Genomic DNA, 228,043 nt, shown 5'->3' on the forward strand with positions numbered 1-228,043 from the left:
GACAAGCTATGCAGATAAGGACTATGTGATCCCTGCTATCCAAGCGGGAGCAAAGGCTTATCAGCTCAAAGATGTAGCACCTGAAAAGCTTCTCACGACAATGATTGAGGTGCAAAATGGTACGTACCAGCTAGATGGTCATATTACAGCTTTTCTTGTCCAGCATCTAACTGAACCTAAAGAGCAGAAATGGGCATTGATGAACGAACTGACCAATAGAGAACGTGATGTCTTATTTGAAATCGCAAAAGGGAAAAGTAACAAAGAAATCGCCTCATCGCTGTTTATTTCTGAAAAGACTGTGAAAACTCACGTGTCTCATGTGTTATCAAAGTTAGAGCTGGCAGATCGAACTCAGGCCGCTCTATATGCGGTAGATTATCAAAAAAATCAGCCGAAAGAGCTGTTGTAAACAGTCATGGTGGATATTCCAAAAGACTTCATGAGTATTTCTCATGAAGTCTTTTCTTCTTTATGAAAGGTGGTGAGTAAAAGGCTGAAAACAAAGAGCTAAAATAAAGTTCATTCTAGCCCTATGTCAACAATCTGAAAGAAAATTAACCTTTTTCTTTATGTGTACATCGGTTCAGCATATGCTTCAGCAACGGCAGCCTCTGAAGCATGGTCGATATACTGCAGGAGTCCATATAAACATTTTTCAACATCTGCATCGTTCCGGTTAAATTGATACGCATGTAAGAAATGCTCAATACGTTTCGAGAGCAAATCATCTTGCGTACGGACCATAAGAATAAGTAAATTATCCCATTGCGAGCGATGCGTATAATAAAGTGCTTTATCATAATCCGCCACATTCATTAAACCTTCTCCTTTCCCTTGAGAAGTCCTCATTAGTTTGCTCGGATCAGGTCGACTTTTTCAGGGGAAAAGTTGGTGTCTGCATAAACTGGGTACCGGGAATTATAGGCTGAATAAATGCTTGATGTATGAAAAAGAACCAACCAGCAAAACCTAAACAAAATAGATATGAAAGTGAGAATATTGATATCATGCACCCGAAATTATGGATGCTTTTTGCAGCAGGAATTGTTTTATTCGGCAGTCTCATGGTTCATCCATCTTCACAAGCAGCCGAGCAGCCGGCAGAGAATTGGGAAAGACTTGCGTATACTGCCTTGCAAGATGAATATGAAGGCGCCGCTTTAAACGATTATCATTACATTGGACGTACACAAGTGAATGAAGATCAAACAAAAGATGTGTTTCGCGTGACCGTGAAGGAAGGCTCCACACGATTTGCAGCACATGCAGAAATTTATTTTCATCCGGTGACGGGTCATTTGATTAGTATTAACGTATTTCGGCTATAAAAAAGCACCTCTTTTAAAAAGAGGTGCTCCAGCTGAAAAGAAGATCTATTTCATGCTTCCTTGAAGATATGAGCGAATATCCACACCGAGTGAATCCGCTAAACGCTGTCCATAATCTTCATCTGCACGATAGAAGTTGCAGATCGCAAGTAATTTCGTTTTTTCATTTACGTCTTTCAAGTCAGCTGTCAAGTTTTTGATCAATGCTTGTTTCTCTTCTTCAGAGTAGCTTCGATATTTTTCTCCAGCTTGTTTGAAATCGTTTGGTTTTTCGATTTTTTGTCTCACCATACGGTCACCGTGAAGAACCGGTTCACTTTCTTTGTAGTGAGGGTTTTCTTTTGGCTGATCGTCATAACGGTTTGGTTCATAGTTAATATGACCGCTTGGACGAGTTGTTGTCATAAAGCCATCCTGTTGGTTATTGTGAACAGGCGCATAAGGACAGTTCACTGGGATGCGCATGTAGTTTGCACCTAGGCGGTGACGCTGCGTGTCAGGATAAGAGAACAGACGACCTTGAAGCAGTTTGTCTTCAGATGCTTCAATTCCTGGTACTAGGGCACTTGGCGTGAAAGCAGCTTGCTCTGTTTCAGCAAAGAAATTTTCTGGATTGCGGTTCAGTGTCATGCGGCCCACTTTTTGCAGCGGATAATCTTCCTCGCTCCACGTCTTTGTCGGATCACATGGATCATAATCTAGTTCATCATAATCACTGAGCGGCATAAGCTGAACGTAAAGATCCCATGCTGGATAATTTCCTTTTTCAATACGATCATACAAGTCTCTTGTCGCATGCTGGAAGTCGTTTGCTTGAATTTCTGCAGCTTCTTCCATCGATAAATTGCGAATGCCTTCTGATGGTCTCCAGTGGTATTTCACATATTTTGTTTCTCCGTATTTGTTTACCCATCTAAACGTATGAACACCAGAACCGCGCATTTCAGCGTAGTTCGCAGGAATACCTTCGTCAGAGAAGAGCCATGTGAGCATATGAGTGGATTCAGGTGTTAACGTCATAAAATCCCAATAACGGTCAGGATCTTGAATGTTGGTTACAGGATCTGGCTTGAGAGAGTGAACCATATCAGGGAACTTGAGTGCATCACGAATAAAGAAGATCGGCAAGTTGTTCCCAACTAGGTCATAGTTGCCTTCTTCTGTATAAAATTTGACAGCGAAGCCGCGAGGGTCACGTAATGTTTCAGGCGAACCTTTAGGATGAATAACCGTTGAGAAACGGACAAAAACGTCTGTTTGTTTGCCTTTTTCACTTAAGAAGGCTGCTCTTGTATGTTTCTCCATGCTATTTTCTACTTCAAATACACCATAAGCGCCGGCGCCTCTTGCATGAACGACACGCTCTGGAATACGTTCACGGTCAAAGTGTGCAAGTTTTTCAATCAAATGGTAATCATCGAGAAATGAAGGCCCCCTGTGACCAGCAGTTCTAGAGTTTTGATTATCGCCAACTGGCACGCCTTGATTCGTTGTCAAATTTTTATGATTAGAATTTGTCATTCTTTTTCTCCTCCTGTAAACAAAAAATGGTTTCTAGCAATCTATATACCCTAATTATATTGAATCAAACATGATAGTCAATATTTATTTATAATTATTTTAAATAAATTATTATTACAAGGAGGTAAAGAAAAAGACGAAAGAAATAAATTCTTTCGCCTTAGAGCAGAAGCTCTCTTAGAGCATCTTTGTTTTGTGTTAAATCACTTAATGTGTATTGGTCAAGAACGCGTAAATAAGCAGTGAGAGCTTCATGAAGTACGTGCTTTAATGAACAAATCGGGGAGATAATACAGCTGTTTTTCTTCGGATCAAAGCATTCAACCATGACTAAATCATCCTCTGTATAGCGGACAACCTCACCAATATTAATGCTTTCTGGGCTTTTCCCCAGCCTAATCCCACCATTTCTTCCGCGGATCGTTTCTACATAACCACGTTTTCCTAGATGGTAAATTACCTTTGTCAGGTGATTTTTCGAAATGCCATAAATATCGGCAATCTGCTGAATATTTGACAGTTCATTGTTTTCTCTCGAAGCTAAATAAATGAGTACCCTTAATGAGAAATCTGTATAATTCGTAAGTTTCATTTGAACGACCTCTAAACCTAATAGAGTTTTGTATCATCGTAACACATTTTAGACAAAAACTGTTCGAGAAAGTGCTAAATGTGACAACATTTAAAACATGTATTATAAATATTGCTTTTATATGTTGTCTTCCATTACGATAAAGATGTATTTAAAATACATCTTTTTGAAAGAAGGAATAACGATGTTATCCACAGATCAAATGAATGCCATTAAACAATCAGCCCCTCTTCTAAAAGCTGAGGGAACAAAACTTGTGACAGTTTTTTATCAAAATATGATCAGACAGCATCCAGAGCTACTCAATCAGTTTAATAAAACAAATCTCATGAATGGAAGCCAGCCAGAGGCGCTTGCCGCAACACTCTATCAAGCTGCACTGCACATTGACCGCTTGGCAGACTTGCTTCCTGCTGTGAAACAAATTGCCCATAAGCATGTCAGTGTTATGGTGAAAAAAGAGCAGTACCCAATCGTCGGATATCACCTTCTTGAAGCAATGAAAGAGGTATTTGGGTTATCAGAGGAAGATGACACATTGTTGGCTTGGAAGGCTGCATATGACATCATTGCGAATATATTCATCACCATTGAGGCAGAAATGATGGCTGAAAATGTGAAACAAACTGGTGGATGGGCAGATGTCAAACCGTTTATTCTGAAGAAAAAGAAACAAGAATCTCCATCACTCATTTCCTTTTATTTAGTACCAGAGGATGAATCTGAGCTACCAATGTATGAAGCTGGTCAATACATTACGGTGCAGGTAGATATGCCGGGTGAAGCCTATGTATGCAGCAGACAATACAGTTTATCAGATCAATATCACCCATCTTACTATCGCATCACCGTGAAACGAGATGGGCATGTCTCCACATTCCTGCATGATGAAATGAGAGAAGGCGATGTTCTTCACGTCAGTATGCCGCAGGGAATGTTCTGTTTGCAAGATGATACAAAAGAACCTGTTTATTTGATTAGTGCCGGTTCTGGTGTCACACCAATGATTGGTCTAGTGAAAACAGCGTCGCATAACAATCAGCCATTCACGATGATTCATGCAGACAGACTAGAGGATGTAACCGCTTTTGAACAAGAGTATGAACACGTTCTCACTTCATCTCCAGAGGGGCGTATTATCCTTTGTAACGAACAATTTGAAAAGAGTGTAAAGAGTGAGCTGGTTGAGAAGGTGGCTACGCGGATTGACCGACCTTTCCTTCAATCAGTCATTGGTGAAGGAAAAGGCCAATTTTATGTTTGCGGTTCCCCAGCATTTACTCAAGAGATGATCCTTATTCTAAAAGCGATGGACATTCCGGAAGAGAATATCCATTTTGAAGCGTTCGGCGGGCAGTCCATGAAAGAGATGGAAGTCGTCTAAACAACTGGCTGAACATCATGTTTTATTAGGTACGCTCATATATTAGGGATAAGTCCGATGAGGAGGGATGGTTTCCTTGAGCGTATCTGAAAAGCGTCTTTTACAACGAGCCATTGATGAAATTACAGAAATTGCAGAAGGATTTGGTCTGGATTTTTATCCGATGAGGTATGAAATCTGTCCCGCGGAGATTATTTATACATTCGGTGCATATGGCATGCCAACACGATTTAGCCACTGGAGCTTTGGAAAGCAATTTCACAAAATGAAGCTTCATTATGATTTAGGATTAAGCAAAATTTATGAGCTGGTGATTAATTCAAATCCTTGCTATGCCTTTCTCCTTGATAACAATTCGCTTGTTCAAAATAAACTAATTGTGGCTCATGTCTTGGCACACTGCGATTTCTTTAAAAACAACTGCCGTTTCCAAAACACAAAACGAGATATGGTGGAAAGTATGTCAGCGGCAGCAGAGCGAATTAAAGAATATGAACATATCCACGGTACAAAAGAAGTCGAGTCCTTTTTAGATGCTGTATTGGCATTGCAGGAGCATATTGATCCGTCGCTTGTTCGTTCAAAATTAAGCTGGAATCTCGACGATGAAGATGAATATGAAGAGGAGAAACCAAAACGTCAAACGCCATATGATGATTTATGGGGAATGGATGAACCGAAAACACGTGAGAAAAAGAAAACCATCAAGCAATTCCCACCAAAGCCAGAAAAAGATATATTGCTCTTTATCGAGGCACACTCCCGGGAGCTAGAGCCTTGGCAGCGGGATGTCCTGACGATGCTGAGAGAGGAAATGCTCTATTTTTGGCCGCAGCTAGAAACGAAAATCATGAATGAAGGCTGGGCATCGTATTGGCACCAGCGGATTATGCGTGAACTTGATTTAGATTCAAGTGAATCGATTGAATTTGCAAAATTAAATGCAGGTGTCGTGCAGCCATCTAAGACAGGAATCAATCCTTACTATTTAGGGCTGAAGATTTTTGAAGATATTGAAGAGCGCTACGATCATCCATGCGAGGAATTAAAAAAAGCAGGAGTGACGGAAGGGTCCGGTCGCAGCAAAATGTTTGAAGTGCGAGAAATTGAATCAGACATTTCTTTTATTCGAAATTACTTAACGAAAGACCTTGTGATGAGGGAAGATTTGTACTTGTTTCAAAAGCAGGGGAGAGACTATAAAGTCATTGATAAAGAATGGAAGGCAGTCCGTGATCAGCTAGTCAGCATGAGGGTCAATGGTGGCTTTCCGTATTTGACAGTCATCGATGGCGACTATTTAAAAAACAACGAACTCTATATTAAACATTGGTATGAAGGCATTGAGCTTGATCTCAAATACTTAGAAAAGGTGCTTCCATATTTGTATCAGCTATGGGGAAGAAGTGTGCACATCGAGTCAGTTCTTGAAGGAAAAGAAGTGATGTTTTCATACGATGGAAAAGGGGTTCATAGGAAGTATCTCACTTAATGATCAAAAAAGATGTCTACGACTAGACATCTTTTTTTGTGATTAGCACTTTATTGGTTTTTCAGCAGTTTGAAAATGTGTTTCGCTTGATCTGTATTTTCCATGAGCCCTTTTAGCTGTTCGCTTGTTGGCCCATAAGCATAAAATGGTACTTCATCCCCTGTATGACCCGATGTGGTCCAGCCTGTATGAGACCTCGTATTGATGACTTTTTCGATGGCATCATCAATTTGAACAGGATCTTTTGTTTCAGCTGCCTTTTGAATAGAGGCGATTTCCTCTTTTGTGAAATCAAGGTCGATGTATTGTTTGAGCGCAGTCTCGACTGTCATACCCCCAACAATTTTGTTTGCAATGAAATCAGGGGTCTTTTTTGCTGCTTTGACAGGCTGATAATCCCAGCTGCCCGAGCCGTCTGCCCCGAAGGAAAGGCCGCCAGTTGAATGATCTGCTGTCGTGATGACTAACGTGTTTTTATCCTTTTTTGCGAAACGAATGGCTTCTTCAAATGCTTTTTCAAAATCTTTCATCTCACTCATCGCACTGACAATATCGTGGTCATGTCCAGCCCAGTCAATTTGACTGCCTTCAACCATGAGGAAAAATCCTTTTTTGTTTTTAGACAGCTGTTTGATGGCTGAGGATGTCATGTCTTGCAAGGAAGGGGTCGTTTTATCACGATCAATTGCTTTATCGAGACCACCGTCAGCAAAAATGCCTAATAATTTTTGCTGTTTGTTTTTTTGTAAGTCAGCTTTATTGGTTACGTAACGATAGCCTGCTTTTTGAAATTCTTTCGTCAAATCACGATCTTTGCGGACAAAATCGATCAGTCCTCCGCCAAGCATGACATCGACTGTATGCTGTTTGCCAATTTTCTCATCGAAGAAATCATCAGCAATGGCTGCTGTGTTTTTTCTAGAAACATCGTGGGCGGCATATGCAGCAGGTGTCGCATTGGTTAATTCAGATGTGACGACGAGACCAGTAGACTTTCCTTTGCGTTTTGCTTCTTCTAATACTGTTTTTAGTTTTTTGCCATTTTTGTTTACACCAATGGCGTTGTTGTATGTCTTTTGACCAGTTGCCATGGCTGTCCCAGCTGCTGCTGAATCAGTAATGTTACTTTTAGAATCATCAGGGTATGTTTTATGCATGCCAGTGAGGTAAGGGTCAAACGCTGTTTGCTTGGAAAGATCACCGTTGTGTTTAAATGAGCGGTAAGTTGAAAGGTAAGGTGTTCCCATGCCATCTCCAATGAGCACGATCACATTTTGTACGTCATTTTTTGGTTTCTTTTTAGCCTCAGCTTTGTCAGCCTGTCCAAATTCAATTCCTGAAAAAATACCAATTGATAACACTGATGCGGCTGCGATTGCAGCTATTTTCGTTTTCGAGCTTTTCAACACACTCATTCATTTTGCCTCCTCATTGTTTATGTATCGCTCTCACGTTTACAATGGTAGAACAGAAGTGTGGATTCCAAATGACAGCACCGTAAAGTTCACTTTAAAATTGTAAAGGTCCACTTTACATAGAATGAACCAAAAAGAGAAATGAATGTATGATTTATCTATGACAAGATGCATTTGTTTTGTCATGATTGTGTAATAAAAATGAAATAAAAAGAACCCTAAAAAAAAATATTTTTTGCCGAATTAATAAGCATAATGTCGTAGGAAGTCAAGACTATTTCTTCTGGTATTCGATCCTTATAATAGAAAGTAGATAAAAATTCGGATCACGATAGATACATACAGGAGGAACAAATGAAAAAACAATTGATCACAGCTGCAAGTGCAGTTCTACTTGGGACGACATTATTTGCCGGAGCTGCCTCAGCACAATCAGTAAAGGTTCAAAAAGGTGACTCTCTTTCTGTTCTAGCGAAAAAATACAAAACAACCGTGAGTAAGATTAAATCAGACAATAAACTGAAATCTAACACGATTTATGTTGGACAAACCTTAAAAGTGAATGGTACTTCTTCAAAAAAGGTAACGAAAACAACAACAAAAGTAAAAGCGTCTTCAACGACAGCCACTCATAAAGTTGTCAAAGGTGATACTTTATCTAAAATTGGTAAAAAATATGGAATGACAGTGAAAGAGCTGAAATCGTTAAATAAACTCAAAACAGATCTGATTAAAATTGGACAAAAGCTGAAAGTGAAAAAGACATCCAAAGTGAAACCAACACCTGTCAAAGAAAAAACAGTTGCTACTTCTTCTTTAAACACGTCTAAACTCGTAGCAGATGCGAAAGCACAAAACGGTACACCATATAAATGGGGTGGAACGACACCGAAAGGCTTTGATTGCAGCGGTTTTATGTGGTATATCATTAACAAACAAACAAAGATTTCAAGACAAACGACTGAAGGTTTTTGGGGATCAATGAAAAGCGTCTCAACACCTAAAGTTGGAGATTTTGTCTTCTTTACAACCTATAAATCTGGCCCATCTCACATGGGTGTCTACCTTGGGAACAACAAGTTTATCCACGCTGCTTCTGATGGTGTGACGATCAGCGATATGACTTCAAGCTATTGGAAGCCAATTTACCTTGGCGCAAAGACATTTGTAAATTAATAATGGATCTTAAGAGACTGCTTACTAGGCAGTCTCTTTTTTTTGTATATCGTTTGCGCAGCTAAAACAGTCCTTTATCATAGCTCTCTATGAGTCTAAAGGCTTTTAAATAAGCAAAAGTGAAGACAAGTTATCAAAAGAATAATTTTATTTTCACTTTATAAAAATTATATCAAAAAAGTATAATTTTGTATGTTGTATAATAAATAGAAGAGGCCAAGCTATGATTTGAATAAAGATTGAAGAAAATCTACCATGAATATTGACAAGTATTTTGTTGGTAAATGAGAATTTTCACTCTGTTTTGAAAAAAAGTGTTTTCATTTTTTAATTTTCATATATAATAATTTTACGCCACCAATTTATTGCGCTAAATTAAATCTAAATATTCAGAAAATAAAGTGAATTACGAAGTGGTGGCGTCTTTAGACGGATACTAAGTTTTGGGAGTGATGGTATGAGCAATTCGTTGTTTAGAAAGAAGAGCATTTCAGAGCTAATTGCGGCAACACAAGGGGAAAAAGCGTTAAGAAAGGAATTAGGTTCATTTGACTTAACGATGCTTGGTATTGGAGCGATTATCGGTACAGGGATATTTGTTCTGACAGGTACAGGCGCCGTCACAGCAGGACCAGGACTTGTTTTATCATTTGTGATTGCAGGTCTTGCATGTTTATTTGCGGCATTGTCATATGCGGAATTCGCTTCCACAGTGCCAGTATCAGGATCTGTTTATACATTTACGTACGCATCTATGGGAGAATTTTTAGCGTTTATCATTGGCTGGGATTTGATATTAGAATATATGCTAGCCGCTAGTGCCGTTTCAGCAGGCTGGTCAGGCTACTTTGTGTCGTTTTTAAATGGGATAGGGATTCATATACCGGTTGAATTAACAGCAGCACCAGGTGGTTTAAAGGGTCAAGTGACATATTTTAATCTTCCTGCATTTATTATTTTAATGATCATCACCTTCTTGCTGTACTTCGGTATTAAAGAATCAAAACGAGTCAACAACATCATGGTCATTATGAAAATTGCGGTGATTCTGCTCTTTATTTTAGTCGCTGTGAAATATGTAAAACCTGAAAACTGGACACCATTCGTTCCTTTTGGAACTTCAGGTGTGTTAAGTGCAGCAGCTCTCGTATTCTTTGCATTTATCGGATTTGATGCAGTTGCTTCTGCGGCAGAGGAAACAAAAAATCCATCCCGCAACTTGCCAAGAGGAATCATCACTTCCTTATTGATTTGTACCATGTTGTATGTGGTAGTCAGTGCCATCATGACAGGCATTGTTCCATTTATGAACTTTGAGGGAGTATCCCATCCAGTGTCTCTTGTTTTACAAGTAGCCGGTCAAAATTGGGTGGCGGGTATTGTAGATGTTGGGGCGATTTTAGGGATGACCACGGTCATGCTTGTCATGCTGTACGGCCAAACACGTGTCATGTTTGCCATGTCTCGTGATGGCTTGGTACCAAAGGTTCTTTCAAAGGTTCATCCAAAACATAAAACACCTTATATCAATACTCTTTTCTTTGGGACATTGTCAGCATTAATGGGTGGATTCATTCCGCTTGATGAGTTGGCAAGTCTAGTAAACATCGGAACACTTTCAGCTTTCATTTTGATTTCAGTTGCTGTCATTGTCATGAGAAAAACACAACCTGATTTGCCGAGAGCATTCAGATGCCCCGCAGTCCCGTTCATTCCAATCTTGGCTATTCTATCTTGCGGACTGCTCATTTATAAGCTTGGCACCATCACATTTGTTCGTTTCTTAATCTGGCTTGCCATTGGGCTTGTTGTCTATTTCTTATATTCAAGAAAGCACTCCGAATTAAACAAAAAATAAGAGTGTACAGAAAAAGCCAGTCAAGTATGACTGGCTTCTTAGTATTAAAAACCTAATTGAAGATCGACATCAATGGAGACGATCGCATAGACACAAACGATGACAAAAATATTCAGAACGACGCCTAGGAAACCTGGTCCAGTGCGGCCTTTTTTAATGAACAGTTCAATCACACCGAATGGAACTGCGGCCATTGCAAAAGGAAGCATTTGAAACGAATAAAATGTCACATTGCTAATAATGGCGAGGTTCAGCATGAGCAGCGATAAAATAGCGGTGCCGACCGAAATCCAGCCAAACACATTATGCTCTTTAAAAATTCTTACCAATTCCATAATTCCACCTCGCTCACTTTGGCCGTTTTAATGCGTTTTGTCTTCACAAATTTCTCTATTTCTTTAGAAGGACCTGTGACAACAGAACCGTAAACCGTGACACCATTTTGATTGATGTAGCGTATTCGGTTAGAGAGGTCAAGTTCAGGTCTGCCAGAGATCGTTTTTGCCCAGGTTGGATGCTGGTTGACATAGGCGAGGGCATCTTTGAACTGATCAACTTCTGTTTTTGATGTGTGCTGAAGCTCTTTTAAAAATTCAGAGTCTTTCCCGGGAAAACCGATTGGACGCTGATTTCCACTTAATGAATCTTCTGTTTTGATCGCATTCCAAAGCACTTTCATATCATATTTTTTAGCAAATGAATACACGTCTTTCGGTGTGTATGCTTTGTCATAGGATACATACACTTCACTCACTGTTCCTTCAGGTAGCTTGTCTAGAGTAGTGAGTGTTTGTTTTTTTGATGTATCTGCCTGAGACGAAGGGTGCGTAAAGAAATCCTCCGTATTACGTGCGCTGTCGCCATAATAAGAGATCGTAGGCTGCTTTAATTTATCGAAAAACATTTCGATTTGTTCACTGCCGATGGCTTCTGTTTTATTGCCAATTTGTTTTTGCAGCTTAAGTTCTGTGTTCATACCAAACAGTTTGACCTGTCCTTTTAAATCCTTCATATCAATGGCGACATTCGGTTTTGTTAGGGCGACTGTTACAGCGGCCGTTTCCATAAAATGATTGCCTTTGCTGTCTGCTCCGCCAACGCCGTAGTATAGATAACTACCTAGTGTACAAAGCGGTAAAATAATCAGTGTAGATATGACAGCAAGCACAGAAATACGTAAATAGGACTTTCTTTTTCCGTATTGTAAAATGGCTTTTTGTTTTTCAGGACTGATGGAGAAGTCTGTCCAATCTGAGTCATTCAGTTCTTGGCTTAAGCGTTTTTCATTTTCTTCGAGCTCTTCTTCAAACGCCATCATTTCTTCCTCGTTCATCTCGCCATTATTATATTGTTCCCATCGCTTATTAAACTCTTCATTCATCATTAACACCTCTGTTATATAGTGCTTTTAGGCGCTGCCTTGCACGAAATAAAACACTTTTAAAATTTGCTTCAGTAATATTCATGACCTTGGACGCTTCTTTGTAATTCAGTTCTTTTAAATAATACAATGTCAACGCTTCCTTGTAGTTATCTGGAAGCTGCTCCAAATACATGTTGAGAACTTCTTTTATTTCAATCTGTTCAGCAGGACTTTGTACAGACGTTTGTAAAAGGCCGCCAATGAGATCATCCGATATGGTCACTTCTTTTTTATGTTTCCTGACATAATCAATAAAAGCATTTCGTGCCACCTGAAATAACCAAGGTTTCACTTTGCTATGGTCGTAGGAATGAATATGTATATAAGCACGCATAAAGGTTTCCTGCAATAAGTCCTCTGCCAAATGTTTGTCTTTTGTCATGGAGAGCAGAAACCTGTAAACATCGTTCATATACATTTGATAAATTTCATCGATCGTCACTGATTTTTCTCCCCTCTATGTTATACACGCATAAGAAAGGCATAAAGTTGCACGAAACTTCTCATAGGCCGTACATTACTCATCTCTTTCACCGAATCAAAATCATTTCTCCTTATCATAGCGAAATTTGCATCATTTATAAAGTGTTTTCAATAGAACAAATCAGGAAAAAAACTCAAAAAACGACAATTTTGGACACATTTCTTCCTCTATTCTCTCCTAAAAACACATGCTTGAATACAGAAGGAGCGGTCATCTTAAGTGAAAAGATGATTTTAGTGAATCATCTCTATTTTATCAGCAGGAGAAAATTTTTAGTACCAGGTAATAAAAAATTTGTTATAATAGAAACAAATCCTTCATTCTTCAAACAAAGGAAGTGCACTATGTATAAATTTTCAGGCTATACCGTCAAAGCATTTTTTGCTCTCCGAGGCGGAATCAAAGTATATCAAAAAGAGAATCTGCCAACAGACCGGGGGTTTGTCATTGCTTGTACGCATGAGGGTTTTGTGGATGTTCTTGCATTAGGCGCAGGAATTCTTCCGTTTGAGATCCACTACATGGCGAAAAAAGAGTTGTTTGCAAATAAATGGATCGGTGGATTTTTAAAGAAGATTCATGCTTTTCCAGTTGATCGAGAGAATCCTGGGCCAAGCAGTATTAAAACGCCCATTAAATTATTAAAAGAGGGGAAAATCGTTGGGATTTTTCCAAGCGGAACACGTACAACAGAAGATGTTCCTTTAAAAAGAGGGGCCGTTACGATTGCGCAGCTTGGCAAATCACCAATCGTTCCAGCAGCGTACAAAGGACCTTCTAATGCAAAAAGCCTTTTTAAGAAGGGGAAAATGCGCTTAATTATTGGTGAACCGATTGAGCTGACTGAATTTGATCATCTGCCGCCAAAAGAAAGATTAGGTGCGATGACAGAAGTATTAAACACAAGAATCAAAGAACTTGAAGCTAAGTTAATCGAAAAGGGATAAAGAAAACGACCACTTGCTAAGGCAAGGGTCGTTTTTTTCTTAAGAAGCGCCTTCTTCAGCTGCTTCTAATAGTTGTTCGTTTAGTTTTTTGACTTCGATGTATGCCACATGGTGTCCATCGACTTCATTAATGATAAATTCATAGCCTTGTTCACGAATCGCGTCATTTTTCTCGACTTCATATTTTTGTGTAAGGAACCAGCCGCCGATTGTGTCGACTTCTTCGTTATCAAGCTGAATACCTAGTAGCAGGTTGACTTGATCCACAAGGACCTTTCCATCAAAGATATAGTGGTCTTCTCCCAGTTTACGCACTTCGTTGATTTCATCAATATCGAATTCATCACGAATCTCACCGACAATTTCTTCAAGGATGTCTTCAACTGTTACAAGTCCTGCTGTACCGCCATATTCATCTGATAAAATGGCCATGTGTACACGCTCACGCTGCATTTTAAGCAGTAGATCATGAACAGGAACTGTTTCAATTACATGAATAATCGGGTTTACAAAATGTTCGATCGTATCACTTGTGGAACATTCACCACTAATACATGCAGTGAGTACTTCTTTAATATTCACAACACCAATGATGTTGTCTTTATCGCCATCTTCAATTGGATAACGTGTATATTTCTCGACTTTGGTCACTTTCAGCATTTCTTCAATGGTAATATCATGAGGGAAGCTGACAACTTCGGTACGAGGAATCATAATTTCTTTCGCCAGACGGTCATCAAATTCAAAAATTTTATTCACATATTTGAATTCAGACTGGTTAATCTCGCCGCTCTTATAGCTCTCAGATAAAATAATCCGCAATTCTTCTTCAGAGTGCGCCATGTCATGCTCAGAAACTTGTTGAAGACCAAATGCTTTCGTTAATAAACGAGCAGATCCATTTAACACCCAAATGAACGGAAACATCACTTTATAAAATATCATAAGCGGTCTAGCAAATAGAAGGGACACTTGCTCAGCCTTTTGAATGGCGAGTGTTTTCGGTGCAAGCTCTCCAACCACGACGTGTAAAAACGTCATAATACTAAACGCAATAATAAAAGTGACAATATGACTGGCTGATTGAGGAATCGACAGCTCTACAAATAGTGGAGCAAGCATATGTGCAATCGTTTCTTCCCCTAACCAACCAATCCCAAGGGCGGTAATGGTGATACCAAGCTGACATGCCGATAAGTACTCATCAAGATGAGTGGTGACGTGCTTGACAGCAACTGCTGTTTTATTACCTTCTGCAATTAATTGATCAATTCTTGAGCTTCTTAAGCGAATGATCGCAAACTCCGATGCAACGAAAAACGCGGTTAAAGCTATAAGTAAAGCAACTATGAGTAAATTCACTATGTCCAATTAAGGCCTTCGTTCTGACTTTGAGAACGAAGGTAACACCTCCTGTTTAGTAAAAATTTTAACTTAACAGCAGTAAAAATGATTGGACAGCCGTCATTTTTTCAGGAGTAAGCTGCTCTTTTAGTTTTTCACGTTGTTCTGGCTGAAGCTGCTTACAACGTGCCAAAATGCGGTCCATATGCTCATTCATCCGATCGATATCTGAGGTTAAATGGACAAGTTCATCAGGATCTTCCTTTTGAGAAGGGAATTGTTCATCTAATCTGGATTTGATGTCAGAAAGAGCCAATCTCTGCTGTTTGCAAAGAACGATTAATTGTAATCGTTTTAAAGCATGTTCATCGTAATAACGATAATTAGAGCAAGATCTAACAGGCGCAAGCAACCCTAGATTCGTATAATAATCTACAGTTCGTTTCGTCACCTGTGCAATCTGTGCTAGTTCACCAATACGATACTTTTTCTCAGCCCCATCTGAACATCTCCTCCTAACCGTCACGTTATAGTTTATGAAAATAGTTTAATATAATTCGAGTCTGAAATACAAGATAATTGTTCAGATTTCCTGCCAATATGAAGAAACAAAGGGCATTTCCATCAATTTAGGTTGTCATCTTTAAAATACTGTAGCGATACAGGAATTTTCAGATTATTTATGGTAAGATAAAATGAATACCGTTTCATATATATGTAGAGAGACGGATTTTACGTGAACCGGAGGTGGTTAAGTGGGGCCCTCAAAGTAGTCTTATTTAATCAGTTAACCGTTTTGCAAAAGATAACATCATCAATCAGGAGGTGACTCCTTGTTCTTCTAAGAAAGAGCAAGGTTAAATGGACGATATTGTTAATCTGAGTATAGTCGGAGTTTTGATTGCTTTAACAGCTTTCTTTGTTGCATCTGAATTTGCCATTGTAAAGGTGAGAAGTTCAAGAATTAATCAGCTTGTTGCCGAAGGGTCCAAAAAGGCTATCATGGCGAAAAAGGTGACATCAAGGCTAGATGAATATTTGTCAGCCTGCCAGCTCGGTATTACAGTGACATCCCTTGGTTTAGGGTGGATCGGTAAACCGGCAGTAAAAGAACTTTTGGTTCGAGGTTTTGGTTTGACAAACATTCCTGATTCAGCAATCAGCCTGATCTCAGCAACACTTGCGTTCTCTATTATTACCTTTTTGCATGTAGTTGTTGGCGAGCTTGCACCAAAAACACTTGCCATACAAAAGGCAGAAAAAATGACGCTTTGGCTGTCAGGACCGCTGCATGCATTTTATATCCTTATGTACCCTTTTATTTATGTGTTGAACGGGTCAGCCCGTGTACTAACGAAAATGATGGGCATCGATATGGGGTCTGAAAAAGAACATTCCCATTCCGAAGAGGAATTAAAGATTTTATTATCTGAAAGCTTAAAAAATGGGGAAATCAACTCATCAGAGTATAATTATATGAACAAGATATTCGATTTTGATAATCGAATCGCAAGAGAAATTATGATACCGCGAAGAGAAATTTGTGCGATTCCAGAAGATATGCCGTTAGACGAAATACTTGCGATCATGACAAAGGAAAAGTACACACGCTTCCCAGTGTTTTCAGGGGATAAAGACCATGTCATTGGCATGCTCAACAAAAAGCAGCTCTTTGCAGATATTGTGTATCAAGGAGAAAACGATCAACTGAAGCTTCAAGATTATATTTATCCAGTGATTGAAGTGATTGACACGATTCCAATTCAAGAGCTTCTCGTCAAAATGCAGCGCGATCGAATGCATATGGCGATTTTAACGGATGAATATGGCGGGACATCTGGACTTGTCACAACGGAGGATATCTTAGAAGAGATTGTTGGAGACATTCGAGATGAATTCGATGAAGATGAGCAGCCGGTCATTCAAAAGAGAGCGGAGCATCATTATATATTAGATGGAAAAGTGAGATTAGAGGAAGTTCAAGATTTGATCGAAATGTCATATCATGATGAAGAAATTGATACGATAGGCGGGCTAATCTTAAATGAGAACATTGATATCCGAGAAGGACAATCCATTTATCTTGATGATATTCGGATGAAGGTCTTGGAGATGGATGGACGCTATGTGAAAAAGATCGACCTGAAAAAAGGCGTCACATCATCAGAAAAAGAAAATACACGCACAGGGCTTGATATAAAAGAGCCACTGTTAGTAAATGAAATGACCTTGAGCGAAAAATAAGCTCAAGGTTTTTTTAGGTATTTAGCCTCTTTTTTAAGAATGTATGTTCGTATATAATAAGAACAAACGTTCGTAAAAGGGGGATGGACATGCTCTGGTATGAAACAGCAAGTATCACGGAGAAAAAAACCTCAATGAAACGTATTGAGTTTCATTTAAAAAATTTCAAGAACTATCAAGCAGCCATTTTAAATATTGAAAGACAGCTTGAAAAGCGAAGTTCTCTCCAACATCATCATATGGCACGTCAAAAATTAGAAGAGCAGAAAAGTCAGTATGAACTGATTGTTGCTTGTATTGAAACGGCTTTAAAAGAATTGGATGAAATAGAGCAGCAGCTCATTGATTATAAGTATTTTCGAGATTGGCGCATGGCAAAATGTGCAATCGAAATCGGCTATAGTGAGAAGACACTATTTTTAATGAAGCGCCAGCTGATGGATCAACTGCTCATCAGCCTAGCTGCCATCACAGATATTTAAAACAGAAGTTGTCCTATTTGATAAAACGCCGCAAAAAGGCATAAAGATCCGATGATCGTCACAAATAAGTAGGTAGCAAGTTTCCCAATTTGACGCTGCATCAGCATCGTCGCAGATTCTACACTAAACGTAGAGAATGTGGTAAAGCCGCCAAAAAAACCGGTTCCTATGATCACTAGCAGTGGATGATTGGACGTTACAGCGCCTGTGAGAAAACCTAAACCGGCTGCACCTAATAAATTAATGAAAATAATACTGTACGGGAAAAGGGCATGGGATGGAGTTTTCTGGATTGTTTGGCTGATGAAGAAACGACATGCACTACCGATCCCTCCAGCTACAGCTGTACAAAAAACAATCATTTATCTGCTTCCTTTCTGCTGCTTATTTTGATGAAAGAGCCGTTCAGCAAGGATCAGGCCAGCTAAAGCAGCGGCTACTCCAGCAATGACTGAGAGCAGGATGTACATCATACTTAAATTGAACTGCCCTGCCTGTAACAGAAGAACTGTCTCTTTAGAAAAGGTGGACATGGTCGTAAACCCGCCGCAAAACCCTGTTCCAATCAAAGCTGCAAGATCTTTTTTTCCTTTCTGAAATAGAAAGTATCCTGTCGCAAAACCAAGAAGCAGGCTGCCGGAAATATTTTCAATCATCGTTGCATAGGGGAATGTCTGGCTGATGACAGTTTGACTTAGTTCATATCTGCAAAGTGTACCAATCAATCCACCGATAAAAACGGCGAAATAAGTTTTCATCTGCATCATTTCTCCTTTTGAAAAAATAGCGGGTTATCGGTTACCACACCATCAATTGGATATTTTTTGATTCGATCCGCTGTTTTTTGATCTTTTATAGTCCATATAAACACATCCATCCCGAATGTGTGGATGCGGTCTATCCACCATCTATTGATCATCGTTTTCTTCATATTAAGACAATTTGCAAACGAGCTGTATGTCGTTAACTTTCGTTTCGTTAGTTTAAATGCATCAGGCTTTATAATCAAAGCTGTGCGAAGAGAAGGGGCGAATGCTTTGATTCTTTGTAGTGCAAGAACATCAAAAGATTGAATCATGATATGACGAGAATAGGCAAACCGATTGATGATGCGGGCAACTGCCTTTTCGATTCCTATCTGCCGTTTTGGATGTTTGATCTCGATTAATATTCCAATCCGCTGACTGTATCTTTCAAGAATTTCTTGTAATGTTGGAATTCGTTCATTCGTATACTGTTGGTCAAACCAGCTTCCTGCGTCCAGTTTTTTCAACTGATCAAGTGTATAGCTTTTGACTAATCCGTTTCCGTTCGTCGTTCGATCAACGGTATCATCATGGATGACGACGACGTGCTGATCCATTGTCATTTGTACGTCTAATTCAATATAATCTGCTCCTTGCTTGACAGCTACATCAAACGCAGCGATTGTATTTTCTGGGGCTGCGCTTGATGACCCTCTATGTGCGATAATATACACTTGCTCCAGCTCCCTGACATAAGTTCTGGTCTTATCATATCAAATGCTTTGGTGGTTTTCCTTCTTTACTATATGGAGAAGAAGAGCGCCGTATTATTATGGAACCTCATGTACTGAAAAAGCTTGATGTATCATTTTGAAAAGTTTACAGGAATAGAGCAAGCTTTGATTGAGTAAATCTGAATTACATCAATTTTTCTTCGATCAATTTTGTCCAAATCGTCAGCGTTCGTCAAAATATTAGTGCTTTCGTCATGTTGACTGAAAATTCTGATGTTTTATAATGATGAAAAGGAGGCGAGATGATTGGGTAAAGGGAGAATTAGAGTGGAAGAACGTATTAAGGCCGAAACGGATGCTGAAATGTTTAAAGCGACTCTCCTTGATCAGGCTCAGAAGAAAAAGTAGTTTGCTGCCCGTCGATATGTCTCAAGCCAAAATTTCATAATTGAACATCATGCCTCGGGATAGGTCCCGAGGCTTTTTATATAGAGGTCAGACATTTAAGAGAGGACATAAACGAAGGTTATATTATAAACTAGAGAGGATTGTTTTAAAGGAGAGAGACAGAGATGTTTACACAAAAATGGATGGATACATATTTTACAGTCGATATTGCGATCCAAATAGGCATTAGCCTTTGTATTTTATTGCTTTTTTTATTACTTCGAAAAGTATTTACAAAATACTTGTTTCACCTGCTCTTTAAGCTGACAAATCGGTCTAAAACCGAAGTCATTAACCAAATTGTCGTGGCGTTTGAAAAACCTGCGAGGCTGTTTTTTGTGGCACTAGGTTTATATTTTGCGTTAAGACAAGCCCCATACTTTGAGCACCATATGGATGTCATTGTCAAATTGTATAGATCCTCTATTATTTTGATGCTGACGTGGGGACTTTGTAATCTAACTGCAGCTTCTTCCTTCTTATTTCAAAAAGTGAATTCAAAATTTGAATTAGAGATGGATGATATTTTAGCGCCATTTTTATCAAAGGTTCTTCGTTTTATTATTATTGCACTGAGTATTAGCGTCATTGCACAAGAGTTTAATTATGATGTGAACGGACTTGTGGCAGGGCTTGGTCTAGGTGGTCTTGCTTTTGCGCTCGCTGCGCAGGATACAGTGGCGAACTTTTTTGGAGGAATTGTGATTATTACAGAGAAGCCTTTTACAATGGGCGATTTTGTAGAGACTCCAAGTGTACTTGGGACTGTAGAGGACATTACCTTCCGAAGCACAAAATTTAGAACACCTGCTGAAGCGGTGGTGACTGTACCAAATTCGACCCTTTCAAAGGAGCCGATCACAAATTGGACGAGAATGAATAAACGTCAAATTACGTTCTCCGTTCGCGTATCGTACAATACACCGAAGGAAAACATTGATAAGTGCATCAAACGTCTGAAGCAAATGCTTTATGAGCATGATGGGGTTCATAAGGAAACGATTATGGTGAATTTCGATGTGCTGGCAGACAGCTATTTAAACTTATTCTTTAACTTTTATACAAACACAACGGCTTGGTCTGAAAACCTGGATATTAAGCAGGATATTAATTATCGCATTATTGATATTTTCCATGAAGAAGGGGTAGAATTTGCTTTCCCTGGACAGACCATTTATATGAAACAAAAAGGTGAGAAACAGCTCGGTGAATAAAGGAGGAATGGTGGTGGATCAAACAAAAGTGGCAGCGCTAAGAGAGAGATTATCAAAGGCCTCACATATTACGGTCCTTTCAGGTGCTGGGATGAGCACAGAATCGGGAATTCCCGATTTTAGATCAACGGGTGGACTATGGACAGAAGATACCTCTCGCATGGAGGCAATGAGCCGGTCTTACTTTTTATCACATCCTCATCAATTTTGGCCGAAATTCAAAGAATTGTTTCAAATGAAGATGAGTGGAGAGTACGAGCCAAACGCTGGACATGCTTTTTTAGCCAATTTAGAAAAGCAAGGAAAACGCGTGGATATTTTCACGCAAAATATAGATGGTCTGCATAAAAAAGCGGGAAGCCAGCATGTGTATGAACTGCATGGTTCCATTCAAACAGCTACATGTCCATCATGCGGGTCAACATACGAACTGCCTTATTTATTACAAGAAGAGGTGCCGGTTTGTGAGCGGATTTCATCAGACGGCCTCACATGTGGACGAGTACTTAAAACAGATGTTGTCCTTTTTGGAGACATGGTGAAGCACTTTGATCAAGTGGAGAAATCGCTCCAGCAAACGGACATGCTGCTCGTCATGGGAACTTCCTTAGAAGTGGCACCAGCACGATATATTCCGGAAGATGCTGCTCATCATCCTTCCATCTTTAAGGTCATGATGAATTTAAGTGAAACGGAATTCGATCCGCTGTTTGATCTTGTCTTTCACGAACGAATTGGCGAGCTTGTGAATGCTTTATAAATCATAAAAAACCCGCATCCAACAGGTGCGGGTTTGCTTTATTGTTGTAGTGGCTTCATTGTTTCATCAAGGACTTCAAACGTGTAGCCCTTCGCCTTTAATTGTGTGATCAGACTGTTTAAGTATTTTGCGGTAGCTGGCTGATCATGCATTAAGATGATTTTTGGCTCTTTCGGGTACTTGGTTTCAAGTACCTGCAGCTGATTTAATACTTCTGGTACATATTTTGAGCTTTTATATTTCCAGTCAAGACTGTCAATGGTCCAGTCCCAGTATACAAAGCCTTTTTGTTTTAAACGTGTTTTTTGCTGGTCTGTTAAGTTTGGAGAACTGCCATAAGGTGTTCTCACAAGATGTGTATATTCACCAGTAACAGAAGCCAATATACGTTGATCTTCTTTCATTTCATTTACAGGAGAATCACTTTTTTGATAAAAGCGTTTCACATCATGCGTGATGCCATGAAGTCCTAATTGATGACCTTCTTGATGAAGTCTTTTCACAGCTGCTGGGTGTTCTTTGATTTGCGGCCCGAGCATAAAGAATGTGGCCTTCACTTGCTGTGACTTTAGCACATCTAACAGCTGATTTGATGTAGCAGAAGGGCCATCATCAAAGGTTAAAAAGATCGTTTGATCCGTTACATGTTTGTTTGGATTGATCTTAAAATGTGCATCTAATGTTTTTGGCGAATCATCTTTTGCTTTCAGACTTGTACTTGTGTCTCGAAATGGACTGCTCGCAGACACTTCATTTGGTTGATCTGCTGCCTGCATATTGGTTTTAGACATATCCCAAATGAAAAAAAGGATCAATGTCAGAATGACTAGACCAATCGCCTTTGAGAGCAGCATCGTGTTTGAAGGTGTCTGTTTTTTCGTAACCCGTTGCATTACAATCGCTCCAATAAATCAGTAGTTTGTGTCGAATCATGTAGTGGATTCTGTCTTTTTTCGCTGTTTTTTGTCGTGCTCATATGGAGTAAGTATACAGGAAAAAAGAGCCTATGAATATAGAAGATGCTAAAAAATTGGAATCTTTTTGGTTATGAATCTATATTTGTTACAATAGAAGGTTATCCTGTCAAATGGATATGAAATAATTCTGAATAATCATTGAAACGTTTACATTTATCCGCTAAGATAGCATCAGATTCAACCATTAAGCAAAGCGAAGGGGAGATTCCATATGAAAGTATTGTACAATGGGGATTTTATTGAAAAAAAAGATGCACATGTTGATATTGAAGACAGAGGCTATCAATTTGGCGACGGAGTCTATGAAGTCATCCGCGTATATAATGGGACTTTGTTTACATTAAAAGAGCATACTGAGCGTCTATTCAAGAGTGCAAAGGAAATCGGCATTCATCTGCAAGGTACAGTATCCGATATGGAAGAGAATTTGAAGAAGCTAGTCGCAGATAATCAAGTGATTGATGGCGGCGTGTATATTCAAGTCACGCGAGGCGTCGCACCTCGTAAACATCAATATGGTGCACTTACCCCTCAGATTACGGCATATACATTTCAAGTAAAAAAGCCTATTCAAGAGCAGACAGCTGGTGCGAAAGCTCTATTGTCTGAAGACCTTCGCTGGTTAAGATGTGATATTAAAAGCTTAAACCTTTTATATAACGTCATGGAAAAGCAGAAAGCGTCTGAAGCTGGTGCGTTTGAAGCGATTTTAATAAGAGACGGCTTTGTGACAGAGGGGACGTCCTCGAATGTATATGCCGTCATTGACGGTGTCATTCGTACACACCCAGCAAATAACCTGATTTTAAACGGCATTACACGTAGAAAGCTGCTAGAGGTTTGTCAGGAAGAAGGATATCGTGTGGAAGAAACCCGCATGAGTAAAGACGAACTTTTGCATGCACAGGAAATTTTCATCAGTTCAACGACAGCTGAAGTGATTCCAATTGTAGAGATAGATGGTCAGCCAGTTGGGGAAGGTGTTCCAGGAGAGATCACGAAGCGTGTACAGGAAGGGTTCCAGAAGAAAATTAAGCATGAAAGCGAAGCATCTATTTCTTCGTAAAAAGAAAAAGGCTGTAAACATTGGTTTACAGCCTTTTGTGATTTATATTTATTTCACGATCAGTACAGGTATATCTGATTTGGACGATAACTTTTCACTCACACTGCCAAAGAGCATTTTTTTCAATCTGCTTTGGTCACGTGCTCCCATGACGATGAGGTCTGCTGAAATCTTTTCAGCGTATTCGATAATCGCTTCTGCAGGCTCTCCTTCAACAATTTCAATCGCAGCTTCAAACTGCTCTTCATTTAACAGCATTCTTGCTTCTGCAACGACCTCTTCTGTATGATCTTCAAAAATCAAGGGACTTTGCTGTTCATCATGAGGTACATACACAGGGGGTGTTTGAAGGTCTGCCATGCCGCCTCCGATATAAGCGCCGCCAGTCATTGGGCGAGGTGCATCAAACACCTGTCTGCTGGATTTCCCATCATGAGCGTAGGCAATGGTCAGCTTGGCATGCAACGTTTTGGCTAAAGCGATTGCCTTCTTTAATGCTTTCTTACTGTCTTCATGTCCATCAAACGCAACGACCATCCGATCAGCTTGAAACAATGTCCTCATTCCTTTCAAAAGGAGTCTATACGTTCATGGTATACCCGATATCTGAAAAAGATACACATAAAGGGTGTGAACTTTTTGTTAGAAAATTTCATTTATTGAAAAATATTTATTGACAAAATAGTGACAGCCACTATAAGATAAAAAAAGATTCAAGAGCCAAAAGGAGGAAATGTCATGTGCAACATCATTGGAAGAATGAAATCAAACTGCATGAATGGGTTGATTCACGTGACAATTACACCTTCATTGGTCATTGAAAAGGGACTCGTACGTTCCAATTGATCGGATGAATCAAGGCGTATGTTGCGTATTTGTCAACATGCGCCTTTTTATCATGTATAAAAGAGGCGTACCAGTCAGCTGGTTGCCTCTTTTTTTGTTGTATACATTTCGTATCTCGAAATAATGGAATGCATCAACAACTAAATGAAGAGGAGTGAAAGCATGTGAACATGCCAAAGGCAATACAAATGACAAAAGCTCAAAAAACGAAACAAGGTGACAATCAGGAAAATATAGAAAGCGGCTAGCTTTAAAAGGAGAGACAAACATGTTTTCAGTATTTGTGAAATTAGGCTGGTTCTTTAAACAAGAGTGGAGGCGCTATACAATCGCCATTACGCTGCTGCTCATTGTGAATGTGCTTGAAATGCTGCCACCGAGGTATCTAGGTCAAGCAGTTGATGACATTCGGTCTGGTCAATTTACAACATCCAGTATTCTGTTTTACGTAACCATTTTTTGCTTACTTGGTGTCAGTGTCTATGCGCTCACCTATTTTTGGATGTACCAGTTATTTGGCGGCGCGAATGTCATGGAGCGTGTGATGCGCGGAAAATTAATGCGCCACTTACTTAAGATGACACCCACCTTTTATGAAAAGAAAAAAACCGGAAATTTAATGGCGTTAGGTACAAATGATTTGAATGCTGTGGCTTTAACAACAGGCTTTGGCGTTTTAACATTAGTCGATTCCACTGCTTACATGCTGATGATCTTTTTTACGATGGGACTGACGATCAGCTGGAAATTAACTTTAATGGCCATTATTCCGATGCCACTGATGGCGATTTTGATAGCGTTTTATGGCAGTAAAATTCATGAACGCTTTACAGTCGCTCAAGATGCATTTGGTGATATGAATGATCGTGTATTAGAATCAGTTGCCGGCGTTCGGGTGATTCGGTCTTTTGTACAGGAAAAACAAGATGTGAATCGCTTTCGAGAAATGACAGATGATGTTTTTCAAAAAAATATGAGAGTAGCGATCATTGATTCATTGTTTGAGCCGACGGTGAAATTGCTTGTGGGGATCAGTTATTTAATCGGTATCGGTTACGGCGCATATCTTGTGTTCCAAAGTGATTTAACCATTGGTGAGCTTGTCGCATTTAACGTCTATCTGGGGATGATGATCTGGCCAATGTTTGCCATTGGTGAATTGATTAATATCATGCAAAGAGGAAATGCCTCATTAGACCGGTTGAATCATACACTCAGTTATCAACCGGATGTAACTGACGCAGCCAAGCCAAAAAGATTACAAGAGCCTGGCGATATTCAATTTGAACATGTGACATTTAGATATCCAACTTCCTCTAAAGATAATCTAACGGATGTCTCCTTTACTGTACGAAAAGGGCAAACGATTGGTATTACAGGAAAAACGGGAAGCGGAAAAACAACGATTGTCAAACAGCTTCTTCGTCAGTATCCGACAGGTGATGGGAAGATCTTGCTTTCAGGTGTTCCAATTGAGGACATTGAATTGGATCAACTGTTCCAATGGATTGGCTATGTTCCGCAAGATCATGTTCTTTTCTCAAAAAGTGTAGAAGAGAATATGCGTTTCGGTCATAGAGACGCGAGAGAAGCTGAATTAGCACAAGCGATTAAAGATGCTTACTTTGAAAAGGATTTGAGCCTTTTACCAGAAGGCTTGGAAACCATGGTTGGAGAAAAGGGAGTGGCGCTGTCAGGAGGACAGAAGCAGCGGATTTCTATTGCACGTGCTTTATTAATTGATCCAGACATTTTGATTTTGGATGACTCGTTATCTGCAGTTGATGCAAAAACAGAAACGGCTATTTTAGAGAATTTAAGACAAAATCGTCATGGAAAAACGACATTTATTACAACCCACCGTCTATCAGCTGTAGAGCATGCGGATCTCATTCTTGTCATGGAAGAAGGACGTATTGTTCAAAAGGGAACCCATCAAGCGCTTATTCAGCAAGATGGATGGTATAAAGAGCAATTTCTGCGTCAGCAGCTGACAAATCAGCTGGAAGGAGGGGATGAGGCATGACAACAGGGAGAAGACTTCTTGCCTATGCACTCCTATATAAAAAAGTATTGTCTGTTGCTTTGATCTTTCTGATCATTGCAGTTGGTGCTGAGTTGACAGGACCTTTCATTGGGAAAAAAATGATTGATGATCATATTTTAGGTGTAGAAAAACCGTATGTTGAGGTAAATGAAAAAACAGATAAAACGGTTTATTACCAGGGAAATAACTATATAAGAAGTGACCGGCTACAGAATCAAAATGAAGCTGGAAAGCAAATCAATGTCGTGCAAGTCGGATTTGGGTACTATTCTGTGAATGAACCGATTCGATTTGACGGGAGCCGGACAATAAAAGGGGATCAGCTCACCATTGAAAATGGGAGCGAGCGTGAGACGTATCAGGTACAGCGTTTATCCAAAGAGGAAATCTTTGCTTTTTATCAGCCGGAAATCAGTGGTTTGGTACAGCTTGTTCTATTTTATTTTGGGATGCTCGTCATTGCGATTTTCTTTCAATATGGGCAGCACTACTTACTCCAGCGTATTGCAAATCGCATTATTCAAAAAATGCGAGTGGACGTATTTGAACATATCCAAACGCTTCCGATTCGGTATTTTGATAATTTACCGGCTGGAAAGGTTGTCGCGCGGATTACCAATGACACAGAAACCATTCGTGATTTATATGTAACAGTACTCGCTAATTTCGTCACAAGTGCCATTTACATGGTTGGAATTTATATCGCCATGTTCTTATTAAATGTGAAGCTGGCGCTTATTTGTTTAGTGGCTGTTCCGATTATTTTCCTATGGTCAATGACTTATCGAAAGTTTGCGTCGGTTTACAATCATCGCATTCGTTCCATCATTAGTGAAATTAATGCCAAGCTAAATGAAGCCATTCAAGGAATGACGATCATTCAGGCGTTTCGACATGAACAAGCAACGAAAGAAGAGTTTGATGAGCTGAATAACAATCACTTTCGATATCAGCGAAAGATGCTTCATTTAAATTCACTGCTCTCACATAACTTGGTGAATCTGCTTCGGAACTTAGCATATGTCGCACTCATTTGGTATTTTGGCGGCGCGTCCTTAAGCGCGACGGGCATTGTGTCGATTGGGGTGCTCTATGCATTTGTCGATTATTTAAATCGTTTGTTCCAGCCGATTACAGGCATTGTGAATCAATTTTCTAGATTAGAATTAGCAAGGGTTTCATCTGAACGGGTCTTTCGATTATTAGATGAGCCTGGTACTGAAGTGGAAGAACCGGTTCAGAAGAAAATCGAGGGGCACGTTCAATTTCAGGATGTTACCTTTGCGTATAATGAAGGGAAAAATGTATTAAAGAACATCACCTTTGAGGCGAAAAAAGGTCAGACGGTGGCACTCGTTGGACATACCGGTTCTGGGAAAAGTTCGATCATGAATTTGCTGCTACGTTTTTATGATATTCAGCATGGGGACATCCTCATTGATGGAGAAAGCATCTATGATCAGTCGCGCCAAACGCTGCGTAAGCAAATGGGCATTGTACTACAAGATCCTTATTTGTTCTCTGGAACGATTGCGTCCAATGTCAGTTTAGGAAATGAAGACATTAAAAGAGAAACGATTGAAACATCGTTAAAGCAAGTGGGCGCAGCAGAACTATTAAAGCATTTGCCTGAAGGTTTTGATGAACCAGTTGTTGAAAAGGGGAGTACTCTTTCCTCTGGGGAGCGTCAATTGATTTCATTTGCCCGTGCACTGGCATACGATCCAGCGATCTTAATTCTAGATGAAGCGACGGCTAACATCGATACAGAAACAGAAGCCATCATTCAACGGGCACTAGATGTCGTCAAAGAAGGACGAACCACTTTTGTCATTGCACACCGATTATCTACTATTAAGAAAGCTGACATGATTTTGGTGTTAGAAAAGGGTGAGATTGTCGAGCGCGGCAGCCACGAAGAGCTCATGGAGCAAGGCGGACTGTATGCGCAAATGTACGAATTACAAAAGGGAGCTGTGACGAGCAGCTGATAGGATGAGCAGAAAAAGCCTCTTTCAATTTGAAAGAGGCTTTTTTATGATAATACTGAAGGGATGTAAATAACGACAGTGATATTTTAAGAATGAAAATAATTCTAAATACTTATAAAAATGGATTATTAATGTTTTTTTATCCATAAATTCTAGTTTTTTCATCTATATGCATATTGTGTTTTCTTTTTTTTTGATATTGTATTATATGAATAAAAAAGAGGAGGATTGAAAGTGAAGAGTAAACAAGGATTATTTAAAAATGTCATCTTGATTACCGCAACAGTATTAATTTTTTCTGGGTTTAGTAGTGGAGTTACATTATCTGCATCAGCAGCTGAACAACAATCGCCAAAGAAACAAGTGGTTGAGACAAAATCTGATTTATCATCACAAATTCAATCTTATAAGGCTGATGATCAAAATGGACAAATTCATGCTTTAGGTAATATTGATTCGTCAGAGTATGCTGATAGGGTTACTGTAGACTTGGATCAAGTCTTAAATATGCAATCTGCCCAGCGTAATGTTTATAAAAAAGCATTTCAAAAAAAAGATTATAGCAATTTAAAAGATGCACTAGGAGCAAGTTCAACAATACTTGGATTATTGTTTATTGCTAATACACCTACAGGAGTAGTTACTGGAGTGACAGGTTTACTAGCTACAATAGCACCTAGTGCACAAGCAGAATTAGACAAGCTTGTAAAAAATGGTTACTATGAAATGGGCGATTTACAAGAGTTTTTACACGAAAATAAAAAGTATGATTTAATTGATGTACAACTGCCTTTTATTGAATACAAAGTTAATGGGAAAAGAATTAGATTTGTTACAGGAACAGGTGTAATTAAGCGAGTTCATTCAAAATCCGGTTGGGTCACTCTCTGATAATTTTTTGTAATACATGGTCAAATTTATATGGTCATAAAAAGTCGAGGGGAAATACCTCGACTTTTTTAAGTCCTAAATATAAAATTTCCAGTTTGCATGATAGTGTTTGTAATGGTCAATAAGCGATACCGACGCGTTGATGCACAAATTCTTTTGAGTTTAACTGCTGATACAAAAAGTGTGCGGTATCTTCAACTGAAATTTTCTGTCCATCTATAGGGAGAAAATTCTTTTCATAGCGATATGACCGTGTCACTTCTCCATCTGGTAAATAGGTTGGGCAAATGATTGTCCAATCTAGTTCCGTTGATTGAAGAATTTCAAATGCTTTGGCATGTTCTTTAGCAGCTCGGGAAGTGGTTCGCCTTGATTCATTTGTTTCAAAGCGGTAAAGCTCAGGCTGCTGCCTTGCTTTCAAAATCCCCGCAGTGCCAATTGTTATAATTCTTGATGTTCCTGTTTGCTTCATGGCTTGTACGATATGCTCCATTGAAACAGATAAAGTATCATCACCATCTGTTGATAGACAGCTCACGACAATATCTGATCCTTTAATTGTTTCAAGAACATCCTCTTGATTTCTGGAATTGCCGGTGACTTGAAACATACCCGCAAGCATTTCTTCCCGGTTTGTCCGAATTAACGAACGAACCATGTAACGATCATCTTCTTTTACGAAACGAAGAAATGCTTGTCCTACACGTCCATGAGCACCGAAAAGAGCTATTTTCATCTGATCGATCCCTCCACTACATACTATAAGTGAAAAGAACTTAAAATGGTACAGTTTTATGTCATGCTTTTTTTATAAAGATGAAAGGACCGAATACTATGAGCATATTCACATAATAGAGAAAGACCGACAAATTGTAGAAGTTCAAAATTCACACCTGAAATAATGTCCATGAAGATCCGCTCCTTTCTAATACATCATATGAAGTCAAAAGGAATCGGTGAGGGATAAAACCAAAAAAAGAAGACACCATAAGAGGTGCCTTCTATGATCCAGATATGAAATTAAGCTTTTGTTCCGCCAAGGTTTTGCTGAGCGTAAGATACAAGACGTTTCGTGATTTCTCCACCAACTGAACCGTTAGCACGAGCTGTTGTTTCTGCTCCAAGGTTTACACCAAACTCAGAAGCGATTTCGTATTTCATTTGATCGATTGCTTGCGCTGCTCCAGGAACTAGTAATTGATTTGAACTATTAGAATTTGCCATGATGTGAATCTCCTTTTTATATATGATTTTTTTGGTTGGGTTTGCTGGAATCGCACCAGCGAAATGACCAAGTCATTTGCCACTTGGCGAAACCCAATGCGGTAACTGCTTTGTACTAAATATTATGGTTCGCAACGAAAAAAACATACGGAAAAAGAACATGGTAAATGTTGTTTTCATATACAAAAAACCACCACCCAATGGTGATGGTTTGTGGAACGTCTTCTTATTCAGCTGAGCGAATGCGCAGCTCAGTCTCTGTATCAAAGAAGTGCGCTTTATTCATATCAATGGCAAGAGGGATCGTCTGACCTGCCTGAATATCTGTGCGAGAATCAACACGTGCAATAAACGTTTGACCAGCGAGAGAAGAATAAAGCATCGTTTCGGCTCCCATTAATTCAGCCACTTCTACGTTTGCTTCAATTTTTGTTCCTTCAGAAGCCTCTATAAACACAGGCTCATCATGGAAATCTTCTGGTCTGATGCCTAGAATCACATCTTTTCCGATATAGCCCTGACTGCGTAATACTTTCATTTTTCCTTCTGGTACACGAATGTGCGTATTCCCAATGGCAATGGCTCCGTCAGACAGTTTTCCTGTAAAAAAGTTCATCGCTGGAGAGCCAATAAATCCTCCTACAAAGACATTCTCTGGGTTTTCATACACATCCTTTGGTGCGCCAACCTGCTGAATAAAGCCATCTTTCATGACAACAAGCCGAGTAGCCATTGTCATGGCTTCTGTTTGATCGTGTGTGACATAGATGAATGTCGTCTGCAGCCGCTGATGAAGTTTAGAAATTTCGGCACGCATCTGAACACGAAGTTTAGCATCTAAATTAGAGAGAGGTTCATCCAAAAGAAAGACTTTGGCATCGCGCACAATGGCCCTTCCAAGTGCAACACGCTGTCTTTGACCTCCAGACAATGCCTTAGGTTTTCGATCTAAGTATTGTTCAAGCCCTAATATTTTTGCAGCGTTTCGTACCCGCTCATCAATTTCTGCTTTAGGAAATTTTCGAAGCTTTAATCCAAAAGCCATATTATCGTACACATTCATATGAGGGTATAAGGCATAGTTTTGGAAAACCATCGCAATATCCCGATCTTTTGGTGCCACATCATTCATTCGCTTGCCGTCTAATAGAAAATCTCCTTGTGAAATTTCTTCAAGGCCTGCAATCATGCGGAGGGTTGTTGATTTTCCGCACCCAGATGGACCAACAAACACAATAAATTCTTTATCCTCAATATGTAGATTAAAGTTATCTACTGCTGTTACTTTGTTATCGTACACTTTATAAATTTGATTCAGCATCATTTCAGCCATAGGTGGTAGCCTCCCAGTCCTTTTTGAAAGCGCTTTACTTATAAATGAAGTGTATAAAAAGGAAGGGTGTCTGTAAATGGACAACGTGCACAACATCTTATTTTCATTTTTAGGCAAGGTGCTCATGATAGGATCATTTAAGAAAGATCGAGAAGATTCATCATGAAATAAGCAGCTGACGCTTCTTGAAAATGCCGTATATCTAGCCCTGTCCGTTCAATAAATTTATCAATCCGATACTGAAGGCTGTTTCGATGAACATATAACGCTTTTGCTGCCTGCGATGCATTTAAATTACACTGCATATAGGTCGTGAGAGTCCGGTAAACGTCCCGATCAAAGATTGTTTCTATAAATGCATCTGAAATAGCGGCAGAAACCATGTCTGTATCATGGCGAATGAAAGCAGGTAGACATTGATAAAATGTTGCAACCCCTGACCTAAGTTTTCCTTGCTTCAGATGCCATAAAAAGAGCTGATGTTCATTCAATAATCTCTTTTTTAAATTTTCATTTGGCAAATGCAGCTGTCCTTGCATGAAGACAACGTCTGTTAAAAAATCACTTGTGATGGCTTGAGACAAATCATGTAGTTGTTCAAGTTGACCATTTTCTGATGTGGCGTTTGTTTGAATGAGCATAGCTGTTTCAGTGCCTGTCCATATGAAATGAATATGTTCGAGGCTGCTGTTCACAGCCTCTTTTATTTGCTGCCTTTGTTCTGCTTGGTGATCCATTTTAAAAAAATGAACACGGACGGATTGATCGATGGTGATTGATTTGTTTTCAAAGAGATAGCTGTACCATTTCTGTTCTTCTTCCGTTTCCTGCGTATGAGGTACATCAATTGGTGTGAGGAATGAATTGAGAAGAAGCGTTTCCCTTTCTGTTAGCTCCGTTTTGTTTACTCCGAAAATTTCGCCTTCGTCTGTTTGATACCAGAGAGTTTGTTTATCATTTGTTGGTGAACTGATGATATGGTGTCCGTAAACAAGTTTTAGCTTTTCTAACATGGCGAGGCTCCTTAAACAGTTTAATCATACACATGGAATAGCATTAATTCGTGGATTTCTTCTTTTAAGGTTGGTTCAACTTCATGAGGCGGAAGCTGAGAGCCCCATTCAATATCACCCGTTTTGTGATAAATGCCTTCATAGTGTGAACCATTATGAAAAAAGGATATTTTCCAGCCAGGTAATTGCGCTTTTTTAAAGAGAGGTTTCCATTGAAAATGAGAAATCATATCATCATTGCCTCCTTGCTTTTATTGATGAAACAATAAATACACACGACAATACGGAAACAACCTTGAACTTGGTTTTATTGTATCTCATCTGATGAAAAGAGCATAGGGAAAGCACAGATTTCAGAGACATGAAAAGAAATCATCAGTAGGCGTTTGCATGGTCTATAGGACTAAGAGCCATTTGTGTTAGGTAAGATGCGTATTCAACGATTCTTTTCCCAATCAGCCATTCTGAGTTTTTCAATGGTGCATGTAGAAAAATCTCGCGGCCTGGACGAGAATTGGCTTCAAACATCCAGATAGCACCTAAGTGATCAATACCTAAGTCAAAACCAATTTCGCCAATCAGACCGGGCATTTTTTCATCTATCACACGACTAAGTGCGAGGGCAGTATCAGAGAGCTCTTGCAAAACCTTCAAACGTTTCTCTGCATCAGGAAAGATATCATACAGTGTTTTTACTGAACCACCATGCAGTTGATGGGTTGTGACAGTGTGATCTCCTGAAACTTTTCCAGCAGCGGCTGTAACAGTCCAATGACCATACTTATTTTTATTCGTATGAATTCTAAAATCCAGTGGTTGATTGTCTATTTGAAGAAGCTCAATGCCTTGTTGTGCAATCAAGTCTTGAATTGCACAATCTTTTCGCAGTTTTTTCACGAAATGGTCTACGGAATGATATGAAGTGGATTTCTCTTTATTTGAGCAGACAGTGATCCCGTTTTCCGTCTTCTTTAACTGATAAATACCGTCTCCATGACTGCCGTTTGTTGGTTTTAAATAAATGACATGATGCAGATGAAGGAGTGTTTCTATTTTAATTAAAGCATCAACAGGATCTAATCGTATGGAATGTGGTAAGAAAGAGCTTGTTTTTTCATCTGTTAATAGCTGTTCATGAATGTCCCATTTATTAAAAAAATAAGGGTTGAACCAAGGGATATCGTAGTCTTGAGTGAGTTTTCGTTTTGTTTCTTGAATGAATGCCGACTGAGCAGCCTTTCTATTAGGGAGCCGGTCATAAACAACGGATGGGAGGGGCATCTTCTTTTTTACCCAGCGCTCCTCTTGGTAAAGCAAACCGTCTACTATTCCTTTATCCCAATCGATAGAATGAGTACCAAAAAGATATGCGAAACCAGCATGCTGCCTGCAAGATTGCAACAGTTTCATAAAATAGGAAGACCTAGTGCCTAAAGGTGCTGTATTTTGTTCGAATCCTGCAGTGAAAATGCCGATGAGAGGTCCTATATAGAGTGTATGTTGAACTAATATGACCTCAGCTTTCGTTTTGTATGGAATGAGTAAAGCGCGATAAAGGTCTTCTGATAATAAAATCCTTTGTGATTGATGATGATAGGAAATGGTGAAATCATCTACTAAACAAGAACCTAAAGCAATAGATAAAATTGCCCCCTGCTCTTTAAACTGGACAGGGAGATGTACTGTATTTTCACTTGCTGAATGAGGAGCGATGATGTAGCGTTTTCTCTTCATAAGGAACCTCCTTTTCTTCAGCCATCATTGATTTGGCATGTTGAAGTATGGTCTGAATCAATTGCTTCTCTTTCTCAGGATAAGCTTTTAAAAAAGAGGATCGTCCTGGCTTTGATCTTACGTTTGAGATAAAAAGTCTGCCTTCATTTGTATGAAGCAAGTCTATAGCGAATTCAATACACGGTGAGAAAGTTTTGTCTATAAACGCTGGAAGAGATGACTGAATGGAGGCAATATCATCTAACAGCAGCTCCTTGATGTGTGGCTTTAATGAGTTTAAATAGTGATCAAAGGCTACCACATGACCGGAATTTTGTGTATTGCTTAAAAGGCTGTTTTCTACTGATGGTTTTGTATGAATCCCCATGCTATTCCATTGATTTTGTAAGTTTTTTATAAGTAAAATTCTAATTTCATTGAATAAAACGTCTTTTTGATCATTCGTGTTAAAAAATTGAAGGAAAGATCGGCCGATATACTTTTTGCACCAGCGCTCAACCTCTTCTGAATGTGAAAAGGTGATGATTTGCTTAGCGTTTAGCTGCACAGTAATGAGTGATTTGTCTCTTAAAGAAATGAAGCAAGAGGGTACTGCGTGCTGTTGAGAAAGCGGCTGTATTTTACAATATCCGCCCTTTCTGACCAAGTTGAGAAGGTCTGAAGGCTCTGTCAATAGAGAGCAGACAGGTAAGTATGGTTGTAAAGAAGGGAGGAGACGGAGCTGCTCGAATATCCGCATTTTATTTGAAATTCCAGTATTTAAAAAAACGGTTTTTGGATACTTTTTTAACCAATTCATGATAGGTTTTGCTTTTTTAGATTGTGCGTCATGCTGATAAAGACAACGATCATAAATCAAGTCAGGAATCTGAAATTCTGACGCTTCAAATCCTTTGCCAGTCGTAAATTTTTGACCGTGAATGACATTTGAAGCAGGCTTTAAATCTAAAGGTGAAAAACGAACAACTTCTAAATCAAAAGTAGAGGCAGCTTTGGCAAGCTGAAGTGTGAATGCCTCTTCATGCTTCGGAGAAAGAGTGACAATGCCGAGCGTTGACGTCATGAAACAACACCTACTTTTCAAATTCTTTTTTTAACATCTGAAAAACACTTTTTGTTGATTTTACATAAACTTGGCGTTCCTATATCATTACGACAGATCGTTGTCTCATATGTCACATTGAATGCTTCATTTGCTTGGGCTCTTGACAACAACTATAATACGTATAGATAAAAACAATAAACTTCAGGTGTTGTTTGAAAGGTAGATGACGACTTTGGATATATTCACAACGTTTCTCTTTATGATTGTGATAGGTGCAGTGATAGGGGCAGCAACAAACCATCTCGCAATTAAAATGCTCTTTCGTCCGTATAAGCCATATTATTTATTTGGGAAGCAGCTCCCATTTACACCAGGTCTTATTCCTAAAAGGAGAGATGAAGTAGCCAAGCAGGTTGGCGTCATGGTGATGGAGCATTTACTAACGCCAGAGGGTATTCAAAAACGATTTGAATCATCGGAGGCAAGGCAAGAGATATTACAGACAGTGCACCGATATATTGATAAAGGTGCTGATATGGAAATGACGGTTTTCTCCATGTTAGAAAGATACGGTTTTTCAGAGGCTGACGTTAAAGCTGACGCATGGCTTCATCAGTGGACTGATCATAAGCTCCACTCACTGCTTGAAAAGTATGATCAGCAAACGTTGTCTGAGCTGCTGCCACAGGATGTAGAAAATAAGCTTGCATCAAAAATTCCAGATGCCGCAGATTATATTTTAAAGAGAGGCATTCATTACTTTGAAAGTGATGAGGGAAAAGCAAGACTCGGTCATATGATAGATGATTTCTTAAAAGAACGAGGAATGCTTGGCAGTATGGTCCAAATGTTTTTAGGGAATTCAAGCTTAATTGATCGCGTACATCCTGAAATGATGAAGTTCTTAAAGAATGCAGAGACAAAAAGGTTTTTATCAGATTTACTTGTTCAAGAATGGGACAAGGTAAAGCAATTTTCTTTACATGAGCTTGATAAAAAATGGAATGTGAAAGAGCTTCTATTTAGTGTGAAAAAGCAATTACTTTCACATTTTTCTACAAAGATTCTGTTAGATAGACCAGTAGGAGTTTACATCAGTGCAGTAGCGGATGATCTTAAGACCAAGTTTGCTCCATCTCTCATTGATAAAGGGATTGAAGCCGCATCTAATGCGCTTGAGGGACTGCTCGCAAAGCTCCAATTTGAAGAAATTATTCGTGAACAAATTGAACTTTTCCCGCTTGAAAAAATGGAAGAGCTTGTGATCAGCATATCTAATAAGGAGCTGAAGATGATCACATTTTTAGGCGGTCTTTTAGGTGGATTGATCGGTGCTGTCCAAGCGATTTTTGTCACCTTATTCTAAGGCAAGATCGAGAAATTTCGATGAATTTATTGTATATATGTGAAACGAAAGCCATAGTTTGTTATAGTGGAGTGGTGTCCGCCGATCCATATCGGTGATAACGGATAGAAAGGAGACATAACATGTCTGTAAATCTTTATGATGTTGCATATGACCTTGAAAAAGCACTGCGTCATAGCGAAGAATATTCAGCGTTAAGAAATCTTTATGATGAGGTAAACGGGGATGAGTCCTCTAAAAGAATGTTTGAGAACTTCCGTGACATTCAAGTAAACCTTCAACAAAAACAAATGACTGGTCAAGAGATTACACAAGAAGAAGTAGAGCAAGCGCAAAAAACAGTTGCACTTGTGCAGCAGCACGATAAAATCTCTCAGTTGATGGAAGCAGAACAACGCGTAAGTGTTCTCATCGGTGAATTAAATAAAATTATCATGAAGCCTCTTGAAGAGCTTTATGGAAATACAGAAGAAAATTAATTGAAAGGGCGATCATATTCGCCCTTTTTTTCATTCATATCGCCGCTTGTATATCTTTAAAAAAAGGGTTGTCGAAGCTCGTAAATTCTGCGATAATACTTATTGAAAGTGCTTTCAAAAAGCGCTATCGTGATGAATTGGGTGCGTTCCACTTTGGATTTACGACGATGAGTCAAATGAGAGAGAAGCGCTTCTGGGAGAAAAGCAAAGCATAAGGGGATATGATATAAGCAATGCTTTGGTGTGTGAAAGATGAGGGGATCATGGGGAGCTTCATCACGCCATTGTTACGCATCCAAACCATACATAAAAAAAAGCCTAGGGGTAGGCTTTTTTTATTTGCGATTAGGCATAAAACAAGGGCTGCTTCAACTGCATGTTCTAAAGCGATAAGCTAGGGCATATCCTCATCGTAAGTACAGTCATCAAGAAGGGGGATGCCTCAGTGTCAAAAAAGCTACTTGCACTCAATATAGATGGAACGTTACTTCGTTCCAATGGGAAAATCCATTCCGCTACAAAAGAAGCTGTGGAATATGTTAAGAAAAAAGGGGTTTACGTGACGATTGTCACCAACCGTCATTTTCGATCCGCGCAAAAAATTGCCAAGGCGTTGAAAATACCGACTTCAACTCTTGTGACGCATAGTGGTGCATTTATCGCTGATAAGCTCGATGAGCCGCTCCATGTGAAGAAATTAACGGAAGAGAAAACATTTAATCTTGTGCAGATCCTTGAAAGCTTTGATTGTAATGTTCGCTTGTTACATGAAAAATTCTCAATCGGCAATCGGAAAAAAACACAGTCTCAATTGATGGGAAAAACGTTGATTCATCCGTCTGATCCCATTTTCTATCCCGTTCAATTTGTTGAATCATTAAGTGATATGCTCATGGATGAACCGGTGAGCACACCTGTCATTGAAGTGTATTCGACAGCAACACTTCAGCCTGAAATCCATACAACCATTCAACAAGCATTCCCATCTGTTGATCTGATTAAGATCAGTGATGAGAAAATGAATATTGTATGCAAAGGGGTATCGAAAGAAGCAGGACTTTCTCTTTTAACCTCAGCACTAGGTTTTACATTAGAAGATACGGTCGTGATCGGTCACGGGACAGACGACATCCCGATGCTTGAGTTAGCTGGCTTAGGCGTTGCGATGGGGAATGCACCTCATTCGGTCAAACGTAAAGCCGATTGGGTGACACGTTCTCATGATGAACAGGGTGTTGCTTATATGATCAAAGAATACTTTAGAATGCAGCAAAGGGAAGGTTTTTTACATCAATTTGATATTAAACGATAGTATAGTGAAGGCCCTGTCTATTAAGAAATGGCAGGGCCTTCGTCTGTTCTCTTCATTGCTTTTCCTAGATGAATTTTGTAAAATGAAACAAGTTTGAAGATAAAGGTGATACGATGCGAATTTTAGTTAAAGGGCTGTCTGATGAACGATTTCATCGACCGCTTGTCAATATAGCCAATTTATTTGAAGAAGATAGTGAAGTGCTGTTTGATTCCGGTGAAGTGGATGATGGCCTAGTGATGGTGTTTGATTGGAAAGAAACCCATGGTAGGGTGGAGGCTTCTGGCCATATCGCTGGAACAGATATGACGAGTCGTTTTACAAGAGAGATGCCAGAGGGCTTGAATGAAAAAGAGCGCTGGAAGCAAATCAAAAACACTGTGTTGTCTGTTTATTTACATCTGCTTCAGGAACATACAGGAATGACGCAAAAATGGGGGATTCTTACGGGGATACGCCCTACGAAATTACTTCATAAGATGCTAAGAGAAGGCATGACAAAGGAAGAAGCACATGCAGCGTTAAAGCGCGATTACTTGATTCATGATGAAAAGATCCATTTGATGCAGGAAATTGTTGATCGTCAAATCAAAGCCATTCCAGATCTGTACGATCTACAGGAGGAAGTGAGTATTTATATCGGTATTCCTTTCTGTCCAACAAAATGTGCTTATTGCACGTTCCCTGCTTATGCCATTCAAGGACAAGCTGGAAGAGTGGGAACGTTTCTTTTTGGGCTGCATTATGAGATGCAAAAAATGGGCGAATGGTTAAAGGAACATGGGATTAAAGTGACGACTGTTTATTTTGGCGGAGGTACTCCAACGAGTATTACAGCAGAAGAAATGGATTTGCTGTATGAGGAGATGTATCGCTCTTTTCCAGATGTGAAACATATTCGGGAAGTCACAGTAGAAGCGGGACGACCTGATACGATTTCACCTGATAAGCTGGAGGTGCTCAACCGTTATCATATTGACCGGATTAGTATCAATCCGCAATCATATGAGAATGAAACATTGAAAGCGATTGGCCGGCACCATAGTGTGGAAGAAACGATTGAAAAGTATCATTTATCAAGGCAGTATGGCATGAATAATATTAACATGGACTTAATCATCGGGCTGCCAGGAGAAGGGCTAAAGGAATTCCAGCATTCCTTGAACAAGACAGAAGAACTGAAGCCTGAATCTTTAACGGTGCATACACTTTCCTTTAAGAGAGCGTCTGAAATGACCCGCAATAAGGAAAAGTATCAAGTGGCAGACCGAGAAGAGATCACACGTATGATGGATGAAGCGGTTGCTTGGACAAAAGCACATGACTATCATCCGTACTATTTATACAGACAAAAAAACATTTTGGGGAATCTCGAAAATGTCGGGTATTCGTTAGATGGACAGGAAAGTTTGTATAATATTATCATTATGGAAGAGGTGCAGACGATCATTGGCATCGGATGCGGTGCTGCGAGTAAATTCATTGATCCGCGAACCGGAAAAATTACGCAATATGCCAATCCAAAAGATCCAAAATCTTATAATGATCGTTATGAGCACTATACGGAAGAGAAGATTCAGTTTCTTGAGTCATTATTTGTTTCTCACATGTAAACACTGCGGTGACGCAGTGTTTTTTTCATTTGTAAAAGGGTATATAGGGGGTAAAAAGATAAAGCAGGTGTACATATGATGGATGTGATCGGAATTGGGATTGGGCCAGCAAATTTAGGATTGGCCGCTTTATTAGAGGAGTATGAAGATGTGACATGCTGTTTTTTTGAACAGGAAACCGAATTTGCTTGGCATCCTGGTATGCTCATCAAAGGAACGGACTTGCAAGTTTCCTTTCTAGCGGACCTTGTGACAATGGCTAATCCAAGGAGCAAGTATACATTTTTAAATTATTTACATGAATCAAACAGGCTTCACCGCTTTTATACATTTGAACAATTTGATATCCCCCGGAGAGAATTCAATGAGTATTTATCCTGGGTTGCAGGTGAATTAGATAGCTGTCAGTTCGGGATGAAGGTGGAAGAAGTGACCGACTGTGAAGACGGGTATCTTGTAAAAGTTCGGCGGTTGAAAGATGGGGTGCTTTCTGAATATCGTGCAAAGCATGTCGTCCTTGGTACTGGAAGCAAGCCGATGATTCCTGTCGATGTGCCAGAAGCTGCGTTGCCGCATGTGACCCATAGCAGCCGTTATGTGGATCAACAAAAAGAACTTCATGAAGCTGAAACGGTGGCGGTGATTGGATCAGGTCAGAGTGCAGCTGAAATTTTCTTAGACCTGCTTCAGCATCAGAAGAAAGGACAGCAGCTTTCATGGTTTACACGTTCAAGTGAATTTAGAGAACTAGAGACAGCGGAGCTTGGTCAGGAGCTATTTACACCTAAGTATGTTGAATATTTTCATTCCCTTCCTTATGAAGAACGGATGAACACATTGCCTAGACTGGCAGGATTAAGGAATGGCATAGATGCATCGACGCTTTCTCGTATTTATCAGGAATTGTACCATCGCTCCGTTTCAGGAGAAGAGCCTTCTGTACTCATTCAGCCAATGACGGAGCTTGAAGCGATACATATGGAGGATGAGCAGCAGGTAGAGCTGCATTTGAAACAATGGCAGCTCAAGAAAGAAAAGAAAATCACAGCCGATCATGTGGTATTGGCTACAGGATATACGCCTAATATTCCGGAATGGTTTAGCGCATATGAACCATTGATTGAATGGGAGAGCGATAAGCATTTTAAAGTGACAGATGACTTCAGGCTTGTGTTTAAAGACAAACGGTCTCATCATCTCTTTACATTCACGAACCTCGATCACTCTCATGGAACAGCGGCGACCAATTTAAAACTATCGATCTACCGCAATCAGAAAGTCATCCGAACCATTCGCGGGGATACGAAAGAACAAGTGAAGCAAGAAACAGCATTTCAGCAATTTGAATAGATATAAAAAAGGGCCCCTGCACAGGGCCCTTTTCAATTAAATGGTTGTTTCTCTTTTTACTTTTGGTTTTTCAGTTTTCCATTTGAAGATTTTGTTTAGGATTTGATAGATACGCTTTGATTCTTTCGTCACTAGCGGTCCTAAAATCGCAAGGATTAATACATATAATGCAGCAAATGGCTTCAATGTAGCGGCAAGCCCGCCTGCAATCCCAAGTTCGGCTACAATGATGGAAAACTCTCCTCTTGATACGATGGTTAATCCAATATTAGAAGAGGCTTTATGAGAGAAACCGGCTCTTCTTCCAGCAAACATCCCGGCGGTGAAGTTCCCGATCAAGGTGAGAATGACAGCACCGATCGCAAGCCAGAAGGCATCTCCTAATGTAAATGGATCAATACTTAGTCCAAAGCTGAAGAAGAACATGGCGCCAAAGAAATCTCTAAAAGGAACAACGAGATGTTCAATGCGGTCTGAGTGCTCTGTTTCTGAAAACACAAGACCGAGTAAGAGAGCGCCAATGGCCTCTGCGACATGAATCGTCTCTGAAAAACCAGCCACGAAGAACAAAGCGGCAAAAATGACAATGATAAATACTTCATTTGAACGGATATCGAATAGTTTGTTTAATAGTTTTGGCAGCTTACGCGCGATGATAAAGAAAATCATCATGTAACCAAAAGCGATTAAAATAGATAATAAGGCACCGCCAACGGATGTGGCATCTCCAAGGACAAGACCTGATACGACAGATAAATAAACGGCGAGAAAAATATCCTCAAACATAATAATCCCAAGAATTAACTCTGTTTCAGGGTTCGCTGTCCGTTTTAAATCGACAAGGACTTTGGCGACAATGGCGCTGGATGAAATGGTGATAACGCCTGCCATAATGAGAACTTCAAGGAATCCAAAGCCTGTGATAAACCCATAAAGCAATCCTAAGCTAAAGTTGATCAAAATATAAATAGATCCGCCGACTGCAATGGATTTACCCGATTTTATGAGTTTGCCGACAGAGAACTCAAGCCCAAGGTAGAATAGAAGGAACAGGACACCCATTCTACCAAAAAATGAAATAATCTCGGTGCTCTCGATAAACTTCAAATCAATGATCCCGATGGTTGGTGCATGCGGACCAACAATCATCCCGAGGACAATGAGAAAAGGAATGATAGAAAATTTAATTTTATTGGCGATTAAGCTGGCAATGGCGATGAGAATAAGCGCCGTTCCAACTTCAAAGACTAAATGATCCATTCATCACTCTCCCCCTCTAGAAAGAAAATCACGTATCAATCGCTTCAAGTGTTTTCTTTCGCCTGAAATGACCATCGTATCATTTGCTTGAATAATCGAATCGGCACCGGGGTTGAGTAATTTTTCATTTGTATGTTTAATGATCGCAATGACGGTGACTTCATAATTTTGTCTCACATCTAAATCGCCGAGTGTATGTCCAACCGCTTTTGCGTCTTTTTCTACCTTAAACCATTCAATGATCAAATCATTGAACGCCATTTCAATCGTTTCAAGTGCTTGCGGCTTATACACCATACCGCCAATAATGGCAGCAATTTGCCGGGCTTCAGCATCATCGAGAGAAATGGTGGACAGTACTTCATCTGGATCTTCATCGTCGAAACGATAAATCTCCCGTCTGCCATCATCATGAATCACAATCGTCATCTTTTCTCTATTTCTCGTTTCAATTTCAAATTTCTTTCCAATCCCAGGAAGATCATTTTCTTTAATGTTCATTTTATCCCTCCGAATATGATAGGTTTTGTTTTTCATATAGTGAGTACGGATGAAATAAAATGAATCAGTCGAGGTAATTTGATTGGTACATAATGGGGATTGCACACTTCATTTCTAAAAAACATAAATCAATGGATAACGCTGTGGTTGATGCAAACTTTACAAGAAAAGCTTTTGAAGCGCCCATTGATAACCTCTGTTTTAACAGAAGAGATGATGCATGTTTTTTTGAAAATGGAGGTGTCTTCACAGCGTTGATTTCTTCATCATAAACCGATGGAGAAATCAGGCTCGGTGTGCTCGCTTCTGCTTGTGAAGCAAAAACGACATTTGAAAAGGGAGAAAACATGACGATGCAGCTAATCAATATACATATGGAACTTCTTATCAAACATTCTCCCCCTTTCATATGATGTTTTATTTCTTATTTTACTATATAAAAATATATTTCTCGTTTCAACAATTATGCTTATTTTAGTATCAGTTGATCTTGAAATTTTTTGTGTAGAGGAAAAGGAATTGCTTGATGGAAATTGAAGTAAGTGATGAGCTTGAAAAGAAAGAGGGGGAATGGATGATGACATATATCAATTGTCAGGTAGATGGGGATATTTTTGAAATCGTTTTCAATAGGCCTGAAGCGTATAATTCGTTTCATGTTGACATGTTTGCTGAATTGAAGGAAGCGTGTGATACAGCGAGTGAGAGCAGTGCGAAAATTGTTGTACTCAAGGGGATGGGCAAAGGGTTTTCAGCAGGCGGAGATATTGGCATGATGCTAAAGCAAGATCGTGAAGAAGATTTTCATCGCGTGATGGATCTGATCGAGGGAATTACACTTTCTTTAGCCAGTATGAAAAAAGTGACGATTGCACTTGTCCACGGGGCAGCGGCTGGTCTTGCTTTTAGCTTTGCCCTTAGCTGTGACTATTTGTTTATGCATCAAGATGCTAAGCTTGCCATGAACTTTAATGGAATCGGGTTAATCCCAGATGGAGGAGGGCATTTTTTCCTCACCAAAAGAGTTAGTGAACAAACCGCTAAACAATTGATTTGGAGCGGACAAAAGCTGCCGGCTGAAGAAGCGCTCAAGCTTCGCCTTGCAGACGGCGTGTTTCAAGATGAGGTGGATACTTATCAGAAAGCGTGCGTCAAGCCATTTTTAAATATGCCGCTTCAAGCCTTTGTTGAAACAAAGATGATTTATTTTCAGCAGTCAGAATCACAGCTGTTAGCCGTTCTTCAAAAAGAGCGTGCTGCACAAGCTAGACTGAGACAAAGCCGTGATCATCAGGAGGGTGTTCAAGCGTTTTTGGAAAAAAGACGTCCTGTGTTTCATTAAATAGAAGAATGAATGGCCGGCGGATGCCGGCTTTTTTAACGTTCAAATAAAAGAAGTTTACCTGCATCATTGACGAGCCGGTGAGAATGCTTTGTGTATTGTTGTTCGATTAAACGATGCCGTCCTAATTCTTTTGCTTTTTCATCACTATCTGTGGTGATTTTTTCGTTTAATAAGGTTTCACCTGACGAATCAAATACAGTCAAATAGTAGGTTTTCTCCATCTCTGATCTTCCCTTTCTTCTTGTTTTTTAATGAATTATACAAGGAGGAAGTTAAAACCTCTTTTTTCGCCCCTAAAAATGTGTTTTTTAGAATGAGAGCGATAGAACGTGCATTCGTAAAAACGGCGTGATAAAATATGGACAACTACAGTAACGTACAAGGAGATAGACGTTTGACGAAGCTCACTTTTATTCATGCCGCAGATCTTCATTTAGATAGTCCGTTTGCGGGAATGTCCAATATACCGAACCGAATTTTTAAAAGGTTGAAAGAAAGTACATTTCAAAGTGCCAAGAACATGTTTGAACTTGCGATTGATCGAGAAGTAGACTTTATGCTGCTTAGCGGAGATCTATTTGACGAATCGAATCGCAGCCTAAAAGCACAGCTTTTTTTAAGAAATCAGTTTCTTCAGCTGCAATCACACGGGATTGAAGTGTTTATTATTTATGGTAATCATGATCATTTAGGTGGTGAATGGACACCAATTGAGTGGCCAGAGAATGTTCACGTTTTTTTGAGCAGTACGCCAAGTGAGCAAGCCTTTTATAGAGAAGGTCAGCTTGTGGCAAGTATTTACGGGTTCAGCTACAAAGAGCGGGCTGTCCATGAAAATATGACACCTTATTATGAAAAAAAAACAGATGCCCCCTATCATATTGCCATGCTTCACGGCACATTAGCAGGTCAAGAAGGGCATGATGCGTATGCACCATTTCAGCTTCAGCAGCTTCTAGCGCGGGATTTTGATTATTGGGCGCTTGGACATATTCATAAGCGGGCTCTTCTGCATGAAGATCCAATGGTGATCTATCCTGGAAACGTGCAAGGAAGACATATAAAAGAAACAGGAGAGAAAGGCTGTTATGTCGTTTACCTATCTGAAGATGCTCAAAGAGCGGAGTTTATGAGCTGTTCAGATGTCATCTTTGAGACATTGACAATAGATATCACACATACCGCTCATATGACCGATCTTGTGACACTTGTGGACAAAAAGATGAGTGGACTGAAAGAGAGAGGTGTTCCTCATTTTTTGAAAATCGTACTAACTGGCGATGCTCCTGCTTATATGGAGCTCACGCAGCTTGAAGTGCTTGAGGAGCTGATGGCTGTTCTTCATGAACAGGAGGAAGATGAAGACTTGTTCGTTTGGGTGATGTCGATTGACTGCCGGACACATGAAGATGCCGTCTATCCAGAAGATTCTTTTTTGACAGAACTAACAGCAGAAATTGCCGAGTTTGATGCGTATGATGAGCTGCTTTCACCGATCAAGCGTCATCCAACCTATAGAAAGGCAGGAAGAGCATTTACAAAAGAGGACGAGATCGATATTAAAGAAGAGGCACAAAGGCTGCTGGCAGAACAGCTGAAGCAATTATGAGAAAAGGAGAGGTATGATGAAAATACGTTCACTCCATATTGCGAATTTCGGGAAATTTTCCAATCAAACCTTCCACTTTTCTGATGACGGTTTTCAGTTAGTTTATGGCCTGAATGAATCGGGGAAAACGACATTGAAGGCGTTTATTGAATCGATGTTATTTGGTTTTTCCAAAAGCCATATGTATAAGCCAAAGCATGGCTCATTTTATGGCGGGTCTCTTACATGTTTAGATGAAGAATTAGGTGTGATTCATATTGAAAGAACATCTGATCATGGCGGACAAGCTCAGGTGTTGCTGCCAAATGGTGAAGTGAAAGATGAAGCGTTTCTACATGCGATGTTAAAGGGAACGGATCGCAGATTATACCAATCGATCTATTCTTTTGACGTGTTTGGTCTGCAAAATGTACAAGCATTAAATCAAGATCAAATAGGGGAATTTCTACTCTTTTCAAGTTTGTTTGGCTCAGATTCGGCATCCAAAATGGACAGCAGGCTGCTAAAACAGCAGGAGCAGCTTTTTAAACCGAATGGACGTAAGCCTGAATTAAATCAGCAGCTTGATCATGTAAAAGAGCTGTCAGGTAAGTTAAAACAGGCCAAATTGGTAGAAAGTCGTTATACCGCAAAGAAAAAAGAACAAGCTGAATTAACCGAAAAGGTAGAAATGCTTCAGCATGAAATGAGACAGACTGAAGAAGAGATTCAGCTTTTGACTGAACATATTCGACTTTATCCTATGATAGAAAACAAGATAGAGTTAAAAAAAGATTTGGCTAGTTATCCAGAACGAGTCAAACGGTTTAGACCGGAAACCGCGCATGAACTTGATAAATTAGAATCACACCTTCACCCAAAAAAGGCGCAAGTGACGGCACTGAAACAAAAATTAGATCATTTGCAAACGTCGCTCACGCAAGTTCAGCCACTCTATGACAAGGATACGGTATTGGAGATGAAGCGAGTCATAGCTGAATCATCTGATGCTGAACTTGTGAAGAAACGCTTAGCAGAAGGGAAAACAGAGCAGAATTCTTTGAAACAAAAAATAGAAGAAGCATCAGCGAAGCTGAAGTGGCAGCGTCCAATCAAGCTTGACCAGCTGGATGATTCACTTGACTTTGAGTGGGAATTAAAAGAGGCTGTGAGCCAATACGTTCGTTTAATGGATAGGAAAACGCAGCTCGATGACCGGTTTGATCATGCAAGACATGAGCTAGAAGAAGCGGAAACCGCTCTAAAAGGATTAAAGGAACAGCCCGTTAAAGAGCAAGATGCAGAAGATGTCAGGGGCACAAGGGCTACAGTGAAACAGAAGCATTCCAGAGTGTGGTTATTCCCGCTGATGTTCGTGCTATGTGCTATCATTCTCACGGTCTTATTCGTTTTAGCAGAGAGCTGGGTGACGTTACTGTTTGCAGGATTTTCCGTATTTATCTTGATTGCTATTTATCCAGTGCTTAAACAGACTCAGATGAAGGAAGCAAACGACAGTAACGCCTATCATTCTTTTCAAGTTCAAACAGCTTCAGCTGAAACGCTAGTGAAGCAAAAGGAGCTTTTATACGAAAGAATGATACAGCAATATGAAGACTGGGAGCGGGAACTGGAACCTGTACAGCAGCAAGTAGAAGATATGAGAAGGCAGCTGGGGTTGTCCTCAGAGCTCTCATTCCTTGTGGAAGCTTTCCATATCTTGAAACAATTAAAAGCGAATACAGCGGCATATGAGGCGCTTAACAAGGAAATAAAGATGCTCACACAGCAGCAATCGACCTACGAGCAAAGAGTTTCAGCGCTCATGAGTCTCCTTCAAAGAAAAGAAGGGACCATTCAAGAGAATATCTCAGCCTTTCAAGAGATATTGAAAGATGAGGAAAAAAGAGAAAAAGAACGTCAGACATTGCACGTATCCATTCAGCATGTAGAGCAGCAGCTGACAACATTAGAAGGAGAAGTTCAATATTATGAAAAACAAACGGACGAGCTTTTTCGAAAAGTAGAAGCAGCGTCAAAAGAAGATTATCATGTCCTGTCTCATCTATCCAAAGAATACCGTGAGCGGCTGTACAATTTGCAGCAGCAGAACCAAGAGCTGCACAAAAGCGGTTATATAGATGAGGAAGAGGTCATTGTCCGTAAAGGTTTACGCACCCTTGAGGAGCAGTGTGCACAAGCAAAAAGACGTCTGAATGACATGCAAGAGAATGTGACGAATATGAAAAAACGCTTGGCAGAATTAGCAGTAGAAATACGCCAAATAGAAGCATCAGGTACAGTGTCTGATTTGACTCATCAGCTTGCTGTAGAGCAGGAGCAGGCAAAGCATCTAGCGAAAAAATGGGCGGCTATTCAGCTCGTTCGTTCCGTCATTCGAGAGAAACTCAATGAGCATAAAGAAACGAGGCTACCAGCACTCCTCCAAACAGCTTCCCGATTTATTCAGCCGTTAACGAATGATCGATATGAAGTGATTTTATTTTCTGCCGAAGATGACCGTCTGATTGTGAAACGGAGGGATGGACGCCTATTCCGCCCGGAGGAGCTTTCACAAGCAACATGTGAGCAAATTTATCTCTCGATTCGTTTTGCACTTGCTTTGTCCCACCAGCAAGATTGTCAGCTCCCATTTATGATGGATGACAGTTTCGTTCACTTTGATCATGTCCGTCTAGACAGGGTGCTGGAGCTGATGAGTGAACTCACTCGTTTTGAAACACAGCTGTTTTATTTCACTTGTCATCATTATATGAAACAAGCAGCGGAAGACGGGCAGATTACGAGTTTAGTAGTGGAATGATTGACAAATTATGACTTATGTTATACTTATATGAGCAGAAACATGGAAGGAGCATTTATTGAATGGCTAAAGGGATCATGACCTATGACGTCGGCGAACAAGTTGACCTGCATTTATTAATTAAATCATCTACTAAAGGGATTGCGAGTAATGGCAAACCATTTTTAACGTTAATTCTTCAAGATCAAAGTGGAGATATTGAGGCGAAGCTATGGGATGCAAAGCAGAATGATGAAATCACATATGCTGCGCAAACCATTGTGAAGGTAGTAGGTGATATTCATCATTATCGCGGAAGGAATCAGCTGAAGCTTAGGAATATACGTCCTGTTGCTGAAAACGAGCAAATCCGCATTGATGATTTTCTAGAAACAGCTCCTATTCCAAAGCACGATATGATGGATACCATCATGCAATATATTTTTGATATGAAAAACCCTAATATTCAGCGTGTCACAAGACATTTGCTGAAGAAATATGGACAGGAATTCGCTGATTACCCAGCAGCTACGAAAAACCATCACGAGTTTGTTTCGGGTCTTGCCTATCACGTGGTATCGATGCTTCATTTAGCGAAATCCATTGTTGATCTATACCCATCACTAGATCGAGATCTTTTATATTCAGGGATCATTCTACATGATTTAGGGAAAGTCAAAGAGCTTTCGGGTCCTGTCTCCACCACATATACAGTAGAAGGGAACTTAATTGGCCACATTTCTATTATGGTGACAGAAATTGCGAAAGCCGCAGAGGAGCTTGGCATTGATTCTGAGGAAATTCTGATTCTGCAGCATTTAGTGCTGAGTCATCATGGAAAAGGGGAGTGGGGCAGTCCTAAACCACCAATGGTGAAGGAAGCCGAAATTCTCCACTATATAGATAATTTAGATGCAAAAATGAACATGATGGATCGTGCGCTTGAGCATGTGAAGCCAGGAGAATATACAGAGCGTATTTTTGCACTAGAGAATCGTTCGTTTTATAAACCAACCTTTCACAATGAATCATCATGATAAAACGCCCGTTTGATGCGGGCGTTTTTTTTCATAACTTGTCTTCTTTTCGCATAAGCATGTAACACGAAGGAAGAGAGATTAGTCCTGAAAAAGGAGGCGAAGACAATGTTATTTTTTCCATGGTGGGTATATGCATGTATCATTGGTATTATCTTTTGTGCCTATAAATTAATGACGACAGCCAAAGAGGAGCAAGAGATTGATCAATCCTTTATTGAAAAAGAGGGAGAAATCTTTATCGAACGAATGGAGCAGGAGAGAGAGCGTAGACGTCAAGGACAGCAAATGAAACGATCCCAGGAAACGGCGAAGCATGAGGACCATTCGATTGCATAATCAATAAGAATAAAAAAACCCCTCTACAAGTTCATGTAGAGGGGTTTTTCGTTCATTATTGGTTTGGTGTTTGTTGTGTGGTTTGCTCAGATTTTTCTTTGAATGTATTTTCAAGTTCTTTATCTTTTACTTTCACATCAGCATCTTTCACCAATTTGTTTAAGATCGTTTGAATTTCATTGTTATCTGCTTGTTTTTGATCAAGCAGTTCTTTTTTCAAGTCTGCTTTCATGTCATCGTATTTACCGCGTTCTTCGGTCTTTTTAATGATATGGTAACCAAATTGAGATTTTACTGGTTTGCTGATTTCATTTACTTTTAGTTTGAAGGCAGCTTTACTGAAGTTCTCATCCATTTGGCCATCTTTTGCGAACCAGCCTACATCGCCGCCTTGTGCTGCTGAAGCAGTGTCAGTTGAATATTCAGATACAAGGTCATCCCATTTTTCGCCTTTATCTAATTTCTTTTCTACTTCATCTGCTGTTTTCTTGTCAGCAACTAAAATGTGGCTTGCGCGGATTTTTCCTTTTAGGTCATCGTAATACGCTTTTACTTCTTTGTCAGTGATTTTGATGTTAGCTTTGGCAGCCTTTTGAGTCAGCAGCTCATATTTTACTTGATCTTTGATGTAATCTTTTCCGAATTCATCTTGAAGTTGTTTTAAACGATCTTCACCAAGTGTCTTTTTATATTCTTCCAATTTCTTATCAATTTCTTTATCTGATACTTTGTATTTGTCAGCAAGAACCTTTTGTTGAACAAGTAGGTTTAAAGCATCTCCACCTGCTTGTTTCTTAAGTGTTGTGTAAAGCTCTTCTTTTGTGACATCTCCTGATTTTGTTGTTGCGATCACTTCTTTGTCACCGCTACTGCATGCGCCAAGAGTTAAAACACTTACTGCTGTTACAGCTGCTAAAGCCATTTTTTTCATTCAAAAAACACTCCTAATCTTTCCAATTTATTTATCATTGCTTGTATCATAACATATTGTGACATGCTGTAAAAAGAAATGCAAATGGGAGGGCATTCGTCTAGTCAAATTTTTGCGACCAACATACACATATATTGATCACAAAAAGGAGGCTGAATTATATGGGAGCAGGATATTCTAATGGGTTTGCTTTATTGGTCGTGCTATTCATTTTGCTGATCATCGTTGGTGCAGCATATCTTTATTAATTAAATCGCTGTAACAGAAAGGAGCCGTCCTGCCATGCGTGCGGGCGGTTCTTTTTTAAAACGATGACAGGTGCCTAAACGTTTTAAAATTTTTTGCATACACTGAGCTTAGAACAGAGGAAGAACTGGCAGGAGGTGTTTTCACATGGGAGGAGAAGTCTTTGCTGGCGGTTTTGCACTAGTCGTCGTGTTATTCATCTTATTGATCATTATCGGTGCATCGTGGATTTGCTAATAGATCATCATACACAAAAAGCTGCCATCAAACAGGCAGCTTTTGCTTTGATCTTAAATAGATATGGTAATTTCAACAAATGATGAGATCAGTAAGATCAGTATCGATACATTGATAAAGCGAAACACCTTATCTTGCCGTTCTTCAGGAATCTCTCTGACAAGGCATAATGTATTAGTAAGCCTGTTTATTGAATACACAATAAACGCGGCAAAGACGATGAAGTAAAATAAAACTATCGGAGATCCCCCCTCTCTATGCTATTCCCATACTACATTACCAAATTTTTTATGAAAAAGATAGAAGTTGGCTTTAAAAACCTCATGATGAGGAAGTTGGGTCAACTAAAATATCAAACTCGTCTTGGGCTTGATCAATAATGCATGATTTTGGCGCTTTTAGCAGTTTCCAAGCAAATAAAAAGTCAGGCAAACAATAGCCTGCATGAATACTTGCGATCATGATAAAATAGTGTGCGTACATTGGAAATGCCATTCCTAAAACAAAGTAAACAGGTGAGATGACACAAAACGGGCTGAGCAGTGAGAAAAGCATCACTCTCTTAGGCACGCGCTGCCAGCAATTTCGTTTAAATAACGTCATTTTTTTCTTATGTTTCATGACTGGGATCAAGTGAACCACGCGGTGGACAAGCAATGTCGCAAGTAAAAGCACGACAAAAAGTGGTGCATTGTGACTGCTGAGTCTCGTTTCAGGATGAGTCAGTTGAAAACATAAAAATGCCATAATGAAAAAAAATACAGTCAGACATATGGCTGAAATCATCATTCTCGTATAACCATAATCCTTTTCAAGATTAATGGTCTTCCAACAATTCATTTTTCATCCTTCCAATCTCAAAAAAACTAATTGAATATCTCAAGATAATTTACTCTTCCTGAGGATAAAAATCAATGGTTTTCAAGAAAAAAAATAAATTGTTACATTCATATGGAATAAAGAGAGGAAACTTTGGGTTTTTCAAGAAAAAAAGACATAAGAGGGAGGTTCGTCTCTTTCGTCAATGAGTAATTTCGGCTAAAATAGAGTGACTAAGAGAAAGAGGGAACGTACATGAGTATTGAGGAACGAATGAGCCAGCTCGAATATTATATGGAACTGTTACTGACGGCGACAGATATGAGCCGTTATCCATATTATGCGCTATTGATCCGGCAGCGTGTATCGAAAGAAGAGGCAAAGGACATTGAGCGTATTTGTGCTGAGCTCTCAGATGAAATGGACAAGCAAAAAGCACAAGGCTACGTCATGTTCGACGATCTCCTTGCGCTGTTTGCGGGACAGTTAATTGAAAAGCTGGATGTTCATGAGACGATTTTTGCTTTGCATGATCAAGGGCTGTTTCAGCCGTTAATGAATGAATTTATAAAGATCATTAAACAATTTGATTTGCTTTAGCCGCTTTTTCCTCCGCTGAGTCTTCAAGTTCTTCAGGCTTTTTCGTGACTTTCCCACGCTCATTCAAAAAGTCCTTCTCAATGTTTGAAAACGATTTCTCAAAAATCTCCATGAAATCCTCACCATAAATGTTTCGGATAATACACATCATTTCTAAAATTTCAGGGAACTTTCCGTAAATGTCATGAAGCGGCTGTGCGCCTTTGACAATACCAGTTCGGGCTGGGTCGTAATCTTCGAGTAGTTTATGGAATGTCTCTTCGCCTTTTGGCGTTAGTTCAATATACGTATTGCGTTTATCGTTTAACTTTTTAGAAAATTTTAAAAATCCTCTTTCCTCTAATTTTTTAGAGAAGTTAAACGCCGTTGATACATGCATGACGCCAAACTTTGCAATTTCTGATATTGAAGCTCCTTTTAATTGATACGCAATCCACAAAATATGATGTTCATTGATATTTAGGTTATACGGTTTGATCCACTGCTGCCAGTCCTTTTCAATGGATTTCCAAAGAGCTTTGCTCAATTGGGCCATTCTTTGACTGAATAAAAGTGCTTCTTTTACATCGAAAGGCTGTTCCGAATGATTCATCCATTTCACCTACTTCTCTTTTTCTTGTAATTCTATTATGCCAATAAAATAAAGATTAATAAAGCTGAAAATTCAAGAATTTTTAAAAGTCATGAAAAACATTGACAAAATAACCTTTTTTCAACAAAAAAAGTGCGGGATACGCACCCCGCACACTTTTGTAAACGAATATTTTTTTGTGAGTATATTAGTTTTGTAAGGTTTTCTCCAGTTGTTTGAGCTTTTCTTCAATTTCCTGAATTTCCTTTTGTAAGTCCTGCTGATGAGGTTTGATTTCCTCGCGCCATTGCTGAATGGATGTTTGCAATTCAGTTCCGACCTCTTTAATGACCTCAGCACTTTCTTTTGCGGTTTCAACAATCTGCTCTTTTAAAGCTTGTCCATCTCTTTTTAATCTTGTCAGCGTATCTTCGAATTTGTCATAGCCGTCTTTCATCTTTCCGCGTACATCTCTGCCAGAAGAGGGAGTCGTCAGGAGCACTGCCGCACCTCCGAGGAGACCGCCTACAAATAATCCTGTTAATAAAGAACGTCCACTAGCCATTCCAATCACCTCTAGTCAAATTTTACACATTCGCATGTTCTCTCTGAGCTGACGATCAGCTTCATTGAACTTCCATACATAGCTTGCTTTATTTTAGCATACTTTTGAAGAAAAGGGAGGGGAGAAGGTTGTCTGTCTTTCTGTTCGTTTTTACGTGTATGTGTGTGATTTTCGCAGGTGGTTCTATTCATTATGTAAGGCAACTTGGGTATGCAGGGTCTTATCCGCCAAAACATGTATTAAGACAAAAAGCAATTGTGTGTGCGGCAGGTGCAGGGATTTCGCTCTCCATTTTGCTGCTTACCCTTTTTCTTTTATAGAAGCATGAAAAAAACCTCTTCATCTAATGAAGAGGTTCCAGCATGTAGACAAACCCTCGCATTCTTTGTCAGTCCTGCGTGCTGGTGCTCACGAATGTCAAATTCGCTCCGCGCCAGTACTCGTCCTTCCTAGACTTCAAGGGCTTTCAATCATGCTGAAAAGAAGACAAAGGGCTAAAATAAAAAATCATTTTAGCCCTTTGTCAACAATATGAAAAAACCTCTTCATCCAATGAAGAGGTTCAGTTATTCGTTAAGCGACTTCAATCATTCTTGCGCGCTTTAATATCGACTGAGCAATCGGGAAGACAAATACCATAGCTATCGTATTGATCACAGTTGCTGGCAGGACAACACCTACAAGAAGTGCTGGTAACGCAGCCGGCAGTCCAGTAATCAGTAAAGCGGCAGATAGGAAAATCACGCCCGATACGACGGTCCCAACAGCGGTGAGTACAGCGGTCAGAACGACTTTGTTCTTGATCTTCTGGCAAGATAAGAAAAGGGCTAAGAAGATAAAGGCTGTCACCGGTTTATCAATCATATTTGGAATTTGTCCGCCTGGAAAACCTGTTGTCAAAGCGGAAATGACCCCAGTAACTAGGGCGATCACAACGACATGCTGTACCTTCGGAAAAAGGATGATGCTTAAAAACATCATGACCAGCATCATATCAGGTTTCATTCCGAAAAAGATGGGCGGGAAAATCGTATGCAAAACAGCTCCCATTGCTGCAAGTAATGACATAATCACTAATTCTTTTGTTTTCATTTCTATGCTCTCCTCTGCTAAGCTCTTAGAACTCTCCAATAATATGGCTGATCATTTATTGCAAGAGTCATGACTTTATATTTCTCGTTATTATAACAAATTTATTTCACGATAGAAAAGCCTTTTTACTCATTTTCTTGCTGGAACTTTTTCATAAAGTCCGCAAGCTTTTGGCAGTCTTCTATAGAGACGGCGTTGTAAATCGAGGCTCTGCATCCGCCAACAGAACGATGGCCGGCGAGTCCAACCATTTGTTCTTGTTTTGCTTTCTCCACAAAGGATGCAGTGAGTGCATCATCACGCAGGGTAAACGTGACATTCATATGTGAACGGCTGTCAGCACGTGCATGTCCTTTGTAAAAACCGCCGCTTTGATCAATCGTATCATACAGAAGCGCTGCTTTTTGTTCATTGCGTTTTTCTGCTGCTTCTACGCCGCCCGCCTGTTTCACATGCTCCAAGACAAGGGACAGCATGTAAACCGCAAAAGTCGGTGGTGTGTGATAAAGAGAATTGGCTTTGGCATGTGTTGAATATTTTAAAATTTTAGGTGTGCCGCTTTTTTCTTTCTCTAATAAACGTTTGCGCGCGATCACAATCGTGATACCAGAAGGCCCTAGATTTTTTTGTGCCCCGGCATAAATCAAATCAAATGAAGACACGTCTATTTTTTTGCTGAGAATATCACTGGACATGTCGGCAATAAGCGGGAGTGACGTGTTTGGGAACGTTTTCCACTGAGTACCGAAAATGGTATTGTTCGATGTGATGTGCAAGTAAGCACCGTCATTTAAAACGGAAGCATCTACATCTGGAATATACGAATAGTTGTCGTCTTCACTTGAGGCAAACACTGATGTTTCACCAAACCCTTTTGCTTCTGACAAGGCTTTCTCTGACCAAGCACCTGTTTGGATGAAATGAGCCGTTTCGCCTTCATGTAAGAAGTTCATCGGAATCATTGCAAATTGAAGACTTGCCCCGCCTTGTAAAAAGAGGACCTCATAATCTTCTGGAATGTCCATCAATTCTACCAAGAGTGCTTTCGCTTTATTGTGGACTTCTTCATACTCACCGCTGCGATGAGAAAGTTCCATCACAGACATCCCGGTTTGTTTAAAATCAACAAGTTCTTCCTGTGCTTTTTGAAGCACTTCTAGCGGCAGCGCCGCCGGACCAGCATTAAAATTCGTCGTTCGCTTCATCACAATCTCTCCCTATTTCTCGCGTTAATGGATCAAAAGATAAAACCATCCTATCACAAATTTGAAGCATTTGGACAAAAAATTTGAATCGTCCTAAATATCTTACGATTCAGAGGATAATCACAGAAAAGAAGTGAAAAAAAGAAAAACCTCATCAATTAAGATGAGGTAAGGCGCGTATGGATGGCAGAAGAAATGTCTTTTAAATCCTCTGATGTATATTGATCTTGGTGAGATTTCCATACGGCACCAAAGCCGTCGCCTTTGCCATAACGTGGAATGATGTGCATATGGTAATGGAACACAGATTGCCCGGCTTTTGCACCGTTGTTGTTCAGAAGGTTTAAACCAATTGGTTCAAATTCTTGTTTGATGGCTCTAGCGATTTTTGGAATCGCTTGGAAGTAATGATTAGACACTTCTGGTGTCATGTCATAAATGTTTTCTTTATGTATTTTCGGGATTACAAGGGTATGTCCTTTTGTTACTTGGCTGATATCAAGAAAAGCCAATACATGCTCGTCTTCATATACTTTTGCACATGGAATGTCTCCATCAATGATCTTGCAAAAAATGCAGTCGCTCACGCCATGTCACTCCTCATTATTTTTCCTTTATCGTATCACAAAAAGAAGCAAAAAAGAAAACAGGACAAGCGAACTCCTTTGGTCGCTCATCCTGCTCCTGCAGAAGAAATGCTGATGCTTTCATTTGATATGCCTTTTGAATTCTCTATTTACTGAAATAAAGAATTCATATGCCTGCTATTTCTGCCGTAAACACCTCATTTGACGTTTTGGTTCGTCGTATACATATTTGTATAGGACACAAAAATCAAGAATCAGTGAAGCAAAACAGAAGCTAAGGTTTTTAGATGAAAAACCAATTTGTCATGCGGTTATTGCCTTTAACAAACACCTCATTTACGTATTGGTCATCAAGTTCATTTCTTCTACATACATTATGATGACCAGTATGCCGATGTTTTATTCATGAGTTGTCTATAGGTAAACATTTCAAATTGTCTTTCGTTTTTGGTACTATAAAGGAAAAAAGAAAGAAAGGAACGAACTGATGTCCCTTCTAACTGTAAAAGATGTAACGGGTGGATATACAAAGAATCCCGTTCTGAAAAATATTTCATTTGAATTAGAAAGAAACCAAATCGTTGGTCTCATTGGCTTAAACGGGGCGGGAAAAAGTACAACCATTCGTCATATTATTGGATTAATGAAACCTCATAAAGGGGCCATTGAGCTAAACGGACGAACCCTTCAAGAAGATCAAGAGGCGTATCGTTCACAATTTACGTTTATTCCAGAGACACCTGTCTTATATGAAGAATTAACGTTAAAAGAGCATTTAGAGCTGACAGCGGTGGCTTACGGCCTTTCAAAAGAACAATTAGAAGAACGTCTGCCGTCTTTGCTGAAGGAATTCCGAATGGAGAAGCGATTGAAATGGTTCCCTGCTCATTTTTCTAAAGGGATGAAGCAGAAGGTGATGATTATGTGTGCGTTTCTTGTGGAGCCAGAGTTGTATATTATCGATGAGCCGTTTTTAGGGCTTGATCCGCTTGCGATCAACGCACTATTAGAACGTATGAATGCGGCGAAACAAAATGGCGCAAGTGTTCTGATGTCAACGCATATTTTAGCCACAGCGGAACGTTATTGTGATTCCTTTATTATTTTGCATGAAGGGGAAATTAGAGCGAAAGGAACACTGACAGAACTAAGAGAGCAGTTCAACATGAGAGATGCGACACTCGATGATCTTTATTTGGAATTAACAAAGGAAGAAAGCTATGAGTAAAACAACGCAAACCATTTGGAAATCACGATTAGAAGAACACGTACAAGAAACAAGAAAATATTTAAAATATATGTTCAACGATCATCTTGTGATTGTGCTCATTTTTTTCCTTGCAGGCGGGGCGAGTTGGTACAGTAATTGGCTGAAGCATATTCCAGCTCACTTCCCATCCTATTGGGTCATGGCAGTTGTTTTCTCATTGGTACTGACTAGTTCTTACGTGCGAACGTTGATCAAAGAGGCAGATCTTGTGTTTATGCTTCCTTTGGAAGCTAAGATGGACCCTTATTTAAAACAAGCGTTTAACTTTAGCTTCATTTCTCAGTTATTTCCTTTGATTGCCGTGTCCATTATTGCACTTCCGCTATATTCGGCTGTCTCCTCAGGCGATCTGATGCTATATGTGCTCATTTTGGCGCAAATGATCTTAATAAAAGGTCTGAATACAGCGATTCAGTGGAGAATCACTTATTTTCAAGGGAAACATGTCAGATGGATTGATGCAGTGATTCGTTTTCTGCTCAATACAATGTTAATGTATACCGTTTTACAAGCAGCTTATGCCATTGCCATTGTTTTTTATCTTTTATATGCTGTCTATCTCATTTATCTAACAAATGCAGTAAAAAAACAGCCCTTTCAATGGGAATTGCATATTTCTGATGAGTTAAAACGAAAACAGCGTTTTTACCGCTTGGCAAACTTATTTACGGATGTCCCTCATTTAAAGAAACAAGTGAAAAGAAGGGCGTATATGGACTGGGTCTTGCAGTTTGTCCCTTATGAACAGCGTAAAGCTTTTTCTTATATGTATGTGAGGGCGTTTTTACGTTCAAATGACTATTTTGGTCTTGTGTTTAGGTTAACGGTCGTGTTTGTGCTCATCCTCTTGTATACAGGTGCAGCAGGCTGGGTGGGGGCATTACTTGTCTTGTTTACAGTCTTTATCACAGGTGTACAGCTTGTCCCGTTAACAAAGCATTTTGCTCATCTGTCGTTACAGGCACTTTATCCTGTGTCTCAGCAAGAAAAAGATCGAAGCTTTTTTGTTCTCGTACGAAATGTACTCATCATCCAGTCAATTGTACTGAGCTCCGCCGTTTTCCCAGCAGGTGGATGGAAGGGAAGCGGACTTGCTCTTCTCATTTCATTGGTATTTGTGCTTGTCCTATTCAAGCCTTACGTACAAAGCAGATTAAAAAAGATGAGATAAGCATTTTTTACAGCGTGTGTATGATGTCACCAAGGAGGGTACTGGGATGAATGCAGCTGAACGGGAACTGTATGAAGAGGCCATTTTTTTTCAAATGCGTTTTTTAAGAAAACCATCCAAGATCGAGCGGTTTTCAAAAGGTGTTCAGCAGCAAGTGAATCGCCGAATCCCTGCTCGATTTCATCAAGTCATCACAAGTGCGGTGAAAACAATGGTTGAATCCACTGTATCAGGAAGCCATTTTACTTCATTTACAGTCATTGATGAACAATTGTCTATAGTAGAGCGAAATGAGCTGGCAAAGGAAAAGGTGACATATTATCAAAAGGCCGCTGCGATTGAAGGAATTGGCACAGGTGCGGGTGGATTGTTTCTCGGAATGGCGGATTTCCCTCTCCTTTTGAGTATTAAAATGAAATGTCTATATGAGCTTGCCAGTATATATGGATTTGATTTGTCTCAAAAAGAGGAAAGGCTCTTTTTGCTTTGTATTTTTCAACTCGCCTTTTCAAGCAGTGCACACCGTCAAAAAATGATGAAACTCATTGAAGAATGGGAAACAACCCGGGAAGAAATGGATTGGTATAGCTTTCAGCAGGAATATCGAGATTATATTGACCTTGTGAAGCTGTTTCAATTAATGCCTGTGGTCGGTGCCGCTGTTGGTGGGGTGGCAAATCATCAGCTGACAGGACAGCTTGGTGAAGTCGCACGCCATGTGTTTCACTTGAGAGTGTTGAAAGAATCGAAATAGAAAAGCCGCTGGTGGCAGCGGCTTTTTTTTATTCATCGTAGGAAAGGACGGCATGAGCGAGTACCTTTGCTGCGACAGGCATTGCGTTTTCGTTAATATCAAATTTCGGATGGTGATGTGGATACACATCTTGGCTGTTTTCTGGCATAGCGCCTGTGTAGAAGAAAGTACCAGGAACATGCTGAAGGTAGTAAGCAAAGTCTTCTCCGCCCATTTGGGTTTCTGCTTCTTTTACTTCTGTGACTCCTTCTGTCTGTTTGGCTATTTCTGCTATATATTCAGTTGGTGCAGGGTGATTTTTGACTGCAGGATAGCCTCTTACATATTCATAAGTAAAAGAGGCATCGTGCATGTGGCAGACACCTTTCACCACCTGTTCAATTTCACGTTCAATGATATGGCGTGCACTCTCTTCAAAGGAACGTGCAGTACCTGTTAGCACGGCCGAATCTGCAATGACGTTAAAGGCATTTTCAGCGACAAATCCCCCTACAGATACCACCGCAGAATCAATCGGGTTGACTTTACGGGCCACAACCTGCTGAAGATTGGCTACAATTTGTGAACCGATGAGTACGGCATCTTTCGTCAGGTGCGGCTGTGCGCCATGTCCGCCTTTACCTTGCACCTGAATAGAGAAACGATCGGCGGCTGCCATAAAGTTCCCGCTTTTATAAAGAACAGTGCCGCATGGCTCTGAGGACCAAAGGTGGGTGCCGAAAATGACGTCAACACCGTCTAAACAGCCATCTTCAATCATTGGTTTCGCACCGCCGGGGGCATATTCTTCAGCGTGTTGATGAATAAGGACGATTTTTCCTTTTAATTGATCTCGGTGCTCATGTAAGATCTTCGCTAAGACGAGAAGTGTTGCTGTGTGGCCATCGTGACCGCATGCATGCATGACGCCAGGTTTTGTTGAACGGTAAGGTACATCCTTTTCATCATGAATGGGAAGTGCATCAAAATCAGCTCTCAGTGCAATGGTCGGTCCAGGGGAAGCTCCTTCAATAAAAGCGAGTACACCATGTCCGCCTACATGTGTGCGTGTTGGGATATGTAATCTGTCATAATATTGAGCGATGTAAGCAGCGGTTTCCTCTTCCTGAAAAGAAAGTTCTGGATTCATATGGAGATGGCGTCTAATTTCAACCATTTCCTCATAATGTTCATCAAGACGTTCATTGATCCTTTTGTGTAAAGTGGATACTGTCATTGATCCGAAAACCTCCTTTAGGCTCTTTTACTGATTGTATGGTAATTGTTAGAATCTTTCAACAGAAGAGGATGTCGAGAATGACAGAAAAGGTCATTTTACATAAAAGTCGAAGGTTAAGTATGAAGCTTGAAAAAGGGGGAGTGGCATTGGGAAGCTGTCCAAATTGTTCAAAAGCATTTTCTTTCGTCGAAAAATTTCATTTATCGCATACGAGAATGATGCTTTGTCCAAGCTGCCGGCATCAAATCAAAGAAACGTTCGTTTCGAAGATGAGCTTTTTGATGATTTGTTTGATTCCACTGTTGGTACTACTTATTCAGATGAAAGGTGCTTCACCTATGCTCAAATGGCCAATCTTATTAGGATGGATCTTGCTGAATTTTTATGTACTTCAGCCAATCATTCATCGGTACGAGCTTAGAGATAAGCGGTGAAAGCCCAGCAGAAGGGCTTTTTTTTATGAAAAAAAGAAGTGCGAAAAGCAGCACTTCCTTAATGGTCTATGACGGCATGATAGGATGTCAGATAGGCAGGACGAGAGAAGATGGAGCCAGTATCCTCGTGCGGCTGAAAGAACGCTTCCGACTCTTGGAAGTCTTGAAATAAGTCTTCAGATTCCCAAAGGGTCAATATCAAGTACACTTCTTCATCCTTTTTTGGTCTTAACACACGAAGCGCCTGAAAGCCGCGCTGGTGCTCTGACATGTTTGTTTTTTTCTGAAAGGTGGATTCAAAAAGCGCTCTGCTTTCGAGCTTTACAGGGATATGATTCAGCGTGACAAAGCCAGATTGGACGAGCTCACCTTTTGTATAAATCACATCATAGGCATGGGGTGCTTTAAAGACTGTCTCACCCTCCGTTTCATGAAAAAGAGCCGCTTGTTCCTTACCGACCGTATAAAGCAGATTTTCAAGATGATGTTTTTTTGCGATTTTTTGCAAAAAGTCTGCTGTTCCATATGTAATATAGAAATTCATCTAAACCGCCTCCTGCTTGATAGTATAACAAAAGAATGATATATAATTCTTTGGTAGTCAATCCATAAAACATATTATGAAGCAATACATCCCATACTATCCGTATAAAGGAATGAGGTGACCTAATTTGAAGAAAAAGAAGATAATCATTCCATTAGTCATTGCAGGAAGTACAATCGTGCTTTCATTTATTGGCTATCTGACCATTTTATTTTTAGGACATTATGTCATAGATGAGAAGAAGCTTGTTTTTCACGCTTCCTCGAAAATCATTGATCAGAATGGAAAAGAACTCACAAGCATGTATTCAGAAAATCGGGACCCTGTGTCATTAAAAGAGGTCCCAGATAAAGTAGCGAAAGCTTTTGTTGCTGTAGAGGACAAGCGCTTTTATGAGCACCACGGAATTGATGCACAATCGATTTCAAGGGCGGTTTATCGAGATATATTAGCAGGTGGAAAGGTAGAAGGCGGCAGTACCATCACCCAGCAGCTCGCCAAAAATATCTTTCTCACAAATGATAAAACGTTTCTTCGAAAAACAAAAGAAGTCATTATTGCGATCAATTTAGAAAGAGATTATTCAAAGGACAAGCTGCTTGAAATGTATTTGAATCAGCTTTACTTTGGTCATGGCGTCTATGGGATCCAAGCAGCGGCCAATTACTATTTTAGTAAAGATGTAAAAGATCTCACTGTCAGTGAAGGAGCTACACTTGCTGCCATGCCAAAGGCACCTTCAACGTATTCCCCTGTTCTACACCCAGATAAAAATAAACAAAGACGGGATACCATCCTGAATTTAATGAATGAACAAGGATATTTGTCTTCTACAGAAACAGTTGAAGCAAAAGGAAGAACACTTGGTATTCATTTAAAAAAGAAATCAGAAACCCCTTGGGTGGACAGTTATGTAGATCTCATGATTAAAGAAGCAGAATCACAGTATTCGATTTCGCATGAACAATTGCTTCAAGGCGGCTATACCATTACGGTACCAATCGATATGAATTTGCAAAAAGTTGCCTATGATGCGATGAAAAACAATCGTTATTTCCCGGGAAAAAGCGGGTCACCTGAAGGAAGCGCTGTGTTTATTGACAACGCATCTGGTGGTGTAAAAGCAGCAATAGGCGGACGAGAATATCAGGCAAGAGGCTATAACAGAGTCACAGCTGTTAGACAGCCTGGTTCTGTCTTCAAGCCGATCGCAGTATATGGTCCAGCGATGCAGGAGAAAAAATTCAGACCGTATTCACTGCTTGAGGACAAAGAAAAAAGCTATGACGGCTATTCTCCAAAGAACTACGATGGACAGTACGAGGGCAGGGTCACGATGGTAGAGGCTCTCATGAAAAGTAAAAATACATCTGCCGTATGGACGTTAAGCCAGCTTGGCATCGATACGTCTAAATCCTATCTTGAGAAAATGGGGATGGATATTTCGGATAAAGGACTTGCCATAGCGCTTGGCGGTTTAGAAAAAGGGGTTTCTCCGTTGCAGATAGCTGGAGCATTTCATACATTTGCAAATGAAGGCGTCTATAAAAAGCCGTTCTTTATTCAGAAAATCACGAATGATGATGGAGAAACCGTTGAAAAAAATCGAAACAAAGAAGAACGAGTGTTTAGCGTTCAGAATGCTTGGAATATGACAAGAATGCTTCAACAGGTCGTCAAAGGCGGAACCGCTCAGAGCGGCTCATACGCTGGAGATTTGGCTGGTAAAACAGGTACAACTACGTATTCCGGTGTCAAAGGGGCAACGAAAGATGCTTGGTTTGCTGGATACACGCCTAGTACAACAGGGGCAATCTGGATGGGGTATGACAAAACGGATAACAGTCATTATTTAACTGGCGGCAGTCAGTATCCAGTGCAGTTAATGAAAGATATTTTAACGACAGCCCAAATAACCAATGAAACCTTCCAAAAACCAGAGGGAATTAAAGAACTTCAATCGCCAATCCATTTAGAAGGACTGTCAGGCTTTGAAGCACGTTATGCATTTAAAATCAAAGGGCTCTTTACATTGGAGCTGTCATGGGATGAACAGGAAGACAAACGCGTTGAATATCGTATTTATGAAAAGAGGAATGGAAGCGAGACCCTGATCGATTCTGTAACAGGAACAAACAGCTACACAATGCCGTATGCAAATGTGTTTTCAGATGCGCAGTATAAGGTTGTTCCATACAATACTCAAACACAAGAAGAAGGCGAAGGCAGTGCTTATATCAAGCCAGAGGCTTTTGGACGTTAATATTCGGCGATTTTTTGAACATTGAGCCGCTTTAGTATACCGAGCCTTGAAAAAGCGGTATAGTAAAAGCAGTGTTTGAGCCTTATACAAAGAGAGTGTGAGGCGAAAGGTGGAATGAAAGGTAATGGGAAAAACGAAGGCTTTTAATGACACGTTCTTAAAGGCGTGCAAAGGGGAAAAAACAGACCATGTACCGGTTTGGTATATGAGACAGGCAGGACGCTCGCAGCCTGAATATCGTGCCCTTAAAGAAAAATACGGGCTATTTGAAATTACGCATCAGCCAGAGTTATGTGCTTACGTAACAAGACTTCCTGTAGAACAATATGGTGTAGATGCCGCTATTTTATATAAAGATATTATGACTCCGCTTCCAGCTATTGGAGTGGATGTTGAAATTAAAAATGGAATTGGACCAGTGATTGACTCGCCTATTCGGACAAAGGCAGATATCCAGCGTCTTGGAGAGCTTCATCCTGAAGAAGACCTGCCGTATGTGCTTGATACGATCAAGCTGTTAACAGAGGAGCAGTTGAATGTTCCGCTGATTGGTTTCGCAGGTGCACCTTTTACGATGGCAAGCTATATGATCGAAGGCGGTCCATCTAAAAATTATCATAAAACAAAGGCGCTCATGTACAGTGAGCCAGAGACATGGATGCTTTTGATGAATAAATTAGCCGATATGACGATCACATACATACGCGCTCAGGTAAAAGCAGGCGTCCGAGCATTTCAAATCTTCGACTCTTGGGTTGGCGCTTTAAATGCAGCAGATTACCGGACCTTCATTAAGCCTGTCATGCAGCGTATTTTCACAGAGCTGAAGTCTGAAAACGTACCAATGATTATGTATGGTGTCGGTGCGAGCCATCTGGCCAAAGATTGGCATGACTTGCCCCTTGATGTCGTTGGACTGGATTGGCGTATGAGTATAGACGAAGCGCGAAAAGAAGGCTTAACAAAAACGTTACAAGGAAACCTTGATCCAACGATTTTACTTTCTCCTTGGGAAGTGATTGAAGAAAGAGCAGCAGCGATTTTAGATCAAGGGATGAAATCAGATCAATTCATCTTTAACTTAGGTCATGGGGTATTTCCTGATGTTTCACCAGACACGTTAAAGAAGCTGACAGATTTTATTCACGATTATTCAGCTAAACATAAAAAGACATCCATCTAAATGATTTCAAATGATCTGAAGGAGTGTTGGTTGTGGAGAAAAAGAAAATGGGGCTACTTGTCATGGCATATGGCACCCCATATAAAGAAGAAGACATTGAACGTTACTATACACATATCCGTAGAGGCAGAAAGCCGGAGCCGGAAATGCTGCAAGATTTAAAGGATCGCTACAAGGCAATTGGCGGCATTTCTCCTTTATCAAAAATTACAGAACAGCAGGCAAATGGTTTGTGTGAACATTTGAATGAGATCCAAGACGAGATTGAATTTCATGTATACATTGGGTTAAAACATATTGAGCCTTTCATTGAAGATGCAGTCGCTGACATGCACCGAGATGGCATCACAGAAGCGGTGAGTATTGTCCTTGCACCGCACTTCTCCACATTTAGTGTGAAATCGTATAACAAACGTGCACAAGATGAAGCAGAAAAGCTTGGTCATCTGAACATTACTTCTGTTGAAAGCTGGTACGATGAACCGAAGTTTGTGGACTATTGGGTCAAGCAAGTGAAGGATACGTATGCATCAATGAGTCAAGAGGAAAGAGATTCAGCAGTACTTATTGTGTCTGCACACAGCCTTCCTGAAAAAATTATTGCAGCAGGAGATCCATATCCTGATCAGCTCGCACAGTCTGCTAAAATGATTGCAGAAGGTGCAGGAATTGAACATTATGAAATTGGCTGGCAAAGTGAAGGCAATACGCCGGATCCATGGCTTGGACCAGACGTACAAGACTTAACGAGGGACTTATTTGAACAAAAAGGCTATCAAACATTCGTGTATGTGCCTGTTGGTTTTGTCGCTGATCATCTTGAAGTCTTATACGACAACGATTATGAATGTAAAGTCGTGACAGATGAAATTGGCGCAGCCTACTATCGTCCAGAAATGCCAAATGCGAAACCAGCATTTATTGATGCTCTCGCAACTGTTGTATTAAAGAAGCTTGACGAAAGCAAGTAATTATATAAAAGAAGGCGATCCTATGCATGACAATCAAAAACACCTTGTCATCATTGGCGGTGGCATCACTGGTTTAGCCGCCGCCTTCTATTTGGAAAAGGAAGTCGAAGAAAAAGGTCTTCCCATTCAAATATCACTTATTGAAGCAAGCCCTAGGCTAGGTGGAAAAATACAAACATTATATAAAGATGGCTACATTATTGAACGTGGACCTGATTCATTTTTAGAAAGAAAGGTCAGTGGGCCTCAGCTTGCGAAAGATGTCGGTCTGTCCGATCAGCTCGTCAATAATGAAACTGGACAAGCATATGTACTGGTCAATGAAAAGCTTCACCCGATGCCAAAGGGTGCTGTCATGGGTATTCCAACTCAAATCAGCCCATTCATCACAACCGGTCTTTTTTCTGTTGCAGGAAAAGCGAGAGCCGCAATGGATTTCGTCTTGCCAAAAAGCAAGCAGACAGAAGATCAGTCGCTCGGTGAATTTTTTAGAAGACGTGTCGGTGATGAAGTAGTTGAGAATTTAATCGAACCTCTGCTATCAGGCATTTATGCAGGTGACATTGACCGTCTCAGCTTAATGTCCACCTTCCCGCAGTTTTATCAAACAGAACAAAAGCATCGCAGTTTGATTCTTGGGATGAAAAAATCACAGCAGAATGCGAAAGCACAGCAAGTGACAGCGAAAAAACAAGGGCAGTTCCAAACGATCAATCAAGGACTGCAAGCGCTTGTTGAAGCAGTAGAAAGCAAGCTCAAGCTGACAACGATTTATAAAGGGACAAAAGTGAAGCAGATTGAAAAAACCGATGGGGGCTACGGTGTGCAATTAGACAGCGGTCAAACGCTTTTTGCCGATTCAGCCATTGTCACGACGCCGCATCAATCGATTCATTCCATTTTCCCTAAAGAAGCAGGGCTAGAGTATTTGCATGACATGACCTCTACTTCAGTTGCAACAGTAGCACTCGGTTTTAAAGATGAGGATGTTCATAATGATTATGACGGCACTGGTTTTGTCATCTCAAGAAACAGTGATTTCTCTATTACGGCCTGTACATGGACAAACAAAAAATGGCCGCATACCGCTCCGAAAGGAAAAACGCTATTGCGTGCGTATGTTGGAAAAGCTGGAGACGAATCGATTGTCGAACAGTCAGACAGTCAAATTGTCAGCATCGTGCTAGAAGATTTAAAGAAAATCATGGATATTAAAGCAGATCCAGAATTGACGACAGTGACTCGCTGGAAGACAAGTATGCCGCAGTATCACGTCGGTCATCAGAAAGCTATTTCGAACATGCGAGAAACGTTTAAGCAATCATATCCTGGTGTTTATATCACAGGTGCTGCTTTTGAAGGTGTCGGAATCCCTGATTGTATTGATCAAGGAAAGGCCGCCATCTCAGAGGCTGTATCGTATCTATTTTCATAAAAAACGACTCCCTTTTCAGTCATGGAAAGGGAGTTTTTCATGTTCGGATCAATCCAAAAGAGTTGGGAATCATAAATGTGAACAAAGTTGTTGCATCTGGGGAAAAGGATATGGTATATTACTTTCTGTACTTAATGACCAAAACGTTCAAATAGTCATTTCGGGAGTGAGATCATGAGTGTTGATAGGAGACAAATGATTTTAGATGGTGCGACGAAAGCATTTACTCAATTCGGGTATAAAGCGACCACAATGGACCTTGTGGCAAAGCTAGCCAACGTCGGAAAAGGAACCATTTATACATTTTTTAAAAACAAAGAAGAGTTGTTCGATGAAATTTTCACATCCCTTTTACTAGAGATGAGGAAAATTGCGGATGAGGCAATTGACGAGAAGAATAGTTTCTCTGAAAACCTTCACTTAGCACTCTTTGCAATTTTAGAATTTCGAAAAAACCACCAGCTCACAATTAAGATTTTTCAAGAAAATGCGGAGCTTGGCACGTCAGCGGTCAAGGAAATGATTGAGAAAATGGAACAGATGATCATTCGCTATATCAAAACGAAAGTACAAGAAGCGATGGATAAAGGCGACATTAAGCCTTGTGATCCTGAATTGACTGCATTTGTGATGGTGAAACTATATATTGCACTGATTTTTGATTGGGAAAAGCGATACGAGCCTTTAACAAAAGAAGAGGTAGCCGAATCGCTGGAGCTTTATGTCTTAAAAGGACTATCTGCAACAACATAATTTTTTTTGAGTTCAAATGACCAAATTGTATATTTAGTCATTCATCTATGGGAGGAAAACAGCAATGAATTTAATTCGGAATCAATGGAAAGACATTGTAACGAGCAAAAAACTACTGATCCCGATTTTAGCTGTCTTATTTATTCCGCTGATTTACAGTGGTGTATTTTTAAAAGCGTACTGGGACCCTTATGGTACAGTTGATCAATTGCCTGTGGCGGTTGTCAACTTGGATGAAGGCAGTCATTATGACGGGAAAACCCTTCAAGTCGGCGATGATTTAGTAAAGGAATTAAAGAAAAACGATAATTTCAAATGGAACTTTGTCGATAGTCACGAAAAGGCCATAAAAGGATTAAATAACGAAGACTATTATCTCGTTGTGGAAATACCAAAGGATTTCTCGAAAAATGCAAGTACAGTGCTAGAGAAGCATCCGAAAAAATCGAATCTGAAATATTATACGAATCCGGGCGCAAACTATGCTGCGTCTCAAATTGCGAATAATGCCATTATCAAATTAAAAGATTCGGTTTCAAAGGAAGTCACAAAAAATTACGCCGAGGTCATCTTTGATAACTTCAAAACCATTGCAAAAGGATTAGATCAAGCAAGCGATGGCGCGAAGAAAATTGATGACGGAACAAAAAGCGCAAAAGATGGCAGTACGAAGTTAAAAGACAACTTAGCCAAATTGGCTGAAGGTACGCTAACCTATAGCGAAGGTGTTCATCAGTTCGCTGGGAAAATGGGTGAACTGAACACAGGCATACAGTCTCTAGACAGTGGGCTTGGTCAGCTTTTAACAGGCTATCAAACCATTGATCAGAAATTTGGGGAGCTTGGATCAGGAATTGATACATTAACTGAAGGGTTAAACACAAGCCGAGAAGGACATCAGCAGCTCGCTTCTAAAATGCCGCAATTCACAGCAGGCATTGAGCAACTAAACAACAAAGCACAATACTTTTCAGAAAAAATTGCAGCAGTAGAAAAAGTCTTATCATCACCAGAATTAGCGAATCTTGAAAAGATGGCGCCTAAACTCGATCAAGTGAAAAAAGACGCAAAAACGTTCAGTACAAAACTTGCTTCATTAAAAGAAGCATTATCAAATCGAGATGCGAAAGTAAAAAGCATTATCCAAAACAGCTCCATGACAGATGAAGAGAAAAAGGCGGCAATGGATCAACTGAACAGTCTGCCTAAAATCGAACTGCCTGATCTGTCTGGACTCGAACAAAGCTTAGCGGCCTTGCAGGAACTGCCTGATGCTAGTGAGGTTCAATCAGCAGTTGCATCTGCAAAAGCGCAGCTGCAACAAGTCAAACAGCTTCCAAAGAAAACAGAACAGCTGTACACGTCTACAGTCGCGATACAAAATGCGATCGACCAAATGACATCTGGTACGAATAAATTGTATCAAGGTGCACTGAAGCTTCAAACAGGTCAAGGCCAATTACAAGAGGGTCTCGAAACAGCAAATGGAAAGCTTGATACGGCGAAAAGCGGAGCGGATAAGCTTGCAAATGGATCAAGCCAGCTTAGCGCAGCGTTAAATAAGCTAGAAAGTGGTTCAACAAATATCCAAAGCAATACATCTAAGCTTGCCGAAGGCTCAAAATCCCTTGATAAAGGATTGGGAGATTTAAAGAGCGGTACAGGTAAACTGTCCAATAAATTGAAAAGCGCTGCTGATGAAACAGGTGAAATTGATGCAAATCAAGACAATTACAATATGATTGCAAGCCCTGTTAAAACAGAAAATGATACAGCGAAAAAGATTGATAATTATGGAACAGGGCTCACGCCTTATATTTTATCAATGGGACTCTTTGTTGGGGCTCTCATGCTCACCGTTGTATTCCCAATGAAAGACCCTGCTGGACGCCCTAGAAATGCGTTTGAATGGTTTGTCAGCAAATATAGCGTGCTTCTGCTTGTTGGTATCCTTCAAGCAGTCATTGCAAGTACGATGCTCATCTTTGGGCTTGGTCTTGAGGTGGAAAGCCTCTGGCGCTTCTATCTCTTTGCAATCGTCGTCAGTCTGACATTCTTAGCGATTATTCAGCTGCTAGCGACAACAATGGGGAACCCAGGACGCTTCATTGCCGTCATTATCTTAGTTCTTCAGCTCGCAGCCAGTGCTGGTACATTCCCGCTTGAGCTTGTGCCGAAATTCTTCCAAGTTATTCATAGTCTGCTTCCAATGACGTATACAATCAATGGATTTAGAACGATCATTGCAAGCGGTGATGATAGCTATTTATGGCATCAAGCAGCGATTCTTGGTACAGTTGCAATCATCATGATGTTGGCAACAACTGCATACTTTGCTTGGAACGTAAGAAAAATGAAACAAGACGAAGCTTAATCAATGAATCCTTTCTCTTAATAGAGGGAGGATTTTTGATTTGAAATAGACATCTTGAACCCGAAGCGATATATTTTAAGAAGATATGCTATAAAAGGCATACATGGAAGGAATTGCTTTCATACAAAGGAGGAAATGCCGAATGACAACTGAAGTAAACGAAACCGTTCAGCTGATTCAAAAGCTCGTATCGATCCCAAGTCCGTCAGGGAATACAGAAAAGGTGATCGGCTTTGTTGAACGCTTTCTACAAGATGTAAATATTGAGACAAAACGAAATCGTAAGGGCGGCTTAATTGCCACGATTAAAGGAACAGATGACAAGGAACACCGCATGTTGACAGCACATGTCGATACGCTCGGTGCGATGGTAAAGGAAATTAAATCAAATGGGCGGCTTCGTCTTGCGCTGATTGGAGGCTTTCAGTATAACTCAATTGAAGGTGAATACTGTGAAATTGAAACCGCTTCAGGTCATACATACACAGGTACCATTCTCATGCATCAAACGTCCGTTCACGTCTATGCGGATGCGGGAAAAGCAAAACGTAACCAAGAGAATATGGAAGTTCGTCTCGATGAAAAGGTGCAAAATGCAGACGATGTCAAAGCACTTGGCATTCAAGTAGGAGACTTTATCTCATTTGATCCGAGAGTGGAAGTGACGTCATCAGGTTTTATTAAATCAAGACACCTTGATGACAAGGCAAGTGTGGCGCTTTTGCTGCGACTCATCCACCGCATCCAAAAGGAAAACATCACACTGCCGCATACGACGCACTTCTTAATTTCAAATAATGAAGAGATTGGCTATGGTGGAAACTCCAATATTCCAGAAGAAACGGTGGAATACCTCGCTGTTGATATGGGAGCGATTGGCGATGGTCAATCAACAGATGAATATAGCGTGTCTATTTGTGTGAAGGACTCAAGCGGTCCTTATCATTATGGATTACGCAAGCATTTAGCCGCATTAGCAGAAGAGAACAACATTGATTACCGTCTAGATATTTACCCTTATTACGGATCTGATGCATCAGCAGCGATTCGAGCAGGGCATGATATCATTCATGGATTGATTGGTCCTGGGATCGATTCCTCGCATGCGTTCGAACGAACCCATGAAGATTCTCTAGTTCATACAGCGAATCTTCTTTATCACTACGTGCAATCATCATTAATCACAGTATAAAAAAAAGAACCCCATTTATAGGGGTTCTTTTTCATTAGCTTGAAAGCTGTGTCGGTTCAGGTACATCTTGTCCAGTCATCACGCGATGTCCTTTTTCAGGGTCATATTGCCCTTCCCATTTAGACATCACAACAGCTGCAAGTGCATTGCCTGTTAAGTTAACAACTGTTCGTGCCATATCCATGATTCGATCCACACCTGCAATAAATGCTAGACCTTCAGCAGGTACACCGATTGTTCCTAATGTGGCAAGTAATACAACAAAGGACGTACCAGGAACGGCAGCCATCCCTTTAGATGTCACCATCAGCACAAGAATAAGTGTGAGCTGCTGGACAATCGTAAGATCAATGCCGTATACCTGTGCAAGGAAAAGTGCAGCGATCGCTTGATACAAGACGGAGCCGTCCAGGTTAAACGTATAACCGATTGGGATAACGAAAGAGACAATTCCCTTCGGACATCCAATGCGCTCCATTTTATCCATAACTCTTGGTAAAACTGTTTCAGAGCTGGATGTACTAAAGGCAAGAAGCATTTCGTCTTTCATGTAAGCAAGAAATCTGAAAATATTGACGCCAATCATCTTTCCAATAATTCCGAATACAACGATAAGGAAGAGAGCGAGCGCAAAATAAACAAGACCTACCAGCTTACCTAATGAAATAAGAGATTCAAGACCAAATTTTGAGACAGTCACACCAATGAGTGCGAAGACACCAAATGGTGCAGCTTTCATCACAACATTGACGACATGGAACATGGCGTGTGATACACCTTCAAAGAAGGCGAGCACTGGTTTGCCGCGTTCACCAATGGCTGAAACGCCAAGTGCAAATAACACAGTAAAGAAAATAATCGCAAGCAAATCACCTTCCGCCAATGATTGGAAGAAGTTCGTTGGAACGATATGAAGGAACGTATCAGCAACTGATTTACTGCTTTGCTCTTTTTCCGTTTCAACATACTGGCTAATGTCCTGTTTTTCCGTATTTCCGAAGTCAACGCCTGCACCAGGTTGTACAAAGTTTGCAAGCACGAGACCAAGAATTATCGCAAATGTTGTGATTATTTCAAAATAAAGAATGGTTCTAAAACCAAGCTTCCCTACCTTTTTACCATCACCGGCACCTGCAACTCCTAAAATTAAGCTAGATACGACAATTGGTATCACAATCATCTTAATGAGTCTTAAGAAGAAGTCTCCAATTGGTTTTAAATAAGTCTCAACGCCTGGGTTACCGAAAAAGATTGCCCCAACAACGACACCGAGAATAAGACCGATTAGGATTTGTGTAGCTAATCCAAATTTTAATTTTTTCATAGATTTCCTCCCTAGCATATTCATTAAAGGAATATTCCCATCATATTAAGTTTTAATATATGAATTAAAGTATAACTAAAATTAAAGAGGTTCGTCCACGATTAAATTATATTAAGAAAATACAAAATTATTTGAAAAAATGGACACTTCGAACCCCCTTCGTTGTTTTAAGTCAATAAAAAGTGCCTTCCGAACTAAAAGTCATCATATGAAAATACTAAAAAACCCTTCTGTACCAAGGGTTTTACCTTTTTACCTATTTTTCAGAAAAAATAAAAAGCACTTTTGACTCCAACTGACGAAGGAGGAAAAAAGTGCCTTTTTATTCTATTTATTTCCTTATTTAAGATAACTTACTTGTGAGCATTCCTCACATTCATTACCGTAACACTCGTGCTGTTCCATTAAATCATTTCCACATTTTGTGCATTTTTTTGAAGGCAAATTTCTAAAAAACTCAGTGATTTTTCCTAGCATTTGTCATCCTCCAATACGTTTTATTGTTATCATTGTATTATAACAGATTTATAATTGTCAATCTGTTTTGTAACAATAGGCAAGAAGAATGCTTTTTTTATGAAAAATGGGTATATTGTAAGAAGGGGATTTTTTGAAAAGGAGGAAATATGACGATGAAATTAACCGTGATTGGCTGCTACGGAGGATTTCCAGCAGCTGGTGAAGCCACATCAGGTTATCTTTTTGAATCAGATGGTTTTCGTCTGCTTGTCGACTGCGGGAGCGGAGTTCTGTCAAAGCTTCAGCAATACATTGATATAGAAGAACTAGATGCTGTACTCCTTTCTCATTATCATCACGATCATGTTGCAGATATCGGACCTCTCCAATATGCGAAGCTAGTGGGTTATCATTTAGGAAAAAGCAGTGGTCCGCTGACGATCTACGGACATACCGGGGATCAAGCAGCATTTCAGCGGCTCTCTGATGATGTACATACAAAGACAAAACCTTATCACCCGGAAGAGGGCATTCAAATTGGACCATTTCAAATTGATTTTTTGAAAACGGTTCATCCGGCAGAATGCTATGCGATGAGAATTCAGGCAAATGAGGCTGTGGTGGTGTATACAGCTGACTCCAGCTATCAAGATGCATTTATCCCTTTTAGCAAGGATGCAGACTTACTTATTGCCGAAAGCAACTTTTACGCCGGACAAGACGGATCGGGTGCAGGACATATGAACAGCACTGAAGTAGGGAAGCTGGCAAGTGAAGCAAATGTTGGAGAGCTTATCATCACCCATCTGCCTCATTTCGGTCGGCATAAAGACCTAGTCAATGAAGCACAGGCGTTATATACTGGCAATATACAGCTTGCCCAATCAGGGCTTAGATGGAACAAGGAAGGAAGATAGAGATGCTGTTTATCGATAACGAGCAACATTATGATCCAATGATTAATTTAGCAATTGAAGAGTATTGCTTAAAATATTTAGATCCAGAAGAAACGTATTTGCTGTTTTACATCAACCAGCCGTCTATTATTATTGGAAAGAACCAAAATACAATAGAAGAAATCAACACAAAATATGTGGAAGACAATGGCATCAAAGTCGTTCGCCGGTTATCTGGCGGTGGTGCGGTTTACCATGACAAAGGAAACTTGAACTTCAGTTTTATTACAAAAGACGATGGGGACAGCTTTCATAACTTTAAAAAATTCACCGAGCCAGTCATCAAAGCGCTTGAAAAGCTTGGCGTCAAAGCGGAATTAAGCGGCAGAAATGACATCATGGCAGATGGGCGTAAAATCTCGGGGAATGCTCAATTTGCTACACGAGGACGTATCTTCAGTCATGGCACCCTATTATTTGATTCAGAAATCGAACATGTTGTCTCGGCATTAAATGTGAAGAAAGAAAAGATCGAATCAAAAGGCATCAAATCCATTAGAAGCAGGGTTGCGAATATTAGTGAACTGATGGATCAAAAGATGACAACAGAAGAATTTAGAAAAATTCTTTTAAGCTATATTTTTGACACGAACGGAGACGTGCCTGAGTATCAGCTGACAGAAAAGGATTGGGAGAAGATTCATGAGATTTCTCGTGATCGATACCAAAAATGGGAATGGAACTACGGCCGTTCACCTAAGTTTAACTTGCAGCACTCTAAGCGTTTTCCAGCTGGATCGATTGATCTTCGATTAGAAGTGAAAAAAGGCATCATTCAAGACTGCAAAATTTTTGGTGACTTCTTCGGTGTAGGGGATATTGCTGATATTGAGAAACGACTCATTGGGCAACAATATGATCGCAAAACCATTAGTGATGTATTAGAAGACATGGATATGCGCCATTATTTTGGTAACGTATCAAAAGAAGATTTTCTGGATTTGATTTATTAAGCAAGGACAAGCACGGCTAGAGATAGCGGTGCTTTTTCTAATGAAAGAGATGAAAGCGGTTTACATTTGATCTTGTGAATTTTTTCGATTGTCTATTATAATAGAAAGGAGGAATGTTTGGTCATAAAATGAATGGCTATTCATTCATTGATGAAGTATAAGGGGTGGGAGAATGGATTTGATCAAAAATCTTGAGCAGACTGCGATGACCAAGGGAGAGAACGTCGCACTGATCTTTGAAGGGAACAAGTGGACCTATCAAGAACTGATGACAAGTATCGAACGTTTTGCAGATGGTTTAGTGAGCGAAGGGTTTCAAGCGGGAGATCATATCGCACTGATTTTAGGAAATTCACCGCATTTTGTGATTTCATTTTTTGGTGCATTAAAGGCAGGACTTGTTGTTGTACCTGTCAATCCAACATATACGCCAAGTGAAATCGGCTATATGCTGGTCACTGGTGATGTAAAAGGGATTGTTGCACCGGATCAGCTTCTGCCGATATACGAGCAGGTGTATGAACAGCTTCCATCTATTGAACGAGTCATTATTTGTGCACAAAATGAATCTGCGTGCAGGTCAAGTTTAAAAGAAGTATCTGATCGTCTTGTTTTCTTCGGAAAGCTTGTGTCTGGAGATGCGCCGGAAACTGAGCATCCTGTCATACAACCTGACGATACGGCCGTTATTTTATTTACATCTGGCACAACAGGAAAACCAAAAGGGGCAATGCTCACTCATGTTAACCTATATTCAAATGCAAGAGACATTGCGGAGTACCTGTCAATTGATGAGAAGGACAAGGTGATTGCTGCTTTACCGATGTTCCATGTGTTTTGTTTGACCGTCTGTATGAATGCCCCTTTGATTCATGGAGCGACCATCTATGTCCTGCCGCATTTCAGCCCATCAGAGCTTTTACGAATGATGGAGAAAGAAAAACCAACGCTATTTGTTGGTGTTCCAACCATGTATAACTATTTATATCGTCAGGACGGTCATGAGGAAGCGATGAAGTCGGTGAGGATTTGTATATCAGGCGGTGCGTCCATGCCTGTTGCTTTACTTCACGGTTTTGAAGAAAAGTTCGGTGTCACGGTGTTAGAGGGCTATGGATTGTCAGAGGCTTCCCCAGTGACGGCATTCAATCCCCTTGATGGAAAAAGAAAACCAGGCTCGGTCGGCACTGATATTATGAATGTGAAAAATAAGATCGTGAATGAACTTGGAGAAGAAGTTGGACCAAACGAAGTCGGAGAACTGATCGCAAAAGGGCCAAACATTATGAAAGGCTATTATCAAATGCCAGAAGACACAGAAGCAGCACTGAAAGATGGCTGGCTGTACACAGGAGATTTGGCGAGAAGAGATGAAGACGGATATATTTATATCGTCGATCGAAAAAAGGATATGATTCTCGTAGGCGGGTATAATGTCTATCCAAGAGAAGTAGAAGAAGTGCTTTATCAACATGAAGCTGTAGCAGAAGCCGTTGTCATCGGTGTGCCCGATCCAAACACAGGAGAGGCTGTTGTCTGTTACATTTCCCCTAAGAAACATGCTCACATCAATCAAGAAGACATCATCACACATTGTTCACGCTATTTGGCGAAATATAAGCAGCCCCAAACGATCCATTTCATTGATGATATTCCAAAAAACACGACTGGTAAAATTTTAAGAAGAGCGCTAAAGGATAAGTACCAAGCAGAAACAAGTAAATAAAAAAAGAGTCTCTTCTTATGAGGAGGCTCCTCAGCGTGTAGACAAACCCTCGCATTCTTTGTCAGTCCTGCGTGCTGGTTCACATTCGCTCCGCGCCTCCTAGACTGCAAAGGTTTTCTATCATGCTGAAAAGAAGACAAGGGGATAAAATAAAGTTCATTTTATCCCTTTGTCAACAATCTAGGGAGACTCTTATGAAGAGGCTCCTTTTTGAATCGCTTCTTGTACCTGTTTTCGAAAGGAATTTGACTGTTTTTGATTTAATTCATAATAGGTGCCGTCTACTAAAAAAACAACTTGAGAGCGGTTGGTCCATAGCTGAAAAGAAGTGCCATTTGTCCGTCCGAACATGACCTTGGCGATATAATCTGGCTTCTTTACATTCTTTTTGAGATGGCTGCTTGTTTGTTTCCCTTTGTTTAATTGTTCAATTAGATCCTCAGTTGTATCTTTATCATCTATTTCATAAGAAATGGACTGGTTCGTGGGTGAAAGCAATAATTTCTCTGCTCGATTTTCATCGAAGATGTCACTTGTCCGGCTGAACACATAAAAGAAGGTAATCAGTAAAAGCCCAAAGATCACAATTCCTGCAAGGATTTTCTTCATGATGAACCTCCAACTCACTTTTTTATGGTTAGTTTCTCCGATTTTTGAACAGCATAATCATTTTTTTCACTCAAGCTTTTTCAGATAGGGCATGCTATGATGGAGCCACATGAGACAGGTTCTAAACAAAAACGTGCGTGATTACAATAGAGAGAGAAATGGAAAGGAGGCTGACCAGTGCGAGTACGCAAATGGGTAGCTCTTGCAACGGTAGCATACATATTGTACGGTCTTTTTATTTATTCTTACTTATTTCTAATGGGGGATTCATCTGTCCCTGACAGTGTGAAAGGGACAAGTGCAGACCCGCATACATTTATGACAAGCCATGAGCTTGTGATTAGTGGAAGTTACTCGAACATTCGTAACCTGTTGTACTTTATGACAATTCCTTTAGATTGGTATGTCTTTTTCCTTTTGCTCATTTCAGGGTTTTCAAGGAAATTAGCAGATTGGAGCTTGGCAGCAGCTCGTTTTGACCTTTTGAGCAAACTTGTGTATGTGTTTGTGCTGTCACTTTTGACGATGCTGATCACATTGCCGGTCAAGTGGGTGAGCTACCAGTTGTCCTTGTACTACGGTGTTTCAGCACAAAGTACGACAAGTTGGCTAAAAGACCAAACGCTTGATTTTTGGATTCAATATCCACTGCTTGTTCTATGCGCCATTGTGTTCTTTTGGCTCATTCAAAAGAAAAGGAAATATTGGTGGCTGTATGCTTGGTGTTTAACCGTTCCAGTTACACTGTTTCTCTTCTTTATACAGCCGGTCGTTATTGATCCACTCTACAATGATTTTTACCCATTGAAGGATCAAGCGCTTGAGAAAAAGATATTAACTCTTGCAGAGAAAGCACACATTCCAGCAGATCATGTATATGAAGTCAACATGTCAGAGAAAACAAACACGATGAATGCTTACGTCACAGGAATTGGTGAAAATAAGCGTATTGTTTTGTGGGATACGACACTTCAAAAGCTGAAAGACCGTGAAATCTTATTTATCATGGCGCATGAGATGGGACATTACGTGATGAAGCATGTGTATATCGGTTTAGCAGGATATTTAGTGTTGTCTCTGGTTGGATTTTTTGCCATTGACCGTCTTTATTTTTCCCTTTACCAAAAAGGCGCTTCTCCATTTCGTCTGAAGGCACCACATGACGTTGCTGCTCTTCCGCTTCTGTTGATCATTGTATCTATGCTGTCATTTGTTGCTTCTCCTTTTACAAATGCTGTGTCAAGGCATCAAGAACGTGCAGCTGATGAATACGCCGTGAACTTGACGAAAGATGGAGAGGCGGGGGTGACGTCATTTCAAAAGCTTGCAAAATCAGGGCTTTCCCAAGTCAATCCGCCACTTTTAGTGAAAATATTCCGCTATGGACACCCGACGATGATGGAGAGAATCATCGATATGGAAAAAGCCGCAAAAAAAGAGGAAACATCGAAAAAGCAATAAATAAAAAATCCGGCTCAGTTCGCCGGATTTTTTTGTCACACTTATTTTAGTTAGAAGCCGCTTGAACGTTAATTAATCCTTTTCCATAATAGAACGAATTACCAAGCGGTGTTGCCGTATTTTCTAAGCGCTGACGAACCTGAGACGTTGATAGATTCGGATACTTAGAAAGGATAAGCGCTGCTGCTCCTGCTACATGAGGAGATGCCATCGATGTTCCCGTATAAGATGTATATCCACTGCTTGGTACTGTACTTAAAATCGATGTACCAGGTGCAGAAACATCTAATTCAGGACCTGCGCTAGAAGACGAGTTTCTGACATTGTTGCTGTTCACGTTGGCAACAGCAATTGTAGAGTCGTATTTTGCAGGATAGCCAACGGTGCTAGTAGAGCCAGTTGAACCTGAATTCCCTGCTGCGGCAACGACAACTACTCCGCGGTTATTCGCTGTGTCTACAGCATTTTTAAGCGCTGTGGAGCCGTTTGGTCCGCCTAAGCTCATATTGATGACATCCATGTTATTGGCAACAGCCCATTCAATACCGCTGATAATCCAGCTGTATTGTCCATCGCCGTAACGATCTAATACTTTAACGGCATACAAGGAGGCGCTTGGCGCAACCCCAAGAACACCAATCGTGTTATCAAGGGCAGCAATGGTTCCGGCTACGTGAGTTCCGTGTGATTGAAAGTCTTGTGTGGCATTTGGCTCTGAAGGGACGAAGCTAGCACCGCCTGCAACATTTAAGTCAGGGTGTGCGGCGTGGATTCCAGTATCAAGGACAGCTACTTTGACGTTAGCACCTTTATAACCTTGAGCGTGTACGGCTGGAGCTTTGATTTGAGGGATACCATAAGGGACGGTTTGGGCATATGCTTCTGCTTTGTGGTCTTCTTCTACATAAGCAATGCTAGGGTCGTGTTCAAGTTTTTTTGCGGCTTGTTCAGACATCTTCACTTGTGCAGCATTAATGAGGCGGTATTGTTTTTCTAATTTCCCACCATTTTGTGTCACTGCTTGTTTCTTAGAGCTGTTTGTGGTGGCAGAAGCTTTAAAGCCAACAATATAGCTTTTTTCGCTTTCTGACTTTGAGGCAGTCTCGGCATTTGCCATCGAGCCTCCAAACCCTGCTGAAAACAGAAGAGGGACAGCCAATAAAACACTTGTCATCACATTTTTCTTTTTCACGCACATTCCACATCCCTTTTTCTTATTTCAGAATAATCATCCGTAGTCTATTAGAATGATCCGTTTGATTATTCTGTATTTTCAGTTTAATAGAGATAGGCAAATAAGAGTAGACCTGAATTTTTGTGGAAGTCCTAGCGAAAAATAGGGAATTAAGTCGCTTGGAATTTATGGTAAAATATGTTTATTCTATATTTCCAACGGTTTTCTATTAAAAAGGAATCGTGCTTTTTTTCTCATGATCCATTTGAGGATAAACATTCGATACCCGAAATGCCATAAAATAGGTAGAAAAGGCTATCATCTATTTCGAATTTCGATATAAAAAAATATTATTTTATCATTGTTTTTGACATGAAAAAGAACCTGTTATGAAAACAGGTTCTTTAAGAAGGAGCAGATTGTGTTAAGTGGTTGACCACGTTGTAATCGTTCACCTTCCATTGACCATCTGTCCATTCCACATAATTTAAGCAGGCATTCTCAAGTCTTGTATCCTTAATACCCATATGTTCGTCAGCTAGTGAGGTGAGTAAGGCATGGATGGCAGCACCGTGTGCTACGATTAGTACCCGTTGATCTGGGTAGGTTGCTCTCACTTTTTCAATACCTTCTAGCATTCGATCTTGAAGTGCCGATAGTGGTTCCATATTTGGATACTGTTTATTTGGAAACAGTTTCTGACGTTCCTCAAATGACATGCCTTCAGCGTCGCCATAGTCACGTTCAATAAAATCGTCCATGATCACGAGCGGTGCATGTACATGCTGTAAAATCAAATGAGCTGTTTCTTTTGCCCTTGATAGCGGACTGGAAATGACAACATCCCAGTGGGCATCTTTTAAGTAAAGACCGGTTTGTTCCGCTTGCCATTTACCAGTGTCATTTAAAGGGATATCTGTTCGTCCTTGAATTCGTTTCGCTGCATTCCAATCGGTTTCACCGTGTCTGACTAGGCAAATTGCTGTCAATCAAATCCCGCCTTTTCTATCTTTTCTTCTATTATACTAAAACAGAAGAAGAATGACTGGATCAGTGATTTGTCAGACTCGTTAAGGATTCGACCGAACTTGCCACTTGGGACACAGTTTGTTTGACTTCTTTCAATTCGTTTAGGAATGTTTGCAAATCTATTTCAATTTTTCCGTTTTGGTTTTTGCTTAAGTTCATGCTGCTGACGATATCATCGAATAGCGAGTTGATTTGGGTCATTTTTTCTTTACTGTCTGTCACAAGTAAATTCACATCAGCAATATGCTGTGACACAATGGCGATTTGTGAATTTGTGTTGTTGACGAGCTCAGATACAGTTGAAACCGTTTTCTTTGTATCCTCTGATAATTTGCGAACCTCATTTGCAACGACAGCAAAGCCTTTGCCATGTTCACCTGCTCGAGCTGATTCGATTGAAGCGTTTAAAGATAGTAAATTCGTTTGCTCCGCAATACCTGTGACGATCCCAAAAATTTGTTCAATTTGTTTCGCAATTTCTTCTAAGCGTTTAATTTCTGTTTCAATCTTTGTCATACTGCCGTCAATTTGGTTCATTTGCGTCTGCTGAATTTCTAACTCTTTTTTACCGCCAATTGATTTCTCTTCAACTTGTGCTGAAATCTTTGTGCCAGCCTGTGACATATCCGCCATCTCATCAGATTTTGATACAAGTTTGTCCACTGCATTTGTTGTATTTGAGAAGAGAGAAGCAAGTGAATTAGATGTTTCTGTAATTTTTGTATGAAGCTCTTTTTGCTGTAGTTCTGCTTCATCACGAACTTTAGAGTATTCATTTTGGAACGTATCTAGGACAAGCTGTTGCTCTAGATTTAAAATTTTCGTCGTCGCCTTCACTGCCGTCTGATATTCTTTGAAATCTTGGATATGCTGGGCAAATAAATCCATTATGGATAGCAATAGGTCTTGGAAGGCTGCCATATACCATTTAGGTTGAAGTCCAATTCTTAAATGAACTTGTGCAATTTTAATTCTTTTGGCCACATAAGATTCGTCAATCACACCGGCAAACATTTCACTAATATGAATGCGTAGTGTTTTCTTTAGACGCTCGACTGAGCTGTTATCTTGAATGATGTGCATCAAGGAAGACTCGACTTCTAGGTTTTTATAAAATTTATCGACGATATGTTCAATTTCATCTTGAACGATTGGATTCAGCTGTTTCAAGATAAAAAGGTCTTGCTGCGTCAAATCAATCATTTTAATTTGTTTGGCAATGTCCGTATTCTCCGGAAAATTGATTCGTTTTATCCCATCATCCTGCTGTGTGAAAAAAGCAGTGTTTTTCTTTTTACTCTCTTTTTTAAATAACAATGTGTTTGTCCCCCCATGATCATCAAAAATATCAGACTTTATGTTTTTTATCGGATAATATTGGATTTTTTAAAGGGGAAACAGTGAAATTTTACTGTTCTTTATATGACCTTTTTAGTGGTTTTTTCGCCGGACCTTCTACTACTTCTCCCGTAATGGAGAAACGAGACCCGTGACAAGGACAGTCCCACGTGCGGTCACTATTATTCCACGCGACTTCACAGCCTAAGTGAGTACAGGTTGTATCGACAAGAAAGATATCGCCGTCCTCTGACTTAAAGGCGCCACATTTTTTGTGCTCATAAGATACAATGCCGCCTTCACCCGGTTTTAAATCATCAATTGTTTGAACAGCTCGCTTTAATTTACCGCTGATCAGCTTCGCTGCAACATTGGTGTTTTCTTTGATAAAGTCTTTTACGAATGCGTCTGACACGAGTCTTGATGGAGTAAAGATGGATTCGTAAGGATTCGATTTTCCCTCGATCAAATCTCCGATCAGTGTCGCTGCTACGTGGCTTGTGGTCATGCCCCATTTTCTAAAGCCTGTTGCCACAAAAATATTCGAATGATGTGATGTCAGGCGGCCAATGTAAGGGATTTGATCCATTGTGACCATATCATGCGTGGACCAACGGTAAAGGACTTCCGTTATACCAAGGGTGGCTTCACCAAACTTTTCTAGTGCTTCATAGTGTGCGGATTCATCTCCGCCTTGTCCGGTTTTATGGCCTTGTCCACCGATGAGCACGACGTCTTCTCCATGGAATTTTGCCGTTCTTAATGAATGGGCAGGCTGATCAATTCCTAAGTACATGCCGTCTGGAAGCGGTTTTTTTGTTTTGGCTGCGACGACATAAGATTGCTCAGGATGGATTCGCGTGAAATACAGTCCTTTGCCATCGTAAAAAGGAAAGTGTGAGCATGAAATGATAGAGCGCCCCATCAGATGATGGCCACTTTTTGTGATGACAGCAGGGTGTTTTCCTTCTTTTACATCGACTGCCGTTGTCTGTTCAAATATGCGCACGCCTCTGTCAATGAGCTGATCGATCAGTGCATGAAGATAATGAAGAGGATGAAATTGTGCCTGCTGCGTCATGGCGAGGGCTGCCTTGATGCCAGCATCAAACGGGAGCGCTGTTATCCATTCGCGATCGATACCGAGCTGTTTGTACGCATCTAATTCCTTCTTTAACTTTTTGACGCCGTTTTCTTCTGTTGTATAAAGATAAGCATCTTTTACCTCAAGATGACAATCAATGTCATACTCTTTCACACGTGCTTGGATGAGTTCCTTAGCTTTTTCATTTGCTTCTACATATAAACGGGCTTTCGGCATACCAATATGCTGAATCAGCTCATGATAGTACACATCATGCTGGGAGGTAATTTTCGCTGTTGTATGTCCGGTGGTTCCTTGCAATACTTGATCAGCATCTATGATGATGACATCCAGTCCGCGTTCTGTCATTTCAAATGCAGTAGCGATACCGGTAATACCAGCACCGACAATGATGACATCTGCTGTAAGATCTTCGCTGACAGTAGGAAAAGAGGGCTTCTCACTATCAGCTAGCCATAATGACTTTGCTTGTTCCGATCCTTTATGTTCTTGTTCCATGTTGTCGCCTCCAGTCACTTGTTGTGTATAATTTTTCCACGATGCTGAAAATCATACATTTTAATGAAAACAAGAGCGAAATACATAAAAAAATGAGCAACACATAAAAATAAACGAGATAAAAGGAAGGAGTGGTCTGACGTGTCAACAAAGCAGCCAAAGAAAACGTTACCGCCTCAGCATCAGAACGAACGTCCAGGACTTGAATATAAAATGAACCCTAGACCTATCTTTGATCGAGAGGTGCAAGGCAAAAAGCTGACAGGGAAAACGGCGATTATCACAGGTGGAGACAGCGGGATTGGAAGAGCAGTATCTGTCTTATTTGCGAAAGAAGGAGCCAATGTAGCGATTGTTTATTTGAATGAACATCGTGATGCGGAAGAAACGAAGGACTATATTGAAAAAATGGGAGGTCGCGTTATCTTAATAGCAGGTGATCTAGGCGATGAAGCTTTTTCACACGAGGTCGTCAAACAAACAAAAGATGCTTTCGGTTCGATTGATATTTTAGTCAACAACGCAGGTGAACAGCATCCGCAAAAAAGCATTGAACAGATTACCTCTCACCAGCTTCTTCGGACATTTCAAACGAATATATTTGCCATGTTCTATTTAACAAAAGCGGTGCTCCCTCATTTAAAAAAAGGAAGCAGTATTATTAATACAGCATCGGTCACTGCTTATAAAGGTCATGAAACCTTAATTGATTATTCATCGACAAAAGGGGCGGTTGTAACGTTTACAAGATCATTATCTCTATCTCTTATCAAACAAGGGATTCGGGTAAATGGGGTAGCGCCTGGACCGATTTGGACACCGCTGATTCCATCCACTTTTACGGAAAAGGAAGTGTCTGAATTTGGTGGTGATGTCCCAATGGAGCGGCCTGGTGAGCCAGTAGAGTTAGCGCCGAGTTATTTATTTTTAGCGAGCGAAGACTCTTCTTATATGAATGGACAAATGATTCATGTGAATGGCGGAACCATATTAAATGGATAAAAACAAAAAACTTGCGGTAAAGAGACAAGTTTCTGTCTCTCTGCCGCAAGTAAAATCATCATGATTGATGTAAGCAATGTTCTGCATATTGAGCTGACAGGTCATTAAAACGCTTTTCATCACGCTGATCTAGAGCCTTGTCAATCTCTTCTCTAAGGAAGGTTAAGCGCTGTTTATAAAGCGCCTCATCTAAAACCATTTGAATATAAATGTCTAAAATAGTAACGCCATTCTCTTCGGTTTTTTGGGTGTTGCGGGACTTCATGAGCTCAGCATACGTTTTTTTCTCTTTCATAAAGAATCCCCCCGATGCCTTTTTTATAGTATATGGATTGGCGGAGAAAAAATCAACAAGAATTTATAATTTTTAGACAATTTATTTTTGAGCCATATCGACACCCCTTGTCCAGTCGACAAGATGCGATATATCTTTAAAAATGGCTTTTAGATAGATCGAATGTACTAAATAACATGATAAAAAGATAATTTTAAATAAATATTGAAAAAATCCTGTCGTTTCTTATACGTTGGTGATAGATTAATAGTATCTAAAATAACCAAAAATTAACACAGGAGGAAATGAAGTGTCAGGAATTAGTGAAACACCATTAGATTCATACGTCATTAATCAAACAACAATGGCGGTCCTTCCGGTTGAAGAAGGAAAACGAGTATATTCAAAAGTGATCGAAAGAGAGACAAGCTTTTACGTTGAATTAAAGCCGCTGCAAATTATAGAACGTAGTTGCAGGTTCTTTGGCTCAAGCTATGCAGGCAGAAAAGCGGGAACATATGAAGTAACAGGTATATCACACAAGCCTCCCATCGTGATTGACTCATCCAATCATCTGTATTTCTTCCCAACCTATTCATCCAACCGCCCTCAATGCGGATGGATCTCCCACAAATACATTCATATCTTTCAGGAATCATCCCTCGGAGACACGGTTGTTACTTTTACAAATGAGCAATCGGTCAAACTAGATGTCTCATATAAGTCATTTGAGAGTCAGGTACACCGAACAGCGTATCTCCGAACGAAATTTCAAGATCGACTTGATGGAGGTCTTCCTAAGAAACAAGAATTTATGCTGTATCCAAAGGAACAGCAGCTCAACCTTGTGTATGATTTTATCTTAAGAGAACTTCGTAATCGTTATTAGTGAGAGACCAGCGGCAGACAGCCGCTGGACTGCTTACTCATTGCCATCACTTTTTTTCAGAAAAAACCATTGATTATCGTATAAAAAAATATATAATTTATCTATATCGTATAATTTTTTATATAATGAAAGGGGTCATGGGGATGATGTATAAAGAACTGGATACGCCGGCACTACTCATTGATAAACGGGTGATGATGGAGAATGTAGCGGCGATGCAGCAATACGCAGACCGTCAGCATGTCAAATTGCGCCCTCATACGAAAACGCATAAAACGCCTGCACTTGCCAAGCTGCAGGAAGAGAAAGGTGCATCTGGCATTACGGTAGCGAAAGTAGGAGAGGCTGAAGTAATGGCAGCCCATGGGCTCAAAGATATTTTTATCGCCAATCAAATTGTAGGTGAGACTAAACTCAAGCGGATTCGTAAACTGGCAGAGTCGATACAGATTTCATTCGGTATAGATTGTGTTGAGCATGTGAAGCAGATTGAGCAAGTCTTTCGTGAATCAGAGAAAAAAGCGGAGGTTTTAATTGAGATAGAGGTTGGAGAGGGAAGGTCTGGTGTCATTGAAGAACGTGATTTCTGCCACATATTAGAGGCGATTCAAACAAGTGATGTCGTTCATTTAAAGGGGATTTTTTCTCATGATGGTCATACGTATCAAGCGGAAAGTAAAGCACATTGCCGGACATTATACAAGGAAGCTGTAAATCGAACGCTCCGTTTTGCGCAGATTGCAGAAGAAGCTGGTATGCCGCTAGAGGTCGTCAGTATTGGATCAACACCGCCATTTTTATTTCAATTTGATATTCCAAAAGGAGTCACAGAAATACGGCCAGGCACATACATCTTGATGGATGCTTCCCAGTCCAATGTAATCGGCACATATTCACATTGTGCAGCATCTGTGCTGACAACGGTCATTAGTAAACCGACAGAGCGCCGGGTGATTACAGATGTAGGGGCCAAGGGGCTGACGGCACAAACGCGTACAAAAGGGCTGACCAAAACAGAGGGCTTAGGCAAAGTGAAAGAATATGATGATGTATTTGTTTCTAGCGTATTTGACGAGCATGCCATTATCTATCATGAAGGCTTTCGTCAAAGTGTACAGATCGGTGAGAAGGTGCAAATGATTCCGAATCACATCTGTCCTGCTGTGAATCTTCATGAAAAAGCATACCTCATTCAAGATGGCGAAGTGGTAGAAGAGCTGGAGATTGCTTGTAAAGGAAAGCTGCAATAAATGGGTAGGATCATAGACGGAGTTCCCGCTATGTAGAGCAGAATATAAGGCAGCTTCCATGCTAAGAAAGATCATCATTTGAAATCCATACATCTAAGAAAAAGGCGCCGAAAGGGGTCTTTTTTATTTGAGAAAAAATGACGAAGATGAAATAGATTGAAACCAAATGTGCCTTTCTCGTCGTCTATTGACTGTATCATCATGAAATGGCAGGGAAATGTGAACCATTAGAAGGATTTTCATTCATTTCCGCATAAATCACAGAAGTGATACATGCGGTCTGTTACAATAAAAATAAGTCATTTCTTGCAAGGTGTTCGTATGAGGTAAAAGTTGATCATATTTGACCGATATGAACAAATGGGAAAGAGAAATGGGGGCCGTGTATGAAAAAACGATGGCATTTGATGCTGCTATTTACCGTGACAGTGACACTACTCACAGCCTGCAATCAAGCAGGTCAGCCGCCTTCAAAACAAAACACAAAAGAAGCTGCGTATGAACAATGGGTTCAGCGTTATATGGATGAGTTAAATGAAGCATATGAAAACATGACCGATCAATTCATTTCAGATGGACACGGAAAAATTCAAGTGAATGAAAAATTGACAAAAGCGACGAAAGCATTCGACCGTGTCATTCAAAAAGGGCTTACTCATCAAGAAGTGCCAGCTGTGTATCAAAAGGCAGACAAACAATTAAAGACAGGTCTTGCTTCATTTGAAAAAGGAATGAGCAAGGTAGAGCAGCTGTTAAAGCGTCCTGATCAAGAAAAGCTGTTTATGTCAGCCACTCAACATTTTCAAGATGGATTGCAAGAGACAGCCTCTTTCATTGAAGAAGTGGGAAACGTTCAGCAATCACAATGAAAAGCCTGGAAGAGAGACTTCCAGGCTTTTTTAGATGTGCAGTGTTTGCTTTAATCGGCGAACACCTTCTTGAATCATGGCTTCATCCGTACAGGCAAAACCAAGCAGCAACCCTTTCCTTTTGCTTTCATAACAATAGGGGCTTAATGGATAAATGCCGACACCTGCCGCTTTTGCGGCCTCAATCGTACCTTGTTCATCAAAGTCTGGTGTTCCTTCCAAAAAGACGTGAAGGCCTGTATCAGTTCCATATAAACGGAAGTGTTTGTCAAAGTGATATGTCAAAAGAGCATCCATCATCGCTGCCTGCCGTTTTTTATACACCTGTCTCATCCGCCTGACATATCGCGTAAACTCTCCTTCTCTGAAAAAAGAGGCAAGAGTGATTTGCTCCATGATCGGCAGCTGTCTTTGAATAAGTGATTGCAGTGCAGCGATTTCTTTGATGACTGCTTTGGAGCCGATGATGGCAGCAAGGCGGATGCCTGGAGCAAGTACCTTGGAAAAACTGACAATATAGATCACATGATCGGGTGCTTCTGAAAATAAAGAAGGAAGCGGTCCGCCATGATAACGATAATCCCCATCAAAATCATCTTCTAATATGTAAGATTGAGCCTTCGCAGCAAACTGCAGCAGCTCCCGTCTTCTATTGACGCTCATACAGACTCCGGTTGGCCGCTGATGAGAGGGCGTTACAGCGATCAGTTTTGTACGTTCTGGCAATGTATTCACCATCATTCCTTCTTCATCGACTGGTGCGGGGTAAATATTCATTTCGCGATGTAAAAAGGACAACCTAGCTCCAGGAAAACCAGGATCTTCAACTGCTACTGTATCTCCTTTTTTGGGCATGACTTGTGAAATTAAGTCAATGGCTTGCTGTGTGCCCCCTGTTAACACCATTTGGTCTTCTTCTATATCAATGCCGCGTTCAACTGATAAGTATTGGCGAATTTCTGAACGCACTTCCCATAATCCATGCGGAGAAGAATAGCCCCAATCTTTCATATTTAAGCGCTGTAATGCTTTTAGAAGCGAGCGTTTCCATATGTTTTGAAAATGGTCGTCGATGGCTGGTTCTTGATGGCGGAAATCAATCTCAAGTGTGTCATGAAATTGATTGGCCGAGAGCCAGTGATCCATTTGTTTTTCAGCCTCGTCAAAGTGAGGTCTTATCGGAAGTGCAAAAGGCGGTTCGTTTTGATGTGGGGGAGAAGCAGCATAGTGATTACTTGAAATGACCTTTGTCCCGCCTCTTCTAGAGGTGCTGACATAGCCTCTTGCTAGCAGTTCATCATAGGCAAGCTGTACGGTGGATCGAGATACGTTGAGCTCTTGTGCTAATACTCTTGTTGGAGTCAACTGATCATCAGGATTCAGTGTGTTTGTATGAATTTTTTGAATGATGCCATTGACGATTTGCTGCCAGAGCGGGGTAGAGCTGGAACGGTCTAAATGAATGTACACAGTGCACCTTCTTTCCTTTGTCATGTCATCATTGATGATGACATGGAATTATGGACTGGTCAATAGCTTCATTTTTGGATGTGGGAAGAAATCCAAATGATGTGTACACTGGTTCATATCATTTACACAGAGGAGAGAGTCCCATGATTCCTGCATCAAAAGAAGAAACAGCACAGCTATCCATGATTCCGTTTGTGTTCGTTTTATTTAGCCTTTTTATGATTACAACAGCAGTGAACCTGCAAGTCCCTCTTTATACGGAATATGCAGAGCAGGCAGGATACGGAAAGGCGTCAACAGCCCTTGTGTTTGCTGCGTATGTTTTCGGACTGATTCCAGTATTACTGTTACTTGGCGGCATGTCTGACCGGGCAGGACGAAAACCGATTTTATTGATTGCACTTTGCTTTTCATTATGTGCCACCCTGCTCATGATCGTGCATCCGACCATACAAATGCTCTTTGTCGCCCGGCTGCTGCAAGGAGTGGGACTTGGGTTAAGTGTTGGCACATGTACTGCCTACTTGATTGCTTTATATCCAGAGAAATCGGGCTGGATCCCAACGTTTATCGCGTTATGCAGTTCAATTGGATTTGGGGGAGGTGCTCTTTTTACAGCGATTCTTTCTTTTGAGCAAGTGTCACTGACGCCTCTTAGCTATTGGATTGTGTTGGTCTTGATTATGTTGACGATTGTTGCTGTATTCTTTTTGGTGCCGCCTGTACAAGGGGAGGCAAGTAAACCGCTAATGAACATGCCGAGGTTTCCAAAAGGGACAATGCCTGCGAACATAGCCATTGCTATCGCATGGTCTGTGTGCGGTCTTGTCATTTCGATTTTGCCAGCACAGCTTAAATTAAATGGCTATGAATTGTGGGTAGGCCCAGCGCTGTTTTTTATTAATATGGCAGGTGTTCTGATGCAGCCTTTTGTCCGAAAGATGAATAGCAGTGCAGCGCTTCGTATCGGTTTTATTTGTCTTCCGTGTGGATATGGCCTGCTGTTATTCGGTGCTAATAGCGGGTCCATTTTCCTTGTCCTTGCTGGAACTCTTTTAGCGGGCACAGCTTGCTATGGATTTACTTACTTAGGCGGTCTCCAGCTGATTGTTGAGAAAGGGAAGAAGGAAGCGGCTAGAGCCGTTGCTGGATATTACTTGTTTGCGTATCTAGGTCTTGGCATACCAAGTGTGTTCGTTGGTCTCTTTGCTGATATGTACGGTACTCAGACAGTGTTAACGCTCTTTTTCATGCTCGTGTTGGCTGCCTGTCTGATCTTGTTTAGTTTAAGTTTCAGAGAGAGGCAAAAGTGAAATGGATTCTTTCTCTTTCCTCTCGAATTCGTTTAAAATAAAGACAGAAGAGGGGGGAAGGAAATGAAAAAAGTACAGCTAAATGGTGCGATGTGCAGATCACAAGAGGAGCTTCATGATCAACTAAAAACAGTGTTACAACTTCCTGATCATTACGGGAAAAATCTTGATGCCCTTTGGGACTGTTTAACAGGAGAAGTGAGTATGCCTGTAGAGCTCACGTGGATTCATTATCAAGCAAGCAAAGACGAGCTTGGTGATTATGCAGAGAATTTGCGGCAGTTATTTCAAGAGGCTGAAGAGGAACTGCAAGGGCAGTTTCAATTGAATATTGAAGCGTAAAAAAGCAGCTGATCCCAAAAGCTGTTTTTTTATGCAGTTTTCACCCTTTCTCATTCTACTATTGAATATTTCACTAAATATGATAATATATGAACTGTCGCTTAATTGATAATGATAATCATTTGTGGCAGAGAGTTTGATAGAAAGTGTGAACCCTGTATGAAGTTGTACCAATTAAGTTTGTTGTTTTTGTGTTTGGCATGTGCGTCGCTGTTTGTCGGAGTACAGGACCTGTCTCTTTTACAGTTGTTTCATCTATCAGATGAACAAATGAACACCTTATTTTCAAGTCGCATCCCGCGGCTGATGAGTATTGTGCTTGCTGGCATGAGCCTGAGCTTATGCGGTTTTATTATGCAAAGCATGACGAGAAATAAATTTGTCTCTCCAACGACTGCAGGAACAATGGATTGGGCCAAGCTGGGTATTTTAACCGCCATGCTTGTTTTTACACAGGCAAGCCCGCTGATGAAAATGGCGATTGCGTTTTTATTTACGTTAGCTGGCAATCTATTATTCTTAAAAATTTTACGCCATATTAAGGTGAACGATACGATCTACGTACCGTTAGTCGGCTTAATGTTTGGCGGAATTGTTAGTTCAATTTCCACGTTTATAGCCTATAAATATGATTTGATCCAAAACGTATCCGCATGGCTGCAAGGGGATTTTTCTCTTATTGTTCAGGGGCGTTATGAACTGCTCTATGTGAGTGTTCCTCTATTGATCATCGCGTATTTATATGCTGACCGCTTTACAGTGGCTGGTATGGGTGAGAGCTTTGCCGTCAATTTAGGTTTAACGTATAAACGTGTTATGGCAGTTGGTTTGGTGATTGTTTCGATGATTACTTCTGTAACGATTTTGACTGTTGGCATGCTGCCATTCCTCGGCTTAATCATTCCGAATATTGTATCGATCTACCGAGGGGATCACTTGAAAAAAAGCCTGCCGCATACGGCTTTATTAGGGGCCATTTTTGTGCTCATATGTGATGTACTCGGACGGGTGATCATTTATCCATATGAAATATCTGTCGGGCTTATGGTCGGCATCATTGGAAGTGCGATCTTCCTGTACATGTTATTAAGGAGGAAGCGCTATGCATAAGAAACGAACATTATTTCTCATTGCAGCCATTGCAGCCGTATTCGTTGTCATCTTCGTCACCTTTCAAATGGGGTACTGGGAGTACACAGTGCCGAGCCGTTTAAAAAAGGTGCTTGCCATGACTTTGACAGGAGGCGCGATTGCCTTTTCCTCTGTTGTGTTTCAAACATTGACCAATAACAGAATCTTAACGCCAAGCATTTTAGGGTTAGACGCGCTTTACTTGTTTTTGCAAACGGCAATTATTTATCTTTTTGGATCGACCAATTTGATGATCGCGAATAAGAACCTGAATTTCTTTCTCTGCGTTGGATTGATGATTCTTTTTTCTGTGCTGCTCTATACGGTGATGTTCAAGCGCAAAAACAAGCATATTTTCTTACTCCTGCTTGTCGGGATTGTGTTTGGAACATTGTTCAAAAGTCTTTCTTCCTTTATGGAAATGCTCATTGACCCGAATGAATACCAAGTCGTACAGGACAAGTCCTTTGCCAGCTTTAATCACATGAACACAGATATTTTACTCTTCGCTTCTCTTTTATTTGCGGCACTTTGTCTTTATATATGGACCTTCCGCGCGAAATTAGATGTCATGTCGTTAGGAAAGGAACAGGCTGTGAATCTCGGGATTGACTATGACGGGATCACAAAAAAGATGCTGATCGTCATTGCCGTCCTTGTTTCTATTGCGACGGCCCTCGTCGGCCCGATTACGTTTCTTGGCTTACTCGTTGTAAATGTGGCAAGAGAGCTGTTTCGTACATATCGGCACACGTACTTGCTATTAGGCTCGTTTTTCATTAGTGTCATTGCGCTTGTAGGCGGGGAATTTCTTGTGGAAAAGGTATTTACGTTTCAAACACCGCTTAGTGTGCTGATTGATTTAGTCGGCGGACTGTATTTTATTTATCTACTTTTAAAGGAGAGTCGTTCATGGTCGTGATGAAGGGAGTCAGTAAGACATATAACGGAAAAACAGTGCTTCACGAAACAACTGTCAGTGTAAAAAAAGGACAGCTGACCTCTCTCATTGGTCCAAATGGCGCAGGCAAAAGTACGCTTTTGTCCATCATGAGCCGCCTGATTCAACCTGATACAGGGGCAGCTTATTTAGAGGACAAACCTTATCGTGCGTACTCTCCTCAGGAGCTTGCGAAAAAAATGAGCATCTTGAAGCAGTCGAACCACATGAGTGTGCGTCTGACCGTTCGTGAGCTTGTCAGCTTTGGCCGCTTTCCTTACTCTCAAGGCCGCTTGACAAAAGAAGATGAGAACATGATTGATGTGTCGCTTCAATACATGAGACTCGTCGAAATCCAGCATCAATATTTAGATGAACTAAGCGGCGGACAAAGGCAGAGAGCCTTTATTGCCATGGTGCTGGCTCAGGATACGGATTATATTTTCTTAGATGAGCCTTTGAATAATTTAGATATGAACCATTCAGTTGAAATGATGAAGCTGTTTCAGCAGCTCGTGAAAGATCTTGGAAAAACGATTGTTGTTGTTCTCCATGATATTAACTTTGCATCTGTCTATTCAGATCACATCGTCGCCTTAAAAGAGGGGCAGGTGATCAAAGAAGGAAGCGTTGATGAAGTGATTCAAACAGAAGCACTTGAACACATTTATGACATGCGCATACCGATCGAAGTCATTCGTGGTGAGCGTATTTGCTTATATTTTTCTTGAAAAAATGAAGAGGTGATTAATCATGAAAAAATGGATTTGGATGATAACAGTACTAACAGCGATTGCTGTCCTTGCTGCCTGTGGTAACCAAGGGAAAACAGCGGGAACGAATGAGGAAACCGTAACAGTAAAGGATATGTTGAATAAAGACGGTGTGAAGATCAAGAAAAACCCGAAAAAAGTCGTCGTTTTTGATATGGGAAGTCTCGATACACTTGATAAGCTTGGTGTCAACGTGACAGCCTTACCAAAACAAGTGATTCCTCACTATTTATCTAAATATGAAAGTGACAAATATGAAAATGTCGGCGGGTTAAAAGAGCCAAACTTTGAGAAAATTGCAGAGATGAAGCCTGACTTGATCATTATTCAGCACCGTCAAGCAGATGCATTTGATGAATTTTCTAAAATTGCTCCGACGATTTATATGGATGTAGATAATGCAAACTATATGGATTCATTTAAAAAGAATGCTGAGACGTTAGGGAAGATTTTTGATAAGGAAGACCAAGTCAAAAAAGAACTTTCTGCCATTGACCAAAAAGTGGCTTCATTAAAGAAACAAGCCAAAGAGTTAAAGAAAAATGGACTCGTCATTATGGCGAACGACAGCAAAATGACGGCATTTGGTCCTAAGTCAAGATATGGTCTGATTCATGATGTATTTGGGATTACACCAGCAGATCAAAAGCTAGAGCCATCTGATAAACACGGACAAAGCATTTCGTATGAGTATATGGTCAAAACGAATCCAGATTACTTATTTGTCGTGGATCGCGGCGCGGCGATTGGAGAAGAAACGTCTGCGAAACAGCTTGTTGAAAATGATTATGTGAAATCAGTCAAAGCGGTTAAAAACAATCATGTGGTGTATTTAAACTCTGACATGTGGTATTTAGCAGGCGGCGGCCTTGAATCATTGAATGCGATGATTGATGAAGTGAAAAAAGGAATTGAACAAAAGTAATGGATGAAAAGCTGCTCCTATCGAGCAGTTTTTTATTGTGGATACATAAAAATATGTTGCGTGCAGGAAACTTTCATCAAAATATGTTATAGTGGAACCTACATTGTGAGACTAAGATAGAGTGAGGGTTCGGAAAGGATGAAGGAGAAAACAAGATCAAAAAGAAGGCTAAGACCTTGGGTGAAAGTCGTGCTGTTTATCATGGCATTTGTCATGGTTATGGCTGTATCTGTCACAGGATATGCATACTATAAAATTTCAAAAGCGTCGAATAAAGCGCAAGTATCTTTAGAAAGAGGAGAGACCTCGCAAAAGCGTGTGAAAGCTTTTGATCCAGGAAAGGATAGCTTTTCGGTGCTGCTCTTAGGGATTGACAGCCGTCCAGGTGAAACGGTAGACGAAGCAAGAAGTGATGCGGTCTTACTGGCGACGGTGAATCGAACAGACAAAACGATCAAGCTCCTAAGTATTCCTCGTGATTCTTATGTTGATATACCGGGGAGAGGATATGATAAAATTGCTCACGCTCATGCGTTTGGGAGTGCAGATTTATCAGTCAAAACGGTAGAGAATTTGTTAAACATCCCGGTAGACTATGTGATTGCAGGAAACTTTAAGGCGTTTCAAGACATTGTCGATGAGCTAAATGGAATTGACGTAACGATTGAAGATGAAGGCATTGCAAAACAAATGGAAAAGGATTCAAAAGGAAAAGTTCATGTGGAAACAGGCACGCATACGCTCAGTGGTGAAGAAGCATTAGCGTTTGTGAGAACGAGAAAGGCAGATAGTGATCTCATGCGCGGAAAGCGCCAAATGGAAGCACTTCAAGCCATCTTTGAAAAATCCAAATCCATTTCGTCCATACCGTCTTATGACAACATCATTGATACACTTGGAGATAACGTCTCTACCAATTTATCCATGAAACAGTTGATCGGTCTATTCCCTTTACTGAGTTCATTAAAATCAGTGGATACCATCCAGTTAAAAGGGCACGATTACCAGCCTGGGAATGTGTATTACTTTGAGTTAGATGGACCAGGATTAGAAGAAGTGAGACAAGAGCTGAGAAAACAGCTCGAATTATCATAATGGAGAAAGAGCCTGCCGCTGTGGCAGGCTTTTTTTAATAATAGAGGGTTGCAGGCATCGTTGGGTACCACACACCATTTAAAGCAAGCGCCCAGCCATACACCTTTTGACCTGATTCAATCTTGTCCTTTACCGAAGTGAGCGCTTCGTATGAAAAGACTTGATAAGACTGTCCGGTTTTTTTAGCGACAATGACCGATAGAATATTGTCATTGAATACACTTGGCTCTTCGTCCGTACTCGTCCAAGCAATTCGATTATAGTAATTCATGTTGAAAGGATTTTCGAGTGCTTTCACTTCAAACTTCACTCGTTTTCCAACGATAGAAACCGTTGTATAAGCTACACTTGTTATTTGTGCAGATGCTGCTGGGGCTTGTTTTCCTGTTTGCAGTGGTTCTAATGCCGAAACGGTACTTGGCACAAGTAATCCTGCTGCTAAGGTAAGTGCTGTTATTTTTTTGAACATGAGTTGAAACCTCCTAATTTTTGGTATAACAATCAATTCGCCAAAAACTAAAGAGTTCCTTCTGTAAATGTAAAATATAACCATATTATTTTCCTGAATGGAGAAAATAGTGGGTGAGCATTTCCTCTACACGATGACGTATACGGGGATTAAAATATTTATGCTTTTCTTCATAGCCATTTATCAGAAATAAATATGTCGTAAATCCTTCATCGTGTTCAATTTGCTGTACGTTCATTTTTTCTTTACGTAACTGTTGTTTCAGTTGATAAAGGGCTTTTTGTGCTTCTTTTAATGAAGAGGTGACTAGCTGAATATATGGTTCATTTAGTTTGAATGTTTGATGTTTTTTAAGGTGCGTCAAATCACGATTGAGGATGGAGATGACCATTGGAAGAAAGATGGCTTGTTCCATCATCTGAAGTTGTACGCTTGATAATCTCGTCATGTCCATGCCTGCTTTCTTTATATATAGAACACTTGTTCTTGTTTATTATATCGGATGAGTTGAAAAATCTCAAGGGGGGCTGAGAGGGATTCATTTGTATATTTTTATGTTTTCCATGTAAAATGAAAGATAGACAAACCTTGAAGGAGTCAAACAAGTTGCCATCATTTCTTGCTATATTTACTCATGAAAATATCACATCATTTTTTGAAAGCTACAAGGCTTTTGGACCCATTGTGGCTATATTACTCCCTTTAATAGAAGCATTTCTACCGTTTTTACCTCTCGTGGCATTTGCGGTGGCCAATGCAAATGCTTTTGGGCTATGGGAAGGCTTTTTATTGACCTGGATTGGTGCAAGTGCAGGGTCTATCCTTGTCTTTTTACTGATCAGAAAATTTGGACAGATGAGGATGCTGAACTTTATTAGCAGACACCCTTCTATTCAAAAGCTAATGCTTTGGGTTGAAAAGCGGGGATTTGGTCCGTTGTTTATTTTACTCTGCTTTCCTTTCACACCTTCTGCTGCCGTTAATGTCGTAGCAGGTCTATCAAGAATCAGCGTCTGGCAGTTCTCATTAGCTGCTTTATCAGGGAAGTGTGTCATGCTCTTTATTATTAGTTTTATCGGCTATGACATTTCTGCTTTAGTAAAGAATCCGTTAAGAAGTGTTTTTGCGGTTCTAGTCATTGCTTTATTATGGTATGTTGGAAAGAGAGTAGAAAATAGGTTGAATATTCGGATGAGTCAGCGTGAGGACAAAGGAGGCTCTTAATGAAAAAGAAGCCATTGCTATGGTTCATGATTATTACATGCATCGTCTTGTTGTTCCAAGTAAAGAATTTCATGTTTGTCACGTACAAAGTAGAAGGAGTTAGTATGGACCCGACATTTACAGATGGAACAGAATTATTAATTAACAAGTTCTCGCCAAAACTCACGAAAATTAGCCGGTTCGACTATGTGTTATTTCATGGCCCTAAAAATCAAATCTTGATCAAACGGGTCATTGGGCTTCCAGGAGAAACAATCAAATATGAAGATGATCAACTGTTTGTTGATGGTGTAAAATGGAAAGAGCCGTATTTAAAAGAGCAGAAAAAACATAAAATGGGCAACGTCCTAACAGGTGATTTTCAGCTGAAAGCCATCACCGGTCGTCAGAACATACAAGACAATCATTACTTCGTGATCGGAGATAATCGAATACATAGCTTTGACAGTCGGCATTTTGGAACGATCTCAAAGGATCAAGTAGTCGGTGTAAAAAGGAATCATGATGAATAAAAAAGAGCCGCTCTGCATAAGTAGAGCGGCTCTTTCTATTTAGCGGCTTTATAATCAGTCTGTCTTTTTGCCCAGACATGATGTAAGAATCGAAAAAACGGTGGTAACATGGCGATGACCAAAATAATTCTGACGACTTGTACAGCCACAACAAATGTGGAATCCTCATGAAGTGTAACAGCTGTTGTGGCCATTTCTGCAATACCGCCAGGCGAAAAAGCAAGAATGGCTGTAATGACAGAAATACCTGTTATTTCTGCGATGGCAATTGAACTGAGAACGGTCGCAGCAATCAATCCGGCTGAGCTGACGACGGCCACAATCAAGGTATTTTTTAGCCCGACAAACATTTGTTTATTCATTTTTGACCCGATGGTTGCCCCTAGAAATACCTGTGACGCAATGTTCGCTTGGGCTGGCCAGTAAGGAATCAAATCATGACCTGTCAAGGCGCCTGCCCCTACTTGGAGAGCCGCCACACCTAACATACTGCCGATGAGCCAAGGGGCGGGAAAGTGAAGACGCACGGCTAGGCGTGACATCAGCCATGCCCCTAAAATGAGTGCAGCAGTCCAAGAAATGTTTGATATTGTGAAAACGCCTGATGAGAAGGCGCTACCTTGGGCGACTACCACATCTGATTGGCTTTTTGTATTTAAATAAAATACCGTAAATGGAATGGTCAGTACGACCATTAACACACGTATCGTTTGTACGAGACTCACTACAGCTGTATTAGCTCCAACCTCTTGGGCGATGCCAGGCATAGCGGAAAGACCGCCGGGGGCAGTGCCGACAAAGCTGGTCAGCATATCTGTTTTACTCAGCTTCCATAAGACAAACCCGGAGAGCATGGCTAATAAAATAGAAAAGACGAGCATGAAACTCACGGGAAGCCAATTTTCAGCGAAAATGTGAAGGACTTTCATGTTCATTTTTTGTCCTAGTTCGATTCCGAGAATGAATTGACCAAGGAGTAGCCATCTGCTGTGAATACGTAAGGTATTCTTTCCTTTACGCTGAAACAGGGCGGGACGGCGCAGGGCAATAAATGCTGCTGTCATTAATGTGCCAATCATCCAGCCGATAGACATCCCTGTTAGAGACAAAAGGAATCCACCTAAACCGCTTGCCGCAATCAAAATGAGATCGGTTCGAAGGCTGTTTCCTTGCTTCATCACGTATAAACCTTCTTCCTGTATATTTGTTCAGTAAGTGAAATGTTGTTATCTTCACTATAATACAAAAGTCTCTATAAATAAAATACGAATTTTTTTAGTATTTTCATAAGATTATCTTATGGTTAACTCTGTTAGAAAAAAGATTGTTTTTGATATAAATGACATATAATTTTTGCCAAAAACAAATACAATATACAACGATTTTCCCCTATTTTTGTTATCAGTTGACTATCATTTTCAATTACACTACAATGCTTAGTGTGAGGTGATGACATGAAAATTCCTTCTTTTAAATATAATGAAAAGGGATTGAACCGCTTTTTCGGTCCTTTAGAAGGAAGGATTATGGAGATCCTTTATCAAGGTGAGGATATGCCGATTAAAGAGGTACAGCAGAAGCTGTCAGATGAGAAGCCAATTAATTTCAACACGGTCATGACGGTACTCAATCGATTAACCGAAAAAGGAATTGTGGAAAAGAAAACGAAAGGGCGTTCATCTATCTATAACCCTGTTTTAACAAAAGAAGAATTTCTAAATGAGCAAACGAAATGGATTACTCAAGGACTGATGGATGATTTCGGCCCCCTTGCAGTCAATCATATGGTGGACGCAATTGAAAGTGCTGATCCTGAATTACTGAAGGTACTCGAAGCAAGGCTTGCATCCAAAAAAGAGGAGAAACGACATGATTAAAATGAAGTCGAGTCTGCTGTTTTTAGGCGGTATATTGATTGGCTTAGTGATCTTTTACCAGATGGGCTATTATGTACTCTCAAGCTTTTTTGGCTGGAATCAAGCATATAACCTGATCCATGTATGTCAATCTGTTCTCGAATTTTATGGATTCACTCCTTTAAAGTATTTTCTGGATGCGTTCGTCTTGTATACGCTTGGTTTTGCTGTTTTCTATATGACGAAGCAGGTCAGAAAGTATCTTCATTTCAAAAGAAATATGATGATGGCAGTCGATCAACATTCAACGCAAAGTCTATCAGACAAGTATAGAAATGAGATCATTGTGTTTCATTGCCATGAACCACTTGCTTTCGCAATGGGGATGCTTCGGCCAAAAGTGTATCTCTCAACAGCGCTTATAGACATGCTGGATGAAGGAGAAATCGATGCTGTTGTCTATCACGAATTACATCACAAATACAGCTACGACCCTTTAAAGACTTTCACTTTCTCTATGCTCACAAAAGTGATTTGGTACATTCCTGTGTTAAAGCATATGAGACAAAGTTACTCCGTTTTTCGTGAAGTCATTGCAGATGACTATGCCATTCAGCAGACAGGGACTGAGCTTGGAGTAGGGCAAGCCCTTTTGAAACTCATTAAAAATAGAACCCAGTTTCAAAAACAAACGAAATTTGCCGTGTCCTTTGGAGACCGAGCATTGAATTTAAGAATCCAAAAAATCTTAAACCCAACATACAACATACCGTTCAATGTACCACTTATCCCAATTGTGACATCAGCCATCCTCATGTTGGTCTTAATGATTATGCTCAACTTAAATTACTAATTTTTTTTATGAATGAACATTACATGATGTAGTGTAAAAATGGGAGGAAATCACTATATGAAAACAAATCAAGAAATAGGAACACTTTTTGTACGCGTCATCTTAGGCATTATTTTCTTTTTACATGGGCTTCAAGCATATCAAGGTGGACTAGGAGGCACTGCTGCATTTTTTGGTCAAATTGGTGTCCCAGAATTTATGGCCTATATTGTCAAAACAATTGAACTGGTTGGTGGAATTGCCCTGATTCTAGGTTTAGGCACACGTCTTTTCGCAGCTTTATTTGTACCAATTATGGCTGTAGCCATTATCACAGTTGGTTTTGCAAGAGGATTTGTGGGCGGTTATGAATTTGAACTTTCTTTAATGGTCATGGCGCTTTACTTGACACTTAGTGGCAGCAAGGTGCTATCGATTGATGGATTGTTAAAACAACAGCAGCAAAGCAATGAAGCAAAATTTCATTAAATAACAAAAAACTCCTTCTGCGATTTGTAGCAGAGGAGTTTTTTTATGGTCAAAAGGTCGTTTTATCATTAAAAAAGGAAAAGCGAAGAGGCGTTTTGATGATGACAGCCCTTTATTTAACATATTGAATGAGCAAAAAAGCAATTTCATTTTTTGACGGAACATACGATCTCCTATTAAAATAGGGGTAACTAAGAAACATGGTGCGTTAAAAGATATAGAAACCAGACAGCATGCTGCTGTTCATCTTGAGCAATACGCTTCATTAATTCCTTTGTTCCTTGATCACGGACATAGTCTGATACCGTTAAGTAAAAATCGACTGTTTTTTGTTCGTCTTTAAAGGCAAATAAGAGACCTTCCCTAAATTGGTCTGGACAAGGCTCTGTTATGCTTGGTTTGTGGTTTTTACCAGTCAAAGAATAGTATAGCTTTGTAAATAGCTGATAATGTCTGACTTCATCCTGACGTATTTCTTGAATGATTTTTTTCGCTTCAGGATTTTTTGCTTTTTGTGCAAGTTTTTCATAGCATTGGATCGCAGAATATTCGCCATTGATGGCCTTTTCAAGGTCTGCAATGATCCTTGTGTTTTGGCGCATGTCATATGGCGAGTAGTCATAATAACCGTAATACATGATATTGCCAGCCTCCTTTTGGATCATGATGGTTTATGATATGAAAAGAGTCGGGAAAGGTGCCTATTTTCTTTTCAATCGGGGAGAAAGGGAAGGTGATAGGAAAATAGCTATTTACCTTTATTTTCGCTAGAATATGAGTACATAAGAAAGGTGTTGTGGAACGTGGAGATTCAGTTTTTAGCAGGCAGATCGGGGAGTGGAAAAACGACTGCAATTCTAGAAGAAATCAAAGAACAACTGCTGCTTGATCCGCTGGGTCCGCCAATCATTTTTTTAGTCCCGGATCAAATGACATTTTTAATGGAATATGAGCTTGCAAAAACGTCTGAAGCTGGTGGAATGATCAGGGCCAAAGTCTTTAGTTTTACTCGGCTTGCCTGGTCTATATTACAGCAGACTGGCGGTGCGAACCGTCAATTTGTCACAAGCACAGGGATTCAAATGCTCTTAAGAAAAGTAATAGAAGAACAGAAAGACAAGTTTAAGGTATTCAAAAAGGCGAGTGATAAACCGGGATTTGTTGAGCAAATAGAAAAGACGATGGCTGAATTCAAAAGGTACTGTATGATGCCGGAGGATATTGAAAAAATCTCGGCATCCAGTATGCATTCAGAGTATACAGAAGAAAGACGTGCGGCGGAAAAATTGCATGATCTTCATGTTCTTTATCAGCAGATGGAGCAGCATCTGCAAGATGAGTATGTGCACTCAGAGGATTACTTGACACTTCTGGCTCAGCAAATTCCTTTATCAGAAGAATTGAGAGGGGCACACATTTATATAGATGGTTTTTATCAGTTTACCCCCCAGCAGCTTCTTGTCATTGAACAGCTTTTGCTACATGCCGAAAAAATAACAGCTGCATTCACAGTGGATCGTTCCTATCATGACACGCAGCCAAATGAACTTGATTTATTTCGCATGACAGGTAAGACATATTCCCAGCTTTATCAGCTGGCCAAAGAGTGCGGAGCGGCTATTTCTGAGAACATTTTGGAGAGAAATAAGCGGCATCTTCATACTGCAGATCTAGCTTATTTAGAAAATCAATATGAACAGAGACCTTTGCAGCCGTACCAAGAAGAAACGCCGCACCTTACCGTATCGAAAAGTGCAAATAAACGAGCTGAAATTGAGGGAGTAGCGAGAGATATTCTTGATTTAGTAAGAGGTGAAGGTCATAGGTTACGAGACATCTCAATTGTTGCAAGACATGTAGACGACTATAAAGATACGTTAAAAGAGGTGTTTCGAGATTACGATATTCCTTTCTTTATTGATGGAAATGAATCGATGCAGTATCATCCGCTCATTGAGTTCATTCGTTCGAGCCTCGATGTCATAAAAGGGAACTGGCGGTATGAGGCGGTGTTTCGCTGTGTGAAAACAGAGTTCTTATTTCCGCTTGAACTCGCTAAAAACAAAGCAAGAGAACAGGCGGATCAGCTTGAAAACTATTGTATTGCTTATGGTGTAAAAGGTGAACGCTGGACGAATGGTTCACGATTTCATTATCGCCGCTTCCAATCACTAGATGAAGATTTTGGACAAACCGATCAAGAAATAGAAATGGAGCAAATGCTGAATGATGTAAAAGAATGGATTGTTCCGCCTCTCTTTCAATTGCAAAAAAGATTGAAAAAAGCGCAAAAGCTAAGAGACATGGTGGAGGCAGTGTATGTCTTTCTAGAAGAAGCCCAAGTGCCAGAAAAGCTTGAAAAGGCAAGGCTTGAGGCAGAAGAAGCAGGCAGGTTAGCTGAAGCGATGCAGCATGGGCAAGTGTGGGATGCTGTCATTCAATTGATGGATGAATTTGTTGAAATGCTGGGCGAGGAGGAGCTCTCATTTCCATTATTTCAACAGATGATAGATACAGGACTGTCCTCTCTCAAGTTCGCTTTGATTCCCCCTTCACTTGATCAAGTGTTTATCGGAAGTATGGATTTATCCAGAATGTATCAAGTAAAGTGTACGTTTGTTATTGGAGTAAATGATGGAGTTATACCTGCACGGCCCTCTGATGAAAGTGTATTGTCTGAAGACGACCGGGAATGGTTAAAACGGGCAGGAGCAGAGCTGGCAGAGACAGGGAAGGAACGGCTGCTGGATGAACAATTTTTGATATATCAAGCGCTGTCCAGTCCATCGCACTACCTGTATGTATCCTATTCAACTTCAGATACGGAAGGGCGGTCTCTTTTACCTTCGACCCTCATCAAGTATTGTGAGGAACTGATGCCAAACCATCAGCAAGCCCTCTATGTGTTAGATCCAGAGCAGTTGGATGATCAGGAGCAATTAAAATTTGTAACAAACAAGCATGTCTCGTTATCCTATACCGTTTCGCAGCTTCAACAATGGCTCAATCAATATCCGATCAGCGGCGTATGGTGGAGTGTATATAATCATTTGATGACCTCGTCCAACCGCGACGTATCAAAAAAAATCATGTCCAGCTTGTTCTTTACAAATAGAGCGACACGTTTAAATCCGAATGTCACAAAAGAACTTTACGGTGACCATATTCAGGGCAGTGTTTCAAGAATGGAGAAATTCAATGCATGTGCATTTTCTCATTTTGCTTCCCACGGGCTAAAACTAAAAGATCGACAATTTTACAAATTAGAAGCACCTGATATCGGCCAGCTCTTTCACTCGGCTTTAAAACTGATTTCAGATACGCTTATTGAACAAAAAAAGGATTGGAAAAACTTAACGAAGGAAGATTGTGTGACCTACTCAAGGCATGCAATTGAACAGCTGGCTCCACGTCTGCAAAAAGAAATTTTATTAAGCTCTAATCGGCATGCTTATATAAAAGAAAAGCTTCAAAAAATCCTCATCAGGGTGTCTTCTATATTAAGCGAACATGCAAAAGTGAGCGGATTCTCTCCGGTTGGACTTGAGTTAGGTTTTGGAGGTCAAGGACCTCTGCCGCCGTTTACTTTTCAATTAAAAAACGGCTGCACGATGGAGCTTGTTGGAAGGATTGACCGAGTGGATAAAGCAGAAGGATCAAAAGGACTTCTATTAAGAATTGTCGACTATAAGTCCAGTGAGAAGGGGCTTGATCTAGCAGAAGTTTACTACGGTTTAGCCTTGCAAATGCTCACTTATTTAGACCTAACCATTACGTATTCTAAAGAATGGCTTGGCATGGAGGCGACACCGGCAGGAATTTTATACTTCCATATTCATGACCCGCTGATTCAAGCGCCTATTCCGCTTGGAGAAGATGCAATTGAGCAGGAAATATTGAAGAAATTTAAAATGAAGGGTCTATTGCTCGAAGATGTGGAAGCTGTGAAGTTGATGGATCAAACACTCGAATCAGGAAGATCACAAGTCATCCAAGCTGGTTTGAAAAAGGATGGTTCTTTCCGATCTGACTCTGCGGTATTAAGTGAAGATCATTTTCACATTCTCACAAAACACGTTCGGCGAACCTTTGAAGAGGCAGGAGAAAGAATTACAAGCGGTGAGGTAGAGATAAACCCATATAAATTAAAGGATCAAACCCCTTGCCGCTTTTGCTCCTTTAAGTCTATTTGCCAATTTGATGAATCAATAGAAGATAATGAATTTAGGGTGCTCACCTCTGAGAAGGATGATGTCATGTTAGACCGGATCAAAAAAGAAGGGGATCAGTATGCAAATACCAAAACCGAATAACAGTACTTGGACAGATGACCAATGGAACGCCATCGTTTCAGAAGGACAAGATATTCTTGTTGCTGCGGCGGCAGGGTCAGGGAAAACAGCGGTCTTGGTTGAACGGCTCATTCGAAAAATGACTCGGCCGGAGCAGCCAGTTGATGTGGACAGGCTGCTCGTAGTGACTTTTACCAATGCTTCAGCAGCAGAAATGAAGCACCGGATCACTGAAGCACTTGAAAAAGAACTATCTAAAAACCCTGGTTCCCTTCATATGCGGAGACAGCTGTCACTTATGAATCGTGCCAATATTTCTACCTTGCACTCATTTTGTTTGCAAGTTCTGCGCACTTTTTATTATGAGATTGACCTTGATCCAGGTTTTCGTTTGGCTGATCAAACAGAAGGAGAATTATTAGGAGATGAAGTGTTAGACGAACTGTTTGAGGATGAGTATAAGGCTGGAAAGCCGTCATTCTTTGAACTCGTTGATCGTTACACATCTGATCGGCATGATTTAGATCTTCAATGGCTTGTCAAAAGAATTTATGAGTTTTCTAGATCACATCCAGCGCCAGAACAGTGGATGCGGGCATTCCTTTCTCTTTATGATGTGGATCCACAGACAAAGGTAGAAGAATTACCTTTTTATCCATATATCAAAGAGGACCTTTCTCTCGTTTTAAGAAGCTGTCAGGAACTGCTGGAACAAGCGCTCACTTTATCAAAAGAGCCGGGCGGTCCAGCACCGAGAGCAGAGAATTTCATAGATGATTTAGAGCAAGTAAATGAATTAATAAGGCATCAAGATGATTTTGAGACACTTTATAAGCTTTTGCCAAATATCAATTTTAAAAGGTTAAAGACTTGCAAAGGGGATGACTATGACCCGGCTCTGTTAGAAAAAGCAACAGATGCACGCAATCAAGCCAAAAAACAATTAGAAAAGCTAAAAGATGAATATTTTATGCGCAGTCCCGATCAGCATTTAAAAAGCTTGGCTGAAATGAAGCCAGTTGTAGAAACACTTGTAGAGCTTGTGATTCAATATGGAGAGCGTTTCGAAAGAGCAAAACAAGAAAAATCAATCGTAGACTTTTCGGATCTAGAACATTATTGTTTGCGCATTTTAGCGAAGCAGGACGCAGAAGGAAATCTCATTGAAACAGAAGCGGCTAAATACTATCAACAGCAATTTGAAGAAGTTCTCGTGGATGAATACCAGGATACAAACCTTGTCCAAGAAACGATTCTAAAGCTTGTGTCTAAAGGAAAACAACCGGCAGAAGGCAATCGCTTTATGGTTGGTGATGTGAAGCAGTCCATTTATCGCTTTAGACTTGCAGAGCCGATGCTCTTTTTAAATAAATATAAACAATTTAAAGCAGATAGCAAAGAAACAGGTAAAAGAATTGATCTAAATAAAAACTTCCGTAGCCGGGCTGATGTTTTAGACAGTACCAACTTTCTGTTCAAACAGCTGATGGGAGAAACAGTTGGAGAAATTGAATATGACGAACAAGCTGAATTAAAGCTTGGAGCGAGTTATCCGCAAAGCGAAGACACGACGACAGAAATGCTTCTTGTTCATTTAGATCAGCACGACACAGAAAGCGATGAAGAACGAGAAGAGCTAGAGACGGTACAATTTGAGGCGAGAGTGATTGCAAAGAAAATAAAAGAATTGGTAGAACAGCCTTTTCAAGTGTACGATGCAAAACAGCAGCTGACCCGCAACTTGCAGTATCGAGACATTGTGATCTTGCTTCGCTCAATGCCGTGGGCTCCGCAAATGATGGAAGAGTTGAAGAAGCAGGGAATCCCTGTTTATGCGAATCTTTCCTCAGGCTATTTTGAAGCGACAGAGGTATCTGTCATTCTTTCTTTGTTAAAAGTGATTGATAATCCATATCAAGATATTCCGCTCGCTGCTGTTTTAAGGTCACCTCTTGTTCATTTAGACGAAAATGAGATGGCACTGATTAGAACCAGTGATAAAAAAGGCACTTATTATGACGCTGTGAAGGCATTTATGAGTGTGACACATTCTGATCATCCGACATGCAGAAAGCTGGAGCGATTCTTCCTTCAATTACGCAAATGGCGTGATTTTTCGATTCAGCATTCGGTAGCAGAACTGATTTGGGAAGTGTACCGAGATACACAATATCTAGATTATGTCGGCGGGATGCCAGGAGGTAAGCAAAGACAGGCAAACCTTCGGGCTTTATATGATCGAGCGAAACAGTATGAAAAGGCTGCATTTAGAGGGCTGTTTCGATTTCTTCGATTTATTGAAAGAATGCAAGAGCGTGGAGATGATCTTGGAGCGGCAAAAACGTTCAGTGAAACAGAGGATGTTGTCCGCATGATGACCATTCATAGCAGTAAAGGACTCGAATTCCCTGTTGTATTTACTGCAGGACTTGGCAGAAACTTTAACATGATGGATTTAAACCAGTCCTATTTGCTCGATAAAGAATTAGGTTTTGGCAGCAAATATATTCATCCTGAGCTGAGAATTAGTTATGCAACATTACCGCTGATCGCGATGAAAAAAAAGATGAGAAAAGAGTTGTTATCTGAAGAACTGAGGGTTCTATATGTGGCGCTCACAAGGGCGAAGGAAAAATTATTTTTAGTCGGCTCTGTCAAAAATCAAGTGAAAGCTTTAAGTAAGTGGCAAAATGCCGCAAACGGAGACGACTGGCTTCTCCCTGATTTTGAACGTTATCAAGCGAGAACATACTTAGATTTTATTGGCCCTGCCCTTATCCGTCATCAAGCGATGTCTTCTCTTTTAGAAGAATCGAGAAAAGTCGTTCTCTCGCATCCATCATCATTTTCTATCACCTTTCATCAAGCGTCCGATCTTCTACAAGAAGACATGTCACTTGAAAAACAAAAACAAGACGAAGTGCTACAAGCATTAATGGAAGGTGTGCCTGTTCAAGGATATGGCGATTACGAGGAGGAAGTAAAAGAAAGACTTTCATGGCGTTATCCATATTTAGCGGCCTCCCAAGTAGGGACAAAGCAGTCAGTTTCCGAGATCAAAAGAATGAAAGAAATACAGGATGAATACAGTGTGCCTTCTTCCATTCGAAAAGCTCGTGCGACACTGTACGAACGACCGGCTTTTATGAAGAAAAAAACACTCACAGCCGCAGAACAAGGGACGGCCATGCATACAGTCATGCAGCATATCCCTCTTCCTTCAAATGAACCATATGATGAATCTCGTGTAGAAGAGCTGCTCCATTCTTTAAAAGAGAAAGACTTACTAACAGATGAACAAATCCAGTCCATCAATCGAGAAGGAATTGTGGCCTTCTTTTCTACTGTTATTGGTCAAAAACTGCGGAAAGCGGACTGGGTGAAACGAGAAGTATCGTTTAGTATGGTTTTACCGGTTAAAGAGGTATACAGCCATATTGATGCAGAAGGTGAACCTGTGCTCATTCAAGGAATGATTGATTGTTTATTTGAAGCAGATGGCAAGCTCTATTTACTTGATTATAAAACAGATCGAGTGACTGGCAGATTCTCAGGTGGATTAGAGGAAGCTGAAGCGATGTTAAAAAAACGCTATGAAACGCAAATATCGTTGTATACAGCAGCGGTAGAACGTTTAACAAACAGAACATTAGAGGAAAAAATCCTTTATTTCTTTGATGGAAATCTAGAAATTTCTTTATAGGTGGAATGAATGAGAGGTGAATCACATGAGGATTCTGCATACAGCGGATTGGCATCTAGGGAAAACCCTTGAAGGCCGAAGCCGGCTTGAGGAGCAAGCTGAGTTTTTAGATGAATTAAATCAAATCGTCAAGGATGAACACATTGATGTCGTTGTGATGGCTGGAGATGCCTTTGATACAGTGAACCCTCCTGCTCGCGCAGAACAGCTTTTTTATGAAAGTCTGTCTGCATTATCTGATAAAGGAAAGCGTCAGGTGGTTGTGATCTCTGGCAACCATGATAACCCAGACCGTTTATCAGCCGCATCTCCTTTAACGAATGAGCAGGGGATTCATTTAATTGGATATCCGACAAATGATTTAATTCATGTCGATGTTCCTTCTGCAAGTGAACGTCTATCTATTGCAGCACTCGCTTACCCGTCCGAAGCAAGGCTAAACGAAGTGCTGGCTGAAACATTTGAAGAGAAACTGCTCCGTGATCAGTACAATTTAAAAATACAACAAATGTTTCAACATTTAAGCAGCCAATTTCAGGCGGATACGGTTAATATCGCAACAAGTCATATTTATGTGGCAGGTGGCAGTCAAACGGATTCGGAAAGGCCGATTGAAGTGGGAGGCGCATATACCGTTGCGGCCGAAAGTCTGCCTGAGGCGGCTTTTTATGTCGCATTGGGGCATTTGCATCGCCCCCAAACCATTAAACGTGCCAAAACGATTGCCCGCTATTCTGGCTCTCCACTTGCATACAGCTTTTCTGAAGCAGGCTACGCCAAATCAGTCACCATTGTGGATGCAAAACCGAATGAAACAGCAAGCTGGAAAGAAGTGTTTTTATCAAGCGGTAAACCACTTATGAAGTGGAAGGCGACTGAAGGGCTGAGCCAAGTGCACAGTTGGCTGGATGAAAAGCGGGATCTTCAAGCCTGGATTGATTTAGAGATTCACTTATCAGATCAGCTGTCGATCGAACAAATTCATCAGCTTAGAAAACAGCATAGTGGATTTGTCCATATTAGACCAAAGTTTAAAGAGTTACAGCAAAAAGAAGAACAAAAACAAGTGGAAAAACTCTCGATTGAAGAGCGGTTCGTGAAATTTTATGAGCGTCAGACAGGTGGAGGTCTACCTGATGAAAAAACTGTCAAGCTATTTTTAGAGCTTGCCAATGACATGCAAGAGGAGGAAGCGAATTGAAGCCGATCACGCTAACCATTAAAGGACTTCATAGCTTCAGAGAAGAGCAAACCATTGACTTTAGCTCCTTATGTGATGCAGGTGTGTTTGGTATTTTTGGACCGACTGGAAGCGGAAAATCGTCCATATTAGATGCCATGACACTAGCACTCTATGGCAAGGTCGAACGTGCACTCAATAATACGCATGGTATTTTGAACCAAGCTGAAGAAAAGCTGTCTGTCTCCTTTACGTTCGCTTTGCAAAGGGAACACCATATTTCTTATAAAGTGGAACGTGCCTTTAAACGGGCAGATGAAATGAAGGTTAGAACGACGTTATGCCGATTGATTGAAATTGGTGATACGCAGACAGTTCTTGCAGATAAAGCAAGTGAGGTCAATCGTAAAATAGAAGAATTACTTGGTTTAACCATTGACGATTTTACGAGAGCGGTTGTTTTACCCCAAGGAAAGTTTGCGGAATTCCTTTCATTGAAAGGAGCCGACAGACGCCAAATGCTGCAGCGTTTGTTTAATTTGGAGAAATATGGTGATCAGCTCGTCAAACGTTTACGCGCAAAGGCTCAAAATCACTATGGTCAGAAAAACGAACTGCTGGCTGAACTGACTGGATTAGGAGAAGCTGGTCCAGAGGCATTAGCGAAAGCTAAAGAAGCAGCTGCGCAGGCGCAAGCTATTTTTCTTGAGAAAAAACAAACGCGGGACGAAGCGTTCACTACTTTTACAAAAGCGCAAGCCATCTGGCAGTATCAAAAGGAACAAGAAGCGTACGAGAAGGAACAAAACAAACTCAATCTACTGGCACCAACGATGGAAGAGAAAAAGAATCAACTTCGCATTGCAGAGCAGGCAGAGACATTAAAGCCTTATGCGGATGCATTAACAAAGGCTGAAAAGCAGCTCTCTCAAGCATCAAAAGAGAAGCAGGAAGCAGAAAAACATTTACTTCATCAACGAACGATCTATGATCAAATGACGCAGGAGTATGAGCAAACACGGCAAAAGAAAATGGAAAATGAGCCAGAGCTTCTTCAAAAGAAAGAGCAGCTGATTCAATTAAAAGAAATTGAACGAAAAAAAGAAACAGCTCTTCAGGAAAAGACCGTACTAGAGCAGCAAAACCATGAAAAAGCGCAGCAATTGACTCAAAAAAAAGCGGAAGCCGAAAACCTGCAATCTTTATTAGAGCGTGCGCTTGCGAAACAAACACAGTTGAAGCATGAGCTGGAACAATTACAAGTCTCTGTCAAAGAGCGGAAACTTGTACAAGACGCACTTCGTTTCAGTGAAAATGTTCAAAGAATGAATGTGAGTATTCAAAAGGAAGAACAAAAGATTGAGGAGCTAAGACAGCGTTCAGCACAGGCGACACAATCATATGAAAAGCTTCAAAAACAGCAAAAAGATCATCATGAAAAAATAAATCAATCGTTTCAAGCGATAGAACAATTGTATTTTTATGTATGTGAATTTGAACGAGGTCTTACAGAATGGAGTCATAAAGAGCAGGACAAAAAACAAGAAAAATTAAAACAGCGTGATGTTGTCAGATCGGCAGAATTAAGAAAAGAATTAGCGGCAGAGCTAGTAGACGGTGAACCATGTCCTGTTTGTGGATCAATTCATCATGATCCAAAGGCTGTGATAGACAATGACCATGAAGAAACGGTTGCCCAAATTGATGAATGGATTGTAAAAATGGATAAAGAGCTCAAGCAGGCAGAGGAATATGCTAGAGACATGTTTGCTGCAAAGCAGCTGCTTGAAACGCATGCCAATCAATTAGTTAAACAGTTCTCCTTTTTATCTCAAAAAGCCCCCGATTCGGAAGTAGCTGCAGCAGTAGAAGCAGTACAGAATCCGCAGTCTTTGCACCAGCTGATTCAAGAATGGAAAGGCGTAAAACAAGATATTCAAGCAATCGAAAGCAAACGAGCTCGTTTAATGGACGTCACTTATGATCAAGCGGCAGAAATGAGCAAAGTCAAAGATCAACTGACATTTGAGCAGCAGCGCATACAAGAACTAGACATGCTGATCAAGGAGCTTCGATCTGAGCTTTCCGAACAACTGACGCAATTTGAACAGACCTTTCCTCACCTGACAATCAACCAAGTGCAGGAAATGCAGCAACAAATTGACGAAAAGGATCAACAAGCGGAAGGTTATCAAGAGCGTATTGAGAAGAGTATTTCTTTTCTAGAGGAAAAACAGCAGGCAAAAGAGCATCTGCAAACAGCCATATACGATCTAGAGAAGGAACTCGATAAGCTGGCGCATCAGCTGGGAAGCCAGCAACACCTGATCGATCAATATGAAACAGATTTACAGCGATATCCTTTAAAAGCCGCTTCTCTTTCTGATGAACTGGACGAAGTTCAACAATCTCTTGCTCATCTAAATGAAAAAGAACAGCAATCGTACGAGCAATTTAAGCATGCACAGCAATTATTTAGTGAGGCGCAAAGCCATTTCTCAAGCAGTGAACGTCAGCTCCAAGAGGCTAAGCGGCGAAAACAAGAAGCTGAGGAAGCATGGCAAAAAGAAACAGGACCTACTCCTTTTGATCAGCCGCAGGAGGTTGAACCTGCTTTAATGGATCGATCTGTACGTCTTACAGTCAAACAGGAAATTGAGGAATTTGAGGATAAAAGAAAGCAATGTGCAGCAAACTTAAAGCGAATTTCGGAACTGTTAAAAGGTGAGTCGCTGGATGAAGACGAGTGGACAGATATTCAACTAAAAAAAGAAGCGGCGGAAAAAGCGCTTGAAGAAGCGACAGCGCTGAGTGGATCTGCACAGGAGCATCTGCGAGTGATTGAAGCAAACCATCAGCGCTTTGCAAGCATTCATGAACGCCTTGAAGAACTGCAGCAAGAAATTGACCGGCTGGATAAGCTTCAAACTGTGTTTAAAGGGAATACATTTGTTGAGTTCCTAGCAGAAGAACAGCTAGAAAGTGTCAGTCGCGATGCTTCTCATCGTCTTGGGATTTTGACAAGACAAAGGTATGCCATTGAAGTCGATTCAGAGGGCGGTTTTGTGATGCGGGATGATGCCAATGGAGGTGTCAGACGTCCGGTATCTAGCTTGTCTGGGGGAGAAACTTTCCTGACGTCTTTAGCACTTGCTCTTGCTCTGTCTGCACAAATTCAGCTGAGAGGTGAGTTCCCGCTGCAATTCTTCTTCTTAGATGAAGGATTTGGTACACTCGATCAAGACTTGTTAGATACGGTGATTACGGCATTAGAGAAACTACAGTCTCAAAATTTAGCTGTTGGTGTGATCAGCCATGTGGAAGAATTAAAGATGAGACTGCCAAAGAAACTGATTGTCCACCCAGCAGATCCAAGCGGGAAAGGAACAACAGTCTCGATGGAATTAATGTAAAGTGAGGTGATCTCAGGTTGGCAAAGCAAACGATTGGATTATGTGAGCTGTGCGGAAGACAAGAGGTCGTCCTTACGGAACATCACTTAACGCCAAGAGAAGAAGGAGGGGCCTTTCTACCGACTGCCTTCCTGTGTATCCCTTGCCATAAACAGGTACATGCTCTTTATACAAACCAGGAGCTTGCCGCACGTTTGAATACGCTGGATGCACTAAGACAAGATGAAAAGCTTGTTCCGTACATCAAATGGATTCGAAAGCAGCCGGCAAGCAAGCTGGTCAAAACAAAGAAATCAAGACAACGCAGAAAGAAATAAGCATAAAAAAGCGCTCCTCTAAATGAAATGAGTGTAGAGGAGCCGCTTTATGCATTGCCTACCATATTCTGATCATTTAAGTCAGGATCCACATAGTTGGTGGCGCTAATGCCATTATTTAAAATCAAGAAATCTCCGGTATTCCCCGCTCCAGAGCCTAAAGCAGATTTTGAAGAACTTTTAGGCGAAAGATAAAATGAGTCACCGACGTTTACGACGCCCCCAGAAATCGAGTTAATGTAAATGGGTCCGACAATTGCTGGCATAATCGACATCCTTTATTCGAAGTCATATCACCATCATATGCGCAGGTAGGTCCAATTGTGAGTTTGGCGGCTGTTCGTCATTGTTGCTAAATAACTCTCGAATATGCTTCACTCGCGCAACGGCATTTATTCCGCACGTAGAGCCAATTTGATAGATAGAGGAGGAAGAGACCCCTTCTACATGAATGGACGACACTTTAATGAGAGGCTTTTCATGATAAAAGGCCGTTCTAACCGCTCGTTCTGGCAGCATCAATGGGATCGGCTCATAATACACTTCAAATTCTTTTGCATCTAGGTTTTCAGCTTCATTTCCATAAAACAAACTAATGGTTCGCTGAACAGCTAACACCTTCACGTTCGGACATAGCTCTTGTGTATCACCAATTTGAACAACACTTGAAATCCCGACAGAATTCACCTTCGAGAACTTCACTTGAGATGTGCGCTTGATCATTATCGAGGGGCTAGAGGAACAAACGGTCCAATAATTAATGATTCTGGCGGTGTATCGAAAATCGATGACAGTTGTACGTGATCCGTGTCCCCGATAATAAATAGGGAAGAGGACGATACCCCAACTACTTTAATGCTTCCGGTTTCGATGTTGCGGTTGACGACTGTGAAATTCATCCGTTTTCCTCTCCTTTCGTTTCATTTGGAATATGGGCTAAAAAGTGCTCGATTGCCCGTTTGACATCATGTTTCACATATTCAGCAATTTGCTCGGAACGTTGAAGCGGGGTCATATCTTCCCTTTGTGGTAGCTGCCCCGCATAATATTTGATTCTGCTGTCTATTTGTTTTCGAATGTCCTCAATGATATGGTGTTTGTTGCTTTCATCAAGCGAGCCTTCGTATCGCTGCTCTAGTTCTTCAAGAAGCTGTGGAGCTTCTTCATTTAAGAATGCATCGACAAGCTGGCGTGTTTGATTGAAAGATTGATCAGCCATTTCTTGCTGCATCATTCCAATTCCCGGGGTTGTTGTTTGGCCCACTTCAAAATTTTGAACACTATTTGGATCAGATGGATTGAGGCCGATATTTAATGTGCCTTCCAGCCGCTCGATTTTCAGTTGATCAAATTGATAATCAATCCGTTCAATCGTTGTTGTCGGTTTATCTTTGATCATTTGCATTTCCTGCTGAAGCTCGTTAAGCCTTTTTTCAAGCATCATGATTTGCTGTGTTTGCTTTTGAATGATGCCATACAATTGTGAAGCGTTGTTTTGATAGTCATACATATGCATACACCTCCGGGGATTGCAGATGAACTTATGTTGTTGGTGACTGAAGCGGTACAAAAGGTGCTGTGCTTGCGCCTTGAGATTCTTGAATTCCTTGTGTGCCTGCTGCGGCAGGTGCTGACTCTACGTAGCTTCCAGTGTTATACAGATTGGAGAGTGCCTTGATTGATCCAGCACTTCCGATTTGCAGAACGGATGAGTTACTCACAGACTCCACACGTAAGTAATTAATTTGTATCGCTTGATTAATATAGAAGTTCAACGGATTCTCACTCCTTACAAGTTACCAACAAGCGGTTGATCAATGACATCACTATCATACGTATTTGTCACACTTTTATAGTTGCTAATGCGTAATTGATCACCAGTGTTAAAACTGCCTGCGCCGGCAAACGTTTTAACCTGACTATTTGGAGAAATGGTGATGCAGTCTCCAACATGAACGACTCCGCTCGTTCCGACGGCATTTACTTTAAAGGCTCCAACAATAGCCGGCATAGCGGTGCACATCCTTTAGAAAAATAGGGCACTTCGTTTTTGGGCGTTTCACCATAGCTTATGATGGGTCTTTTAATATGTGATTGTCTTTTTGAAGAACTTTGATGAGAGGAATGAAGTGTATGGTTTACCCTTTATTCGAGCATTCTTTAGAGGTGGTTTTGATGCCTTTATTTAAGAGTGTGTCAAGCTCTTGACTGCACCTGATGGTTTCTTCGGCATTCATTCCGAATTTTTTTGCGGTCTCAATCAAATGTAATCTTTTTTGTTCAATTTCATAATTGATCATAACGGACGCCAACTCTCACATTTTTTATCAAATAGAAGGATATGGTTAGTATACCCTATTTTTCTATAAAAAAAGCTCTTTCGTCAATATGAGAACTAAAGTGACAAAATTCGAAAGTGTCTTTACAGGCGCGATGTCTCTTTTTTAATCTCAGTTTGTAAATAACGTCGTCTTTTGTTGATATACTGTCGGATTAATTCTCGCTCTGAACGCAGCATGTCTTGTCGGTTTTTCGTATATGGATCATCTCCAATTCGCTGATCAATCGAAGCATGCCATGTCTCAATGATGGGGAGAAGCCGGTTTTCTAAAAAATGTGTATCTAGTACGTGCTGGAAAAGGGCATAATAGTCTCTTTTAAATGCAGGGATGTCTAGTAATCTAGCGGTTAATGTATTGAAACCGCTGACTGGAATATAATCAAACGCCATTTCTTCTCCATGAATATCACGACCCCAAGTCGCATCATAATCCCAAGGCATTACTTGAAACCTTCCTTGATCATTCACATAAAGCGCATAGTTATGAACAAAGCCATCAAAATTTTGGGTACACACGACACCAATGAGCCAGCGGAAATATTGTGTTACATCAAGATACTGCTCAATCTTATTTGCAAACGTGTCGTCCCTTGCGGTGTTCAAAAAGTAAATAAATTCACTCAGCTGCTTGTCGTGTTCAGGAGTTCCCGTTTTTTTCTCATAACCGAGAAGAAGATGTTTTTTTGGCTTTTTATCAAATGAACTTAAAAGAGAGAAATTGGCGTCATCATCTACAGCATAATAAATGCCGCCTCCATGCAGCTGTCGTTTTTGGAGGAACAGCTCATCTACAGATTCTATTTTTAAATAAATGCCTTCTTTTCTTCCATTAATGGTCAGAAACACATGAGAAGCGGACGGGCTGAACACACCCATTTGTTCAAAGAAATAAAAAGACAACCTGTTGCGAATGAAAGAAGGATCATTGTACTCTGCATTTAAGTGAAAAAGGGATTCGCCTTGTCTTTGCTTTGGTTTTCGATATTCAATTTGATAGGATTTTTTCTTGAGCTTTCGGATGTGTGATCCTCGGTATGAGGCATAAATATGTGACTTCGTTTGGCCGGTTTTCAGAATGGCCTCGACGGGTTCATCGTTCCATACGTCCTTTTTTAATTCCATGAGATCTTTTGGATGAATCCAGATATCCAGTTGTTTTAAAGGTTCTGTGTCCATGCATTCATCACCCTCCTATTCTCCTCCACTATATGAAATTGAAGGAATGTCCTGTACCTTCTGGTAGGTATTCATGGAGTTTTCTAAGAAAGAGGCATTCGCCAAGAACACTTGTCTATCGAGTCTCGTAACATAAAGCAGAGAAGATAAACAGCTTTGTCTGTTTGTTTTGTCAGAGCACAGTTTGGGAGGGGAATTGTTCGTGAGCACATTTGATCATTCGCATATTGAACATGCAGTTGATTCACTTCGAAGTGAGGGGCGTGATCAACACTTAGATCGTGAACCAGAATCGGGACATTCGCACAAATCATCTCGTTCTCGTCATTCAAATCGCCGTCACTGGTTCTTTGGTGGAGGAGGCTGCCGTAAGTCACATCGCAGCAAAAAAAGCCATAAAAGCTATCGCTCTAAAAAAAGTCGCTGCTCAAAGAAAAGTGTAAAGAGCGAGAAACCATGCAAAAGTAAAAAGTCGTATAAAAGCAAAAAGTCTTGCCGCAGCAAAAAGAGTGAACCAAAAAAATCATGCCGCAGCAAACACAGATCACATCATAAGAAAAGCTGCCGCAAATCACACCGCAGCCATCGATCTAAACGTTCTCATCACCATAAACGGAGTCACTCTTGCCGAAGATGCGGAAAGAAAAAACATCATTCCCGCCATCAAGGAAATGTTGATCGTAAATGGGATCAAGGGAATATGTGGGAGTATCGACGCTACCGCTAAATGTCAGGTCTTCATTTTTGAAACCCTTTTTAAAAGAGAGTATGATAAAAAAGGGTTTTTTTTATTTCGTAGAGAAATAAAAATGAGACATCATAATGTAGTGAAATGAAGATTGTGAGGGGAAGACATGAAGTTTTTTACAGGTGAGATACATAACAGATTGTTTATCGGGGTCGTCATTGATGATGAATGGGTGATGGACGTCAAAAAGGCAGAAGCAAAACTATTTGAGCTGGAGACATTGCCAAACTCTTTATCTGAATGCATCAACATGGGGGACAAGTTTGTCGAACACGTCAAACAGCTTCTTGATTGGGCGGAGAAAAAAGAAGAAGACCGCGGCTCTTATGTCTATCCGCTTTCGGACGTGACACTCCATGCACCGATTCCAAAACCAACGAAAAACATCATGTGTGTTGGGAAAAACTATCAAGATCACGTCATGGAAATGGGAAGTGCGGCAGATATTCCTAAAGACGTGATGATCTTTACAAAGGCGCCTACCTCTGTTGTAGGGCATGAAGCGGACATTCTTCTCCATGAAGATGTGACAAGTGAATTGGATTACGAAGGGGAGCTTGCCATTGTCATTGGCAAAACAGGAAAGAATATTGCTCCTGAAGAGGTCCACGATTACATTTTCGGTTACACCATTTTAAATGATATAACGGCAAGAGATTTGCAGAAAAAACACAAACAATTTTTCATCGGAAAAAGCTTAGATACAACTTGTCCAATGGGACCTTATATCGTTCACAAGTCAGTGATCGAGGATCATGGAGCACTCCATGTGGAAACAAAGGTAAACGGAGAGGTTCGTCAGTCTGCCAGTACGGAATTAATGATCTTCCCAATTGAAGACATTGTGTCAACTCTTTCAAAAGGGATGACGCTGGAAGCGGGAGACATCATTGCAACAGGTACACCTTCTGGAGTCGGCAAAGGTTTTGAACCGCCAAAATTTTTAGCCTCAGGCGATCAGGTTGAAGTAACAATTGAACCAATTGGGACGTTATCAAATCGCGTCAAATAAAGGCGTGTTGACACAGGATTGTCGCTTTGTGTTCGACTTATTTCGTGGTACGATGAGAAGGTAATTGTTCTGATAAAGGGGGAAATCACAAATGGGAACACATTTACATATTACAGCGTGGGTGCTAGGTATTATTTTATTTTTCGTTGCCTTTGCATTAGCAGGTAAAAACGATAAAGGCGCTAAAATTGTGCATATGATCGTACGCCTATTTTACTTGATTATTATTGCAACGGGTGTAGAGCTGTATGTTCGTACAGGAATGAAAATCCCGGGTTACGGGGGCGAGTATGTTGGAAAAATGATACTTGGTATTCTTGTGATTGGTTTCATGGAAATGGTCCTTGTACGCAAGAAAAAAGGAAAATCGGTGACGGGTGTATTCATTGGTTTTATCGTGGTTGCCATTGTGACCATTCTTCTCGGCTTACGTCTGCCGATCGGTTTCCATATCTTTTAAGATAAAAAGGGCATTGCTTATCAAAAGCAGTGCCCTTTTTATGTGAGATCAAACTGAGACATCATCCGGTGACCGTCAGACGTCGTCCATTCCAATTGAACTTGATTTGTACCCGAATGATGGTGGCATTGAAGGGCAAGTGATTGCATGTCTCCTGAAAACTGAAAAAAAGACACGCGATGAGAAGGATGGAAGGAAGAGAAGATACAATCATAGACGGAAAAGCCAAGCTGTTCTACATAGTCAATGATCTGATAAAAGACGCTTTCCGGTACGAACATGAGCAAATCAAGCCACCCTTTAGAAAGAGACGCTGTATATTGAATGCGTTCACCGCCTTTTACCTCCATCAACTTCCCATTCTCACAAAGAACGACAGACCCGAGCAATTCTCCTTTTGTCCATCGATCCTTTTCTTTCAAACAGATCATAGAACTTTGAAGGCTTTCAGGCAGCATGATGTCTCCTTCTTCGTCTTCAATCAGACAATGACCGTTTTCCATCAGTAAGTACCCGTTACACCATTTTGGGTGGTTTTGCTGAAGATATGTCATTCGGTTCTCCATTCGCAAAACCTCCTTTCCTCTTTCTTTTCTTACCAAATGAAGCTTGTCCTATACACAGGGGGAAAAAAGGACAAATCAACTATCAAGGAGCCGATGCATAAACTAAGAAAGGCTAAATGAGAACACTTGATGAAAAACGGATGGGAGCTGATGATGATGTGTGGAATAACAGGCTGGGCAGACTTTAAAAAGCAGCTCATCCAACAGGATCATGTAATCAATCAAATGACAGATACATTATCTAAACGAGGGCCGGATGATACAAATACGTGGAAAAGTGAGCACGTTCTTTTCGGCCATAAACGGTTAGCCGTTGTCGATGTTGAAGGCGGAAAGCAGCCGATGACATATACCCATCAACACCATGATTATACGGTGGTATACAATGGAGAACTCTATAACACGGAGGATATACGAAAAGAATTATTCAAAAGGGGGCACCGCTTTCTTGGGCATTCTGATACAGAGGTTCTTCTTCACGCCTATACAGAATGGAAGGAAGAGTGTGTGACCCATTTTAATGGAATTTTTGCATTTGTCATTTGGGATAGTGAGCGTGAATTATTATTTGCAGCGAGAGACCGGCTCGGTGTCAAGCCATTTTTCTATACAGAACGTCATCATTCCTTTTTGTTTGGCTCAGAAATCAAAGCACTTCTGGCTCATCCTGAAATGAAAGCCAAAGTGGATCATGAAGGGTTATCAGAAATCTTTGGTTTAGGGCCGTCTAGAACACCAGGGCAAGGCGTATTTAAAGGGGTGAAAGAGCTGAGACCTGCTCATGCCCTAACCTTTTCAAAAGATGGTTTGCGTGTGTGGAGGTACTGGAATGTCAAAAGCAAGCAGCATACAGATTCGCTGGATGACACCGCTCAGCACGTGAAGGAACTCTTTACGGATGCTGTTACAAGACAACTTGTCTCTGATGTGCCTGTATGTACGTTTTTATCGGGCGGTGTGGATTCTAGTGCCATTACGGCCATTGCCGCCAAGCACTTTGAGAAAATAGGGAAAGCCCCGCTGCATACGTATTCCATTGATTACGACGGAAATGATCAATTCTTTGAAGCAAGTCAATTTCAGCCGAATGCTGACGGCCCGTGGATTGATCGAATGACCAAAGCGTTTCAAACGAATCATCACAGCTGTATCATTGGGCAAAAAGAGCTGGCTTCTTATTTGAAAGAAGCGGTTGAAGTGCGAGATTTGCCGGGGATGGCAGATATTGATTCTTCCTTACTATGGTTCTGCCGAGAAATTAAAAAGGATTTTGTTGTTGGTTTATCAGGTGAATGTGCAGATGAAATTTTTGGAGGTTACCCATGGTTTCACATGGCAAGCGAAACCAATGGATTTCCGTGGATGAGATCAACGGAAGCACGCATTCAGCTTCTTCAAGACTCATGGCAAAAGAAATTATCACTGAAGGAATATGCGCAAAGCAAATATGAAGAAACCGTGGCAGAAACCCCTCTTTTAGATGGGGAAACTGGAGTAGATAAAGCCCGAAGAGAACTTTTTTACTTAAATATGATTTGGTTTATGACAACACTGCTGGATCGAAAAGATCGTATGAGCATGGGGGCGAGCCTTGAGGTACGTGTTCCATTCGCAGATCATCGTCTTGTTGAGTATGTATGGAATATTCCTTGGGAAATGAAAATGTATGGAAATCGGGAAAAAGGGGTTTTGAGAAAAGCATTAGAGGGAATTTTACCGAATGAAGTGCTTTATCGCAAGAAGAGCCCTTATCCGAAAACACATCATCCTGCTTATACTCAGGCGGTAAAAGAGATGTTAACAGATTGTCTCGCGCAAAAGGATTCTGTGCTTCATGAATTTTTAGATCCACATCAATTAAAACAGCTGATTGAAACGGAAGGGGCTTCTTTCCAGGTTCCTTGGTATGGTCAGTTAATGAAAGGCCCACAGCTCATTGCCCATTTGGCACAGATTCATCATTGGTTTGAAACATATCGAATTGATATAGAAGCATAACAAAGGGTCGGCTTTCTTGCACTTGTTGAAAGGAAGTCGGCTTTTTTGATACATAACATGAGACTTTTAGAGCACATCAAAAGTTGATCTAACCGCTTCAATTTGTATAATTAACTTAAAGTGAATTAATTTGGAGGAAAAAGGATAATGAAAATCATTGTGATCGGAGCAGGACCAGGGGGACTTGCAGCAGCTATGATGTTGCAAAGCAAAGGACATGATGTTCATATATATGAAAAACAGTCCTTTGTTGGCGGACGTAACTCTAAGTTTCAACTTGGTGATTTCACGTTTGATACAGGTCCTACTTTTCTCAGTATGATTCATATTGCAGAGGAACTGTTCACCTTTGCCGGTAAAAATCTCTATGATTATATAGATGTGATTGAATTAAAAGAAATGTATAGATTAATCTTTCAAGATGAGAAGCTTGATATGATTCGAGATCGAGACGAAATGTACAAACGTCTAGAAGCCTTTGCACCTGGGGAGGGCGAGGGGTATGTACGTTTTATGAATGATACAAAACGAAAAATGGACCGCCTAACACCAATTCTACAAAGTAAAATGGATCGTTTCCATCATTATTTGCGTCCAAAAGTCATCAAAGCACTTCCTCAGCTCTCATTAAATAAAAGCTTATATGATGTGCTGTCGGATTATTTCTCAAATGAATCAGTGAAATATGCCTTTACATTCCAATCAAAATATTTAGGGATGTCACCTTGGGAATGCCCAGGAGCGTTCTCAATTCTTTCCTTTATGGAGCATGACACAGGCGTTTATCACCCGAAAGGCGGAGTGAATCAGCTGTCAGAAGCGATGGCAAAGGCAGCTGTTGAATCTGGGGCTACCCTTCATCTATCAACTGGAGTTGACAAGTTGCTGACGGAAGGCAGGAAAGTGAAGGGCATTCGCTTAGAAACTGGTGAAGAAATACAGGCAGATGAGGTGGTCGTAAATGGTGATTTTGCACACGTGATGACAAAGCTTGTAGAGCCGGGTCTTTTAAAGAAATATAGCGAGAAGAAACTGAAAAAGAAAAAATTCTCATGCTCCACCTTTATGCTGTACCTAGGTTTAGATACGATATATGATGAGCCGCATCATACCATCGTTTTTTCCGATGACTATGCGAAGTTCGTCAAAGAGATTACGAAAACCTTTGAGCTGCCGGATGATCCGTCCATTTATATTCAAAATGCAAGTGTGACAGATGATTCGCTTGCGCCAAAAGGCAAGTCCGCTCTTTATGTGTTAGCACCCGTTGCCAATAATCAAAGCGGTATTGACTGGGAAGCGCATCAAGAAGAATTTAGAGAGCTTGTGCTGGATACGCTGGAGCGGAAAACAGGCTTTAAGAATATCAGGCAGCATATTGAAGTCGAGCGGATGATCACGCCTAAGCACTGGGAAGAAGAGCTGTACGTGTATGAAGGAGCTACATTTAATCTTGGTCACCAGTTGACGCAGATGATGGTACTCAGGCCGCATAACGAATTTGATGAGTTGAAACACTGCTGGCTCGTTGGTGGAGGAACCCACCCGGGCAGCGGATTGCCAACCATTTTAGAATCAGCGCGAATTACGACAAATGCGATTCTGTCAAAAGAGAAACATACGCACAAAAGAGTGCCACATCAAGAAAAGGGGAGCGCCTCATGAAAAAACATATATTGATTGCTGGCGGCGGTATTGGCGGAATGATCTCAGCCCTCTATTTAAAAAAAGCTGGACATGATGTCACCCTTGTTGAAAAAAATGAACGGCTCGGCGGGAGACTTGCTTTTGTACGTGAGAAAGGATATAAAGTAGATGAAGGTCCGACCATTGTCCTACTTCCTGATATGTTAAAAGGCATTTTACATGACGTAGGCATTGATGAAACATCTCTTGATCTCTTGCAGCTCGATCCGCTGTATACGATCCACTATCAAGATGGAACCTCCTATACGAAATACTCTGATACACTGCGACAACTAGAAGAAATCAAACGTGTATTTCCAAAGGAAGAACAGGGATATTTAACATTTATGCAAGAAATGACGGATCGGTTTCAAGAAGGGCAGGAAGCTTTTCTAGAAAAATCATTTCATGAAAAACGAACCTTTTTTACAAAAGCGAACATGAAGATTTTAATGAAATTAAAAGCATATCGAACCGTTCAAAGTTCTCTCAAAAAATATTTTTCAGATGAGCGCCTCCGAGATGCATATGCACTTCAAACCCTCTATGTCGGAGGAAATCCGTATGAAGCATCTGCCATTTATTCGCTTGTTTCATATAGTGAGCACGCACACGGAATTTACTATTTAAAAGGCGGATATGCGAGTTTAGTAGATATATTGGAGAGACAGCTCTTAAAGACGGGTGTACACATAAGAAAAAGTGAAGAAGTCGCACAATTTGAGTTTGAGGGGAAACGTGTGGTCAAGGCAAAAATAAATGATGAGCACATAGCAGCTGATGCATTTGTGATGAACGGAGATTATCCAGCGGCGTTAAAACAGCTTGGTTTAGGTGAACAAGACCGGCGTAAATACGTTCCATCCTCCGGCTGCGTGATGGTGTATCTAGGGTTAAACAAAGTATACGATGAAGCACCTGTTCATCAATTTTTCATGGGAGAACACTTTGATCAGCATATGAGAGAGGTGTTCCAAACGAAAACGATACCTCAAGATCCATCATTTTATACTTTTAATCCATCTATCATCGATCCATCCCTTGCCCCAGAAGGCAGCAGTGTCCTATATATGCTCATTCCTGTTCCATCAGGAGATCACATCAATTGGGAACAAGAGACAGACTTTGTGGATAAAATGGTGGAACGTCTTGAGAAAAGAGGCTTTCCACAGCTGCGAGAGGCGGTTGTCTGGCAAAAGGTGAGAACACCGAATGATTCAATGCGAGAAGGATTGTTTGAAGGCGGCAGCTTTGGACTCGCTCCTAATTTGTTTCAATCAGGTGTGTTTCGCCCGCAAGTAAAGGTTGCAGATGTAGACAATCTATATGCGGTAGGTGCTTCCATCCATCCCGGCGGCGGGGTACCGATCGTGATGCAAAGTGCAAAGCTCATGGCTTCTGTACTGCTTAAAGAGCTGAACAACAGAAAGGAAGTGAAGCTAAGTGGTTGATGTGCAAACAGCATTGAAAATATGTGAAGAGACCATTCAAACCCATTCAAAAACGTTTTATCGTGCCTTTTCCATGCTACCTAAAAAGAAAAGACAGGCTGTTTGGGCCGTATATTCTTTTTGTAGGAGAGCGGATGACATTGTAGATGAGTCTCCTTCACCAAAGGAAGAACTGGCGTCTTTTCAGGAGGCATTTAATCGTTTCTTGCAAGGAGAAGTAGATCGTGATGATCCAATGTGGGTGGCGCTGGAGTATACATTTCAACAGTTTCGTATGGATGAATCCCCATTCCGTGACCTGCTGCGAGGACAGGAGATGGATTTAGAGCAGCATCGATATGAAACGTTAGATGAACTGCTCATCTATTCCTATCATGTCGCAAGTACAGTTGGATTAATGCTGCTTCCGATCATTGCACCGCGTAAAAAAGAACAGCTAAAAGAAGCTGCGATCTCCCTTGGGATTGGCATGCAGTTGACTAATATTCTTCGAGATATTGGTGAGGATAAGGCGGAAAGGAACCGCATTTATTTGCCAAAACAAGTCATGGATCAATTTGGGTATACAGAGCAAGAATTACAAGAAGGGATCGTCAATCAAGCCTTCCAGCACGTATGGGAATATATTGCTTTTGAGGCAGAGGCGTACTATGAGGAATTTTTTGACCATCTCCATGAATTCCCACTTTATTCAAGGATTCCAGTGAAAGCAGCTGCTCACTTTTATAAGGCTATTTTAGATAAAACTCGAGAAAACGAATACCGCGTCTTTACGAAGCGGTCATATATTTCAACACAAGAAAAAGCACTTATTTTAGAAGATATTACGTAATGAAAAGAAGACAAAGGGGTAAAATAAAGTTCGTTTTAGCCCTTTGTCAACAATCTGAAAGGACTGCACCCGCAGTCCTTTTTATGTGGAAGTAAAACGGTACTCCGTCCATATCCTTGAACGCCACCGCCTATACATGAAGATACCTCTTACCCATTCATCCACGATAAAAGAAATCCAAACCCCGATAAGGCCCATTTCAAGTTGAATGCCTAATAAATAAGCGATCGGAAGGCCGATGCCCCACATTGAAATCATCGCCATATAGACTGGAAACTTCGCGTCACCAGCTGCCCGCAAGGAGTTGATGATGACCATATTAAAAGAGCGTCCAGGCTCTAAAATAATTGTCAATATGAGGAGGAGACTCGCTATTTGAATGATCTCACTGTTGCTAGTGAAAAAAGTAAGTAAATGCGTCGATGATAAAGATAAAGCAGTAGAAGAAAGAAGTGAGATGGCAATGGCCCAGTATAAGCTTTTCATGCATCTTCGATAGGCCGCATCAAATTCTTTCGCCCCGATCAGGCGCCCAATTAAGATTTGCGTTCCTTGGCTAATGGCGGCACCAAATAACATAATGAACATCATCAAATTCTGGGTATAGACTTTTGCTGCCAGTGCTTGCGTGCCCATAAATGTGATAAACAGCGTAATAATCATTTGAGAGCCATTATAAGAAAGTTGTTCTCCAGCAGAAGGAATGCCGATTTTTAGCAGTTTTTTTAAATGCGTTCGCTGGATGTAAAACATTCGCTTGAATGAAAACCGCAATCCAATGCGGTGTCGAACAATGAGAATCATGGCTGTAAGACCGATCAACCGTGCAAATGATGTGGAAAGAGCAACACCCATGACACCTAATACAGGGAAGCCAAATGGTCCGAAGATGACCAAATAATTACCAGCAATATTTAACAAGTTCATACCGATGGTGACATACATCGTATCTCTCGTGAATCCATAGCTTTTTAAAATAGCACTATAGGTCATAATGAGCGCCTGAATAAAAGAAAGCAGGCCGACAATCTGTAAAAAGACGGTTGCATCTGGCATGAGCTCGCTTGATAAGCCCATCATATGCAGGATGGGCACAGCTAACACAAACATAAGAAGACTGATCACAAAGCTAATGAGGAAGTTGGTGCCTAGTGATACATAGGCAACTTGGGTCGCATCCTGCTTGCGGCCCGCTCCTAAAAGCTGCGCAATGACAATCGTCGTCCCAGTCGTAATGAAGCTGAACATCACAATCAATAGATTTAGTAGCTGATTGCTTACTCCTACTGCAGCAACACTATTGTCAGAATACTGGCTGAGCATCAGTGTATCTGCGCTCCCCATCAGCATATATAAAGAGATTTCGATAAAAATAGGCCAAGTTAATGCAAATAATGAAGGGTGGGATTTTTCACTTTTGGCTTGAACCTTTTGTATTGTCAGTGCTTGTGGTTTCATCACATCACCTTCTTTCGTATAAATCCGATTTATAGTGTACCTTGCATCGACTATAATAAGAAGAGATGAAACCGAAACTTATTGGAGAAATCCGACTTCATAAGGGGATGAATATGGGTCCGTTTATTACATTTACTGTACCGCCATTTCCAGTCTATATTGCTTCAGGCAAAGGTGTATTCCATCGAGGAGAACGACATATCTCCAGAATTTTCACCGTATTTGATCTTCTTTATGTCACGAAAGGTGAACTGTGGATCACAGAAGACGAGGTGCCTCATCACGTAAAAGAGGGAGAATATATCATCTTATCACCGGGACTTGCCCATGGTGGACATCTGCCATGCAAAGAAGAAACACTTTATGAGTGGCTGCATTTTTCAATCGATTCATTTGAGTTTACAGATCGGCCGAGAGAACACTGGTTTGATATGAAGCAAAATCAAGCCACTTTTGAAAAAGCAGCAAGCTATGAATTTCGTCTGCCCCGAAAAGGAAAAGTGAAAGGGGGAAGCGTGCTACAGAAGCATCTTTCAGCGATGCGCGCTTTAAATGATGATGCGTCTGAACTTCAGCTCAAAAAGCAGCTTCAATTTGAGGAAATGCTCATTCATTTACAAAAAGAAGCATTTCATATTCCAAGTGCAAAGGAGACTGTCGCTTCAGAAGTGGTTCACTATCTTGAACGTCATTTTACGCAAAAATTACAGATGGAGAAGCTGGCAGAGATTCTTCATTATCATCCTGATTACATGACAAGGTGCATGCAGACCGTGTACGGACTGACGCCGAGCCAGTACATCAATCGACTCAAAATTGAAAAAGCCAAAAGCCTGCTTGCTTCAACGAATGAAAAAATAGCTCTCATTGCAGAACATGTAGGCATTGATGACCCAACGTATTTTTCAAAGCTGTTTCGGCAAAATGAAGGCATGACGCCTATCGAGTATCGTCATCTTGCTAAAAGAACGACAAAGTAAAGGAACGTGAACAGATGAAAGGAAAAAAAGAAGAGATTGTGAGCATACGTCCATTAGACGAAACCGATTTAGAAGTGGTATGGCATTTAAGGTTTAAAGCACCAGACCAGGCCTATCGAAAGTGGAATGCACCGTATTTTATTGAACATGACATATCGCTTGCTGCATTTAAAAAACGCTATTTACAGGATGATTCTGTCCTGCCAAAACTATTTGGCATTGATGTTGGAGGTGAATTAAAGGGCACAGTTTCTTACTATTGGGAGAATGAACGCACACGCTGGCTGGAGTGTGGGATTCTTATTTATGACTCACGTTTTTGGAATGGGGGCGTTGGAACAAAGGCATTGCGTCTATGGATCGATGAACTCTTTTCACACATTGATATCCCACGCATCGGTCTGACCACCTGGTCTGGAAATGAACGCATGATGCGTTGCGCAGAGAAATGCGGGTTTATCCTTGAGGGAAGACTGCGTAAGGTTCGTTACTATCAAGGGGAATATTATGATTCGATGCGGTATGGGATGCTGAGAGAAGAATGGCAAAGCCTTCCGAATCATTCATTTGAATAGTTGTTTTTAAGATTAGGAAAAAAGTATAGTAAGATTAAATAAATTGAAAAAGAAGGGTGGCGGATGAATGTGAAATGGATTACAGGTTGGTTTGTATCCATCTTAGTCGCAATCTACCTATTCGTTGATGCACCAAAACACGGGAAAAATAAATGGTTATGGGCCATCTTAGGTCTTTTACTCGGGCTCTTCACACTTGGAATATATCTCATTCAAACAGGAAGAAAAGGGTTGGGCTGGACAGTACTGATTGTGTCCATTTTCATCTATGCGATTGCCATCCTCGTCTTTGTCTTGTACTTTCTCATGCTGGTCTTCGGGTACTCCAACGCAAATTAGAGAGTACGGCTGTGGTGATTTGTTTCACTTCAAGTTGCTACCGATTGATGGTTTGATTGCGCCAAAGCATCATAGGATAAATGGTGATGGGCTCGGGCAGGATGATCCTCATGTTTATCCATCTTATTTTATCTCATGTGGCTCACTGCTTTGGTCAAGTAAGTCCTTCATAAAGAAGGGCTTTTTTCTTTTATTTTTTGAGCAGGGACACCTGCAATGACAATCCGCTCTTCATGAAAGGAGCGATTCACTACTGCATTTGCTCCGATGGAAATATGATTCGCAATATAAATATTTCCAAACAGTTTAGCGCCAGGGCCGATCCATACATGATCTCCAATGACGGGCACATCTTTTTCATGATGGTTTTGACCGATATTTACGCCTTGATGAATATCACAAAACGCGCCGATTTTGGCATGCTTGTTCACAATCAACAGCCCAGTATGGTTGATTCTGAGCCCAGGTCCAAATACACCAATTGGGATATCAAAGCCAAGCTGCATGCCTTTCTTTTTATGTAAGTAACGATAAAACCATTTGCGTAACGTAGCACCGCTATTCGTATAGTACTCATATTTTCGTAAATATATTTGATATTTCCAAATATCATCCCCAAGCCACTTTGGTCTTTTTCGATTGATGGCAAGTGCTTTCTGATCTTGTGCCAAGTAGTGGTGCAGGTCATGTTTCGTTAAAATCATCAGATCTCCCTCGATTCCCTTTCGTTTCAGAGAAATTATACCATTATAACCATTTATATCAAGATAAAATAACGTTCATTTTTTGTTTTACTACATTCATTTCATTCGGCCGTCCCGTATCAAACAAGGGAGCTACAACGAATAGAGCAAAAGAACCAGGAGAATTGTTTTGTAATTTTTTTCAATATTTTTCATACTCAAACGTTACATCGCCCTTATGGCTGTAGATGTTTGTAAAAAATACACGAAATTACTCGTTAAAAAGAGAAAATAGCATTCATATGCTTTTAGAATCATCTTTTTGAATACAATTGACTTTCGTATCTTACATCCTCTAGGCTAGTAAATGAAAATGATAATCTTTATCAATTGGAGGAGTGTTTTATTATGTCCATCAAAACCGTTTCTAAAAATCAGCAATTTTTAGAGCAACAAAGTCAAAGAGAATCTAATGCAAGGTCTTACCCGAGACGGTTCCCATTAGCCATGCAAAAAGCCGAAGGTATGATCGTGACAGATGCAGATGGTAGAGAATTTTATGACTGCCTAGCAGGTGCAGGAACACTTGCCCTTGGTCACAATCACCCGGTTGTTATAGATGCTATTGAACGTATGCTTCATGAAAAAAGACCGTTGCATACGCTGGACATCACTTCAGAGATTAAAGAAGAATTTGTGAATGAGATTTTTTCTCACTTGCCAGAGGAGTTTGCAAAAAGAGCGAAAATTCAATTTTGTGGACCAACTGGTGGTGATGCTATAGAAGCAGCAATTAAATTAGTCAAGACAGCGACGGGAAATCGTTCTATTCTATCATTCCACGGAGCATATCATGGTGCTACACATGGCACGATGTCATTAAGCGGCAACTTATCGCCAAAGGAAAAAGTACAAGGATTAATACCAGATGTTCACTTCCTGCCTTATCCATATGAATACCGCTGCCCATTTGGAATTGGCGGTAAAGACTCACATCGCATTTCCAGTTCTTATATTGAGCGTGTATTAAATGACCCTGAGAGTGGAATTCTTCCGCCAGCAGGCATGATCTTTGAAGCGGTGCAAGGGGAGGGCGGCTCCATCCCGGCATCAATTGAATGGATACAAGAAATGAGACGAATCACAAAAGAAAAAGGAATTCCACTTATTATTGATGAGGTTCAATCAGGCATCGGCCGAACTGGTAAGATGTTTGCCTTTGAACATGCTGGTATTGTGCCAGATGTCATTGTGTTATCAAAAGCAATTGGGGGAAGCCTTCCGCTATCCGTTGTGATTTATGACAAAGACTTAGATCAATGGAATCCAGGTGCACACATTGGCACGTTTAGAGGAAATCAAATGGCGATGGCAGCTGGAACTGCTACGCTTAAATTTATAAAAGAAACCAATCTGCTTGATCATGTAGAAGCGCTTGGTCAGCGTATGCAGGCCAATCTAAAAGACATTCAAAAACAAGTGCCTGCTCTCGGTGATGTGCGAGGAAGAGGATTAATGATTGGTGTTGAAGTTGTGAATCCAGATGAGAAACAGGATGTGGACGGCAGTTATCCAGCAAATCCAGAGCTAGCCAGTCTCATTCAAAAGAATTGTTTTGATAAAGGCTTAATTGTGGAGACAGGAGGCCGTTTTGGAAGTGTGATTCGATTCTTACCGCCTTTGATCATGACAGAAGAACAGCTTGAAAAAGTCATCACGATTTTTAAAGAGGCAGTTTACGATGCAGTCAACTAAACCATCTGTCGATTCATTATTCATTCAACAAAGCCAGCTTGGGAGGGAGTCCTTCCAAGCGGCTCTCTACACATCCATCGACAGCTTACTGGCAGAGTGGCAAACAAGCAGAGGACCGTATAGTGGAATATTGCCTGGGAAATTAGCGGCTCATGTCGAATCGTTATTCCAGATTCAACCGGCTGGTGAATCCATTGAGTCTGTTTTTCAAGATATAAAAAATCACCTTTTACCGCATTTAGTTGATGTGTCACATCCTAAATGCCTGGCACATTTGCATTGCCCACCTCTTATCCCTGCTCTGGCAGCAGAGGTGATCGTAAGTTCCTTTAACCAATCAATGGATTCCTTTGATCAAAGCGGCATTGCATCTTTGGTTGAGGAGGAAATCCTCAAGTGGTTATGTGAAAAGTTTTCTTATGGAGAACGAGCAGATGGGACCTTTACGAGCGGTGGAACCCAATCTAACTACATGGGACTGCTTTTAGCAAGAGATGCATTTTGCGAAAACACTTGGCAATGGAATGTACAGCAGAAAGGGTTGCCGAGCGAGGCAAACCGTATGCGGATTCTTTGCTCCAAGAATGCCCACTTCACTGTGAAAAAATCAGCATCTCAGCTAGGTTTAGGTGAACAGGCTGTTGTGTTAGTTGAGACGGACGAACATCACCGACTGGACCTGCATGATTTGCAGAAGAAGCTTATGGAGCTTAAAGAGCAGGATTTGCTTCCATTTGCAGTCGTGGCGACTTGCGGGACAACTGATTTTGGCAGTATTGATCCTGTACGTGACATATATGACATGGTGAAGCCTTTCGGTTTGTGGATTCATGCAGATGCTGCCTATGGAGGAGCGCTTGTATTAAGCAAAACCTTCCAAGGAAAATTAGATGGCATCGAGCTGGCTGATTCGATCACGATTGACTTTCATAAGCAATTTTATCAGCCGATCTCCTGCGGGGCATTTTTACTAAAGGATAAAAGACATTTTGGTTTGATTGATTACCACGCAGATTATCTCAATCCAAAGGAAGATGAACTGGAAGGCATTCTGCATCTCGTGAATAAATCTGTTCAGACGACGCGCCGGTTTGATGCGCTAAAACTCCTTCTCTCTCTGCGTATGATTGGAGAAGAAGGGTTTGCAAGTATCATTGACCACACCATCCATTTTGCGGAAGATGTGGCTACGTTGATTGAGAAAAATGAGCATCTTGAGGTGATCAATCCTGATCCAGAAATCAATGCAGTCGTGTTTCGTTTTATAGATGATCATCAAGCAGAGGACATCAATAAAATCATTCATCGCACACTTTTCCAAACAGGAACGGCTGTCGTAGCAAAAACAGTAGCCGATGGTCAAACTTGCTTAAAATTTACTTTGTTAAATCCGAGAACGACTATTACACATATTGAGGAAATCCTTTCTGACATTGTTGATATCGGGATCGCTCATATTCAATCCGGGAGGGTACTACGTTGAGTCAATATAAACAAATGGCTGAAAATGCAACTATGCAAAGCTTTTTAAACTGTTTTTTACGTGAAACAGGAATTGATCGATCTGCAAAGAAAGAGACAAAAGCAGACGGCTCACTTGTATTTGTAGCAGCATTAGCAAAACAAGATCTTGAGCTTGTCATTCCGATTCGATATTTTTCGCCTGTAGGCCGTCATCTCTTTGATTTTCCCGTTCGCTTTCGCCCGCAAGGCAGTGAGCAACAGGGAACGATCATCGATTACACCACACTTGTTGCTTTATGTTCAAAGGAACTTCTCATTGAATATGGCCGCACAGATGCAGAGGATGAGTTCATGCTTCGCATCATTTTAAGCTGCCGGAATATTGAACGATTCATCAGAGAGAGAGAAAGTGATCGAGCGGCTCTTTCTTCAGCTGATTTTGAATATATTGAAGCGGAGCAGTCACTTCTTCTTGGGCATTTAACGCATCCTACACCAAAAAGCAGACAAGGAATGACAGAAGAGGAGGAAGCTATTTATTCTCCTGAGCTGAAAGGCTCTTTCCAGCTTCATTACTTTAAAGCACATCCGTCAATTGTGCTTCAGGATTCTTCTCTTTCACAATCTGCGGCAAGTCTCATGTTTGAGGAGCTCATGCGCCAGATGCCAGAAGAAAAAGAGAGACTGACGACGTTAACAGAAGGCGGTGAATATGTCCTGATTCCGATTCATCCGCTACAAGTCCAAGTGGTCATGGAGAAAGCGTTCGTCAAGCGTTATATAGAGGACGGGATGCTGACGTATTTAGGGCCGCTAGGATCTGAATACACAGCGACATCTTCCTTTAGAACGGTCTATCAAAAAGACTCTGCGTACATGCTTAAATTCTCTGTCCCTGTAAAGATCACAAACTCTTTACGCGTTAACAAACAAAAGGAACTTGATCGTGGAGTTGAGATGTCTCGTATCTTAAAAACAGAATTAGGCGTTTCTTTATATGACAAATTCTCTGGATTCCGTGTAATTGAAGATCCTGCGTATCTATCTATTCAAGGGGATGAGGCGGAATCTGGCTTTGAAGTCGTCATTCGTCAAAATCCATTTTTGCATCATGAAAAAGGGGCAAGCTTAATAGCAGGGCTATGTCAGGATCATGCATACGGAGGAAAATCAAGGCTTTCAGGCATTATCCATGAATTAGCAGACGCTGAAGGCAGATCAACAGAAGATGTCAGTCGTGATTGGTTCACACAATATTTATCGATTGCGTTAGAGCCGATGCTTTGGCTGTTTGAAACGTATGGACTTGCCCTTGAAGCCCATCAGCAAAATGCTGTCGTACAGCTAAAGAATGGATATCCGCACACATTCTATTATCGTGACAACCAAGGCTACTATTATAGCGAATCGAAAAAGGATCAGCTTGCGAAGCTTGTTCAAAACTTAAGCGTCAGAAGTGAAACCATTTGTGCAGACGATGTAGCGGTTGAGAGACTGCGTTACTATTTCTTCTTTAATCATTTGTTTGGTCTTGTGAATGGTTTTGGTACAGAGGGGCTTGCAAAAGAAGAAGATTTATTAGCCCTGATTAGAGACACACTGCTTGCGCATGAAGAGACATATGGTGCATCTGAGCTGACGAACAGTCTTATTCGGTCACAGGAGCTGCCTTCAAAAGCGAACTTACTCACGCGGTTTGAAGATATGGATGAGCTGACGGGTTCTTTAGAAACTCAATCCAGGTACACGTCTGTATTGAATCCGCTCTTTTTACATAAGGAGGCGCTGATTGGATGAGGCATCGAATTGGGTTCATTCGCGCTGAATATGAACGGGACGTCCAGCTTGTCCACAAGTGGATGCAAGAAGAGTATGTCCACCCATTTTGGCATTTGAATATTCCATTTCCTGCTTTTGAAAAGCACTTTTATCAGGCCATTCATGATCCGCATCAAACCCTTTATTTAGGAACCATTGATGGCACGCCGATGAGCTATTTTGAAGCATACAATGTGAAAGGGGATATCATTGAATCGTACTATCAGCCTTCTCCGCATGATCAAGGCATTCACCTGTTAATTGGAGAGCCAGATTATGTAGGGAAAGGATTTGCGGCTCCGCTGCTTCAAGCCATGACAGCATTTCAGTTTGAGCAGAACAAACGAACAGAAAAAATCGTGGCTGAGCCAGATATTCGGAACGAAAAAATGATTCATGTCTTTGAAAAGTGTGGATTCGAACGTGTGAAACCAGTCACTTTACCAGATAAAACAGGTCTTTTGATGTTTTGTCATCGAGATCGATTTGAAAGGAAGTATAACCATGACGCGGTTCAACAAGCAAAATAATGTAGTGGATGTCATTGGGATTGGCATTGGACCATTTAACCTAGGGCTTGCTGCATTATCTGAAGAAGTAGATGAAATTGACGCTTTGTTTTTTGAAAGAAGTGAAGCGTTCCACTGGCATCCAGGTATGCTCATTGAAGGGACAACACTTCAAGTCCCCTTTTTAGCGGATCTTGTCAGTATGGCAGATGTGAAAAGCAAATATAGCTTTCTCAACTATTTGCAGGAACAAAACCGTTTGTATTCATTTTACTTTCTAGAAGACTTCCATATCCCGCGCAAGGAATATAGCCATTATTGCCGCTGGGTCGCGGATCAATTAGATTCTTGCCGATTTGGCATGAATGTCGAATCTGTCTCCATCGTTGAAAAAGCTGGAGAAAAACGATATGAAGTGCATGTCCGTCATGTGAAAGATCAAACGGTAGAGGTGTTTGAAAGTAAGCATCTTGTTTTAGGTATCGGTACACAGCCTGCGGTACCAGCATCTCTTCAGCCAGCTTTAGGGGATCGGGTGTTTCATTCTGCTGATTACTTGAAACGAAAGAAAGAAGGCTGTTTTAAAGGAAAATCCGTGACGGTCATCGGTTCTGGTCAAAGTGCGGCAGAAGTATTCTATGACATTTTATCAGACGATGAGGCGAAGGATATTCATTGGTTTACACGCTCTAAAGGGTTTTTCCCAATGGAATATTCAAATTTGGGTCTTGAGTATTTCTCTCCAGACTATATTGATTTCTTTTATGAGCTTCCGCAGCCTAAAAAAGATGCGCTATTAAAGCAGCAAGATTTGTTGTATAAAGGCATCAGCTCAGCGATGATCCGAGATATTTATCACTTGCTTTATGAACGTTCTGCTTGCGGAGAGCAGCTGAACACCGTGCTGCAGGCGATGACGGAAGTCAATTTGATTGAGGAAACGAGGGACGGCTTATCGCTTTCATGCAATCAATGGGTCAAAGAGGACTCCTTTACGCATGAGACAGACATTGTCGTCTTGGCAACGGGCTATCAATCTGTATTACCACCATTTATTGATCCGATTTCCCATCATATTCAGTGGGATCATCAAGGACGCTTCCAGGTTGAACGTGAATATCGATTGAAAACAAACACATTAGGTGAGAATGATATTTTTGTACAAAATGCAGAGCTTCATACACATGGAGTAGGCGCACCAGATTTAGGGCTAGGTGCGTACCGAAACAGTGTCATTATCAATGAACTGGCTTGTCGACCTGTGTATCCACTTTATCAAAAGCATGTTTTCCAGACATTCGGTACACATAAACACGCAAATACATTTGAAGAAATCAAAGGGTAAGGAGGATGAACCGATGAGTGTACAAGATGAATTGAAAAAAGCGGTCAATCCTGCTGCTTGGAAAAAAGCAAACCAGCGAATGGTGGCAAAAATGCTGTCCGAATATATGTATGAGGATATGCTTCATCCCGTTCAGCTAAATCATCAGGATGGCATCGCCCAATATGAATTAATCATTCACGAACAGAAGAAATATCGTTATCTCGCAAAACCTCGTTTGTTTGATAGTTTTGATACGATTGCTGAATCGATCGAGTGCTGTCAAGACGGAACATGGACAAAGGATGTTAGTGCCATTGTGTTTTTACTAGACATTCAGCCAATCATCCCAATGTCTTCTGAAACAACTGGTCATCTGATCAAAGAGCTTCACCATACCTTGTTAGCGGATGTTCATTTGCTGTCGAAAAAAGCACTTCGTGCAGATGAGCTAACAGATACAGATTATGCATGGATTGAGGGCGAGATGACTGGTCATCCGTGGATCGTCTATAACAAAGGGCGTATTGGGTTCAGCTACGATGATTACTTAGCCTATGCACCTGAAAGGCAGGAATGTGTGCAGCTGTCTTGGATTGCTGTTCACCGAGAACTTGCGACTTTCCATGCGGTCGATCATGAGAACTATGAGCACATCATTGCCAAAGAATTAGACGAAGTCACGATTCGTCAATTCCAACGTGTGTTAAAGGATGAAGGGCTGAATGCTGCTGATTATTATATGATGCCTGTTCATAAATGGCAGTGGACGCATATGATCATCCAGCATTTCCCTGAAGATTTAGCCATGCGCCGTATTGTGTATTTAGGAGAAGGGCTGGATCAATATATTCCACAGCAATCGATCAGAACCTTTACAAACATCTCAAATAAAGGCAAGCATCATATTAAACTGCCAATGAGTATTTTAAATACGCTAGTATACCGGGGACTCCCATCAGAACGTACGGTGATTGCACCTCGTATTACAGCACATATTAAAGGAATCGCCGATCAAGACGCCTTTTTATCCGATGTATGCCGCGTGATTTTACCAGGTGAGAATGCGAGTATCAATGTTGATCATCCTTATTACAGCAAGCTACCTGGTGCGCCGTATCAATACCTTGAAATGCTTGGGGTCATTTTTAGAGAAAGCATTTATACGTATTTAGATGAAGGGGAGAGCCCTGTTACGTTGGCGGCACTGACGTATGAAGATCATGAAGGCGAGCCTTATCTGAAGCAGCTCATTGAAAAATCGGGTCTGTCAGCAAAAGAATGGATGGCGTCATTCTTCCACGTTGTCATGCCGCCGCTTCTGCACTTTATGTATCAATATGGCACGGTGTTTTCACCGCACGGACAAAATACAATTCTTGTATTAAAAGATCACAAGCCGCATCGTTTGGCGATCAAAGATTTTGTTGATGATGTGAACATTAGTGATCAGCCGCTGCCTGAATTGGCTTCATTAGAAGAAGATCTAAAGGAAGTGCTGCGTAGTGAGCCGCCTGAGGGTCTTGTACAATTTATTTTTACGGGCCTGTTTATTTGCAATCTTCGTTACGTGTCAAACGTGTTAGACAATCACAATCTGTTAGATGAAACGACGCTTTGGCGCTTGCTTGCAGAAGAAATTCAGCAGTATCAAAAGCAATTTCCACAGCTAAAAGATCGTTTTGCTTTATTTGATCTATTCCAGCCTCAGCTGACAAAGCTTTGCTTAAACCGTAATCGCATGATTGATTATGGCTATGGAGATGGAGATGACCGGCCGCATGCATCAGAGCATGGCAAGGTCACAAATGCACTCGCTCAAGTTCTCTCATCCGTAGGCGAAAAATAAAAAAGAAAAGCTGTAGACAACTTCTGTCTACAGCTTTTTGATTTTTTAAGAAAATGCTTGTGAGGCCAGGAAATAGAGAAGCGCCGAATCGTTCTGCTTTTCGTTCCCGCGAATCATCATAAAATGTGCGACGTTTGTTTTCGTAAATCCTGCTTCTACAAGTGATGCATGCAGGCGTTCAGCTGTTTCTTCCTGCATATCTAAACGAAAGGCGCCAGAATAAGACGTGAGAAGTGATTGAATGAGTGATAGCGCCGTTTGTTCATCGTTTGCTGCAAGCGGGCCAATCATCAGATTAGCTGGTGTTTCCACACCAAACGCGAAGCCGGTGATTTCGTGGTGTTCATCCTTTGCGATCAGTTTAAATGCTGCTCGCTCCATTCGCTTTATTAAGAAGTTTGATCGATTGGTCCCTGCGCCTTTTTCATCCAGCCTTTCAATAGACGGGAGGTGCGTTTGATCAGCGGGAAAAAGATGAATCTGATGTGACGGGTGAAGGGCACTAGGATTTGTTTTTTGTGCTTTGTATGTATGAATATAACCGGCTGTCTGAAAGCCGATTTTTTCATAAACTGGCTGTCCTTGTACAGTAGCCGTTAAAACGACAGGGACACTTGGATCACTATGACGAAGCAGTGTGTCAATCATTTGACGGGCAAGACCGAGTCCTCGATGTGTCTCAGATACAATGACCGCCCCAATTGATGCCACTCTGTCATACTGAAAAAGTCCAGCGCATGAAATGACTTGTCCGTCAGTTGTTGTAAAACCGGTAAAATGTCCATTTGTTAAAAGAGATGTGAGCTCTTCCGAATTGTAATCAGGCCAGTCGACCTCTTTTGACAATGCGACAAGGTCTGGTATGTCATCAAGGGTTAAAGTTCGTTGTATAACGTTTGCCAATACACGCAACTCCTTCTTAGCTGATTTCTCTATATGTATCGTACCATAAGAACGCATAAGAAAAAGGAAAAGGGGATACCTTTTCCTTCAGCGTGTAGACAAACCCTCGCATTCGGTGTCAGTCCTGCGCTTCGGTGCTCCCTTTTCCTTTTGTATGGTTTAATAATTGAGGTCACGGTTGTATTCATATTCAAAGGTGAGCTGTAAGTTTTTAATTGAGACAACGCCTACTTTGATTAACCGTCCACCGATCAATTGAGGAACCTCGGTTGCATTAAAAGAAACAAAAAAGCGGTCTTTTGCTGGCACTTGACTTGTTTTATAAGAAGAGATGTCAACTTTTTGACCGTTCCAAGGTACGTTCACTGTTCCGCCTTTTAAGGAAGAGACGGTGAATACATAATTATATGCATTTGTACTGCCTTTTTCAGCTTCTAATGACAGGCCAGTGACAACGGCATCCTGCGGCAATCTGCTTAAATCAAAAGAAGAATTGGGAGATCCGGCTTCATTGAAACTATTCAATGTGGCAGGTGATCCATATCGTTTGGTTGTGCCTTTTTCAATACTTTTATCAAAGACAATACGATACATGTTGTCCTCTTCATTTAATAATTGCTTTGGTTTGACGGCTAAATAGTAGTCAGTGCTTGCGGCAATTTTCGGCATATGGATGATTTCATTTTGGTTGTTTGTCCGCACAGAGGAAGACACGAGTGACCCGCTCTGATTGTAAAGATAAAGATCGAAATCATTTCCAGCTTTCACATTGACGAGTTTGATAGAAAAGCGGCCATCTGCTCCATCAAATTTAGAGCTGGTGAACCGGTAAAAATCAATGTCATTCATAGAAGAGATACTGCCTTCGTGATATAAATAGGTCTTGTTTAGATGAAGAGAGTGCTGTAAGAATTGAGCTTTTTCCATCGTATCATTGTTTGCATAATCACTATCTGGATACAAATGCTCCAATTCTTCTGTATAATATTTTGTTTGTTTCGTAGACGTTTCACTTGCTTGAGCAGGTGATTGGAAAAGAGGGCTAGCGATAAAGAGGCCTGTAAGCAATAAAACCCCGATCTTCTTTTTGAACATGACAAACATCTCCTTTTAAGTAAATGACTTTCATTTATAATATCGGTAAATAAACGTAATTCTTCATATTTATTCCATTTTTATTTATAAAAAGAACCTCCAATTCAGGAGGTTCTTTTTAGTGAACGTTAAAATATCGAGCTTCAGGATGAGAAACGACAATGGCTGAAACGGATGCTTCGGGCTCCATCATAAACCCTTCTGTGAGATGAATCCCGATTTTTTCTGGCTGCAGCAGGTGGAATAGTTTTTCTTGGTCTTCTAGATTAGGGCACGCTGGATAGCCAAAGGAATAGCGCTGACCTTGATATTTGGCTTGGAACCGTTTCTCCATCGTGAAATCGACTGGGTCTGGGAATCCCCATTTATCACGAATTACTTGGTGCGTTCGTTCAGCCAATCCTTCTGCAAGCTCAAGTGCTAAAGCTTGGACCGCATGCATTTTTAAATAGTCACCCTCTTGTTTAAATTGCTGCGCAACCTCTCGTATGCGGGCGCCAGCCGTCACTGCAAATAAGGCGATATAATCTTTCTCGTTCTCTCCGCTTTTCCGCACATAATCAGAAATAGACCGGTACGGAAGTTTTTCCTGTCTTGGAAATTGGAATGTCTCAATGACGCGGTCAGGCGCTTCTGGATCATAGATATGCAGGTCATTCCCATTTGAACTGGCAGGGAAGAATTGATAGACGAATGCAGGTGCAAACCAGTTTTTCTCTCTGCCTTCTTGAAGAAGATCTGTGATCAGTTGTTTTAACTCCAATGCTTTTGGATGCTGTTCAGCCAAGAGCTTTTTGACCTTTCCTTTTAAGCCGAGATGATGGCCGATCAGCATTTGCTCATTGACATAGGGCATTATGTGGTGCAAATCAATATCCCGTACATAATGGCGTTTCGTATTTTCTGGCGTGAAAATGGCTGCCTCGGGAAGTGTCGCGCGTTTTTCTAGTAATTCAATCACAGCTTTTGGCTGCGTTGTTTCTTTTTCCTTATGGAGTGTTACTTGATCCTCTAAGGGTTTTGTTTGAAATTGAAGAGGGTTCGCTCTTAATTCATTCGCTAAAGACAGGCCGTCCATTGCATCTTTGGCGTAAAGGACGGGGCCATCATATTGAGGCGAAATTTTCATCTTCGTAAACTTCCGGGAAAGCGCCGCGCCGCCCACCAAAATGGGAACAGAGATGTTTGCTTTTTGTAAATCTTGAGCGGTCAAGACCATTTGCTGTGCTGATTTGACAAGTAAACCTGATAATCCTATCATATCTGGCTTTTCTTTTTGCACCGCTTCAATCAATGTTTGTGGGGTTACTTTGATTCCAAGATCGACGACGTGAAAGCCATTATTGCTCAAAATGATGTCGACCAGGTTTTTCCCTATATCATGGACATCGCCTTTGACGGTGGCGAGGAGAATCTTCCCTTTGCCGCTTGCGTCCTTTTTCTCCATAAATTGCTCAAGGTATGAAACAGATGCTTTCATGACCTCAGCGGATTGGAGGACTTCAGCTACAATCAATTCGTTTTGATTAAAAAGGCGCCCAACCTCTGACATTCCCTGCATTAATGGTCCATTGATGACATGAAGAGGTGATTCAAATTTCTCCAAAGCAAGGGCCAAATCATCAATCAGGCCTTCTTTCGTCCCTTCGACGACATAGAGTGCCAGCCTTTCATCAAGTGATAAGGAGATCTTTGGTTTCTTCTCTGTTTTCTTTTTCCCGCGATAAAATTGGGTGAACTCAGCAAGGGTTTGATCATTTGTTTCATAAAGTAAAGTTTCAGCCAGCTTGATTTCTTCCTTTGGAATTGAAGCGAAGCGTTCAAGCTTTTCAGTATTCACGATCGCATAATCAAGCCCTGCTTTTACGCAGTGATACAAATAAACGGCATTCAATATTTCTCTGCCAACTGGCGGGAGTCCGAAAGACACGTTACTAATGCCTAAAATGGTGAGACATTCAGGCAGTGCTGCTTTGATTCGCTCAATGCCTTTAATCGTCTCTTCAGCAGCACCAATATACTGTTCGTCTCCAGTACCTACTGGAAAGACAAGCGGGTCAAAAATGATATCACTCGCAGGGATTCCATATTTTTTCGTGAGCAGGTCATGGGATCTTACGGCAATCTCAAGTTTTCGATCTGCAGTGACGGCCATCCCTGTTTCATCGATTGTTCCCACAACAAGTGCGCCGCCATATAGCTTGACAAGCGGAAGAATCTCTTCAAAGCGCTCTTCTCCATCCTCTAAATTAATAGAATTGATAATCGCTTTTCCTTGAGAATACATGAGTGCTTTTTCGATGACATGTTTATCGGTTGAATCAATGACAAAAGGAGCTTTCACTTTTTTCATGGCTTCTTTTAAAAAGCCTTCCATGTCTGCTATCTCATCACGATCAGGGTCTGCTAGGCACACATCAATGACGTGAGCGCCATTTTTCACTTGAGCACGGGCAATTTCTGCCGCCTCTTCAAACTTTTGTTCTGCGATGAGCCGTTTGAATTTGCGTGAACCAATGACATTTGTGCGCTCACCAACAAAGAGGGGGCGCATCGCTTCTTCATAAATGAGGGGCTCGATTCCTGATACGGTATGCGGTGATGACTCATGCGACATGCTGCGGGGCTGAAGCGAACGTACTTCATCTGACAATGCCTGAATATGTGCAGGCGTTGTACCGCAGCAGCCACCGACGATATTTAACCAGCCTTCTTTTGCAAAAGCGGCAATTTTTTTAGCAAGCGAAGCAGGGGATTCGTGATATTGCCCTTCTTCATCAGGGAGACCAGCGTTTGGATAGCAACTGACAGCCGACTTTGAGATGGAGGAGAGTGTACGGATATGGTCTGTCATAAATTCTGGACCAGTTGCACAGTTTAAACCGACGCTGATTGGTTTCATATGCTCAAGTGAGATATAAAAGGCTTCAATATCTTGACCAGCAAGGGTGGTGCCCATTGGTTCAATCGTCCCTGACACCATCAGTGGTAGCTCAATACCGGTCGCGTGAAAGGCTTCTTGAATGCCTTTAAATCCAGCTTTGACATTCAGCATGTCTTGACTTGTTTCTAAAAGAAGAGCATCACATTTCCCATCAATCAGGGCGCGGGCTTGTTCTTCATAATTTGCAACGAGCTCTTCAAACGTTGTGCCGCCTGTCACGGATAATGTTTTTGTAGTGGGCCCCATTGCGCCTACAACAAAGCGGGGCCAGTCTGGTGTCGACAAACGGTCTGCTTCACGCTTTGCCAGCTGAGCTGCTTTTACGTTCAATTCATAGGCGAGATGGCCAAGTCCATATTCATCGAGAACGAGCTTCGTCGCGCCGAATGTATTTGTTTCGATTAAATCTGCACTTGCTTCAAGATATTGCCGGTGAATCGTGGAGATAATATGAGGGGCTGTGACATTCAAATATTCGTTACAGCCCTCATACTCTTCTCCGCCGAAATCCTCTGCTGTGAGATCGGCGTTTTGAATCATTGTGCCCATTGCACCGTCAAGGACGAGGATGCGTTTTTTGAGCTGTTCAGTGATAGTTGGCATGGATGTTTGGCTCCTTTTCTTTCTGATGGATGTAAGTTGTCAGTTCTGCTGTTAAATCTGATCGAAGGAAAGGGGTAATTAAATAGATACCATTAAACAATTCGCAGGCTGTATCTAATAAAGAACGGGCAATCGCTAACCCTTCTGTCCGCTGCTTTTCTTTATCTTCGCCTGCCTTGGCCATAATCTCACGAATCGAGTCAGACAATTTAATGCCGGGAATTTCATGATGAATAAACTCAGCATTTCGGCTGCTTGTTAGCGGCATAATACCGATGTAAATCGGTTTATCCAAATGTCGGCTTTCTTCATGAATCTTCACAAGCTGTTCTTCAGAATAAACAGGCTGTGAGATAAAGTAATCGGCACCGTATTCGATTTTCTTCTCGAGGCGTTTGACCGCTTTATCAATATGACGGACATTTGGATTAAACGCACCAGCCACAGAAAAATTAGTCTTTTTCCCGAGCGGCTTCCCGGAGAAAGATAGTCCCTCGTTAAATTGTTTGATCAGACGGATCAAATCAAAGGAGGTTAAATCATACACAGATGTCGCACCTGGGAAGTCTCCAATTTTAGACGGATCGCCTGTGATGGCTAAAATATCGGTTAGTCCAAGCGTGTCCAGCCCCATTAAGTGGGATTGGAGTCCAATCAAATTGCGATCACGACATGTGATATGGACAAGTGAACGCATATCAAGCTGCTGTTTTAATAAAGCGCCGCATGCCACATTGCTAATACGCGGGGTAGCTAGAGAGTTATCGGCCAGTGTGAGGGCATCAATGCCCGCACTTTTTAATTCGTTCGCTGCGACGAGGAATTTTTCAAAGTTCAGCTTCTTCGGAGGGTCCAGCTCGACGATAATCGAACGTTTTTTCACAGCCAGCTCGTCAAGACCTGGTTCTGTTCGTTGATCTTGGATGGAAATGATTTCTTCTTTTAATACTTTCACTTCTTTTTCGGTGATAGGTGCTAAATCTTTGACCGCCTCAGCCATGGCGCTAATATGCTGAGGGGTTGTTCCGCAGCAGCCTCCAATGATTCGTGCGCCCTGATTTCTAAACTCAAGTGCACTTTTTCGGAAATAATCATTATCTGTATCATAGACGAGTCTGCCTTCTTCAAGGGAGGGGAGACTGCTGTTTGGATAGACAGATAAATGCGAATTTTCCAAAAGTGGAACGCCTTCAAGTGCCTGAATCATATGATAAGGGCCTAATCGGCAGTTAATGCCGACGACATCAGCGCCAAGTGAGGATAATTCAGATAAACCGTCTTTTAGCGGTGTACCGTCCTGCAATACACCTTGCTCATGCATGGAGACGTTCATGACAATCGGAAGCGCTGTTTCTTTGCGAGCAATCTCAAGAACGGCTTTTGCTTCTTCAATATCGTAATATGTTTCAAGCAGTAACCCATCAGGCTCTTCATTTAAAAGGATATAGAGCTGTTCTCTAAAGCTCCGTTTAATCTCGTCTAAAGAGTAGGCATTTTTGTTAAATGTTCGAATGCCGCCGATCGTTCCGAGGACATAAGCTGAGCCAGCGGCTGCTTTGGCAATTTGTACAGCTTTTGTGTTAATGCGTTTTGTTTCTTCCTCTAAGCCATAGCGGGATAGTTTAATATAATTCGCACCGTATGTGTTCGTTTGAATAATGTCCGCTCCAGCTTGCACATATGCTTCGTGCACTCTTTTGACTTCATCTTCTTTCGATAAATTTAATTCTTCAAAGCAGCGGTCAATGCCATAAGAGTATAAAAGTGTTCCCATTGCTCCATCAGCAATCAGTACGCGATTTTGTAAGTCTTGTAATAGGCCCATTGGTTTCCTCCTTATTTCTATGTAACAAAAAAAGCCTTCTGATAAGAAGAAGACTTTTTGGCTGTATTGAAATTCTTCTCCTTATCTTCCAAGCAGTTGCTTGCTGGATTTAGCACCTTGGTCATAGAAAATAGATTTCTACTACACCGGTTGCTGAGGCTTCACAGGGCCAGTCCCTCTGCCTCTCTTGATAAGAAAGCGATATGAACATGTCAATGAATTGAACTTCCATCAACTGTATCGAAAAAATCGGAAATAATCAATGGAAAATTTGAAATTTATCGAAAATTTATAAATTGGACGTCAATCGGTAAATCTACCTTGCGCATGAGCGCCATCACTTCTTGTAAATCATCTTTATTTTTTCCTGTCACACGCACTTGGTCATCCTGAAATTGCGACTTTACTTTTAAACCAGATTGTTTGATCAAGGCATTGATCTTTTTGGCATTGTCCTTATCAATCCCGCTAATCAGCTTTGCACGCTGGCGAACGGTTCCACCTAGGGCATGTTCTGTTTTTCCATAGTCAATGTTTTTAGTCGGTACGTTTCGTTTAATCAGTTTTGTCACAAGGACATCCTTTAGCTGCTCCAGCTTGAAGTCATCATCAGAAATGAGAACGAGTTCTTCTTTTTCTAGTGAAATATCACTTTTACTTCCTTTAAAATCATAACGGTTTTTAATTTCTTTCAGTGCTGCTTGAATGGCGTTTTGCACTTCTGGCAGCTCCACCTTCGATACAATATCAAATGAACTTTCTTTTGCCATCACATATGACCTCCAACTATAGATATTGCGTCTATTTTATCATGCCCATAGGGGAAGAAGAAACTTTATCGAAGCGAGTTCAGATGCATGCGGTATAATTCAAGTACAGTTTGTCCACTTTAGCTAACAGAACTAGAGATGTTCATGATGACAGAAGTATAGTAGAATAAAGTGAATCAAAAGATGAACGAACGCTCTTTTAAGGGCAGATAGGAAGGAAGAGAACATGAGACCAGGTGAGCAACTGACCTTGCAAATAGATAACGAGATGGAATACGGCTACTTTTTAACAGATGGCGAAGATTCTGTTCTCCTACATCGCAGTGAGATGACAGAGGATATTGGAGATCGTGATGAAGTAGAGGTCTACTTATATGTAGATCATGAGGAAAGACTGGCAGCGACGATGAAAATTCCTAAAATCAATGCACATACATACGATTGGGTAGAAGTCGTAGACGTTGTAGAAGATATGGGTGCTTTTGTCGATATAGGTTTGTCAAAGGATGCACTTGTTGCAACTGAACACCTCCCGCCTTTTGAGGAAGCGTGGCCGAAAAAAGGCGACAAACTATACTGTATGCTCAAAGTGACAAGTTACGGGAGAATGTTCGCAAAACCAGCCACTGAAGATGTGATCAGTGAATTATTTACTGAGGCGCCAGAAACGTTAATGAACAAAGAAATTACGGGAACGATTTATCGCTTAATTGCGACAGGTTCTTTTATGCTGACAGATACAGGCGTGCGTGGGTTTATCCACCGCACGGAACGAAAGGAAGAGCCTAGATTAGGATCGACCGTGACAGGACGCGTCATTGCAGTGAAAGAGGACGGAACCGTGAACGTTTCTCTGCTGCCTAGAAAACAGGATGCATTATCTGTCGATGCAGAAGAAATTTTAACTTACATGAGAACGAGAAACGGTGCAATGCCTTACGGGGATAAAAGTGATCCAGAAGATATCCGGGAAAGATTTCAAATGAGCAAAGCAGCCTTCAAACGAGCATTAGGTCATCTGATGAAAAATGATCTTGTTTACCAAAAAGAAGGATGGACATACGAGAAAAAGTGAGCATTTGCTCACTTTTTTTATTTTTATCATAAATAATGGTTTTTTTCAGTGAAAAAAGTCATGAAAAAAGCTGAAAATCCTTCACTTTATCATTGAAACAATGCCTCTCAAATCCGATAAATAAGGGGTAAGGATGATAAAAGGAGTGTGTTTTTGGATGAAAGTGAAGATTTCATTACTTCTGATGGCAGCTATGATCATGGTACTCGCCTCATGCAGCAATCAGCAGGGAGGACCACCGGTATCAAATACGAAGCATATTGGTGTCATGCTGACGGATGATGGTCTTGGTGATCAATCATTTAACGATTCATCATTTAAAGGATTAGAAAAAGCACGTGATGAGCTTGGCATTGAATTCGATTATAGAGAAATTGCAGAAACCGATACATATGAAAAAGGGCTGACCGAGCTTGTGAAAGATGGAAATGACCTGATCATCGGTGTAGGTTTCAGTATGCAAGAAGACTTAGAAAAGGTAGCGAAAAAATATCCGAAAAAGCAATTTTTACTCATTGATGCTGTGTCTGAATTGAAAAATGTCACATCAGTGACTTTTAAAGAAGAGCAGGGCAGCTATTTAGCGGGAGCTCTTGCTGCCATGACAACAAAAAGTGATGTTATTGGTTTTGTGGGCGGAGTCGATGCAGAGGTGATCCATCGATTTGAACAAGGCTATCAAAAAGGCGCAAAATCAGTGAATCCGAAAATCAAGGTCGTATCCACGTATGCTGGCACATTTAGTGATGCAGGTAAAGGCAGTAAAATAGCGAAAGACATGATCAAAAAGAAAGCAGATGTTTTATATGCCGCAGCCGGTTATACGGGTGTTGGTGTATTAAAAGAAGCGCAAACGCAAGGCAAATATGCAATCGGCGTGGACAGCGATCAGTATTATACAGCTGAAAAAGCCGTTATTTCGTCTATGGTCAAAAAAGTCGATGAAGTCGTCTATCAATTCAGCGAACAGCTCGTCAAAAGCAGCAAAATCAAAAGTGGACATATCGTTTATGACTTAAGTAATGACGGAATCGATATGGCAAGAATCCGGGTGCTCAAAGATGCTGAGAATTTGACCAAAAAATTAAATGGACTGAAGCAAACACTTCTGAAAGAAGAGGGGGCAGCATCATGAGCTTACGCATCAAAATTTTGCTCAACTCACTCATTTCACTTCTTTTAGCGGTTGGCGTAATTGCCTTTATTATTGTGAGTATGACAAAGATTCAGTCATCAAGCGAAACAGAAGTTCAAACCTTACTGAACGTACAAAAAACGAAGGCAAGCTTTGAAAGTGTCGAACAAGCCATGACCAATTATTCCATGACCCTTTCAGATGAACAGCTAGAGGTCGTTCAAAACGATATATCGACAGCGAAAAAACAGCTGCAAACGTTAAACAAAAACGCAGGAAATATGAACAAAGAAGCCCTAACACGGTTGAATTCAAAGTTTGACACATGGACGCAAGAAGCAAACAATGCCATTGGTGAAAAAAATGCGTCTGATGCCAGACGAGTGGCTGCCAGAATTGACGGTGTTTTAAACGACGTGCATACGATGAATAAAAGAGCACAAGAAGCGTATGAATACCATTTAGAGGAGGCGGCAGATAATGTGCAATGGATCATCACAAGCGCATCTGTCGCAGCCCTCACACTGATTGTCATCACCGTCTTTTTAAATATTGGTTTAACGAGATCCATTGTGACACCAATCAAATCCCTTTCTTACCGGGCAAAACAGATTGCCGAAGGAAACCTCGCTGTGGAGCGGATGAACATCAAGCGTAAAGATGAAATCGGCGGATTAAATGAGTCGTTCAATCAAATGACGGATCAGCTGATTAGCTTGATTCAAGAAATCAGCCATGTCTCAAGCCAAGTAGAATCATTTTCGATTCAGTTAGATGATGAAAACAAAAAGCTTATGGAATCAGCCAATCAAGTGTCTGTATCGACAGACGAAATGGCAAATGGTTCACAAGCGATTTCAGAAGACCTTCAGCATGGCGTTAGTTTGATTGAGAAAATGGATTCACATGGCCGTAAGAATTCCGAAAGATCACATACAGTCATTCGTAGTACAGAGGATGCCATTGAAGCGGTAGAAAGCGGAAAGCACACGTTAACAGAAACAAAAGCAGCCATTGAAAAAAATACACGTGCGACGAGACAAATTGAAGAGTCTGCAGGAGAATTCACTCAGTACGCAAGCGGAATCTCCGCAATGGCCAAAACGGTTTCTGATATTGCGGACCAGACAAACCTCCTCTCGCTCAATGCGGCGATTGAAGCGGCAAGAGCAGGAGAAGCAGGCAAAGGGTTTGCCGTCGTAGCGGACGAAATTCGTAAGCTGGCAGATGAATCGTCTCGTGCAACAAGACAAATTTTTGACATGGTGAGTCATATTGAAAAAGGCATTCAATCCATTAGCCAAACTGTACAAGAAGGGGTCAAGCTATCACTTCAGCAGCAAGATGCAATGGACAAAACCTCACACTCCTTTGAAGATATAGAAACAAAAGCACAACATATTAAGCAAGAAATGGCGATCTTAAATGATCAAATTATTCAATCAACAGAGCTTGGCGGACAAGTGCTGCACTCGATTGAAAATATTAGTGCCGTTGTAGAAGAAACGGCAGCGGGCAGCGAAGAAATTTCTGCCTCGGCAAACGAACAACTGCAATCTTTCCATCAAATGAACAAACAAGTAGAAGAACTGATGAGTATGACGGCAAGGTTAAACGAAACCGTTCACCGATTTAAGCTATCATAAGAAAAGCACCCTTCCCGTGATGATTCAGGGAAGGGTGCTTTTTATGATGGGCTGCCTGTAAAGAAAATGGCAAGTGTGCTAGGGCCTGAGTGGGACCCGACAGCTGCGCCGATGACCTGGATGTCGATTTCTTTTGGATGAAATTCGGCTTCGATTAATTGTCTCATTTCTTCTGCAAGTGCAGGGTCATCTCCATGACTAATGCCAACAGTTTGGCTGGACCAGTCAGATCCGCGTTCTTTCATCAGCTCGATTATGCGTTTCAATAATTTTTTACGGCCACGAATTTTTTCAAGGGGTATCAGTTTTCCATCCTCAACGTGTAAAATGGGTTTAATACTTAACAATCCGCCAACAAATGCGGACGCTTTACTGATTCTTCCGCCTCTTGCTAAATACGATAAATCGTCTACAGTAAAAATATGTTGTAAAGATTCACAAAAATGCTTTACAGACGTTTCAATTTCTTGTATTGTATTTCCGTCAATGGCAAGTGATTGAGCGTGTTTGACAGCTAGTCCATAACCAAGTGAAGCACATTTAGAATCAATGATTCGTAAATCGAAATCAGGGTATTCTTCCTTCACTTCGTTTGCCATCATCACAGCGGTTTGGTATGTACCTGAAAGCTCTGATGAAAAGGCAACATAAATAGCCGATGTATGGGTTTGTGCTGCAGAAACAAAGGCTTCCTTTATCCGGTTCGGTGAAGCTTGTGATGTTTTTGGACTTGCACCTTGTCTCATCGCATCAAATACTTGTTTTGGTTCAATGGTAATCAAATCCTCAAATTCCTGCTCGCCGAGTAACACACGCAGCGGAATGAGTGTCATGTTTTGTTCATCATAATAAGAAAGAGGCAGATCAGCAGCACTGTCTGCTATGATATGAACGGTCATCAAAATCCCTTCTTTCTAAAAAAATCAACCATATTTTACATCTTTTTAGCCTAACTATATCATAGAAAATCATCTTTTCGTGTTCAAATTCTAAATTTTAGGGAAAACCATAGAGAGAATGGTAAGTGGAGGAATGACAACATGTTCATTGGAGAAGCAAAAAAATTCATCGTCGTCGTCATTGGTGCCTTACTCAATGCGATTGGACTGAATTTATTTTTAATCCCTGCTGACGTATATGCAAGTGGTTTTACAGGGGTTGCCCAGCTGTTATCTAGTTTAATCGATCAATATGCACCGTTTTATTTATCAACAGGGATCCTATTATTTATATTAAACATCCCGGTCGGCATTTTAGGCTGGATGAAGGTTGGTCGTTCCTTTACTTTGTATAGCATTATTAGTGTGGCGCTGACAACGATTTTCCTCGGCATTTTACCAGAGACAAGTGTTTCTGAAGATATTTTATTAAATGCTGTATTTGGCGGAGTCATTTCTGCACTTGGCATTGGGATTACACTGAAATATGGGGCATCTACAGGCGGCCTTGACATTATTGCGATGATTTTAGCGAAATGGAAAGACAAACCAGTGGGCACGTATTTCTTCATTTTAAACGGAATTATCATTTTTACAGCAGGATTGTTACAAGGTTGGGAGAAAGCTTTATATACCCTTGTCACATTATATGTGACGACTAGGGTAATTGATGCCATCCATACGAGACATGAAAAGCTGACCGCCATGATTGTGACAAAGAAAGCAGATGAAATCAAAGAAGCCATTTATGGAAAAATGGTCAGAGGGATTACGACTGTTCCGGCAAAAGGGGCATTTACCAATGAACAAAAAGAAATGATGGTCATTGTCATTACAAGGTATGAGCTGTATGAACTTGAACAAATTATAAAGGAAGTCGATCCAAAAGCCTTTACAAATATTGTTCAAACAACCAATATTCTTGGATTTTTCAGACGAGATTAAAAGGTGGGTAGAAGATGAAAAAAGGGTTAGTGCTTTTTCTCGTTCTATTGGTTTTAACAGCTTGTGGACAACAAAAAAAGGATGAACCAGACAAGGAGGTATCCGGTCAAATGGGAGAAAAAACCGTTGTACTCACAGTAGACCCCGTCCAAAAAGGTTCTTCGGTTCAATTTCATATGTCACTAAAAAATGAATCAGATCGAGATATTGAATTCACGTTTAACACAAGCCAAAAATTCGAATTGAGTGTGTACGATGAAGACGGAAATGAAAAATACCGTTACTCGAAAGACCGTATGTTCACACAAGCCATCCAATCCTTTGTGCTGAAAGCAGATGAAACATATGACTTCCAAGATACGTGGTCAAACGGTGTGGAGCCGGGAACGTATGAAGCGGTCGTCACATTTAAAGGAAAAGCAGAAGGGCTAAAGCAAATCACTGAGAAAAAAACGTTCCAAGTGAAATAAGCATAAGAAAAGCTGTCCGCAAAGCGGACAGCTTTTTTCGTTAAAGATCATCAAGCAGGTCTTGGAACGTATGCAGCTGGTTTCTTTCTGCATCTGTCGAATTAGCAAATGCAGATGATACGGCGTTTTTAGCTCGCTGAACTGCTTGTTGACGCTCTAAACCAGATGGAAATGAAGAAGTAAGGGCTTCTTCAGTAAATGATTTGGCTTGATCAAAAAGTTCGTTTCTCACAATGAACCTCCAGAAGCATCAGTCTTCATATTTCCCCTGTCCTCCGCAGCTTCTTCAAGTGTGGAACGATACGGAAAACGTGCGTCATGCAGACTGACTGAATCTTTACCTTGTTGTATAAAGCGTTTCGATTTGCTTCTTTTACCCATTCGGAATCCGCCCCTTTACACAAGCTGACAGGACAACCTGTCTAACGGTAGTATGCCCGCTTCGACCTGCTATGTATGAATGGAAAAATTAAAGCGAGAAGTAATTCGTTAGGAATTTTGCAATCCCATCTTGTTCATTCGTATCTGTCACTTCATTAGAGACACGTTTCACTGCATCAATCCCGTTGCCCATTGCAACCCCGCATCCAGCAAATTCAAGCATCTCTAAATCATTGTCTTCATCTCCGAATGCCACAATCCGTTCCTGAGGCACACCGTAATAATCACTAATTTTTTGCAGTCCAACGGCTTTGTTCATGCCTGTTTTAATGATTTCAATGACGTGCCACGGAGCAGCCCAGCGTCTGTGGTCAATCACTTCTGCATGAACATCTGTCAAATAGCTCCGAATCGCTCCGACGTCTTCTTCTTTTGCGTGAATTAAGACGCTTGTGACATTCTCTCCAAGATTGTTCCGAAGGTCTCCAACGGTCACTTTGTTTGCATTCATATTAAATATATCAATGAGCTTTTCATCATGATAATGGAAATACAAATCGTCTAGCACTTCAGCTAACACATTGTGTACTTTATATTCCTCACTAATATCCACAAGCTGTTTTACGACTTGAAGATCAAGTGATGTGTGAAATCTGCCCCATTTTTCATCAAGAGGATGATGGACAAACGCTCCATTAAAGTTCACAATCGGAGAATCGAGCTGCAATTGCTGATAATAAGGAGAGCTGGAACGAAATGGCCGGCCAGTTGAAATACAGACATGATGCCCGCTGTCTTTCACTTTTTGAATGACATCAAGTGTGTGTGCTGAAATCGTTTTATCGTCTTTTAATAACGTGCCATCCAGGTCAAGTGCGATTAGATAAGGTTTAGTCTCCATAAAATCTCCTTTGATCTGTAAGTAATAGGAGGCAGCTGGTGCGGGTGCCTCCACCTATAGTGTATCTTTATCACATCTTCGTTGTCTACATGTTAAAATAAACAAAGACGGGAATGATAAAGGAGGATTCATAGGCTGTGATCACCATTGATGAGCAAATGACGCACGATATTCCATTTTTACATATCGTAAAAGCTGAAAATAAAGATAAACCACTGCCACTTGTATTTTTTATACATGGATTTACAAGTGCACGCGAGCACAACTTACACTTCGCCTTTCATTTGGCGGAAAAAGGCATGAGAGTCATTTTGCCTGACTGTGCTTATCATGGTGTAAGATCAGAAAACCTCAGCTTAGAGGAACTGGCATCAAAGTTTTGGGAAATCGTCCTGAACGAAATCCGTGAAATCGATATACTTAAGACACATTTTCAAGAAAAACAATTGATTGAAGCCGACCTAATAGGCGTTGCAGGTACTTCCATGGGAGGCATCACGACCTTTGGTGCACTCGCAAAACATGATTGGATTAAAGCGGCAGTCAGCTTGATGGGCAGTCCGAAATATACGACATTCCTACAAGCACAAATTATGGACATGCGGCACAAAGGGTTGATGAAAGAGATTACAGATGAAAAGGTTCATCAGCAATTAGACGCGCTGCGCCCTTATGATTTAACGCTGCAAACAGATCGATTAAACAAAAGACCATTGTTATTCTGGCATGCAGAAAACGATCCGGTTGTCCCTTACAGACATGCAAAAGCTCTTTATGACGAGTTAGCAGAAACCCAATATAAAGAAGATCCTCACCTGATTCGTTTTATCACAGATGGACAGGCTGGCCATAAGGTCTCAAGACAAGCGATGTTTGAAACCATTGACTGGTTTGTGACACACCTGAAAAGCACAAACGTTTAGCCAAAAGGAAAAGTACGTTATACTAGTTGAAAAAGGAGTGGATATCATGGATGAAGCATTGAAAGAAAATATTTTAGGCGCCCTAGAACAGGTGATTGACCCTGAGTTAAACGTAGACATCGTCAACCTTGGACTTGTCTATGATGTCGATCTTGATGAGAATGGAAAAGCGGATATCACGATGACTTTAACATCAATGGGGTGTCCCCTAGCACCAGTTATCGTGGATGAAGTGAAAAAAGCATTAAGTGACTTGCCTGAAGTGAAAGAAACAGAAGTTCACATCGTATGGAATCCACCTTGGACACGTGACAAAATGTCAAGATACGCTAAAATTGCGCTTGGTATTCAATAAGTAAATACGGAAAATGCCTGGTATGAGTTGAACTCGTACCAGGTTTTTTTATGAAAAATTAAGGTAGAGGAGGAGTATGGCTTGATATAATGGATGTAATTTTATAGAACGGAGTACCTATAATGAAACGAAAGTGGATATGGATCGTTCTTTTGATGGGATATGGCGCTGCCTTTTTTGCATCAGTCTCTATACGTGAAGGTCAAGCACACAAAAGACAAGGACTTGATGCGTTTACAGATGTGAGTCACCTCATGCCGGTCAAAATAAAAAAAGTCGTGCAAGGAAAAGAAATAGAATCTTTAAAAAAAGTATTAGAAGAAGCAAAAGAGAAAAATCTGCCCATTTCAATCGCCGGAAAGCAGCATAGTATGGGCGGCCACACGTATTATGAAAATGGCATTGTACTAGACATGACAAAATTTCGTCGAATCGTATCATTTAATGAAAAAAAGAAGACCATTCGGGTCCAAAGCGGCGCCACATGGGATGATATTCAAAAATATGTGAACCCATATGGTCTTGCAGTAAAGGTGATGCAATCTCAAAACATCTTTACAATTGGTGGCTCGTTAAGTGCAAATGCACATGGACGGGACATTCGCTACGGCTCACTCATTGACACTGTGCGCTCTTTCACACTGTTAAAAGCAGATGGAGAAATCATCACAGTAAAGCCTAGCGATGATTTATTTACTGCCGTGATTGGAGGATACGGCTTATTCGGTGTCATTTTAGATGTTGAGCTTTCCTTAACAAAGGATGAATTATATAAAATGGAGACAACCTCTCTACATTTCGATGAATACACTGATTATTTTCAAAAGCATGTAAAGAACAATAAAGAAGTGCGCATGCATCTCGCAAGAATCTCTACAGCGAAAACAAATTTTTTGAAAGAGATGTATGTGACGAATTATTCGCTTACTTCTGATCAACAGATCGATCCATACCGCGAGCTCAAAGAAGACCAGCTCGTCATCCCTTTAAAATTTATGCTCGGCCTTTCGAGAAGATTTGATATGGGGAAAGATTTGCTATGGAACTTGCAAAAGAAGTATTTTCAAAGTCAAAATGACCAGTCGATCACAAGAAATAACGTGATGCGGTCCGATTCTGCTTTTTTAGAATATGAAAATGAGTCAGACACCGATGTGCTTCAAGAATACTTTGTCCCAGTTGATCGTTTTCGTGCTTATATCGATGACATGAGAGGCTTTTTACAACAGGAAGAATTGAATTTAATGAACATCACGATCCGCTACGTACAAAAAAATGAAAAAGCGGATCTCTCATATGCGAAAGAAGATATGTTTGCACTTGTTTTGTTAGTGAATTATGGTTTTGAGAAAGAAGAGAAGGCAGAAGCGGAGCGGGTCATCCGGCAAATGACAGATATCACCTTGCGGCACCATGGAAGCTATTACTTACCATACATGCCTTATCAAACGAAAGCACAAATGAAACAAGCGTATCCAAAAACCGATCTATTCTTTCAAAAGAAAAAGCAAGCAGATCCAGATGGCAGATTTATCAACTACTTTTATGAAAGGTACAATACACAATGAATGCTAAAGCAATGAAATGGTTCGTCTATTCACAAAGTCTACTGTTTTTCGCCAGTAGTCTCATTTTCCCTTTTTATATTCTTTTTATTAAAAATGTTGGGTCGAGCTACTCTCAATTTGGTCTTGCTTATGGTCTGTTTGGTTTGAGCGGTGCGTTCATTCATTTATTATTAGGAAAACTTCCTGAAACGACCGACAGGCGTCTCTTTTTAATCATTCATTCGTTTGGTATGGCGTTTCTTCTTCTACTTTTTCCACATATCACAGAAGTAGAGCAAGTTTATATGATTCAGCTTGCCTTAGGTGTGCTAGGTGGTGTTCAGAAGCACGGAGAGAAACTACTCGTCACCGAACTCACAAATGAGAAAAAGCGAATGAAAGAAGTTGGGCACTATCATTTTTGGACAGCGCTTTTTTCATCCATCGCCATTATGCTTGGCGGCCTTTTTGCTGATTTCTTCACCATTCATTTGATTTTTTATGCAAGTTCCCTATTATATTTATGCAGTGCGCTTCTGGTCCTCAATATGAAGAACAATAGATAAAATCCGCATGTCTCACGAAGATATGTGGATTTTTTTATGAAAAAAAATGAAAACAAATATTAAATATACAATTGAATTAATTTTTATACATGTTATAATGTTAAATAATTTCACAAAGATCAAGAGGGTGTATTGACGTTGAAAATAGGTATTATAGGTGCTACAGGGTACGGTGGTGCGGAATTAGTTCGTATCTTTAAGCAGCATCCACATGTGGAGGAATGTATATTGTATTCATCAAGTGGTGATGGGCAATTATACAGTCAATCTTATCCGCATCTGACAACGATTACTGACCAAACATTAAAAGCCATTGATCCGGCTGCCATTGTGCGAGAAACAGATGCTGTGTTTTTAGCGACACCAGCAGGCGTTTCAAGTGAACTCACACCGAAGCTCATGAATCAAGGGGTGCCAATTATTGATTTATCAGGTGACTTGCGCATTCAAGATGGAACTGTTTATGAAGCGTGGTATAAACGAAGGGCAGCGGATGATGCATCGGTTCAACAAGCTGTATACGGATTATCTGAATTGAATCGTGAAACCATTAAGCAAGCGGAAGTCATTGCAAACCCAGGCTGCTTTCCTACTGCAGTTCTTCTAGGTTTAGCACCGCTGATGAAACAGAATTTAATCGATGAATCTATGATCATAATAGATGCAAAAACCGGGGTGTCCGGTGCAGGACGATCAGCCTCACTTGGCACACATTTTTCAGAGCTGAACGATAACTTTAAAATTTATAAGGTGAATGAACATCAGCACACACCTGAAATAGAACAAGTACTTAGAGAATGGAACCCGCAAACGGCGAACATCACATTTTCAACACACCTTGTCCCGATGACAAGAGGGATTATGGCGACGATGTATACACAATTGAAATCAGATGTCACAAAAGAAGAATTAATGAAACGGATGAAGGACTTTTATGAAGATTCCTATTTTGTAAGAGTGAGAGATCATGGGATATATCCGCAAACAAAAGAAGTATACGGCAGTAACTTCTGTGACATTGGTTTTCATTTAGATGAGCGAACAGGCAGACTGACGATTGTATCTGTCATAGATAATCTCATGAAAGGCGCAGCCGGCCAAGCGGTTCAAAACTTCAACATCATCAAAGGCTTACATGAAGAGGCGGGCCTCACAATGACACCTCTCTATCCATAAGAACAGGGGAGACAACAAACATGATCGAATTGAATGAAAAAAGTATTGTCAAAATAGACGGGGACGTATCATCACCAAAAGGTTTTGAAGCAAAGGGGATTCATATAGGATTACGCTATTCAAAAAAAGACCTTGGCTTGATCATCAGTGAAGTACCAGCAGCGAGTGCAGCGGTATACACTCAAAGTCACTTTCAAGCTGCGCCTCTTCAAGTCACACAAAAAAGCTTGAAAAAGACGGGCAAACTAAAAGGTGTCATTGTCAATAGTGCCATCGCCAACGCATGCACAGGTGAGCAGGGATTAAAAGATGCATACGACATGCAGGCAGCCTGTGCAGACATGTTAGGCACAGAGCCTGATTACATTGCCGTTTCTTCTACTGGTGTCATTGGAGAGTGTCTGGATATGGATAAAATCAAAACAGGCATCGCTCAGCTAAAAGAAGCAAAAGCAGGAAATGGCCACTTTGAAGAAGCGATTTTAACAACAGATACAGTCATTAAAAATACGACATACTCCTTGACGATAGACGGGAAAGAGATTCTCATTTCAGGTGCAGCAAAGGGCTCTGGTATGATTCATCCGAACATGGCAACAATGCTCGGGTTTGTCACAACCGATGCAAATGTCGAACAAGAAGCTTTGCAAAATGCTCTTCGTGACATTACAGATGTGACGTTTAATCAAATTACCGTCGATGGAGAAACATCAACTAACGATATGGTGCTTGTGATGGCAAATGGAATGGCAGAAAACCAGGCACTGAATGAAGAACATCCAGAATGGCCATTGTTTAAAGAAGGATTAAAACTAGCCTGTGAAGATCTAGCAAAAGAGATTGCAAGAGACGGAGAAGGCGCAACCAAATTAATCGAAGCGAAAGTTGTTGGTGCAAAAAACAACTTAGAAGCGGGTATTATTGCAAAAAAAATCGTAGGTTCAAGTCTTGTGAAAACAGCCGTATATGGTACGGACGCCAACTGGGGACGGATTATCGGAGCAATCGGTCATAGCGCAGCTTCTGTCACGCCAGAAGAGGTTGAAGTTTACTTAGGCGGGCAATGTCTGTTTAAACATAATGAACCTCAGTCTTTCTCAGAAGAGGAAGCAAAAGCGTATCTAGAGCAGGATGAGATTACGATTTTCATTCAAATGAATGAAGGAAATGGTGAAGCGGCAGCATGGGGCTGTGACCTTACCTATGATTATGTGAAAATTAACGCGAGCTATCGCACATAATGAAGGAGATAGACATGGATAAAACGATCGTGTTCAAGTGTGGAGGCAGTGTCATTCGAGAACTTTCCGATACCTTTTATGAAAATGTCCGCTCACTTCAAGCTGCTGGATTTAAACTGGCTATCGTACATGGCGGGGGTCCTGAAATCACGAGCATGCTGCAAAAATTAGAAGTGAAAACGGAATTTGTAGATGGACAGCGCAAAACAACAAAGCCGGTGTTAGAGGTAGCCGAAATGGTCCTTTCAGGAACGGTGAATAAATACTTTGTTTCAGAGTTGGCAAAGCATGATATATCATCTGTCGGTGTATCTGGTAAAGATGGGCAGATGCTTGTCGCCGATTTTCTCGATCAAGATGTATATGGGTACGTTGGCGAAATCAAAGAAGTCAATCCAGAGATGGCAGAAGCACTAATGGAGAAACAATTCATTCCCGTCATTGCGCCGCTATCTATGACCGAAGAATGCCAAACGTTAAATGTAAATGCTGATCTTGCAGCATCAGCAGTCGCAGGAGCTATGAAAGCTGATAAGCTCATGTTTGTCACAGATGTGGAAGGAATTTTAAAAAATGGTGAGCTGTTAGACGTTGTCACCGAACAAGAAGCTCTCAAGCTCATCGATGAAGGTATTATTTCCGGGGGAATGATTCCAAAAGTGCAATCTGCGCTAAGTGCTTTATCAGGAGATGTGGATGAAGTCATGATTGTGAATGGAAAAGGTAGTATTTTTACAGGAGATACCTTTAAAGGAACTCGAATTGTAAAACAAAAGGAGGCGGTCCTGTGAGTCATCTCTTTCAAACGTACGGACGGTGGAATGTTGAAATTAAAGAGGCAGAAGGTTCTTGGGCAGTTGATACAACTGGGAAAAAATATTTAGACTTTATACAAGGCATTGCGGTCACGAATTTAGGTCACAATCATCCAAAGGTTAATCAAGCCATCAAGAAGCAGCTTGACGAGGTCTGGCACGTATCAAATTTATTTGAAAATGGACTGCAAGAAAAAGCAGCGGAAAAGCTGGCAGCCAACAGTTCAGGAGATCTCGTATTTTTCTGCAACAGCGGGGCTGAAGCGAATGAAGGGGCTATCAAATTGGCCCGAAAAGCAACAGGTAAAACAAATATTGTGACGTTTTTGCACTCTTTCCATGGGCGTACGTATGCTGGTATGGCTGCCACAGGTCAAGATAAAATCAAAACTGGTTTTGGACCGATGCTGGAAGGCTTTCATTATGTACCGTTTAATGACCCTGAAGCGATCACAGCGTGTGAAATCGATGATGTCGCAGCGGTCATGCTGGAAGTGGTGCAAGGTGAAGGTGGAGTGAATCCAGCTACAGCTGAATTTCTAGAAGCCGTTCAAACGTTTTGCAAAAAACATCAAGCACTGCTGATTGTAGATGAAATCCAAACGGGTATTGGGCGAACAGGGACAGCATTTGCCTATGAGCAATCGGGACTTGATCCTGATATTATTTCAGCCGCAAAAGGTTTAGGAAATGGATTTCCAGTCGGTGCAGTGATAGGGAAAAAAACTTTAGGGGATGCATTTTCTCCAGGCTCTCATGGCACAACATTTGGTGGGAATATGCTCGCTATGTCAGCTGTGAACGCAACTCTTGATGTAATATTCAAAGAAGACTTTCTTTCAGAAGTGAAAGAAAAGGGTGCGTACCTTTTAAAGAGACTGCAAGAAGTCAAACAGCTGAACATCGTGAAAGAAGTACGGGGCAAAGGATTAATGGCAGGAATTGAGTGTCATCAGCCAGTAGGTGATTACATCACAGCCCTTCGAGCGCAAGGTTTGCTGGTGCTTCCAGCTGGTCCGAATGTCATTCGTTTATTACCTCCGCTGAATGTCAAAAAAGTTGAATTGGATCAAGCCATTGAAGCAATCATTCAAGTGTTAGCAAATGAAGCAGTAACGGTCTAAATTTTTTTACACCAGAACGCATAAACATGCATTTATATTATTAATTATTCAATATGGGGTGACACAAGCATGAAAGGTTATTTAAATTTAGAAGATGGAGCCTCTTTTGAAGGAGATCTGACAGGAGAAGCTGGCATGACAGGTGAAGTGGTCTTTTTTACAGGGATGACAGGTTATCAAGAGGTGCTCACAGATCCTTCTTATAAAGGACAAATCATTGTCTTCACATATCCGCTCATCGGAAATTACGGCATCAATCATGAAGACTTTGAGAGCAAAAAACCACAAGTAAAAGCGGTCGTTGTCTATGAGGCAGCTGATCATTTTTCTCATCACCTTGCAGCCGTAAGCTTAAAAGATTATTTACAGAAGTGGAACATTCCGCTTCTTACACATACAGATACTCGTGCAGTCGTGCAGAACATTCGAGCAAATGGAACGATGAATGCAGTGCTTAGTTTAGACGAAAATGAAACGCCACCTGCAATGAAGCAAGACAATGTGGTTGAGCAGGTCACAGAAGATGAAGTATACACACAAGGCAGCGGCGAGGATCATGTAGCGCTCATTGATTTTGGCTTTAAAAAATCAATTGCGGACTCACTCGAAGCGCGCGGCTGTAAAGTCACAGTGATTCCGTACAAACAAATGGAAAAGGTATTTGATATCAAGCCAGATGCGATCCTTTTGTCAAATGGACCTGGAGATCCAAAAACAATGAAGCCATATTTAAAAACCATTCATGACATCATGATGACCTTCCCGACACTAGGCATTTGCTTAGGTCATCAATTAATTGCTCTTGCGCTTGGCGGGGATACGTATAAGCTTCCTTTTGGCCACCGCGGGGCGAATCATCCTGTACAAGATACAGAATCAAAACGTGTCTTTATGACAAGCCAAAATCATAGCTATGTGGTCAATGAAAAAAGCATGAATGACAAAGAAGTGGACGTCAAATTCCTCCACGTAAATGACGGATCTGTTGAAGGATTCATTCATAAAGAGAAGCTGATTATGTCCGTTCAATTTCATCCAGAAGCACATCCAGGCCCTGCAGAAAGTGAATGGGTATTCGATGATTTTATTGAGAAAGTGAAACAAGCAAGGAGAGAAGTCGCACATGCCTAAAGATCAAAGCATACAAACCATTCTAGTCATCGGGTCCGGTCCAATCATCATTGGTCAGGCAGCAGAATTTGATTACTCAGGAACACAAGGTTGTATGGCCTTAAAAGAAGAAGGCTACAACGTCATCTTAGTGAATAACAACCCAGCAACCATTATGACAGACGAGTCATTTGCTGATGAAATTTATTTTGAACCGCTTTCAGTTGATTCAGTGACAAGAATCATTGAAAAAGAGAAACCAGATGGTCTTTTAGCCAATCTTGGCGGACAGACGGCTTTAAACCTTGCTGTCGAGCTGGAAAAAGCCGGTGTGCTGAAAAAGCATGGGGTAAAACTGCTCGGAACGTCAGTTGAAACAATTGAAAACGGTGAAGATCGTGAGAAATTCCGTGCTCTCATGAAGCATTTGAATGAACCTGTACCAGAAAGTGAAATTGTGGATAATGCGAAAGACGCCCTTCAATTTGCAAAAGAAGTGGGTTTTCCCGTCATTCTTCGACCAGCCTACACACTTGGTGGTAAAGGGGGAGGCATCGCTTTAACTGAAGAGGCTTTTAAACCGCTGATTGAAGGTGCTCTTCTAGCGAGTCCGATTCATCAGTGCTTAGTTGAAAAAAGCATTGCTGGCTTTAAAGAAGTCGAGTATGAGGTCATGAGAGATCGTCAAAATACGTGTATCACTGTATGTAACATGGAAAATATCGATCCAGTTGGTGTGCATACAGGCGACTCGATTGTCGTTGCACCGTCACAGACATTAACGGATCAGGATTATCAAATGCTCCGTTCAGCGAGCTTAAAAATCATTTCAGCGCTTGATGTCGTTGGCGGCTGTAATATCCAGTTCGCTCTTGATCCACTTAGCAAAGAATATTTTGTCATTGAGGTCAATCCTCGGGTCAGCCGATCTTCTGCTCTTGCATCGAAAGCAACAGGCTATCCGATTGCCAAAATGGCGGCAAAACTTGCGGTCGGTTATACACTAGATGAATTGAAAAATCCGCTTACAGGAACAACGTATGCTAGCTTTGAGCCGGCACTCGATTATGTCGTGGTGAAATTCCCGCGTTGGCCGTTCGATAAATTTAAACAGGCAGACCGGAAATTAGGCACAAAAATGAAGGCGACTGGTGAAGTCATGGCGATTGACCGTAATTTAGAATCTGCCATTCAAAAAGCCGTCGCATCACTTGAAATCAAAACAAAGGGCTTCCACTTGCCTGAACTGAAAGAACATTCGACTGAACAGTTATTTGAATTAATCAAAACACCGGACGATCGCCGTTTCTTCGCTGTCATGGAGCTGCTTTCCAGACAAGAAACCGTTGAAACGATTCATGAAACGACGAAGATTGATCTGTTTTTCTTACATGTTTTCAAGAATATGATCACACTCGAACAAGAATTGAAGAATCATCAGGGGACGCTATCCAAAGACACCTTAAAAAAGGTGAAAGAAAAAGGTTTCCTTGATGAAACAATCGCTTCTCTGACGGATCGCAGTGAACAAGATATCAGACAGCTTCGTCAAGAGTATGGCATTGCCGCTTCATTTAAAATTGTCGATACATGTGCGGCTGAATTCGATGCAAAAACGAATTACTTCTATTCTACGTACTTTGGCAAAAGTGATGGAGAGCATCAAGAGAAAACAAAGGAGCGTGCACTCATCATTGGCTCTGGTCCGATTCGAATTGGGCAAGGGGTCGAGTTTGATTATAGTGCCGTTCACGGCGTCCTTACTTTACAAAAGCTTGGATTTGAAACCATCATGATGAACAATAATCCAGAAACGGTTAGTACCGATTATGAGATTGCAGATCGTTTATACTTTGAGCCGATCACGTTAGAACATATTTTAAACGTAGTTGAAGCGGAGCAAATTGATTTTGTCATCGTTCAATTTGGCGGGCAGACAGCAATCAATGTGGCGGAAGGTTTAGAAAAAGCCGGCGTTACCTTGTTAGGCACGTCCTTTGACACACTAGATGCATTAGAAGATCGCGATTTATTCTATCAGCTTCTTGATGAACTGAATCTTCCTCATGCAAAAGGAGATACAGCACATTCAAAAGAAGAAGCACTGGGGCATGCTGCAAGCATCGGGTACCCTGTTCTTATTCGTCCATCATATGTCATTGGTGGAATGGGCATGATCGTTGTTCATACAGAAGCTCAATTGGCAGAACTACTTGATCAGCCAGATCATTTACCTTATCCGATCTTAATTGATGAGTATGTCACTGGAAAAGAAGTGGAAGTGGATCTCATTTCAGACGGACAAACGACATTCATTCCAACAATTGTTGAGCATATTGAAAAAGCGGGCGTACACTCAGGTGACAGCTTTGCCATCTTACCAAGTGTCTCTATTAGTGAAGACATCAAACAACAGGTGTATAACGCTTCTGAACAAATCGCAAAGAAATTAGCTTTTAAAGGCATTATGAATATTCAATTTGTGATAAAAGGGAACCAGGCGCTCGTATTAGAGGTGAATCCTCGGGCAAGCCGGACTGTCCCAGTTGTAAGTAAAGTCATGGGTGTAGACATGATCCCAATGGCGACTCAGCTGTTAGCTGGTGCAACGCTTGAAGAATTGAAACCGGCAACGAAGAATAAGGGGGGCACAGCTGTTAAATTCCCGGTCTTCTCCTCACATGCCATTCAAGATATCGATTTAAAGCTCACACCTGAAATGAAGGCGACGGGTGAAGGTATGTGTGTAGGAAAGAACGTCGAAAGCGCGTTGAAAAAAGTGTTTGCACCGATCTGGAAACAGAAAGGAAGCCTCTTTATACAAGGCAGTGAATTATTCGTAGATGAAGCAAAACGAGCAGGCTTTGACGTCTGGACTGGCAGCTTTGAATCGTGGCTACAACAAGACGATAAATCGCTTCACATTCATTTAGGTGATGATGAAGAGGCAAAAGAACAGCGTGTAAAAGCACTCACACATGGTGTTCAAGTTCTAACCGAATATGAAACGGCGCAAGCGTTCCTGCAAGGAAAAGATGGAGATGTATCACCAGTATCTCTCCACGAATTATATAAAAAGGAAGTGACGGCATGAGCCAAGTCGACGTGCAACCGGCATTATACGGAAAAGACTTTTTATCGTTAAAAGACTTTTCGATCAATGACATTGCGTACTTAATTGAAAAAGCAGAAGAAATGAAACAACATCCATATCAAGATTTATTCAAAGGAAAAACATTAGCGATGATCTTTGAAAAATCTTCAACTAGAACCCGTGTCTCGTTTGAAGCGGGCATGACGCAGCTAGGCGGACATGCGCTCTTCCTCAGCTCAAATGATCTGCAAATTGGCAGAGGAGAAACGATTGGTGATACAGCGCAGGTGCTGTCTGGGTATGTAGATGGCATTATGATTCGAACCTTTGAACATGAGAAGGTAGAAGAACTTGCAAAATACGCCTCTATTCCAGTGATCAACGGACTAACGGACTACTCTCATCCATGTCAGGCACTGGCTGATTTACTGACGATTAAAGAAGCAAAAGGCACACTAAAAGGTGTGAAAGTGGCGTACATCGGTGATGGGAATAATGTGGCTCATTCCTTAATGGTCGGCTGCGCGCAGTTAGGCTGTGACATTGCCGTTGCATCACCAAAAGGCTATGAACCTCTTCAAGAGGTGACAGACACTGCCCGGGAGTTTGCAAAACAATCAGGCGCAGAAGTCATCGTCACAACAGATGCAGTAGCTGCTGTTCAGGGTGCAGATGTCATTTATTCAGACGTATTTACAAGCATGGGGCAGGAAGCTGAAACAGAGAAACGTCTAGCTGAATTTAAAGAATATCAAGTCAATGAGGAACTCATGCAACATGCAGCAGCAGATTATATCTTCCTTCATTGTCTGCCGGCACACCGCGGAGAAGAAGTGACGGCTGATATCATTGATGGACCACACTCTAAAGTATTCCAGCAGGCAGAAAATCGCCTGCATGTGCAAAAAGCGTTAATCAAAGAGCTCATGTATCAACAACCTAAATAAATCACAAGTGTCCCTGTCTCGACTGAGCAGGGACTTTTTACATATTGGATTGGAGAGGCAATGGACGGGACATAATAACATCAATCGAGAAAGGAGGATGGAAATGGGTCAACAGCATCAGTTTAAATCTGGTAATAAGGCACCTAATAATGGTGTTTATATCGAAATCGGTGAGACCGGTAGTATGGTGAAAGATCCTTTAAAGATAAAGCTTAAAGCAGGAGACGTCTTTCCGGATAACTCGAACCATAACCGCGTTTGGACTTACCAAAGAAAGCCGTAAGCAATTGACTAAGAGTCCATATGAATAAGTCTTTAGAGGCATGTGTCATGCCTCTTTTTTCTTTATAATAAAAAACAATTAAGTTCCAATTTTCAAATAAATAGTATGAAAAAAAGAAAGATTAAGGTAAAATATGTAAAAATAGTATAAGGTTGAAAGGATTTGTGTGATGGAAAAGATGAATCTCAGTGAAAGTGTTTGGAATAAACGCTTCACCTCATTGTTCATATCAAGACTCATAAAAAATACAGGAGAAAGTTTTGCTTTTACATCCGTTCTTTGGTTATTGATTTTAAGAGGGGATGGAGCGCTCGGTACCGGACTTCTTCTAGCAGTGACAGTTCTTCCTTCATCATTGTTGGCCCCAATACTAGGACCTCTTATGAAAAGACATCATTTATCTAAATGGATGTTTGCTTCAGATGTCATTCGAGCAACCATTGTACTCATTATTCCACTACTGCATTTTTCGCACATATTGCCTCTATGGTTATTGATCTCATTAATGGTTATTCAATCGGCAACAGGTGCAGCCTATAACCCGGCTTCTGTGGCTATCCTTCCGCAGATTGTTCCAAAGCATCTCATTCAAAAAGCAAATGCGATCCTGCAATCATCTTTTGAAATTGTCGCACTTGCTGCGGTGATGGTCGCTGGTCTTTTGGTCAAATTAATTGGCCCTGCAGATACGCTCCTGATCACCACTGCTTTATTTATCATATCGGGCTTGTTCATTATTGGCGTTAAACTCCAAAAGTCAGATGCAGAAAAAGCAGCAGACATTAAACAAGCAAAGAATACATATCTGTATAACTTAAAAAGAGGCTTTCTAGTCGTTAAAAATCATCATATTTTATTTGCACTAACCCTTTATTGTATTTTAATGAATGTCGCCGCAGCTCCGTGGCAGGCATTATCCGCTGTATATGTAGCAGAAGCGCTGCAAAGTGATTCAATGGTTTATTCCATTTTAAGAGGTGTCGCTGCAGTCGGTGCGTTTATGATGGGCTTTGCACTGGCGAAGGTGAAAATCAAAAGATTCGGCTTGTTCTTTATTGTCGCAGGCATGATTGAAGGTGCTGCATTCTTTATCACTGGAATGAGTACATGGCTTCCAGTCGTTCTTCTAGCTTCCTTTATTTTTGGTGCAGCCGTCAGTGCGATCAATGTCCCAGAGATGGTCATTATTCAAACGTCTGTTGACCAAGAAGATCAGCCGCAAGTATATGCCGTGATCAATGCGTCATCAAATGTCTTTCTCCCGCTTGCAGCCGTCATATCGGGCGTCCTGGCAGAACGCTTTGGAGCAGGACCTGTCATTGCGGGGGGTGGTGTGCTTGAAATTTTATCGGGCATCGCGATCTTCCTGTTCACAGGGCTTGCGAAAAGCCATTTGTCAGCAGACAAACAGAAGTCCGAAACGGTTGAGGTGTAACTCAAAAACCCCCTGTAATTGACGGCAGGGGGTTTTAGCGTGCGCTCTCAACTTCTGGTCATCATTCTGAAAAAAAGAAAAAGAGCTAATCTCAAATCATTAGCTCTTTTCCAGCAATATTAAGAATGTTCTGTTGAACTTTCTGTTTCTTTCATTGGACTTACTTCAGCAAAGATGAATAAAATAACCGTAAACACTATGGCAAGAATGGAAGTTAACGTAAAATCATAAGCAGCTCCATTCATAGATGAAACGATGTAACCAGCCATATGTGTCAGCAGAAAAGTCCAAATGAGGGTGATAATGTAATGCATTATTCCACCGTCCTTTATGTAACAATCTATTGACTATCATACCATAGATACGAGTTCAGAGAAAAGACTGTTTTCCGCCTTTATGTGATCATTTTGAGACCTTCTACTATAAAAATAAAAAGAATTCTTCTGTCTTTAGGGGATTTCCTTATTCCTACAAGAGTTGTTGTTCATATCATAGAAAGCAGAATCACTGAAAGGAGGCTGGCCATATGGGTGTAAGCGAACGTTTTTTCCAGCTTGGTTCCCAGTGGAACGTCATTCACCTTCCTCAAAAACCAAATGGCTTTGGCATTCTAACCCTCGGTGACCGAAATCACTTTGTGCAGGAAAATACATCATTCTGGCTTCAGCATTACGGAAGAAACCAGCTATTAACTGCTTTAAAGGATGAAGGATATACATTGTTTAATAGTCATCTTCATGGGAATCACTGGGGATGTGAAGATGCTGTTTTTAGTGCGAAACAGCTTGTTCATCACACATTAAAACAAGAAATATTAAACCGGGAAATTCATGTGCTGGCAGAGGGAATGGGCGCACTTGTCGCCATGAGTCTTGCCGAAGAAATGCCAGAAGTGCTAAGGTCTATAGCCATGATGAATCCATGTTTACACCTGCAAGCACAAAGAGAAAGAGAAAAGGAACACAAATTCTTCTACAAACAGTTCATGAAAGAACTCGCACAGAGCTATGGGTGCTCTGCAAAGGAAGCAGAAACGTATCCACTTCCTTCTTGCCCCGTTCATTCAGCTCATGTACCGATTCATATATGGCAGAGACTAAACGGCGCACCGTATGCCTATGAACTACATGCAAAGCCTTTTATTGATCAACATATGATGAATCCAGACCATTGTCAGATGGACCTTACCTTGCATATGTTTGATCATCCAAGAAGAATCTTTCAGTCCATTCACAAGTTTTATAAATCGCATGAAAGAGAATTGTAATGAATAGGATGATAACAGCCCTTCATGGAAAGGGCTCTTCTTTTTATTCGATATGCTAAAAAAGGGGACATGAACATGGAAACAGGACTGATCATAGGTGCAGATGAATTTTTTGGACTGACACTTTGTGAATATATGATAAAAGAGGGCATACAAGTGGATATCACATATCCTAAGGAGCAGTCAGAGGAGCAAAAAATGTTATTAGAAGAGCGGATGATGTGGCTCGGCCGTAATGACCTTGTCCGTGTCATTGATCGTCAAGATAGGAAAGAGGCATATGACCTGATCTTTTTTCAATCAGATGATTCAATGAACAGAGAGACAGACCTCGAAGCGAAGCATGGCATATACCGCTTGTTTTACGAAGAACCCGAAAGCCATTCGCATGAACAAAGCGTTTCGGCTGTTATCCTTCCACGCATGTTTGGTCCGTGGACACTCCATGAAGAGAGACGAATAAAGGATGATCACGCTTTTTTTGTAGAAGATGTCGCAAAGGAGCTTTTAAAGTGGGCACGGACTGATCAAAGGCAGGAAATGATCCATCAATTGAAGGTAGAAAGACAAACAGGTGACAAACAAGCAGAAGAAATCATGGCAGAGTGGAAAAGACAAAACTCAACATTTTTCGACAAAAAGCAAGAATGATCTTCCATCTTATCTTTTTTCAGTATAAAATAAACCTATATTTAACATACAGGTTCATGCCTGCGTGTTGCAAAGGGAGTTGAACATGGCATGAAGTACCAGCGGCTTGTCATGATCTTTTCGTTCCTTCTTCTTATGCTATCTGCCTGCTCGCAGGCGCCGTTAAAAGGACATATTGAGAAGGTGGGTTTACTCGTCCCCGATACGATTAATGATCAAGTTTGGGGAACGAAAGGTTATAAAGGCTTATTAAATATCCAATCAACATTTGGTGTAGATGTTTATTATAAGGAAGGGATGGTCGACAAGGAGAAAATCGTTGATGCCATTGAAGAATTTCATAAAAAAGGAGTCAATTTAATTATTGGCCATGGCAATGAATACAGCGAAATTTTCAACTTGATCAGTGAAGATTATCCGAAAACACAATTTATCACGGTCAATGGAGGCAAGCCTCAAGCTGATAATGTCACAAACGTCACGTTTAAAGGAGAAGCAATGGGCTTTTTCGGAGGCATGACAGCAGCACATATGTCCAAAACAAAAAAGATTGGTATTCTGGCTACATATGATTGGCAAAGTGAAGTAGACGGTTTTATCAAAGGTGCAAAATATCAGGACGAACATGTGCAAGTCCTAGCGGAATTTGTCGAAAACTGGGATGATGCTGACAAAGCGGTGAACCTCTATCAAAAATTGAAAAAACAAGGTGTAGATGTTGTGTATCCAGCAGGTGATGGTTATAATATCCCTGTCATTGAACAAATCAAAACCGACAATTTATCTGCGATCGGATATGTCACTGATCAATCCAACCTTGGAAGCCATACGGTGTTAACTAGCACTGTACAGCATGTCGATAAAGCGTACAGTATCATTGCGAAGAAGTTTAATGAAGGCAAGCTAAACGAACAAGGTGAGTACTCCTTTGACTTTAAAGAAGGAGTGATCGAAATGGGGAAATTTAGCTCAACCATAGACCGCGCTTTTGTGAAAGACATTGAGAAGGATATTGCGAATTACAAAAAAACAGGCAAATTGCCAAATGAAAAGTGAGGACGTTGAACATGCAACACGAAAAATCGATGGAGTTTTTACAAATTGCGATGAAGTATTTTCCACAAGCAAAAGAAGAATTAGATAAAGCAGGGATTCAGCTTGATCCACAAGCACTTCAGCCGCTTCTCTCTTTGTTTACATCTGTCATGCAAGAGGCATATGAGCTTGGAAAAGCAGATGCAGCATCAGAAAAAGCCACAGAATAGTGGCTTTTTTTTTATGATAATTTTTTCTTGAAGGCACTAATCATAGGGCCGACATCTTTAAACACAGGCTTCAGCTCATCGATGGAGTTCATAATGTTTCCAATTTGATTCATGACATGCATGTAGTCAATGGAGTCATCACTTGAAGAAGTCTCTGCACGCTCCTCCTTTTTTTCTGTCTTGCTTTTCTCCTTTTCAAGTGGCTGACCAAACATCATTGCTGAGAAAATATCCTTTTGCGCCATATCACATGTTCCTTTCTACTATTGGTATATCATTAATCTATGAAAAAAGTGAGAGGAAAGGTTAGACGTTTGTATTGCCAAGGAGAAAAAAATAAGGTAAAATTAGTACCAGATACTAATATAAGATCACAATATCACATGCTCGTATGAGTAAAAGGAGTCTTATTCAATGAATGCTGGAATTATTGGCCTTGGCCGCTATATACCTGAAAAAGTATTAACAAATCGTGATTTAGAAAAAATGGTTGAAACTTCTGACGAGTGGATTCGTACTAGAACAGGTATAGAAGAAAGAAGAATTGCATCTGATGATGTCAATACATCTCATATGGCGCTTGCTGCTGCAAAAAAAGCATTAGCTGACGCAGATGTGGCTGCAGAAGATATTGATATGATTCTTGTAGCGACAGTTACGCCAGATCAAGCATTTCCGACAGTCGCTTGTATGATTCAAGAGCAGCTCGGTGCACATAAAGCATGTGCAATGGATATTAGCGCTGCCTGCGCTGGCTTTATGTATGGGCTTGTTACTGGAAAACAATTTATCGAATCTGGCACTTACAAACATGTGCTTGTCGTTGGTGTAGAAAAGCTTTCTCGCATTACCGACTGGGATGACCGCAACACAGCTGTTTTGTTTGGAGATGGAGCAGGTGCTGCTGTACTAGGAACAGTCAGCGAAGGCAAGGGAATTCTATCATTTGAGCTTGGAGCCGATGGAAGAGGCGGGAAGCACTTGTACTTAGATGAAAAAGATCATACAATCATGAATGGAAGAGAAGTATTTAAATTTGCTGTGAGACAAATGGGCGAGTCAAGTGTAAACGTGATTGAAAAAGCTGGACTATCAAAAGAAGACGTAGACTTCTTGATTCCGCATCAAGCAAACATTCGCATTATGGAAGCGGCACGCGAACGCTTAGAGCTGCCAGTTGAAAAAATGTCGAAAACAGTCCATAAATATGGAAACACATCAGCAGCATCCATTCCAATTTCACTATGTGAAGAAATCGAAGCCGGAAAAATTCATGACGGCGATGTGATTGTAATGGTTGGTTTTGGTGGCGGATTAACGTGGGGCGCAATCGCTATGCGATGGGGCCGATAAAAGAGTGGGGTGCACAAATTAATGGATAAGAAACGAGTAGTTGTTACAGGATTAGGTGCTTTGACACCTCTTGGCAACGATGTAGAGACAACATGGAAAAATGCTGTAGCAGGTGTATCAGGTGTTGGCCCGATCACACGTGTTGATTCAAGTGAATATACAGCAAAAGTAGCAGCAGAACTAAAAGATTTTAACATCGAAGATTACATGGAGAAAAAAGAAGCGAGAAAGATGGCACGCTTCACACAATATGCAGTCGTTGCTGCTCAAAAGGCTTTAGAAGATTCACGCCTCGAAATTACAGATGAAAACGCACCTCGTGTTGGGGTATGGGTTGGATCTGGTATTGGCGGACTTGAAACATTCGAAGAGCAATTCGAAGTGTATTCAAATAAAGGAGCAAGACGCGTAAGCCCGTTCTTCGTTCCAATGATGATTCCAGATATGGCGACAGGTCAAATTTCGATTGCACTTGGCGCAAAAGGGGTTAACTCTTGTACAGTGACAGCATGTGCGACAGGAACAAACTCCATTGGTGATGCCTTTAAAGTCATTCAGCGCGGAGATGCAGATGCGATGATTACAGGTGGAACAGAAGCACCATTAACGAAAATGTCGTTTGCTGGTTTCTGTGCAAACAAAGCCCTTTCGACAAATCCTGATCCAGATACAGCAAGTCGTCCATTTGATAAAAACCGTGACGGATTTGTTATGGGTGAGGGAGCGGGAATTGTTGTTCTTGAAGAATTAGAGCATGCGTTAAAACGTGGTGCGACCATTTATGCAGAAATCGTTGGCTACGGTTCAACTGGAGATGCATACCATATCACAGCACCTGCTCCAAACGGAGAAGGCGGCGTACGTGCAATGAAAGAAGCAATTCGTGATGCAGGTTTAACAGTGGAAGAAATTGATTATATCAATGCCCACGGAACAAGCACACCGTATAATGATAAGTTTGAAACAATGGCGATTAAAGAAGTGTTCGGAGAGCATGCGAATCAGCTTGCGATCAGTTCGACAAAATCAATGACAGGTCATTTACTTGGCGCAGCAGGCGGAGTAGAAGCGATTTTCTCTGTGCTGGCGATTAAAGACAGTGTCATTCCGCCAACGATTAACCTTGAAACACCAGATGAAGAATGTGATCTTGATTATGTAGCAAATGAAGCACGTTCAAAAGAAGTACAAGTTGCTTTGAGCAACTCACTTGGTTTTGGCGGGCACAATGCGACAATTATCTTCAAAAAATACGAAGCGTAATATGTCTTAAGAAGGCGGTGATCTATAAACAGATCGCCGCCTTTTTGCATATGATGAAAATGGAGGTGTTCAGCGGTATGGGTCTGATCAATACACAATATCTCATCCAACAATCATCATCATTTCAGGAGCTGGCGGCACGTTTTGTCCCTTATTTTAAAGGAGCGGAGAAAAAAGAAGGATCATCTATTCTCGCCCATTTACAACATCACGGAATGGTGCGATCATGGAACGCCTGCCAGGAAATGATCGACAAGCTCAAAGAAAAAGGGTATTTCAAGCTTGTGATGAAAGAATACAAAGCGCTGCAAAAAAAGTGGGGAGGTCCTGATGTCCCCGTCTTTATTTTGCCTGTTAATGAGAGCAGCAAAGAGATCAGAGAACAATTTTACTTTCAATCCGGCATGGCATTTGATGACAAAATCTTTCTTTTTTTATCCCCGCATACACCGAAGGAACGAATCGGTACGTTGCTGACGCATGAATATCATCATGTATGCAGGTTGCATTTTCTCACGAAAGAAGAAAAAGATTTTACATTCCTTGATACAATCATGATGGAGGGGCTCGCTGAATATGCTGTGTATCATAGATATGGAGAAAGCTATACAGCAAAGTGGACGACTTTATATGACGAATCGCAGCTGCAGCGCATGTACAAGAAATGGGTATCGAGTCACCTTTATCAGAAAGTGCAGGACGACGAAAGGCTGATACAGAATCTCCTTTATGGAAAAGGGAACTACCCCAAAATGCTTGGCTATGCCACTGGATTTTATATCGTGAAAAAGTATTTCGATGAGCACCGAATCAGCGAGGAGTCTATGATTGCGGAGCCAGCGGAAACGTTTTTAAAGGCGATAGAATCATAAAGGAAATCATTCACAAAAAAAGTGACATGTTACAATTTTACTAAATACTTCTTGATTTCGTCATGCTGATGTAATAATATACAAATATAAATTTTGATAATTCTTTTTATTCTAAAAAGACGGAATTTTTAGATTCGGTTTATTTGATCTACGGAGAAAGGGGCGAATGCATGAGCACACTGCTTGAAGTGCAAAACTTAAAAACCTATTTTTTTCGAAAAAAGGAACCAATACCTGCTGTTGATGGCGTTGATTTTAGTATCAAAAAAGGGGAAACAGTCGCATTAGTCGGTGAGTCTGGGTCTGGTAAAAGTATTACGTCTTTATCCATCATGGGTCTGATTAATGGGACTGGTGGGAAGATTATGGATGGTTCCATTAAGCTTGATGGAAAAGACCTTGTTACATATAGTGAAAAGGAATTGTGCAATATTCGCGGTAATGATGTATCCATGATCTTTCAGGAACCCATGACCTCACTTAATCCCGTCTTAACCATCGGGGAACAAATAACAGAAATCCTCATTTACCACAAAAAACTTTCAAAAAAAGAAGCGACCAAAAAAGCGATTGATTTGCTAAAGCTTGTAGGCTTTTCAAGGCCAGAACAAATCATCAAAGATTACCCGCACCGTTTATCCGGCGGTATGCGTCAACGAGTCATGATCGCCATTGCGCTAAGCTGTGATCCGAAGCTCCTCATTGCGGATGAGCCGACTACTGCTCTCGATGTGACCATACAAGCCCAGGTGCTGACCTTAATGAAAGATTTATGTTCGACCTTTGGTACATCTATACTTCTCATTACGCATGATTTAGGTGTTGTGTCGGAAGTAGCAGACCGCGTCATTGTCATGTACTGCGGACAGGTTGTTGAAAATGGAACCGTTGAAGAGTTGTTTGATGAGCCGCTTCACCCATACACAGAAGGACTGCTTGAATCCATTCCAGTCATTGACGGAGACATTCAGCCATTAACGGCGATAAAAGGAAATGTCCCTGCGCCAGATCAGCTTCCGGCAGGATGCCGTTTTGCGCCTAGATGCCCGAAAGTAATGGAACGCTGCATAGGTGAATTGCCCAAACTGACAACCTTTGAAAATGGTAGAAGCGTCAGGTGTTTCTTATATGAGGAGGCAAGCCAAACATGACACTTGCTGAAAATCAACCATACATGACAGATCGATCTGAGAAAGAAACCATCTTGGAATTAAAAAATATACGAAAACACTTTCCGATTAAAGCTGGGGTGCTGCAAAAGAAAGTAGGAGCAGTCAAAGCGGTTGACGGCATCGACTTAAACATTTATAAAGGCGAAACGTTAGGCATCGTTGGAGAGTCTGGATGCGGTAAATCCACATTAGGACGGACGATGATTCGTTTATATGAACCAACAGAAGGACAAATTCTATTTAAAGGGCAAGATATCTCTCATGTATCTGAATCAAAACTAAGACAATCAACAAGGAAAAACATCCAAATGGTTTTTCAAGATCCCTTTGCATCACTCAACCCTAGAAAAACACTTCGAAGTATCATCAAAGAACCCTACAAAACACATCACTTATATTCCTTAAAAGAAAGAAATGAAAAAGTAGAACAGCTTTTATCCAAAGTCGGCCTTCACCCAAGTTTTGCGAATCGATACCCGCACGAATTCTCCGGCGGACAAAGGCAGCGGATCGGTATCGCTCGTGCACTTGCCATGAATCCTGAAATGATCATAGCAGATGAGCCTGTTTCAGCGCTTGACGTCTCCATTCAGGCACAGGTCATCAATTTGATGGAAGAGCTTCAAGAAGAGTTTGACCTCACCTATCTCTTTATCTCTCACGATCTCAGTGTGGTCCGCCACATTAGTGATCGAGTGGGCGTCATGTATCTTGGGAAAATGATGGAACTGGCAGATAAGCATAGCCTGTACGATGATCCGCTTCATCCGTATACACAGGCGCTTTTATCTTCCGTTCCAGTCACCCGTAAAAAAGGTCAGGTGAAAAGGGAACGGATTATGCTGCAAGGGGATTTACCAAGCCCTGCAAATCCACCAAAAGGCTGTGTGTTTCATACAAGATGCCCGCAAGCGAAAGAAGTCTGTAAAGAAAAAGTACCACAATTTCAAGAATTAAAAACGAACCACTTTGTGGCCTGCCACCTCTACGACACTTGATCACGCTTGTATGATCTCATCTTTGAGAGGGGGGATAAAACGGGCTTCTGTCATCATTTTTTAAAAAAGATAGGGGGAATTGTCTATGAAAGATAAAAAGAGAAAGTCCATTTTGGTCAGTTTGCTGCTGATCTTTACATTGATCCTTGCTGCTTGTTCTGGTGGAAATAAAACGTCTGGAGACAGTGAAAAGAAATCCACAGGTAAACCTGTACAAGGCGGCGATCTTGTCATTGGTTCGATTGCAGAGCCTACATTATTTAACTCACTTTACTCAACAGACGTGGCAAGTTCTGATATTGAAGAAAGAATCTATAGCTTTTTACTGCAAACAGATGGAAAGCTAAACCCACAGCTGGCGTTGGCAGAAGATATTAAAGAATCCGATGACGGCAAACAGTTTGATGTGACCATTAGAAAAGGCGTGAAGTTTCATGATGGAGAAGAACTGACTGCTGATGATGTTGTGTTTACATACAGCATTCCGATCAATAAGGATTATAATGGTGAGCGTGGATCAGGCTTTGAAGTATTAGAGTCTGTCAAAAAAACAGGGGACTATTCGGTCGAATTTAAGCTGAATAAAAAAGATCCATATTTTTATAATGTCACGCTAGGAAGCTATGGGATTTTACCAAAGCATATTTTAGGTGATGTCCCTATAAAGGATCTTGGCGAAAATGAATTTAACCGGAAAAATCCAATCGGCTCCGGTCCATTTAAATTTGCCGAGTGGAAAGAAGGAGACTATGTCAAACTTGAAGCATTTGATGACTATTGGGATGGACGGCCATACCTTGATACAGTCACCATTAAAACGATTCCTGATCAAAATGCAGCCATGGCTCAGCTATCCGCAGGTGATATTGATTTCTTTGCAGTGCCTGGAGCAGAACTGCAAACAGCTGAAAAAGTTAGTAACATCAAAATTGAATCTGATCTAGGGCTAAATTATTCATATATTGGCTGGAATCAGAAAAACGAACTGTTCAAAAGTAAAAAAGTCCGTCAAGCTCTTACCCATGCCATTGATCGTCAAACGATTGTCGATCAAGTGTTAAATGGAGACGGGAAAGTAGCCAACATCCCAGAAAGCCCGCTGTCATGGAACTACCCTAAAAATGAAAATGTCCCAGTATTTGAATTTGATCAAGAAAAAGCGAAAAAGATGCTGAAAGAAGAAGGCTGGGAGGATACAGACGGAGATGGTTATCTTGATAAGGACGGCAAGAAGTTCTCCTTCGTCTTGAAGACGAACCAAGGAAACAAAGTCCGTGAAGATATTGCTGTCGTTGTCCAGCAGCAGCTCAAAGAAATTGGCATTGAAGCAAAACCGCAAATTGTAGAATTTAGTGCATTAATCGAACAAACAACCCCGCCAAAATGGGATTATGATGCGTTATTACTCGGCTGGAGCTTAGCGACATTCCCTGATCAATACAGCATTTTCCATTCAAGTCAGTCTGAAAAAGGCTTAAATAACATTTGGTATAAAAATGAAGAAGTCGATAAACTGCTAGTTGATGCCAAAAACTTGAGTGATCGAAAAGAGTATTCAAAGGCGTATGAAAAAATTTATGAGCTGATTGCAGAAGACCAGCCGTATACGTTCCTTTATTATGCCAACTCACATCGCGCGATGCCATCTAATCTACAAGGCTACTCTTACCACCCGAAAGATGAATATTACAAAATCGAAAAATGGTGGATTGAACAGTAGTCTGCTAGTGAAGAAGGGGAGGGGTCTCCCCTTTTTTCATCATAGTATGGCCATCCGATGAAAAAGGAGTTGTGCATATGGTTACATATATCATTAGAAGGACACTTCTTTCCATCCCAATTTTGTTTGGTATTACGATTTTGTCCTTTGCGATTATGAAAGCAGCACCAGGCGATCCGATGTCACTCATGATGGACCCGACCATTAGTGCCGCAGACCGGGAAGCCTTTATTGATAAGTACGGCTTGAACGATCCTGAATATGTGCAATATATGAAATGGCTCGGCAATATGCTTCAAGGTGACTTTGGCACATCCATTGTAAAAAAAGGAACGCCCGTGTCGGATTTGATTTTTGCCCGGCTGCCAAATACCCTCATCCTCATGATCTTTTCTACATTAGTTGCCCTGATCATTGCCATCCCATTTGGTGTTCTTTCAGCAAAACGTCCGTATACAAAACTTGACTATGGTATTACGGTTACATCATTTATCGGACTGGCTATTCCGAATTTCTGGTTTGGTTTGATCCTGATTATGGTGTTATCAGTGAATTTAGGATGGTTTCCGACCGGGGGTGTCTCTACCTTAAATGCAGATTTTAATCTATTTGACCGGCTTCATCATATTATTTTACCGGCCTTTGTTTTAGCAACGGCTGATATGGCCGGCCTTACACGTTATACAAGGTCAAGTATGCTCGATGTGATGCGGCAGGATTACATTCGCACGGCGCGAGCGAAAGGTTTTAGAGAGAACAAAGTCATCTTCAAACATGGATTGAGAAACGGTCTGATGCCTGTTATTACGATCTTTGGACTCATGATTCCATCCTTTATTGGCGGCGCAGTCGTGGTGGAACAAATCTTCACATGGCCAGGGCTTGGGAAACTGTTTATCGATTCTGCTTTTTCAAGAGATTATCCCGTCATTATGGCGATGACTGTTATCTCTGCTGTGCTCGTGGTCGTTGGAAACTTAATAGCGGATATTCTCTATGCGATCGTTGATCCGCGTATTGAATATTAGAAGGGAGCTGAAGCACAATTGGCACAACCTAATATGGGAACACCTCCAGTTGATCTCAAATTAAAAGAAGGCCTTCCGCCAAAACCAGAGACGATGCTTCGTTTATTTTGCGAGAAATTTTTCAAAAATAAATTGGCGGTTGCCGGCTCCGCTATTTTATTGGTCATTATCTTTTCCGCTATTTTCGCACCGGTGATCGCACCTTACGCACCGGAACAGCAAGACTTGTTGAAACGGCTACAGCCTCCAAGTGCAGAGCATTTTATGGGAACCGACAAGTTTGGTCGAGATATTTTTTCAAGGGTGCTATACGGAGCGAGGGTGTCTCTATTGGTTGGCTTTGTCTCAGTAGTCGGAGCCATCACCATTGGTACCGTCATTGGGGCGGTAGCGGGATACTTTAAAGGCTTTGTTGATTCTGTGCTCATGAGAATGGTGGATGTCGTATTGTCTATTCCAGATATTTTTCTCTTGATCACGCTAGTGACAATTTTTAAACCGGGTATTGATAAATTGATTTTAATCTTTGCGCTGACTGGCTGGACAACAACCGCCAGGCTGATCCGCAGTGAATTCTTGTCACTTCGCACCAGAGAATTCGTACTCGCAGCAAGAACGATCGGAACGAAAAACCATGTCATCATCTTTTCGCATATTTTACCGAACTGTATCGGCCCTATCATTGTGTCTGCTACATTGAAAGTCGGTTCTGTTATTCTAGCTGAGTCGACACTTAGCTATCTAGGGTTCGGCATCCAGCCTCCAACGGCGAGCTGGGGAAACATGCTTCAAGATGCACAAAATTTCTCCATAATGGTGCAAGCATGGTGGTATCCACTGTTCCCAGGTTTACTGATTCTACTTACCGTTTTATGCTTTAACTTCTTAGGTGATGGACTGAGAGATGCTCTTGATCCTAAAAAGCTAAAATAAGGTTCTGCTTATAGAAGATCGTGAAAGGACTCTGCGAGACGTTCTCCTTTTCCCAGGAAATAAAGCCGTCCTTCCGTCAGGGCGAAGTTTTAATAAAGTTGGAATAATTTCTCTATCCCTTGCCCATACTGTGGACAACAGTTTTTAAAAAGTGAGGGATTGGTTATGTTATTTCTTCATGACGTATGGGTGAATTGGTTTGAAGGGGAAGAGAATGGCTATAATGTGTGCCATTTTCATGAGTGGCGCAAGGAGGACAGCGTGGAGCTGTTAGATCAAGTACCTTTACTCAAGGTGCAGAGTCCTTTGTTTGATTACATAGAGAATGATCTATCAGAGCTGCCAAAGACGCTGCTAGAGACTGTATTTGAGAAATCATATATTCGAAAAAATCATGAACGCCGTAAATTAGAGTATTGCTTTGTGGTCACGGACGGGATTAGAATCATCGCTGTGGATACGATTGGTTATTCCATCCCTGTGAGAAAGAGCCGATTGATTCCAAGACAGGAGCAATTGGTGTATGAAATGGTGAAAGATGTGAAGGCAGAGGAGTATGAATTCACGACGGACAGTCTTGAATCGACGAAAGAATATCACATCCTATCATTACCACCGCAGCATATCAGCGGATTAACGAGAAAAGAAAGACAGCTGAAGCAGCTGATGTTTATGGCGCTAGATCAACTAAAGGGGCTTCAAAACCGAGCAGAAATTGCCTATTGGTATACAGAATGGAATCCGCGCATGTACAACCAGATCAAACGAATGTCTTTCGAGGAAATTTGGAACATGCTTTATAACGAAACCATTGATGGATGGTCAGAAAACCATTTAGCCTTTTGTGAAAAAATGATTAAAGGACAGCCATTTTTTGAAAAACTTTGGGAAATGGAAAACGAATCAAAAGTGAATTAGAAAAAGCTTGCAGCTGAATATGCTGCAAGCTTGTTTTATTTGCGTTTCCGGCCAAGACCCATTGCATTCTCCATTTTTTTCAGCATTTTGTTTGCCGCACGGTTTGCCTTTTCAGCACCCTCATCTAAAATGCGATCAAGCTCATCTGACTCAATGAGTTCATAATAGCGATCTTGAATTGGTTTTAACGCATCCACGACCACGTTCGCAAGATCTCCCTTAAATTCACCATAACCTTTGCCTTCGTATTTTTGTTCAAGCTCTGCAATCGATACGTTCCCTAATACAGAATAAATCGTCAGCAAGTTGGCAATTCCAGGTTTGTTTTCTTTGTCATATTTGACGATGCCTTCTGAATCAGTCACAGCACTTTTGATTTTCTTTTCAAGCTGTTTTGGCTCATCTAATAAGGTAATGAAAGATTTTTGGTTCGGATCAGATTTGCTCATCTTTTTCGTTGGGTCTGTTAAAGACATAATCCGAGCGCCTTCTTTTGGAATTTTGACTTCAGGTACAGTAAAGATGTCGTTATACTTTCGGTTAAAGCGTTCAGCAAGCGTTCTCGTTAATTCAAGATGCTGCTTTTGATCTTCTCCTACAGGAACTAAGTCCGTACCGTATAACAAAATATCGCCAGCCATTAATGGCGGATACGTTAATAGTCCTGAAACGACTGCTTCCTTACCAGCAGATTTGTCCTTAAATTGAGTCATTCTTTCTAATTCCCCAATATAAGCGACACATTGCAGCATCCATCCTGCCTGGGCGTGGGCAGGTACCTCTGATTGGATAAACAATGTTGCCTTCTCTGGATCAAGTCCCACTGCCAAATAAAGAGCGGCTAAGCTTCTAATATTTTGTCGAAGGGCTAAACGATCCTGACTCACCGTAATGGCATGCTGATCGACCACACAAAAGTAGCCGTTGTAATCATGCTGAAGATCGACAAATTGCTTCATCGCTCCAATGTAGTTCCCCAATGTCACAGAACCGCTAGGCTGAATGCCTGAGAAAATCGTCTTTTTTGTCATACTAAAACCTCTTTTCTTCAATATAAAAAGGCCCACCCATCACTTTTCAACAGAAAAGGGACGAATGAACCGTGGTACCACCCTTGTTATTTCAAATCAGAAATCACTCAAGACGTTGATATCGGAGACTGCTCCGTCTAAGCCTACTCACTCTATCAAGTGTTCGGTTAGCTGCTCCAAAGCCCATTCCATACATGCCATTATCTGCTTGCACCAACCGCAGACTCTCTGTAAATGGTGAATATATGTACTCTTCTTTTTCATCGCAAAAATGTAATTTCATTCATTATAAATAAGCAAAAATCAAAAGTCAAAACCTACATATAATAAATCAAGAGCAATATTAACATTTCAATGAGTAAACTCAAACCTAATGTTCTTAAGGTTGAAAAGTTACTTTGAAAAGATGATGATAAATGTTTGTTTAAACTGTCATCAACATGGTCCTTTTGCTTATTTAAAGAATCAAACACCTTTCGGAAGCTGTAAGATATTTGATCAAAAAATCCACTTTTTAAAGTGATGAACGATAACCACACTAGCAAAGTGCCAGAAGCTAAATAAAATGTGATGTTAATCATGCTTAAGAAAGATATGTGTCCATAAAAGAGAAAACTTAAAATGAAAACAAGGACATTAGAACTAAGTAAAAGAATAAAAAATCTAATAACAATCACTCCTGCGCATTAAAACTTTACTGTACTAAAATAGCAATAAAAACATTTAATTCAAGACTTTCACTATATAAGAAAAACGAAACAAGGAACGAAGCTGTTGTTTTAATCAATTTCTTGATATCAGTTTACAATGAATCATGAATATTGCCAATTGTATAGACAGGATTACCTCTGATTAGGTATTTAAGATCACAAAATCTCAGAAAAATAACCAAATTATTTCAATTTTTTAATAAAAATATTAAAAAACAGTGGAAATATGAAAATTTTCTTAAAAAAATGAATGCACAATTACTTATTTGCTAGTATAATAGTTCCTGTAGTTCATTTATGAAGGGGAGGTCAACAACTAGATGAAAAAGTCTAAATTTTCACTGCTTTTAGTTTTTTTATTGGTGCTGACTATTTTTGTATCTGCATGTTCAGGTAAACAAAGTAGCGACAAGGGCACTGCATCCAAAGATTCAAAACAAGAGGCTACAATTTTAGAATCACAGGAAATGCCTGCAATGGATACAATCCAAGCGAGTGATACAATCAGTTTTACGACTATGAATAACGTGTTTGAAGGTTTGTATCGTTTCAACGATAAAGAAGAATTAGTGCCTGGTATGGCTGATGGGGAACCAGTTGCTAACAAAGATAAAACAGTTTACAACATCAAAATTAAAGATGCAAAATGGTCTAATGGTGACCCAGTTAAAGCTCAAGACTTCGTATATGCATGGCAACGTGCTTTAGATCCAGAACAAAAGTCTGAGTATGGCCCATATATGATGGTTGGTAAAATTAAGAATGCTGATAAGGTTTACAACAAAAAAGCAAAGCCTGAGGAACTAGGAATTAAAGCTGTAAGTGATAAAGAACTGCAAATTACACTTGAAAAACCAATTCCTTACTTCCAATCTCTGCTTTCATTCCCAACATTCTATCCAGTGAATGAAAAATTCGTTAAAGAACAAGGTGACAAATATGCGAAGACTGCAAAGAACCTTGTATACAACGGACCATTTGAACTTTCTTCTTGGGATGGCCCACAAGCAACTACTTGGGAATACAAAAAGAATGAAGAATATTGGGACAAAAAGAACGTCTCTATGACAAAACTTACTTTTAAAGTATCTAAAGATCCACAAGCAGCTGTTAACGCATTTGAAGCGGGAGAAGCTGATATTACACCTAAATTATCAACACCTGCCATCATCTCTCAATACGAAGGTGATAAGCGGATGAAAAGATTACTAGAACCTACTGTGTTCTGGTTGAAAATGAACCAAGGAAATAAATCTTTAAAGAATGAAAACGTTCGTCGTGCAATTGCAACGGCAATTGATAAAGAAGCGTTTGTAAATGATGTGTTGCAGAATGGTTCAGTTGCTGCATACTATCAAATTCCAAAAGATTTCGTACATGATGAAAGCGGAAAAGACTTCCGTGATGGAATGCCTAAATACTTAGAAACTAATAAAGATGAAGCGAAAAAGCTTTTTGAAAAAGGGTTAAAAGAATTAGGAACGTCTAAAGTAACGCTTAATTACTTAGGTGATGATTCTGAGACAGCTAAAACAATCGGTGCTTTCATTAAAGATCAGCTCGAGAAAACTTTACCTGGCTTAGATATCAATATTCAAAGTGTTCCTTTCGCTACTCGTATTGATCGTGATAAGAAAGAAGATTACGATCTTCAGATGGCTGGATGGGGTCCAGATTACCTTGATCCGATCACGTTCTCTGACTTGTTCATCACAGGTGGCGGAAACAACCACATGGGTTACTCAGATAAAAAATATGATCAGTTGTTAAAAGATGCATCTGGCAAATTAGCTGCAAAACCTGAAGAACGCTGGAAAGCTTTACAAGAAGCTGAAAAAGTATTATTACAAGATGACGCAGCACTTTCACCAATTTATCAGAGAGCAACTAACTATCTGATTAATAACAAAGTAAAAGGATTTGTCATTCACAAAGTTGGACCTGAATTCAGCTACAAATGGATGAAAATTGAAGGATAATTAACAATCTTATAGAAAAGAGAGTGTATTCTCTGAATATACTCTCTTTTTCACTGAGAGAAATATGTCGAAATATACAGAAAAGTCAGTTTTATCAGGAGGTGCAAGTATGCTGAAATACTTAATTAGACGGGTTGCCTACATGGTTGTTACCCTCTTCATCATTGTTTCAATCACTTTTTTCTTAATGAAACTTATTCCGGGTTCTCCTTTTGTTAATGCGCAAAAGTTGTCAGAAGCTCAACAAGCTGTACTTAATGCAAAATATGGACTAGATCAGCCAATTCCTGTTCAATATTTTCATTACATGATTAATACATTCACTGGGGATTTAGGTGTTTCATTCCAATTCAACAATACCTCCGTAACAGAACTTCTTTCATATCGAGTAGGACCATCTGCTGTCCTAGGCCTTCAAGCGATTATTTTAGGAACGATTGTTGGTATCTTTTTGGGAGTAGTTGGAGCTTTAAGACAGAACACATGGGTGGATTACTCTGCTACTTTCTTGGCAGTTATCGGTAAATCAATTCCGAGTTTTGTATTCGCTGGATTACTTCAGTACTATATTGCGGTGAAATTGGGGTTATTACCAACTCAATTTTGGAATGGGTTTGAATATACAATTTTACCTACTATAGCGTTAGCAATGTTCCCTATCTCCATTTGTGCTCGTTTTATGAGAACAGAAATGGTTGAAGTACTTGAGACAGATTACATTTTACTTGCAAAAGCAAAAGGAGCAGGCTATTTTGAGATCGCATTTAAACATGCAATGAGAAATGCTTTAATACCTGTTGTCACAGTACTTGGTCCATTGACTGTTAGTTTAATGACGGGATCACTAGTAATAGAAAAAATCTTCTCAATTCCTGGAATTGGTGAGCAGTTTGTTAAAGCCATTACAGTAAATGACTACCCAGTCATCATGGGTACAACTATCTTATTTGCCGTTCTTTTTGTAGTGGTTGTATTTATTGTCGATATTCTATATGGAATTATCGATCCTAGAATTCGTGTAGCGGGAGGTAACAAATAATGAAACAGCAAGAAGAAAATATTGATAAAAGTCTGTTTGAACCCGCTGGTGTTGATACATTATCTGCTGAAAAAATTGAAAAGCCAAGTCTAAATTATTGGCAAGATGCATGGCTTAGAATTAAAAAGAATAAAGCCGCTGTTGTTAGTATGGTGATTTTATTTTTAATTGTATTCATGGCGCTCGTTGGACCATTAATTAGTGGCAAAGACTTTAGTACTCAAACAACGTCTGAAGCGAACTTACCGCCGCGAATCCAAGGATTAGAGCATGTTAGTTTCTTACCTTTTACTGGTGAAAGAACATTAAAAAATGGTGATGTGGTCAATCCATATGAACAAAAAGGGATTGAACATTACTACTGGTTCGGTACCGATAATCTTGGGAGAGATCTATTTACACGTGTGTGGAAAGGAACTCAAATCTCACTGCTTATTGCTGTTGTTGCAGCTGTGATCGATTTAATTATTGGTGTTGCCTACGGCGCTATTTCTGGTTATTTCGGTGGGAAAATTGATAATGCGATGCAGCGTATTTTGGAAGTTCTAATGGGGATTCCAAACTTAATCGTTGTCATATTAATGATTCTCGTCTTAAAACCAGGGATTATTCCAATTATTATTGCACTAAGTATTACCGGGTGGATCAGTATGGCTAGGGTCGTGCGTGCTCAAGTCATGAAGCTGAAAGAACAGGAATATGTACTAGCCGCTAGAACTTTGGGATTAAGTAACTTTAAAATTATCTTTAAGCACATGTTGCCAAACTTAACAGGTGTGATGATTATTAATACAATGTTCACTATTCCTAGTGCGATCTTCTTTGAAGCTTTCTTAAGCTTTATTGGATTAGGTCTGCAAGAGCCGCAAGCTTCACTAGGGACATTAATTGAAGATGGGTTTAAATCAATGATCGCTTTCCCATATCAGATGGTTTATCCAGCAATTATCATTAGTGTTATCATGATCGTCTTTAACCTTGTTGCCGACGGTGTGAGAGATGCACTTGATCCAAAAATGAAAGATTAGTACGGGGCGGTGATGTTGATGAATAAACAAGAAACGATTTTAAAAGTAAATGACTTAAATATTTCATTCCACACATTTGCTGGCGAAGTTAAGGCAATTCGAGGTGTGAATTTTGAATTGAAAAAAGGTGAGACGCTTGCCATTGTTGGAGAATCAGGCTCTGGTAAATCGGTAACTTCTAAATCAATCATGGGTCTGCTTCCTAAATCTAACTCCGAAGTGAAAAAAGGAGAGATTTTGTTTCAAGGTAAAAACCTAACAAAACTTTCTGACAAACAGATGCAGAAAATAAGAGGGAAAGATATTGCCATGGTCTTTCAAGATCCAATGACATCTTTGAATCCGACTATGACAATTGGTAAGCAAATTATAGAACCCATCTTAAAACATCAAAATGCAAGTAAAGAAGAAGCTAAAAAAAGAGCACTTGAGCTTTTGAGTCTTGTAGGTATTCCGAAACCGGAACAGAGGTTCAAGCAATACCCTCATCAATTTTCTGGTGGGATGCGACAAAGGGTTGTCGTTGCAATAGCTCTTGCTTGTAATCCGAAAATTTTAATTGCAGATGAGCCAACTACTGCTTTAGATGTAACCATTCAAGCTCAAATCTTAGAACTGATGAAAGATCTTCAAAAGAAGATTGAAACATCTATCATCTTTATCACACATGATTTAGGGGTCGTTGCGAATGTAGCAGATCGTGTAGCGGTTATGTATGGTGGTCAAATTGTTGAAATTGGCACCGTAGATGAGATCTTCTATAACCCAAAACATCCATATACTTGGGGATTACTGAGCTCTATGCCAAGTCTTGATGCAAAAGAGGAGAAATTGTTTGCCATTCCAGGCACGCCGCCTGATTTGTTGAATCCTCCAAAAGGAGACCCATTTGCGGCTAGAAATCAATTTGCAATGAAAATTGATTTTGAACAGCAGCCGCCTTTATATCAAGTATCAGAAACTCATTTTGCTGCTACATGGCTTTTACATCCTAACGCGCCAAAAGTAGAACCTCCTGAATCAATTAAGCAAAGAATGCGACAATTTAATGCGCAAAAAGGGGGGGATCACATTGAGTGAAAAAGATGTTATTTTACAAGTGAAAAATCTTAAGCAATATTTTAATGTGGGTAAACCTAATGAAGTAAAAGCTGTTGATGATGTCAGCTTTGACATTTATAGAGGTGAAACATTGGGCCTTGTAGGTGAATCTGGTTGCGGGAAATCCACTACTGGTAGAACCATCATTCGTCTATACAATGCAACAGGTGGCGAAGTTATTTTTAACGGGCAGAATGTGCATGATAAAAAATCAACAACAGATCTTAAACAATTTAACCGAAAAATGCAAATGATCTTTCAGGATCCATATGCCTCCCTCAATCCACGAATGAAAGTTGTGGATATTATTGCAGAGGGTATCGATATTCATGGTCTTGCAAAATCAGCACAAGCACGTAAAGAGCGTGTATATCAATTGCTTGAAACGGTTGGTTTGAATAAAGAGCATGCGAATAGATACCCGCATGAATTTTCAGGCGGTCAAAGGCAGCGTATTGGGATTGCTCGTGCGTTAGCTGTTGAGCCGGATTTCATCATTGCCGATGAGCCAATCTCTGCACTAGATGTGTCGATCCAAGCGCAGGTCGTCAACTTAATGAAAGAGCTGCAAGAAGAAAAGGGCTTAACGTATTTATTCATTGCCCATGACCTTTCCATGGTGAAATATATCAGCGATCGTATCGGCGTGATGTATTTTGGGAAATTGGTTGAGCTGGCACCAGCGAATGAATTATATGAAAACCCGCTTCATCCATATACAAAATCATTACTATCTGCGATTCCGCTTCCAGATCCTGATTATGAGCGTAACCGCAAACGGATTAAATACGATCCATCTGTTCATAAAGGAACAAATACGGAATTTCGTGAAGTGAAGCCAGGTCACTTTGTCAGCTGTACTGAGGAAGAATTCAAAGAGATCAAAGCAAAACAATAAGAACAGAGAAGAAGCACTGCGATATCAGTGCTTCTTTTTTTTATTTTACAAAAAAACAAGTTGATGGTAATTTTTATGTAAAATGAGTAAACCAGGAGGAAATCAAATGTTGTTATGGAAGACGTTTCGCTATTCATGTCTTCACCTTTTTATCGTCACGATGCTTTTTTCAATATCTTTTTTAATGGAACCAAATGGAGGAAAGTGGATGATCGCATTTTTAGTGCTCATTTGCATCATTTCGTTTTCAGTTGAATTTGCTCTGTATCGGCGCATGAATAAACAGAAGGAAGAAGTCCGGCGTATGAAGTACCTTTATTTCATCATGTTTCAGATCGCCATGACACTTCTTTTGTTTGCTTGCTTTCAAATGCTCATGAATCGTTCGATATAAAACTTTTTTGCTTTCTCTTGAAAAAAAGTGAAACCACTAATGGCATTGATGCGTCTTACTAGTACAGGCGTTTAAATAGCAGGAAATCGGGAATAGATAAGGAAGTGGTTCTTAACTACATCATAAGGAGCGGATCCATGAATTGGTATGAAAAGCTCAGTGAATACTTCCCGATAGAAGAAATGAAGTCAAAAGAGCATATGGAAGCTTTATTAAAGGAAAGAAGTGATATTTATCATAAAGAAGAAGGGCCTCATCATGTAATGATGTACGCTGAATTTGATTCTTTCATCTTTATTGATTATTTATTTGTTTCCAAGGATGCAAGAGGTGAAGGCCTCGGCTCAAAGCTCATTCATAAGCTGAAGGAAAAAAGAAAACCGATCTTGCTTGAGGTCGAGCCTGTAGATGAAGATGATGCAGATACTGCAAAACGCCTAAAGTTTTATCAGAGAGAGCACTTCAAGCATGCTGAATCAATTGGTTATAAACGCAGGTCACTTGCAACGAATGAAGTGAACCGCATGGAAATTCTTTATTGGTCGCCTCGTACAGATAATGAGGAAGAAATGATGGAGGCCATGAGAAAGACGTACGAAGGAATCCATACGTATAAAGACGAAGAATGGTATGGACAATCGTATGAGGATGTTGATGATGTGCTGAAGCTCGTTAAAAATAGAAAACAAAAAAATATTTTCGATCATCTCGACTAAATGAGAATGTTCAGACTTCAAACATCAGCACAAAAAGAATGAAATTGTCTAGTTTTTGTCACAAAAATTGCAAGAAAATCTGTTCACACTTACTTTTTTATAGTATAATCACTATAAAGATTACTTATTTAGAACAATTTTAATTTAAGAATACAGATCAATATTCATTCTACAAATTGAGGAGTGAAGATTTATGGTAACATTATACACATCACCAAGCTGTACATCATGTAGAAAAGCAAGAGCGTGGTTAGAAGAGCACAATATTCCATACCAAGAGAGAAATATCTTTTCTGAGCCTCTTTCAATCGATGAAATCAAAGAGATTCTTCGTATGACGGAAGATGGTACAGATGAAATTATCTCAACACGTTCTAAAGTATTCCAAAAACTAAATGTAAATGTTGAGACAATGCCGCTTCAACAATTGTATAAACTAATCAATGAGCACCCTGGTCTTCTAAGACGTCCAATTATTTTGGATGAAAAAAGACTGCAAGTTGGGTACAACGAAGATGAAATTAGACGTTTCCTTCCTAGAACGGTTCGTACATTCCAACTTCGAGAAGCTCAGCGACTTGCTAACTAATAGAGAACAAGAAAAGCTGCCGATCATTTGGCAGCTTTTTTTATTTATTTTCAGCCGTTTGTTCGTAAAAGAGACTGGCTAAAATAACGGTTGCGACGGTTAAAAAGGGAAGCAACAATTCAAGTGTTGTATGCTGCGCCATAAATTCATTCAGTTTTACCTCACGGACAATCATTTCTCCGCCAGTAAAAGCTAAAAGGGCACTCCCTCCGTATAAAAGAATCGGAAACTTGGTTAGTGCTGCATGAATCAGCTTACTCCCCCAAATAATAATCGGGACTGAAATCATTAAGCCAAAGGCAGTGAGCACCATGTTCCCTTTAGCTGCCCCTGCAACAGCGATCGCATTATCAAGTGACATAAAAAGATCTGCAATCACGATGGTCTGAACAGCACGCCAAAGGGAGCCGCTGCTTTTAATCCGAATGGATTCTTTCTTTTGTTCAATTAACAAATTGTATCCTATATAAAGGAGAAAGAGACCGCCGATAAATTGCAAATAGGGGATGGTCAATAAATAAACGGCAGCACCAGTCATGGTGATTCTCATCAGCACTGCCAAAAGTGTGCCGATCCATATGGCTTTGTTTCGTTTTTCATTTGATAAGCTTCGACTGGCCATCGCAATGATTAATGCATTATCTCCGCCTAATATGAGGTCTATGCCAATAATCATCAGTAAGGATACGATCCACTCTGTTTCCATCCAGTTCACCTCATTTCACTAAAATAGCTCGTACAACCAATATATGAAGACAATTCAAATATATGTTTCTGCAAGTTTTCTCTGCAAAAAATGCGTTTTTATTTCTTTTATTCATGTTTTATCATAAAATAGACAGTACACAGCAATACCTCATTTCTTTAAATGGTTAACATGTAGACGGAACGGGTAAAGTGTAGTAAAGTACTATTAATTGGGAGCTTGTATGTCCCTTCAACATCTTATATAGAAGGGAAGGTTGGCAAAATGGAAATCGAAAGAATAAATGAACATACAGTCAAATTTTATATTTCCTACGGTGATATTGAAGATCGCGGTTTTGACCGTGAAGAGATATGGTATAATCGTGAGCGCAGTGAAGAGCTGTTCTGGGAAGTGATGGACGAAGTGCACGAAGAAGAAGAATTTGCAGTAGAGGGACCACTTTGGATTCAAGTACAGGCACTTGATAAAGGTCTTGAAATTGTCGTGACAAAAGCCCAACTTTCTAAAGATGGACAAAAGCTCGAATTGCCGATTCCAGAAGATAAAAAAGATCAAACAGATGAAGAAAGTTTAGATGCTCTGCTTGATGATTTTCATAAAGAAGAGCAAGATCAAGAAGATCATAATGAGAAGGACAAAAAACTTCAACTTCAGTTCGTATTAAAAATGGATGACTTTGAAGATTTGATTGCACTTTCTCAATTAAATATGCAGGATTTTACGACAAGTTTATATTCGTTTGAAAACCGTTATTATCTATATGTTGACTTCCACGAGGATTTGTCAGATGAGCAGGTGGAGAATAAGCTTAGTATTCTGCTTGAATATGCTCATGAATCAGTGGTCAGCATCTACAGACTGCAAGAATACGGTCAGCTGATTGTCAAAGAGAATGCGCTTGAAACGATTCAACAGCACTTCTCGTAACAACCAAAAGTCGATTTCTATAGAGGAATCGACTTTTTTATCTGAATGAAAAAGTAAACAAAGTGATCGGCAAGGAGAAAATGAAATGAGAAATGTAGTCAAAGTTCTATTTTTTCTTATCATTACAATAGGTGCTTATTTGATTATCCAAATTTTTGCCGGTGATCTAGCGGTAAGTGTATTAAGTTCCGTCAGTGTTCTATTCACTTTATCGATTATCTTCATCGGGTTTGTCATTTTCTTAGAAAACAGAAACCCCTCTCAAACGATTACGTGGCTTGTGCTGCTTGGGAGCTTTCCGCTTTTCGGGTTTTTGTTTTATATTTTCTTTGGACGCAATATTAAAAAGCGCAGACTTTTTGAAAAGAAAGCGGTACTAGACGAACAGCTTGTCCAGGAAGATGAACGTATCCACAGAGAAGCGATTGAAAAAATGACTCATATGGGTGACCATCAGCAGCTCTTATTTAAACTGGCCCACAGACTTGGACATACCCCTATTACGTATCGCACATCCTCTAAAGTTCTGACCAATGGAGAAGAAACGTTCTCTCATATTTTTGAAGAAATCAAAAAAGCAACACATCACATTCACCTAGAATATTATATTCTCCGTCATGATGATCTGGGACAAGAATTAAAGGACATTTTAATCGAGAAAGCAAAAAGTGGTGTGATTGTCCGCTTTTTATATGACGATGTAGGCAGCCTAAAACTTTCCCGTCAATATATTGCTGACTTAGAAAAGGCTGGCGTGCAGATCGTTCCGTTTTTACCAGTGAGACTGCCCTTATTAAATAATAAAATCAATTTCCGAAATCACCGGAAAATCGTGGTGATTGATGGAGAAGTAGGATTTGTCGGCGGACTTAACATTGGGGACGAATATATGGGCAGAAGCAGACAATATGGATTTTGGCGTGATACGCACCTGATGATTAAAGGTGAGGCCGTTCGTGATTTGCAGCAGATTTTTATGCAGGATTGGTATTACATGACCAATGAAAGATGCTCGGGTGTGGATTATTTTAAAGATTTCAGTCATATGGAGAGTCGAGCAGAAGGCGTACAAATGATTGCTGGTGGTCCTGATAAACAGTGGGAAGTCATTAAAAATCTCTTTTTCTCCATGATTATCTCCGCCAAAAAATCAATTTGGATTGCTTCACCTTATTTTGTACCTGATGATGATATTTTGTCCGCACTGAAAATTGCAGCTTTGAGCGGAGTCGATGTACGAATCATTGCACCGAAAAATCCAGATAAACGCATTGTATTTCATGCGTCCCGTTCATACTTCCCCGAACTTTTAGAAGCAGGTGCGAAGGTATATGAATACGATCAAGGCTTTATGCATAGTAAGTTTATCATTGTGGATAGTGAGCTAGCATCAATTGGTACAGCAAATATGGATATGAGAAGTTTTCATCTGAACTTTGAAGTGAATGCTTTCCTCTATAAAACAAAAAGCACAGAGAAGCTGGTCAACGACTTCTTAGGTGATTTAGAGCAGTCGCATGAAATTGTTCCAGAAGAATTTGCGAAGAGACCTTTGAGGGTGAGGCTGTTTGAATCAACAGCAAGATTATTATCACCGCTTTTATAAAAATTGTCTTTTCCCCCTTTTTAAAAGGGGGATTTTTTATTTTACTAAGGGAAAGTAGGTTGAAATCGTGTTTTGATACGATAAAAATTCATTTTCGATATTCGCTTCCTGATGAGAGAAAAAGCTATAATACGGTCATCAAAGAGCAAGGGGCGAAATATATGAATGCAGCGATCATGGAGAATGGCAAGCTGATTCGCATCACACAACATCTGACTAAAAGGCGGCTAGAGCATGTAAGAGCTACGTGCAAGTTTTACTGTCCTGAATGTAGGCAGGAGGTTCTATTAAAGCTAGGTGAGCATCGTGTTCATCATTTTGCACATAAACAGCTCTCGGCATGTCCATTAGCGTCCACCGGTGAAACAGCTTATCATCAGGCAGGGAAAATGGCTCTTAAGGATTGGCTCACGCAGCTTGGATATGAGCCGTTACTAGAGAAATATGTCTCAAACATTCAGCAGCGCCCTGATGTGACCGTTGCTATAGAAAATAAAAGCTATGCCATCGAATTTCAATGTGCAAATATTTCGTGGAAAGAGCTACATAAACGAACGGAAGGTCTCCGTGCTGCGGGTCTCTATCCTATATGGATCATAGGGGCGAATCGTTTAAAACGAATGGCTGGACAGCTCTTTTCATTCTCCTCCATTCATTGGGGCATTTTAAGGCAGTCAAAGAATAGGAGACTCATTTTTTATTGTCCGATCCAAAATAGATTCATCCACCTGGATCAACTTCTCGTGTTTCAGCCAACGAAAATATGTGCCTCAATGACCGTTAGACCGCCTTCAGCTTATCGCCAACTATCAGCACTCTTATCTGTTTCCTCGAGTAATCATCAATTGTATAAAGAGTGGCTCAAGTGTATTCGGCAATTTAGGGAGCGGCCACCCCGCATTTTAGCAAATGAAAGCAAGCGTTTAAGAACCATTTTTTATGAGCATCATCAAACAGCATGGCCATTTCTACCGACAGAATTATTTATCCCCCTGACAGAAGCATATATCTTTTCAAGCCCTGTTTATGTATGGCAAGGATGTCTTTATGATTGGATGGTTAGAAAGGAAAAAGAACAAGTGACCATTCATCTTCTTTTAAAAGAAATTGAGCGATGTGTCCAGCATAAAGAAGTGAAGCTCCGATATGCCAATGTCACAATAGAAGAAATCAAAGAGGTGATCATTTCATATGTACGGGCGCTTGTTAAACTAGGGTTTTTATACATGACGAAAGAGGGTAATTATCAAGTAACGTCGAATCAAAAGCCTATACGAACAGCAGATGAAGCGATAAAACGAGATACTTTCTTATTTCATTAGCATGTTTCATGCCCACTTTGATCATGATAAGAAAAAGGTGGTGCTGCTATTGAATAGAAAGAAACGCTTTTTTCTCATTTTTTTAGTTTGTTTGGTATTTATTTCTGCATATGATTTGACAAACATAGTTCAAAACAAAGAAGATAAATACAACACCAATTTCTTTCACTTTCCGAAAGGTTGGTTCAACACAACTCATGCAAGGGGGATTCATATGACTTCACAAAATAACAACAATCATTTACCAGACAGAAGCGAAGTAAAAGAAGAAAACAAATGGCGCCTTGAAGATATTTTTGAAAGTGTCGATTCTTGGAATAAGGAATTCGAAGCTGTAAAAAAAGAAATTCCGAAGCTCGCCCAATTTAAAGGCAAGCTGGCCCATTCTGCTGATGTCTTGTATGAAGCCCTAACATTTCAGGATCAACTTTCTGAAAAGCTTGGCAAGCTTTATACATATGCGCATATGAAATATGATGAAGATACAACAAATTCATCATTTCAGGCTTTAAATGATAAAGCATCCAATTTATTTACACAGCTGTCTAGTACATCTGCCTATATTGTTCCGGAAATTTTATCTATTCAAGAAGATAAGCTGCAGCAATTCATTTTGGAAAAAGAAGAATTAAAACTTTATTCTCACGCTCTCGAAGAAATTAACAAGGAGCGTCCGCATATTTTAAGTGAAGAGCAAGAAGCTTTATTAGCTGAAGCCTCTGAACCTTTATCAACATCATCCACTACGTTTAGTATGTTTAATAATGCAGATATTTCGTTCCCTTCTGTTAAGGATGAAAATGGAGAAGAAAAGAAAATTACTCATGGCAACTTCATTACCTTTTTAAACAGTGATGATCGTGAAGTGAGAAAGAATGCTTTTAAAGCCGTTTATAAAACGTATGATCAATATAAGAATACTTTGGCGTCTACACTCAGCGGCTCGATTAAAAAGGATAATTTTTATGCGAAAGTACGTCATTACAAATCTGCAAGAGAAGCAGCGTTATCACGCAACAGTATTCCTGAAGAAGTGTATGACAATCTAATTGATACAGTTCATCAATATTTACCGTTATTACACCGCTACATTGAATTGCGTAAAAAGGTATTAAAGCTTGATGAAGTGCACAATTATGACTTGTATACACCATTAGTAAAAGATGCTGGCATGAAGCTGACCTATGATGAAGCAAAGGATTATATGCTGAAAGGGTTAGCGCCATTAGGAGAAGAATATGTTTCGGTATTAAAAGAGGGACTCGAAAATCGCTGGGTAGACGTTTATGAGAATAAAGGGAAACGAAGCGGCGCGTATTCTTCTGGAAGCTATGGTACGAATCCTTATATCTTAATGAACTGGCAAAATAATATTGATAATTTATTTACGCTGGCTCATGAATTTGGTCACTCTGTTCATAGCTACTATACAAGAAAGCATCAGCCATATCCGTACGGAAACTACAGTATTTTTGTAGCGGAAGTAGCTTCTACAACAAATGAAGCATTACTAGGTGAATATTTACTGAATCATTTAGAGGACAAAAAGCAGCGCTTGTATGTGCTCAATCATTTGTTAGAAGGATTTAGAGGGACGGTATTCAGACAAACGATGTTTGCAGAGTTCGAGCACCTGATTCATGTGAAAGCGCAAGAAGGGGAGGCATTAACGCCAGAGTTTATGACGAACCTGTATTACGACCTGAATAAGAAGTATTTTGGCGAAGGTATGGTTGTGGATAAGGAAATCGGATTAGAATGGACGCGAATTCCGCATTTCTATTACAACTATTATGTGTATCAATATGCGACAGGCTATAGTGCGGCTCAGGCATTAAGTAAACAAATTTTAGAAGAAGGGAAACCTGCAGTGGAGCGCTATACAGACTTCCTTAAAGCAGGAAGCTCTGACTATCCAATTAACGTGCTGAAAAAAGCTGGTGTAGATATGGCATCAAAAGAACCAATTGAGGCAGCATGTCAATTGTTTGAAGAAAAATTAAAGGAAATGGAAGAGCTCATCTCAAAGACTGGTGAGTAACGAGAAGACTTCTGTCAGATGTGTGAGTGCAAACTCACCTTTTGGCAGGAGTTTTTTCTTGAAATAAAAAAGACCAGATTGTTGACAAAGGGCTAAAATGAACTTGATTTTAGCCCTTTGACTTCTTTTTAGCGTGATAGAAAACCTTTGCAGGCTAGGAAGGCCGAGTTACTCGCGCGGAGCGAATTTGACTTTCGTGAGCACTAGCACGCAGGACTGACACCGAATGCGAGGGTTTGCCTACACGCTAGACCTCGTCTATATGAACGAGGTTTGTACATTCAATGATTACGATTTAAAACCTTTGAAGGTTTTTCGGTAATTCATTCGATAGAGTGTAAAGAGAATGGAAGCGAATAGGAGTGGAGATGTCAGGTAAAGAGACAGCATCTTCATTAAGCCTAATATATTTAAACAGAAACATAAGCCAATGGCAACAAGTCCAATGGTTGTGCTGCGCATGCAGATCCCCCCATTTTTTTGTTACTTTCACTATATGAAAGTGACAGTCCTCTTATGTTTTGTGACAAAAATATGAACATATAGTATATCGGTTGTCATAAGTCGACAAAATTTGATATACTACAGATGTGAAATTAATCACATACAAACATTACCCCTTTGTTTGACCGTGAAAAATTTCTCCCATCCCCTTTGTTGTCGTTAAGACATAGTGAAACCGCGCTTATCCCGGCGCGGTTTCTTCGTACTTATAAATAGAACAAGTGTTCTTTTTAGAGTTAAGAAAAAACATGGGTCAGCACCCATGTTCATTCTCACAGCGGTAGACATCAAGATCTGAATGATTGTCTCCTTCTGTATAACGCCAAAACATTTCCTGATGTACTTGTACACGTTCTACCTTTTTAGCAAATGCGAGCTTTTTCATCTCGCGTTCAACTTCTTCAAGTGTCAGGTCATATACAACGGCAATTTCTTTTGCTGATGCAAATTGAAAGTAAGCGATAAACCATTCAATTGGCGGTCGTTCTGAAGGTGTTGGTTTTTCGCCAATCATTTCAAAGAGAATTTCCTCGTAAATATCGTAAGAATATGCACCTGAAATCTTTAATCCTTCTTCACCATTGATCGTATTAAAAAAGGCGAAAGTGGGAAGCTCAGACACATCCATTTCAGCTGCGATTTTCATATCACATTGGAGCGCTTTGACAGCACTTTGAGAATGGATATCTCGCTGGAACTCTTCAATGTCCAGTCCAGCCGTTTTTGCATTTTCTAGCAAGACTTGTTCACTGGTGACGTCCTGCTGATGGCAAAAAAGCGATTCTTGAATGAGTCGTAAAAATTTCATTCCGCATTTTCTGCCCTGAAGTTCAGCTGCTTTTAATGCAAGAGAGGCGAGATAAGGTGATGTCACAATTTGTTCAGACAGCATTTGTTCTTTTTTGGTCTGAGTTTTCGTGGCAAATTTCCCCCACGCTTCGGTTAGCAAATGTTTTTTTCGTTTCCGGTTTAAAGCATTAATACTAGAACTTGTAACCGTTCGTAAAGTGAAGAAACGGCCATATTTCATTTTCAACTTTTTAATTGATGGCTCTAATAACCAGCAGTCCGGGCTAAGAGGATCAATGAATACATAGATTTCAATCGGCTTTTGAGGATGTCCGTGACAATGTGAGAAATATTGCTCATGCGGATTGCAGCTCAAGATCGTCCGTCCTTTTCAGGTATTTGGTTGACCATGTGACGAGCCGTCAAAGACAGTCGCTCAAATAAAAAGTCACGAATATCGCCGGTTAGTCCTACTTGATCCATTGCATCCTCCATGCATTCAAGCCATGCGTCCGCTCGCTCCTCAGTAATCGGAAAAGGGAGATGTCTCGCCCGTAGCATTGGGTGACCATGCTCCTCAGTATAAAGCGGCGGTCCGCCTAAATATTGAGTTAAGAACTGTTTTTGTTTTCTTGCTGTTTCTTTTAAGTCATCCGGGAAAATAGGATGAAGCAAAGGATGACACTTTACATTTTCATAAAAAGTATCAACAAGTTGCGATAGAAGTTCCTCTCCAACCGCTTCGTAAGGTGCGTTAAACGATTGTACCATGTTGACTACTCCTTTAACTCGTAGCTAATAGGATGGCTCACCCTATTGCGAATTTCATGTATTTCAAAAGTGATATTCAGTTTGTTCTATTTTGTTGTTTCTATTCTTGTATACTTATTTTAACAACCTCTACTCAATTCCACAAACAAACCGCTTTGGTCCTTTGGGAATAGTGAGGGAGACAGGTTCCGTGTTCAATTGACCATATCATAACACATTCAGTCAAAAAAGGGTGAAAAGCGACATACAAAAAACCGAAGAGGTTATTCTCTTCGGTTTAGGCGAAATATTGAGCTGTGATTTTCTTTACATAATTTTGTGTTTCTTTAAATGGAGGAATGCCTCCGTACTTATCTACATTCCCTGAGCCTGCGTTATAAGCGGCTAAGGCAAGTGAGACATTTCCATTATATTTTTGCAGCATTTGTTTTAAATACTTCGTTCCGCCTTCAATGTTTTGGGCTGCATCAAAGGCATTGTTCACGCCAAGTGATTTAGCAGTAGACGGCATAAGCTGCATCAGTCCAAGTGCACCAGCATGGCTGACAGCATTCGTGCGATAACCGGATTCTTGCTTGATCACTGCGTGGATCAGCTTTTCTGGAACTCCGTGCTTTTGAGCCATTTGTGAGACGATCTGATTAATCTCTTTTGATGAAGAGCCTGAAACAGCTTTTTGAAGCGGTGGTGTGTAGCTGTTATTTAAGACGTTTCCAATACCATTTGCGGTATTCAATTGGCTGTCATTTGCATAAAGAGACTGAGATTGAAGCTGTTCACTGCCCGCTATCGCAGATAAATATGGGTTCATTCGTGCATATTGCGTGTTCGGAGACGTTGATGGGTCCGATCCCATGAAAGCAGAAATGGAAAGCGGGAGACGAGATAATTCTGATCCGCCTAAAAAATCTTGCAACAGCGACTGGAATGAAGTCTCAGCGCTTGATTCTTGTCCAGCTGTGAGTTGTGTTTGTCCATTATCAGATTGTAACGTTTTGAGTGCTTGAAGCTGCATAAAGGATTGAAGTTGATTGACGTTCATCATGTTCCTCCTTCAAGGAATTCATCTATTCTTTTGTTTTCATTTTTTCTTCATAAAAGCGTACGACTTTGTTTTTCGTGTGTCTTGGTGGGATCTGAAATTGCTGAAGCAATGCTGTGAAAGCGGCTTGTCCAATGTCTAAATCGCTCACTTCAAATTCAAGTTCATAGTCCTCTACTGTTAAATATCGGCTGTGATCCAAAACAATTAAGCCTTCTTTGATCATTTTTTCTGCTCTTGACGTTTCCAGTGAACCAAAATACACGATTTGATCCTTTTGAATGTGAAGGTGTACTAATCTGTCTGCCACTTCACCTTCTGGCAGGTGGAAATGTTCAAGACTTGCGGGAGGATCGATCGTTTGGTGAGTTTCCAAAAGGCCGATCTCATGCGGTTCCTTTAATGTGAGGACCCACTGCCCGCCTTTTTCTCTCATTCGTAATGCAGCGAATTTGGATTTTATATCAAATTGAGGTGTATCAAAATAATAGTTGGTTTGAGTGTGGAAGTCCTCGTCCTTTAATTGAAAATATTCTTTTAACTGTTCAAATTCTTCTTTCATTAATAATTGTTTTAGTTCTATCTCAATTTCCTGTGCCATTTTGACATCAACCTTTCATTTAGAGGAAATATGATTATTGTACATGAAAAGTTTCATTTTTTCTTATTTATTCCTTAAAAAGAGACGTATATAGATGCTAAATGAGGCAAAATGAACAACGAAATGGAGAAATCAAATTTTCTCAAAAAGTTCGGTTTATCAATATTGAACTTGATATGATAAAATAAAGCTGTACTTTGTTGTAAAGGAGATCATGATGCAAAACAGAATTGAAATCACAGAAGCAACTTTAAAAGAAGACAGGCTGATCTTGACGGTCCAGTCAGATGAGCAAATTCAAAAAGCAAAAGCATCAGGACAAATGCTTGTTGATTCTGATCACTTTGCGTTCGTTTACATACTTGAGACTGAGGAGTCTTTTACGTATCTTATTTTAGGAGAACATACATGGGCTCCATTAAAAGAAGCAATGAATCGTGAAATCCCTGTCTATTTGGCGGCGGAAGAGCAAACGCTAGAACTCATTCAACTTCATCAGGAATTAAACTATTTAATCGACAATATTAAAGACAATGCCAATTACGGAGATATGGAAGAGAAAGTGAAGAGCACATTCCTCTGAAATAATTAGGTATTTGGAATTGGGGGAAGTTTCATGGACAAAAAACAATGGGATCAATTCCTCGCACCATATAAGCAAGCAGTCGAAGAATTAAAAGTGAAACTAAAAGGCATTCGAAAACTGTATGAATTTGAGGATGACCATTCACCAGTAGAATTTGTCACTGGCCGAGTGAAACCCGTTGCCAGCATATTGGAAAAGGCAAAGCGTAAAAACATCCCGATGCATGAGATTGAAACAATGCAAGATATTGCAGGGCTTCGCATTATGTGCCAATTTGTAGAAGATATACAAGTCGTCAAGAAAATGCTTCAGTCACGAAAAGATTTCGTGGTTGTAGATAAACGCGACTACATTGCAGAACATAAAGAAAGCGGATACCGCTCGTACCACCTTGTTGTGTTATATCCGCTGCAAACGATCAATGGAGAGAAGCAGCTCCTCGTCGAAATCCAAATCCGTACATTAGCCATGAACTTTTGGGCGACCATCGAGCATTCTCTGAATTATAAATATAGCGGGAATATCCCGGAGAAGGTCAAGCAGCGCCTTCAAAGAGCTTCTGAAGCAGCATCTCTTCTTGATGATGAGATGTCTGAAATCAGAGGGGAAATTCAAGAAGCGCAAGTGGCATTTTCCCGGAAAAAGAAAAACGATAGCTAAGCCTAAGCTTGATCAAATATGATGCTGCTTTCTCGTCGCAGCAAGGTGGAAAAGGAGAAGAATTCATGAAATTTGCAGTTTCTTCGAAAGGGAATTCTGTATCTGACACACTTAAAAATAAAATACAGACCTACTTATTGGATTTTGGAATGGAATTAAATGAAGAGGAACCCGATCTCGTCATTACAGTTGGCGGAGACGGAACCCTTTTATACGCTTTTCACCGGTATAGCAACCGTCTGAACGAAACCGCTTTTGTCGGCGTACATACAGGCCATCTTGGTTTTTATGCGGACTGGGTCCCGAGTGAAATTGAAAAGCTTGTGTTAGCCATTGCCAAAACGCCTTATCATATTGTGGAATATCCGATTCTTGAAGTCATCGTCAGGTACAACGATGGGGGCAGGGAAGAAAAATATTTAGCAATGAATGAATGTACGATTAAAAGTATGGAAGGTACGCTTGTGGCAGATGTTGAGATTAGGGGTCAGCTTTTTGAAACATTCAGAGGAGATGGTCTTTGTTTGTCTACACCATCTGGTAGTACAGCCTATAATAAGGCACTTGGCGGGGCTATTATTCACCCATCCATTAGGGCGATCCAGCTGGCAGAAATGGCTTCAATCAACAACAGAGTGTTTAGAACGGTCGGTTCGCCGCTCATTTTGCCGGACCACCATACGTGTGTGATCAAACCGATTAATGATGTGGATTTTCAGGTGACGATAGATCATTTGTCGCTGCTGCATAAAGATGTGAAATCCATTCAATGCCGAGTGGCAGACGAGAATGTCCGGTTTGCCCGATTTAGACCATTTCCGTTTTGGAAAAGGGTGCAAGATTCCTTTATCGGCAAAGGAGAATAAGAAAGAGGTTGTTCTCGCTGGAATACTTTAAGATAAACAAAACCATATCAGCCAACGAAGAAGGCAGGCTGCTGAAGGACTACTTAATCTATCTTGGCATTTCAAAACGAATGCTGACAGATATTAAATTTGATGGCGGTGACCTTCTGATTAATGGAGAGCATGTGACCGTGAGATATGAGCTGCGCGAGGGAGACAGGCTCACCATTTTATTTCCCGAGGAAAAAGTGAGTGAAGGGCTAAAACCTACGGCCATTCCGCTTGATATTTTATTTGAGGACGAGCACGTGCTTGTGCTGAATAAAAAGCCGTATATCCCATCGATTCCTTCTCGAGAGCACCCTGAGCATAGTATTGCAAATGGGGTGCTTCACCATTATGCTGAGCAGTCCGTCCGGCTGACTGTCCACTTGGTGAACCGTCTTGATCGTGATACTTCTGGTGTCATGTTAGTCGCTAAACATCGCTTTGCACACAGCCTTTTATCAAAGGCGCAGAAAAAAGGGGAAGTCAAGCGAACGTATAGAGCCATGACACATGGCATGATCACGCAAAAGGAAGGAACAATTAGAGCAAAAATTGCTCGAAAAGGGGACAGCATTATTGAACGAATGGTAGATGAGTCTGGTCAGGAAGCCGTAACACATTATACAGTGCGGTCGGTACATACTCATTTAGACATGTCTGATGTGTCCCTCACCCTTGAAACGGGAAGAACTCATCAAATTCGTGTTCACATGCAATTCCTTGGTCATCCGCTTGTTGGAGATACGCTATATGGTGGAACAAGCGAGAGAATAGGCAGGCAGGCACTTCATAGTGAAACCCTTGTTTTTCCGCATCCGATAACAGGGGAGTCCATGACCTTTTCGGCTCCTTTGCCGGATGATATGACATTATTGCTTCAGTAAACAAGTAAACCCGGTCACCTGTCATGGTGGACCGGGTTTTTTATTGCGTGAAATGCTGAAATCTTGAATCATCATATGGCATAGATGAAGGAACAGATACGGTCTCAAGCTCTGGATATCTAAGAGCAGAGAGCTGGTGGCCAAAGACGCAGCCTGTATCAATGTTAACCGTTCTACCGATAAATCTTGGTTCTTTTACGGGTGTATGCCCGTACACAATCCATGGTTTTCCGTGATATTCCTTTGCCCAGTCCTTCCTGACAGGTCGACCATCCGGCCATGTTTCTCCGGTGACTGCTCCAAATAATAGATAAGACCTCATCTGTTTGTTCGGTTTTTTGCCAATATCCTTTTCCTTCATCGCTGCGTGTGCAATGATCAGTTCATTCGGAATGAGTACATCATAAAGCGGTGCCTTTTCAAATAATTGTTTAAATTCACGTGATAAAATGGTTTGTTCATCATGCGGCAGTTTTTTGATTTCGTTTACCGTTGTTTCAATGCCGTGCAGTAATTTTACGGGATTTCCTTTCAAATAGCGATACAGCTTAAAACAGTGGTTGCCAGGCACATAGCGGATGGCGCCCTTAGAATAGGCGTGTATGACAAATTGCATCACGGCAACTGATCGAGGGCCGCGGTCTGTTAAATCACCAACAAGGGCCAGTGTTCTCTTATCAGGGTGGACAGGTAGTCCGTGTTTGAGTTCGTATCCTAGTTTGCGTATGAGGGTAAGCAGCTCTTCGTAGCAGCCGTGGATATCGCCGATGATATCGAATTTCATAAAGGTTCCTCCTGATTTTTTCATCCATTTATCGGATATAAAGAAGTTTGAATTTTAGAAAATATAACGAATGGCTTTCATTTCATTTGGGCAATTGTTAGAATCAATGCTTTAACGTAAAACTTAAAAATTAAACATGAATGTTAGGAGGCTTTAGCCAATGGAGCATACATCTGTTTCATCACTCGTTGTCGTTATTATTGTAGCCTTTTTCACCCCCATTTTATTGCACCGATTTAAGCTGACCATCCCGGTCGTTGTCGCTGAAATCATCATGGGGCTCATCATTGGAAAAAGCGGTCTTCAACTAGTTGTTGAACACGACGCATGGCTAGATACGTTATCCATGCTAGGTTTTATTTTTCTTATGTTTTTAAGTGGACTTGAAATAGATTTTTCTTCTTTTGAATCAAAGAAGAAAGCGCGAGAACTACCAAATGGATTAAAAGAACCGAATACATTTAAAACAGCGACCATTATTTTTGTTGGCGTATTTTGTATGTCCTTTATCCTGTCTTATGCGTTTGTCCTTGCAGGATTTATTCAAAATGCCTTTTTAATGACGCTTATTATTTCCACCATCTCATTGGGTGTGGTAGTTCCTACCTTAAAAGAGGAAAAGTTGATGCAAACGAATATTGGTCAAATCATTTTGCTTGTAGCCGTTATTGCTGATTTGGTGACAATGATTTTACTTGCTGTGTTTTCCTCCATTTATGGCGATGGAACAGGGAACATGTGGTTGCTCTTATTATTATTTGCGGCAGGTATTCTTCTTTATTTATTTGGCCGGGTATTTAAGACAAAGTCCATTTTTCAGTCCATGTCAAAAGGAACGGTACAAATTGGGACAAGAGCCATCTTTACTCTCATTATAGTCTTAGTTGCCTTATCTGAATCACTCGGTGCTGAAAATATTCTTGGGGCTTTTTTAGCAGGTGTGCTTGTGTCTCTTCTTTCGCCTAATAAAGAGCTCGTACAGCAGCTGGACTCGTTTGGCTATGGCTTTTTAATTCCGATCTTTTTTGTGATGGTCGGTGTGGACCTGAATATATGGTCACTCTTTAAAGATCCAACCATCATGATCATGATTCCGCTGCTGTTTATTGCATTATTGCTTAGTAAACTCGTTCCGATTCTTTATTTAAAAAAATGGTATGACATGAAGAAAGTCATCGGTTCGGGTTTTTTATTAACCTCGACGTTATCCCTTGTCATTGCTGCTGCAACGATTGGTGAGCGGCTTGGTGTCATTGATCATAAAATGTCAGGAGCCCTTATTCTAGTCGCTGTGCTCACGAGTATTTTAACGCCTGTTTGGTTTAAGGCTTTATTTAAACAAGAACGTGAAACCAATCATAAAAAGCGTGTGACGTTTATAGGGGCGAATCAGCTGACGTTACCTGTGACGCTTGATTTGCATCAGGATGAATATGACATCCGTATTTTACACGTCTTTCAGGAAAATAAAGAAGCCTTGCTTGCTGACTCCATCTTTGAAGTTGAAGCGATTGAACAATATGACGATGATACGCTCAGGCAGGCTGGCATCGGGCAAGAGGATGTGCTTGTTGTGGCTACAGGCAGTGAAACGAAAAATAAGGAAATTGCTTTATTTGCAAAAGAAGAAGGGTCTAAACAAGTCATTGCAAGTGTCAACAAAGCGGAAGCCGAGCTGACATTAAAGGAAGCAGGGATCGATACCTTTTCTAACTTCTTATCATCTAAAACGGTGCTGAGGGCATTGATTGAAGCACCTGATGCGATTCGCTTGTTAACAAATGAGGATTCTTCTTTGTATCAAATTCAAATGAACAATCATCGGTATCATAATGTCATGCTGCGGGAATTTCCTTTTACCGGCGATTTGGTGTTTGTCCGTATTTTTAGAGGAATTGACAGCTTAGTGCCGCATGGGGATACGACGCTTAGAAGCGGTGACCGCGTGCTTGTGTCTGGCTCCCGGGAGTATGTGGCAGGACTTAGAGCCCAATTAGAGTTGCAATGAACCCTTGACCGATGAACAATTCCTGATTAAGATAGAGGTACAACAATATATGTTTGATCCACTAGGGGAGTCCTTTAAAAGGGCTGAGATAAAAGTATAGACTTTTAGACCCTCATTACCTGAACAGGTTCATACCTGCGTAGGGAAGTGGTGCGGTGTTTGACTATGCTTTTTACAAATTCCAAACCACTTTCCACGCGGAAAGTGGTTTTTTTATATGGAAAAACAGGAGGAGAGGAACATGACATTTTCGAACGAATGTAAAGAAGCAGCAGCTAGATGGTGGAATGGGAGCTTTACACACCCTTTTGTGAAAGGGATTGGTGATGGCACACTTTCACTCGATCGTTTCACTTATTATGTGATGCAGGATTCGTACTATTTAACTCATTTTGCAAAAGTACAGTCGTATGGAGCCGCCATTAGTGAGGACTTACATACGACAGGCAGAATGGCATATCATGCGCAGGGTACGTATGAAGCAGAGCTATCACTGCATAGAAAGTTCACAGAACTGCTCCAGATCTCTGATGAAGCGCTGGCAAAGTTTAAACCTTCTCCAACTGCTTATGCATATACCTCGCATATGTACCGATCTGTGAAAAGCGGTCGTTTTGAAGAAATTTTAGCCGCATTATTGCCGTGCTACTGGCTTTATTATGAGGTAGGAGAAAAACTGAAACAAACAACTCCTGACCATCCGATTTATCAAGAATGGATTTTGACATATGGCGGGGATTGGTTTAAAGAGCTTGTTTTTGAACAGGTGAACCGTTTTGATGAACTTGCAGAAAAAGCGCCAGAACATGTGCGGGCTAATATGAAAGAAAATTTCGTGATTTCGAGCTATTACGAATACCATTTCTGGGAGATGGCGTATGAAAAAGAAATGTGGCAGACAGCATGCTTAGATGGGGTTGGTGCAAATGGAACTCCACGCAGTGACAAATGATACGCTTCCTGTCAGGGAGCTCATCAAGCAAATAAAAGACATTGCGTCTGAAGTAGACTTTATTCATATTCGTGAACGATCGAAGGCAGCAGGTGAGCTGGTTCACCTCGTGAAACAACTTCTAGCAGAAGGTGTTCCGAAAGAAAAGCTGATTATCAATGACCGAGTTGACGTTGCGCTGCTGACCAATATTCACCGGGTTCATCTTCCTGGACACAGCTTTTCGCCAAAGGAATTAAGACAAAAATTTCCTCACCTCTATGCGGGGGTATCGGTTCATTCGATAGAAGAAGCCAAAGCAGCAGAGAAGAACGGGGCAGAGTATGTCATGTTTGGACATGTGTATGATACCGCATGCAAACCCGGACTTCAGGCGAGAGGCATAAAGATTGTGGAAGACATGACTTCTGCGCTGTCCATTCCAGTCGTTGTCATTGGTGGAATCACACCAGAACGACTGCCAGAATTGATGCATGTTGATTTAAAGGGAATAGCCGTCATGTCGGGGATTTTTGCTCATCCTCAGCCGCGCAAAATGGCGCAAACATTTTCTAAAAAGCGAAAGGAGAATCCTTATGAACAAGCATTATGATGTTGCAATCATTGGTGGTGGAATCATAGGGATGTCGATCGCTTATCACCTTGCAAAAGCAGGAAAGCAGATTGTCTTATTTGAGGCAAATGAGATCGGGAAGCAAACGACGAGTGCGGCTGCTGGCATGCTGGGTGCACATGCTGAAGGAGAAGGTGATGAAGATGTTTTCTTTCAAGTAGGCAGACAAAGTCAGGCTTTATATGAAAAATTAACAGTCGACCTTCAGCATGAATCGGGCATTGATATTCGGACATCAGTGGGCGGAATTATGAAGGTGGCTTTTACAGAACAAGAAAAGCGTGCGCTTTGCCGGATGCAGCATTTGCCCACATTTGAATGGCTTGAAGCAAGCAGCGTAAAAGAATGTTTGCCTCAAATTGCAGATGACATCTTAGGAGCAGGATTGATAGAAGATGATGTACATGTCGAGCCATATGCGGTATGCAGGGCTTTTTGGCAGGCGGCTGTTCGGCACGGAGCGGATGTGAAGGAGTTTACCCCTGTTATCGATGTGAAGAGGGGAAAAGAAACATTGACAGTCAGTACAGCTAAAGGCATCTTCACATGTGATCATCTGACTGTAGCAAGTGGTGTATGGTCAGGCCGTTTTTTAGAAGAACTGGGTTTATCACATTCTCTCTATCCCGTAAAAGGAGAATGCGTGTCTGTTTGGAATAACGGTCCAGCGCTTGCACACACCATCTATCATGATCATTGTTATATCGTTCAAAGGGATAGCGGTAAGCTAGTGATTGGTGCAACGATGAAGCCGAATGACTGGCAGGCCATTCCGACACTTGGCGGTATTGAAGCAGTTATTCACAAAGCATCTCAGCTCATGCCTTCTATTCGAGAGATGCCGATTGATCAATGCTGGGCAGGTCTTCGGCCAGCGACAAGCGACCGGCACCCCTATATCGGAAAACATCCAGAAGACGAGCGTATTCTTTTTGCAACGGGACATTACCGAAATGGCATCTTACTTGCGCCAATTACGGGGGAAATCATTCGCGGCTTAATAGCGGGCGAGTCTGTTCACAAGGAATGGCTTCATGCGTTTCGTATTGGGCGAAAGGAGGCATTGTTCGTATGAAAATTCAATTGAATGGAAGAATGGTTGATTTCGATAAGGAAAATGGCACGATTTTTGATCTGCTATCAGCCTATCAACTTGAAAACCGAGTGGTGATCGTTGAAAAAAATCAAGAAATTATAGATAAAGAAGCCTTTCAACAGGTAAAAATTCAACCAAATGACACGATTGAAATCGTTCACTTTGTAGGAGGAGGATGACACCATGCTGCATATTGGCGGAAAAACATTCACATCTAGATTATTACTTGGTACAGGGAAGTACCCATCATTTGAAATTCAAAAAGAAGCTGTGAACGTATCAGAAGCAGAAATATTAACCTTTGCTGTGAGAAGAATGAACATTTTCGAAGCAACTCAGCCTAATTTTTTGGAACAGCTGGATTTATCTAAATATACGCTGCTTCCGAATACAGCTGGTGCAAGTACAGCAGAAGAGGCAGTTCGTATTGCTCGCTTAGCGAAGGCTTCTGGACTGTGTGACATGATCAAAGTAGAAGTCATTGGCTGTTCAAGGTCTCTTCTGCCAGATCCAGTCGAAACGTTAAAAGCATCTGAAATGTTATTAGAAGAAGGTTTTATCGTGCTGCCATATACGTCAGATGATGTGGTGTTGGCAAGGAAATTAGAAGAACTTGGTGTCCATGCCATTATGCCAGGTGCTTCTCCAATCGGTTCAGGTCAAGGGCTTTTAAACCCTCTGAATCTATCGTTTATTATCGAACAGGCAAAGGTGCCAGTTATTATTGATGCGGGTGTAGGTTCTCCGAAGGATGCTGCTTATGCGATGGAATTGGGCGCTGATGCTGTATTACTGAATACAGCCGTGTCTGGCGCAAAGGACCCTGTGAAAATGGCTAAAGCGATGAAGCTGGCGATTGAATCTGGAAGACTCGGGTTCGAGGCAGGCCGTATTCCACTCAAAAACTATGGAACAGCCAGCAGTCCGCAGGAAGGAATGCCAGCATTTTGAGCACACGTTATTCACGCCAAGAGCTTTTTAGGCCGATTGGAACAGAAGGACAAAAACGGCTACATGCCTCAAAGGCCGTCATTATTGGAGCTGGGGCACTTGGAACAGCGAGTGCTGAAATGCTCGTCCGTGCCGGTGTAGGATCTGTCACCATTTTGGATAGAGATTATATTGAATGGAGCAACCTGCAGCGTCAGCAGCTATACACAGAACAAGATGTTCTTGATCGGCTGCCAAAGGCTGTGGCTGCTGAGAAAAGACTCAAGCAGGTGAACAGTGACGTTCATGTGAGAGGAATCGTCATTGACGTGACCGCTCAAAATATTGATGAGTACGTCAGCGGGGCATCCATCATCGTGGATGCAGCGGATAATTTTGAGGTGAGAATGATTGCGAACGATGCAGCCGTCAAACATCAAATTCCGTTCCTTTATGGAGCCTGTGTAGCAAGCTACGGTATTCAATTCACAGTGATTCCTGGTGAAACACCATGTTTACACTGCCTGCTTGAGCATTTACCTGCACAAGGCATGACATGTGATACAGCAGGAATTATTAGTCCAGTAGTGCAGCAGGTTGCGGCCTATCAAGTGGCGGATGCACTGAAGCTTTTAACAGGACACCACATCACGCCGGTATTAAGATCGTTTGATTTATGGACAAACGAGCGATCTGATATTCGATCCGTTACGTCTTTAAAAAAGAAACAATGTCCAAGCTGCGGTCTTAAGACATATCCATTTCTCTCATATGATCAAAGAGCAAAAGCAGATGTATTATGTGGACGAAATACCGTACAAATTCGCAGTGCACTAGGGGCACCCCCAGCGCTGCATGAAGTAGCCCGTCAGCTAAAGAAAGCAGGAATGGATGTGCTGGAAAATCCTTATTTGCTTTCGTGTCAGAAGGATGAGTACAAGCTCGTTTTATTCAAAGATGGCAGAGCGCTTGTACATGGGACAAATGATATTGCGAAAGCGAGAACGATTTATCATCAATGGATTGGCTAATGAGAGGGTGAGATGACATGACGATTAAAAAAGCATTAACCATCGCAGGTACTGATTCTGGTGGTGGAGCAGGTATTCAAGCAGATTTGAAAACCTTTCAAGAGCTTGGTGTGTACGGAATGTCCGCCATTACGGCCATTACAGCTCAAAACACACTTGGTGTTCACGGTATTTATCCACTGTCTATCGAGGCGCTCGAAAGTCAAATTGATGCAGTAGCAGAAGACTTGTTGCCAGATGCCGCTAAAACAGGGATGCTGTGGAGTGCCGACATGATCAGTGTCGTTGCTGAAAAGACGAAGCAATATGATTTGAAACTAATTGTCGATCCAGTCATGATTGCCAAAGGCGGCGCTTCTTTATTAAATGAAGATGCGGTCTCTGCTATGAAAACACAGTTACTACCTGTCAGTTATGCAGTCACACCGAATCTCCCTGAGGCAGAAGTGCTGACAGGCATGCGCATTCAGACAAAAGACGATCGCCATAGAGCAGCAGAACGACTTTATGAGCTTGGCACGTCCTATGTGGTGATCAAAGGAGGTCATAGCCCTTCAGACGGCCTCATTACAGACCTTTTGTACGATGGAAAAAGCTTTTTTGAACTCAGTAATGAACATATTGATACACCACATACACACGGAACAGGCTGTACATTTGCAGCGGCATTAACGGCAGAAATAGCAAAAGGTCGTTCCATGAAGGAAGCCTTTGAAACGGCAGAAACCTTTGTCCATGAGGCGATCAAATTTCCTCTGAATATTGGCGCTGGGCACGGACCGACTAACCACTTTGCTTATCAGCAAAACAGAGTCAAAGCATAAAAAGAAGACTGTCTTCACTTGTGAAGGCGGTCTTTTTTCTGAAATAAAAACTTTCTTTCAGCGGAAATTGTCAATATCTCATGATTTGTGATAAGATTATGATCAGGTACTAATACTATGTCTTGAAAAAATAGGAGGCTTTAATACATATGAACTTTTCTTTAGAAGGCCGTAATATTGTGGTGATGGGTGTTGCCAATAAACGAAGCATCGCTTGGGGAATTGCTCGTTCACTTCACGAAGCAGGAGCTCGTTTGATTTTTACTTATGTTGGAGATCGTCTGGCAGAATCAGTGAAAGAGCTAGCAAGCACGCTAGAGCGTGATGATTCCATTATTCTTCCTTGTGATGTGACAAGTGATGAAGAAATCGAAAAATGTTTTGCAACGATTAAAGAAAAAGTACAAGTCATCCATGGTGTTGCACATGCGATTGCATTTGCGAACAAAGAAGAGCTTGTCGGTGAATATTTGAACACGAACCGTGAAGGTTTCCTTTTAGCGCACAACATTAGTGCCTATTCACTAACAGCAGTAGCAAAAGCAGCACGTCCGCTCATGACAGAAGGCGGAAGCATTGTCACACTTACTTACCTAGGCGGAGAGCGCGTTGTCTCTAACTACAATGTCATGGGTGTAGCAAAAGCAGCCCTTGAAGCAAGTGTGAAATACTTAGCAGCTGATCTTGGAGCGGAAGGCATCCGTGTGAACAGCATTTCTGCTGGTCCAATTCGTACGTTATCTGCAAAAGGAATCAGCGGCTTTAATACGATCCTGAAGGATATTGAAGAGCGTGCACCGCTTCGCCGTACAACGACTCCTGAAGAAGTTGGCGATACAGCACTATTCTTATTCAGTGATTTATCGCGCGGCATGACAGGTGAGAATCTTCATGTTGATTCTGGCTTCCATATCATTGCCCGCTAAACGAATAAATGATTTGCAGCATACCAATCACTGGTATGCTGTTTTTTATTTTTCTTCTGATTTGGGGTGTCCTCTCATATATATAAGGAATGAATCATTCGGGAGGGATCAGTATGTCAAATAAAGGTGATGAGAATCAAAAGCCGCTTATGTATATTGTTCAGCCGAGCTATGATGAATCAGCGCCGGCCATGCAAAATATTGTGAGAAAGCGCAAGAAGTCAGAAAAACCTTCAGAAACCAAAAAAAGCGCCAAAGAGGATGCAATCGAAGAAAGCGTGCAAGAACCTGTATCACAGGAAGTAAAGCAGAAAAAAGAAGAGCCGCCTGCGCTACAGCAAGAGCGGGAGATCAATCAAGAAAAAGATAATTCACAAAATCGAGAGCCAGTACAAGAACAAGAAAAACAGCCAGAAGGCGTATTTCATGAAACAAAAGAAGAACCAAGAAGAAAACGAGTGAAGAAGCCGTTAAGCCAAATGAATATCGAGGAGAAAGTCGATTTTCTTACAAGTCTGCCGCATAATATGCCGCGAGCGCTTTGCCTCATTGAAGCCGATGGAAAAACATACAGAGGAATCATCATGGAGAGAAAAGACAATATGGTCGTCATCCGCACAGCAGGCGGCGGTAATCCAGTGGAATTAGCGATTGGTGATATTTCTTCTATTCATCCACTTGGTTTTTAATGAACATAAAAAAAGTCCCATAACGGGACTTTTTTTGTTAGCAGCTACGGTTGATGAGTCTTGGATTTAAGCACTCGATTGCGCAGAAGCAGTCAAGGTCTACTTCAATGCAATATTTTGATTTTTCTAAACGGAACACATCACATACGGAATCTTTATCTGTAAAATCTAAAATATGACGATCTTTGTCAAATGCAATAAGCAAGCTGAGTGTTGCGCAGTGATCAGAGATGTGTTCGACTCTGAAAAATGCAGTGCTGAAGCAAGGGCCAGCATCTACTTCTCCGACGTTTCCGAATGCGACGAATGGTTTTGATTTTGAGGTAAATAGAACAAACGGGACAGTGTCACCTAATGAATGTGATGGAGAAAGGAGATTGCTGTAACAGCTGGTTGGGCAATCCTCTTCGACGGCATTTTGTAAGTCGTTTATGTTTTCAACAGCCTCTGCTACACAGTTCCATGAATGTTTGCGGCTCATATTCAACCCTCCTATACAAGGAAATTTGTTTGAGTGTTTGAGCACTGTCATCATCATCTATAAGCTTTATTATGTGTCTCGCCGGTTGATGCATCTAATGTCAATCAATGCGGAAGCGGCCGCCTTTTGCTGACTGCTCCGCATGATTGGTTGTCATTCGTGAGGAAGGGGATGCTTTGACTTATGACAAGATAGATGAGCGGGCGATTGGTTTAGCCGTGGTGATGATGCTTTTTATCTTTTGTTGGCATGACTCTGTCGACAAGTTCTGGATTTAAACATTGGATCGCGCAGAAACAGTTCAAATCAACTTCGATACAAAAGTCCGCTTTTTCTAAACCAAAGAAGTCAGGATCGCAAGGGTGACAAACGCTTAGCGTATGTCCGTGTACATCAACAGGTCTTAATACAGATAATGTGGCACAGCAGTCATGCAATTTTTCAACCCGGAAGAAAATGGATTCGAAGCATTGGCAATCGTCAACAAATCCTCCAATGTTTCCGAAAGTAGAGAACAATCCGCCCTTTTTATCAAAAAGTAAAAACGGAATCGTATCTTTTCCAGAAACTGTCGGGCTTAATAAATTACTGTAGCAGCTCGTAGGACATTTATCTTCTACAGCTTCCTGCTCTGCTAAAATCTTATCAACCGCATCGCATACACAGTTTTCATCATGTCGGCCATGGTGTTTTCCGCAGCTCATGGATTTCAGCTCCTTTAACAAGGTATTTGACTTTAGTCCTTAACAACATATGTATGCGCCCTCTAGTTGGTGTGGGTAAATGACTATTTATCTTTGTTGTATTTTTAGAAAAGGAAAAGCAGAGCTTTTCGCTCTGCTTTTGTACATTAGAGGATACCAATTGCAACGATCGTCGCAACAAGTGTCTGTGTAAGCGTTTGGATGGCAATAGAGATGTCCGCATCGATTGTAGAGACTGTAACGTTTCTAGAGTTTTCGATGACAAGTTTCTGGCGATTTGTTTGTTTGTGGCTAGCTGCTTGCAATAGATCTTGAGTGACGCGGTCAGCTAGGTCACCATCAGCGATTGAGATGTTTGTAATGGTGATGATCGCTGTTTGAACAGCTGCTTGGATAGATGCTGCAACCTGTGCATCAACAGAAGAGACGTTAATGTCACAAGAATCTCTAACGATAATGACTTCCTCAGATGTCTGCTTTGTTACACTCACTTGATCAAAGTCTTGTAAAACATCTTCATCATCATAATAGTGGCCGTCACAAACTGCTTTTCTTTCGTAGTTATGATGGTAATCGCCGTGGTGTGTACAGTTGCGATCTAGAGCGACCCAAGAGTATGGTTTAGAATCCATTTCTTTTCCTCCTTCCGTTTACTTTATTAAATGCTGGAATGATTGGTTTTGTCTCGGGCATTTATCCTAGCAGGCAACCCATTTTTATTTAATCGTTATTTTGCTGTGCTTGACGACGCTGCTGGATACGTTCTCGAAGTGAATTTCGTTTAGGGCGCACTTGTGGTTCAGGCTCGACCTCTTCTGCATGTTTTGCTGCCTCTGCCTGACGCTTTTTCTCCTGCTGCTGCTGTACGAAATCATCTGCTTTCTTTTGTAAATCCTGAACCAGCTTCAAAATCATCCTTCTTTGATCTTCTGAAAGGTTTGCTTTCTGATCATCTGTGACATTATTTTTGTTTAAAATATCACTCACAAGAAGGCTTGTTAATGGATCAACATCAGTGTTGATTTGAAACTCCTTTTTTTCGTTCTCTTCAGCCACGATTATTTCACCTCTTTCATACATGATGTTAGAAAAAGAAAGGGTCAAAGAATGCCGGCTTCAACTAAAAGTACATTCAGTGTTTGAGTGAGAATTTGTACGGAGTTCATAATGGATGCATCAGATAATGTAATCGTGACGTTATAACAATTGATGATTTGAATCACTGTTTTCTTTTGAACTGTCACTTGTTGTGCAGCTAAAAGCTGTTCTGTGATGTCTGCAGCCAATTCATCATCTGGTACAAGAATTTGAATTAAAAGAGTAATGATTGTCGTTACGGTCGCTTGAAGGGAGAGTGCGGCTGTTACATCTGTTTTATGAATCGTGACATTTTCGGAATCCTTGATCTCGATGAAATCATCATAATTGCTGATTAATTCGTTTAACAGTTGTGTGTATAATAAATCAGCACTTTCTTCAATAGACAATACTTTCACTCCTTTCTTATCTATACATTATTTAATGCAGCAGAGGCTCAAGGTGGAATCGGAAAGCATGAAAAAGTACAACCCAATTTTATTTGCACCCGATTCATCATGGCGGTCTTTCTTTTTGCATATATAAAGAAAGGACGGAAAAAGAAGAATGAAGGAGGTGGAGGTTCCATGAGCGGCGCTTTGTCATTTGCTATATTTGCCCTCGCATCCTTTAGGCTGACGAGATTGATCGTGTTTGATACGATTACAGCCCCCTTTCGCCGTCTATTTCATGAAGAGCAAGAAGAGATAAACGAACAAGGTGAAGTCGAGACCTATATCGTCATTAAGGGGAAGGGACTGCGATCTTGGATAGGAGAGCTGTTAAGTTGTTATTGGTGTACGGGTATGTGGTGCACTGCTGCTTTACTTGCGATATACATATTTTTTCCTGTCATCAGCATGTGGCTTAATTTACTATTAGCGATTGCCGCCGCAGCAGGCTTGATTGAAGCAGTCGTGTCGAAGCTTGTGAAATAAACAGGCATTCTGATCAGACACGCTTAAAGAAAATGCATATACTAACATGGAATAGGAAAGGAAGGGTTGCGATGAAACCAACTGAAACACCGTCACATATGCTTCAAGGGTATCCAGCGCAGTCAAATCAACAATCTGTATATACGAAGAAAATCAAGAAGACGGGCTGCGGCTGCGGGAAGAAAAAGAAACCTCAATAGGGAAAAACAAAAGCCGGATTTATCCGGTTTTTTTGTTGCCCTTTTTTTGGGTGATGCATATGTAAGAGAGAAGGGGTGACCAGAATGGATGCATTCGAACAATTAATCGGTTCCTTGTTCACTAAACCCCATGATGGGAAAGAGCAAGCGCACGAAAAAGCTGAAATGGATCTAGCGAATAAAGCGAAGGATCTTGAAGAGCACTTAAAAGTATTTGGCGAGAAAATGGATACTTTTGCGAAAGAAACAGAAGCATTCATGATCCGTCATGGAGAGGCAGATTACGTCTTTAAACAGCAGAAATAAAAATTCCGCACTTTTTTATGTGATCGTCCAAACCATTTCATGTATTTTTCATATTTTGTAAGGGAGAAGAGGAGGTGCTTAAATATGAGTTGTTACGGTTACGGTGGCGGTTATTGCGGAGGTTATGGCGGCGGCTACGGCGGCGGTTATGGTTCAACTTTTGTTCTTGTCGTCGTGCTTTTCATTCTTCTAATCATCGTTGGTGCTTCTTTCTTTAACTAAACAGTAAGAAGGTGAGGGAAGCAATAGGGAAGCCTTTTGCTTTCCTTTCTCTTTGCTAACAAGGCAGCAGGATAGGCACATATCTCGCCTATTTTCATATAGTAAGGTGATTACTCCACAAAGAGGAGGCAAAGGAATGGATAATAAGTTCTTTAAAAGTGTGGAAAATAAAACAGGTGTAAATATGAATGATGTCTTTAAGCTTGCAGGTTCTTTGCAAAACGCGAACTTTAAAGATGAGAATACCGTTCGAGGTGTCATTAAAAAAGTGGCGCAGCTTGCAAACAAACGTGTACCTAAAGAAATGGAAGACAAAATCGTTCAATCGATTACAAGTGGAAAAGAAAAGCTTGATTTTAATACAATCGCTAAAATGATGAACAACAAAAAATAAACAACAGGCTCTCCATTTAAAGGGGGGCCTGTTGTTTTTGTGTGAATAATTCACGATTTTTCTTTAAAAGAGGGTACAAAAAGCGGGAGCGGTGAGCCGTTTTTCCTCTTCTATATGATGGAACGGATAGATAAAGGGATAGTTCTGCTCTCGTCATGGCAACGTATAATAAGCGCCGCTCCTCTTCAATGGCTTCTTCATCACCGCTTCTCAGCTCATCAAGTGCAAAGTCATGAGGGAGCGCCCCATCAACCACGCTCGTGATGTACACTGTTTGGAATTCTAGTCCCTTCGCACGGTGGATCGTCATGAGCTGAACGCCTGGTTCATCTGATTTTTCCTTTTCAGCAGATTTCATATGTTCGGCATGAGCGAGGAAGGCTTCAATTGTTTCAAAACGTTTCGCCGCTGTTTTCACATCTCGTACATCATCTGTTCCTTTTTCAAGCACATTCGTATCATTCACACGTTTTTTTAAATAATCACCAAGTCCCATCCTTTGTTCAATAAACGCTACAGCTTCAGATGGCTTTAACGATTTTAACGTACGAAACAGGGGAACGATCGATTGCAGTTTTTTGCGCTGAAACGGCTGAATGTCTGTTAGCTTTCCAAGTGCCTCTACCATAGAACAATCTTCCGTAATGGTCAGCGCCTTCATGGTATTCAGTGTTTGCTGCTTTAAAAAGAAAACGGGCAGCAGCAGCTTCATTGCGGCGACATCATCTGCATCCTGACTTAGCGAAAGAAAAGCGAGCAGCACCCGAACAATTCTTCTGCTATAAAAGGCTTTTACGCCAGCATCGGTTTGATACGGAATCGCCGATTGATGAAGACGTTCATAAATCGCACGGCCTCCTGTATTCGTTCTAAACAGCACGCAAAAGTCATTCGGTTTTGCACCGTTTTTAATTTTCTCCTGAATATCTGCTACGATCATGGTCGCTTCCTCTTCCTCGTCATATGGATAAAAAAGAGTCGGCGGAATTTTCTCCACGCGAACGGCTTTTAACGTTTTCTCGTAACGATGCTGGTTCTTCTTAATAATGGCGTCTGCACTTGCGACAATCGTATGATGAGAGCGGTAATTTGCATGTAAATGGACGATCTCGGCCGAAGGATAGTCCTGTTTGAAGTCAAGAATAAAAGCAGGATTGCTTCCTCTAAATGCATAGATGGCTTGATCATCATCGCCTACACAAAATAGCTGCTCGGATTCTCCAGCTAAAAGCTGGATTAATTGATATTGTACGGGATTAATATCTTGAAATTCATCTACTAAAATATACTTGAATCGTTCTTGATATTGTTTGAGCAATTCAGGCTGCTTAGTCAGCATGTGTAAGCAGGCAATCGCCATGTCATCAAAGTCAAATTGTTGATTTTCACGCTTTTGCTGTTCGTATGACTGATAGATTGTCCACATTTGCTTTTCTTTTTCATCTTTCAGCTCAGGAAGTTCGTCTGGCAAAAAAGCATTTTTCCAATAGCCGATTGATTGCAGCACTTGATCGGTTGGATAGTCTTTTTCATCAAGTCCTTCATGCATGATTGCTTTTCGAATATACTGCTCTTTTTGCCAGTCGAATTTAATCAAATGCTGTCCGTTCCATTTGCCCCGATCATCGTGAAGCAGCATTTTATAAAATAGACTGTGGAATGTGCCTGTCACAACTTGGCTCGCCTGTGATGGATGAAGCTGATACTGCATACGCAATCTTTCTTTCATTTCACTGCTTGCTTTTGTGGTGAAGGTCACGAGCAGGATATGGTGAGCAGGGATTTGATGGTGCGACATCAGATAAGCAGCTCTTGCTGTCAGTACCCTTGTTTTCCCGCTGCCGGCGCCAGCCAGCACAAGCATCGGACCGTCTTTGTGTGTGACAGCTTGAAGCTGCGGTGCGCTAAAGGTGATGTGTGGAAAGAGGTCAATGGTATGGACTTCTTCATTCTTTTCTAAATGAAAGGTTTCGCCAAATTGAATGGACCGTGGTTCCTGCCAGTCATCCGATTCTTCTGTTTGTGAGATGATCTGTTTGCCGGTTGGAAAGCGAAAGCCGCCAAGTTCTTTGTAGGATGCATGTACCTCTCGTTCAGCCGGTTTCTTTTCCTCTTGTTGTTCTCTTTTTTCGCAAATCTCTTGCTGAGATATTTGCTTATGGATAAAGGCAGGTTCTTCATGTATATTTAATCTAAAAAAGACGGGTTGTCCGCAATATGGGCAAGATAAATGCCCTTTTTTCCCCTCATCATGGAGGAATTGATAGTGTTCTCTCGAATATGTATGTAATGAGATCGTTCGATCATGTCGTCGTGCGCATTTCAAAGCTAGTCCTCCAATAGTCAATCAATGTTAAAAAGAAACACATCTAATCATATCAAATGAGGCGTGTTTCAAACAGTCATAATTAGGGAATAGTAGAGTAGAAGAGAAGCAAAGGAGGCGTTCTTGATGGGATATATAGCCCCGATTCAGCCGGATCTGTATTTTCAATATATCAATCGTCCTGCTCCTCAGGATAAAGAAGACTATGCGAAAGTGACGAAGGTCACCCGCACCTTTCATGACAAGGTATACAGAGAGCTGGAGAAAAAAGAGGACTTAGTGACAGAAGCGGAAACGAAAGTACAGCAAAAAAAGCGGGAACGCTTTGTACGAGATATGTTTATGGAAGAAGGCAAGGGCGTTCATATCAATACTTACGTCTAAATGACTGCGCTTTCTTCCTGAGCGAACGAGATGGAATCAATAAAAAGCCAGAGCATCCATGATGCCCTGGCTTTTTATTTTCGTTAAACGGATAGTGTTTTTGTCATTTTGACATGTGTAATCCCTGCTTCTTCAAACGGTTCTGAAACGGCTTTGTAGCCTTTCTTTTCGTAGAAGGGAAGAGCTTGGACTTGTGCATGCATGACAGCTTCTTTCGCCCCGTTTGCCATCGCTTCAGACTCAAGTGCTTCTAAAAGCTGGTGGCCAAGACCGAAAGAGCGCGCCTCTTTTAATACACAAATTCGTTCAAGCTTTGCCTTATGACCTTCAATTATGCGCAGTCTAGCAGCAGCTTGTGGTTTGTTGTCATCATTATAAATGACAAAGTGAATGGCTTCGTCCTCAAGTTCATCAATTTCGATCTCTAACGGGACTTCTTGTTCTTTTACGAAAACTTCTTTTCGAACATAATAAGCATCTTCTCGTTGTGTTTGTTCTTTTACGATGACTGTATTCAAATGTCTTTAACCCTCTTCTCCTAAGATAAATGTTTCATAAACGGTCCAAGAACCGTTCTCTAATTGATATAAAAGATGGAAGCGGTCAACCGTTTCCTCGTGGTCAATTTTTCTCAGCTTCAATGTGCCTAGAACGTCTGAATGCTCATCGTCTGATAACTTTTGAGCCACTGTCACATGCGGAACAAACGCATATTCAGGTGTACCAGCAAGCGGATCAGTGTACAACCTCTCATTGAGAGCCATTAATTCTTCGTTCGGTTCTACTTTCATATAAATCACGTTGTTTACAGGAGCGAATGAACTGAATTTTTTAATACGTAACGTAATAGGAGAAGCATTTTTTGCGTACTCTCGCAAGGTGGAGACGACCTCAGCTGCTTCTAGATCCGTTAATTCAAAAGGTGTTCTTAATGTTAAATGAGGTGGTATGAGTGCATAGTTCGGATCATAACGTTTCCGATAAGAGTTCGCAATGTCTTGCAATTTTTTTGATGGAAATAAAACAACTCCGTATTTCATCATGTTCCCTCCTGATTAAGAAAGTATTTATTATTTTTTATTATAACAAAATTCAGTTGATTAACGAATATGGGAGCATTCTTTTTAACGAAGGTGAAATGAGCGGCTGCCAAAACGTCCATTTATGATCGCCTTCGAATGTCTCAAATAAATAATCCGCACCGGACTTCTCCAAAAGGACCTTTAATTCTTCGTTCGGCTGAATAAAGTCTAGTACTTGCCCATCTGTCGTTTTCACAGCTGTTTCTTCTAACCCGATTTGATGGATAATGGCATAATGAGCAAGGGATGATGACTGTTTGACTGCTTGCAGAACCGACTCATCCACGTAAGGAGACTGCAAAATCAGTCCGCCAAATAACGAAGGATAATCAAGGGCTGTCATAAGTGAGATCGTAGCACCTAATGAATCACCAATAAATGTACGACCTGATCCAACTTGATACGTTGGATAGTGTTCATCAATATAGGGAACTAGTTCATTTGCCAAAAAGCGTTTATACGCCTCGAACTTTGGTCCGTCTGGATGATACGTATTTCGCCTTTCAGTCACATTTTCATATGGGACACCAATGATAATCGAGCGTTCCATTTCTTTGTTTTGCATTAATTCTTCCGCTTGTCTGCCTATTTTGCCTAAGCGGAAATAATCATGACCATCTTGTGCAATGATGACATGATATGTATAAAGGGGGGAGTAATTGACTGGTAAATAAATTAAAATGGTCATATCTGCCCCAAGTTCTTTTGACTGTAAGGTTTCTTCTTGAATGATGCCTGTTTTCTTCACCATAATCCATTCCTCCAGCTAACCAAATTCATCATAAGTGAAACGTTTCCATTCATTGTAACACGAAAAACAGCGTTGTTCCTATATGCTAACATGCAATCAAATTGGCTGACATCCAATCTGCTGCAAAATACAGAAAATTTTAATTAATCGTTACATTTCCCCTTGAAAAATGAGGTTTAATGCGTTACAGTATTAAGAATTAGAACAGACAGACAACACATTCTTATCGTGAGAGGTGGAGGGACTGGCCCTTTGAAACCTCAGCAACCGGTATGCATCACTTCATGTGATGTACCAAGGTGCTAAATCCAGCAAGCAGCTTTTTTGCTTGGAAGATAAGAGGAAGCGATTAAACCCCTTCTTCTTATGAAGAAGGGGTTTTTCTGTTTTGAAATTAGATTTTTACTTAGGATGGTGTCAAATGACAGAACATGTGGAAACGAAGTTGGCGCAAATTGGAAACCGCAGCGAAGAGGTGACTGGTACTGTCAGTCCTCCCGTTTATCTTTCAACAGCTTACAGACATAGAGGCATTGGGGAATCAACAGGATTTGATTATATTCGGACGAAAAACCCAACAAGGCAGCTTGTAGAAGATGCGATTGCTTCACTCGAAGAAGGAACGGCCGGTTTTGCCTTCAGTTCGGGAATGGCTGCTATCCAAACGATCATGGCGCTGTTTGAGAGCGGGGATGAACTCATTGTTTCATCAGATTTATATGGTGGTACATACCGTCTATTTGAAAACGAATGGAAAAAGTACGGACTGCGCTTTGTTTATGATGATTTTTCAGATGAAGACTGTTTACGCTCTAAAATGACGCCAAATACAAAAGCCGTCTTTATTGAAACGCCAACAAACCCACTCATGCAGGAAGCGGATATTCAAAAGGTTGCGAAAATCGCTAAAGAGTATGGTGCATTGGTCATTGTGGATAACACCTTTTATACGCCCGTCTTGCAAAAACCGATTACACTCGGAGCGGACATTGTCATTCATAGTGCAACCAAATATTTAGGCGGACATAACGATGTTCTTGCCGGACTTGTCGTCACAAAAGGGGAGCAGCTATCGGAAGACATGTTCCAGCATCAAAACGCCATCGGAGCGGTTTTATCTCCATTTGACTCATGGCTTTTAATGAGAGGAATGAAAACATTGGCGCTGAGAATGCGCCAGCACGAAGCTAATGCGAAGGAATTAGCTGACTTTCTAAAGCAGCAGCCGGAAATTCAAGATGTGCTTTACCCAGGAAAGGGAGGCATGCTGTCATTCCGAGTAGCCAAAGAGGACTGGGTCAATCCATTTTTGAAGCAGCTGAAAACGATTTGTTTTGCTGAAAGCCTTGGCGGAGTCGAAAGCTTCATTACGTATCCTGCAACGCAAACCCATATGGACATCCCAGAAGAGATTCGTATTGCAAACGGTGTG

General features: G+C 40.8%; 233 protein-coding genes, 1 pseudogene, 3 riboswitches and 1 other annotated feature (2 of these 238 only partly in view). Of the genes and pseudogenes, 147 read left to right on the forward strand and 87 right to left on the reverse strand.

The features are described from left to right. Positions 1 to 412 carry the 3' portion of a response regulator gene (locus ACTJJD_RS10100; protein ID WP_007497084.1) on the forward strand. 239 nt of this gene lie to the left of the window's left edge, so 412 of the gene's 651 nt are visible here — the last part of the coding sequence; its start codon lies off the left edge, out of view; its stop codon occupies positions 410 to 412. Between the two features lie 158 nt (positions 413 to 570). Here the strand turns inward: ACTJJD_RS10100 and ACTJJD_RS10105 are convergent, their stop codons facing one another. Next, entirely contained in the window at positions 571 to 819 is a 249-nt protein-coding gene (locus ACTJJD_RS10105) for a YhdB family protein (RefSeq protein ID WP_008349000.1), read from the reverse strand. 191 nt (positions 820 to 1,010) lie between these two features. On the opposite strand from ACTJJD_RS10105, the gene ACTJJD_RS10110 reads away from it, so the two are divergent. Next, a complete protein-coding gene (locus ACTJJD_RS10110) occupies positions 1,011 to 1,331 on the forward strand; it encodes a YqzG/YhdC family protein (RefSeq protein ID WP_370539199.1) in 321 nt (106 codons plus the stop codon). A gap of 45 nt (positions 1,332 to 1,376) precedes the next feature. Here ACTJJD_RS10110 and ACTJJD_RS10115 read toward each other — a convergent pair whose 3' ends face one another. Continuing rightward, positions 1,377 to 2,852, reverse strand: a complete 1,476-nt coding sequence (locus ACTJJD_RS10115; RefSeq protein ID WP_024719958.1) for a catalase — start codon at positions 2,850 to 2,852, stop codon at positions 1,377 to 1,379. Between the two features lie 160 nt (positions 2,853 to 3,012). Further along, positions 3,013 to 3,444 (reverse strand): Rrf2 family transcriptional regulator, encoded by a 432-nt coding sequence (locus ACTJJD_RS10120; RefSeq protein ID WP_007497090.1) that lies wholly within the window; start codon positions 3,442 to 3,444, stop codon positions 3,013 to 3,015. A gap of 184 nt (positions 3,445 to 3,628) precedes the next feature. Here ACTJJD_RS10120 and ACTJJD_RS10125 point away from each other — a divergent pair, with 184 nt between their 5' ends. Both ACTJJD_RS10125 and ACTJJD_RS10130 read left to right on the forward strand, forming a co-directional pair. Continuing rightward, the gene (locus tag ACTJJD_RS10125) at positions 3,629 to 4,828 is read left to right on the forward strand and encodes a globin domain-containing protein (protein ID WP_079920240.1); all 1,200 of its coding nucleotides are present in this window, start codon (positions 3,629 to 3,631) and stop codon (positions 4,826 to 4,828) included. Between the two features lie 67 nt (positions 4,829 to 4,895). Then, positions 4,896 to 6,320, forward strand: a complete 1,425-nt coding sequence (locus ACTJJD_RS10130; RefSeq protein WP_407707318.1) for a SpoVR family protein — start codon at positions 4,896 to 4,898, stop codon at positions 6,318 to 6,320. Between the two features lie 50 nt (positions 6,321 to 6,370). Here ACTJJD_RS10130 and ACTJJD_RS10135 read toward each other — a convergent pair whose 3' ends face one another. Further along, complete coding sequence (locus ACTJJD_RS10135; RefSeq protein WP_041507529.1) at positions 6,371 to 7,735, reverse strand: alkaline phosphatase; 1,365 nt, start codon at positions 7,733 to 7,735, stop codon at positions 6,371 to 6,373. A gap of 354 nt (positions 7,736 to 8,089) precedes the next feature. On the opposite strand from ACTJJD_RS10135, the gene ACTJJD_RS10140 reads away from it, so the two are divergent. Both ACTJJD_RS10140 and ACTJJD_RS10145 read left to right on the forward strand, forming a co-directional pair. Next, positions 8,090 to 8,911, forward strand: a complete 822-nt coding sequence (locus ACTJJD_RS10140; RefSeq protein ID WP_242731811.1) for a C40 family peptidase — start codon at positions 8,090 to 8,092, stop codon at positions 8,909 to 8,911. 457 nt (positions 8,912 to 9,368) lie between these two features. After that, positions 9,369 to 10,769: an amino acid permease gene (locus ACTJJD_RS10145; RefSeq protein WP_025207016.1), complete on the forward strand. Its 1,401-nt coding sequence runs from the start codon at positions 9,369 to 9,371 to the stop codon at positions 10,767 to 10,769. Positions 10,770 to 10,813: 44 nt separating this feature from the next. Here the strand turns inward: ACTJJD_RS10145 and ACTJJD_RS10150 are convergent, their stop codons facing one another. From ACTJJD_RS10150 to ACTJJD_RS10160, 3 genes are read right to left on the reverse strand one after another with little or no spacing between them, the layout of a single operon-like run. Then, positions 10,814 to 11,104, reverse strand: a complete 291-nt coding sequence (locus tag ACTJJD_RS10150; RefSeq protein ID WP_008348984.1) for a hypothetical protein — start codon at positions 11,102 to 11,104, stop codon at positions 10,814 to 10,816. Beyond that, a complete protein-coding gene (locus ACTJJD_RS10155; RefSeq protein ID WP_047946623.1) occupies positions 11,092 to 12,150 on the reverse strand; it encodes an anti-sigma factor in 1,059 nt (352 codons plus the stop codon). The genes ACTJJD_RS10150 and ACTJJD_RS10155 overlap by 13 nt, the downstream gene beginning before the upstream one ends. Then, complete coding sequence (locus ACTJJD_RS10160) at positions 12,143 to 12,634, reverse strand: sigma-70 family RNA polymerase sigma factor (RefSeq protein ID WP_008348979.1); 492 nt, start codon at positions 12,632 to 12,634, stop codon at positions 12,143 to 12,145. Before ACTJJD_RS10160 ends, ACTJJD_RS10155 begins: the two co-directional genes overlap by 8 nt. A 386-nt stretch (positions 12,635 to 13,020) precedes the next feature. Between ACTJJD_RS10160 and ACTJJD_RS10165 the strand changes: the two genes are divergently transcribed. Then, on the forward strand, positions 13,021 to 13,623 hold the full coding sequence (locus ACTJJD_RS10165) for a lysophospholipid acyltransferase family protein (RefSeq protein ID WP_008348977.1): 603 nt from the start codon (positions 13,021 to 13,023) through the stop codon (positions 13,621 to 13,623). A gap of 39 nt (positions 13,624 to 13,662) precedes the next feature. Here ACTJJD_RS10165 and ACTJJD_RS10170 read toward each other — a convergent pair whose 3' ends face one another. Continuing rightward, entirely contained in the window at positions 13,663 to 14,994 is a 1,332-nt protein-coding gene (locus ACTJJD_RS10170; RefSeq protein ID WP_007497105.1) for a hemolysin family protein, read from the reverse strand. A gap of 58 nt (positions 14,995 to 15,052) precedes the next feature. Further along, positions 15,053 to 15,493, reverse strand: a complete 441-nt coding sequence (locus tag ACTJJD_RS10175) for a MerR family transcriptional regulator (RefSeq protein WP_008348973.1) — start codon at positions 15,491 to 15,493, stop codon at positions 15,053 to 15,055. Between the two features lie 335 nt (positions 15,494 to 15,828). Here ACTJJD_RS10175 and ACTJJD_RS10180 point away from each other — a divergent pair, with 335 nt between their 5' ends. Then, positions 15,829 to 17,211: a hemolysin family protein gene (locus tag ACTJJD_RS10180; protein ID WP_242731813.1), complete on the forward strand. Its 1,383-nt coding sequence runs from the start codon at positions 15,829 to 15,831 to the stop codon at positions 17,209 to 17,211. Between the two features lie 89 nt (positions 17,212 to 17,300). After that, complete coding sequence (locus ACTJJD_RS10185) at positions 17,301 to 17,693, forward strand: hypothetical protein (protein WP_017360342.1); 393 nt, start codon at positions 17,301 to 17,303, stop codon at positions 17,691 to 17,693. Here the strand turns inward: ACTJJD_RS10185 and ACTJJD_RS10190 are convergent. Genes ACTJJD_RS10190 through ACTJJD_RS10200 form a run of 3 tightly spaced genes read right to left on the reverse strand, consistent with a single transcriptional unit; the run spans position 17,690 to position 19,173 of the window. Then, positions 17,690 to 18,055 carry a CrcB family protein gene (locus ACTJJD_RS10190; RefSeq protein ID WP_144666963.1) on the reverse strand — a complete coding sequence of 122 codons (366 nt, stop codon included), beginning with the start codon at positions 18,053 to 18,055 and terminating at the stop codon, positions 17,690 to 17,692. The two genes, ACTJJD_RS10185 and ACTJJD_RS10190, sit on opposite strands and share 4 nt — an antisense overlap. Next, entirely contained in the window at positions 18,056 to 18,457 is a 402-nt protein-coding gene (gene crcB / locus ACTJJD_RS10195) for a fluoride efflux transporter CrcB (RefSeq protein ID WP_017366925.1), read from the reverse strand. Continuing rightward, positions 18,457 to 19,173, reverse strand: coding sequence for a glycerophosphodiester phosphodiesterase (locus ACTJJD_RS10200; protein ID WP_440608356.1), 717 nt, complete (start codon positions 19,171 to 19,173; stop codon positions 18,457 to 18,459). The genes crcB and ACTJJD_RS10200 overlap by 1 nt, the downstream gene beginning before the upstream one ends. A 306-nt stretch (positions 19,174 to 19,479) precedes the next feature. On the opposite strand from ACTJJD_RS10200, the gene ACTJJD_RS10205 reads away from it, so the two are divergent. From ACTJJD_RS10205 to ACTJJD_RS10215, 3 genes are all read left to right on the forward strand, one after another. Then, positions 19,480 to 19,581, forward strand: a complete 102-nt coding sequence (locus ACTJJD_RS10205; RefSeq protein ID WP_017360338.1) for a YhdX family protein — start codon at positions 19,480 to 19,482, stop codon at positions 19,579 to 19,581. Positions 19,582 to 19,745: 164 nt separating this feature from the next. Further along, the gene (locus ACTJJD_RS10210; RefSeq protein ID WP_017360337.1) at positions 19,746 to 20,834 is read left to right on the forward strand and encodes a mechanosensitive ion channel family protein; all 1,089 of its coding nucleotides are present in this window, start codon (positions 19,746 to 19,748) and stop codon (positions 20,832 to 20,834) included. Between the two features lie 28 nt (positions 20,835 to 20,862). Then, positions 20,863 to 21,594 (forward strand): NAD-dependent protein deacylase, encoded by a 732-nt coding sequence (locus tag ACTJJD_RS10215; protein WP_414834776.1) that lies wholly within the window; start codon positions 20,863 to 20,865, stop codon positions 21,592 to 21,594. Positions 21,595 to 21,632: 38 nt separating this feature from the next. Here ACTJJD_RS10215 and ACTJJD_RS10220 read toward each other — a convergent pair whose 3' ends face one another. Next, positions 21,633 to 22,487, reverse strand: coding sequence for a polysaccharide deacetylase family protein (locus tag ACTJJD_RS10220; protein WP_024719972.1), 855 nt, complete (start codon positions 22,485 to 22,487; stop codon positions 21,633 to 21,635). Between the two features lie 295 nt (positions 22,488 to 22,782). Between ACTJJD_RS10220 and dat the strand changes: the two genes are divergently transcribed. Further along, the gene (gene dat / locus ACTJJD_RS10225) at positions 22,783 to 23,637 is read left to right on the forward strand and encodes a D-amino-acid transaminase (protein ID WP_440608357.1); all 855 of its coding nucleotides are present in this window, start codon (positions 22,783 to 22,785) and stop codon (positions 23,635 to 23,637) included. A 48-nt stretch (positions 23,638 to 23,685) separates the two neighbouring features. Here dat and ACTJJD_RS10230 read toward each other — a convergent pair whose 3' ends face one another. Continuing rightward, a complete protein-coding gene (locus tag ACTJJD_RS10230; protein ID WP_331832664.1) occupies positions 23,686 to 24,192 on the reverse strand; it encodes a universal stress protein in 507 nt (168 codons plus the stop codon). Positions 24,193 to 24,751: 559 nt separating this feature from the next. Here ACTJJD_RS10230 and ACTJJD_RS10235 point away from each other — a divergent pair. From ACTJJD_RS10235 to ACTJJD_RS10245, 3 genes are all read left to right on the forward strand, one after another. Next, complete coding sequence (locus ACTJJD_RS10235) at positions 24,752 to 26,509, forward strand: ABC transporter ATP-binding protein (RefSeq protein WP_138825467.1); 1,758 nt, start codon at positions 24,752 to 24,754, stop codon at positions 26,507 to 26,509. Beyond that, positions 26,506 to 28,521: an ABC transporter ATP-binding protein gene (locus ACTJJD_RS10240; RefSeq protein WP_440608358.1), complete on the forward strand. Its 2,016-nt coding sequence runs from the start codon at positions 26,506 to 26,508 to the stop codon at positions 28,519 to 28,521. Before ACTJJD_RS10235 ends, ACTJJD_RS10240 begins: the two co-directional genes overlap by 4 nt. A gap of 234 nt (positions 28,522 to 28,755) precedes the next feature. Further along, on the forward strand, positions 28,756 to 29,412 hold the full coding sequence (locus ACTJJD_RS10245) for a hypothetical protein (RefSeq protein ID WP_440608359.1): 657 nt from the start codon (positions 28,756 to 28,758) through the stop codon (positions 29,410 to 29,412). A gap of 118 nt (positions 29,413 to 29,530) precedes the next feature. Here ACTJJD_RS10245 and ACTJJD_RS10250 read toward each other — a convergent pair whose 3' ends face one another. The 7 genes from ACTJJD_RS10250 to ACTJJD_RS10280 form a co-directional block, all read right to left on the reverse strand. After that, positions 29,531 to 30,148 (reverse strand): NAD(P)-dependent oxidoreductase, encoded by a 618-nt coding sequence (locus ACTJJD_RS10250; RefSeq protein WP_008348943.1) that lies wholly within the window; start codon positions 30,146 to 30,148, stop codon positions 29,531 to 29,533. Between the two features lie 284 nt (positions 30,149 to 30,432). Beyond that, complete coding sequence (locus tag ACTJJD_RS10255) at positions 30,433 to 30,636, reverse strand: alpha/beta-type small acid-soluble spore protein (RefSeq protein ID WP_008348940.1); 204 nt, start codon at positions 30,634 to 30,636, stop codon at positions 30,433 to 30,435. Positions 30,637 to 30,862: 226 nt separating this feature from the next. Further along, the gene (locus ACTJJD_RS10260; RefSeq protein WP_024719977.1) at positions 30,863 to 31,969 is read right to left on the reverse strand and encodes an ABC transporter ATP-binding protein; all 1,107 of its coding nucleotides are present in this window, start codon (positions 31,967 to 31,969) and stop codon (positions 30,863 to 30,865) included. 137 nt (positions 31,970 to 32,106) lie between these two features. Further along, complete coding sequence (locus tag ACTJJD_RS10265; RefSeq protein WP_289346049.1) at positions 32,107 to 32,982, reverse strand: helix-turn-helix domain-containing protein; 876 nt, start codon at positions 32,980 to 32,982, stop codon at positions 32,107 to 32,109. A 20-nt stretch (positions 32,983 to 33,002) separates the two neighbouring features. Then, positions 33,003 to 33,212: a YheE family protein gene (locus ACTJJD_RS10270; protein WP_008348933.1), complete on the reverse strand. Its 210-nt coding sequence runs from the start codon at positions 33,210 to 33,212 to the stop codon at positions 33,003 to 33,005. 145 nt (positions 33,213 to 33,357) lie between these two features. Beyond that, positions 33,358 to 34,716, reverse strand: coding sequence for a YheC/YheD family endospore coat-associated protein (locus ACTJJD_RS10275; protein ID WP_317328997.1), 1,359 nt, complete (start codon positions 34,714 to 34,716; stop codon positions 33,358 to 33,360). Continuing rightward, complete coding sequence (locus ACTJJD_RS10280) at positions 34,673 to 35,779, reverse strand: YheC/YheD family protein (protein WP_272511359.1); 1,107 nt, start codon at positions 35,777 to 35,779, stop codon at positions 34,673 to 34,675. Before ACTJJD_RS10280 ends, ACTJJD_RS10275 begins: the two co-directional genes overlap by 44 nt. A gap of 214 nt (positions 35,780 to 35,993) precedes the next feature. Between ACTJJD_RS10280 and ACTJJD_RS10285 the strand changes: the two genes are divergently transcribed. The 5 genes from ACTJJD_RS10285 to ACTJJD_RS10305 all read left to right on the forward strand — a co-directional run bounded on the left by ACTJJD_RS10285 (position 35,994) and on the right by ACTJJD_RS10305 (position 41,881). Then, positions 35,994 to 37,127 (forward strand): DUF445 domain-containing protein, encoded by a 1,134-nt coding sequence (locus ACTJJD_RS10285; protein WP_048001737.1) that lies wholly within the window; start codon positions 35,994 to 35,996, stop codon positions 37,125 to 37,127. A 122-nt stretch (positions 37,128 to 37,249) separates the two neighbouring features. Then, positions 37,250 to 37,606 (forward strand): YlbF family regulator, encoded by a 357-nt coding sequence (locus ACTJJD_RS10290; RefSeq protein ID WP_008348927.1) that lies wholly within the window; start codon positions 37,250 to 37,252, stop codon positions 37,604 to 37,606. A gap of 445 nt (positions 37,607 to 38,051) precedes the next feature. After that, the gene (locus tag ACTJJD_RS10295) at positions 38,052 to 38,918 is read left to right on the forward strand and encodes a Cof-type HAD-IIB family hydrolase (RefSeq protein WP_224559640.1); all 867 of its coding nucleotides are present in this window, start codon (positions 38,052 to 38,054) and stop codon (positions 38,916 to 38,918) included. Positions 38,919 to 39,031: 113 nt separating this feature from the next. Beyond that, on the forward strand, positions 39,032 to 40,531 hold the full coding sequence (locus ACTJJD_RS10300) for a coproporphyrinogen III oxidase (protein ID WP_440599920.1): 1,500 nt from the start codon (positions 39,032 to 39,034) through the stop codon (positions 40,529 to 40,531). 75 nt (positions 40,532 to 40,606) lie between these two features. Next, positions 40,607 to 41,881, forward strand: a complete 1,275-nt coding sequence (locus ACTJJD_RS10305) for a lysine N(6)-hydroxylase/L-ornithine N(5)-oxygenase family protein (protein WP_440599919.1) — start codon at positions 40,607 to 40,609, stop codon at positions 41,879 to 41,881. Positions 41,882 to 41,917: 36 nt separating this feature from the next. Here the strand turns inward: ACTJJD_RS10305 and ACTJJD_RS10310 are convergent, their stop codons facing one another. Both ACTJJD_RS10310 and ACTJJD_RS10315 read right to left on the reverse strand, forming a co-directional pair. Beyond that, positions 41,918 to 43,141: a cation:proton antiporter gene (locus ACTJJD_RS10310; RefSeq protein WP_007497140.1), complete on the reverse strand. Its 1,224-nt coding sequence runs from the start codon at positions 43,139 to 43,141 to the stop codon at positions 41,918 to 41,920. A gap of 3 nt (positions 43,142 to 43,144) precedes the next feature. Continuing rightward, positions 43,145 to 43,642: a cation:proton antiporter regulatory subunit gene (locus ACTJJD_RS10315; protein ID WP_017366937.1), complete on the reverse strand. Its 498-nt coding sequence runs from the start codon at positions 43,640 to 43,642 to the stop codon at positions 43,145 to 43,147. Between the two features lie 526 nt (positions 43,643 to 44,168). On the opposite strand from ACTJJD_RS10315, the gene ACTJJD_RS10320 reads away from it, so the two are divergent. Next, complete coding sequence (locus ACTJJD_RS10320) at positions 44,169 to 44,984, forward strand: enoyl-CoA hydratase (RefSeq protein ID WP_080688154.1); 816 nt, start codon at positions 44,169 to 44,171, stop codon at positions 44,982 to 44,984. Between the two features lie 35 nt (positions 44,985 to 45,019). Here ACTJJD_RS10320 and ACTJJD_RS10325 read toward each other — a convergent pair whose 3' ends face one another. After that, on the reverse strand, positions 45,020 to 45,208 hold the full coding sequence (locus ACTJJD_RS10325) for a YhzD family protein (RefSeq protein WP_024719988.1): 189 nt from the start codon (positions 45,206 to 45,208) through the stop codon (positions 45,020 to 45,022). Between the two features lie 173 nt (positions 45,209 to 45,381). Between ACTJJD_RS10325 and ACTJJD_RS10330 the strand changes: the two genes are divergently transcribed. From ACTJJD_RS10330 to ACTJJD_RS10345, 4 genes are all read left to right on the forward strand, one after another. Next, positions 45,382 to 46,596: a metallophosphoesterase family protein gene (locus ACTJJD_RS10330; RefSeq protein ID WP_440599918.1), complete on the forward strand. Its 1,215-nt coding sequence runs from the start codon at positions 45,382 to 45,384 to the stop codon at positions 46,594 to 46,596. Between the two features lie 16 nt (positions 46,597 to 46,612). Next, positions 46,613 to 49,399, forward strand: a complete 2,787-nt coding sequence (locus tag ACTJJD_RS10335; RefSeq protein WP_440599917.1) for an AAA family ATPase — start codon at positions 46,613 to 46,615, stop codon at positions 49,397 to 49,399. 62 nt (positions 49,400 to 49,461) lie between these two features. After that, positions 49,462 to 50,415 (forward strand): 3'-5' exoribonuclease YhaM, encoded by a 954-nt coding sequence (gene yhaM, locus ACTJJD_RS10340; protein WP_052321011.1) that lies wholly within the window; start codon positions 49,462 to 49,464, stop codon positions 50,413 to 50,415. Positions 50,416 to 50,523: 108 nt separating this feature from the next. Next, entirely contained in the window at positions 50,524 to 50,754 is a 231-nt protein-coding gene (locus ACTJJD_RS10345; RefSeq protein ID WP_017360318.1) for a sporulation YhaL family protein, read from the forward strand. Between the two features lie 55 nt (positions 50,755 to 50,809). Here the strand turns inward: ACTJJD_RS10345 and ACTJJD_RS10350 are convergent, their stop codons facing one another. After that, positions 50,810 to 51,685, reverse strand: a complete 876-nt coding sequence (locus ACTJJD_RS10350; RefSeq protein WP_008348897.1) for a peptidylprolyl isomerase — start codon at positions 51,683 to 51,685, stop codon at positions 50,810 to 50,812. Positions 51,686 to 51,846: 161 nt separating this feature from the next. Between ACTJJD_RS10350 and ACTJJD_RS10355 the strand changes: the two genes are divergently transcribed. Together ACTJJD_RS10355 and ACTJJD_RS10360 are read left to right on the forward strand one after the other, a co-directional pair. Continuing rightward, entirely contained in the window at positions 51,847 to 51,933 is an 87-nt protein-coding gene (locus tag ACTJJD_RS10355; RefSeq protein WP_008361129.1) for a YjcZ family sporulation protein, read from the forward strand. 145 nt (positions 51,934 to 52,078) lie between these two features. Beyond that, positions 52,079 to 52,168: a YjcZ family sporulation protein gene (locus tag ACTJJD_RS10360; protein ID WP_017360317.1), complete on the forward strand. Its 90-nt coding sequence runs from the start codon at positions 52,079 to 52,081 to the stop codon at positions 52,166 to 52,168. 53 nt (positions 52,169 to 52,221) lie between these two features. Here the strand turns inward: ACTJJD_RS10360 and ACTJJD_RS10365 are convergent, their stop codons facing one another. After that, entirely contained in the window at positions 52,222 to 52,407 is a 186-nt protein-coding gene (locus ACTJJD_RS10365) for a hypothetical protein (protein ID WP_072368131.1), read from the reverse strand. A gap of 82 nt (positions 52,408 to 52,489) precedes the next feature. After that, on the reverse strand, positions 52,490 to 53,008 hold the full coding sequence (locus ACTJJD_RS10370) for a DUF3267 domain-containing protein (protein WP_007497155.1): 519 nt from the start codon (positions 53,006 to 53,008) through the stop codon (positions 52,490 to 52,492). A gap of 234 nt (positions 53,009 to 53,242) precedes the next feature. Between ACTJJD_RS10370 and ACTJJD_RS10375 the strand changes: the two genes are divergently transcribed. Further along, the gene (locus ACTJJD_RS10375; RefSeq protein WP_007497157.1) at positions 53,243 to 53,587 is read left to right on the forward strand and encodes a YhaI family protein; all 345 of its coding nucleotides are present in this window, start codon (positions 53,243 to 53,245) and stop codon (positions 53,585 to 53,587) included. On the opposite strand, the gene ACTJJD_RS10380 is transcribed toward ACTJJD_RS10375, so the two are convergent. Together ACTJJD_RS10380 and ACTJJD_RS10385 are read right to left on the reverse strand one after the other, a co-directional pair. After that, on the reverse strand, positions 53,565 to 54,179 hold the full coding sequence (locus tag ACTJJD_RS10380) for an HTH-type transcriptional regulator Hpr (protein WP_008348891.1): 615 nt from the start codon (positions 54,177 to 54,179) through the stop codon (positions 53,565 to 53,567). The genes ACTJJD_RS10375 and ACTJJD_RS10380 overlap by 23 nt on opposite strands. Positions 54,180 to 54,366: 187 nt before the next feature. Beyond that, positions 54,367 to 54,723, reverse strand: a complete 357-nt coding sequence (locus tag ACTJJD_RS10385) for a YtxH domain-containing protein (RefSeq protein WP_007497160.1) — start codon at positions 54,721 to 54,723, stop codon at positions 54,367 to 54,369. Positions 54,724 to 54,851: 128 nt separating this feature from the next. Between ACTJJD_RS10385 and ACTJJD_RS10390 the strand changes: the two genes are divergently transcribed. Beyond that, on the forward strand, positions 54,852 to 55,043 hold the full coding sequence (locus ACTJJD_RS10390; protein ID WP_008348888.1) for a hypothetical protein: 192 nt from the start codon (positions 54,852 to 54,854) through the stop codon (positions 55,041 to 55,043). Between the two features lie 253 nt (positions 55,044 to 55,296). Here the strand turns inward: ACTJJD_RS10390 and ACTJJD_RS10395 are convergent, their stop codons facing one another. From ACTJJD_RS10395 to ACTJJD_RS10405, 3 genes are all read right to left on the reverse strand, one after another. Then, positions 55,297 to 55,815 carry a tryptophan transporter gene (locus ACTJJD_RS10395; protein WP_008348886.1) on the reverse strand — a complete coding sequence of 173 codons (519 nt, stop codon included), beginning with the start codon at positions 55,813 to 55,815 and terminating at the stop codon, positions 55,297 to 55,299. Positions 55,816 to 55,940: 125 nt separating this feature from the next. Further along, on the reverse strand, positions 55,941 to 57,020 hold the full coding sequence (serC, locus tag ACTJJD_RS10400) for a 3-phosphoserine/phosphohydroxythreonine transaminase (protein ID WP_440608360.1): 1,080 nt from the start codon (positions 57,018 to 57,020) through the stop codon (positions 55,941 to 55,943). Positions 57,021 to 57,178: 158 nt separating this feature from the next. Then, positions 57,179 to 57,607, reverse strand: coding sequence for an HIT family protein (locus ACTJJD_RS10405; RefSeq protein WP_440608361.1), 429 nt, complete (start codon positions 57,605 to 57,607; stop codon positions 57,179 to 57,181). A 487-nt stretch (positions 57,608 to 58,094) separates the two neighbouring features. On the opposite strand from ACTJJD_RS10405, the gene ACTJJD_RS10410 reads away from it, so the two are divergent. The 3 genes from ACTJJD_RS10410 to ACTJJD_RS10420 are packed head-to-tail and all read left to right on the forward strand — an operon-like array spanning position 58,095 to position 60,802. Next, positions 58,095 to 58,835: an ABC transporter ATP-binding protein gene (locus ACTJJD_RS10410; RefSeq protein ID WP_440608362.1), complete on the forward strand. Its 741-nt coding sequence runs from the start codon at positions 58,095 to 58,097 to the stop codon at positions 58,833 to 58,835. Then, positions 58,828 to 60,048, forward strand: a complete 1,221-nt coding sequence (locus ACTJJD_RS10415; protein WP_007497169.1) for an ABC transporter permease — start codon at positions 58,828 to 58,830, stop codon at positions 60,046 to 60,048. Before ACTJJD_RS10410 ends, ACTJJD_RS10415 begins: the two co-directional genes overlap by 8 nt. Positions 60,049 to 60,094: 46 nt before the next feature. Beyond that, on the forward strand, positions 60,095 to 60,802 hold the full coding sequence (locus ACTJJD_RS10420; RefSeq protein WP_440608363.1) for an EcsC family protein: 708 nt from the start codon (positions 60,095 to 60,097) through the stop codon (positions 60,800 to 60,802). Between the two features lie 28 nt (positions 60,803 to 60,830). On the opposite strand, the gene ACTJJD_RS10425 is transcribed toward ACTJJD_RS10420, so the two are convergent. Beyond that, positions 60,831 to 62,018, reverse strand: coding sequence for a M20 family metallopeptidase (locus ACTJJD_RS10425; protein WP_281201504.1), 1,188 nt, complete (start codon positions 62,016 to 62,018; stop codon positions 60,831 to 60,833). Between the two features lie 143 nt (positions 62,019 to 62,161). Between ACTJJD_RS10425 and ACTJJD_RS10430 the strand changes: the two genes are divergently transcribed. After that, the gene (locus ACTJJD_RS10430) at positions 62,162 to 62,455 is read left to right on the forward strand and encodes a hypothetical protein (RefSeq protein WP_224562986.1); all 294 of its coding nucleotides are present in this window, start codon (positions 62,162 to 62,164) and stop codon (positions 62,453 to 62,455) included. Between the two features lie 58 nt (positions 62,456 to 62,513). Here the strand turns inward: ACTJJD_RS10430 and ACTJJD_RS10435 are convergent, their stop codons facing one another. Beyond that, complete coding sequence (locus tag ACTJJD_RS10435) at positions 62,514 to 62,999, reverse strand: antibiotic biosynthesis monooxygenase family protein (RefSeq protein WP_007497177.1); 486 nt, start codon at positions 62,997 to 62,999, stop codon at positions 62,514 to 62,516. Between the two features lie 127 nt (positions 63,000 to 63,126). Here ACTJJD_RS10435 and ACTJJD_RS10440 point away from each other — a divergent pair, with 127 nt between their 5' ends. The 7 genes from ACTJJD_RS10440 to ACTJJD_RS10470 all read left to right on the forward strand — a co-directional run bounded on the left by ACTJJD_RS10440 (position 63,127) and on the right by ACTJJD_RS10470 (position 73,170). Beyond that, positions 63,127 to 65,262, forward strand: a complete 2,136-nt coding sequence (locus ACTJJD_RS10440; protein ID WP_017360307.1) for a transglycosylase domain-containing protein — start codon at positions 63,127 to 63,129, stop codon at positions 65,260 to 65,262. A 124-nt stretch (positions 65,263 to 65,386) separates the two neighbouring features. Beyond that, positions 65,387 to 66,445, forward strand: coding sequence for a uroporphyrinogen decarboxylase (gene hemE / locus ACTJJD_RS10445; RefSeq protein WP_025207037.1), 1,059 nt, complete (start codon positions 65,387 to 65,389; stop codon positions 66,443 to 66,445). Positions 66,446 to 66,477: 32 nt separating this feature from the next. Next, positions 66,478 to 67,416 carry a ferrochelatase gene (gene hemH / locus ACTJJD_RS10450; protein ID WP_281201503.1) on the forward strand — a complete coding sequence of 313 codons (939 nt, stop codon included), beginning with the start codon at positions 66,478 to 66,480 and terminating at the stop codon, positions 67,414 to 67,416. 22 nt (positions 67,417 to 67,438) lie between these two features. Further along, positions 67,439 to 68,851 carry a protoporphyrinogen oxidase gene (gene hemY / locus ACTJJD_RS10455; protein WP_440608364.1) on the forward strand — a complete coding sequence of 471 codons (1,413 nt, stop codon included), beginning with the start codon at positions 67,439 to 67,441 and terminating at the stop codon, positions 68,849 to 68,851. A gap of 174 nt (positions 68,852 to 69,025) precedes the next feature. After that, positions 69,026 to 69,604, forward strand: coding sequence for a TetR/AcrR family transcriptional regulator (locus ACTJJD_RS10460; RefSeq protein WP_012009464.1), 579 nt, complete (start codon positions 69,026 to 69,028; stop codon positions 69,602 to 69,604). Between the two features lie 64 nt (positions 69,605 to 69,668). Then, positions 69,669 to 71,978: a YhgE/Pip family protein gene (locus ACTJJD_RS10465; protein ID WP_440608365.1), complete on the forward strand. Its 2,310-nt coding sequence runs from the start codon at positions 69,669 to 69,671 to the stop codon at positions 71,976 to 71,978. A gap of 142 nt (positions 71,979 to 72,120) precedes the next feature. Further along, positions 72,121 to 73,170: a M42 family metallopeptidase gene (locus ACTJJD_RS10470; RefSeq protein WP_144525810.1), complete on the forward strand. Its 1,050-nt coding sequence runs from the start codon at positions 72,121 to 72,123 to the stop codon at positions 73,168 to 73,170. Between the two features lie 34 nt (positions 73,171 to 73,204). On the opposite strand, the gene ACTJJD_RS10475 is transcribed toward ACTJJD_RS10470, so the two are convergent. Then, positions 73,205 to 74,494 carry a cation:dicarboxylate symporter family transporter gene (locus ACTJJD_RS10475; protein ID WP_144484625.1) on the reverse strand — a complete coding sequence of 430 codons (1,290 nt, stop codon included), beginning with the start codon at positions 74,492 to 74,494 and terminating at the stop codon, positions 73,205 to 73,207. 339 nt (positions 74,495 to 74,833) lie between these two features. Continuing rightward, the gene (gene yhfH, locus ACTJJD_RS10480; RefSeq protein ID WP_008359029.1) at positions 74,834 to 74,971 is read right to left on the reverse strand and encodes a protein YhfH; all 138 of its coding nucleotides are present in this window, start codon (positions 74,969 to 74,971) and stop codon (positions 74,834 to 74,836) included. Positions 74,972 to 75,126: 155 nt separating this feature from the next. On the opposite strand from yhfH, the gene ACTJJD_RS10485 reads away from it, so the two are divergent. The 3 genes from ACTJJD_RS10485 to ACTJJD_RS10495 all read left to right on the forward strand — a co-directional run bounded on the left by ACTJJD_RS10485 (position 75,127) and on the right by ACTJJD_RS10495 (position 78,588). After that, on the forward strand, positions 75,127 to 75,870 hold the full coding sequence (locus ACTJJD_RS10485; RefSeq protein ID WP_045034874.1) for an MBL fold metallo-hydrolase: 744 nt from the start codon (positions 75,127 to 75,129) through the stop codon (positions 75,868 to 75,870). 2 nt (positions 75,871 to 75,872) lie between these two features. Next, positions 75,873 to 76,862: a lipoate--protein ligase gene (locus ACTJJD_RS10490; RefSeq protein WP_008348846.1), complete on the forward strand. Its 990-nt coding sequence runs from the start codon at positions 75,873 to 75,875 to the stop codon at positions 76,860 to 76,862. A 172-nt stretch (positions 76,863 to 77,034) separates the two neighbouring features. Then, positions 77,035 to 78,588, forward strand: coding sequence for a fatty acid--CoA ligase family protein (locus tag ACTJJD_RS10495; RefSeq protein ID WP_008348843.1), 1,554 nt, complete (start codon positions 77,035 to 77,037; stop codon positions 78,586 to 78,588). A gap of 192 nt (positions 78,589 to 78,780) precedes the next feature. Here ACTJJD_RS10495 and ACTJJD_RS10500 read toward each other — a convergent pair whose 3' ends face one another. Next, complete coding sequence (locus ACTJJD_RS10500; RefSeq protein WP_007497192.1) at positions 78,781 to 79,197, reverse strand: hypothetical protein; 417 nt, start codon at positions 79,195 to 79,197, stop codon at positions 78,781 to 78,783. 177 nt (positions 79,198 to 79,374) lie between these two features. On the opposite strand from ACTJJD_RS10500, the gene ACTJJD_RS10505 reads away from it, so the two are divergent. After that, positions 79,375 to 80,658 (forward strand): M48 family metallopeptidase, encoded by a 1,284-nt coding sequence (locus ACTJJD_RS10505; RefSeq protein ID WP_440608366.1) that lies wholly within the window; start codon positions 79,375 to 79,377, stop codon positions 80,656 to 80,658. A gap of 46 nt (positions 80,659 to 80,704) precedes the next feature. Here ACTJJD_RS10505 and ACTJJD_RS10510 read toward each other — a convergent pair whose 3' ends face one another. The 4 genes from ACTJJD_RS10510 to ACTJJD_RS10525 form a co-directional block, all read right to left on the reverse strand. Further along, complete coding sequence (locus ACTJJD_RS10510; RefSeq protein WP_008348814.1) at positions 80,705 to 81,850, reverse strand: serine alkaline protease SapB; 1,146 nt, start codon at positions 81,848 to 81,850, stop codon at positions 80,705 to 80,707. 386 nt (positions 81,851 to 82,236) lie between these two features. Further along, positions 82,237 to 82,821 carry a histidine phosphatase family protein gene (locus tag ACTJJD_RS10515; protein WP_017360298.1) on the reverse strand — a complete coding sequence of 195 codons (585 nt, stop codon included), beginning with the start codon at positions 82,819 to 82,821 and terminating at the stop codon, positions 82,237 to 82,239. Positions 82,822 to 82,882: 61 nt separating this feature from the next. Continuing rightward, positions 82,883 to 84,244, reverse strand: a complete 1,362-nt coding sequence (locus tag ACTJJD_RS10520; protein ID WP_370539267.1) for a globin-coupled sensor protein — start codon at positions 84,242 to 84,244, stop codon at positions 82,883 to 82,885. A 25-nt stretch (positions 84,245 to 84,269) separates the two neighbouring features. Continuing rightward, a complete protein-coding gene (locus ACTJJD_RS10525; protein ID WP_440608367.1) occupies positions 84,270 to 85,802 on the reverse strand; it encodes an FAD-dependent oxidoreductase in 1,533 nt (510 codons plus the stop codon). A 141-nt stretch (positions 85,803 to 85,943) separates the two neighbouring features. Here ACTJJD_RS10525 and ACTJJD_RS10530 point away from each other — a divergent pair, with 141 nt between their 5' ends. Then, positions 85,944 to 86,804 (forward strand): SDR family oxidoreductase, encoded by an 861-nt coding sequence (locus tag ACTJJD_RS10530; RefSeq protein WP_440608368.1) that lies wholly within the window; start codon positions 85,944 to 85,946, stop codon positions 86,802 to 86,804. A gap of 58 nt (positions 86,805 to 86,862) precedes the next feature. On the opposite strand, the gene ACTJJD_RS10535 is transcribed toward ACTJJD_RS10530, so the two are convergent. Next, entirely contained in the window at positions 86,863 to 87,099 is a 237-nt protein-coding gene (locus tag ACTJJD_RS10535; protein ID WP_008348804.1) for an IDEAL domain-containing protein, read from the reverse strand. A gap of 289 nt (positions 87,100 to 87,388) precedes the next feature. Between ACTJJD_RS10535 and ACTJJD_RS10540 the strand changes: the two genes are divergently transcribed. The 3 genes from ACTJJD_RS10540 (at position 87,389) to ACTJJD_RS10550 (ending at position 90,086) form a co-directional block, all read left to right on the forward strand. Next, positions 87,389 to 87,967, forward strand: coding sequence for a competence protein ComK (locus tag ACTJJD_RS10540; protein ID WP_017366958.1), 579 nt, complete (start codon positions 87,389 to 87,391; stop codon positions 87,965 to 87,967). A 143-nt stretch (positions 87,968 to 88,110) separates the two neighbouring features. After that, the gene (locus tag ACTJJD_RS10545) at positions 88,111 to 89,217 is read left to right on the forward strand and encodes an alanine racemase (RefSeq protein ID WP_440608369.1); all 1,107 of its coding nucleotides are present in this window, start codon (positions 88,111 to 88,113) and stop codon (positions 89,215 to 89,217) included. Positions 89,218 to 89,603: 386 nt separating this feature from the next. Beyond that, entirely contained in the window at positions 89,604 to 90,086 is a 483-nt protein-coding gene (locus ACTJJD_RS10550; protein ID WP_007499155.1) for a hypothetical protein, read from the forward strand. A gap of 30 nt (positions 90,087 to 90,116) precedes the next feature. Here ACTJJD_RS10550 and pdxR read toward each other — a convergent pair whose 3' ends face one another. Next, positions 90,117 to 91,556, reverse strand: coding sequence for a MocR-like pyridoxine biosynthesis transcription factor PdxR (gene pdxR / locus ACTJJD_RS10555; RefSeq protein ID WP_440608370.1), 1,440 nt, complete (start codon positions 91,554 to 91,556; stop codon positions 90,117 to 90,119). A 143-nt stretch (positions 91,557 to 91,699) separates the two neighbouring features. Between pdxR and ACTJJD_RS10560 the strand changes: the two genes are divergently transcribed. The 7 genes from ACTJJD_RS10560 to ACTJJD_RS10590 all read left to right on the forward strand — a co-directional run bounded on the left by ACTJJD_RS10560 (position 91,700) and on the right by ACTJJD_RS10590 (position 98,075). Next, positions 91,700 to 92,869, forward strand: coding sequence for an MFS transporter (locus ACTJJD_RS10560; protein ID WP_081114756.1), 1,170 nt, complete (start codon positions 91,700 to 91,702; stop codon positions 92,867 to 92,869). Between the two features lie 63 nt (positions 92,870 to 92,932). Continuing rightward, positions 92,933 to 93,211, forward strand: coding sequence for a barstar family protein (locus ACTJJD_RS10565; RefSeq protein WP_024720011.1), 279 nt, complete (start codon positions 92,933 to 92,935; stop codon positions 93,209 to 93,211). A gap of 159 nt (positions 93,212 to 93,370) precedes the next feature. Beyond that, entirely contained in the window at positions 93,371 to 94,321 is a 951-nt protein-coding gene (locus ACTJJD_RS10570; RefSeq protein ID WP_039167438.1) for an ABC transporter permease, read from the forward strand. Then, a complete protein-coding gene (locus ACTJJD_RS10575) occupies positions 94,314 to 95,264 on the forward strand; it encodes an iron chelate uptake ABC transporter family permease subunit (RefSeq protein WP_019743340.1) in 951 nt (316 codons plus the stop codon). The genes ACTJJD_RS10570 and ACTJJD_RS10575 overlap by 8 nt, the downstream gene beginning before the upstream one ends. Continuing rightward, positions 95,255 to 96,013, forward strand: a complete 759-nt coding sequence (locus ACTJJD_RS10580; RefSeq protein WP_144610746.1) for an iron ABC transporter ATP-binding protein — start codon at positions 95,255 to 95,257, stop codon at positions 96,011 to 96,013. The genes ACTJJD_RS10575 and ACTJJD_RS10580 overlap by 10 nt, the downstream gene beginning before the upstream one ends. A 22-nt stretch (positions 96,014 to 96,035) precedes the next feature. After that, a complete protein-coding gene (locus ACTJJD_RS10585; protein ID WP_065460089.1) occupies positions 96,036 to 96,980 on the forward strand; it encodes a siderophore ABC transporter substrate-binding protein in 945 nt (314 codons plus the stop codon). Positions 96,981 to 97,118: 138 nt separating this feature from the next. After that, positions 97,119 to 98,075, forward strand: coding sequence for an LCP family protein (locus tag ACTJJD_RS10590; RefSeq protein ID WP_008348636.1), 957 nt, complete (start codon positions 97,119 to 97,121; stop codon positions 98,073 to 98,075). A gap of 34 nt (positions 98,076 to 98,109) precedes the next feature. On the opposite strand, the gene ACTJJD_RS10595 is transcribed toward ACTJJD_RS10590, so the two are convergent. Together ACTJJD_RS10595 and ACTJJD_RS10600 are read right to left on the reverse strand one after the other, a co-directional pair. Beyond that, a complete protein-coding gene (locus ACTJJD_RS10595; protein WP_072367597.1) occupies positions 98,110 to 98,544 on the reverse strand; it encodes an enoyl-CoA hydratase in 435 nt (144 codons plus the stop codon). Positions 98,545 to 98,629: 85 nt separating this feature from the next. After that, on the reverse strand, positions 98,630 to 98,992 hold the full coding sequence (locus ACTJJD_RS10600) for a hypothetical protein (protein ID WP_008348633.1): 363 nt from the start codon (positions 98,990 to 98,992) through the stop codon (positions 98,630 to 98,632). A 158-nt stretch (positions 98,993 to 99,150) separates the two neighbouring features. Here ACTJJD_RS10600 and ACTJJD_RS10605 point away from each other — a divergent pair, with 158 nt between their 5' ends. Both ACTJJD_RS10605 and lepB read left to right on the forward strand, forming a co-directional pair. Next, on the forward strand, positions 99,151 to 99,768 hold the full coding sequence (locus tag ACTJJD_RS10605; RefSeq protein WP_017360223.1) for a TVP38/TMEM64 family protein: 618 nt from the start codon (positions 99,151 to 99,153) through the stop codon (positions 99,766 to 99,768). After that, complete coding sequence (gene lepB, locus ACTJJD_RS10610) at positions 99,768 to 100,280, forward strand: signal peptidase I (RefSeq protein WP_142154722.1); 513 nt, start codon at positions 99,768 to 99,770, stop codon at positions 100,278 to 100,280. The genes ACTJJD_RS10605 and lepB overlap by 1 nt, the downstream gene beginning before the upstream one ends. Positions 100,281 to 100,315: 35 nt before the next feature. Here the strand turns inward: lepB and ACTJJD_RS10615 are convergent, their stop codons facing one another. Then, entirely contained in the window at positions 100,316 to 101,458 is a 1,143-nt protein-coding gene (locus ACTJJD_RS10615) for an AbrB family transcriptional regulator (RefSeq protein ID WP_440608419.1), read from the reverse strand. Positions 101,459 to 101,734: 276 nt separating this feature from the next. Here ACTJJD_RS10615 and ACTJJD_RS10620 point away from each other — a divergent pair, with 276 nt between their 5' ends. From ACTJJD_RS10620 to ACTJJD_RS10630, 3 genes are read left to right on the forward strand one after another with little or no spacing between them, the layout of a single operon-like run. After that, positions 101,735 to 102,157 carry a BlaI/MecI/CopY family transcriptional regulator gene (locus ACTJJD_RS10620; protein WP_007499135.1) on the forward strand — a complete coding sequence of 141 codons (423 nt, stop codon included), beginning with the start codon at positions 101,735 to 101,737 and terminating at the stop codon, positions 102,155 to 102,157. After that, positions 102,150 to 102,989, forward strand: a complete 840-nt coding sequence (locus ACTJJD_RS10625; RefSeq protein ID WP_440608371.1) for a M56 family metallopeptidase — start codon at positions 102,150 to 102,152, stop codon at positions 102,987 to 102,989. Before ACTJJD_RS10620 ends, ACTJJD_RS10625 begins: the two co-directional genes overlap by 8 nt. 57 nt (positions 102,990 to 103,046) lie before the next feature. Further along, the gene (locus tag ACTJJD_RS10630; RefSeq protein WP_440608372.1) at positions 103,047 to 103,457 is read left to right on the forward strand and encodes a DoxX family protein; all 411 of its coding nucleotides are present in this window, start codon (positions 103,047 to 103,049) and stop codon (positions 103,455 to 103,457) included. Positions 103,458 to 103,648: 191 nt separating this feature from the next. Here ACTJJD_RS10630 and ACTJJD_RS10635 read toward each other — a convergent pair whose 3' ends face one another. Beyond that, positions 103,649 to 104,095: a ferritin-like domain-containing protein gene (locus ACTJJD_RS10635; RefSeq protein WP_007499129.1), complete on the reverse strand. Its 447-nt coding sequence runs from the start codon at positions 104,093 to 104,095 to the stop codon at positions 103,649 to 103,651. 165 nt (positions 104,096 to 104,260) lie between these two features. Here ACTJJD_RS10635 and addB point away from each other — a divergent pair, with 165 nt between their 5' ends. The 5 genes from addB to ACTJJD_RS10660 are packed head-to-tail and all read left to right on the forward strand — an operon-like array spanning position 104,261 to position 116,362. Further along, complete coding sequence (gene addB, locus ACTJJD_RS10640; RefSeq protein WP_440608373.1) at positions 104,261 to 107,770, forward strand: helicase-exonuclease AddAB subunit AddB; 3,510 nt, start codon at positions 104,261 to 104,263, stop codon at positions 107,768 to 107,770. Next, positions 107,748 to 111,452 carry a helicase-exonuclease AddAB subunit AddA gene (gene addA, locus ACTJJD_RS10645; protein ID WP_440608374.1) on the forward strand — a complete coding sequence of 1,235 codons (3,705 nt, stop codon included), beginning with the start codon at positions 107,748 to 107,750 and terminating at the stop codon, positions 111,450 to 111,452. The genes addB and addA overlap by 23 nt, the downstream gene beginning before the upstream one ends. A gap of 25 nt (positions 111,453 to 111,477) precedes the next feature. Further along, the gene (sbcD, locus tag ACTJJD_RS10650) at positions 111,478 to 112,653 is read left to right on the forward strand and encodes an exonuclease subunit SbcD (RefSeq protein WP_440608375.1); all 1,176 of its coding nucleotides are present in this window, start codon (positions 111,478 to 111,480) and stop codon (positions 112,651 to 112,653) included. After that, positions 112,650 to 116,045, forward strand: a complete 3,396-nt coding sequence (gene sbcC, locus ACTJJD_RS10655) for an exonuclease subunit SbcC (RefSeq protein WP_440608376.1) — start codon at positions 112,650 to 112,652, stop codon at positions 116,043 to 116,045. Before sbcD ends, sbcC begins: the two co-directional genes overlap by 4 nt. Before the next feature lie 17 nt (positions 116,046 to 116,062). Continuing rightward, positions 116,063 to 116,362: a hypothetical protein gene (locus ACTJJD_RS10660; RefSeq protein ID WP_017360217.1), complete on the forward strand. Its 300-nt coding sequence runs from the start codon at positions 116,063 to 116,065 to the stop codon at positions 116,360 to 116,362. A gap of 47 nt (positions 116,363 to 116,409) precedes the next feature. Here the strand turns inward: ACTJJD_RS10660 and ACTJJD_RS10665 are convergent, their stop codons facing one another. From ACTJJD_RS10665 to ACTJJD_RS10700, 8 genes are all read right to left on the reverse strand, one after another. Next, positions 116,410 to 116,628 carry a spore germination protein gene (locus ACTJJD_RS10665; protein ID WP_003211468.1) on the reverse strand — a complete coding sequence of 73 codons (219 nt, stop codon included), beginning with the start codon at positions 116,626 to 116,628 and terminating at the stop codon, positions 116,410 to 116,412. Positions 116,629 to 116,650: 22 nt separating this feature from the next. Then, positions 116,651 to 117,085 carry a spore germination protein GerPE gene (locus tag ACTJJD_RS10670; RefSeq protein ID WP_025207112.1) on the reverse strand — a complete coding sequence of 145 codons (435 nt, stop codon included), beginning with the start codon at positions 117,083 to 117,085 and terminating at the stop codon, positions 116,651 to 116,653. Next, entirely contained in the window at positions 117,085 to 117,261 is a 177-nt protein-coding gene (locus tag ACTJJD_RS10675; RefSeq protein ID WP_003210893.1) for a germination protein GerPD, read from the reverse strand. The genes ACTJJD_RS10670 and ACTJJD_RS10675 overlap by 1 nt, the downstream gene beginning before the upstream one ends. Further along, positions 117,258 to 117,872, reverse strand: coding sequence for a spore germination protein GerPC (locus ACTJJD_RS10680; RefSeq protein ID WP_017366979.1), 615 nt, complete (start codon positions 117,870 to 117,872; stop codon positions 117,258 to 117,260). The genes ACTJJD_RS10675 and ACTJJD_RS10680 overlap by 4 nt, the downstream gene beginning before the upstream one ends. 31 nt (positions 117,873 to 117,903) lie before the next feature. Further along, positions 117,904 to 118,137 carry a spore germination protein GerPB gene (locus tag ACTJJD_RS10685; RefSeq protein ID WP_017366980.1) on the reverse strand — a complete coding sequence of 78 codons (234 nt, stop codon included), beginning with the start codon at positions 118,135 to 118,137 and terminating at the stop codon, positions 117,904 to 117,906. A gap of 14 nt (positions 118,138 to 118,151) precedes the next feature. Beyond that, positions 118,152 to 118,373, reverse strand: a complete 222-nt coding sequence (locus ACTJJD_RS10690) for a spore germination protein (RefSeq protein ID WP_003211745.1) — start codon at positions 118,371 to 118,373, stop codon at positions 118,152 to 118,154. A gap of 127 nt (positions 118,374 to 118,500) precedes the next feature. Next, positions 118,501 to 118,662 carry an aspartyl-phosphate phosphatase Spo0E family protein gene (locus ACTJJD_RS10695; protein ID WP_008348605.1) on the reverse strand — a complete coding sequence of 54 codons (162 nt, stop codon included), beginning with the start codon at positions 118,660 to 118,662 and terminating at the stop codon, positions 118,501 to 118,503. A gap of 122 nt (positions 118,663 to 118,784) precedes the next feature. Further along, positions 118,785 to 119,879, reverse strand: a complete 1,095-nt coding sequence (locus ACTJJD_RS10700) for a CotH kinase family protein (RefSeq protein ID WP_098680887.1) — start codon at positions 119,877 to 119,879, stop codon at positions 118,785 to 118,787. 202 nt (positions 119,880 to 120,081) lie between these two features. Here ACTJJD_RS10700 and ACTJJD_RS10705 point away from each other — a divergent pair. The 4 genes and pseudogenes from ACTJJD_RS10705 to ACTJJD_RS10720 form a co-directional block, all read left to right on the forward strand. Further along, a pseudogene (locus ACTJJD_RS10705) lies at positions 120,082 to 120,543 on the forward strand (CotG/ExsB N-terminal domain-containing protein); the annotation flags it as partial. Continuing rightward, entirely contained in the window at positions 120,431 to 120,715 is a 285-nt protein-coding gene (locus ACTJJD_RS10710) for a hypothetical protein (protein ID WP_407974755.1), read from the forward strand. The pseudogene ACTJJD_RS10705 and the gene ACTJJD_RS10710, both read left to right, overlap by 113 nt. An 18-nt stretch (positions 120,716 to 120,733) precedes the next feature. Beyond that, positions 120,734 to 121,639: a fumarylacetoacetate hydrolase family protein gene (locus ACTJJD_RS10715; RefSeq protein WP_007499116.1), complete on the forward strand. Its 906-nt coding sequence runs from the start codon at positions 120,734 to 120,736 to the stop codon at positions 121,637 to 121,639. A gap of 91 nt (positions 121,640 to 121,730) precedes the next feature. Beyond that, positions 121,731 to 122,099, forward strand: a complete 369-nt coding sequence (locus ACTJJD_RS10720; protein ID WP_007499115.1) for a YisL family protein — start codon at positions 121,731 to 121,733, stop codon at positions 122,097 to 122,099. A gap of 38 nt (positions 122,100 to 122,137) precedes the next feature. Here ACTJJD_RS10720 and ACTJJD_RS10725 read toward each other — a convergent pair whose 3' ends face one another. Beyond that, positions 122,138 to 122,665 carry a DUF2777 family protein gene (locus tag ACTJJD_RS10725; protein ID WP_335364267.1) on the reverse strand — a complete coding sequence of 176 codons (528 nt, stop codon included), beginning with the start codon at positions 122,663 to 122,665 and terminating at the stop codon, positions 122,138 to 122,140. 156 nt (positions 122,666 to 122,821) lie between these two features. Here ACTJJD_RS10725 and asnB point away from each other — a divergent pair, with 156 nt between their 5' ends. From asnB to ACTJJD_RS10745, 4 genes are all read left to right on the forward strand, one after another. Beyond that, complete coding sequence (asnB, locus tag ACTJJD_RS10730; protein ID WP_058337563.1) at positions 122,822 to 124,663, forward strand: asparagine synthase (glutamine-hydrolyzing); 1,842 nt, start codon at positions 122,822 to 122,824, stop codon at positions 124,661 to 124,663. A gap of 147 nt (positions 124,664 to 124,810) precedes the next feature. Further along, on the forward strand, positions 124,811 to 126,328 hold the full coding sequence (locus ACTJJD_RS10735) for a phytoene desaturase family protein (protein ID WP_160757892.1): 1,518 nt from the start codon (positions 124,811 to 124,813) through the stop codon (positions 126,326 to 126,328). Continuing rightward, positions 126,325 to 127,800: a phytoene desaturase family protein gene (locus ACTJJD_RS10740; RefSeq protein WP_138278374.1), complete on the forward strand. Its 1,476-nt coding sequence runs from the start codon at positions 126,325 to 126,327 to the stop codon at positions 127,798 to 127,800. The genes ACTJJD_RS10735 and ACTJJD_RS10740 overlap by 4 nt, the downstream gene beginning before the upstream one ends. Further along, positions 127,793 to 128,632 (forward strand): phytoene/squalene synthase family protein, encoded by an 840-nt coding sequence (locus ACTJJD_RS10745; RefSeq protein WP_035700220.1) that lies wholly within the window; start codon positions 127,793 to 127,795, stop codon positions 128,630 to 128,632. Before ACTJJD_RS10740 ends, ACTJJD_RS10745 begins: the two co-directional genes overlap by 8 nt. A gap of 81 nt (positions 128,633 to 128,713) precedes the next feature. Here the strand turns inward: ACTJJD_RS10745 and ACTJJD_RS10750 are convergent, their stop codons facing one another. Further along, a complete protein-coding gene (locus ACTJJD_RS10750; protein WP_327872436.1) occupies positions 128,714 to 130,090 on the reverse strand; it encodes an MATE family efflux transporter in 1,377 nt (458 codons plus the stop codon). A gap of 113 nt (positions 130,091 to 130,203) precedes the next feature. Between ACTJJD_RS10750 and ACTJJD_RS10755 the strand changes: the two genes are divergently transcribed. From ACTJJD_RS10755 to ACTJJD_RS10765, 3 genes are all read left to right on the forward strand, one after another. Next, on the forward strand, positions 130,204 to 131,070 hold the full coding sequence (locus tag ACTJJD_RS10755; RefSeq protein ID WP_100324869.1) for an AraC family transcriptional regulator: 867 nt from the start codon (positions 130,204 to 130,206) through the stop codon (positions 131,068 to 131,070). A 14-nt stretch (positions 131,071 to 131,084) separates the two neighbouring features. Then, positions 131,085 to 131,645, forward strand: a complete 561-nt coding sequence (locus ACTJJD_RS10760) for a GNAT family N-acetyltransferase (RefSeq protein ID WP_035392472.1) — start codon at positions 131,085 to 131,087, stop codon at positions 131,643 to 131,645. 63 nt (positions 131,646 to 131,708) lie between these two features. After that, the gene (locus tag ACTJJD_RS10765; RefSeq protein ID WP_035392471.1) at positions 131,709 to 131,984 is read left to right on the forward strand and encodes a hypothetical protein; all 276 of its coding nucleotides are present in this window, start codon (positions 131,709 to 131,711) and stop codon (positions 131,982 to 131,984) included. A 167-nt stretch (positions 131,985 to 132,151) separates the two neighbouring features. On the opposite strand, the gene ACTJJD_RS10770 is transcribed toward ACTJJD_RS10765, so the two are convergent. Further along, on the reverse strand, positions 132,152 to 132,688 hold the full coding sequence (locus ACTJJD_RS10770) for a serine O-acetyltransferase (protein ID WP_440608377.1): 537 nt from the start codon (positions 132,686 to 132,688) through the stop codon (positions 132,152 to 132,154). A 387-nt stretch (positions 132,689 to 133,075) separates the two neighbouring features. Here ACTJJD_RS10770 and ACTJJD_RS10775 point away from each other — a divergent pair, with 387 nt between their 5' ends. The 6 genes from ACTJJD_RS10775 to ACTJJD_RS10800 are packed head-to-tail and all read left to right on the forward strand — an operon-like array spanning position 133,076 to position 141,386. Then, a complete protein-coding gene (locus ACTJJD_RS10775; RefSeq protein WP_326242231.1) occupies positions 133,076 to 134,422 on the forward strand; it encodes an aspartate aminotransferase family protein in 1,347 nt (448 codons plus the stop codon). Then, complete coding sequence (locus ACTJJD_RS10780; RefSeq protein WP_440608378.1) at positions 134,409 to 135,905, forward strand: pyridoxal phosphate-dependent decarboxylase family protein; 1,497 nt, start codon at positions 134,409 to 134,411, stop codon at positions 135,903 to 135,905. The genes ACTJJD_RS10775 and ACTJJD_RS10780 overlap by 14 nt, the downstream gene beginning before the upstream one ends. Then, the gene (locus tag ACTJJD_RS10785) at positions 135,902 to 137,683 is read left to right on the forward strand and encodes an IucA/IucC family protein (protein ID WP_251210836.1); all 1,782 of its coding nucleotides are present in this window, start codon (positions 135,902 to 135,904) and stop codon (positions 137,681 to 137,683) included. The genes ACTJJD_RS10780 and ACTJJD_RS10785 overlap by 4 nt, the downstream gene beginning before the upstream one ends. Continuing rightward, positions 137,680 to 138,234: a GNAT family N-acetyltransferase gene (locus tag ACTJJD_RS10790; protein ID WP_008348567.1), complete on the forward strand. Its 555-nt coding sequence runs from the start codon at positions 137,680 to 137,682 to the stop codon at positions 138,232 to 138,234. The genes ACTJJD_RS10785 and ACTJJD_RS10790 overlap by 4 nt, the downstream gene beginning before the upstream one ends. Next, positions 138,209 to 139,558: a lysine N(6)-hydroxylase/L-ornithine N(5)-oxygenase family protein gene (locus ACTJJD_RS10795; protein ID WP_440608379.1), complete on the forward strand. Its 1,350-nt coding sequence runs from the start codon at positions 138,209 to 138,211 to the stop codon at positions 139,556 to 139,558. Before ACTJJD_RS10790 ends, ACTJJD_RS10795 begins: the two co-directional genes overlap by 26 nt. A gap of 13 nt (positions 139,559 to 139,571) precedes the next feature. Further along, positions 139,572 to 141,386, forward strand: a complete 1,815-nt coding sequence (locus ACTJJD_RS10800) for an IucA/IucC family protein (RefSeq protein ID WP_035700240.1) — start codon at positions 139,572 to 139,574, stop codon at positions 141,384 to 141,386. 45 nt (positions 141,387 to 141,431) lie between these two features. On the opposite strand, the gene ACTJJD_RS10805 is transcribed toward ACTJJD_RS10800, so the two are convergent. The 5 genes from ACTJJD_RS10805 to ACTJJD_RS10825 all read right to left on the reverse strand — a co-directional run bounded on the left by ACTJJD_RS10805 (position 141,432) and on the right by ACTJJD_RS10825 (position 149,526). Next, positions 141,432 to 142,289 (reverse strand): GNAT family N-acetyltransferase, encoded by an 858-nt coding sequence (locus tag ACTJJD_RS10805; RefSeq protein ID WP_440608380.1) that lies wholly within the window; start codon positions 142,287 to 142,289, stop codon positions 141,432 to 141,434. Positions 142,290 to 142,448: 159 nt separating this feature from the next. Then, entirely contained in the window at positions 142,449 to 143,384 is a 936-nt protein-coding gene (locus ACTJJD_RS10810; protein WP_440608381.1) for an anti protein, read from the reverse strand. A gap of 118 nt (positions 143,385 to 143,502) precedes the next feature. After that, positions 143,503 to 146,931: a methionine synthase gene (gene metH / locus ACTJJD_RS10815; protein ID WP_335350201.1), complete on the reverse strand. Its 3,429-nt coding sequence runs from the start codon at positions 146,929 to 146,931 to the stop codon at positions 143,503 to 143,505. Further along, entirely contained in the window at positions 146,915 to 148,756 is a 1,842-nt protein-coding gene (locus ACTJJD_RS10820; protein ID WP_007499079.1) for a bifunctional homocysteine S-methyltransferase/methylenetetrahydrofolate reductase, read from the reverse strand. Before ACTJJD_RS10820 ends, metH begins: the two co-directional genes overlap by 17 nt. Before the next feature lie 78 nt (positions 148,757 to 148,834). After that, positions 148,835 to 148,953, reverse strand: a riboswitch (SAM riboswitch). Between the two features lie 81 nt (positions 148,954 to 149,034). Further along, entirely contained in the window at positions 149,035 to 149,526 is a 492-nt protein-coding gene (locus tag ACTJJD_RS10825) for a YajQ family cyclic di-GMP-binding protein (RefSeq protein WP_281201338.1), read from the reverse strand. A gap of 226 nt (positions 149,527 to 149,752) precedes the next feature. Here ACTJJD_RS10825 and ACTJJD_RS10830 point away from each other — a divergent pair, with 226 nt between their 5' ends. The 3 genes from ACTJJD_RS10830 (at position 149,753) to ACTJJD_RS10840 (ending at position 153,382) form a co-directional block, all read left to right on the forward strand. Further along, the gene (locus ACTJJD_RS10830) at positions 149,753 to 150,601 is read left to right on the forward strand and encodes a CvfB family protein (RefSeq protein WP_017360190.1); all 849 of its coding nucleotides are present in this window, start codon (positions 149,753 to 149,755) and stop codon (positions 150,599 to 150,601) included. Positions 150,602 to 150,758: 157 nt separating this feature from the next. Beyond that, complete coding sequence (locus ACTJJD_RS10835; RefSeq protein WP_440608382.1) at positions 150,759 to 151,736, forward strand: BMP family lipoprotein; 978 nt, start codon at positions 150,759 to 150,761, stop codon at positions 151,734 to 151,736. Beyond that, positions 151,733 to 153,382 carry a methyl-accepting chemotaxis protein gene (locus ACTJJD_RS10840; protein WP_440608383.1) on the forward strand — a complete coding sequence of 550 codons (1,650 nt, stop codon included), beginning with the start codon at positions 151,733 to 151,735 and terminating at the stop codon, positions 153,380 to 153,382. The genes ACTJJD_RS10835 and ACTJJD_RS10840 overlap by 4 nt, the downstream gene beginning before the upstream one ends. A 41-nt stretch (positions 153,383 to 153,423) precedes the next feature. Here the strand turns inward: ACTJJD_RS10840 and ACTJJD_RS10845 are convergent, their stop codons facing one another. Continuing rightward, positions 153,424 to 154,281, reverse strand: coding sequence for a DegV family protein (locus ACTJJD_RS10845; protein ID WP_008348544.1), 858 nt, complete (start codon positions 154,279 to 154,281; stop codon positions 153,424 to 153,426). Between the two features lie 141 nt (positions 154,282 to 154,422). On the opposite strand from ACTJJD_RS10845, the gene ACTJJD_RS10850 reads away from it, so the two are divergent. Both ACTJJD_RS10850 and ACTJJD_RS10855 read left to right on the forward strand, forming a co-directional pair. Next, complete coding sequence (locus tag ACTJJD_RS10850) at positions 154,423 to 155,265, forward strand: YitT family protein (RefSeq protein WP_007499067.1); 843 nt, start codon at positions 154,423 to 154,425, stop codon at positions 155,263 to 155,265. Positions 155,266 to 155,279: 14 nt separating this feature from the next. After that, a complete protein-coding gene (locus ACTJJD_RS10855) occupies positions 155,280 to 155,735 on the forward strand; it encodes a BsuPI-related putative proteinase inhibitor (protein WP_008348542.1) in 456 nt (151 codons plus the stop codon). A 40-nt stretch (positions 155,736 to 155,775) separates the two neighbouring features. On the opposite strand, the gene ACTJJD_RS10860 is transcribed toward ACTJJD_RS10855, so the two are convergent. The 3 genes from ACTJJD_RS10860 to ACTJJD_RS10870 all read right to left on the reverse strand — a co-directional run bounded on the left by ACTJJD_RS10860 (position 155,776) and on the right by ACTJJD_RS10870 (position 157,017). Then, positions 155,776 to 155,967 (reverse strand): DUF3813 domain-containing protein, encoded by a 192-nt coding sequence (locus ACTJJD_RS10860; protein ID WP_008348541.1) that lies wholly within the window; start codon positions 155,965 to 155,967, stop codon positions 155,776 to 155,778. Then, positions 155,964 to 156,116, reverse strand: a complete 153-nt coding sequence (locus tag ACTJJD_RS10865) for a hypothetical protein (RefSeq protein WP_008348539.1) — start codon at positions 156,114 to 156,116, stop codon at positions 155,964 to 155,966. Before ACTJJD_RS10865 ends, ACTJJD_RS10860 begins: the two co-directional genes overlap by 4 nt. Positions 156,117 to 156,204: 88 nt before the next feature. Further along, on the reverse strand, positions 156,205 to 157,017 hold the full coding sequence (locus ACTJJD_RS10870; RefSeq protein ID WP_008348537.1) for a Cof-type HAD-IIB family hydrolase: 813 nt from the start codon (positions 157,015 to 157,017) through the stop codon (positions 156,205 to 156,207). A 137-nt stretch (positions 157,018 to 157,154) separates the two neighbouring features. On the opposite strand from ACTJJD_RS10870, the gene ACTJJD_RS10875 reads away from it, so the two are divergent. From ACTJJD_RS10875 to ACTJJD_RS10935, 13 genes are all read left to right on the forward strand, one after another. Next, positions 157,155 to 157,940, forward strand: coding sequence for an alpha/beta fold hydrolase (locus tag ACTJJD_RS10875; protein WP_440608384.1), 786 nt, complete (start codon positions 157,155 to 157,157; stop codon positions 157,938 to 157,940). A 46-nt stretch (positions 157,941 to 157,986) separates the two neighbouring features. After that, positions 157,987 to 158,295 (forward strand): metal-sulfur cluster assembly factor, encoded by a 309-nt coding sequence (locus ACTJJD_RS10880; protein WP_003211530.1) that lies wholly within the window; start codon positions 157,987 to 157,989, stop codon positions 158,293 to 158,295. A 122-nt stretch (positions 158,296 to 158,417) separates the two neighbouring features. After that, complete coding sequence (locus ACTJJD_RS10885; RefSeq protein WP_242731865.1) at positions 158,418 to 159,863, forward strand: FAD-binding oxidoreductase; 1,446 nt, start codon at positions 158,418 to 158,420, stop codon at positions 159,861 to 159,863. Next, the gene (locus ACTJJD_RS10890) at positions 159,860 to 160,408 is read left to right on the forward strand and encodes an MFS transporter (RefSeq protein ID WP_008348533.1); all 549 of its coding nucleotides are present in this window, start codon (positions 159,860 to 159,862) and stop codon (positions 160,406 to 160,408) included. The genes ACTJJD_RS10885 and ACTJJD_RS10890 overlap by 4 nt, the downstream gene beginning before the upstream one ends. Positions 160,409 to 160,546: 138 nt before the next feature. Next, positions 160,547 to 161,584, forward strand: a complete 1,038-nt coding sequence (gene argC / locus ACTJJD_RS10895) for an N-acetyl-gamma-glutamyl-phosphate reductase (RefSeq protein WP_202394317.1) — start codon at positions 160,547 to 160,549, stop codon at positions 161,582 to 161,584. Between the two features lie 20 nt (positions 161,585 to 161,604). Beyond that, positions 161,605 to 162,825: a bifunctional ornithine acetyltransferase/N-acetylglutamate synthase gene (gene argJ, locus ACTJJD_RS10900; RefSeq protein WP_039167371.1), complete on the forward strand. Its 1,221-nt coding sequence runs from the start codon at positions 161,605 to 161,607 to the stop codon at positions 162,823 to 162,825. A gap of 14 nt (positions 162,826 to 162,839) precedes the next feature. Beyond that, positions 162,840 to 163,616, forward strand: a complete 777-nt coding sequence (gene argB, locus ACTJJD_RS10905; protein WP_017360181.1) for an acetylglutamate kinase — start codon at positions 162,840 to 162,842, stop codon at positions 163,614 to 163,616. Then, on the forward strand, positions 163,613 to 164,764 hold the full coding sequence (locus ACTJJD_RS10910) for an acetylornithine transaminase (protein ID WP_242731866.1): 1,152 nt from the start codon (positions 163,613 to 163,615) through the stop codon (positions 164,762 to 164,764). The genes argB and ACTJJD_RS10910 overlap by 4 nt, the downstream gene beginning before the upstream one ends. Before the next feature lie 69 nt (positions 164,765 to 164,833). Next, entirely contained in the window at positions 164,834 to 165,895 is a 1,062-nt protein-coding gene (locus ACTJJD_RS10915) for a carbamoyl phosphate synthase small subunit (RefSeq protein WP_017367005.1), read from the forward strand. Continuing rightward, entirely contained in the window at positions 165,888 to 168,968 is a 3,081-nt protein-coding gene (locus ACTJJD_RS10920) for a carbamoyl phosphate synthase large subunit (protein WP_212360579.1), read from the forward strand. The genes ACTJJD_RS10915 and ACTJJD_RS10920 overlap by 8 nt, the downstream gene beginning before the upstream one ends. Next, the gene (gene argF, locus ACTJJD_RS10925; protein WP_272511395.1) at positions 168,965 to 169,915 is read left to right on the forward strand and encodes an ornithine carbamoyltransferase; all 951 of its coding nucleotides are present in this window, start codon (positions 168,965 to 168,967) and stop codon (positions 169,913 to 169,915) included. Before ACTJJD_RS10920 ends, argF begins: the two co-directional genes overlap by 4 nt. Positions 169,916 to 170,018: 103 nt before the next feature. Then, the gene (locus tag ACTJJD_RS10930) at positions 170,019 to 170,198 is read left to right on the forward strand and encodes a YjzC family protein (RefSeq protein WP_008348517.1); all 180 of its coding nucleotides are present in this window, start codon (positions 170,019 to 170,021) and stop codon (positions 170,196 to 170,198) included. Positions 170,199 to 170,367: 169 nt separating this feature from the next. Then, a complete protein-coding gene (locus ACTJJD_RS10935; protein ID WP_007499050.1) occupies positions 170,368 to 171,633 on the forward strand; it encodes an MFS transporter in 1,266 nt (421 codons plus the stop codon). 119 nt (positions 171,634 to 171,752) lie between these two features. Here ACTJJD_RS10935 and ACTJJD_RS10940 read toward each other — a convergent pair whose 3' ends face one another. After that, positions 171,753 to 171,947, reverse strand: coding sequence for a YjzD family protein (locus ACTJJD_RS10940; protein ID WP_024720055.1), 195 nt, complete (start codon positions 171,945 to 171,947; stop codon positions 171,753 to 171,755). Positions 171,948 to 172,159: 212 nt separating this feature from the next. On the opposite strand from ACTJJD_RS10940, the gene ACTJJD_RS10945 reads away from it, so the two are divergent. From ACTJJD_RS10945 to ACTJJD_RS10960, 4 genes are all read left to right on the forward strand, one after another. Further along, positions 172,160 to 172,900 (forward strand): hypothetical protein, encoded by a 741-nt coding sequence (locus tag ACTJJD_RS10945; RefSeq protein WP_440608385.1) that lies wholly within the window; start codon positions 172,160 to 172,162, stop codon positions 172,898 to 172,900. Between the two features lie 75 nt (positions 172,901 to 172,975). Further along, a complete protein-coding gene (locus tag ACTJJD_RS10950) occupies positions 172,976 to 173,551 on the forward strand; it encodes a nad binding enzyme (RefSeq protein ID WP_440608386.1) in 576 nt (191 codons plus the stop codon). A gap of 90 nt (positions 173,552 to 173,641) precedes the next feature. Next, positions 173,642 to 174,607, forward strand: coding sequence for a BMP family ABC transporter substrate-binding protein (locus ACTJJD_RS10955; RefSeq protein WP_017360174.1), 966 nt, complete (start codon positions 173,642 to 173,644; stop codon positions 174,605 to 174,607). Between the two features lie 11 nt (positions 174,608 to 174,618). Next, on the forward strand, positions 174,619 to 174,816 hold the full coding sequence (locus ACTJJD_RS10960) for a ComZ family protein (RefSeq protein WP_008348507.1): 198 nt from the start codon (positions 174,619 to 174,621) through the stop codon (positions 174,814 to 174,816). An 11-nt stretch (positions 174,817 to 174,827) separates the two neighbouring features. On the opposite strand, the gene ACTJJD_RS10965 is transcribed toward ACTJJD_RS10960, so the two are convergent. Next, positions 174,828 to 175,061 carry a hypothetical protein gene (locus ACTJJD_RS10965; RefSeq protein WP_008348506.1) on the reverse strand — a complete coding sequence of 78 codons (234 nt, stop codon included), beginning with the start codon at positions 175,059 to 175,061 and terminating at the stop codon, positions 174,828 to 174,830. 169 nt (positions 175,062 to 175,230) lie between these two features. Between ACTJJD_RS10965 and ACTJJD_RS10970 the strand changes: the two genes are divergently transcribed. The 9 genes from ACTJJD_RS10970 to ACTJJD_RS11010 all read left to right on the forward strand — a co-directional run bounded on the left by ACTJJD_RS10970 (position 175,231) and on the right by ACTJJD_RS11010 (position 185,073). Continuing rightward, positions 175,231 to 176,169, forward strand: coding sequence for a beta-ketoacyl-ACP synthase III (locus ACTJJD_RS10970; protein WP_024720058.1), 939 nt, complete (start codon positions 175,231 to 175,233; stop codon positions 176,167 to 176,169). A 21-nt stretch (positions 176,170 to 176,190) separates the two neighbouring features. Beyond that, the gene (gene fabF, locus ACTJJD_RS10975; protein ID WP_008348501.1) at positions 176,191 to 177,432 is read left to right on the forward strand and encodes a beta-ketoacyl-ACP synthase II; all 1,242 of its coding nucleotides are present in this window, start codon (positions 176,191 to 176,193) and stop codon (positions 177,430 to 177,432) included. Positions 177,433 to 177,509: 77 nt separating this feature from the next. Beyond that, positions 177,510 to 178,304: a DUF2268 domain-containing protein gene (locus ACTJJD_RS10980; RefSeq protein WP_056407963.1), complete on the forward strand. Its 795-nt coding sequence runs from the start codon at positions 177,510 to 177,512 to the stop codon at positions 178,302 to 178,304. A gap of 170 nt (positions 178,305 to 178,474) precedes the next feature. Next, positions 178,475 to 179,455 (forward strand): ABC transporter ATP-binding protein, encoded by a 981-nt coding sequence (locus ACTJJD_RS10985; protein ID WP_047945538.1) that lies wholly within the window; start codon positions 178,475 to 178,477, stop codon positions 179,453 to 179,455. A 23-nt stretch (positions 179,456 to 179,478) separates the two neighbouring features. Beyond that, entirely contained in the window at positions 179,479 to 180,474 is a 996-nt protein-coding gene (locus tag ACTJJD_RS10990) for an ABC transporter ATP-binding protein (RefSeq protein ID WP_144667031.1), read from the forward strand. An 85-nt stretch (positions 180,475 to 180,559) separates the two neighbouring features. Beyond that, positions 180,560 to 182,194, forward strand: a complete 1,635-nt coding sequence (locus tag ACTJJD_RS10995) for a peptide-binding protein (RefSeq protein ID WP_041093116.1) — start codon at positions 180,560 to 180,562, stop codon at positions 182,192 to 182,194. 77 nt (positions 182,195 to 182,271) lie between these two features. Then, positions 182,272 to 183,222, forward strand: coding sequence for an ABC transporter permease (locus ACTJJD_RS11000; RefSeq protein WP_008348492.1), 951 nt, complete (start codon positions 182,272 to 182,274; stop codon positions 183,220 to 183,222). Positions 183,223 to 183,255: 33 nt separating this feature from the next. After that, complete coding sequence (gene opp4C / locus ACTJJD_RS11005; protein WP_008348491.1) at positions 183,256 to 184,155, forward strand: oligopeptide ABC transporter permease; 900 nt, start codon at positions 183,256 to 183,258, stop codon at positions 184,153 to 184,155. Positions 184,156 to 184,320: 165 nt separating this feature from the next. Then, positions 184,321 to 185,073, forward strand: coding sequence for a YjbA family protein (locus ACTJJD_RS11010; protein WP_017367012.1), 753 nt, complete (start codon positions 184,321 to 184,323; stop codon positions 185,071 to 185,073). Positions 185,074 to 185,108: 35 nt separating this feature from the next. Here the strand turns inward: ACTJJD_RS11010 and trpS are convergent, their stop codons facing one another. Both trpS and ACTJJD_RS11020 read right to left on the reverse strand, forming a co-directional pair. After that, on the reverse strand, positions 185,109 to 186,104 hold the full coding sequence (gene trpS / locus ACTJJD_RS11015) for a tryptophan--tRNA ligase (protein ID WP_008348488.1): 996 nt from the start codon (positions 186,102 to 186,104) through the stop codon (positions 185,109 to 185,111). A 53-nt stretch (positions 186,105 to 186,157) separates the two neighbouring features. Beyond that, positions 186,158 to 186,377: a binding site (T-box leader), on the reverse strand. Between the two features lie 44 nt (positions 186,378 to 186,421). Further along, positions 186,422 to 186,685, reverse strand: coding sequence for a DUF3899 domain-containing protein (locus ACTJJD_RS11020; protein ID WP_223255625.1), 264 nt, complete (start codon positions 186,683 to 186,685; stop codon positions 186,422 to 186,424). 449 nt (positions 186,686 to 187,134) lie between these two features. On the opposite strand from ACTJJD_RS11020, the gene ACTJJD_RS11025 reads away from it, so the two are divergent. The 8 genes from ACTJJD_RS11025 (at position 187,135) to spxA (ending at position 194,558) form a co-directional block, all read left to right on the forward strand. Beyond that, positions 187,135 to 188,793, forward strand: coding sequence for a peptide ABC transporter substrate-binding protein (locus ACTJJD_RS11025; RefSeq protein WP_035392439.1), 1,659 nt, complete (start codon positions 187,135 to 187,137; stop codon positions 188,791 to 188,793). A gap of 109 nt (positions 188,794 to 188,902) precedes the next feature. Beyond that, positions 188,903 to 189,832, forward strand: coding sequence for an oligopeptide ABC transporter permease (gene opp3b, locus ACTJJD_RS11030; protein ID WP_035392438.1), 930 nt, complete (start codon positions 188,903 to 188,905; stop codon positions 189,830 to 189,832). Next, a complete protein-coding gene (gene opp3C / locus ACTJJD_RS11035; protein ID WP_035392435.1) occupies positions 189,832 to 190,860 on the forward strand; it encodes an oligopeptide ABC transporter permease in 1,029 nt (342 codons plus the stop codon). The genes opp3b and opp3C overlap by 1 nt, the downstream gene beginning before the upstream one ends. Before the next feature lie 18 nt (positions 190,861 to 190,878). After that, complete coding sequence (locus ACTJJD_RS11040; RefSeq protein WP_035392433.1) at positions 190,879 to 191,940, forward strand: ABC transporter ATP-binding protein; 1,062 nt, start codon at positions 190,879 to 190,881, stop codon at positions 191,938 to 191,940. Beyond that, positions 191,909 to 192,859, forward strand: coding sequence for an ABC transporter ATP-binding protein (locus ACTJJD_RS11045; RefSeq protein WP_373467165.1), 951 nt, complete (start codon positions 191,909 to 191,911; stop codon positions 192,857 to 192,859). Before ACTJJD_RS11040 ends, ACTJJD_RS11045 begins: the two co-directional genes overlap by 32 nt. Before the next feature lie 106 nt (positions 192,860 to 192,965). Continuing rightward, positions 192,966 to 193,253, forward strand: a complete 288-nt coding sequence (locus tag ACTJJD_RS11050; RefSeq protein WP_251185931.1) for a hypothetical protein — start codon at positions 192,966 to 192,968, stop codon at positions 193,251 to 193,253. Between the two features lie 137 nt (positions 193,254 to 193,390). Next, positions 193,391 to 193,969, forward strand: coding sequence for a GNAT family N-acetyltransferase (locus tag ACTJJD_RS11055; RefSeq protein WP_008348478.1), 579 nt, complete (start codon positions 193,391 to 193,393; stop codon positions 193,967 to 193,969). 193 nt (positions 193,970 to 194,162) lie between these two features. Continuing rightward, positions 194,163 to 194,558, forward strand: a complete 396-nt coding sequence (spxA, locus tag ACTJJD_RS11060) for a transcriptional regulator SpxA (protein ID WP_003211421.1) — start codon at positions 194,163 to 194,165, stop codon at positions 194,556 to 194,558. 40 nt (positions 194,559 to 194,598) lie between these two features. On the opposite strand, the gene ACTJJD_RS11065 is transcribed toward spxA, so the two are convergent. Beyond that, positions 194,599 to 195,264, reverse strand: coding sequence for a TerC family protein (locus ACTJJD_RS11065; protein ID WP_440608387.1), 666 nt, complete (start codon positions 195,262 to 195,264; stop codon positions 194,599 to 194,601). Positions 195,265 to 195,528: 264 nt separating this feature from the next. Between ACTJJD_RS11065 and mecA the strand changes: the two genes are divergently transcribed. The 4 genes from mecA to pepF all read left to right on the forward strand — a co-directional run bounded on the left by mecA (position 195,529) and on the right by pepF (position 201,163). Continuing rightward, positions 195,529 to 196,194: an adaptor protein MecA gene (gene mecA, locus ACTJJD_RS11070; protein ID WP_008348474.1), complete on the forward strand. Its 666-nt coding sequence runs from the start codon at positions 195,529 to 195,531 to the stop codon at positions 196,192 to 196,194. An 85-nt stretch (positions 196,195 to 196,279) separates the two neighbouring features. Then, positions 196,280 to 197,800: a cardiolipin synthase gene (gene cls / locus ACTJJD_RS11075; RefSeq protein ID WP_008348473.1), complete on the forward strand. Its 1,521-nt coding sequence runs from the start codon at positions 196,280 to 196,282 to the stop codon at positions 197,798 to 197,800. A gap of 59 nt (positions 197,801 to 197,859) precedes the next feature. Beyond that, positions 197,860 to 199,122, forward strand: coding sequence for a competence protein CoiA (locus ACTJJD_RS11080; protein WP_440608388.1), 1,263 nt, complete (start codon positions 197,860 to 197,862; stop codon positions 199,120 to 199,122). 214 nt (positions 199,123 to 199,336) lie between these two features. After that, positions 199,337 to 201,163: an oligoendopeptidase F gene (gene pepF, locus ACTJJD_RS11085; RefSeq protein ID WP_282746884.1), complete on the forward strand. Its 1,827-nt coding sequence runs from the start codon at positions 199,337 to 199,339 to the stop codon at positions 201,161 to 201,163. Positions 201,164 to 201,451: 288 nt separating this feature from the next. Here pepF and ACTJJD_RS11090 read toward each other — a convergent pair whose 3' ends face one another. From ACTJJD_RS11090 to ACTJJD_RS11110, 5 genes are all read right to left on the reverse strand, one after another. Then, positions 201,452 to 201,625: a hypothetical protein gene (locus ACTJJD_RS11090; protein ID WP_440608389.1), complete on the reverse strand. Its 174-nt coding sequence runs from the start codon at positions 201,623 to 201,625 to the stop codon at positions 201,452 to 201,454. Positions 201,626 to 201,920: 295 nt separating this feature from the next. Beyond that, positions 201,921 to 202,832, reverse strand: coding sequence for a ClpXP adapter SpxH family protein (locus ACTJJD_RS11095; RefSeq protein WP_007499002.1), 912 nt, complete (start codon positions 202,830 to 202,832; stop codon positions 201,921 to 201,923). Continuing rightward, positions 202,829 to 203,227, reverse strand: a complete 399-nt coding sequence (locus tag ACTJJD_RS11100; protein ID WP_007499001.1) for a globin domain-containing protein — start codon at positions 203,225 to 203,227, stop codon at positions 202,829 to 202,831. The genes ACTJJD_RS11095 and ACTJJD_RS11100 overlap by 4 nt, the downstream gene beginning before the upstream one ends. 277 nt (positions 203,228 to 203,504) lie before the next feature. Beyond that, a complete protein-coding gene (locus ACTJJD_RS11105) occupies positions 203,505 to 204,269 on the reverse strand; it encodes a lytic transglycosylase domain-containing protein (RefSeq protein WP_008348461.1) in 765 nt (254 codons plus the stop codon). A gap of 25 nt (positions 204,270 to 204,294) precedes the next feature. Then, positions 204,295 to 204,870, reverse strand: coding sequence for a CYTH domain-containing protein (locus ACTJJD_RS11110; RefSeq protein WP_007498999.1), 576 nt, complete (start codon positions 204,868 to 204,870; stop codon positions 204,295 to 204,297). A gap of 217 nt (positions 204,871 to 205,087) precedes the next feature. Between ACTJJD_RS11110 and ACTJJD_RS11115 the strand changes: the two genes are divergently transcribed. The 4 genes from ACTJJD_RS11115 (at position 205,088) to ACTJJD_RS11130 (ending at position 207,893) form a co-directional block, all read left to right on the forward strand. Continuing rightward, positions 205,088 to 205,453, forward strand: a complete 366-nt coding sequence (locus ACTJJD_RS11115; RefSeq protein ID WP_008348459.1) for a hypothetical protein — start codon at positions 205,088 to 205,090, stop codon at positions 205,451 to 205,453. Between the two features lie 33 nt (positions 205,454 to 205,486). Beyond that, positions 205,487 to 206,116 (forward strand): GTP pyrophosphokinase, encoded by a 630-nt coding sequence (locus ACTJJD_RS11120; RefSeq protein ID WP_008348457.1) that lies wholly within the window; start codon positions 205,487 to 205,489, stop codon positions 206,114 to 206,116. Positions 206,117 to 206,181: 65 nt separating this feature from the next. After that, complete coding sequence (locus tag ACTJJD_RS11125) at positions 206,182 to 206,982, forward strand: NAD kinase (protein WP_008355343.1); 801 nt, start codon at positions 206,182 to 206,184, stop codon at positions 206,980 to 206,982. A gap of 17 nt (positions 206,983 to 206,999) precedes the next feature. Then, the gene (locus tag ACTJJD_RS11130) at positions 207,000 to 207,893 is read left to right on the forward strand and encodes an RluA family pseudouridine synthase (RefSeq protein WP_440599939.1); all 894 of its coding nucleotides are present in this window, start codon (positions 207,000 to 207,002) and stop codon (positions 207,891 to 207,893) included. A gap of 40 nt (positions 207,894 to 207,933) precedes the next feature. On the opposite strand, the gene prpE is transcribed toward ACTJJD_RS11130, so the two are convergent. After that, positions 207,934 to 208,677 (reverse strand): bis(5'-nucleosyl)-tetraphosphatase PrpE, encoded by a 744-nt coding sequence (gene prpE / locus ACTJJD_RS11135; protein WP_440599891.1) that lies wholly within the window; start codon positions 208,675 to 208,677, stop codon positions 207,934 to 207,936. Positions 208,678 to 208,837: 160 nt separating this feature from the next. Here prpE and ACTJJD_RS11140 point away from each other — a divergent pair, with 160 nt between their 5' ends. From ACTJJD_RS11140 to ACTJJD_RS11185, 10 genes are all read left to right on the forward strand, one after another. Further along, a complete protein-coding gene (locus tag ACTJJD_RS11140; protein WP_046527497.1) occupies positions 208,838 to 210,685 on the forward strand; it encodes a monovalent cation:proton antiporter family protein in 1,848 nt (615 codons plus the stop codon). Between the two features lie 53 nt (positions 210,686 to 210,738). Further along, positions 210,739 to 210,848, forward strand: a riboswitch (TPP riboswitch). A gap of 78 nt (positions 210,849 to 210,926) precedes the next feature. Beyond that, positions 210,927 to 211,637 carry a thiaminase II gene (gene tenA, locus ACTJJD_RS11145; protein ID WP_440608390.1) on the forward strand — a complete coding sequence of 237 codons (711 nt, stop codon included), beginning with the start codon at positions 210,927 to 210,929 and terminating at the stop codon, positions 211,635 to 211,637. Beyond that, positions 211,612 to 212,229, forward strand: coding sequence for a thiazole tautomerase TenI (tenI, locus tag ACTJJD_RS11150; protein WP_440608391.1), 618 nt, complete (start codon positions 211,612 to 211,614; stop codon positions 212,227 to 212,229). The genes tenA and tenI overlap by 26 nt, the downstream gene beginning before the upstream one ends. Continuing rightward, entirely contained in the window at positions 212,213 to 213,325 is a 1,113-nt protein-coding gene (thiO, locus tag ACTJJD_RS11155; RefSeq protein WP_440608392.1) for a glycine oxidase ThiO, read from the forward strand. The genes tenI and thiO overlap by 17 nt, the downstream gene beginning before the upstream one ends. Next, positions 213,322 to 213,525 (forward strand): sulfur carrier protein ThiS, encoded by a 204-nt coding sequence (gene thiS, locus ACTJJD_RS11160; protein WP_017367025.1) that lies wholly within the window; start codon positions 213,322 to 213,324, stop codon positions 213,523 to 213,525. Before thiO ends, thiS begins: the two co-directional genes overlap by 4 nt. Positions 213,526 to 213,529: 4 nt before the next feature. Further along, complete coding sequence (locus tag ACTJJD_RS11165) at positions 213,530 to 214,297, forward strand: thiazole synthase (RefSeq protein WP_025207161.1); 768 nt, start codon at positions 213,530 to 213,532, stop codon at positions 214,295 to 214,297. Next, positions 214,294 to 215,307 (forward strand): thiazole biosynthesis adenylyltransferase ThiF, encoded by a 1,014-nt coding sequence (locus tag ACTJJD_RS11170; protein ID WP_017359662.1) that lies wholly within the window; start codon positions 214,294 to 214,296, stop codon positions 215,305 to 215,307. The genes ACTJJD_RS11165 and ACTJJD_RS11170 overlap by 4 nt, the downstream gene beginning before the upstream one ends. 17 nt (positions 215,308 to 215,324) lie before the next feature. Then, positions 215,325 to 216,131, forward strand: coding sequence for a bifunctional hydroxymethylpyrimidine kinase/phosphomethylpyrimidine kinase (gene thiD / locus ACTJJD_RS11175; RefSeq protein WP_024720133.1), 807 nt, complete (start codon positions 215,325 to 215,327; stop codon positions 216,129 to 216,131). Between the two features lie 149 nt (positions 216,132 to 216,280). After that, complete coding sequence (gene fabI / locus ACTJJD_RS11180) at positions 216,281 to 217,057, forward strand: enoyl-ACP reductase FabI (RefSeq protein ID WP_003211867.1); 777 nt, start codon at positions 216,281 to 216,283, stop codon at positions 217,055 to 217,057. 113 nt (positions 217,058 to 217,170) lie between these two features. Beyond that, positions 217,171 to 217,746: a CotO family spore coat protein gene (locus ACTJJD_RS11185; RefSeq protein WP_047945549.1), complete on the forward strand. Its 576-nt coding sequence runs from the start codon at positions 217,171 to 217,173 to the stop codon at positions 217,744 to 217,746. A 37-nt stretch (positions 217,747 to 217,783) separates the two neighbouring features. Here the strand turns inward: ACTJJD_RS11185 and ACTJJD_RS11190 are convergent, their stop codons facing one another. The 5 genes from ACTJJD_RS11190 to ACTJJD_RS11210 all read right to left on the reverse strand — a co-directional run bounded on the left by ACTJJD_RS11190 (position 217,784) and on the right by ACTJJD_RS11210 (position 220,418). Then, a complete protein-coding gene (locus tag ACTJJD_RS11190) occupies positions 217,784 to 218,227 on the reverse strand; it encodes a CotY/CotZ family spore coat protein (RefSeq protein ID WP_008348434.1) in 444 nt (147 codons plus the stop codon). A 212-nt stretch (positions 218,228 to 218,439) separates the two neighbouring features. Next, positions 218,440 to 218,931, reverse strand: coding sequence for a CotY/CotZ family spore coat protein (locus ACTJJD_RS11195; protein ID WP_008348432.1), 492 nt, complete (start codon positions 218,929 to 218,931; stop codon positions 218,440 to 218,442). Between the two features lie 146 nt (positions 218,932 to 219,077). After that, positions 219,078 to 219,563, reverse strand: a complete 486-nt coding sequence (locus ACTJJD_RS11200) for a spore coat protein (RefSeq protein WP_008348431.1) — start codon at positions 219,561 to 219,563, stop codon at positions 219,078 to 219,080. An 88-nt stretch (positions 219,564 to 219,651) separates the two neighbouring features. Next, positions 219,652 to 219,987, reverse strand: coding sequence for a hypothetical protein (locus ACTJJD_RS11205; protein ID WP_035392394.1), 336 nt, complete (start codon positions 219,985 to 219,987; stop codon positions 219,652 to 219,654). A 44-nt stretch (positions 219,988 to 220,031) separates the two neighbouring features. Beyond that, entirely contained in the window at positions 220,032 to 220,418 is a 387-nt protein-coding gene (locus ACTJJD_RS11210; protein ID WP_007498962.1) for a spore coat protein, read from the reverse strand. A 177-nt stretch (positions 220,419 to 220,595) separates the two neighbouring features. Between ACTJJD_RS11210 and ACTJJD_RS11215 the strand changes: the two genes are divergently transcribed. From ACTJJD_RS11215 to ACTJJD_RS11235, 5 genes are all read left to right on the forward strand, one after another. Then, positions 220,596 to 220,946, forward strand: coding sequence for a DUF1360 domain-containing protein (locus tag ACTJJD_RS11215; protein WP_440608393.1), 351 nt, complete (start codon positions 220,596 to 220,598; stop codon positions 220,944 to 220,946). A gap of 71 nt (positions 220,947 to 221,017) precedes the next feature. After that, a complete protein-coding gene (locus tag ACTJJD_RS11220; RefSeq protein ID WP_008348422.1) occupies positions 221,018 to 221,146 on the forward strand; it encodes a hypothetical protein in 129 nt (42 codons plus the stop codon). A gap of 84 nt (positions 221,147 to 221,230) precedes the next feature. Further along, positions 221,231 to 221,452 carry a hypothetical protein gene (locus tag ACTJJD_RS11225; RefSeq protein WP_041507451.1) on the forward strand — a complete coding sequence of 74 codons (222 nt, stop codon included), beginning with the start codon at positions 221,231 to 221,233 and terminating at the stop codon, positions 221,450 to 221,452. Between the two features lie 84 nt (positions 221,453 to 221,536). Next, positions 221,537 to 221,674: a YjcZ family sporulation protein gene (locus ACTJJD_RS11230; RefSeq protein WP_008348419.1), complete on the forward strand. Its 138-nt coding sequence runs from the start codon at positions 221,537 to 221,539 to the stop codon at positions 221,672 to 221,674. A gap of 136 nt (positions 221,675 to 221,810) precedes the next feature. After that, a complete protein-coding gene (locus tag ACTJJD_RS11235) occupies positions 221,811 to 222,068 on the forward strand; it encodes a stage VI sporulation protein F (RefSeq protein ID WP_008348417.1) in 258 nt (85 codons plus the stop codon). A gap of 16 nt (positions 222,069 to 222,084) precedes the next feature. Here the strand turns inward: ACTJJD_RS11235 and ACTJJD_RS11240 are convergent, their stop codons facing one another. After that, entirely contained in the window at positions 222,085 to 224,394 is a 2,310-nt protein-coding gene (locus ACTJJD_RS11240) for an ATP-dependent helicase (protein WP_440608394.1), read from the reverse strand. Positions 224,395 to 224,520: 126 nt separating this feature from the next. Between ACTJJD_RS11240 and ACTJJD_RS11245 the strand changes: the two genes are divergently transcribed. Then, positions 224,521 to 224,778 carry a hypothetical protein gene (locus ACTJJD_RS11245; protein WP_008348414.1) on the forward strand — a complete coding sequence of 86 codons (258 nt, stop codon included), beginning with the start codon at positions 224,521 to 224,523 and terminating at the stop codon, positions 224,776 to 224,778. 83 nt (positions 224,779 to 224,861) lie between these two features. Here the strand turns inward: ACTJJD_RS11245 and ACTJJD_RS11250 are convergent, their stop codons facing one another. The 3 genes from ACTJJD_RS11250 to ACTJJD_RS11260 are packed head-to-tail and all read right to left on the reverse strand — an operon-like array spanning position 224,862 to position 226,611. Next, a complete protein-coding gene (locus tag ACTJJD_RS11250; protein ID WP_008348412.1) occupies positions 224,862 to 225,296 on the reverse strand; it encodes a GNAT family N-acetyltransferase in 435 nt (144 codons plus the stop codon). Between the two features lie 6 nt (positions 225,297 to 225,302). Then, entirely contained in the window at positions 225,303 to 225,818 is a 516-nt protein-coding gene (locus ACTJJD_RS11255) for a YjcG family protein (RefSeq protein WP_440608395.1), read from the reverse strand. Between the two features lie 52 nt (positions 225,819 to 225,870). Beyond that, positions 225,871 to 226,611, reverse strand: coding sequence for an esterase family protein (locus ACTJJD_RS11260; protein WP_035392388.1), 741 nt, complete (start codon positions 226,609 to 226,611; stop codon positions 225,871 to 225,873). A 220-nt stretch (positions 226,612 to 226,831) separates the two neighbouring features. Then, a riboswitch (SAM riboswitch) is annotated at positions 226,832 to 226,953 on the forward strand. Positions 226,954 to 227,032: 79 nt separating this feature from the next. Between ACTJJD_RS11260 and ACTJJD_RS11265 the strand changes: the two genes are divergently transcribed. Continuing rightward, positions 227,033 to 228,043: the 5' portion of a methionine biosynthesis PLP-dependent protein gene (locus tag ACTJJD_RS11265; RefSeq protein WP_008348404.1), read on the forward strand. It continues 108 nt past the right edge of the window; only the first 1,011 of its 1,119 coding nucleotides appear in the window; it begins with the start codon at positions 227,033 to 227,035; the stop codon falls past the right edge of the window.

This window comes from Bacillus sp. 22446 (assembly GCF_052044955.1).
Lineage (GTDB): Bacteria > Bacillota > Bacilli > Bacillales > Bacillaceae > Bacillus > Bacillus altitudinis.

What these genes read in the sequence shown, in the direction of transcription:
- ACTJJD_RS10105 (WP_008349000.1), bottom strand. Translation starts at nt 819, where the DNA reads ATGAATGTGGCGGATTATGATAAAGCACTTTATTATACGCATCGCTCG.
- ACTJJD_RS10110 (WP_370539199.1), top strand. Translation starts at nt 1,011, where the DNA reads ATGCACCCGAAATTATGGATGCTTTTTGCAGCAGGAATTGTTTTATTC.
- ACTJJD_RS10115 (WP_024719958.1), bottom strand. Translation starts at nt 2,852, where the DNA reads ATGACAAATTCTAATCATAAAAATTTGACAACGAATCAAGGCGTGCCA.
- ACTJJD_RS10120 (WP_007497090.1), bottom strand. Translation starts at nt 3,444, where the DNA reads ATGAAACTTACGAATTATACAGATTTCTCATTAAGGGTACTCATTTAT.
- ACTJJD_RS10125 (WP_079920240.1), top strand. Translation starts at nt 3,629, where the DNA reads ATGTTATCCACAGATCAAATGAATGCCATTAAACAATCAGCCCCTCTT.
- ACTJJD_RS10130 (WP_407707318.1), top strand. Translation starts at nt 4,896, where the DNA reads ATGGTTTCCTTGAGCGTATCTGAAAAGCGTCTTTTACAACGAGCCATT.
- ACTJJD_RS10135 (WP_041507529.1), bottom strand. Translation starts at nt 7,735, where the DNA reads ATGAGTGTGTTGAAAAGCTCGAAAACGAAAATAGCTGCAATCGCAGCC.
- ACTJJD_RS10140 (WP_242731811.1), top strand. Translation starts at nt 8,090, where the DNA reads ATGAAAAAACAATTGATCACAGCTGCAAGTGCAGTTCTACTTGGGACG.
- ACTJJD_RS10145 (WP_025207016.1), top strand. Translation starts at nt 9,369, where the DNA reads ATGAGCAATTCGTTGTTTAGAAAGAAGAGCATTTCAGAGCTAATTGCG.
- ACTJJD_RS10150 (WP_008348984.1), bottom strand. Translation starts at nt 11,104, where the DNA reads ATGGAATTGGTAAGAATTTTTAAAGAGCATAATGTGTTTGGCTGGATT.
- ACTJJD_RS10155 (WP_047946623.1), bottom strand. Translation starts at nt 12,150, where the DNA reads ATGAATGAAGAGTTTAATAAGCGATGGGAACAATATAATAATGGCGAG.
- ACTJJD_RS10165 (WP_008348977.1), top strand. Translation starts at nt 13,021, where the DNA reads ATGTATAAATTTTCAGGCTATACCGTCAAAGCATTTTTTGCTCTCCGA.
- ACTJJD_RS10180 (WP_242731813.1), top strand. Translation starts at nt 15,829, where the DNA reads ATGGACGATATTGTTAATCTGAGTATAGTCGGAGTTTTGATTGCTTTA.
- ACTJJD_RS10185 (WP_017360342.1), top strand. Translation starts at nt 17,301, where the DNA reads ATGCTCTGGTATGAAACAGCAAGTATCACGGAGAAAAAAACCTCAATG.
- ACTJJD_RS10190 (WP_144666963.1), bottom strand. Translation starts at nt 18,055, where the DNA reads ATGATTGTTTTTTGTACAGCTGTAGCTGGAGGGATCGGTAGTGCATGT.
- crcB (WP_017366925.1), bottom strand. Translation starts at nt 18,457, where the DNA reads ATGCAGATGAAAACTTATTTCGCCGTTTTTATCGGTGGATTGATTGGT.
- ACTJJD_RS10210 (WP_017360337.1), top strand. Translation starts at nt 19,746, where the DNA reads ATGTTTACACAAAAATGGATGGATACATATTTTACAGTCGATATTGCG.
- ACTJJD_RS10220 (WP_024719972.1), bottom strand. Translation starts at nt 22,487, where the DNA reads ATGCAACGGGTTACGAAAAAACAGACACCTTCAAACACGATGCTGCTC.
- dat (WP_440608357.1), top strand. Translation starts at nt 22,783, where the DNA reads ATGAAAGTATTGTACAATGGGGATTTTATTGAAAAAAAAGATGCACAT.
- ACTJJD_RS10235 (WP_138825467.1), top strand. Translation starts at nt 24,752, where the DNA reads ATGTTTTCAGTATTTGTGAAATTAGGCTGGTTCTTTAAACAAGAGTGG.
- ACTJJD_RS10240 (WP_440608358.1), top strand. Translation starts at nt 26,506, where the DNA reads ATGACAACAGGGAGAAGACTTCTTGCCTATGCACTCCTATATAAAAAA.
- ACTJJD_RS10250 (WP_008348943.1), bottom strand. Translation starts at nt 30,148, where the DNA reads ATGAAAATAGCTCTTTTCGGTGCTCATGGACGTGTAGGACAAGCATTT.
- ACTJJD_RS10255 (WP_008348940.1), bottom strand. Translation starts at nt 30,636, where the DNA reads ATGGCAAATTCTAATAGTTCAAATCAATTACTAGTTCCTGGAGCAGCG.
- ACTJJD_RS10260 (WP_024719977.1), bottom strand. Translation starts at nt 31,969, where the DNA reads ATGGCTGAAATGATGCTGAATCAAATTTATAAAGTGTACGATAACAAA.
- ACTJJD_RS10265 (WP_289346049.1), bottom strand. Translation starts at nt 32,982, where the DNA reads ATGTTAGAAAAGCTAAAACTTGTTTACGGACACCATATCATCAGTTCA.
- ACTJJD_RS10270 (WP_008348933.1), bottom strand. Translation starts at nt 33,212, where the DNA reads ATGATTTCTCATTTTCAATGGAAACCTCTCTTTAAAAAAGCGCAATTA.
- ACTJJD_RS10275 (WP_317328997.1), bottom strand. Translation starts at nt 34,716, where the DNA reads ATGAAGAGAAAACGCTACATCATCGCTCCTCATTCAGCAAGTGAAAAT.
- ACTJJD_RS10280 (WP_272511359.1), bottom strand. Translation starts at nt 35,779, where the DNA reads ATGACGTCAACGCTCGGCATTGTCACTCTTTCTCCGAAGCATGAAGAG.
- ACTJJD_RS10290 (WP_008348927.1), top strand. Translation starts at nt 37,250, where the DNA reads ATGTCTGTAAATCTTTATGATGTTGCATATGACCTTGAAAAAGCACTG.
- ACTJJD_RS10300 (WP_440599920.1), top strand. Translation starts at nt 39,032, where the DNA reads ATGCGAATTTTAGTTAAAGGGCTGTCTGATGAACGATTTCATCGACCG.
- ACTJJD_RS10305 (WP_440599919.1), top strand. Translation starts at nt 40,607, where the DNA reads ATGATGGATGTGATCGGAATTGGGATTGGGCCAGCAAATTTAGGATTG.
- ACTJJD_RS10310 (WP_007497140.1), bottom strand. Translation starts at nt 43,141, where the DNA reads ATGGATCATTTAGTCTTTGAAGTTGGAACGGCGCTTATTCTCATCGCC.
- ACTJJD_RS10315 (WP_017366937.1), bottom strand. Translation starts at nt 43,642, where the DNA reads ATGAACATTAAAGAAAATGATCTTCCTGGGATTGGAAAGAAATTTGAA.
- ACTJJD_RS10320 (WP_080688154.1), top strand. Translation starts at nt 44,169, where the DNA reads ATGGAAATTGAAGTAAGTGATGAGCTTGAAAAGAAAGAGGGGGAATGG.
- ACTJJD_RS10325 (WP_024719988.1), bottom strand. Translation starts at nt 45,208, where the DNA reads ATGGAGAAAACCTACTATTTGACTGTATTTGATTCGTCAGGTGAAACC.
- ACTJJD_RS10335 (WP_440599917.1), top strand. Translation starts at nt 46,613, where the DNA reads ATGAAAATACGTTCACTCCATATTGCGAATTTCGGGAAATTTTCCAAT.
- yhaM (WP_052321011.1), top strand. Translation starts at nt 49,462, where the DNA reads ATGGCTAAAGGGATCATGACCTATGACGTCGGCGAACAAGTTGACCTG.
- ACTJJD_RS10345 (WP_017360318.1), top strand. Translation starts at nt 50,524, where the DNA reads ATGTTATTTTTTCCATGGTGGGTATATGCATGTATCATTGGTATTATC.
- ACTJJD_RS10350 (WP_008348897.1), bottom strand. Translation starts at nt 51,685, where the DNA reads ATGAAAAAAATGGCTTTAGCAGCTGTAACAGCAGTAAGTGTTTTAACT.
- ACTJJD_RS10355 (WP_008361129.1), top strand. Translation starts at nt 51,847, where the DNA reads ATGGGAGCAGGATATTCTAATGGGTTTGCTTTATTGGTCGTGCTATTC.
- ACTJJD_RS10360 (WP_017360317.1), top strand. Translation starts at nt 52,079, where the DNA reads ATGGGAGGAGAAGTCTTTGCTGGCGGTTTTGCACTAGTCGTCGTGTTA.
- ACTJJD_RS10370 (WP_007497155.1), bottom strand. Translation starts at nt 53,008, where the DNA reads ATGAATTGTTGGAAGACCATTAATCTTGAAAAGGATTATGGTTATACG.
- ACTJJD_RS10375 (WP_007497157.1), top strand. Translation starts at nt 53,243, where the DNA reads ATGAGTATTGAGGAACGAATGAGCCAGCTCGAATATTATATGGAACTG.
- ACTJJD_RS10380 (WP_008348891.1), bottom strand. Translation starts at nt 54,179, where the DNA reads ATGAATCATTCGGAACAGCCTTTCGATGTAAAAGAAGCACTTTTATTC.
- ACTJJD_RS10385 (WP_007497160.1), bottom strand. Translation starts at nt 54,723, where the DNA reads ATGGCTAGTGGACGTTCTTTATTAACAGGATTATTTGTAGGCGGTCTC.
- ACTJJD_RS10395 (WP_008348886.1), bottom strand. Translation starts at nt 55,815, where the DNA reads ATGAAAACAAAAGAATTAGTGATTATGTCATTACTTGCAGCAATGGGA.
- serC (WP_440608360.1), bottom strand. Translation starts at nt 57,020, where the DNA reads ATGAAGCGAACGACGAATTTTAATGCTGGTCCGGCGGCGCTGCCGCTA.
- ACTJJD_RS10410 (WP_440608362.1), top strand. Translation starts at nt 58,095, where the DNA reads ATGTCCCTTCTAACTGTAAAAGATGTAACGGGTGGATATACAAAGAAT.
- ACTJJD_RS10415 (WP_007497169.1), top strand. Translation starts at nt 58,828, where the DNA reads ATGAGTAAAACAACGCAAACCATTTGGAAATCACGATTAGAAGAACAC.
- ACTJJD_RS10420 (WP_440608363.1), top strand. Translation starts at nt 60,095, where the DNA reads ATGAATGCAGCTGAACGGGAACTGTATGAAGAGGCCATTTTTTTTCAA.
- ACTJJD_RS10425 (WP_281201504.1), bottom strand. Translation starts at nt 62,018, where the DNA reads ATGACAGTATCCACTTTACACAAAAGGATCAATGAACGTCTTGATGAA.
- ACTJJD_RS10435 (WP_007497177.1), bottom strand. Translation starts at nt 62,999, where the DNA reads ATGAATTTCTATATTACATATGGAACAGCAGACTTTTTGCAAAAAATC.
- hemE (WP_025207037.1), top strand. Translation starts at nt 65,387, where the DNA reads ATGGGAAAAACGAAGGCTTTTAATGACACGTTCTTAAAGGCGTGCAAA.
- hemY (WP_440608364.1), top strand. Translation starts at nt 67,439, where the DNA reads ATGCATGACAATCAAAAACACCTTGTCATCATTGGCGGTGGCATCACT.
- ACTJJD_RS10460 (WP_012009464.1), top strand. Translation starts at nt 69,026, where the DNA reads ATGAGTGTTGATAGGAGACAAATGATTTTAGATGGTGCGACGAAAGCA.
- ACTJJD_RS10465 (WP_440608365.1), top strand. Translation starts at nt 69,669, where the DNA reads ATGAATTTAATTCGGAATCAATGGAAAGACATTGTAACGAGCAAAAAA.
- ACTJJD_RS10470 (WP_144525810.1), top strand. Translation starts at nt 72,121, where the DNA reads ATGACAACTGAAGTAAACGAAACCGTTCAGCTGATTCAAAAGCTCGTA.
- ACTJJD_RS10475 (WP_144484625.1), bottom strand. Translation starts at nt 74,494, where the DNA reads ATGAAAAAATTAAAATTTGGATTAGCTACACAAATCCTAATCGGTCTT.
- yhfH (WP_008359029.1), bottom strand. Translation starts at nt 74,971, where the DNA reads ATGCTAGGAAAAATCACTGAGTTTTTTAGAAATTTGCCTTCAAAAAAA.
- ACTJJD_RS10485 (WP_045034874.1), top strand. Translation starts at nt 75,127, where the DNA reads ATGAAATTAACCGTGATTGGCTGCTACGGAGGATTTCCAGCAGCTGGT.
- ACTJJD_RS10490 (WP_008348846.1), top strand. Translation starts at nt 75,873, where the DNA reads ATGCTGTTTATCGATAACGAGCAACATTATGATCCAATGATTAATTTA.
- ACTJJD_RS10495 (WP_008348843.1), top strand. Translation starts at nt 77,035, where the DNA reads ATGGATTTGATCAAAAATCTTGAGCAGACTGCGATGACCAAGGGAGAG.
- ACTJJD_RS10500 (WP_007497192.1), bottom strand. Translation starts at nt 79,197, where the DNA reads ATGAAGAAAATCCTTGCAGGAATTGTGATCTTTGGGCTTTTACTGATT.
- ACTJJD_RS10525 (WP_440608367.1), bottom strand. Translation starts at nt 85,802, where the DNA reads ATGGAACAAGAACATAAAGGATCGGAACAAGCAAAGTCATTATGGCTA.
- ACTJJD_RS10535 (WP_008348804.1), bottom strand. Translation starts at nt 87,099, where the DNA reads ATGAAAGAGAAAAAAACGTATGCTGAGCTCATGAAGTCCCGCAACACC.
- ACTJJD_RS10545 (WP_440608369.1), top strand. Translation starts at nt 88,111, where the DNA reads ATGATGTATAAAGAACTGGATACGCCGGCACTACTCATTGATAAACGG.
- ACTJJD_RS10550 (WP_007499155.1), top strand. Translation starts at nt 89,604, where the DNA reads ATGAAAAAACGATGGCATTTGATGCTGCTATTTACCGTGACAGTGACA.
- ACTJJD_RS10560 (WP_081114756.1), top strand. Translation starts at nt 91,700, where the DNA reads ATGATTCCTGCATCAAAAGAAGAAACAGCACAGCTATCCATGATTCCG.
- ACTJJD_RS10565 (WP_024720011.1), top strand. Translation starts at nt 92,933, where the DNA reads ATGAAAAAAGTACAGCTAAATGGTGCGATGTGCAGATCACAAGAGGAG.
- ACTJJD_RS10570 (WP_039167438.1), top strand. Translation starts at nt 93,371, where the DNA reads ATGAAGTTGTACCAATTAAGTTTGTTGTTTTTGTGTTTGGCATGTGCG.
- ACTJJD_RS10575 (WP_019743340.1), top strand. Translation starts at nt 94,314, where the DNA reads ATGCATAAGAAACGAACATTATTTCTCATTGCAGCCATTGCAGCCGTA.
- ACTJJD_RS10580 (WP_144610746.1), top strand. Translation starts at nt 95,255, where the DNA reads ATGGTCGTGATGAAGGGAGTCAGTAAGACATATAACGGAAAAACAGTG.
- ACTJJD_RS10585 (WP_065460089.1), top strand. Translation starts at nt 96,036, where the DNA reads ATGAAAAAATGGATTTGGATGATAACAGTACTAACAGCGATTGCTGTC.
- ACTJJD_RS10590 (WP_008348636.1), top strand. Translation starts at nt 97,119, where the DNA reads ATGAAGGAGAAAACAAGATCAAAAAGAAGGCTAAGACCTTGGGTGAAA.
- ACTJJD_RS10595 (WP_072367597.1), bottom strand. Translation starts at nt 98,544, where the DNA reads ATGTTCAAAAAAATAACAGCACTTACCTTAGCAGCAGGATTACTTGTG.
- ACTJJD_RS10600 (WP_008348633.1), bottom strand. Translation starts at nt 98,992, where the DNA reads ATGACGAGATTATCAAGCGTACAACTTCAGATGATGGAACAAGCCATC.
- lepB (WP_142154722.1), top strand. Translation starts at nt 99,768, where the DNA reads ATGAAAAAGAAGCCATTGCTATGGTTCATGATTATTACATGCATCGTC.
- ACTJJD_RS10615 (WP_440608419.1), bottom strand. Translation starts at nt 101,458, where the DNA reads ATGAAGCAAGGAAACAGCCTTCGAACCGATCTCATTTTGATTGCGGCA.
- ACTJJD_RS10620 (WP_007499135.1), top strand. Translation starts at nt 101,735, where the DNA reads ATGAAAATTCCTTCTTTTAAATATAATGAAAAGGGATTGAACCGCTTT.
- ACTJJD_RS10625 (WP_440608371.1), top strand. Translation starts at nt 102,150, where the DNA reads ATGATTAAAATGAAGTCGAGTCTGCTGTTTTTAGGCGGTATATTGATT.
- ACTJJD_RS10630 (WP_440608372.1), top strand. Translation starts at nt 103,047, where the DNA reads ATGAAAACAAATCAAGAAATAGGAACACTTTTTGTACGCGTCATCTTA.
- ACTJJD_RS10635 (WP_007499129.1), bottom strand. Translation starts at nt 104,095, where the DNA reads ATGTATTACGGTTATTATGACTACTCGCCATATGACATGCGCCAAAAC.
- addA (WP_440608374.1), top strand. Translation starts at nt 107,748, where the DNA reads ATGCAAATACCAAAACCGAATAACAGTACTTGGACAGATGACCAATGG.
- sbcD (WP_440608375.1), top strand. Translation starts at nt 111,478, where the DNA reads ATGAGGATTCTGCATACAGCGGATTGGCATCTAGGGAAAACCCTTGAA.
- ACTJJD_RS10665 (WP_003211468.1), bottom strand. Translation starts at nt 116,628, where the DNA reads ATGCCAGCAATTGTCGGACCCATTTACATTAACTCGATTTCTGGGGGC.
- ACTJJD_RS10670 (WP_025207112.1), bottom strand. Translation starts at nt 117,085, where the DNA reads ATGATCAAGCGCACATCTCAAGTGAAGTTCTCGAAGGTGAATTCTGTC.
- ACTJJD_RS10675 (WP_003210893.1), bottom strand. Translation starts at nt 117,261, where the DNA reads ATGAATTTCACAGTCGTCAACCGCAACATCGAAACCGGAAGCATTAAA.
- ACTJJD_RS10680 (WP_017366979.1), bottom strand. Translation starts at nt 117,872, where the DNA reads ATGTATGACTATCAAAACAACGCTTCACAATTGTATGGCATCATTCAA.
- ACTJJD_RS10690 (WP_003211745.1), bottom strand. Translation starts at nt 118,373, where the DNA reads ATGCCGGCTATTGTTGGAGCCTTTAAAGTAAATGCCGTCGGAACGAGC.
- ACTJJD_RS10695 (WP_008348605.1), bottom strand. Translation starts at nt 118,662, where the DNA reads ATGATCAATTATGAAATTGAACAAAAAAGATTACATTTGATTGAGACC.
- ACTJJD_RS10700 (WP_098680887.1), bottom strand. Translation starts at nt 119,879, where the DNA reads ATGGACACAGAACCTTTAAAACAACTGGATATCTGGATTCATCCAAAA.
- ACTJJD_RS10715 (WP_007499116.1), top strand. Translation starts at nt 120,734, where the DNA reads ATGAAGTTTTTTACAGGTGAGATACATAACAGATTGTTTATCGGGGTC.
- ACTJJD_RS10720 (WP_007499115.1), top strand. Translation starts at nt 121,731, where the DNA reads ATGGGAACACATTTACATATTACAGCGTGGGTGCTAGGTATTATTTTA.
- ACTJJD_RS10725 (WP_335364267.1), bottom strand. Translation starts at nt 122,665, where the DNA reads ATGGAGAACCGAATGACATATCTTCAGCAAAACCACCCAAAATGGTGT.
- asnB (WP_058337563.1), top strand. Translation starts at nt 122,822, where the DNA reads ATGTGTGGAATAACAGGCTGGGCAGACTTTAAAAAGCAGCTCATCCAA.
- ACTJJD_RS10735 (WP_160757892.1), top strand. Translation starts at nt 124,811, where the DNA reads ATGAAAATCATTGTGATCGGAGCAGGACCAGGGGGACTTGCAGCAGCT.
- ACTJJD_RS10740 (WP_138278374.1), top strand. Translation starts at nt 126,325, where the DNA reads ATGAAAAAACATATATTGATTGCTGGCGGCGGTATTGGCGGAATGATC.
- ACTJJD_RS10750 (WP_327872436.1), bottom strand. Translation starts at nt 130,090, where the DNA reads ATGAAACCACAAGCACTGACAATACAAAAGGTTCAAGCCAAAAGTGAA.
- ACTJJD_RS10755 (WP_100324869.1), top strand. Translation starts at nt 130,204, where the DNA reads ATGGGTCCGTTTATTACATTTACTGTACCGCCATTTCCAGTCTATATT.
- ACTJJD_RS10760 (WP_035392472.1), top strand. Translation starts at nt 131,085, where the DNA reads ATGAAAGGAAAAAAAGAAGAGATTGTGAGCATACGTCCATTAGACGAA.
- ACTJJD_RS10765 (WP_035392471.1), top strand. Translation starts at nt 131,709, where the DNA reads ATGAATGTGAAATGGATTACAGGTTGGTTTGTATCCATCTTAGTCGCA.
- ACTJJD_RS10770 (WP_440608377.1), bottom strand. Translation starts at nt 132,688, where the DNA reads ATGATTTTAACGAAACATGACCTGCACCACTACTTGGCACAAGATCAG.
- ACTJJD_RS10775 (WP_326242231.1), top strand. Translation starts at nt 133,076, where the DNA reads ATGTCCATCAAAACCGTTTCTAAAAATCAGCAATTTTTAGAGCAACAA.
- ACTJJD_RS10780 (WP_440608378.1), top strand. Translation starts at nt 134,409, where the DNA reads ATGCAGTCAACTAAACCATCTGTCGATTCATTATTCATTCAACAAAGC.
- ACTJJD_RS10790 (WP_008348567.1), top strand. Translation starts at nt 137,680, where the DNA reads ATGAGGCATCGAATTGGGTTCATTCGCGCTGAATATGAACGGGACGTC.
- ACTJJD_RS10795 (WP_440608379.1), top strand. Translation starts at nt 138,209, where the DNA reads ATGACGCGGTTCAACAAGCAAAATAATGTAGTGGATGTCATTGGGATT.
- ACTJJD_RS10800 (WP_035700240.1), top strand. Translation starts at nt 139,572, where the DNA reads ATGAGTGTACAAGATGAATTGAAAAAAGCGGTCAATCCTGCTGCTTGG.
- ACTJJD_RS10810 (WP_440608381.1), bottom strand. Translation starts at nt 143,384, where the DNA reads ATGTTCAAAAAGAAGATCGGGGTTTTATTGCTTACAGGCCTCTTTATC.
- metH (WP_335350201.1), bottom strand. Translation starts at nt 146,931, where the DNA reads ATGCCAACTATCACTGAACAGCTCAAAAAACGCATCCTCGTCCTTGAC.
- ACTJJD_RS10820 (WP_007499079.1), bottom strand. Translation starts at nt 148,756, where the DNA reads ATGGGCCTATTACAAGACTTACAAAATCGCGTACTGATTGCTGATGGA.
- ACTJJD_RS10825 (WP_281201338.1), bottom strand. Translation starts at nt 149,526, where the DNA reads ATGGCAAAAGAAAGTTCATTTGATATTGTATCGAAGGTGGAGCTGCCA.
- ACTJJD_RS10830 (WP_017360190.1), top strand. Translation starts at nt 149,753, where the DNA reads ATGAGACCAGGTGAGCAACTGACCTTGCAAATAGATAACGAGATGGAA.
- ACTJJD_RS10835 (WP_440608382.1), top strand. Translation starts at nt 150,759, where the DNA reads ATGAAAGTGAAGATTTCATTACTTCTGATGGCAGCTATGATCATGGTA.
- ACTJJD_RS10840 (WP_440608383.1), top strand. Translation starts at nt 151,733, where the DNA reads ATGAGCTTACGCATCAAAATTTTGCTCAACTCACTCATTTCACTTCTT.
- ACTJJD_RS10845 (WP_008348544.1), bottom strand. Translation starts at nt 154,281, where the DNA reads ATGACCGTTCATATCATAGCAGACAGTGCTGCTGATCTGCCTCTTTCT.
- ACTJJD_RS10850 (WP_007499067.1), top strand. Translation starts at nt 154,423, where the DNA reads ATGTTCATTGGAGAAGCAAAAAAATTCATCGTCGTCGTCATTGGTGCC.
- ACTJJD_RS10855 (WP_008348542.1), top strand. Translation starts at nt 155,280, where the DNA reads ATGAAAAAAGGGTTAGTGCTTTTTCTCGTTCTATTGGTTTTAACAGCT.
- ACTJJD_RS10865 (WP_008348539.1), bottom strand. Translation starts at nt 156,116, where the DNA reads ATGGGTAAAAGAAGCAAATCGAAACGCTTTATACAACAAGGTAAAGAT.
- ACTJJD_RS10870 (WP_008348537.1), bottom strand. Translation starts at nt 157,017, where the DNA reads ATGGAGACTAAACCTTATCTAATCGCACTTGACCTGGATGGCACGTTA.
- ACTJJD_RS10880 (WP_003211530.1), top strand. Translation starts at nt 157,987, where the DNA reads ATGGATGAAGCATTGAAAGAAAATATTTTAGGCGCCCTAGAACAGGTG.
- ACTJJD_RS10885 (WP_242731865.1), top strand. Translation starts at nt 158,418, where the DNA reads ATGAAACGAAAGTGGATATGGATCGTTCTTTTGATGGGATATGGCGCT.
- ACTJJD_RS10890 (WP_008348533.1), top strand. Translation starts at nt 159,860, where the DNA reads ATGAATGCTAAAGCAATGAAATGGTTCGTCTATTCACAAAGTCTACTG.
- argJ (WP_039167371.1), top strand. Translation starts at nt 161,605, where the DNA reads ATGATCGAATTGAATGAAAAAAGTATTGTCAAAATAGACGGGGACGTA.
- argB (WP_017360181.1), top strand. Translation starts at nt 162,840, where the DNA reads ATGGATAAAACGATCGTGTTCAAGTGTGGAGGCAGTGTCATTCGAGAA.
- ACTJJD_RS10915 (WP_017367005.1), top strand. Translation starts at nt 164,834, where the DNA reads ATGAAAGGTTATTTAAATTTAGAAGATGGAGCCTCTTTTGAAGGAGAT.
- ACTJJD_RS10920 (WP_212360579.1), top strand. Translation starts at nt 165,888, where the DNA reads ATGCCTAAAGATCAAAGCATACAAACCATTCTAGTCATCGGGTCCGGT.
- argF (WP_272511395.1), top strand. Translation starts at nt 168,965, where the DNA reads ATGAGCCAAGTCGACGTGCAACCGGCATTATACGGAAAAGACTTTTTA.
- ACTJJD_RS10930 (WP_008348517.1), top strand. Translation starts at nt 170,019, where the DNA reads ATGGGTCAACAGCATCAGTTTAAATCTGGTAATAAGGCACCTAATAAT.
- ACTJJD_RS10935 (WP_007499050.1), top strand. Translation starts at nt 170,368, where the DNA reads ATGGAAAAGATGAATCTCAGTGAAAGTGTTTGGAATAAACGCTTCACC.
- ACTJJD_RS10940 (WP_024720055.1), bottom strand. Translation starts at nt 171,947, where the DNA reads ATGCATTACATTATCACCCTCATTTGGACTTTTCTGCTGACACATATG.
- ACTJJD_RS10945 (WP_440608385.1), top strand. Translation starts at nt 172,160, where the DNA reads ATGGGTGTAAGCGAACGTTTTTTCCAGCTTGGTTCCCAGTGGAACGTC.
- ACTJJD_RS10950 (WP_440608386.1), top strand. Translation starts at nt 172,976, where the DNA reads ATGGAAACAGGACTGATCATAGGTGCAGATGAATTTTTTGGACTGACA.
- ACTJJD_RS10955 (WP_017360174.1), top strand. Translation starts at nt 173,642, where the DNA reads ATGAAGTACCAGCGGCTTGTCATGATCTTTTCGTTCCTTCTTCTTATG.
- ACTJJD_RS10960 (WP_008348507.1), top strand. Translation starts at nt 174,619, where the DNA reads ATGCAACACGAAAAATCGATGGAGTTTTTACAAATTGCGATGAAGTAT.
- ACTJJD_RS10965 (WP_008348506.1), bottom strand. Translation starts at nt 175,061, where the DNA reads ATGGCGCAAAAGGATATTTTCTCAGCAATGATGTTTGGTCAGCCACTT.
- ACTJJD_RS10970 (WP_024720058.1), top strand. Translation starts at nt 175,231, where the DNA reads ATGAATGCTGGAATTATTGGCCTTGGCCGCTATATACCTGAAAAAGTA.
- fabF (WP_008348501.1), top strand. Translation starts at nt 176,191, where the DNA reads ATGGATAAGAAACGAGTAGTTGTTACAGGATTAGGTGCTTTGACACCT.
- ACTJJD_RS10980 (WP_056407963.1), top strand. Translation starts at nt 177,510, where the DNA reads ATGGGTCTGATCAATACACAATATCTCATCCAACAATCATCATCATTT.
- ACTJJD_RS10985 (WP_047945538.1), top strand. Translation starts at nt 178,475, where the DNA reads ATGAGCACACTGCTTGAAGTGCAAAACTTAAAAACCTATTTTTTTCGA.
- ACTJJD_RS10990 (WP_144667031.1), top strand. Translation starts at nt 179,479, where the DNA reads ATGACAGATCGATCTGAGAAAGAAACCATCTTGGAATTAAAAAATATA.
- ACTJJD_RS10995 (WP_041093116.1), top strand. Translation starts at nt 180,560, where the DNA reads ATGAAAGATAAAAAGAGAAAGTCCATTTTGGTCAGTTTGCTGCTGATC.
- ACTJJD_RS11000 (WP_008348492.1), top strand. Translation starts at nt 182,272, where the DNA reads ATGGTTACATATATCATTAGAAGGACACTTCTTTCCATCCCAATTTTG.
- opp4C (WP_008348491.1), top strand. Translation starts at nt 183,256, where the DNA reads ATGGGAACACCTCCAGTTGATCTCAAATTAAAAGAAGGCCTTCCGCCA.
- ACTJJD_RS11010 (WP_017367012.1), top strand. Translation starts at nt 184,321, where the DNA reads ATGTTATTTCTTCATGACGTATGGGTGAATTGGTTTGAAGGGGAAGAG.
- trpS (WP_008348488.1), bottom strand. Translation starts at nt 186,104, where the DNA reads ATGACAAAAAAGACGATTTTCTCAGGCATTCAGCCTAGCGGTTCTGTG.
- ACTJJD_RS11020 (WP_223255625.1), bottom strand. Translation starts at nt 186,685, where the DNA reads ATGATTAACATCACATTTTATTTAGCTTCTGGCACTTTGCTAGTGTGG.
- ACTJJD_RS11025 (WP_035392439.1), top strand. Translation starts at nt 187,135, where the DNA reads ATGAAAAAGTCTAAATTTTCACTGCTTTTAGTTTTTTTATTGGTGCTG.
- opp3b (WP_035392438.1), top strand. Translation starts at nt 188,903, where the DNA reads ATGCTGAAATACTTAATTAGACGGGTTGCCTACATGGTTGTTACCCTC.
- opp3C (WP_035392435.1), top strand. Translation starts at nt 189,832, where the DNA reads ATGAAACAGCAAGAAGAAAATATTGATAAAAGTCTGTTTGAACCCGCT.
- ACTJJD_RS11040 (WP_035392433.1), top strand. Translation starts at nt 190,879, where the DNA reads ATGAATAAACAAGAAACGATTTTAAAAGTAAATGACTTAAATATTTCA.
- ACTJJD_RS11045 (WP_373467165.1), top strand. Translation starts at nt 191,909, where the DNA reads ATGCGCAAAAAGGGGGGGATCACATTGAGTGAAAAAGATGTTATTTTA.
- ACTJJD_RS11050 (WP_251185931.1), top strand. Translation starts at nt 192,966, where the DNA reads ATGTTGTTATGGAAGACGTTTCGCTATTCATGTCTTCACCTTTTTATC.
- ACTJJD_RS11055 (WP_008348478.1), top strand. Translation starts at nt 193,391, where the DNA reads ATGAATTGGTATGAAAAGCTCAGTGAATACTTCCCGATAGAAGAAATG.
- spxA (WP_003211421.1), top strand. Translation starts at nt 194,163, where the DNA reads ATGGTAACATTATACACATCACCAAGCTGTACATCATGTAGAAAAGCA.
- ACTJJD_RS11065 (WP_440608387.1), bottom strand. Translation starts at nt 195,264, where the DNA reads ATGGAAACAGAGTGGATCGTATCCTTACTGATGATTATTGGCATAGAC.
- mecA (WP_008348474.1), top strand. Translation starts at nt 195,529, where the DNA reads ATGGAAATCGAAAGAATAAATGAACATACAGTCAAATTTTATATTTCC.
- cls (WP_008348473.1), top strand. Translation starts at nt 196,280, where the DNA reads ATGAGAAATGTAGTCAAAGTTCTATTTTTTCTTATCATTACAATAGGT.
- pepF (WP_282746884.1), top strand. Translation starts at nt 199,337, where the DNA reads ATGACTTCACAAAATAACAACAATCATTTACCAGACAGAAGCGAAGTA.
- ACTJJD_RS11090 (WP_440608389.1), bottom strand. Translation starts at nt 201,625, where the DNA reads ATGCGCAGCACAACCATTGGACTTGTTGCCATTGGCTTATGTTTCTGT.
- ACTJJD_RS11100 (WP_007499001.1), bottom strand. Translation starts at nt 203,227, where the DNA reads ATGGTACAATCGTTTAACGCACCTTACGAAGCGGTTGGAGAGGAACTT.
- ACTJJD_RS11105 (WP_008348461.1), bottom strand. Translation starts at nt 204,269, where the DNA reads ATGAACGTCAATCAACTTCAATCCTTTATGCAGCTTCAAGCACTCAAA.
- ACTJJD_RS11110 (WP_007498999.1), bottom strand. Translation starts at nt 204,870, where the DNA reads ATGGCACAGGAAATTGAGATAGAACTAAAACAATTATTAATGAAAGAA.
- ACTJJD_RS11115 (WP_008348459.1), top strand. Translation starts at nt 205,088, where the DNA reads ATGCAAAACAGAATTGAAATCACAGAAGCAACTTTAAAAGAAGACAGG.
- ACTJJD_RS11120 (WP_008348457.1), top strand. Translation starts at nt 205,487, where the DNA reads ATGGACAAAAAACAATGGGATCAATTCCTCGCACCATATAAGCAAGCA.
- ACTJJD_RS11125 (WP_008355343.1), top strand. Translation starts at nt 206,182, where the DNA reads ATGAAATTTGCAGTTTCTTCGAAAGGGAATTCTGTATCTGACACACTT.
- prpE (WP_440599891.1), bottom strand. Translation starts at nt 208,677, where the DNA reads ATGAAATTCGATATCATCGGCGATATCCACGGCTGCTACGAAGAGCTG.
- ACTJJD_RS11140 (WP_046527497.1), top strand. Translation starts at nt 208,838, where the DNA reads ATGGAGCATACATCTGTTTCATCACTCGTTGTCGTTATTATTGTAGCC.
- tenA (WP_440608390.1), top strand. Translation starts at nt 210,927, where the DNA reads ATGACATTTTCGAACGAATGTAAAGAAGCAGCAGCTAGATGGTGGAAT.
- tenI (WP_440608391.1), top strand. Translation starts at nt 211,612, where the DNA reads ATGGAACTCCACGCAGTGACAAATGATACGCTTCCTGTCAGGGAGCTC.
- thiO (WP_440608392.1), top strand. Translation starts at nt 212,213, where the DNA reads ATGAACAAGCATTATGATGTTGCAATCATTGGTGGTGGAATCATAGGG.
- thiS (WP_017367025.1), top strand. Translation starts at nt 213,322, where the DNA reads ATGAAAATTCAATTGAATGGAAGAATGGTTGATTTCGATAAGGAAAAT.
- ACTJJD_RS11165 (WP_025207161.1), top strand. Translation starts at nt 213,530, where the DNA reads ATGCTGCATATTGGCGGAAAAACATTCACATCTAGATTATTACTTGGT.
- thiD (WP_024720133.1), top strand. Translation starts at nt 215,325, where the DNA reads ATGACGATTAAAAAAGCATTAACCATCGCAGGTACTGATTCTGGTGGT.
- fabI (WP_003211867.1), top strand. Translation starts at nt 216,281, where the DNA reads ATGAACTTTTCTTTAGAAGGCCGTAATATTGTGGTGATGGGTGTTGCC.
- ACTJJD_RS11185 (WP_047945549.1), top strand. Translation starts at nt 217,171, where the DNA reads ATGTCAAATAAAGGTGATGAGAATCAAAAGCCGCTTATGTATATTGTT.
- ACTJJD_RS11190 (WP_008348434.1), bottom strand. Translation starts at nt 218,227, where the DNA reads ATGAGCCGCAAACATTCATGGAACTGTGTAGCAGAGGCTGTTGAAAAC.
- ACTJJD_RS11195 (WP_008348432.1), bottom strand. Translation starts at nt 218,931, where the DNA reads ATGAGCTGCGGAAAACACCATGGCCGACATGATGAAAACTGTGTATGC.
- ACTJJD_RS11200 (WP_008348431.1), bottom strand. Translation starts at nt 219,563, where the DNA reads ATGGATTCTAAACCATACTCTTGGGTCGCTCTAGATCGCAACTGTACA.
- ACTJJD_RS11215 (WP_440608393.1), top strand. Translation starts at nt 220,596, where the DNA reads ATGAGCGGCGCTTTGTCATTTGCTATATTTGCCCTCGCATCCTTTAGG.
- ACTJJD_RS11220 (WP_008348422.1), top strand. Translation starts at nt 221,018, where the DNA reads ATGAAACCAACTGAAACACCGTCACATATGCTTCAAGGGTATCCAGCG.
- ACTJJD_RS11225 (WP_041507451.1), top strand. Translation starts at nt 221,231, where the DNA reads ATGGATGCATTCGAACAATTAATCGGTTCCTTGTTCACTAAACCCCAT.
- ACTJJD_RS11230 (WP_008348419.1), top strand. Translation starts at nt 221,537, where the DNA reads ATGAGTTGTTACGGTTACGGTGGCGGTTATTGCGGAGGTTATGGCGGC.
- ACTJJD_RS11235 (WP_008348417.1), top strand. Translation starts at nt 221,811, where the DNA reads ATGGATAATAAGTTCTTTAAAAGTGTGGAAAATAAAACAGGTGTAAAT.
- ACTJJD_RS11245 (WP_008348414.1), top strand. Translation starts at nt 224,521, where the DNA reads ATGGGATATATAGCCCCGATTCAGCCGGATCTGTATTTTCAATATATC.
- ACTJJD_RS11255 (WP_440608395.1), bottom strand. Translation starts at nt 225,818, where the DNA reads ATGAAATACGGAGTTGTTTTATTTCCATCAAAAAAATTGCAAGACATT.
- ACTJJD_RS11260 (WP_035392388.1), bottom strand. Translation starts at nt 226,611, where the DNA reads ATGGTGAAGAAAACAGGCATCATTCAAGAAGAAACCTTACAGTCAAAA.